General features: G+C 62.5%; 223 protein-coding genes, 3 tRNA genes and 1 pseudogene (2 of these 227 cut by a window edge). 104 read left to right on the forward strand and 123 right to left on the reverse strand.

All coding sequences use genetic code 11. The features are described from left to right. Both efeO and efeB read left to right on the forward strand, forming a co-directional pair. Positions 1–46, forward strand: the 3' portion of a protein-coding gene (gene efeO, locus ACSW29_RS14120; protein ID WP_230814227.1) for an iron uptake system protein EfeO. 1,085 nt of this gene lie to the left of the window's left edge; the window shows 46 of its 1,131 coding nt (coding positions 1,086–1,131); the start codon falls outside the window, past its left edge; the stop codon is at positions 44–46. Beyond that, entirely contained in the window at positions 47–1,327 is a 1,281-nt protein-coding gene (gene efeB / locus ACSW29_RS14125) for an iron uptake transporter deferrochelatase/peroxidase subunit (RefSeq protein WP_448277525.1), read from the forward strand. It abuts the gene before it with no gap. On the opposite strand, the gene ACSW29_RS14130 is transcribed toward efeB, so the two are convergent. After that, on the reverse strand, positions 1,300–2,436 hold the full coding sequence (locus ACSW29_RS14130; protein WP_230814229.1) for a glycosyltransferase: 1,137 nt from the start codon (positions 2,434–2,436) through the stop codon (positions 1,300–1,302). The genes efeB and ACSW29_RS14130 overlap by 28 nt on opposite strands. 116 nt (positions 2,437–2,552) lie before the next feature. Between ACSW29_RS14130 and ACSW29_RS14135 the strand changes: the two genes are divergently transcribed. The 7 genes from ACSW29_RS14135 (at position 2,553) to ACSW29_RS14165 (ending at position 11,752) form a co-directional block, all read left to right on the forward strand. Further along, positions 2,553–4,310 carry an alpha/beta hydrolase family protein gene (locus ACSW29_RS14135; protein WP_317827218.1) on the forward strand — a complete coding sequence of 586 codons (1,758 nt, stop codon included), beginning with the start codon at positions 2,553–2,555 and terminating at the stop codon, positions 4,308–4,310. Further along, positions 4,274–5,719, forward strand: a complete 1,446-nt coding sequence (locus ACSW29_RS14140; protein WP_448277526.1) for an O-antigen ligase family protein — start codon at positions 4,274–4,276, stop codon at positions 5,717–5,719. Before ACSW29_RS14135 ends, ACSW29_RS14140 begins: the two co-directional genes overlap by 37 nt. Beyond that, positions 5,656–6,678, forward strand: coding sequence for a glycosyltransferase family 4 protein (locus ACSW29_RS14145; RefSeq protein ID WP_448277527.1), 1,023 nt, complete (start codon positions 5,656–5,658; stop codon positions 6,676–6,678). Before ACSW29_RS14140 ends, ACSW29_RS14145 begins: the two co-directional genes overlap by 64 nt. 10 nt (positions 6,679–6,688) lie before the next feature. Further along, on the forward strand, positions 6,689–8,278 hold the full coding sequence (locus tag ACSW29_RS14150) for a flippase (protein WP_448277528.1): 1,590 nt from the start codon (positions 6,689–6,691) through the stop codon (positions 8,276–8,278). After that, complete coding sequence (locus tag ACSW29_RS14155; protein WP_317827223.1) at positions 8,275–9,357, forward strand: glycosyltransferase family 4 protein; 1,083 nt, start codon at positions 8,275–8,277, stop codon at positions 9,355–9,357. The genes ACSW29_RS14150 and ACSW29_RS14155 overlap by 4 nt, the downstream gene beginning before the upstream one ends. Then, positions 9,350–10,435, forward strand: coding sequence for a GH39 family glycosyl hydrolase (locus tag ACSW29_RS14160; protein ID WP_230814235.1), 1,086 nt, complete (start codon positions 9,350–9,352; stop codon positions 10,433–10,435). The genes ACSW29_RS14155 and ACSW29_RS14160 overlap by 8 nt, the downstream gene beginning before the upstream one ends. 345 nt (positions 10,436–10,780) lie before the next feature. Then, a complete protein-coding gene (locus tag ACSW29_RS14165; protein ID WP_448277529.1) occupies positions 10,781–11,752 on the forward strand; it encodes a cellulase family glycosylhydrolase in 972 nt (323 codons plus the stop codon). 15 nt (positions 11,753–11,767) lie between these two features. Here ACSW29_RS14165 and ACSW29_RS14170 read toward each other — a convergent pair whose 3' ends face one another. Both ACSW29_RS14170 and ACSW29_RS14175 read right to left on the reverse strand, forming a co-directional pair. Continuing rightward, positions 11,768–13,726, reverse strand: coding sequence for a hypothetical protein (locus ACSW29_RS14170; protein ID WP_448277530.1), 1,959 nt, complete (start codon positions 13,724–13,726; stop codon positions 11,768–11,770). Between the two features lie 95 nt (positions 13,727–13,821). Continuing rightward, entirely contained in the window at positions 13,822–14,601 is a 780-nt protein-coding gene (locus ACSW29_RS14175) for a hypothetical protein (protein ID WP_230814238.1), read from the reverse strand. A gap of 56 nt (positions 14,602–14,657) precedes the next feature. Between ACSW29_RS14175 and ACSW29_RS14180 the strand changes: the two genes are divergently transcribed. Beyond that, the gene (locus tag ACSW29_RS14180; RefSeq protein ID WP_448277531.1) at positions 14,658–15,179 is read left to right on the forward strand and encodes a YdcF family protein; all 522 of its coding nucleotides are present in this window, start codon (positions 14,658–14,660) and stop codon (positions 15,177–15,179) included. Between the two features lie 79 nt (positions 15,180–15,258). Here the strand turns inward: ACSW29_RS14180 and ACSW29_RS14185 are convergent, their stop codons facing one another. From ACSW29_RS14185 to ACSW29_RS14235, 11 genes are all read right to left on the reverse strand, one after another. Continuing rightward, positions 15,259–16,767, reverse strand: coding sequence for a sugar transferase (locus tag ACSW29_RS14185; RefSeq protein ID WP_317827226.1), 1,509 nt, complete (start codon positions 16,765–16,767; stop codon positions 15,259–15,261). 560 nt (positions 16,768–17,327) lie between these two features. Then, positions 17,328–18,236 carry a MazG family protein gene (locus tag ACSW29_RS14190; RefSeq protein WP_448277532.1) on the reverse strand — a complete coding sequence of 303 codons (909 nt, stop codon included), beginning with the start codon at positions 18,234–18,236 and terminating at the stop codon, positions 17,328–17,330. Between the two features lie 7 nt (positions 18,237–18,243). After that, positions 18,244–21,870 (reverse strand): transcription-repair coupling factor, encoded by a 3,627-nt coding sequence (gene mfd / locus ACSW29_RS14195; RefSeq protein WP_448277533.1) that lies wholly within the window; start codon positions 21,868–21,870, stop codon positions 18,244–18,246. A gap of 128 nt (positions 21,871–21,998) precedes the next feature. Further along, complete coding sequence (locus tag ACSW29_RS14200; protein WP_448277534.1) at positions 21,999–24,569, reverse strand: glycosyl hydrolase 2 galactose-binding domain-containing protein; 2,571 nt, start codon at positions 24,567–24,569, stop codon at positions 21,999–22,001. 2 nt (positions 24,570–24,571) lie between these two features. After that, positions 24,572–25,558: a DUF1839 family protein gene (locus ACSW29_RS14205; protein WP_448277535.1), complete on the reverse strand. Its 987-nt coding sequence runs from the start codon at positions 25,556–25,558 to the stop codon at positions 24,572–24,574. Next, positions 25,558–26,514, reverse strand: a complete 957-nt coding sequence (locus ACSW29_RS14210; RefSeq protein ID WP_317827231.1) for an amino acid--[acyl-carrier-protein] ligase — start codon at positions 26,512–26,514, stop codon at positions 25,558–25,560. Before ACSW29_RS14210 ends, ACSW29_RS14205 begins: the two co-directional genes overlap by 1 nt. After that, on the reverse strand, positions 26,511–27,701 hold the full coding sequence (locus tag ACSW29_RS14215) for an acyl-CoA dehydrogenase family protein (protein WP_448277536.1): 1,191 nt from the start codon (positions 27,699–27,701) through the stop codon (positions 26,511–26,513). The genes ACSW29_RS14210 and ACSW29_RS14215 overlap by 4 nt, the downstream gene beginning before the upstream one ends. Next, positions 27,698–27,940 (reverse strand): acyl carrier protein, encoded by a 243-nt coding sequence (locus ACSW29_RS14220; RefSeq protein WP_230814247.1) that lies wholly within the window; start codon positions 27,938–27,940, stop codon positions 27,698–27,700. The genes ACSW29_RS14215 and ACSW29_RS14220 overlap by 4 nt, the downstream gene beginning before the upstream one ends. Beyond that, entirely contained in the window at positions 27,933–28,379 is a 447-nt protein-coding gene (locus ACSW29_RS14225) for a holo-ACP synthase (RefSeq protein ID WP_347874325.1), read from the reverse strand. Before ACSW29_RS14225 ends, ACSW29_RS14220 begins: the two co-directional genes overlap by 8 nt. Positions 28,380–28,669: 290 nt before the next feature. After that, entirely contained in the window at positions 28,670–29,311 is a 642-nt protein-coding gene (locus ACSW29_RS14230; protein WP_003946317.1) for a ScbR family autoregulator-binding transcription factor, read from the reverse strand. 191 nt (positions 29,312–29,502) lie between these two features. After that, positions 29,503–30,156 carry a TetR/AcrR family transcriptional regulator gene (locus tag ACSW29_RS14235; RefSeq protein ID WP_230814249.1) on the reverse strand — a complete coding sequence of 218 codons (654 nt, stop codon included), beginning with the start codon at positions 30,154–30,156 and terminating at the stop codon, positions 29,503–29,505. A 169-nt stretch (positions 30,157–30,325) separates the two neighbouring features. On the opposite strand from ACSW29_RS14235, the gene ACSW29_RS14240 reads away from it, so the two are divergent. The 6 genes from ACSW29_RS14240 (at position 30,326) to ACSW29_RS14265 (ending at position 36,409) form a co-directional block, all read left to right on the forward strand. Beyond that, positions 30,326–30,396 (forward strand) — tRNA-Gln (locus ACSW29_RS14240). Between the two features lie 66 nt (positions 30,397–30,462). Further along, positions 30,463–31,989, forward strand: coding sequence for a bifunctional UDP-N-acetylglucosamine diphosphorylase/glucosamine-1-phosphate N-acetyltransferase GlmU (gene glmU / locus ACSW29_RS14245; RefSeq protein WP_448277537.1), 1,527 nt, complete (start codon positions 30,463–30,465; stop codon positions 31,987–31,989). Beyond that, the gene (locus tag ACSW29_RS14250; RefSeq protein WP_019744654.1) at positions 31,986–32,966 is read left to right on the forward strand and encodes a ribose-phosphate diphosphokinase; all 981 of its coding nucleotides are present in this window, start codon (positions 31,986–31,988) and stop codon (positions 32,964–32,966) included. The genes glmU and ACSW29_RS14250 overlap by 4 nt, the downstream gene beginning before the upstream one ends. Before the next feature lie 239 nt (positions 32,967–33,205). Further along, positions 33,206–33,862 carry a hypothetical protein gene (locus tag ACSW29_RS14255; RefSeq protein ID WP_448277538.1) on the forward strand — a complete coding sequence of 219 codons (657 nt, stop codon included), beginning with the start codon at positions 33,206–33,208 and terminating at the stop codon, positions 33,860–33,862. Between the two features lie 79 nt (positions 33,863–33,941). After that, the gene (locus ACSW29_RS14260; protein WP_448277539.1) at positions 33,942–35,522 is read left to right on the forward strand and encodes an SLC13 family permease; all 1,581 of its coding nucleotides are present in this window, start codon (positions 33,942–33,944) and stop codon (positions 35,520–35,522) included. Then, the gene (locus tag ACSW29_RS14265) at positions 35,522–36,409 is read left to right on the forward strand and encodes a cyclase family protein (protein WP_448277540.1); all 888 of its coding nucleotides are present in this window, start codon (positions 35,522–35,524) and stop codon (positions 36,407–36,409) included. Before ACSW29_RS14260 ends, ACSW29_RS14265 begins: the two co-directional genes overlap by 1 nt. A gap of 34 nt (positions 36,410–36,443) precedes the next feature. Here ACSW29_RS14265 and ACSW29_RS14270 read toward each other — a convergent pair whose 3' ends face one another. Together ACSW29_RS14270 and ACSW29_RS14275 are read right to left on the reverse strand one after the other, a co-directional pair. Further along, entirely contained in the window at positions 36,444–37,649 is a 1,206-nt protein-coding gene (locus ACSW29_RS14270) for a PQQ-dependent sugar dehydrogenase (protein WP_317827238.1), read from the reverse strand. A gap of 108 nt (positions 37,650–37,757) precedes the next feature. Then, the gene (locus ACSW29_RS14275; RefSeq protein ID WP_317827239.1) at positions 37,758–39,299 is read right to left on the reverse strand and encodes an HNH endonuclease signature motif containing protein; all 1,542 of its coding nucleotides are present in this window, start codon (positions 39,297–39,299) and stop codon (positions 37,758–37,760) included. Positions 39,300–39,394: 95 nt separating this feature from the next. Here ACSW29_RS14275 and ACSW29_RS14280 point away from each other — a divergent pair, with 95 nt between their 5' ends. Further along, a complete protein-coding gene (locus ACSW29_RS14280; protein WP_317827240.1) occupies positions 39,395–39,739 on the forward strand; it encodes a DUF4288 domain-containing protein in 345 nt (114 codons plus the stop codon). 12 nt (positions 39,740–39,751) lie between these two features. Here ACSW29_RS14280 and egtD read toward each other — a convergent pair whose 3' ends face one another. The 5 genes from egtD to ACSW29_RS14305 form a co-directional block, all read right to left on the reverse strand. Continuing rightward, positions 39,752–40,723, reverse strand: coding sequence for an L-histidine N(alpha)-methyltransferase (egtD, locus tag ACSW29_RS14285; RefSeq protein ID WP_317827241.1), 972 nt, complete (start codon positions 40,721–40,723; stop codon positions 39,752–39,754). Continuing rightward, positions 40,720–41,466, reverse strand: a complete 747-nt coding sequence (gene egtC / locus ACSW29_RS14290) for an ergothioneine biosynthesis protein EgtC (protein ID WP_230814256.1) — start codon at positions 41,464–41,466, stop codon at positions 40,720–40,722. The genes egtD and egtC overlap by 4 nt, the downstream gene beginning before the upstream one ends. Before the next feature lies 1 nt (position 41,467). Next, positions 41,468–42,775, reverse strand: a complete 1,308-nt coding sequence (gene egtB / locus ACSW29_RS14295; RefSeq protein ID WP_317827242.1) for an ergothioneine biosynthesis protein EgtB — start codon at positions 42,773–42,775, stop codon at positions 41,468–41,470. After that, the gene (gene egtA, locus ACSW29_RS14300) at positions 42,772–43,995 is read right to left on the reverse strand and encodes an ergothioneine biosynthesis glutamate--cysteine ligase EgtA (protein ID WP_317827243.1); all 1,224 of its coding nucleotides are present in this window, start codon (positions 43,993–43,995) and stop codon (positions 42,772–42,774) included. The genes egtB and egtA overlap by 4 nt, the downstream gene beginning before the upstream one ends. Before the next feature lie 78 nt (positions 43,996–44,073). Then, complete coding sequence (locus ACSW29_RS14305) at positions 44,074–45,348, reverse strand: APC family permease (RefSeq protein ID WP_317827244.1); 1,275 nt, start codon at positions 45,346–45,348, stop codon at positions 44,074–44,076. A 14-nt stretch (positions 45,349–45,362) separates the two neighbouring features. Here ACSW29_RS14305 and ACSW29_RS14310 point away from each other — a divergent pair, with 14 nt between their 5' ends. Both ACSW29_RS14310 and ACSW29_RS14315 read left to right on the forward strand, forming a co-directional pair. Next, positions 45,363–46,544, forward strand: coding sequence for an aminotransferase class V-fold PLP-dependent enzyme (locus ACSW29_RS14310; RefSeq protein ID WP_448277541.1), 1,182 nt, complete (start codon positions 45,363–45,365; stop codon positions 46,542–46,544). Positions 46,545–46,626: 82 nt separating this feature from the next. Next, positions 46,627–48,087: an FAD-dependent oxidoreductase gene (locus ACSW29_RS14315; RefSeq protein WP_448277542.1), complete on the forward strand. Its 1,461-nt coding sequence runs from the start codon at positions 46,627–46,629 to the stop codon at positions 48,085–48,087. Here ACSW29_RS14315 and ACSW29_RS14320 read toward each other — a convergent pair. Continuing rightward, entirely contained in the window at positions 48,084–49,289 is a 1,206-nt protein-coding gene (locus ACSW29_RS14320) for a GAF domain-containing protein (protein ID WP_448277543.1), read from the reverse strand. The genes ACSW29_RS14315 and ACSW29_RS14320 overlap by 4 nt on opposite strands. A 290-nt stretch (positions 49,290–49,579) precedes the next feature. Here ACSW29_RS14320 and ACSW29_RS14325 point away from each other — a divergent pair, with 290 nt between their 5' ends. Continuing rightward, complete coding sequence (locus ACSW29_RS14325) at positions 49,580–50,188, forward strand: 50S ribosomal protein L25/general stress protein Ctc (protein ID WP_347874335.1); 609 nt, start codon at positions 49,580–49,582, stop codon at positions 50,186–50,188. Between the two features lie 108 nt (positions 50,189–50,296). Beyond that, the gene (gene pth / locus ACSW29_RS14330; protein ID WP_347874336.1) at positions 50,297–50,869 is read left to right on the forward strand and encodes an aminoacyl-tRNA hydrolase; all 573 of its coding nucleotides are present in this window, start codon (positions 50,297–50,299) and stop codon (positions 50,867–50,869) included. A gap of 3 nt (positions 50,870–50,872) precedes the next feature. On the opposite strand, the gene ACSW29_RS14335 is transcribed toward pth, so the two are convergent. Further along, positions 50,873–52,507, reverse strand: coding sequence for a fatty acyl-AMP ligase (locus ACSW29_RS14335; protein WP_317827248.1), 1,635 nt, complete (start codon positions 52,505–52,507; stop codon positions 50,873–50,875). Between the two features lie 352 nt (positions 52,508–52,859). Here ACSW29_RS14335 and ACSW29_RS14340 point away from each other — a divergent pair, with 352 nt between their 5' ends. Together ACSW29_RS14340 and pnuC are read left to right on the forward strand one after the other, a co-directional pair. Then, positions 52,860–54,464: a peptide chain release factor 3 gene (locus tag ACSW29_RS14340; protein WP_448278157.1), complete on the forward strand. Its 1,605-nt coding sequence runs from the start codon at positions 52,860–52,862 to the stop codon at positions 54,462–54,464. Beyond that, positions 54,464–55,114: a nicotinamide riboside transporter PnuC gene (gene pnuC / locus ACSW29_RS14345; RefSeq protein ID WP_448277544.1), complete on the forward strand. Its 651-nt coding sequence runs from the start codon at positions 54,464–54,466 to the stop codon at positions 55,112–55,114. The genes ACSW29_RS14340 and pnuC overlap by 1 nt, the downstream gene beginning before the upstream one ends. Before the next feature lie 93 nt (positions 55,115–55,207). Here the strand turns inward: pnuC and ACSW29_RS14350 are convergent, their stop codons facing one another. Then, complete coding sequence (locus ACSW29_RS14350) at positions 55,208–55,399, reverse strand: hypothetical protein (protein ID WP_448277545.1); 192 nt, start codon at positions 55,397–55,399, stop codon at positions 55,208–55,210. A 55-nt stretch (positions 55,400–55,454) separates the two neighbouring features. Between ACSW29_RS14350 and ACSW29_RS14355 the strand changes: the two genes are divergently transcribed. Then, positions 55,455–55,763, forward strand: coding sequence for a hypothetical protein (locus ACSW29_RS14355; protein WP_317827251.1), 309 nt, complete (start codon positions 55,455–55,457; stop codon positions 55,761–55,763). Positions 55,764–55,808: 45 nt separating this feature from the next. Here the strand turns inward: ACSW29_RS14355 and ACSW29_RS14360 are convergent, their stop codons facing one another. The 7 genes from ACSW29_RS14360 to ACSW29_RS14390 form a co-directional block, all read right to left on the reverse strand. Further along, on the reverse strand, positions 55,809–56,483 hold the full coding sequence (locus ACSW29_RS14360) for a pyridoxine/pyridoxamine 5'-phosphate oxidase (RefSeq protein WP_448277546.1): 675 nt from the start codon (positions 56,481–56,483) through the stop codon (positions 55,809–55,811). 25 nt (positions 56,484–56,508) lie between these two features. Next, on the reverse strand, positions 56,509–57,009 hold the full coding sequence (locus ACSW29_RS14365) for a nuclear transport factor 2 family protein (RefSeq protein WP_230814270.1): 501 nt from the start codon (positions 57,007–57,009) through the stop codon (positions 56,509–56,511). A 97-nt stretch (positions 57,010–57,106) separates the two neighbouring features. Beyond that, complete coding sequence (locus ACSW29_RS14370) at positions 57,107–57,748, reverse strand: TetR/AcrR family transcriptional regulator (RefSeq protein WP_347874341.1); 642 nt, start codon at positions 57,746–57,748, stop codon at positions 57,107–57,109. Positions 57,749–57,769: 21 nt separating this feature from the next. Beyond that, positions 57,770–59,506: an ABC transporter ATP-binding protein gene (locus ACSW29_RS14375; RefSeq protein WP_448277547.1), complete on the reverse strand. Its 1,737-nt coding sequence runs from the start codon at positions 59,504–59,506 to the stop codon at positions 57,770–57,772. Next, the gene (locus ACSW29_RS14380; protein WP_448277548.1) at positions 59,503–61,428 is read right to left on the reverse strand and encodes an ABC transporter ATP-binding protein; all 1,926 of its coding nucleotides are present in this window, start codon (positions 61,426–61,428) and stop codon (positions 59,503–59,505) included. Before ACSW29_RS14380 ends, ACSW29_RS14375 begins: the two co-directional genes overlap by 4 nt. Then, entirely contained in the window at positions 61,425–61,643 is a 219-nt protein-coding gene (locus tag ACSW29_RS14385) for a hypothetical protein (protein WP_347874344.1), read from the reverse strand. Before ACSW29_RS14385 ends, ACSW29_RS14380 begins: the two co-directional genes overlap by 4 nt. A 51-nt stretch (positions 61,644–61,694) precedes the next feature. Beyond that, a complete protein-coding gene (locus ACSW29_RS14390) occupies positions 61,695–63,077 on the reverse strand; it encodes an MFS transporter (protein WP_448277549.1) in 1,383 nt (460 codons plus the stop codon). Between the two features lie 84 nt (positions 63,078–63,161). Here ACSW29_RS14390 and ACSW29_RS14395 point away from each other — a divergent pair, with 84 nt between their 5' ends. From ACSW29_RS14395 to ACSW29_RS14405, 3 genes are all read left to right on the forward strand, one after another. Then, positions 63,162–63,800, forward strand: coding sequence for a TetR/AcrR family transcriptional regulator (locus ACSW29_RS14395; protein WP_317827258.1), 639 nt, complete (start codon positions 63,162–63,164; stop codon positions 63,798–63,800). A 71-nt stretch (positions 63,801–63,871) separates the two neighbouring features. Beyond that, positions 63,872–64,510: a hypothetical protein gene (locus ACSW29_RS14400; protein ID WP_448277550.1), complete on the forward strand. Its 639-nt coding sequence runs from the start codon at positions 63,872–63,874 to the stop codon at positions 64,508–64,510. A 17-nt stretch (positions 64,511–64,527) separates the two neighbouring features. Then, positions 64,528–64,845 (forward strand): hypothetical protein, encoded by a 318-nt coding sequence (locus ACSW29_RS14405; protein WP_448277551.1) that lies wholly within the window; start codon positions 64,528–64,530, stop codon positions 64,843–64,845. A gap of 1 nt (position 64,846) precedes the next feature. On the opposite strand, the gene ACSW29_RS14410 is transcribed toward ACSW29_RS14405, so the two are convergent. From ACSW29_RS14410 to ACSW29_RS14430, 5 genes are read right to left on the reverse strand one after another with little or no spacing between them, the layout of a single operon-like run. Continuing rightward, complete coding sequence (locus tag ACSW29_RS14410) at positions 64,847–65,887, reverse strand: ABC transporter substrate-binding protein (RefSeq protein ID WP_448277552.1); 1,041 nt, start codon at positions 65,885–65,887, stop codon at positions 64,847–64,849. Next, a complete protein-coding gene (locus ACSW29_RS14415; RefSeq protein WP_347874349.1) occupies positions 65,884–66,762 on the reverse strand; it encodes an ABC transporter ATP-binding protein in 879 nt (292 codons plus the stop codon). Before ACSW29_RS14415 ends, ACSW29_RS14410 begins: the two co-directional genes overlap by 4 nt. Continuing rightward, positions 66,759–67,808 carry an iron-enterobactin ABC transporter permease gene (fepG, locus tag ACSW29_RS14420; RefSeq protein ID WP_448277553.1) on the reverse strand — a complete coding sequence of 350 codons (1,050 nt, stop codon included), beginning with the start codon at positions 67,806–67,808 and terminating at the stop codon, positions 66,759–66,761. The genes ACSW29_RS14415 and fepG overlap by 4 nt, the downstream gene beginning before the upstream one ends. Continuing rightward, complete coding sequence (locus ACSW29_RS14425) at positions 67,805–68,917, reverse strand: Fe(3+)-siderophore ABC transporter permease (protein WP_448277554.1); 1,113 nt, start codon at positions 68,915–68,917, stop codon at positions 67,805–67,807. The genes fepG and ACSW29_RS14425 overlap by 4 nt, the downstream gene beginning before the upstream one ends. Next, positions 68,914–69,801, reverse strand: a complete 888-nt coding sequence (locus ACSW29_RS14430) for a siderophore-interacting protein (RefSeq protein WP_317827264.1) — start codon at positions 69,799–69,801, stop codon at positions 68,914–68,916. The genes ACSW29_RS14425 and ACSW29_RS14430 overlap by 4 nt, the downstream gene beginning before the upstream one ends. Before the next feature lie 257 nt (positions 69,802–70,058). On the opposite strand from ACSW29_RS14430, the gene ACSW29_RS14435 reads away from it, so the two are divergent. Both ACSW29_RS14435 and ACSW29_RS14440 read left to right on the forward strand, forming a co-directional pair. After that, complete coding sequence (locus tag ACSW29_RS14435; RefSeq protein ID WP_230814283.1) at positions 70,059–71,717, forward strand: ABC transporter ATP-binding protein; 1,659 nt, start codon at positions 70,059–70,061, stop codon at positions 71,715–71,717. Then, positions 71,714–73,471, forward strand: a complete 1,758-nt coding sequence (locus ACSW29_RS14440; RefSeq protein ID WP_448277555.1) for an ABC transporter ATP-binding protein — start codon at positions 71,714–71,716, stop codon at positions 73,469–73,471. The genes ACSW29_RS14435 and ACSW29_RS14440 overlap by 4 nt, the downstream gene beginning before the upstream one ends. Here ACSW29_RS14440 and ACSW29_RS14445 read toward each other — a convergent pair. Further along, a complete protein-coding gene (locus tag ACSW29_RS14445) occupies positions 73,413–74,138 on the reverse strand; it encodes a DedA family protein (RefSeq protein WP_317827267.1) in 726 nt (241 codons plus the stop codon). The genes ACSW29_RS14440 and ACSW29_RS14445 overlap by 59 nt on opposite strands. A 172-nt stretch (positions 74,139–74,310) precedes the next feature. Here ACSW29_RS14445 and ACSW29_RS14450 point away from each other — a divergent pair, with 172 nt between their 5' ends. From ACSW29_RS14450 to ACSW29_RS14460, 3 genes are read left to right on the forward strand one after another with little or no spacing between them, the layout of a single operon-like run. Then, positions 74,311–75,588 (forward strand): sensor histidine kinase, encoded by a 1,278-nt coding sequence (locus ACSW29_RS14450; protein ID WP_317827268.1) that lies wholly within the window; start codon positions 74,311–74,313, stop codon positions 75,586–75,588. After that, entirely contained in the window at positions 75,579–76,232 is a 654-nt protein-coding gene (locus tag ACSW29_RS14455; protein WP_230814287.1) for a response regulator, read from the forward strand. Before ACSW29_RS14450 ends, ACSW29_RS14455 begins: the two co-directional genes overlap by 10 nt. After that, positions 76,229–77,005 carry a DUF4097 family beta strand repeat-containing protein gene (locus ACSW29_RS14460; protein WP_448277556.1) on the forward strand — a complete coding sequence of 259 codons (777 nt, stop codon included), beginning with the start codon at positions 76,229–76,231 and terminating at the stop codon, positions 77,003–77,005. Before ACSW29_RS14455 ends, ACSW29_RS14460 begins: the two co-directional genes overlap by 4 nt. Before the next feature lie 6 nt (positions 77,006–77,011). Here ACSW29_RS14460 and ACSW29_RS14465 read toward each other — a convergent pair whose 3' ends face one another. Continuing rightward, positions 77,012–77,836 (reverse strand): helix-turn-helix domain-containing protein, encoded by an 825-nt coding sequence (locus ACSW29_RS14465; protein ID WP_003946247.1) that lies wholly within the window; start codon positions 77,834–77,836, stop codon positions 77,012–77,014. Positions 77,837–77,975: 139 nt separating this feature from the next. On the opposite strand from ACSW29_RS14465, the gene ACSW29_RS14470 reads away from it, so the two are divergent. Continuing rightward, positions 77,976–79,466 carry an acetyl-CoA acetyltransferase gene (locus tag ACSW29_RS14470; RefSeq protein WP_448277557.1) on the forward strand — a complete coding sequence of 497 codons (1,491 nt, stop codon included), beginning with the start codon at positions 77,976–77,978 and terminating at the stop codon, positions 79,464–79,466. Between the two features lie 79 nt (positions 79,467–79,545). Here the strand turns inward: ACSW29_RS14470 and ACSW29_RS14475 are convergent, their stop codons facing one another. Beyond that, the gene (locus ACSW29_RS14475) at positions 79,546–80,784 is read right to left on the reverse strand and encodes a DUF222 domain-containing protein (RefSeq protein ID WP_448277558.1); all 1,239 of its coding nucleotides are present in this window, start codon (positions 80,782–80,784) and stop codon (positions 79,546–79,548) included. A 208-nt stretch (positions 80,785–80,992) separates the two neighbouring features. On the opposite strand from ACSW29_RS14475, the gene ACSW29_RS14480 reads away from it, so the two are divergent. Further along, a complete protein-coding gene (locus ACSW29_RS14480; RefSeq protein ID WP_347874357.1) occupies positions 80,993–81,574 on the forward strand; it encodes a TetR/AcrR family transcriptional regulator in 582 nt (193 codons plus the stop codon). Here the strand turns inward: ACSW29_RS14480 and ACSW29_RS14485 are convergent. The 4 genes from ACSW29_RS14485 to ACSW29_RS14500 all read right to left on the reverse strand — a co-directional run bounded on the left by ACSW29_RS14485 (position 81,571) and on the right by ACSW29_RS14500 (position 86,195). After that, a complete protein-coding gene (locus tag ACSW29_RS14485) occupies positions 81,571–83,379 on the reverse strand; it encodes an ABC-F family ATP-binding cassette domain-containing protein (protein ID WP_003946255.1) in 1,809 nt (602 codons plus the stop codon). The two genes, ACSW29_RS14480 and ACSW29_RS14485, sit on opposite strands and share 4 nt — an antisense overlap. Beyond that, positions 83,379–84,314, reverse strand: a complete 936-nt coding sequence (locus ACSW29_RS14490) for a 4-(cytidine 5'-diphospho)-2-C-methyl-D-erythritol kinase (protein WP_230814292.1) — start codon at positions 84,312–84,314, stop codon at positions 83,379–83,381. Before ACSW29_RS14490 ends, ACSW29_RS14485 begins: the two co-directional genes overlap by 1 nt. Before the next feature lie 81 nt (positions 84,315–84,395). Next, complete coding sequence (locus ACSW29_RS14495; protein ID WP_448277559.1) at positions 84,396–85,172, reverse strand: ABC transporter permease; 777 nt, start codon at positions 85,170–85,172, stop codon at positions 84,396–84,398. Between the two features lie 27 nt (positions 85,173–85,199). Further along, entirely contained in the window at positions 85,200–86,195 is a 996-nt protein-coding gene (locus ACSW29_RS14500; protein ID WP_448277560.1) for an ATP-binding cassette domain-containing protein, read from the reverse strand. 96 nt (positions 86,196–86,291) lie between these two features. Here ACSW29_RS14500 and ACSW29_RS14505 point away from each other — a divergent pair, with 96 nt between their 5' ends. Continuing rightward, positions 86,292–87,260, forward strand: coding sequence for a helix-turn-helix transcriptional regulator (locus ACSW29_RS14505; RefSeq protein WP_448277561.1), 969 nt, complete (start codon positions 86,292–86,294; stop codon positions 87,258–87,260). Positions 87,261–87,356: 96 nt separating this feature from the next. Here the strand turns inward: ACSW29_RS14505 and ACSW29_RS14510 are convergent, their stop codons facing one another. Beyond that, positions 87,357–87,560 carry a cold-shock protein gene (locus ACSW29_RS14510; protein ID WP_003946232.1) on the reverse strand — a complete coding sequence of 68 codons (204 nt, stop codon included), beginning with the start codon at positions 87,558–87,560 and terminating at the stop codon, positions 87,357–87,359. A gap of 314 nt (positions 87,561–87,874) precedes the next feature. Between ACSW29_RS14510 and ACSW29_RS14515 the strand changes: the two genes are divergently transcribed. From ACSW29_RS14515 to ACSW29_RS14525, 3 genes are read left to right on the forward strand one after another with little or no spacing between them, the layout of a single operon-like run. Beyond that, complete coding sequence (locus tag ACSW29_RS14515; protein WP_230814296.1) at positions 87,875–88,084, forward strand: heavy-metal-associated domain-containing protein; 210 nt, start codon at positions 87,875–87,877, stop codon at positions 88,082–88,084. Between the two features lie 7 nt (positions 88,085–88,091). Further along, entirely contained in the window at positions 88,092–89,006 is a 915-nt protein-coding gene (locus tag ACSW29_RS14520; protein ID WP_230814297.1) for a DUF748 domain-containing protein, read from the forward strand. Beyond that, entirely contained in the window at positions 89,006–91,267 is a 2,262-nt protein-coding gene (locus tag ACSW29_RS14525; RefSeq protein ID WP_317827276.1) for a heavy metal translocating P-type ATPase, read from the forward strand. Before ACSW29_RS14520 ends, ACSW29_RS14525 begins: the two co-directional genes overlap by 1 nt. Before the next feature lie 59 nt (positions 91,268–91,326). Here the strand turns inward: ACSW29_RS14525 and rsmA are convergent, their stop codons facing one another. The 3 genes from rsmA to ACSW29_RS14540 are packed head-to-tail and all read right to left on the reverse strand — an operon-like array spanning position 91,327 to position 94,521. Then, positions 91,327–92,226: a 16S rRNA (adenine(1518)-N(6)/adenine(1519)-N(6))-dimethyltransferase RsmA gene (gene rsmA, locus ACSW29_RS14530; protein ID WP_003946263.1), complete on the reverse strand. Its 900-nt coding sequence runs from the start codon at positions 92,224–92,226 to the stop codon at positions 91,327–91,329. 9 nt (positions 92,227–92,235) lie between these two features. Then, positions 92,236–93,363: a transglycosylase family protein gene (locus tag ACSW29_RS14535; protein ID WP_317827277.1), complete on the reverse strand. Its 1,128-nt coding sequence runs from the start codon at positions 93,361–93,363 to the stop codon at positions 92,236–92,238. Between the two features lie 33 nt (positions 93,364–93,396). Further along, positions 93,397–94,521: a transglycosylase family protein gene (locus ACSW29_RS14540; RefSeq protein ID WP_347874361.1), complete on the reverse strand. Its 1,125-nt coding sequence runs from the start codon at positions 94,519–94,521 to the stop codon at positions 93,397–93,399. A 236-nt stretch (positions 94,522–94,757) separates the two neighbouring features. Here ACSW29_RS14540 and ACSW29_RS14545 point away from each other — a divergent pair, with 236 nt between their 5' ends. Beyond that, positions 94,758–96,206, forward strand: coding sequence for an amino acid ABC transporter substrate-binding protein/permease (locus ACSW29_RS14545; protein ID WP_020908609.1), 1,449 nt, complete (start codon positions 94,758–94,760; stop codon positions 96,204–96,206). Further along, positions 96,203–96,970 carry an amino acid ABC transporter ATP-binding protein gene (locus ACSW29_RS14550; protein WP_448277562.1) on the forward strand — a complete coding sequence of 256 codons (768 nt, stop codon included), beginning with the start codon at positions 96,203–96,205 and terminating at the stop codon, positions 96,968–96,970. Before ACSW29_RS14545 ends, ACSW29_RS14550 begins: the two co-directional genes overlap by 4 nt. Positions 96,971–97,006: 36 nt before the next feature. Here the strand turns inward: ACSW29_RS14550 and ACSW29_RS14555 are convergent, their stop codons facing one another. Then, entirely contained in the window at positions 97,007–97,450 is a 444-nt protein-coding gene (locus ACSW29_RS14555) for a DUF6578 domain-containing protein (protein WP_347874362.1), read from the reverse strand. A 189-nt stretch (positions 97,451–97,639) separates the two neighbouring features. Further along, positions 97,640–98,467, reverse strand: a complete 828-nt coding sequence (locus ACSW29_RS14560) for a TatD family hydrolase (RefSeq protein WP_347874363.1) — start codon at positions 98,465–98,467, stop codon at positions 97,640–97,642. A 21-nt stretch (positions 98,468–98,488) separates the two neighbouring features. On the opposite strand from ACSW29_RS14560, the gene metG reads away from it, so the two are divergent. Beyond that, the gene (metG, locus tag ACSW29_RS14565) at positions 98,489–100,087 is read left to right on the forward strand and encodes a methionine--tRNA ligase (RefSeq protein ID WP_347874364.1); all 1,599 of its coding nucleotides are present in this window, start codon (positions 98,489–98,491) and stop codon (positions 100,085–100,087) included. Positions 100,088–100,237: 150 nt separating this feature from the next. Continuing rightward, entirely contained in the window at positions 100,238–101,416 is a 1,179-nt protein-coding gene (locus ACSW29_RS14570) for a DUF2786 domain-containing protein (protein ID WP_347874365.1), read from the forward strand. On the opposite strand, the gene rsmI is transcribed toward ACSW29_RS14570, so the two are convergent. Next, complete coding sequence (rsmI, locus tag ACSW29_RS14575; protein ID WP_317827283.1) at positions 101,413–102,243, reverse strand: 16S rRNA (cytidine(1402)-2'-O)-methyltransferase; 831 nt, start codon at positions 102,241–102,243, stop codon at positions 101,413–101,415. The two genes, ACSW29_RS14570 and rsmI, sit on opposite strands and share 4 nt — an antisense overlap. Positions 102,244–102,266: 23 nt before the next feature. Here rsmI and ACSW29_RS14580 point away from each other — a divergent pair, with 23 nt between their 5' ends. Then, entirely contained in the window at positions 102,267–103,826 is a 1,560-nt protein-coding gene (locus ACSW29_RS14580; protein ID WP_230814306.1) for a dolichyl-phosphate-mannose--protein mannosyltransferase, read from the forward strand. Positions 103,827–103,880: 54 nt separating this feature from the next. On the opposite strand, the gene ACSW29_RS14585 is transcribed toward ACSW29_RS14580, so the two are convergent. From ACSW29_RS14585 to ACSW29_RS14600, 4 genes are all read right to left on the reverse strand, one after another. Continuing rightward, positions 103,881–105,515 (reverse strand): BCCT family transporter, encoded by a 1,635-nt coding sequence (locus ACSW29_RS14585; protein WP_448277563.1) that lies wholly within the window; start codon positions 105,513–105,515, stop codon positions 103,881–103,883. A gap of 84 nt (positions 105,516–105,599) precedes the next feature. Next, entirely contained in the window at positions 105,600–106,031 is a 432-nt protein-coding gene (locus ACSW29_RS14590) for a DoxX family protein (protein WP_003946228.1), read from the reverse strand. 48 nt (positions 106,032–106,079) lie between these two features. Then, a complete protein-coding gene (locus ACSW29_RS14595) occupies positions 106,080–106,439 on the reverse strand; it encodes a GntR family transcriptional regulator (RefSeq protein ID WP_317827285.1) in 360 nt (119 codons plus the stop codon). Between the two features lie 25 nt (positions 106,440–106,464). Next, positions 106,465–107,148: an SDR family oxidoreductase gene (locus ACSW29_RS14600; protein WP_124567438.1), complete on the reverse strand. Its 684-nt coding sequence runs from the start codon at positions 107,146–107,148 to the stop codon at positions 106,465–106,467. Positions 107,149–107,242: 94 nt separating this feature from the next. Here ACSW29_RS14600 and arsC point away from each other — a divergent pair, with 94 nt between their 5' ends. Further along, the gene (gene arsC / locus ACSW29_RS14605) at positions 107,243–107,596 is read left to right on the forward strand and encodes an arsenate reductase (glutaredoxin) (RefSeq protein ID WP_317827287.1); all 354 of its coding nucleotides are present in this window, start codon (positions 107,243–107,245) and stop codon (positions 107,594–107,596) included. A 13-nt stretch (positions 107,597–107,609) separates the two neighbouring features. On the opposite strand, the gene arcA is transcribed toward arsC, so the two are convergent. Continuing rightward, complete coding sequence (gene arcA, locus ACSW29_RS14610) at positions 107,610–108,827, reverse strand: arginine deiminase (RefSeq protein WP_230814311.1); 1,218 nt, start codon at positions 108,825–108,827, stop codon at positions 107,610–107,612. 100 nt (positions 108,828–108,927) lie between these two features. Here arcA and ACSW29_RS14615 point away from each other — a divergent pair, with 100 nt between their 5' ends. Together ACSW29_RS14615 and soxR are read left to right on the forward strand one after the other, a co-directional pair. Beyond that, positions 108,928–109,416 (forward strand): FABP family protein, encoded by a 489-nt coding sequence (locus tag ACSW29_RS14615; RefSeq protein ID WP_230814312.1) that lies wholly within the window; start codon positions 108,928–108,930, stop codon positions 109,414–109,416. Between the two features lie 5 nt (positions 109,417–109,421). After that, positions 109,422–109,901 carry a redox-sensitive transcriptional activator SoxR gene (gene soxR, locus ACSW29_RS14620; protein ID WP_448277564.1) on the forward strand — a complete coding sequence of 160 codons (480 nt, stop codon included), beginning with the start codon at positions 109,422–109,424 and terminating at the stop codon, positions 109,899–109,901. On the opposite strand, the gene ACSW29_RS14625 is transcribed toward soxR, so the two are convergent. The 3 genes from ACSW29_RS14625 to ACSW29_RS14635 form a co-directional block, all read right to left on the reverse strand. Next, complete coding sequence (locus ACSW29_RS14625) at positions 109,887–110,369, reverse strand: DUF2505 domain-containing protein (RefSeq protein ID WP_230814314.1); 483 nt, start codon at positions 110,367–110,369, stop codon at positions 109,887–109,889. The genes soxR and ACSW29_RS14625 overlap by 15 nt on opposite strands. Before the next feature lie 48 nt (positions 110,370–110,417). Beyond that, positions 110,418–111,263 (reverse strand): SDR family oxidoreductase, encoded by an 846-nt coding sequence (locus ACSW29_RS14630; RefSeq protein WP_347874370.1) that lies wholly within the window; start codon positions 111,261–111,263, stop codon positions 110,418–110,420. A gap of 146 nt (positions 111,264–111,409) precedes the next feature. Continuing rightward, positions 111,410–111,565 carry a hypothetical protein gene (locus ACSW29_RS14635; protein ID WP_230814316.1) on the reverse strand — a complete coding sequence of 52 codons (156 nt, stop codon included), beginning with the start codon at positions 111,563–111,565 and terminating at the stop codon, positions 111,410–111,412. A 479-nt stretch (positions 111,566–112,044) separates the two neighbouring features. On the opposite strand from ACSW29_RS14635, the gene ACSW29_RS14640 reads away from it, so the two are divergent. Continuing rightward, positions 112,045–112,461, forward strand: coding sequence for a helix-turn-helix domain-containing protein (locus ACSW29_RS14640; RefSeq protein ID WP_003946231.1), 417 nt, complete (start codon positions 112,045–112,047; stop codon positions 112,459–112,461). A gap of 60 nt (positions 112,462–112,521) precedes the next feature. On the opposite strand, the gene ACSW29_RS14645 is transcribed toward ACSW29_RS14640, so the two are convergent. Both ACSW29_RS14645 and ACSW29_RS14650 read right to left on the reverse strand, forming a co-directional pair. Then, positions 112,522–113,523, reverse strand: coding sequence for a hypothetical protein (locus ACSW29_RS14645; RefSeq protein WP_230814318.1), 1,002 nt, complete (start codon positions 113,521–113,523; stop codon positions 112,522–112,524). Continuing rightward, positions 113,520–114,020 carry an ImmA/IrrE family metallo-endopeptidase gene (locus tag ACSW29_RS14650; RefSeq protein WP_003946241.1) on the reverse strand — a complete coding sequence of 167 codons (501 nt, stop codon included), beginning with the start codon at positions 114,018–114,020 and terminating at the stop codon, positions 113,520–113,522. The genes ACSW29_RS14645 and ACSW29_RS14650 overlap by 4 nt, the downstream gene beginning before the upstream one ends. 178 nt (positions 114,021–114,198) lie before the next feature. Here ACSW29_RS14650 and ACSW29_RS14655 point away from each other — a divergent pair, with 178 nt between their 5' ends. Together ACSW29_RS14655 and ACSW29_RS14660 are read left to right on the forward strand one after the other, a co-directional pair. Further along, the gene (locus ACSW29_RS14655) at positions 114,199–114,915 is read left to right on the forward strand and encodes a hypothetical protein (protein ID WP_448277565.1); all 717 of its coding nucleotides are present in this window, start codon (positions 114,199–114,201) and stop codon (positions 114,913–114,915) included. Positions 114,916–114,917: 2 nt separating this feature from the next. Beyond that, positions 114,918–115,100 (forward strand): hypothetical protein, encoded by a 183-nt coding sequence (locus ACSW29_RS14660; protein ID WP_448277566.1) that lies wholly within the window; start codon positions 114,918–114,920, stop codon positions 115,098–115,100. 292 nt (positions 115,101–115,392) lie between these two features. Here ACSW29_RS14660 and ACSW29_RS14665 read toward each other — a convergent pair. From ACSW29_RS14665 to ACSW29_RS14685, 5 genes are all read right to left on the reverse strand, one after another. After that, positions 115,393–115,468, reverse strand: a tRNA-Ala gene (locus tag ACSW29_RS14665). 102 nt (positions 115,469–115,570) lie between these two features. Next, a complete protein-coding gene (sepX, locus tag ACSW29_RS14670) occupies positions 115,571–116,305 on the reverse strand; it encodes a divisome protein SepX/GlpR (RefSeq protein ID WP_448277567.1) in 735 nt (244 codons plus the stop codon). A gap of 267 nt (positions 116,306–116,572) precedes the next feature. Then, a complete protein-coding gene (locus ACSW29_RS14675) occupies positions 116,573–117,208 on the reverse strand; it encodes a GNAT family N-acetyltransferase (RefSeq protein ID WP_298777505.1) in 636 nt (211 codons plus the stop codon). 21 nt (positions 117,209–117,229) lie between these two features. Then, on the reverse strand, positions 117,230–118,489 hold the full coding sequence (gene glp / locus ACSW29_RS14680) for a molybdotransferase-like divisome protein Glp (protein WP_230814323.1): 1,260 nt from the start codon (positions 118,487–118,489) through the stop codon (positions 117,230–117,232). 125 nt (positions 118,490–118,614) lie between these two features. Further along, on the reverse strand, positions 118,615–119,526 hold the full coding sequence (locus ACSW29_RS14685; RefSeq protein WP_019744725.1) for a UTP--glucose-1-phosphate uridylyltransferase: 912 nt from the start codon (positions 119,524–119,526) through the stop codon (positions 118,615–118,617). Positions 119,527–119,585: 59 nt separating this feature from the next. Between ACSW29_RS14685 and ACSW29_RS14690 the strand changes: the two genes are divergently transcribed. The 4 genes from ACSW29_RS14690 (at position 119,586) to mscL (ending at position 121,915) form a co-directional block, all read left to right on the forward strand. Further along, positions 119,586–120,164: a 5-formyltetrahydrofolate cyclo-ligase gene (locus ACSW29_RS14690; RefSeq protein ID WP_448277568.1), complete on the forward strand. Its 579-nt coding sequence runs from the start codon at positions 119,586–119,588 to the stop codon at positions 120,162–120,164. Between the two features lie 111 nt (positions 120,165–120,275). After that, entirely contained in the window at positions 120,276–120,587 is a 312-nt protein-coding gene (locus tag ACSW29_RS14695; RefSeq protein WP_347874377.1) for an FmdB family zinc ribbon protein, read from the forward strand. A 77-nt stretch (positions 120,588–120,664) separates the two neighbouring features. Beyond that, positions 120,665–121,396, forward strand: coding sequence for an SAF domain-containing protein (locus ACSW29_RS14700; protein ID WP_347874378.1), 732 nt, complete (start codon positions 120,665–120,667; stop codon positions 121,394–121,396). Positions 121,397–121,495: 99 nt separating this feature from the next. Beyond that, the gene (gene mscL / locus ACSW29_RS14705) at positions 121,496–121,915 is read left to right on the forward strand and encodes a large conductance mechanosensitive channel protein MscL (RefSeq protein WP_317827296.1); all 420 of its coding nucleotides are present in this window, start codon (positions 121,496–121,498) and stop codon (positions 121,913–121,915) included. Between the two features lie 243 nt (positions 121,916–122,158). Here the strand turns inward: mscL and ACSW29_RS14710 are convergent, their stop codons facing one another. From ACSW29_RS14710 to mrf, 8 genes are all read right to left on the reverse strand, one after another. After that, positions 122,159–122,656 (reverse strand): MogA/MoaB family molybdenum cofactor biosynthesis protein, encoded by a 498-nt coding sequence (locus ACSW29_RS14710; RefSeq protein ID WP_176720912.1) that lies wholly within the window; start codon positions 122,654–122,656, stop codon positions 122,159–122,161. A gap of 80 nt (positions 122,657–122,736) precedes the next feature. Beyond that, the gene (locus ACSW29_RS14715; protein ID WP_448277569.1) at positions 122,737–124,182 is read right to left on the reverse strand and encodes a S1C family serine protease; all 1,446 of its coding nucleotides are present in this window, start codon (positions 124,180–124,182) and stop codon (positions 122,737–122,739) included. 236 nt (positions 124,183–124,418) lie between these two features. Next, positions 124,419–125,798, reverse strand: a complete 1,380-nt coding sequence (locus ACSW29_RS14720; RefSeq protein ID WP_317827415.1) for a HAMP domain-containing sensor histidine kinase — start codon at positions 125,796–125,798, stop codon at positions 124,419–124,421. A gap of 65 nt (positions 125,799–125,863) precedes the next feature. Then, entirely contained in the window at positions 125,864–126,550 is a 687-nt protein-coding gene (locus tag ACSW29_RS14725) for a response regulator transcription factor (protein ID WP_003946387.1), read from the reverse strand. A 70-nt stretch (positions 126,551–126,620) separates the two neighbouring features. Then, positions 126,621–127,232, reverse strand: a complete 612-nt coding sequence (locus ACSW29_RS14730; RefSeq protein WP_003946409.1) for a trimeric intracellular cation channel family protein — start codon at positions 127,230–127,232, stop codon at positions 126,621–126,623. A gap of 18 nt (positions 127,233–127,250) precedes the next feature. Beyond that, positions 127,251–127,424, reverse strand: coding sequence for a 50S ribosomal protein L32 (gene rpmF, locus ACSW29_RS14735; protein ID WP_007727540.1), 174 nt, complete (start codon positions 127,422–127,424; stop codon positions 127,251–127,253). Then, entirely contained in the window at positions 127,424–127,678 is a 255-nt protein-coding gene (locus ACSW29_RS14740; RefSeq protein ID WP_019744731.1) for a type B 50S ribosomal protein L31, read from the reverse strand. The genes rpmF and ACSW29_RS14740 overlap by 1 nt, the downstream gene beginning before the upstream one ends. Next, positions 127,675–128,928: a ribosome hibernation factor-recruiting GTPase MRF gene (gene mrf / locus ACSW29_RS14745; RefSeq protein WP_448277570.1), complete on the reverse strand. Its 1,254-nt coding sequence runs from the start codon at positions 128,926–128,928 to the stop codon at positions 127,675–127,677. Before mrf ends, ACSW29_RS14740 begins: the two co-directional genes overlap by 4 nt. Positions 128,929–129,032: 104 nt before the next feature. On the opposite strand from mrf, the gene rpmB reads away from it, so the two are divergent. The 7 genes from rpmB to ACSW29_RS14780 all read left to right on the forward strand — a co-directional run bounded on the left by rpmB (position 129,033) and on the right by ACSW29_RS14780 (position 133,063). Beyond that, the gene (gene rpmB / locus ACSW29_RS14750; protein ID WP_003946346.1) at positions 129,033–129,269 is read left to right on the forward strand and encodes a 50S ribosomal protein L28; all 237 of its coding nucleotides are present in this window, start codon (positions 129,033–129,035) and stop codon (positions 129,267–129,269) included. A gap of 4 nt (positions 129,270–129,273) precedes the next feature. Beyond that, positions 129,274–129,438 carry a 50S ribosomal protein L33 gene (rpmG, locus tag ACSW29_RS14755; RefSeq protein ID WP_347874381.1) on the forward strand — a complete coding sequence of 55 codons (165 nt, stop codon included), beginning with the start codon at positions 129,274–129,276 and terminating at the stop codon, positions 129,436–129,438. A 2-nt stretch (positions 129,439–129,440) separates the two neighbouring features. Next, positions 129,441–129,746 (forward strand): 30S ribosomal protein S14, encoded by a 306-nt coding sequence (rpsN, locus tag ACSW29_RS14760; protein ID WP_020908632.1) that lies wholly within the window; start codon positions 129,441–129,443, stop codon positions 129,744–129,746. A gap of 9 nt (positions 129,747–129,755) precedes the next feature. Continuing rightward, on the forward strand, positions 129,756–130,013 hold the full coding sequence (gene rpsR, locus ACSW29_RS14765) for a 30S ribosomal protein S18 (RefSeq protein WP_003946414.1): 258 nt from the start codon (positions 129,756–129,758) through the stop codon (positions 130,011–130,013). 112 nt (positions 130,014–130,125) lie between these two features. After that, positions 130,126–131,064, forward strand: coding sequence for an AEC family transporter (locus ACSW29_RS14770; protein WP_317827300.1), 939 nt, complete (start codon positions 130,126–130,128; stop codon positions 131,062–131,064). A gap of 19 nt (positions 131,065–131,083) precedes the next feature. After that, positions 131,084–131,548 carry a hypothetical protein gene (locus tag ACSW29_RS14775; protein ID WP_317827301.1) on the forward strand — a complete coding sequence of 155 codons (465 nt, stop codon included), beginning with the start codon at positions 131,084–131,086 and terminating at the stop codon, positions 131,546–131,548. Positions 131,549–131,701: 153 nt separating this feature from the next. Next, positions 131,702–133,063: a flavin monoamine oxidase family protein gene (locus tag ACSW29_RS14780; RefSeq protein ID WP_448277571.1), complete on the forward strand. Its 1,362-nt coding sequence runs from the start codon at positions 131,702–131,704 to the stop codon at positions 133,061–133,063. Between the two features lie 36 nt (positions 133,064–133,099). Here ACSW29_RS14780 and ACSW29_RS14785 read toward each other — a convergent pair whose 3' ends face one another. Then, positions 133,100–134,617, reverse strand: coding sequence for a PucR family transcriptional regulator (locus ACSW29_RS14785; RefSeq protein WP_317827302.1), 1,518 nt, complete (start codon positions 134,615–134,617; stop codon positions 133,100–133,102). Between the two features lie 169 nt (positions 134,618–134,786). Between ACSW29_RS14785 and ACSW29_RS14790 the strand changes: the two genes are divergently transcribed. The 3 genes from ACSW29_RS14790 to ACSW29_RS14800 all read left to right on the forward strand — a co-directional run bounded on the left by ACSW29_RS14790 (position 134,787) and on the right by ACSW29_RS14800 (position 138,730). Beyond that, positions 134,787–136,217, forward strand: a complete 1,431-nt coding sequence (locus tag ACSW29_RS14790) for a gamma-aminobutyraldehyde dehydrogenase (protein WP_347874384.1) — start codon at positions 134,787–134,789, stop codon at positions 136,215–136,217. Positions 136,218–136,307: 90 nt separating this feature from the next. Next, entirely contained in the window at positions 136,308–137,207 is a 900-nt protein-coding gene (locus tag ACSW29_RS14795) for a universal stress protein (RefSeq protein ID WP_317827304.1), read from the forward strand. Next, positions 137,204–138,730: an APC family permease gene (locus ACSW29_RS14800; RefSeq protein ID WP_448277572.1), complete on the forward strand. Its 1,527-nt coding sequence runs from the start codon at positions 137,204–137,206 to the stop codon at positions 138,728–138,730. The genes ACSW29_RS14795 and ACSW29_RS14800 overlap by 4 nt, the downstream gene beginning before the upstream one ends. Here ACSW29_RS14800 and ACSW29_RS14805 read toward each other — a convergent pair. Further along, complete coding sequence (locus ACSW29_RS14805) at positions 138,727–139,344, reverse strand: TetR/AcrR family transcriptional regulator (protein ID WP_448277573.1); 618 nt, start codon at positions 139,342–139,344, stop codon at positions 138,727–138,729. The genes ACSW29_RS14800 and ACSW29_RS14805 overlap by 4 nt on opposite strands. Positions 139,345–139,510: 166 nt before the next feature. On the opposite strand from ACSW29_RS14805, the gene ACSW29_RS14810 reads away from it, so the two are divergent. Both ACSW29_RS14810 and ACSW29_RS14815 read left to right on the forward strand, forming a co-directional pair. Next, positions 139,511–140,458 carry a nitrilase-related carbon-nitrogen hydrolase gene (locus ACSW29_RS14810; RefSeq protein ID WP_448277574.1) on the forward strand — a complete coding sequence of 316 codons (948 nt, stop codon included), beginning with the start codon at positions 139,511–139,513 and terminating at the stop codon, positions 140,456–140,458. Beyond that, positions 140,455–141,480, forward strand: a complete 1,026-nt coding sequence (locus ACSW29_RS14815; protein ID WP_317827309.1) for an agmatine deiminase family protein — start codon at positions 140,455–140,457, stop codon at positions 141,478–141,480. The genes ACSW29_RS14810 and ACSW29_RS14815 overlap by 4 nt, the downstream gene beginning before the upstream one ends. Before the next feature lie 26 nt (positions 141,481–141,506). On the opposite strand, the gene ACSW29_RS14820 is transcribed toward ACSW29_RS14815, so the two are convergent. Continuing rightward, on the reverse strand, positions 141,507–143,444 hold the full coding sequence (locus ACSW29_RS14820) for a vWA domain-containing protein (RefSeq protein ID WP_448277575.1): 1,938 nt from the start codon (positions 143,442–143,444) through the stop codon (positions 141,507–141,509). 9 nt (positions 143,445–143,453) lie between these two features. Next, positions 143,454–144,830, reverse strand: a complete 1,377-nt coding sequence (locus ACSW29_RS14825) for an ATP-binding protein (RefSeq protein WP_347874389.1) — start codon at positions 144,828–144,830, stop codon at positions 143,454–143,456. A gap of 99 nt (positions 144,831–144,929) precedes the next feature. Between ACSW29_RS14825 and ACSW29_RS14830 the strand changes: the two genes are divergently transcribed. Continuing rightward, entirely contained in the window at positions 144,930–145,082 is a 153-nt protein-coding gene (locus ACSW29_RS14830) for a hypothetical protein (RefSeq protein ID WP_448277576.1), read from the forward strand. Here the strand turns inward: ACSW29_RS14830 and ACSW29_RS14835 are convergent. Beyond that, positions 145,060–145,194 carry a hypothetical protein gene (locus ACSW29_RS14835; RefSeq protein ID WP_448277577.1) on the reverse strand — a complete coding sequence of 45 codons (135 nt, stop codon included), beginning with the start codon at positions 145,192–145,194 and terminating at the stop codon, positions 145,060–145,062. The genes ACSW29_RS14830 and ACSW29_RS14835 overlap by 23 nt on opposite strands. A gap of 106 nt (positions 145,195–145,300) precedes the next feature. Here ACSW29_RS14835 and ACSW29_RS14840 point away from each other — a divergent pair, with 106 nt between their 5' ends. The 3 genes from ACSW29_RS14840 (at position 145,301) to ACSW29_RS14850 (ending at position 147,543) form a co-directional block, all read left to right on the forward strand. Beyond that, positions 145,301–145,873 (forward strand): DUF4126 domain-containing protein, encoded by a 573-nt coding sequence (locus ACSW29_RS14840; protein ID WP_448277578.1) that lies wholly within the window; start codon positions 145,301–145,303, stop codon positions 145,871–145,873. Between the two features lie 27 nt (positions 145,874–145,900). After that, positions 145,901–146,869, forward strand: a complete 969-nt coding sequence (locus tag ACSW29_RS14845; protein WP_317827313.1) for an alpha/beta hydrolase family protein — start codon at positions 145,901–145,903, stop codon at positions 146,867–146,869. 452 nt (positions 146,870–147,321) lie between these two features. Beyond that, the gene (locus tag ACSW29_RS14850; RefSeq protein ID WP_003946391.1) at positions 147,322–147,543 is read left to right on the forward strand and encodes a hypothetical protein; all 222 of its coding nucleotides are present in this window, start codon (positions 147,322–147,324) and stop codon (positions 147,541–147,543) included. Between the two features lie 79 nt (positions 147,544–147,622). On the opposite strand, the gene purH is transcribed toward ACSW29_RS14850, so the two are convergent. From purH to ACSW29_RS14870, 4 genes are all read right to left on the reverse strand, one after another. Beyond that, positions 147,623–149,182: a bifunctional phosphoribosylaminoimidazolecarboxamide formyltransferase/IMP cyclohydrolase gene (gene purH / locus ACSW29_RS14855; protein WP_448277579.1), complete on the reverse strand. Its 1,560-nt coding sequence runs from the start codon at positions 149,180–149,182 to the stop codon at positions 147,623–147,625. Then, positions 149,175–149,894, reverse strand: a complete 720-nt coding sequence (gene purN / locus ACSW29_RS14860; RefSeq protein ID WP_378532610.1) for a phosphoribosylglycinamide formyltransferase — start codon at positions 149,892–149,894, stop codon at positions 149,175–149,177. Before purN ends, purH begins: the two co-directional genes overlap by 8 nt. 6 nt (positions 149,895–149,900) lie before the next feature. Beyond that, complete coding sequence (locus ACSW29_RS14865; protein WP_448277580.1) at positions 149,901–151,442, reverse strand: cell division protein PerM; 1,542 nt, start codon at positions 151,440–151,442, stop codon at positions 149,901–149,903. A 122-nt stretch (positions 151,443–151,564) separates the two neighbouring features. Then, on the reverse strand, positions 151,565–152,626 hold the full coding sequence (locus tag ACSW29_RS14870) for a DUF5336 domain-containing protein (RefSeq protein ID WP_448277581.1): 1,062 nt from the start codon (positions 152,624–152,626) through the stop codon (positions 151,565–151,567). An 86-nt stretch (positions 152,627–152,712) separates the two neighbouring features. Between ACSW29_RS14870 and ACSW29_RS14875 the strand changes: the two genes are divergently transcribed. Then, positions 152,713–153,348, forward strand: a complete 636-nt coding sequence (locus ACSW29_RS14875) for an IMPACT family protein (RefSeq protein ID WP_448277582.1) — start codon at positions 152,713–152,715, stop codon at positions 153,346–153,348. 42 nt (positions 153,349–153,390) lie between these two features. Here the strand turns inward: ACSW29_RS14875 and sucD are convergent, their stop codons facing one another. The 3 genes from sucD to ACSW29_RS14890 form a co-directional block, all read right to left on the reverse strand. Continuing rightward, positions 153,391–154,293 carry a succinate--CoA ligase subunit alpha gene (sucD, locus tag ACSW29_RS14880; RefSeq protein WP_003946432.1) on the reverse strand — a complete coding sequence of 301 codons (903 nt, stop codon included), beginning with the start codon at positions 154,291–154,293 and terminating at the stop codon, positions 153,391–153,393. 15 nt (positions 154,294–154,308) lie between these two features. Beyond that, positions 154,309–155,478 (reverse strand): ADP-forming succinate--CoA ligase subunit beta, encoded by a 1,170-nt coding sequence (sucC, locus tag ACSW29_RS14885; protein WP_003946426.1) that lies wholly within the window; start codon positions 155,476–155,478, stop codon positions 154,309–154,311. Positions 155,479–155,657: 179 nt separating this feature from the next. Then, on the reverse strand, positions 155,658–157,499 hold the full coding sequence (locus ACSW29_RS14890; protein ID WP_448277583.1) for a hypothetical protein: 1,842 nt from the start codon (positions 157,497–157,499) through the stop codon (positions 155,658–155,660). 232 nt (positions 157,500–157,731) lie between these two features. On the opposite strand from ACSW29_RS14890, the gene ACSW29_RS14895 reads away from it, so the two are divergent. Next, the gene (locus ACSW29_RS14895) at positions 157,732–158,754 is read left to right on the forward strand and encodes a M23 family metallopeptidase (RefSeq protein ID WP_448277584.1); all 1,023 of its coding nucleotides are present in this window, start codon (positions 157,732–157,734) and stop codon (positions 158,752–158,754) included. A 77-nt stretch (positions 158,755–158,831) separates the two neighbouring features. Here the strand turns inward: ACSW29_RS14895 and pcrA are convergent, their stop codons facing one another. Then, complete coding sequence (gene pcrA / locus ACSW29_RS14900) at positions 158,832–161,324, reverse strand: DNA helicase PcrA (protein ID WP_448277585.1); 2,493 nt, start codon at positions 161,322–161,324, stop codon at positions 158,832–158,834. Between the two features lie 316 nt (positions 161,325–161,640). Between pcrA and ACSW29_RS14905 the strand changes: the two genes are divergently transcribed. Next, positions 161,641–161,958, forward strand: coding sequence for a chorismate mutase (locus ACSW29_RS14905; RefSeq protein WP_020908651.1), 318 nt, complete (start codon positions 161,641–161,643; stop codon positions 161,956–161,958). A gap of 74 nt (positions 161,959–162,032) precedes the next feature. Here ACSW29_RS14905 and ACSW29_RS14910 read toward each other — a convergent pair whose 3' ends face one another. Beyond that, the gene (locus ACSW29_RS14910; RefSeq protein ID WP_448277586.1) at positions 162,033–163,487 is read right to left on the reverse strand and encodes an NAD-dependent succinate-semialdehyde dehydrogenase; all 1,455 of its coding nucleotides are present in this window, start codon (positions 163,485–163,487) and stop codon (positions 162,033–162,035) included. 92 nt (positions 163,488–163,579) lie between these two features. Here ACSW29_RS14910 and pgi point away from each other — a divergent pair, with 92 nt between their 5' ends. Continuing rightward, entirely contained in the window at positions 163,580–165,235 is a 1,656-nt protein-coding gene (gene pgi, locus ACSW29_RS14915; protein ID WP_317827321.1) for a glucose-6-phosphate isomerase, read from the forward strand. 2 nt (positions 165,236–165,237) lie between these two features. Here the strand turns inward: pgi and ACSW29_RS14920 are convergent, their stop codons facing one another. Continuing rightward, the gene (locus tag ACSW29_RS14920; RefSeq protein ID WP_448277587.1) at positions 165,238–166,050 is read right to left on the reverse strand and encodes an FAD:protein FMN transferase; all 813 of its coding nucleotides are present in this window, start codon (positions 166,048–166,050) and stop codon (positions 165,238–165,240) included. An 836-nt stretch (positions 166,051–166,886) separates the two neighbouring features. On the opposite strand from ACSW29_RS14920, the gene ACSW29_RS14925 reads away from it, so the two are divergent. After that, a complete protein-coding gene (locus tag ACSW29_RS14925) occupies positions 166,887–167,330 on the forward strand; it encodes a helix-turn-helix domain-containing protein (protein WP_332113009.1) in 444 nt (147 codons plus the stop codon). On the opposite strand, the pseudogene ACSW29_RS14930 reads toward ACSW29_RS14925, so the two are convergent. Beyond that, positions 167,317–167,990, reverse strand: a pseudogene (locus tag ACSW29_RS14930) (ABC transporter permease). The gene ACSW29_RS14925 and the pseudogene ACSW29_RS14930 overlap by 14 nt on opposite strands. Positions 167,991–168,059: 69 nt before the next feature. Then, entirely contained in the window at positions 168,060–168,374 is a 315-nt protein-coding gene (locus ACSW29_RS14935; protein WP_448277588.1) for a hypothetical protein, read from the reverse strand. 123 nt (positions 168,375–168,497) lie between these two features. Here ACSW29_RS14935 and ACSW29_RS14940 point away from each other — a divergent pair, with 123 nt between their 5' ends. Next, positions 168,498–169,001, forward strand: coding sequence for a COG4315 family predicted lipoprotein (locus tag ACSW29_RS14940; RefSeq protein WP_317827324.1), 504 nt, complete (start codon positions 168,498–168,500; stop codon positions 168,999–169,001). Between the two features lie 3 nt (positions 169,002–169,004). Here ACSW29_RS14940 and ACSW29_RS14945 read toward each other — a convergent pair whose 3' ends face one another. Beyond that, positions 169,005–170,327: an NAD(P)/FAD-dependent oxidoreductase gene (locus tag ACSW29_RS14945; protein ID WP_317827325.1), complete on the reverse strand. Its 1,323-nt coding sequence runs from the start codon at positions 170,325–170,327 to the stop codon at positions 169,005–169,007. Further along, the gene (locus tag ACSW29_RS14950) at positions 170,327–171,079 is read right to left on the reverse strand and encodes an SDR family oxidoreductase (protein WP_448277589.1); all 753 of its coding nucleotides are present in this window, start codon (positions 171,077–171,079) and stop codon (positions 170,327–170,329) included. The genes ACSW29_RS14945 and ACSW29_RS14950 overlap by 1 nt, the downstream gene beginning before the upstream one ends. 82 nt (positions 171,080–171,161) lie before the next feature. Here ACSW29_RS14950 and ACSW29_RS14955 point away from each other — a divergent pair, with 82 nt between their 5' ends. Genes ACSW29_RS14955 through ACSW29_RS14965 form a run of 3 tightly spaced genes read left to right on the forward strand, consistent with a single transcriptional unit; the run spans position 171,162 to position 175,599 of the window. Then, the gene (locus ACSW29_RS14955; RefSeq protein ID WP_448277590.1) at positions 171,162–172,571 is read left to right on the forward strand and encodes a dihydrolipoyl dehydrogenase family protein; all 1,410 of its coding nucleotides are present in this window, start codon (positions 171,162–171,164) and stop codon (positions 172,569–172,571) included. A 29-nt stretch (positions 172,572–172,600) separates the two neighbouring features. Further along, positions 172,601–174,130 carry a carboxylesterase/lipase family protein gene (locus tag ACSW29_RS14960; RefSeq protein WP_448277591.1) on the forward strand — a complete coding sequence of 510 codons (1,530 nt, stop codon included), beginning with the start codon at positions 172,601–172,603 and terminating at the stop codon, positions 174,128–174,130. Continuing rightward, on the forward strand, positions 174,127–175,599 hold the full coding sequence (locus tag ACSW29_RS14965; protein WP_317827329.1) for a carboxylesterase/lipase family protein: 1,473 nt from the start codon (positions 174,127–174,129) through the stop codon (positions 175,597–175,599). The genes ACSW29_RS14960 and ACSW29_RS14965 overlap by 4 nt, the downstream gene beginning before the upstream one ends. A 7-nt stretch (positions 175,600–175,606) precedes the next feature. On the opposite strand, the gene ACSW29_RS14970 is transcribed toward ACSW29_RS14965, so the two are convergent. Together ACSW29_RS14970 and ACSW29_RS14975 are read right to left on the reverse strand one after the other, a co-directional pair. Continuing rightward, complete coding sequence (locus ACSW29_RS14970; protein ID WP_317827330.1) at positions 175,607–176,032, reverse strand: hypothetical protein; 426 nt, start codon at positions 176,030–176,032, stop codon at positions 175,607–175,609. After that, positions 176,029–176,619, reverse strand: coding sequence for a helix-turn-helix domain-containing protein (locus tag ACSW29_RS14975; RefSeq protein WP_448277592.1), 591 nt, complete (start codon positions 176,617–176,619; stop codon positions 176,029–176,031). Before ACSW29_RS14975 ends, ACSW29_RS14970 begins: the two co-directional genes overlap by 4 nt. Positions 176,620–176,784: 165 nt before the next feature. On the opposite strand from ACSW29_RS14975, the gene ACSW29_RS14980 reads away from it, so the two are divergent. The 6 genes from ACSW29_RS14980 (at position 176,785) to ACSW29_RS15005 (ending at position 182,738) form a co-directional block, all read left to right on the forward strand. Continuing rightward, positions 176,785–177,570, forward strand: a complete 786-nt coding sequence (locus ACSW29_RS14980; protein WP_448277593.1) for an aldolase — start codon at positions 176,785–176,787, stop codon at positions 177,568–177,570. A gap of 33 nt (positions 177,571–177,603) precedes the next feature. Beyond that, on the forward strand, positions 177,604–178,506 hold the full coding sequence (locus ACSW29_RS14985) for a dihydrodipicolinate synthase family protein (protein WP_448277594.1): 903 nt from the start codon (positions 177,604–177,606) through the stop codon (positions 178,504–178,506). Positions 178,507–178,565: 59 nt separating this feature from the next. Then, positions 178,566–179,447, forward strand: coding sequence for an SDR family oxidoreductase (locus ACSW29_RS14990; protein ID WP_448277595.1), 882 nt, complete (start codon positions 178,566–178,568; stop codon positions 179,445–179,447). Further along, the gene (locus tag ACSW29_RS14995) at positions 179,447–181,225 is read left to right on the forward strand and encodes a DEAD/DEAH box helicase family protein (protein WP_448277596.1); all 1,779 of its coding nucleotides are present in this window, start codon (positions 179,447–179,449) and stop codon (positions 181,223–181,225) included. The genes ACSW29_RS14990 and ACSW29_RS14995 overlap by 1 nt, the downstream gene beginning before the upstream one ends. Positions 181,226–181,423: 198 nt before the next feature. Continuing rightward, positions 181,424–181,900: a nitroreductase/quinone reductase family protein gene (locus tag ACSW29_RS15000; protein ID WP_230814369.1), complete on the forward strand. Its 477-nt coding sequence runs from the start codon at positions 181,424–181,426 to the stop codon at positions 181,898–181,900. Positions 181,901–181,958: 58 nt separating this feature from the next. Then, complete coding sequence (locus ACSW29_RS15005) at positions 181,959–182,738, forward strand: DUF427 domain-containing protein (protein ID WP_448277597.1); 780 nt, start codon at positions 181,959–181,961, stop codon at positions 182,736–182,738. A gap of 30 nt (positions 182,739–182,768) precedes the next feature. On the opposite strand, the gene ACSW29_RS15010 is transcribed toward ACSW29_RS15005, so the two are convergent. After that, complete coding sequence (locus tag ACSW29_RS15010) at positions 182,769–184,001, reverse strand: MFS transporter (protein WP_317827338.1); 1,233 nt, start codon at positions 183,999–184,001, stop codon at positions 182,769–182,771. 72 nt (positions 184,002–184,073) lie between these two features. Between ACSW29_RS15010 and ACSW29_RS15015 the strand changes: the two genes are divergently transcribed. Next, positions 184,074–184,949, forward strand: a complete 876-nt coding sequence (locus ACSW29_RS15015) for a LysR family transcriptional regulator (protein WP_347874407.1) — start codon at positions 184,074–184,076, stop codon at positions 184,947–184,949. Here ACSW29_RS15015 and ACSW29_RS15020 read toward each other — a convergent pair. The 3 genes from ACSW29_RS15020 to cobF all read right to left on the reverse strand — a co-directional run bounded on the left by ACSW29_RS15020 (position 184,942) and on the right by cobF (position 186,883). After that, a complete protein-coding gene (locus tag ACSW29_RS15020; protein WP_448277598.1) occupies positions 184,942–185,808 on the reverse strand; it encodes an Fpg/Nei family DNA glycosylase in 867 nt (288 codons plus the stop codon). The two genes, ACSW29_RS15015 and ACSW29_RS15020, sit on opposite strands and share 8 nt — an antisense overlap. Positions 185,809–185,848: 40 nt before the next feature. Further along, entirely contained in the window at positions 185,849–185,995 is a 147-nt protein-coding gene (locus ACSW29_RS15025; RefSeq protein ID WP_347874409.1) for a hypothetical protein, read from the reverse strand. Positions 185,996–186,142: 147 nt separating this feature from the next. Then, on the reverse strand, positions 186,143–186,883 hold the full coding sequence (gene cobF / locus ACSW29_RS15030) for a precorrin-6A synthase (deacetylating) (protein WP_448277599.1): 741 nt from the start codon (positions 186,881–186,883) through the stop codon (positions 186,143–186,145). A gap of 86 nt (positions 186,884–186,969) precedes the next feature. Here cobF and ACSW29_RS15035 point away from each other — a divergent pair, with 86 nt between their 5' ends. The 5 genes from ACSW29_RS15035 (at position 186,970) to ACSW29_RS15055 (ending at position 191,115) form a co-directional block, all read left to right on the forward strand. Continuing rightward, entirely contained in the window at positions 186,970–187,770 is an 801-nt protein-coding gene (locus tag ACSW29_RS15035; protein ID WP_448277600.1) for a thymidylate synthase, read from the forward strand. Positions 187,771–187,772: 2 nt separating this feature from the next. Then, positions 187,773–188,264 (forward strand): dihydrofolate reductase, encoded by a 492-nt coding sequence (locus ACSW29_RS15040; RefSeq protein ID WP_230814376.1) that lies wholly within the window; start codon positions 187,773–187,775, stop codon positions 188,262–188,264. A gap of 84 nt (positions 188,265–188,348) precedes the next feature. Next, positions 188,349–188,681: a cupin domain-containing protein gene (locus tag ACSW29_RS15045; protein WP_230814377.1), complete on the forward strand. Its 333-nt coding sequence runs from the start codon at positions 188,349–188,351 to the stop codon at positions 188,679–188,681. Positions 188,682–188,700: 19 nt separating this feature from the next. After that, positions 188,701–189,396 carry a hypothetical protein gene (locus tag ACSW29_RS15050; protein ID WP_317827344.1) on the forward strand — a complete coding sequence of 232 codons (696 nt, stop codon included), beginning with the start codon at positions 188,701–188,703 and terminating at the stop codon, positions 189,394–189,396. Positions 189,397–189,423: 27 nt separating this feature from the next. Then, the gene (locus tag ACSW29_RS15055; protein ID WP_448277601.1) at positions 189,424–191,115 is read left to right on the forward strand and encodes a GAF domain-containing protein; all 1,692 of its coding nucleotides are present in this window, start codon (positions 189,424–189,426) and stop codon (positions 191,113–191,115) included. Positions 191,116–191,117: 2 nt separating this feature from the next. Here the strand turns inward: ACSW29_RS15055 and ACSW29_RS15060 are convergent, their stop codons facing one another. The 7 genes from ACSW29_RS15060 to cycA form a co-directional block, all read right to left on the reverse strand. Further along, positions 191,118–191,756 (reverse strand): response regulator, encoded by a 639-nt coding sequence (locus ACSW29_RS15060; RefSeq protein ID WP_003946380.1) that lies wholly within the window; start codon positions 191,754–191,756, stop codon positions 191,118–191,120. A 76-nt stretch (positions 191,757–191,832) separates the two neighbouring features. Next, entirely contained in the window at positions 191,833–192,726 is an 894-nt protein-coding gene (locus ACSW29_RS15065; RefSeq protein ID WP_230814380.1) for a universal stress protein, read from the reverse strand. Positions 192,727–193,083: 357 nt separating this feature from the next. Further along, positions 193,084–194,124, reverse strand: a complete 1,041-nt coding sequence (locus ACSW29_RS15070; RefSeq protein ID WP_230814737.1) for an LLM class F420-dependent oxidoreductase — start codon at positions 194,122–194,124, stop codon at positions 193,084–193,086. A 175-nt stretch (positions 194,125–194,299) separates the two neighbouring features. Further along, a complete protein-coding gene (locus ACSW29_RS15075; protein ID WP_020970378.1) occupies positions 194,300–195,193 on the reverse strand; it encodes a universal stress protein in 894 nt (297 codons plus the stop codon). Positions 195,194–195,334: 141 nt separating this feature from the next. Then, positions 195,335–196,840 (reverse strand): glutamate-cysteine ligase family protein, encoded by a 1,506-nt coding sequence (locus ACSW29_RS15080; RefSeq protein ID WP_230814381.1) that lies wholly within the window; start codon positions 196,838–196,840, stop codon positions 195,335–195,337. 125 nt (positions 196,841–196,965) lie between these two features. After that, complete coding sequence (locus ACSW29_RS15085) at positions 196,966–197,736, reverse strand: M23 family metallopeptidase (protein WP_230814382.1); 771 nt, start codon at positions 197,734–197,736, stop codon at positions 196,966–196,968. Between the two features lie 122 nt (positions 197,737–197,858). Next, on the reverse strand, positions 197,859–199,322 hold the full coding sequence (cycA, locus tag ACSW29_RS15090; RefSeq protein WP_230814383.1) for a D-serine/D-alanine/glycine transporter: 1,464 nt from the start codon (positions 199,320–199,322) through the stop codon (positions 197,859–197,861). A 142-nt stretch (positions 199,323–199,464) separates the two neighbouring features. On the opposite strand from cycA, the gene ACSW29_RS15095 reads away from it, so the two are divergent. Next, on the forward strand, positions 199,465–200,181 hold the full coding sequence (locus tag ACSW29_RS15095) for an HAD family hydrolase (RefSeq protein ID WP_448277602.1): 717 nt from the start codon (positions 199,465–199,467) through the stop codon (positions 200,179–200,181). Positions 200,182–200,188: 7 nt separating this feature from the next. Here the strand turns inward: ACSW29_RS15095 and xylB are convergent, their stop codons facing one another. The 3 genes from xylB to ACSW29_RS15110 all read right to left on the reverse strand — a co-directional run bounded on the left by xylB (position 200,189) and on the right by ACSW29_RS15110 (position 202,228). Further along, a complete protein-coding gene (xylB, locus tag ACSW29_RS15100; protein ID WP_448277603.1) occupies positions 200,189–201,586 on the reverse strand; it encodes a xylulokinase in 1,398 nt (465 codons plus the stop codon). Positions 201,587–201,610: 24 nt separating this feature from the next. Then, entirely contained in the window at positions 201,611–201,928 is a 318-nt protein-coding gene (locus tag ACSW29_RS15105) for a WhiB family transcriptional regulator (RefSeq protein WP_230814392.1), read from the reverse strand. A gap of 69 nt (positions 201,929–201,997) precedes the next feature. Beyond that, a complete protein-coding gene (locus ACSW29_RS15110; RefSeq protein ID WP_230814393.1) occupies positions 201,998–202,228 on the reverse strand; it encodes a DUF3263 domain-containing protein in 231 nt (76 codons plus the stop codon). Between the two features lie 194 nt (positions 202,229–202,422). Here ACSW29_RS15110 and ACSW29_RS15115 point away from each other — a divergent pair, with 194 nt between their 5' ends. Continuing rightward, a complete protein-coding gene (locus ACSW29_RS15115; RefSeq protein ID WP_347874415.1) occupies positions 202,423–203,610 on the forward strand; it encodes an ROK family transcriptional regulator in 1,188 nt (395 codons plus the stop codon). A gap of 269 nt (positions 203,611–203,879) precedes the next feature. Beyond that, positions 203,880–205,181: an MFS transporter gene (locus ACSW29_RS15120; RefSeq protein WP_448277604.1), complete on the forward strand. Its 1,302-nt coding sequence runs from the start codon at positions 203,880–203,882 to the stop codon at positions 205,179–205,181. Between the two features lie 46 nt (positions 205,182–205,227). Here ACSW29_RS15120 and ACSW29_RS15125 read toward each other — a convergent pair whose 3' ends face one another. The 9 genes from ACSW29_RS15125 to ACSW29_RS15165 all read right to left on the reverse strand — a co-directional run bounded on the left by ACSW29_RS15125 (position 205,228) and on the right by ACSW29_RS15165 (position 214,082). Then, the gene (locus ACSW29_RS15125) at positions 205,228–206,028 is read right to left on the reverse strand and encodes a crotonase/enoyl-CoA hydratase family protein (RefSeq protein ID WP_448277605.1); all 801 of its coding nucleotides are present in this window, start codon (positions 206,026–206,028) and stop codon (positions 205,228–205,230) included. Positions 206,029–206,093: 65 nt separating this feature from the next. Beyond that, positions 206,094–207,074, reverse strand: coding sequence for an LLM class F420-dependent oxidoreductase (locus ACSW29_RS15130; protein WP_448277606.1), 981 nt, complete (start codon positions 207,072–207,074; stop codon positions 206,094–206,096). Positions 207,075–207,108: 34 nt separating this feature from the next. Further along, the gene (locus ACSW29_RS15135) at positions 207,109–207,510 is read right to left on the reverse strand and encodes a nuclear transport factor 2 family protein (protein WP_230814398.1); all 402 of its coding nucleotides are present in this window, start codon (positions 207,508–207,510) and stop codon (positions 207,109–207,111) included. Further along, positions 207,507–209,228, reverse strand: a complete 1,722-nt coding sequence (locus tag ACSW29_RS15140) for a class I adenylate-forming enzyme family protein (protein WP_347874419.1) — start codon at positions 209,226–209,228, stop codon at positions 207,507–207,509. Before ACSW29_RS15140 ends, ACSW29_RS15135 begins: the two co-directional genes overlap by 4 nt. A gap of 13 nt (positions 209,229–209,241) precedes the next feature. Beyond that, positions 209,242–210,525, reverse strand: coding sequence for an ABC transporter substrate-binding protein (locus ACSW29_RS15145; protein WP_448277607.1), 1,284 nt, complete (start codon positions 210,523–210,525; stop codon positions 209,242–209,244). A gap of 58 nt (positions 210,526–210,583) precedes the next feature. Beyond that, the gene (locus ACSW29_RS15150; protein WP_448277608.1) at positions 210,584–211,672 is read right to left on the reverse strand and encodes a branched-chain amino acid ABC transporter permease; all 1,089 of its coding nucleotides are present in this window, start codon (positions 211,670–211,672) and stop codon (positions 210,584–210,586) included. Further along, the gene (locus ACSW29_RS15155; RefSeq protein WP_317827360.1) at positions 211,669–212,565 is read right to left on the reverse strand and encodes a branched-chain amino acid ABC transporter permease; all 897 of its coding nucleotides are present in this window, start codon (positions 212,563–212,565) and stop codon (positions 211,669–211,671) included. Before ACSW29_RS15155 ends, ACSW29_RS15150 begins: the two co-directional genes overlap by 4 nt. Positions 212,566–212,568: 3 nt before the next feature. Then, positions 212,569–213,282 (reverse strand): ABC transporter ATP-binding protein, encoded by a 714-nt coding sequence (locus ACSW29_RS15160; protein ID WP_378446353.1) that lies wholly within the window; start codon positions 213,280–213,282, stop codon positions 212,569–212,571. Then, positions 213,279–214,082: an ABC transporter ATP-binding protein gene (locus ACSW29_RS15165; protein WP_347874423.1), complete on the reverse strand. Its 804-nt coding sequence runs from the start codon at positions 214,080–214,082 to the stop codon at positions 213,279–213,281. Before ACSW29_RS15165 ends, ACSW29_RS15160 begins: the two co-directional genes overlap by 4 nt. A 113-nt stretch (positions 214,083–214,195) precedes the next feature. Between ACSW29_RS15165 and ACSW29_RS15170 the strand changes: the two genes are divergently transcribed. Genes ACSW29_RS15170 through ACSW29_RS15185 form a run of 4 tightly spaced genes read left to right on the forward strand, consistent with a single transcriptional unit; the run spans position 214,196 to position 218,227 of the window. Beyond that, the gene (locus ACSW29_RS15170; RefSeq protein WP_448277609.1) at positions 214,196–214,783 is read left to right on the forward strand and encodes a nuclear transport factor 2 family protein; all 588 of its coding nucleotides are present in this window, start codon (positions 214,196–214,198) and stop codon (positions 214,781–214,783) included. Next, positions 214,780–215,550, forward strand: coding sequence for an SDR family oxidoreductase (locus ACSW29_RS15175; RefSeq protein WP_448277610.1), 771 nt, complete (start codon positions 214,780–214,782; stop codon positions 215,548–215,550). Before ACSW29_RS15170 ends, ACSW29_RS15175 begins: the two co-directional genes overlap by 4 nt. Continuing rightward, positions 215,547–216,602: an NAD(P)H-dependent amine dehydrogenase family protein gene (locus ACSW29_RS15180; RefSeq protein WP_448277611.1), complete on the forward strand. Its 1,056-nt coding sequence runs from the start codon at positions 215,547–215,549 to the stop codon at positions 216,600–216,602. The genes ACSW29_RS15175 and ACSW29_RS15180 overlap by 4 nt, the downstream gene beginning before the upstream one ends. After that, positions 216,599–218,227, forward strand: coding sequence for a long-chain-fatty-acid--CoA ligase (locus tag ACSW29_RS15185; RefSeq protein ID WP_448277612.1), 1,629 nt, complete (start codon positions 216,599–216,601; stop codon positions 218,225–218,227). Before ACSW29_RS15180 ends, ACSW29_RS15185 begins: the two co-directional genes overlap by 4 nt. Before the next feature lie 75 nt (positions 218,228–218,302). Here ACSW29_RS15185 and ACSW29_RS15190 read toward each other — a convergent pair whose 3' ends face one another. The 3 genes from ACSW29_RS15190 to ACSW29_RS15200 are packed head-to-tail and all read right to left on the reverse strand — an operon-like array spanning position 218,303 to position 221,823. Continuing rightward, a complete protein-coding gene (locus ACSW29_RS15190; protein WP_317827367.1) occupies positions 218,303–219,034 on the reverse strand; it encodes a hypothetical protein in 732 nt (243 codons plus the stop codon). Then, a complete protein-coding gene (locus ACSW29_RS15195) occupies positions 219,031–220,548 on the reverse strand; it encodes a carotenoid oxygenase family protein (protein WP_317827368.1) in 1,518 nt (505 codons plus the stop codon). The genes ACSW29_RS15190 and ACSW29_RS15195 overlap by 4 nt, the downstream gene beginning before the upstream one ends. 42 nt (positions 220,549–220,590) lie before the next feature. Then, entirely contained in the window at positions 220,591–221,823 is a 1,233-nt protein-coding gene (locus ACSW29_RS15200; RefSeq protein WP_230814411.1) for an acetyl-CoA acetyltransferase, read from the reverse strand. Positions 221,824–221,946: 123 nt separating this feature from the next. On the opposite strand from ACSW29_RS15200, the gene ACSW29_RS15205 reads away from it, so the two are divergent. From ACSW29_RS15205 to ACSW29_RS15225, 5 genes are all read left to right on the forward strand, one after another. Next, positions 221,947–223,158 carry an acetyl-CoA C-acyltransferase gene (locus tag ACSW29_RS15205; protein ID WP_317827370.1) on the forward strand — a complete coding sequence of 404 codons (1,212 nt, stop codon included), beginning with the start codon at positions 221,947–221,949 and terminating at the stop codon, positions 223,156–223,158. Further along, positions 223,155–224,078: an SDR family NAD(P)-dependent oxidoreductase gene (locus tag ACSW29_RS15210; protein ID WP_230814413.1), complete on the forward strand. Its 924-nt coding sequence runs from the start codon at positions 223,155–223,157 to the stop codon at positions 224,076–224,078. Before ACSW29_RS15205 ends, ACSW29_RS15210 begins: the two co-directional genes overlap by 4 nt. Beyond that, positions 224,075–224,899, forward strand: coding sequence for a DUF1295 domain-containing protein (locus ACSW29_RS15215; protein WP_230814414.1), 825 nt, complete (start codon positions 224,075–224,077; stop codon positions 224,897–224,899). The genes ACSW29_RS15210 and ACSW29_RS15215 overlap by 4 nt, the downstream gene beginning before the upstream one ends. After that, entirely contained in the window at positions 224,896–225,762 is an 867-nt protein-coding gene (locus tag ACSW29_RS15220; RefSeq protein WP_448277613.1) for an acyl-CoA thioesterase, read from the forward strand. Before ACSW29_RS15215 ends, ACSW29_RS15220 begins: the two co-directional genes overlap by 4 nt. An 81-nt stretch (positions 225,763–225,843) precedes the next feature. Continuing rightward, entirely contained in the window at positions 225,844–226,842 is a 999-nt protein-coding gene (locus tag ACSW29_RS15225) for a winged helix-turn-helix transcriptional regulator (RefSeq protein WP_448277614.1), read from the forward strand. A gap of 9 nt (positions 226,843–226,851) precedes the next feature. Here the strand turns inward: ACSW29_RS15225 and ACSW29_RS15230 are convergent, their stop codons facing one another. Further along, positions 226,852–228,231 (reverse strand): LLM class flavin-dependent oxidoreductase, encoded by a 1,380-nt coding sequence (locus ACSW29_RS15230; protein WP_448277615.1) that lies wholly within the window; start codon positions 228,229–228,231, stop codon positions 226,852–226,854. 243 nt (positions 228,232–228,474) lie between these two features. Here ACSW29_RS15230 and ACSW29_RS15235 point away from each other — a divergent pair. Both ACSW29_RS15235 and ACSW29_RS15240 read left to right on the forward strand, forming a co-directional pair. Beyond that, positions 228,475–228,550, forward strand: a tRNA-Arg gene (locus ACSW29_RS15235). Positions 228,551–228,599: 49 nt separating this feature from the next. Beyond that, entirely contained in the window at positions 228,600–229,562 is a 963-nt protein-coding gene (locus ACSW29_RS15240; protein WP_317827374.1) for a formylglycine-generating enzyme family protein, read from the forward strand. Between the two features lies 1 nt (position 229,563). Here ACSW29_RS15240 and ACSW29_RS15245 read toward each other — a convergent pair whose 3' ends face one another. Continuing rightward, positions 229,564–230,481, reverse strand: coding sequence for a TauD/TfdA dioxygenase family protein (locus ACSW29_RS15245; protein WP_448277616.1), 918 nt, complete (start codon positions 230,479–230,481; stop codon positions 229,564–229,566). Between the two features lie 32 nt (positions 230,482–230,513). Next, positions 230,514–230,686: the end of a TetR family transcriptional regulator gene (locus tag ACSW29_RS15250; RefSeq protein ID WP_448277617.1), read on the reverse strand. The gene runs 496 nt beyond the window's last position; the window shows 173 of its 669 coding nt (coding positions 497–669); the start codon falls outside the window, past its right edge — the gene reads right to left on this strand; the stop codon is at positions 230,514–230,516.

Genomic DNA, 230,686 nt, shown 5'->3' on the forward strand with positions numbered 1-230,686 from the left:
GTCCGCCGAGGTCAGCCAGGTCCAGGAAGTAGTTGCGGGGCAGTAGATGACTGATTCACCAGAAGGCACGCCCGCTGCGGAAAACGCAGCACCGCAGGGAGTTTCACGACGCCGATTGTTCGGCGCCGTGGGAGCCGGCGCAGTCCTGGCCGGTGCCGGTGCCGTCATCGGACGGGTGACCGCCGACGACAATTCCGGCGCAAATCACGCAGATGTGGTGACCTTCCGCGGTGAACATCAGGCAGGCATCACGACGCCGGCCCAGGATCGCATGCACTTCGTCGCTTTCGACGTAACGACGAAATCACGTGACGAACTGATCACGCTGCTGCAGACGTGGACAGCGATGGCCGAACGAATGACTGCGGGTCAGGAAGCAACCGAGGACGGCGCGACCGGCGACGGCCCGTACGCACCGCCGAGCGATACCGGCGAGGCACTCGATCTCGCGCCGTCGCAACTCACCCTGACCATCGGATTCGGACCGTCCCTTTTCGACGACCGTTTTGGGCTCGCGGACAAGAAACCTGCTGCCCTACTGGACCTTCCCCACTTCCGTGCGGACAACCTCGATGCGAACCGCAGCGGGGGTGACATCGCCATCCAAGCGTGCGCCAACGATCCCCAGGTTGCCGTGCATGCGATCCGCAACCTCGCACGAGTCGCTTTCGGGACTGCGTCGGTCAAATGGTCGCAACTCGGGTTCGGACGAACGTCCTCGACCTCGACGACGCAGGCGACACCACGAAATCTGTTCGGGTTCAAGGACGGAACCGCCAACATCAAGGCAGAAGATCCAGACGCGCTCGCCCAGCACGTCTGGGTCGGCCCCAACGACGATCAGGCCTGGATGGCGGGCGGATCGTTCCTCGTCGCCAGACGCATTCGGATGCTGATCGAGCAGTGGGACCGCGCAGTTCTCAAGGAACAGGAAGCCGTCATCGGCCGCTCCAAACGGAGAGGAGCGCCGCTCGGCGGCAAAGACGAGTTCGATGAGCTCGATCTCGACTCCAAAATGGGACACGACTACGTCATCCCAGAGAATTCACACGTGCGCCTGGCCTCGGCCGAGGAACTCGGTGGGATTCAGATCCTGCGCCGCGGATACAACTTCACCGACGGCTCCGACGGCTTCGGCCACCTGGACGCGGGACTGTTCTTCGTCGCGTATTGCCGGAATCCAGTCGAGCAGTTTGTTCCGATGCAGCAGAACCTTTCGCGGCACGATGCGTTGAACGAATACATCCAGCACGTCGGTTCTGCAGTCTTCGCCTGCCCTGGTGGTCTCGCCGACGGGAGCTACTGGGGCTCCACGCTGTTCGCGTAGCCGAAGACCGGGACACCAGTCCAGGTAGCGATCTCGGAACGAAATCTGCGCACGGAGTACTTCTCGTGGGAGCGTGCACCATTCACGTCTACCACGGCGATATCTCGGATGCACTCGGCCACCGATTCCCAACTGTCGTCGTGAAAATGGAGTCCATCGACACCAGGTGTCACGGTTTCCGACGCTCCCCCGATGCTGTTCGTAATCACGCGCGCACCCGCAGCCATCGCCTCCACCGGCATGATTCCGAAGTCTTCGATCGCCGGAAAGACGTATGCGAGTGCCTGCTGATACAGCGCGAAAAGCAACGCATCCGAGGGGCGACGAACAATTCGAACGGGAACCGACGCAGAGTCAGCCATTGCGCGGAGCCGATCCTCTTCCGGGCCCGACCCTGCGATGACAGCAGCCGTCCCGGCCCGCTCGGCTGCCCGGATCACCCAGTCCAATCGCTTGTACGGAATGAACCTGGAGGCACCGAGAACGAATGGCGACGGCAAACTGGATAGTAGCTGAAGCTCGTTTTCGCTCAATCTGGATCGCCAATCATCGACGGCGGAGATCCGATCGACGTCCACCGGGGGGTGAATGACCCGCGATTGCACGCCCCAGGCGCGCTCGACCCGCCGACGAACAAACTCGCTGTTCGCTGCGAACGAAGCCCCCTCTGACGCCCGTTTGCGGTCGATTTTGCGCAGAATGGGTGATCCCAGCCTCGCGAGTGGCGAGTTTCCACGCTCGTCCAGTTCGGGATTCCACACGTACCTGGCGGGGGTGTGCACGTAGACGAATTTCCGGAATCGCGCAGACTGCTCTTTGAATGTTGCGTGATGGGCGAACACGTGGGAACTGATCAGCGCGAAGTCATAGCCGCGATTCTCCAACCCTCGCCAGGTGAACGGCATGACGGGCAATGAGAGCGCTTTGCTACGGCGCAATGGTGTTGCAGCGAGCACACTTTCGTTGACATCGGTCGTCGAGTAACGCCCCGGAGCATCGTTCCACAGACAGTACAGGTCAGCATCCGGATAACAGTTGACGAACTCGTCCAGCACCTTCTCTGCGCCGCCTGAACGCTCGATCCATTCGTGGACGAGTACACCTGACATTTCGGACTCCTATGCGCTTTTTCTACGCTTCACAGACCTAGAGACTGTCTCTACGCGCTCAAACGGGCCAATGGTATGTTTACCAGCAACATACAGGCAACCGAACTTGACCGGGAGTGATCACCATCGAGACCCAACTGGCCACATGGTTCGGGTCGGCAGACAAGCCGTTGCTCGGATTCGTTCACGTACCCATCTCGGGCACTGCCCGTGAAGCCGTGGTCATGTGTCCCCCGCTGGGCAAGGAGCACATCGACACCTATCGCGGCATGCGACTACTCGGCGAAAAACTCGCGGCACGAGGAATGGCTGCTTTTCGTTTCGAGTACGCGGGAGTCGGCGACTCAGCCGGCGCAGAAGACGATCCTGTCGCTCTCACCTTCTGGCTGGAGAGCATTGTCAGTGCTGTGGACTACGTCCGACGGGCGGGCGCAGAATCCGTGAGCATCGTTGGACTGAGGGTAGGGGCACTACTGGCAGCGTCGGCATTGGAGGCATGTGGGACCGTCAACTCGATAGTCCTGTGGGACCCAATTCTGACCGGCCGCAACTACCTCAGGGAACAACGTGCGTTCTATGCGATCAGCGTCGGAGAGGACGATCCCACCGACTCACGCGTGTCGATCATGGGTGGCGTGCTGGCACCCGAATGCGCCGACCAATTGTCACGTCTCCGCATCACCGGGCCATTTCTCGGACGCCCGCACACGCTTCTGGCCGTGAAGTCTTCGGTAGTGGAGAGCAGGGCTGTCGCCGGGCTCGCAGCAACTCTCGATCCCGAGATGATGATCTTGGAGAACCACGACGCGTTCACCTCGCCCCCCAGTTTCTACGTCGACATTCCTTACGACCACATCGAAGAACTGGCCGAATGGGTGGCTGAGCACGCCCCGGTGACTTCGCACGCTTTCACTCCGGCGATTACCACGACGGCACGTGTCGCAGTGACACCCAGTGGCGACGAGGTTTTCGAATCACTCGAACGCGTGGGACCCAGCAAACTGTTTGCGATACGTACCCATCCCGCTGGAACAGAATCGCCTGGAGGCACTCTGGCCCCGCCCACTCCCGAGCGAGGCTTGTTGTTCTACACCACAGCTGTGGAGCACCGCTGTGGCCCAGGCCGCTCATGGGTGACTATCGCGCGTGAGGCTGCTGAACACGGGGTGACCAGCCTTCGATTCGACCGTCGTGGTGTCGGTGACACCGGACCGATTCGCGCCGACATGCCGACCGCTGTGTATTCCCGAAACGCCGACGAGGACGCCCTGGCTGCCGTCGACGCTCTGGGCGCGGACCCCAAGAATCTGATTCTGGCGGGATTGTGCTCCGGCGGCTGGACCGCAGCATCGGTCGCTCTGAAAGTCGGCGCCCGTTCCACCGTTCTCGTCGACATGATCCTGTGGTCGGTACGACGGAAGAAGTCGCTCGTCGACGCCGTGTTGCCGGAGGCTCCGCGGGCCATTTCTGACGGCGAGAAGCAGAAGCTGCCGTTCAAGGCCTCCCTCAAAGCTCAACTACAGTCCCGATTGCCGTACCTCGCATGGAAGCTGTTGGGGCAGAGGGGAATTACCCAGGTTCCCGAGGTGCTGCTCGATGCACTCGACAAGAAGGGCGTGCACGCGACGGTGGTTCTCTCGCCGGCGGATGTCGATTGGTTCCGGCAACAGCGTGGGCCCGAAGGGATCGCCAGAATGGCTCGTCGCGGGTACGACTTCGACGCCATCATGGCGCCCGTCGGTGACCACCCGGCATATCACCGTGACCTTCGAACCCTCATCCAGTCCTCGGCAGTTTCCGCCGTCGCCACCCAGTTCGGAGGATCGAAACCGGGACAGTGCGTCTCGCGAACGACGAGCGGACGGTCGATGTGAATATCGCCACCCTGCTGATCGGTGCGGTACTGGGTGCCGTCGTGTGCGCGGCCATTTACCAGCGGCCACAGCGTGGCGTCCTGCTGGTGGCGCTGTTCGCCCCGTTGCACGGGTTGCTGGCGATCATCCCGAACGGCACGGCGTTGGCGGGGTGGAAGGAAGGTCTCATCCTCCTCACCTTGATATGCGCTTTCCTGAGTCCGAATCGCCACGGAGTCATTCGGCCGTCGATGCCGTGGTGGCCCGCAGCAGTCGTGTGGGTGGCGATGGGGTGCGTGTCGGCATTCACCCTGTCCGGTCTGGGGAGTCTCGGCTCGATCAAGATCACCTACTTCTACATGCTGCTTCCCCTCATTCTGTGGCGCGCGCCGTTCACTCGTGAGGATCGTGATCATCTCGTCTCGATCCTGATGGGGGTGGGAATCCTCGCCGCAGTGGTCGGTCTGCTTCAACAAGTGGTCGGACCCGAATTCCTCGTCGGTCTCGGGTACAGCTACACTGAGGAGATACGTATCACCGGTGGGATTCTGCGGAGTTTCAGCACGTTCACCGGTCCGTTCGCATTCGGCCTGTACGTGATGCTCAGCCTAGTTGTGGGGTTGTCCGTCAGTCTCAACGAGCCGACGCGTCTGCGGAACATGATCTTCCTTGCCGCCACGCCCATCATGATCGCCGGTATGGGGGTGTCCATCGTGCGGGCCAGCTACATCGGTTTCGCTGCCGGTCTCCTCTGGCTGGCGATCTACAAGTACAAGTCGCTGCTGGTGCTGTTCGCTGCCGCAGCCGCTGCAATCCCGATCGCTCTCCTTCTCACGCCCACTTCCGTGATGAAAGCGTTGTTCTCCTCGAACAGTCTCGAGGAACGTGGCAACGGTTGGTCGGAGACGGTCAGCTCACTGTGGGTGAATCCACTCGGACAAGGTGTCGGCGCGACCGGGTCTGCTGCAGCGAAGGCCGCGGAACTGGCGCATCCCATGATCAACACATTGACGATCAAGGCAGCTACGACGCTGCGTCTGATCCCGTACCAGCCTGACAACTACTACATGAAGGTCGCCGTCGAGCTGGGACCGATCGGGCTGTGGGTATTCACGTTGATCTTGGTGTCGGCGGCCGTCACGGGACTCCGTGCATCGCGCATCCTCCCCGGCCAGGACGGCGCTCTCTCGTTAGGCGTGAGTGCCTCGATCATCGCCGCATGCGTCGCGTCCCTGGTCTCGACCTACTTCGAAATTTTTCCACTCGACCTTTACTTCTGGTTACTGATAGGAACCGCAGGATGCGCACTGAGCCAACACCACTCGGAGAAAACCGCGCCACTCGGTCCGGAATCACCTACGGAGCCATGGCCCTCCGACCCGGCGGTGGTGGGGTCCAGACCTACGCCCGTGAGCTCCTCTCCGAGCTAGTTCCGTTGATCGGCGCTTCCGCAAAGCTGAGCGCCACTGTGCAACAGGACGCAATCGGTGAGCTTCCGCCGGCGATGGAATCGATCAGCCGTCCCGTCGTCGCCGGCGTCCGCCGAGCAGCGTGGGCGATCGTCCCGATCAGCGGAACTGACCTCTTCCACAGTCTCGACGTCGATATTCCGTTACGGCAGCGAGGCCTGACCGTATCGACCTTCCACGACATGTCAGTGTTCGACGTCCCATGGGCATTCAGTAAGTTTCGGGCCACCGGCGAGCGACAACTTCTGTCCATGGCGCTGCGTAAGGCAGATGTCATCATCGCGGTATCCGACTTCACGGCCGAACGCATCAAAGCCTTGAGTGGTCGCGACGCTGTGGTCACCCCCCTGGCGCCGGCGTCGTGGGCCACCGTGCCCACCGACGCCGAAGTCGCGGATGTACGGGGACGCCTCGGTCTTCCCGAACGATTTGTACTCCAAGTCGGGACGATCGAGCCCCGCAAGGATGTCGGGTTGGTAGCCGACGCCTGCCGTGAACTGGACATACCGTTTCTTCTCGCCGGTTCCGGTTCCACGGGACCCGATGCTCCGGAACACTCTGTCGGCCTCGGTTACGTTGCGACAGAGGATCTTCCCGCACTGTATTCAGCGGCTACGGCCGTCGCGTACTCGTCGCGATACGAAGGATTCGGACTCCCACCGCTCGAAGCCATGGCATGTGGCGGCGCGGTGGTCGCCAGCGCCGTAGGCGCGCTCCCCGATTTCGCCGACAACGGCGCTGTCCTGGTGAAAACTCACGACAAGGATTCCTGGGTTCGAGCACTCCGATCGGTGATCGACGATGCCGACTTCAACCGCACCCTTCGATCCGCGGCACCTGAAGTCGCGGCGCGATCGACCTGGACTCGAACCGCTGAACTCACCGTCGACAGCTATCGATCAGCGGGACTGAGGGTGTGAGTTGGCATTCATGACGAAGCGTCGACAATCCGCGGTCAGCCGAGTTTCGGAACGCGAATTCGCCGAACTCCGACAGGCTGCCGTCGACAAGTTCGAGCGGGAAAGCCTGGAGCGAGCGGCCAAGATTCACGGCCCGTCCGTTCCGGAACTGACTGCGAATGCAGCTCGTCGAAGCACCGTCATCATGCTGGCGAGCCGAGTTGCCGTCGCCGCGATGGGTTGGATTGGCTCCGTTCTGATCGCTCGATCGATCAGCCCGGAGCAATTCGGCCAGTTCTCACTGATTTTCGGGTTGTTGGGGCTCTTGTCCGTCATCACCGACCTCGGCGTCGGCAGAGTCGTCCTCGCGAAATTGGTCGAGAGCAACCCGTGGGACGTATCTCTGGTCACGTCGGCCTTCATCTCGCTTCGTATCGCCCTCGGCTTGTTCGGATACGTGTTGGCAGTCGGATACGTATGGGTTCTCGGCTACCCCGCCGACGTCGTCGAAGCAACGGCGATTGCCGGCTTGGTCGTCGTGGTCGCAACACCGAGCCACGCGCTTTCCGTCATGTACCAGAGCCGTCTGCGAATGACATATGTGGCTATCGCCGAAGGCCTGGGACAGCTTGTCCAATTGATCGCGACTATCGCCGCGGTGCTGTGGAACCCGGTACTTGTCGTTCTTGTCCTTCCAGCCGTCGCCAACGAAGTAGTCGCCGCCGTCATCAAAATTCGTGGAGTGCGAAAAGGGATCGCCGGACCGCGGCCGTCGTCACGCGTCCAGTTTCGGCGATGGCGCGAAATGCTCATCGAGGCGATACCGCTGAGCATCGGATTCGCCTTCGTCACACTGCTGTCGAAAGTAGACGTGCTTCTCCTCGGTAAGCTCGACACCTTCGATTCCGTCGGCCTGTACACCATCGGCTACAAGTTCGCCGACCTCTTGTCGATAGTCGCGATCACGGTGGTCACCCCGGTCACGACCCTGCTGGTATCGGCTTGGCCGGACCAGCTCGATGTCTTCCGGCAGCGCAGTCGCGAGGCATTCATCGTGCTCACGTTGATGGGGAGTGCCGCACTGGTCGCATTCTGGCCCGCCGCAACCGAAGTTCTTGCCCTGCTGTACGGCTCAAGATTTGCTGCCGCCGATACATCCACTCGTCTCCTCGTCCTGGGAACCTGCTTTTCCATGCTGACCCAGTTGGGTCTCATGGTCCTGGTCGCGAGTGGTCGCCACCGCACGTATCCTTGGATCGCCATCGGCGGTTTGGTGATCAACGTTGTGATCAACCTGGTCCTCATTCCCCGAATGTCTTTCAACGGAGCCGCAATCGCCACGGTTGCCACCGAGATTCTCCTCTTCGCGGCAATCTGGATAGTGGTATTTCGCACACTCCCCGTTCGGAAACTCTTTCCGGCAGTGCCGTTCACGATCATCTCCGCCGTCTGCGCCGGCGTAGTCGTTCTGGGAACGCTGTGCGTGGAGAGATTCGGAATTCCATGGCTCGCTGTTTCGCTCGTTGCACCGATCATGATGATCGGAATCATCGCAAGGCTCCCCATCTCGGACGGAAAGTCCTTGACCTCACTCGTCAGACCACGTGGAGGAAATGCGTGACTCGCACGCTCGTATTCGTCAGTCACACCGGAGAAGTGTCCGGTGCCGAACTTGTCATGCTCGAACTCATGCGATTGGCCAAAGTACGCGGGCACTCCGTAGTCCTCGCATGCGCAGAAGGACCGCTACGCAAGCGCGCGGCCGACATTGCCGAAATCATCGAACTCCCGGTTCTGGGCCTACGCGGTGAAAGCGGATTCGACCGCATCTCCGCGATCACGACGGTCGTGAAGAACTGGCGTAAAGCCGGACGTGTCATTGCCTCCCGAACACGAGGATCGAATGCGACCGTCATAGTGAATTCGCTGTTCGCGCTTCCGGCAATCAGACTCGGTGGGGTCGACGGCGGTGCCACATGGTTGGTACACGACACCCTCTCGAGCGCCAAGCAACGAATCGTGGTTCGAATCGCGAAGCCTGCCATCGTCAAAGCTGTCGCAGTGTCCGGACCCACCGCCGTTCCCGTGCGCCAGCTCGGTGTTCACACCACTATCTCGCGGCTCGGTGTCCCGGTACCGGCCGACGTCGTCGACATCAATTCTCCCGCAACAGGAGTCATCGGGATCATGGGCTCGATCACGCCGTGGAAAGGCCACCAGGTCTTGCTCGACGCAGTAGCCGAAATACCCGAGATCACTCTGGAGGTCGCCGGCACCGCGTTCCCGGGCGACGAAACGTACGTCGAAGAGTTGCAACGCCGTTCAGCGCTCCCGGATCTCGCCGGCCGCGTTCGGTTCCTCGGCCATGTCGATGCATTGAGCACCGTGCAGCGATGGGACCTGGCTATTTCGGCCAGCACGTCACCGGAAGCGGGACCTCTGGTGCTTCTCGAAGCAATGAGCGCGGGTGTACCGGTTATCGGAACGAACCACGGCGGTACGAGCGAGGTTCTCGCCGACGGCGCCGGCTCGCTGGTCGCGGTTGGCGACGCATCTCAACTGGCCTCCGAGATATCCAGACTGCTGGCGGACCACGCGTGCCGCACCGAACTTGCCGGAAAGGGTCGGCGGCGGGTAGTCGAGCGCTACGACATCAAGAAGAATCTACCCGCGATGCTGCAGGAACTCGTCAATGACTAGATATGTTCGGATGGCCGCAGTCGCCACAGTTCTCGTGACCGTCGGAGCGTTACTCCATTCGTCGGTGTCCACGTCGTACGAACCTTGCCCGGTAGCGCCGCCCATCGATGACCTCGGAATCGCTCTGGGAGCCGGCTATACGGCACTCCCGAAATCCGATATCGAGATCAACGTCGACGCAGTCCGGGATTCGGGCTCGAGTTGGGTCAGATTCGACGTCGACTGGTCTTCCATCGAAGCTGAGCAAGGGCAGTTCGATTGGTCGGGTACCGATCGACTTGTGGAGGCCTCGAAATCGGCAGGGCTCGAAGTACTTGCTCTGATCACGTACACGCCGGCGTGGGCACGGGACTCGAAAGCACCCGCCTCCGATTCGCACACCAAACCAGCCGACCCCGCGACGTTCGCCACCTTCGCGGCCATCGCCGCCCAGCGCTACGGCGATGCGATTTCGGCCTGGGAAATATGGAACGAACCCAACCTCCACATGTTCTTCAATCCCGCGCCGGACCCCACCTACTATTCGACACTTCTGTCCCTCTCCAGCGCGGCGATCAAGCGGGTTCAGCCCCATGCAACGATAGTTTCGGGTGGACTCTCACCGGCCCCCGACGACGGTGTGAACATCAGTCCCACCACCTTCCTTTCCGAGATGTACCAGTCAGGAGTACGGACCCATTTCGACGCCGTCGGAATGCATCCGTACAGCTTCCCTGCCATGCCCTCGGACCCACTCACCAAGAGTTGGAATGCGTTCTTTCGGATGAAAACAATGCGCCAGACCATGATCGACAACGGCGACGCCGCCAAGACGATATGGGCGACCGAATTCGGTTCGCCGACCGGTAACGATCCGACCTCTGTTACCACAGCCGATCAGGCAGCCATTCTCCGCGACGGAATCAACGAAGCCCGTCGGGGTGGCTACGTGTCGAAGCTATTCGTCTACAGCCTCGTGGATCGCGGAATCGACAAGGGAGACCGAGAACAAAACTTCGGATTGTTGGATGCCGCATTCGAACCGAAGCCGGCAATGAAAGTTCTCGAAGATGCCAGCAAAACTGGCGGATGTACCTGAAAAAGAATCACTGAATCCATCCACAGTCGGCCAAAGCCGAAAAATACCAACCGGCGCATTCCACCAAGCCATGGAAGCAGTCATAGGTGCTGAAGAAAAGACCTGGCGACTTCTGTCTAACAAGCGATTTCGTGCAACCCTGCTAGTTGCCGGATAGTTCGGCAATTTCCGGTTCCGCTTGGTCATTGGTGTTGCATCCACTGTGGAAGGAAGGTGGTCGACGTGAGTCGACTTCGGTTACTCCTCGCTGTTGCTCTGATATTTACGATCGGTTCGTTGAACGCCTGCGCACCGGCGCCGGTTCCGACAACAACTTCGACTCCCCCCGCAACAACCTGCAGTTCCGTGAGTCTGGGAATCGCGGCAGGAGCACCACTGAACACCCTGTCCCAGAATGATCTGGATGCCGAACTGGTCGCCATGAAAAATGCCGGCACCACGTGGCTTCGATTCGACATCGACTGGTCGGTAGTCGAACCTACACGTGGACAGCAGAATTGGGCATCAACCGACCGCATCGTAGACCGAGCGCGCCTCCAAGGACTCTCACTACTTGCCATCGTCACGTACACCCCGCCCTGGGCGCGAGTGGCGGGCGCGAGTGACAGCCATGGATACCCGTCCGACACCGCAGCCTTCGCAAAGTTCGCACAGCAAGCAGCACAACGCTATTCAACCAAGATCAGCACTTGGGAGATCTGGAACGAGCCGAACCTCACCCAGTTCTTCCGGCCGAAGCCGAACGTCAATACGTACACGACCATGTTGAAGGCCGCGGCGGCAAGCATCAGAGCGGTGCAACCGGGCGCCAAGATCCTCAACGGAGGCCTCTCGCCGGCCGTCGACAATGGCTCCGACATCTCGCCGGTGACGTACCTCGAGGGTATGTACGCCGCCGGGGCGAAATCGTCCTTCGATGTCTTCTCGATCCATCCATACAGCTGGCCCGCCCTCCCCTCCGACGCGAGTACACAGGAGTGGAACACTTTCTACCGAATCCGGCTCATGCACGATTCCATGGTCGCCAACGGTGACGGTGCCAAGAAAGTCTGGGCTACCGAATTCGGCGCCCCCACCGGCAACGGCCCGACCGCGGTCAGTCCACAATTGCAAGCAAGTATCTTGGCCGATGGGTTCGCGCAGGCGAAGATACTCGGATACATCGAACGGATATTCGTGTACAGCATGCGCGACCGCGGCACCAACACGGCGGACATAGAACAGAACTTTGGCATGGTGACGATGAACTACACCGCCAAACCCGCCCTGGCAGCGGTCAAACAAGCCATTGGCGGTTGCAGCTCACCGAAGATTTGATACTGACACCGTCGATCAATTTTTCGATGTGTTTGCACTAGGCTCCGTGCGTGCCAGGTTTACTCGCGAAGCAGTTCGCCGCTCACGCGCCGCCGAAATATCTCTGGTGGTCAGCATAATTCGTTCGGTTCTCATTTCGGAGTTGATGTCGTCTCCATCGGCGACATCAACTCCGCGTCCGTCGCTGTCATCTTTCTCGACGTTGCGCGAATCGTCGTCATTCTTTGCCGCGTCCGGCTTTCCATTGTCCCCCGCGCCGGGAAGGCGGTTCCGATCGATAGTCACGGTTGCCGAATCGATCAAATCCCGACGGGCTCGGCGATCGATCATTTCGAACGACTCGGATGAAGAAACGACTCCTGCACCAAGATTGGCCGCTCCGTCTCCGTCAGCGGGGTTACGACGCCACGCTTGCCCGTCCACGGTGTGAGGCCGGCGCCGGTCGCTACCTACCGGCGCGGCCTCGTTCCAGGGTTCAGGGTTCCCCACATCACGGCTCCGCATGTCACGCATCTTGCCATCCATCGAGTCGAGCGACGCCGGAGACGGTGCGCCTGCAGCGCGACTCAGCTTCGCTCGCTCGTTGAGACCGTCCAGTTCGACCTGCGCAGGTGGTGGTCCGAGAGGCTCTGCTGCCCTGGCAGCCCCGGATGTGTCTGGCTGCCCGCTTCCTTCGCCTTTCTTCGACGAATCCGCGTGACCTTCGGCTCTGGGTCGGGGAGCGGCGCCGACGCTGCCCGTTCCGCCCAATCGACTTCGTACAGAAGCGATGAGAGACTCCGACACGGCGGGCCCCACGAGGATGAGCGATCGTGTGACGTCTACTTCGGCCAACGCGCGGAGGCAGTCGGTGACGTCCTTCTGATCAGCATCGAGAACCGAGACCACCACGAGGGCAAAGTCGACCGCATTGGAATCGACTGTGCTCCACCAGTCAGATGACAACGAACGTTGCGAGATGCGCGAGCGCAGCCCCTCCGGCACCACCCACGAATCCATGGCGACACCTTCACCGAACAACACCAATACGTGACTACCGAGACTTGCACGCTGAGTCACCGTCAAAGCGACATTCGACGGCATCTCGGCGGTCGGCGAATGCTGAAGCAACAGAGACGTACCGAACTTCTTCGCCGCGCGACGCGCCCAGGCATCGGTCATGCGTGTGCCGAATCGACCCCGGCAGGCGGCAAGAATCTCGGCAGCAAGGATGGTCACAGCCAGGAAGGCAACAGCCGATTCCACAAAAGGCTTGGGGGCGACCGGTAGTCCGGACCCGGCAGGCGCCGACAGCAATTCCAGTCGATCGCCCGAGCCCGCATCGGTCGTCATCTGCTTGAGCTGTTCGAGCTTGGCGTCCAGATCAGCTCTGACGGCCGTGTCCTCGACCGGTGTTTCATAGTTGTCGATACTTTCCTGCCGCGCATCCGACAGTTCGGTATTCAGTCGTGCGACCTCGTCGTTCAGGGTCTTCGTTCGACGAACGAGAGTCTCGGCATTGCGCTTGCTCTGAGCATCGTCGAGAGCTTTGACGATGACACGCCCCAACTTGTCGGCCTCGAGTTGACTGTATCCAGTTGCCTTCACGAACAGGAGTGACGGCGTGGTTCCGGGCGTGACCGCCATGAAAGCAGAGACAGGCACACCGCTCCAGGCATCGCCCATTTGAGCCTGAATATCTGCGACAACGGCGTTGTCGGTCGCCAGTGCGACGTACGGAGCCACCAACTGGCCGAGATTCGCATCGGTGATGACGACCTGCGAGCCGGCCTGAACTTCGGCGACGATGTTCGACTCGTAGACCGGCGTCGCACTGCCCCGCACCATGTACAGCGCGCCACTCACCAACAATCCGAGTACGAGTGCTGGAAGGAGGACCCGACCAAGGTTGCGCACGTGCGCAACCAGATCGAAGGTCGGTGGGACACCTAGCTCACGACGAATCGCAGCGTCCCTCGCCCGCACTTCTGACACGTCAGTTACCTCCAGTGTGACAATCGGCTAAAACCTTCAGCGAAAAGAAACTGATAGTTTGCTGAATCCAGTTAAACATACCCGAAGTCGGTCAATCAGTTACCCAACAGCCAACGAGGCCTCGACCACATCTGCCAGTACTCGATGATCTCGGCACCTGCCGCGTCGTACAAGCCGTTGCCGACGTCACTACCGAGGAAGCACACCGAGCCCTCCCCAACCTCGGAATATGCGGTTCTGGCCACCTGACGCACAACGCGCAACCCGTGACCCTTCCGTCGTCCGGTCGTACGCGTGCCGCCCGCCCAAGCCGTGCTGATCGGTTGCCCGAACGAGAGCATTGCCGCAGTCTGCAGGTCCCCGTCTTCGATCAATCCGAGGACTAACCGTTCCACGCGCCCGTCTGTGTACTTCGACGAGTACACGAGTTCCGCGGACGCCAGATCGACGCCGAACACGTCTCCAGCGAGTTCGCGTGCGCCGGAAAGCTCCGCGCCATCGAGCACTTTGACGCTGGAGTCAGCTTCCCAAGGTATGTTCGGCATTGCTCGCAACGGACTCGACGCAACACAGACCCAGCCCGCGTCCGCCATGACGGTGGCAGCGTTCAACCCAGCGCCGGCAAGCATGATGACGCTCCGCGTCTCCTCTGCGAGAACCCGTTCCAACACCTCGGACGCATTCTTACGGACGTTCCCGTCGTAGACGAGCGCCAAGTTGTAACTTGGATCCGGAGCACCCGTGAGCGCAATCCACCACCCGTCTTCCATGATGTGCAGACCGTCCGGCGGCACAAGTCCATACATGTTGTGTCCGAAAGCCTCCCTGACCGTGCGAATTCCAGCCACGGTTCCGGGTACTTGTCTCGCACTCATCAAAGGGATCCTCGATTCAAAGTATGATCGGGTCTATCGGAAAACAATCAAAAGCCTTGAAAATTTCGGGCGCATCCTTGTCCGCACTCACCCTCGTCACGATCGCAGGATGGCCGGTATATGTGGCCCCGAAGATCGACACACCTCGAACCGCTGACGCCGTTGTGGTGCTCGGCGGTGCGCACGACGGCCGTGAAGAAGTGGGGCTCGAACTGATGAAGCAGGGCTTCGCGCCACGCATCGTCTTCTCGAATCCATACGGCGACAACGACCACACGATGCGATCGTTGTGCAAGCCGGCAGTCGACTTCGAAGTTGATTGTTTTGTGCCCTCACCGTCGACCACCGAAGGTGAGGGCATCGAGATCGAGCGGCTCGCTCAGCTGCACAATTGGCACACCGTGATCGTCGTGACCTTCGTTCCGCACATTTCCCGTGCGAGGTTCATCATTTCGCAGAGCTTCTCGGGGGAACTGCTGATGGTCGCGAGCCGCCCCGATCTTCCGATCGGCACCTGGGCCTTCAACTACGTCTACCAAACCGCGGGCTACTTGAGAAATGTGATCTCGCGCCGCTGATCGAGTTGATATCGCGACCAACCAAACCGGGCCATACTCGGAGATTCTGTCTTCAAGCATGGCCCGGCGACTTTCGGTGTCAGTAGGCCCCATCGCTCTTCACGACAGCCGATACGGTTCGGACGATAATCGAAAGATCCTGCGCCACAGACCAATTCTCAACGTAGGAGGAGTCGAGACGGACCGAATCTTCCCAAGAAAGATCGCTACGTCCACTGATCTGCCACAGCCCGGTGATACCCGGCTTCACGTACAGCCGTCGGGCAACTTCGTCGTCGTACATTTCAACCTCACGCCGCAGCGGCGGTCGCGGGCCGACAACGCTCATCTCGCCACGCAGGACGTTGAAAAACTGTGGCAGCTCATCGATGCTGAGGCGACGAAGGATCCTTCCCACCGGCGTAATGCGGGGATCTGCGCGCATCTTGAACAGAACCCCGCCTGCACCTTCGTTGTCGCCGAGAAGATCGGTCACCTGCTGGTCTGCACCCTGAACCATGGTCCGGAACTTGTACATCGGGAACGGCTTTCCGTTCAGCCCGATGCGCTCGGCCTTGTAGAAAATGGATCCCTTCGACGTTGCCTTCACCGCGATCGCCGCAGCCGCCATGACTGGGGACACGAGAAGAATAATCAAAACCGAGAACATGGCGTTGAAGACGGCTGACAGACGATGGTTCGCACCTTCGTACCGCGGCCGCGCGACGTGGATGAGGGGCAGCCCGGCAACCGGACGGAACATCAGTCGCGCCTTGGACACATCAGCAACAACCGGCGACACTACGAGGTCGACGCCCTCGGCTTCCAGATCCCACATGAGGGTGCGGAGTCCAACCTGACCCAAGTCTTCCGTGCCAGTGACGACGACCGTGTCAGCGATGCTCGAACGCATCGCGTCGACTACCTCGAACTCGTTGCCGAAAACCGGAATTCGCGTTCCATCGACCATGATGTGGTCGTCCACCGCGGTAGCACGGCGAGGGATACACGCGCCCACGACGTCATAGCCTGCCGATGCGTTACGGACGAACGAGCGAGTTGTCGCCACGACTGACGCGTGTCCACCGACAAGCAGAACTGAATTTCGGCACTTACCCGACGAGCGCTTGCGCAGAATGTCACGGCGCCACAGGTAGCGGCCGAGAAGCAACGCACCCAGTCCGACGGGGAGTGCGATCATGAGATAACTCCGGGCAATACCTACACCCAGAACGATGGCCGCGAGAGCGCCGAGCCCGAACACCTGGCCGGTGGCAAGAAGTACGCGCTCGTACTCGTCGCTTCCCTCACCCAGCATCGACTGGTGGCGACTGCGACCCCGAGCGAGTGCGATCATCCAGAGTCCGCCGAGCGTCACCGACGCGCCTACCTTCATCGGAGTCAACCACTCGATGGGGTGCGGCCACATGCTCACGACCTGTGCAAGGACGATAACCAACACGACAGTGACGGAGTCAGTGACGGCGATGCGACGCCTGTATTCCTGTCTCCAGTCCTCACCGACCTTCGCCGGCGAACTCGACACGGGACCGAACGCACGGACAGGCGATAGCTCGGACTTGGTTTCCACCCCGACATGAACGCTCATGGATAGTCAATCTTTCTCGTCATCGAACAGCTGCATGGTCGGAGCCAGTTCTCATTTGAGTCGCTGACCGTTAACCAACATTGCGAACCGATCCCAGCAACACCCCGCAGTTTGCTGTTCTCGGAGACGCACGGTTTCAAGTCGACCTGACCGTAGATCCCCCTCGATAACCAGGTCCAACCTGGTTAAATTCAGGAAATCGTACCCTGCGTCAAACTTCTTGGATGCAAACATACCTTAGGTTTGTTTCTAGCGCACTCATCGAGGGTGCGAAACCTATCGGTAACCAGAAACTTGCGGAAAAGCCAGACAAACCGGACGGAAGAGGCGTGCAAAGCCCCTGTGCGTACACGCAAAAACGTTTTCCACACTCCCGCTGTAAGTTATCGACGGTCCGGTGAATCCGTTACTCACACTGGATCGAAGATGGCCGGATCGTGTCGGCGCCCACCCCCGACGCCGCTACCCACTCACCGGGCGAAGCTGGTCACCAGAACCCATGCACGATTTGCGGGTACTCCGCGCCGCAGTGCAATTGTGTCCCCACATAAGATCATTCGTCACGTTCGATCGCAGTTTTCCCAGGCGGCGAACCACTGTTCAGCATTCGTGGGCGGCCCGACCTGGCCGTCCGAATGGTTCTTGCCAGCAGAAATACGACTTTCCGCAACGCGGACGTCAGCGGCGAATTTCTCTGCCTCTGCGCGCAATCGGGCCTCCAGCTCCCGATGGACCGCCAACATGTCCAGGAGGTCCGCCGGGACCAATTCCTCGGGAAATCCAGCCCGCAACGCTCTGCTCACGAACTTCTCGGCCAAGTGGCCGGCCGGCTGGCTCTCCGCGATCCCGTCCATCGCGGACCTACGTGCCTTCTCCAGCGCCTTGAGGGCCTCCCATGCACGTTCCTGCTCATCGATGTCCACGAGGCCCGAGGTCGAGAGATGCGGACTGCGGTGAACCAGCTTCGTGATGAGCGCCCCGGCCACGTCATCCAATTCGAAAACGCCGCGTGATTGGGCGATCCGCGAGTGGAACAACACCTGGAGCAACAGGTCGCCGAGTTCCTCACGGAGATCGCTCTCGTCGTCGCTTCGAATCGCGTCGAGCACCTCGTAGGTCTCCTCAACGAGGTAAACCGAGAGACTCTCGTGTGTTTGAGTCGACTCCCAACCGCCTCGATTCCACAATCGGTCCATGATCGACGCCGCTTCCACCAGCCGATCGCCGTGAACTGGTTCGGCACGAATCACCCTCACCCCGGAAACGAACAACGACTCGATCCTCTGGCCTGGGGTGTCCATCATCACAGTCACGGTGGCGCCGGGCGTCGGGGTCGGTAATGCGCTGCGAACCGACTCGGGTACGTCGGCGTCGATATCCAGCGCACCGGACAAGAACGGTAGTGCCGCAAGCGGAAAGACATGCGGCCGCAAAGGATCGAGCAGTACGACGACGGGCGATTCGTTCACCGTGTGCTCACGCCTCGACCAGGACGGCACCGGCGGCGCGCCCGTCTATCGCCAGGATGAAGTCCGCGATGTATTGGAGTAATTCGACGTCCCGCAAGCGATCCGAGCCGACTCCACCGGTGCGAGGTAGTGGGAGTTGCACCAGCCCCGTCGTGGCCCGGTACTGCGCACTCGGATAGATCCTCTTGAGCCTGATCTGTTTGGAATCGGGCAGCGACATAGGAGAGATCTTGAGCTGAGTTCCGGTGACGGCGACTTCCTCCAGTTGGTACTCGCGGCAGAGCAGTCGAAGCTTGGCCACCGAGATCAGCCGTCGAACCTCTTCGGGCAGTGGTCCGTAGCGATCGACCAGTTCTTCGACGACGGCGGCGATGCCGTCGGAATCAGTTGCCGCAGCGAGCTTGCGGTATCCCTCCAATCTGAGCCTGTCACTGGTGACGTAATCGGGCGGGATGTGCGCGTCCACCGGTAGATCGATCCGGACTTCCTTCGTGCCCTCGTCCATCGCGATCGGTTTGCCGTCGGCTGCAGCCCGGAAGGCCTCGACCGCCTCACCGACCAGCCTGACGTACAGATCGAACCCGACCCCCGCGACGTGACCGGACTGTTCTGCGCCCAGGACGTTGCCTGCTCCACGTATTTCGAGGTCCTTCATTGCGACTGCCATACCTGCGCCCAGGTCCGAGTTCTGCGAAATCGTTGCCAGTCGGTCGTATGCCGTTTCCGTCAAAGGCTTTTCGGCCGGATACAGGAAATAGGCATATCCGCGTTCACGACTACGCCCGACGCGTCCGCGAAGCTGATGCAACTGCGAGAGGCCCAGCGAATCCGCACGTTCGACGATCAGCGTGTTCGCGTTCGAGATGTCGAGACCGGTTTCGATGATCGTGGTACAGACCAACACGTCGAAGTCGCGCTCCCAGAAGCCCTGCACGGTCTTTTCGAGAGTGTCCTCGTTCATCTGACCGTGCGCCACGACGACGCGAGCCTCCGGAACGAGTTCGCGGATCTTCTTGGCTGCCTTGTCGATCGAGCTGACGCGGTTGTGCACGTAGAAGACTTGGCCGTCGCGCAGAAGTTCACGCCGAATGGCCGCGGCAACCTGCTTGTCCGCATAGGCACCGACGTAGGTCAGGATCGGATGACGTTCTTCCGGCGGCGTGAGGATCGTGGACATCTCGCGGATCCCGGCCATGCTCATCTCGAGAGTACGAGGAATCGGGGTAGCCGACATCGTCAGGACGTCGACGTGGGTGCGTAGTGCCTTTATGTGTTCCTTGTGCTCGACTCCGAATCGCTGTTCCTCGTCGACGATCACAAGCCCGAGGTCCTTCCAGCGGATACCGGTCTGCAGCAACCGGTGAGTACCTACGACGACGTCGATCTCACCTTCGGCCATGCCGGCGATGATTTCCTTCGAGTCCTTGGCATCGGTGAAACGGGACAGCCCTCGCACCTTCACCGGGAACGACGCCATTCGTTCGGTGAACGTCTGAAGATGTTGCTGTGCAAGCAGAGTCGTTGGCACCAGCACCGCCACCTGCTTGCCGTCCTGTACTGCCTTGAACGCGGCGCGAACGGCGATCTCCGTCTTGCCGTAACCGACGTCACCGATCACCACCCGGTCCATCGGAACCGGCTTCTCCATATCGGCCTTGACCTCACTGATAACGGTCAACTGGTCGATGGTCTCGGTGAATGCGAATGCGTCTTCGAGTTCCTTCTGCCACGGCGTGTCCGGGCCGAACGCATGCCCGGGTGCTGCCTGACGCGCCGCGTAGAGCTGAACCAACTCACCCGCGATCTCACGAACCGCCTTGCGGGCCTTACGCTTGGTGTTTGCCCAATCAGATCCACCGAGCTTGCTCAGCGCCGGCAACTCTCCACCGACGTATCGGGAGAGTTGATCGAGCGATTCCATCGGGACGAACAGACGATCACCCGGGTGACCACGCTTGCTCGGCGCGTATTCGATGACCAGGTATTCACGACGCGCTCCGCCGATGGTCCGTTCGACCATCTCGACGAACCGGCCGATACCGTGCTGATCGTGCACGACCATGTCGCCTGCCGACAGCGCGAGGGGGTCAACCTGATTGCGGCGCTTGGCCGGCAAACGCTTTCCGTCGCCGACCGCCGCAACACGGTTGCCGGTCAGATCGGACTCAGTGACGATCACCATCCCCGGCGTCGAGTCGTCGCCGGCGAGTACCAATCCGTCATGCAGTGATCCGCGGAGCACGCCGACCTGTCCACGGGCGGGGGTAACGCCGGCGTCAAGCATCTTGGCGGGCACTTCGGCTTCACCGAGTCTCTCCACGACGCGGCTTGCCGTTCCAGCACCTGCCACCACGATCGCCGCGCGACCGCCCGTGCTCACGTGTGCCCGGAGGCTGACGAACAGCTCGGCCAACAAGTCGTCGGAACCACGTACCTGCGGTGCCGCCTGAACCGGGAGCTCGAGTTCTTCACCGTTTCCCGACGCCAGCGGGCTGACCGTCCACCAAGGTCGTCCGGCAGCTTCGGCAGATTCGCGAACATGGCGAAGCGACCGGTACGCGGAGGCGCCGAGATCGACTCCCCCGCCGTTGAGGATCGACGTGTCGAGCGGTGCCGCGCCGCCGATCGACGCCGCCGTCCACGACGCTTCCAAGAATTCCTGGCCGGTGCGCACCAGGTCGGTGGCGCGGGTGCGCACCTTCTCCGGATCACACAGAAGGATGTGGGCCCCTACAGGAAGAACATCGGAAAGTAGTTGCAGTTCACCGGGTTTGAGAACCGGGAGCAGAGCTTCCATTCCTTCGACAGGGATGCCTGCCGAGATCTTGTCCAGCATCTCGACCAACGACGCGTCAGCCTGGTTCTCCGCGGCAAGTGCCGCAGCTCGATCGCGAACATCAGCTGTCAGAATCAGCTCACGACACGGCGGCGCAATCACGGAATCGACGTCGACGTCCGGTAGCGAACGCTGATCGGCAACAGAGAAGTACCGAAGCTCCGATACCTCGTCACCCCAGAATTCGATACGTACCGGATGATCCGCGGTCGGCGAGAACAGGTCGAGAATGCCGCCGCGGACCGCGAACTCACCACGCTTTCCCACCATGTCGACACGGCTGTACGCCATCTCCACCAAACGTACGAGAACGGAATCGAAATCGATCTCGGTGCCGACGCGCAACGTTATCGGCTCGATCTCGCCCAGACCTGGTGCCATCGGCTGAACGAGAGAGCGCACCGTGGTGACGATCACCCGAAGAGGCGAACCGTACGAGGCGTCGTCGGGTCGGGCAAGTCGGCGCAGAACCTCCACCCGACGCCCGACGGTGTCCGCGCTCGGCGAGAGCCGCTCGTGCGGCAGCGTCTCCCACGACGGGAACTGCGCGACACCTCCGCCGAGCATCTCGGTGAGTTCCGAAGTCAGATCGTCGGCTTCACGGCCGGTGGCCGTCACCAGCAGCACCAGCGTGCGGGCGGCAAGTGCGGCGGCGATGAAAGGTCGCGCCGGCTTCGGTGCCACGATGTCCAGGGCGGCGGCGCCGATGGAGTCGATCACGGGAGTGAACGCGGCGTCTGCGAGGGCGACCTCGGCGAGTCCAGCGAGCGCAGTCTGGGCAGGGGACAAGGAAGTCAACGAATGCGCTCCTGAACAGTGATGACGGGTTGCGGACGCACAGCCCGAGCGCAAGATCCCCGCCGAGGCAGAGTTATGCGCCGGTTCGATTCTATCGGTGCGCGATCTCGCAGCGCAGTCCGATCCGTTCAGTTTCCCGTAGCACTCGTCTTCTTCGACGTCCGCTTGGACTGTGAAGATTGTGTGGCCGGGACGCTCGGAGGTGTAACCGCCACACTGGTGTGAGAGTTGAGCGCCCGAACGCGACCGATCACTTTCGTCGCCTGGCCGGTTCTCCGTAGGCGTACGGTCCTGCGACCGTTCGGCGCGAGGTGGAACCAGGAGTCTTCAGGCTCGAAGCACTGAAGTTCGAGTGCGACGTATTGGGCCGCGGCATCGGTCGAGACATCGACCACCCACTCGTCGTCACCGATGTTGCGCGCCGTGGCGACAAGTCCGACCGAACGCTCGCGGGGCCGCGCCGGACCTCCCAGGAGGTGCACAACTTCGTCGACCATCTCGCCGTCTTCGGTTTCGAGGGTGACGGTGACCGCGTCGTATGTCCTGGCCCCGAATTGAAAGACGTGGGTGAGGTCGGTGAATCGGCCGACCAAGCTGTCAATTGACCAGGTCAGACTTGAATGCGCTTCCACCTTGACGGGTAACCCGACGTCGACCGGGACGACGCCTGTCCGACTGTGCGCCCGAAACCTGATCTCGCCGACCACGGGGTGGGCGGCCTCGTTGATCGCGTCGAGCCTCAAGCCATCCATACCGTCATCCGTGACGAGTAGTGCGATCGGTTTGGCGCTCCTGCGCAGTATGAACCACGGAGCCTTGGGATTGCCGTTCCAGTCGAGGACTCCCCATCCCGGTCCGGGTTCCAGATCCCGCAGTGCGAGTGTCAAGGCGCCGTCGCACCGAGAGTCCGGCCGACGCCAATAGCCGAGAGTCGACGCGTACGCCTCGCAAACAGCTGCCCGACCCAGGTCGAGATACCGTTCCGGATCGGACCACCGAACGGCGCGGGGATCCTCGCCGAAGAGTGTGTGGACGTAGTGGTCCCGAACATCCTCGAAATCCCACGACGATCCGTTGTCCCGCGGTACCGCGGCTTTCCACGCCGGGTGGTGCCCTGCCACGGCGAGTGAACCGAATTCGTTTTCGATCACGGCGTTCGACGGCGGAATTGCGAATGCCAGTGACTCGGTGGCAAAACGCACTCGTGCGCCGAGTACGTCGGCAAGTGGACGACGGTACGCGCCTACCCCGAAGTAGTGGGCGACTCCGCTACCGACATGGGTGGCCAATTGATCTCCCTCGAGCGGCGCCGAGGGCGACGACGTCACATATTCGAGTTCAGGTGCAACTTTCGAGATCAGCTCGGGAACTCTCGAATGAATGAGGGGAATGTGTTGATCGACCAAGCCCAGCATGGTCGGTTGCTGTTCGGTCTCGCTTCCCCCGCAGAGGACAGCCAGTGCCGGATTTCCGTGCACCCTCCGCAAGAATGCAGTGACCTCGGCGGCAACGAGTTCGAAGAATTCGTCGGTGTCGGGCGGGTCGAGCGTCGCCAACATCATGTCCTGCCACACGAGAATGCCCAGGCGCGCGCATTCGTCCCAGAAGTGGTCGCTCTCGTAGACCATCGTTCCCGGGACTCGGATCATGTTCAGACCCGCCTCGGCCAATCGTTCCAACACACGAGTAGTGCCTGAGTCGTCTTGCAGTGAGACCGGGTCGGTCGGTACCCAGACCGAACCACGGCAGTACACCCCGACACCGTTGACGCTCAACCGGAATCCGCCATCGGATCTGTCGACTTCCACCGTCCTGAAGCCAACTGGACCGAGGTGCTCGGATACTCCTTCCGTTTCCACCGTCACCGGATAGGTACGCGCGTCGCCGTGAGTGTGTGGCCACCACAACTGCGCGTCCGATACCTCCACGACGCCGGACACCTCGAGCAATCCGTCAGGACCGGGAACCGCGGCCAACTGTCGCGAGTGTTCGCCGACGCGCACGGTGACGTAACCCGTCGAGGCCGGCAATCCGGTGAGCCGAGCATTGACGGCGACGCGACCGGTTGCGCCGTGGACACTCGCGTGCTTGTCGGCCGAAACTACGGCGGCAACTCCCAAGTCCAACAAACGAATACCCCGCCACGGACCCACCGGTACCGCCACGCTGCCGAAGACAGGAGCCATACCGAGCATCGTGGTCCGGATCCACCGAAGACCCTGTTCACGGACCATCGACGAACGCCAACGTCCGCGCGGCCGCCGTGAACTCAAAGTTGCCGAGAGAGAATGAAAACGAATGGCCACTTGAACGCGTTTGTCGACCCCGGTTCCGGCGGTAACGTTCACCTCACCAGGCGTGAACATGGATTCGGCGGACGCCACGAGAACTCCGTCGATCCAGACATCCGCGAACGCAGTCACGCCGTCGAACTGAAGCAGCCACGACCCCTCATCAGTCGTAGCCACCGAGGTGACGAACCACCAGTCCGACGATTCAACAGACGCCGACGCAAGAGATTTTGTGCGTCCGGCGTCAGACTGCGACTCACGCAACGCTCCGCCGACCGTTCCCGGCACGGACGCTGTCACCCACTCGGTTACGGTGTCTAGAGCATCCGGATCGGACACGGACCCGGGTTCGGTTGCAGCGCATCGCCATCTCGCGCCGACCAACAGGTCTGCTGACGATCGAGGCACTGCTAGACCAACCTCAGGCGTCGATACGAATCGACTCCAACTACGTCAGCGACGACATCCATCGCCCTCGTCCACGACACGGCCATCTCCTCGAGCTGCCCGCGGGGATCCACCGCACGCCCCCTGGCTGCGCGAGCCATCTGAAACTGCACGCTTTTGGCCCCGGTCGCCACCCTGCGGAAGTCGGGCGCAGCCTCGCCCGTTCCGGAAAACCCTGCGGTATCCAGGAATTCGCTGACATCGGCAGCAAGCTCCGCACTGGCGCCGCACTGACGAAGTAGCCCGAACGACCAGAGATGAAAGCCGTCCATTCCCGCCCCCTGCACCCATTCGAGGTCGTCGATCACCCTCCGGCCCAGCTCGCGCACAGGATTGCCCGGCGCTCGAACCGCCACATTCCGCCGAGCCACTTCGGCGATGTTTCCGGCGTTGGTGGCGTGAACCGGATTCAACCGAATCTGTTCGACGTAGGGCACAAACGAAGGAAGTGAGGAACGATCGAGATCGAAAATACCTGCGAAGTCTTCCCCTCGTAGCAAGTAGTACCCGCTGTTGTGGAAGTACTCGAGCTCGCCGGCAACGCGATCGATCCGATTGGGCACGATCGTGGTCTTGGTGTGTGCCTCGTGATAACTCGTTCCGAGTGTGTCGGGAAGCCAGTATCCGTCCACCTCGACCGTCGACAGCATCCCGACCGCGAGGTTGTCCTCGACATGTATCAGCGGTGCGCGCCAGACGTTCATCTCGGCGACTTCAATCCCGTACAGCGCGTAGATGTCCTCGGCCTTGAGCTTGAGGAACGTCCACTGATTACCGTCGAATCGGGAGGAAAATGCGCAGGCCAATGCCGGGACGGGGTCCAGTCCCAACGAATGCAACACTTCAATCCACAGATCCGTGTAGCAGTTGGTCTGCGCCCACACCCTGTCGTCCCGGTGCAATGCGTGAGGCAGGTGACGCTCCGGCGAGATGTCGACGAGACGTGACATCACATGCCCATTCGTTCACGAACGGCAAGGGGCCATGCCGATACATCGAGACCATGAGTTCTCAACAAAGACAATGCAATTCGCTCCATTCCGAAACCGACACATGAGCTGTGTGCCACCTCGCCCCGCGCCGTCCTGATGTCGAAATTGACACCGAAATGGTCGAGATGATTGTTCGACGACACGATGGCCGTCCCCTCGTCGAGATCCCCGTAGAGCCGAACTGTCAGTTCCGTCTTGAGATTCTCTTCGCGTTGATTTGCCGCGAGCATCTTTCCTGCGCGGCCGAAGAACGGATCGTTGGCGATGACCGGAGTGGCGTCGAGTTCGAGCCGTCCCAGTACCTCGAGTCCCCGCTCGATCCAGTACTCGCGATGTGCTCGCGCCGCTGCGGCGTCGCCGATCGTCACGAACTCGTGCATCCGAAACGCTTGCATGCGAGCCGGATCGATCGCCGGTTCGTGTCGGAAGCAAAAGCCGTAGATGTCGAGCAGTACCCCACCTTCGGGGAGAACCCCGGTGAACTTCGCATATGCCGGATGGCACGCAGCGGACACGAGCATGGTTTCGGTCGGCTCGAGGTGCTGATCCCAGGATTGCCCCTCGGCACGATCTGCAAGCAATCGCGCGTGATCGCGGTTGGAGCCGGAAAAGGTGTTGATGGCGCCGGTGAGGTTGGGAAACGACGCGATGTAATCGGTGCGCTCGAAACTGCTGCGCGGGAACACCGGCGGGAACCGCAGCCGAGTAGCAGCGGCGCCCGGACCCGCTGCCATCACCACTCGGTCGATCCCGTCGACGATGTCCTCGAACACACCGGAACGCCCGTAGAGTCCCGGTACTTCCGTCTCGACGAGAAGCCCTTCGACAAGCAGTTCGCGCTGAAAAGTGGCCCTTGCCAGATCCAGGTCGGTCTCGCGTGCCGCGGTCTCGCCTGTCACGATCTCGGTTGTCATATCGTTCCCCGGTATCCGATAGCCATGTGAGCTGACCCCGCCATGATTCGATCGTTGTTCACCATCACTGCTGCGCCGTGCGCGTCACGAAGGTGCCGGCCGAGCGAAAATTCGGTGTCCTCGCGATAGCCGGAGATTCCGCAGATCAACATTGCCTGCCCGACGATTTCCACCACCGCGGTGGAGGTAGTGACTTTCAAGTTGTTCATCGCGAGCGAAAAGCCCACAGCGCCGGTCGCCTCGGAATCGGCAGTGCCCACTTCGGCCTGGACCGCCTGGTCGTAACGTCGTGCCGAAGCGTCGACGAGATCAGCGAATTGTTGCGCAGAGGCTGCAACTTCGGCCAGCCTGAGCGCCCCGGGGGAGGCTACTCCCGGCTGTTTGCGGGCCGCGGCACGAACGTACTTGCGCGCCTTCTCGACAGCCGCATCCGCGATTCCCAACCACACCGAACTCCAGACGACGTGCGAGACGGGGAGCATGGTGTGCGTGGAGATCTCGGAATACGAGACGTCGGCAACCATCTCAGGCGTCGAGGTGGCCCGAAGGATGTAGCCGAGGCTGCAGGTTCCCCTCAGCCCCAGCGTGTTCCAGTCGGTGGTGCGTTCGAGAGTCAGGTCTCCGGTGCGACACACCACGAGAACCTGATCGTTCGGCTGACTCTCCACGGTACGCCTGGCAGTCACGACTATCGCGTCGGAATGCTCACCGTACGAAATTACGGGCGCGTTCTTGATCAGAAGGAGGTGACCGCCCAAATCTTCTACGGCGCAGTAACTCCGGCTGACGTCACCACCGATTCCCAACTCGGTTGTCGCCGACGCCAACAGCAATTGCTTGTCGACAGTTTCCCCGACGAACTCGCGGAGGGCTTCGGTGTTGCCATGTTTGAACAGCGAGTAGATTTGCGTCTGATGCATGGCGAAAATCATTCCGCTTGCTGCGCAGCGTGTTCCGAGCACTCGAGCGATCTGCGACACCTCCTGCAGCGAGAGGCCCTCGCCGCCGAGTTCCTTCGGCACGGCTACGGACAACAGTCGTTCACTGCGCATGGCATCGACGGCTTCGCGCGGAAACCTTGCTTCTACATCAACTTCGTCGGCCCACATCGCTGCAACTTCGTCGGCCACCCGTACAGCGCGCTCGAGAGCAGTCCCGGTCGAGCACTGCGATTGCGGAGCGTTCATGCAGCACCGAGCTCCGTCAGCGCGCCCTCGATCGCGTTCACGCTCGCGAAGGTACTCTTCCGCAACAACTCATCCGGGAACTCGATGTCGAACGAATCTTCAAGCGCCAGCATGACATTCACACTTGCGTGCGATGTCAACCCCAACTCGTAGAGATCAGCCTCGCCGTCGATCGTGTTCACGTCGACCGCTAGTCGACCGTGCTCGACGAGCACATTCCGAATTGCCTGATCAATCATCAGCGATGTCGTCCTTCTTTTCGATGCGAGCGCCCGAGCGCGTTGCGATCACCATTGCGATGGCCACGTCCGCCTCGTGCGAGATAGATACTTGAAAGTCGTGTAAATCCTGCACCTGTGCGAGTTCGGCAGCATTACCGGTCAGAGCGACCCCGCAACCGCCCCACTCGGCTCGGGTGATCTCGATGGAGTTCCACGGCACGGGGACGTCACCAGGCCTGAGCACCTTCACAACAGCCTCTTTGGCCGCGAAACGTGCAGCCAATCGCTGATCCCGAGCCGGCCCGGCGCACGTCTGCAATTCATGTGGAGTGAAGGTCCGATCCAGGTACCGTCGCCCGAAAAGATCGATACTGCGGGTGACATCCACGACATTCACGACGTCACAGCCGATCCGCGGACCGATGTCGAGCATCGGCGCCCGTGCGGTGTCACCCATCGCCTGACTCCCCCTTTTTTGGGGCCGCACACGCCGGGCAGCCCCCTATGCTGCCCGGTGCGCCGACCCCGTAATCCTGCCCTGACCAACCCTGCGTACTCAGCAATTCTTCAGCTACCAGTAGAACATACCGCAATCCGAAGATAGTCCGCAAGATCAGACTCCGAGATTCACATCAACGCCATAAACATACTCCTAGTTTGTTTTGAATGCAGAACAAACAGAATATTTTCCCTACCAGGAAATTTGCGACGAACTGAGCAAAAATGAGGTGGTCGAGCGCCGCGATGTCAGTGATCGCTGGCAAGGCGGCGAGCCGCAAATTGCCTGAAGTACTCCACTTTGGATTCCGGGACCACGATCGGAAGTATCAGGTTCCAGGACGCTTTCATGGAGTCCGAAAGCTCACGCACAGTCCCGGTCGCCGCTGCCATCAGCCGAACTCCGGATGCCACTTCCAACAGGAACCGGGCGATGTCGGCGGAATCCGCGTCCGAACGCAAATCACCTTCGTCCGCTGCACGACTGGCAAGTTCGCGGTAAATATCGAGCCAGACGTCGAGAGTTGCCGGACCGGAACCTCGATAGTCACCGATCTCCACCAATAAACGGAAGGTCGCACGAACCATAGCGTCGTGCGCGCCGATATCCACGATCACGGACGAAATGCCGATCAGCGACTCGAGCGCGGGCGTGCGACGGTCCAACCAGAGTTCACATTTTGCATCAAAACGTGCCGACCCCTCGTCGATCACTGCCCGAGCGAGTTCTTCCTTGGACCCGAAATGGAAGTACAGGGCGCCCTTGGTCACCTGGGACTCGGCGATGATCTCGCTCAAGCTGGCGTTGGCATAGCCCAGGCGCAAGAACACCCCCGCTGCTCCGCGCAGCACCGAATCACGGGTGGCTTCTGCCCGCTCTTGCCTCACCATCGATCCGGCCTCCAATCACCACACATCGAACGAATCCCTGGTCTTACCCGTTCACAGCGTCAAAATGGAAGGCTCGGTTTCGGCATTCAACCCACCCTTGCAAACAAATAAATCATTTGCCCATCAAACGATCGTGATACAGCGAACACAGCTTAGACCGCGATCCATCTCTGCGTGGCAGGCGCGCCTGGTTAACCCTCCAATTGAGGGTCGGCTTCCAGATTCGTCAAGCCATTCCAACACAAATTCACTAGGTGAGCGGCGACAACTTCCTTGGACGGAGTTCGTTCGTCGAGCCACCAAGTAGCCGTCGTGGACACCATGCCGACAAGCGCCTGGGCGTACATCGTTGCTAGTCCTGGGTCGAAACCGCGCCTGGAGAAGTCTCCGGCCAGTAGGTAGCCCACCTGGCTGATCGCGTCGTTGAGCAAGCTCGAATACGTCCCACTCGGTGCGACAACCGACGAGTCACGCACAAGTATCCGAAATCCGTCCGTGTGCTCCTCCACGTAGGTGAGCAAAGCCAACGCAACCCGCTCCACTCGAACTCTCGAGCGATTCTGGGAGAGGGAAGACGTGATCATCTCGAGAAGGCGCGACATCTCCCGGTCCACGACGACGGCGTAGAGACCCTCCTTGCCACCGAAGTGCTCGTACACGACCGGCTTGGACACGTTCGCTCGCTGCGCGATCTCCTCGATCGAGGTCGCCTCGTATCCGCGCTCCGCGAAGAGTGCCCGCCCGATCTCGATCAGTTGTTGCCGACGTTGGGTACCGGTCATCCGGATCCGTGCCGCTCGTTCGGGAACTGGATCCCCGCCAACCGAACCGGGCACCGTCGCCATGGTCTTCCTCTCCCTGACACCTGAATCCTGACACCTGCAACAACTGCTGCGGCTACTCAGCCTATCGGGACTTCGGGGACCTATTTGGCGTAGCGGTTCGACCTACGGCGGGTCGGCATGCGATTATTCTTTCGCGCGTTCGACCGCAAGGCTCGGCAATGCGTGGCAATCCGCCGTGGTGTAATGGCAGCACCTCTGATTTTGGTTCAGATAGTTCAGGTTCGAGTCCTGGCGGCGGAGCTGGTGAACACCGTGCGTTTTCCGAGTGGAAACGCACGTCTTGATCGACAAGAGGGAGCTCAACCAGTGCAGACCGCCGTGATCGTTCTCGCAGCGGGTGCCGGTACACGAATGAAGTCGAAGACTCCCAAGGTCCTCCACGCTCTCGCCGGACGCAGCATGCTGGCACATTCGCTTCACGCAGCAACGTCACTGAACCCCACGCACCTGGTGACCGTCGTCGGTCACGACCGTGAGCGTGTCACCGAAGCGGTCAGCGCAGTCGCCGGCGAACTTGGCAGGCCCGTCACCGTCGCTGTCCAGGACGAGCAGAAGGGCACCGGGCACGCCGTCAGTTGCGGACTCGAGGGTCTGCCTGCCGACTTCGCCGGGACCGTACTCGTCACAGCCGCCGACGTGCCGCTGCTCGACGGCAAGACAATCGCAGACCTCCTCGCTCAGCACACTGCCGCCCCTGCGGCTGCGGTCACGGTGTTGACGTCGACGGCGCTCGACCCCACCGGCTACGGACGGATCCTTCGTACGACGGACGGCGAAGTCAACGCTATCGTCGAGGAGAAGGAAGCCACCGATTCGCAGCGCTCGATCACCGAAGTCAATTCAGGTGTCTACGCCTTCGACTTCGAGACTCTGCGCGACGCGCTGGCGTCTCTCGACTCCAACAACGCACAGCACGAGTTCTATCTCACCGATGTGATCATGATCGCCCGTCGCGCAGGCAAGCGTGTTCGCGCGCAGCACATCGCGGATTCAGTTCTCGTCGCGGGCGCCAACGACCGCGTGCAGCTCTCGACGCTTGCCCGCGAGATGAACCGTCGGATCCTCGAGACGTGGATGCGTGCCGGCGTCACCGTCGTCGATCCCGCGAGCACGTGGATCGATTGCGGCGTGCAAATCGCACAGGACGTGACGCTCCAGCCCGGAGTTCAGTTGACCGGCACGACGTCGGTGGGCGAAGACGCCGTGATCGGCCCGGACACCACCTTGGACAACGTGAGCGTCGGGGAGCGCGCGGTGGTCGTCCGCTCGCACGGGACCGACTCCGTGATCGGCGCGGACGCAACTGTCGGTCCGTTCGCCTACCTCCGGCCGAATACCCGTCTCGGTGACCACGGCAAGATCGGTGCCTACGTGGAAACCAAGAACGCCGAGATCGGCGAACATTCGAAGATTCCGCATCTTACCTACGTCGGTGACGCCACCATCGGCCATCACAGCAATATCGGGGCTTCGAGCGTCTTCGTCAATTACGACGGGGTGAACAAGAGCCGTACTGTGGTGGGGTCGCACGTCCGAACAGGCTCCGACACCATGTTCGTCGCCCCTCTCGTCGTGGGAGACGGCGCTTACACGGGAGCGGGCACGGTCTTGAAGAACGACGTACCGCCTGGGGCGCTTGCCGTCTCGGGTGGAGCGCAGCGCAACATCGAGGGTTGGGTACAGAAAAATCGACCTGGCACTCCTGCAGCCGACGCCGCTGCAGCGGCTGCACAACCTGACAGCCCTGCACAACCTGACAGCCCTGCACAACCTGACAGCACAGATCACCACCAGATCGACCGGCAAGTACAAAAGGACGGCATGAACCAGTGACTGCGAATTGGATCGACAACCAGAAGAACCTGATGTTGTTCTCGGGTCGCGCACATCCCGAGTTGGCGGAGCAGGTGGCGAAGGAACTCGACATCCGCGTCACCCCGCAGACCGCGCGCGACTTCGCGAACGGTGAGATCTTCGTTCGATTCGAAGAGTCGGTTCGCGGCTCCGACGCGTTTGTCCTGCAGAGTCATCCGGCACCGCTGAACACGTGGGTGATGGAGCAGCTCATCATGATCGATGCGCTCAAGCGTGGATCGGCAAAGCGCATCACTGCCGTTCTTCCGTTCTACCCGTACGCCCGCCAGGACAAGAAGCACCGCGGACGCGAGCCGATCTCTGCTCGCCTGATCGCGGACCTGCTCAAGACTGCCGGCGCAGATCGCATCATCACGGTCGACCTGCATACCGATCAGATCCAGGGCTTTTTCGACGGCCCCGTCGATCACATGCACGCACACAGCCAGTTGGCCAACCACATTCGCGCGGGCTACAACCTCGAGAACATCACGGTGGTCTCCCCCGACTCTGGCCGCGTTCGTGTCGCCGAGAAGTGGGCCGACTCGCTCGGCGGAGCACCGCTGGCGTTCATTCACAAGACGCGCGATCCGTTGGTGCCTAACCAGGTCAAGTCCAACCGCGTCGTCGGTGATGTCGAAGGTCGCACCTGCATCCTGATCGACGACATGATCGACACGGGCGGAACGATCGCCGGCGCGGTCAAGGTACTCAAGGAGGCCGGTGCGGGTGACGTCGTCATCGCCGCAACCCACGGCGTCCTGTCCGACCCTGCGGCTGAGCGCCTGTCGACGTGTGGTGCGAAGGAAGTTGTTGTCACCAATACACTTCCGATCGACGAGTCGAAGAAGTTCCCGACGCTGACTGTGCTGTCCATCGCCCCGCTGCTGGCTCGCACCATCAAGGAAGTTTTCGAGAACGGTTCTGTGACTTCGCTGTTCAACGGCAGCGCCTAGTCTTCCGCCGCACTACGGGCGCGTACCTGTGACTTCACTGTCACCGGTACGCGCCCGTAGTCGTCTTCGTGAACCCAACGAAAACAGACCACGCGGTCATCATGAAACCACCTGTGCGACACACGAATACCAGCAAATGCGGCAAACAGCATGATCTTGATCACGCCCGCGTCGAGAAACCCAGGTCGATGTTGGGGCGGTGTTCACCGCGCCGCAATCTTCGCCTAGTGTGGCTCGTCGTGATCGACGCGCAAACCCTGGAATCCCGGCCCGAATCTCATTCCCTGAATTCATCAGTTCCGACGATCCGGCGGTGGCGCCCAGGATCTTGTGTCTGGTGCGGAGACGACAACTCCGTGGACATGTTCCGCAACGAACCCCGCTGTGGAGTATGCCGTGAAAACGAAGGCATCATCGACGACGCCAAGCGCTTCCTCGGGATGTACGGTCTGCGCCCGCTCGGCGGCACGCTGCAGTCCGACGACGACGAAGAGCGCGAGTACCGCGTCAACGCACGCGAGGCACGCCGAGTCCTGAACGAGATCCGCATGGACGTCCTTCCCGATGCGGCCGCTGTTCGCAAGGCAATTCGGCCCCGCGCCGCAACGGTTGTCGCCGACACGTCACCTGCGCGGGCTTCCAGCCCCTCCAGCACGGGCACAGTGACGCGCGTTGCCGCTCCGGTCAAGACGGACACCGTGGACATCGACACGCTCCAGACGCGCGTCCTAGGGCTTCTCGATCAGCTCGGTTCCATCGACGAGCAGATCAAGGTCGCCGAACTCGCACAGGGGTTGCCGGCTCGCGCACGACTGAGCGATTTGAACAAGCAGAAGGCCACGGTTCTTCGCACGCTGGCCGCTCTCGAGAAGGCTCGCATCGCCGCCTCCAACTAATTCTCCTCGCGTCCATCCCACGGCCCCGTCTCCCTTGCGAGACGGGGCCGTTCTGTATGAGGAGGTACCTTTACGAATCGTGAATGACATCACCATCACCTTTGTCGTGCTTGCACTGGTCGTGGCGCTGTTCGTGATCGGCCGAATCCCGGTCGGCATCATCGCGATCGGCACTGCCCTGGCGCTGTACGCCACCGGCGTGATCACGATGGAGCAGGCGCTTGCCGGATTCGGCGATCCCACGGTGGTGTTCATCGCCGCGCTTTTTGTTGTCAGCGAAGCCCTCGATGCCACCGGTGTCACCACGTGGGCGGGCGAGAAACTGCTGGCGAAAGTCGGTGAATCCCGAGTCCGTCTCGTGAGTGCGATCATGTTGCTGGTTGCCGCGTTGACCGCATTGATCAGCGTCAACGGAGCCGTAGCCGCGTTGGTACCGATGGTGGTTGTCTTGGGAGTACGTCTCGGTAAATCGACGTCACAACTGCTTCTGCCGTTGGCATTTGCCGCCCATGCCGGATCGATGCTCACCTTGACCGGAACACCGGTCAACATCATCGTTTCCGAAGCCGCCGAGGAATCCGGGGCCGGTGCGTTCGGGTTCTTCAGTTTCACCTTGGTCGGTGCGCCGCTCGTATTGGGAACGATTGCGATCGCCGTACTTCTCGGGCCTCACGTCCTCCCCCACCGTGCGGGGACGTCGATGTCGCCTGACCTGAGCCGGCATGCCAAGACCCTCGCTAAGCAGTATCAGCTCATGGGAAAGGATGCGCCGTCCGCAGAGCCCTTGATCACCAAGCACGACGGTGTGGTCGAAGTGATCATCCCGCCGCGCTCGGAAATGATCGGCGACAGGGCTTTTCCGGGCATGGTGACCGACAGTGGAGATCTGGTGATACTCGCAGTCCAGCGCGCCGGTGAGGACTGCGGCCCCAAGGGCGTCAAGTTGGCGGCCGGTGACACGCTTCTCCTGCAAGGAAGCTGGGACGATCTCGACACCCACACCGCCGTCGATCCGAACGTCCTCGTGGTCGACGTACCTGCCCAGATCCGTAAGCAGGCAGCCCCGTTGGGAACCCGCGCGGTCATCGCTCTCGTCGTCGTCGCGGCGATGGTCGTGATGCTGACGTTCGGATTGGTACCGTCGGCGATAGCCGGACTCCTCGCGGCGTGCGCGATGGTTCTGTTGCGTGTGATCAGCGTGGAGCAGGCGCATCGGTCCATCTCGTGGACAACGTTGATTCTCGTCGGAGGAATGATCCCGCTGTCGACCGCGATTCAGCAGACCGGCGCAGCCGAGAAACTCGCGCATGCGTTCGTCGACGTCGTCGGTGGTGCAAGCCCGTATGTCGTCGTCGCCGGACTCTTTGTCGTGACGGCGACTCTGGGCCAGCTGATCAGCAACACTGCAACCGCGTTGATCATCACGCCGATCGCAATCTCGGTCGCCATCGAACTCGACATCTCGGTGCTGCCCCTTCTGATGACGGTCACCGTCGCTGCCGCGGCCTCCTTCCTGACGCCCGTAGCCACTCCCGCGAACATGATGGTGATGGGGCCTGGCGGGTACAAGTTCGGCGACTACTGGAAGCTCGGACTCCCGATGTTGTTGTGGTTCCTGATCGTTGCAACGGTGTTGATCCCAGTGATCTGGAGTTTCTGATGTGCTCACCGAAGGTCTTGTCGGAGGTCTACGAATCGATCGGACGCGAAGGCAGGAAGGTCAGCCGTCGATCGATGTTCGCGGCGCTGGGCACCGGTGCCCTCGGCGCGGCCGTCATGGCCGGCGCTGTACAGCCCACTGCGTCGGCAGCACCAACCGGCCAGACCATCGTCGATCTGACCCACGTACTGACGCCGGAGTTCCCGGTGTGGCCGGGCGCGCGCTCGTTCGAGATGAGGAACCTGGCGAAGATCGCCGACGCCGGCGGCTCTCTGGGCTCGCTCGGGTCCGCCGGGTTAGGTGGAAACTTCTACCTCAACGAACTCCACCTCGAAGAACACACTGGTACTCACATCGACGCTCCCGCACACGCCAGTGCGGACGGGATCACCGTCGAGAAGATTCCAGTCGCCGACCTCGTCGTGCCGATTGCGGTCGTCGACATCAGTGCCCGAGCCTCCGTCGACCCTGACACACTGCTCACCCGCCAGGACATCCTCGATTGGGAGTCCCTCCATGGGAAGATCGCTCCCCGCAGCCTGGTTGCGATGAACTCGGGTTGGGATACCCGGGCCGGTGCCGGTGGGGCCTTCACGAATCGAGATGCACTCGGCGTGCAGCACACACCGGGATTCGACCCCGAGGCGATCGACTTTTTGGTGTCCGAGCGCGACATCGTCGCCGTGGGCTCGGACACCCTCAGCATCGACGCGGGCCGAAGCACGACCCACGGGGCTCACCGAAGCGCTTTGGGCTCAGGAAAATACGCAGTCGAAGCCCTCGCAAACCTTTCCGTACTGCCAGCCGTCGGCGCCACGGTGATGGTGGGCGCGCCGACGCACGCGGGTGGTTCCGGTGGTCCGTGCCGGGTAATCGCCTGGTACTGAAGGCTCTGGTGTTAAAGGCTGACGTGTTGAGAAATCAGGGCGTGGGTGTCACCCGAAGCACCTTGTCGCCTGTTCCGTTGTCCGTGGTCACCAGAAGCGAACCGTCGGGCGTCGGAGTCACCGACCGCAAGCGACCGAACTGGTTCTCCAACCCAAAGGTCTGAGCGTCGACCGAACGGCCGTCGGCACTGAGGCGGAGGAAGATCAGTTCCTTGCTCTTGAGACCACCCATCACAAGCGCTCCGTCCCAGGCACCCCACGCAGCTCCGCTGGTGAAGGCTGCGCTGGCGGTAGCCAACGTGGAGCTACCTGAACGCCACACCGCCGCAACTGCTCCCGGCACGCGCACGGGATCGGTCATCGGCACGGATTCGTCGTACGTTCCGGGAAGCCGATCCGGGCGGTAGCCGTAGTTTCCGCCCGGGGTAAGCAGGTTGACCTCGTCGTCGACGCTGGTGCCCTGCTCAACCGAGTACACCCGGCCGGTTCCAGGTTGCACGGCCAAGCCTTGGACGTTGCGGTGACCGAGCGTGTAGACGGGGCTGCTTGCATTCGGATTTCCCGCCGCCGGCGTTCCGTCGGCGTTGATGTGCAAGACCTTACCGCCCAGCGAATTCGGATCCTGCGGGACGCTCGGTGTCGCGGTGTCACCCGTTCCGACGAACAGCGTTCCGTCCTGGTCCGCAAGAATTCGGCAACCCCCGTGACGCCCGGACGAGACCGGGATTCCCGGCAATACAGTTCCGATTCGAGTGAGCGCGGTCCATCCGGCGTCGACGGTCCACGAGATCACTCGAACGTCCGTGACTCCCCCAGCGCTGAATCCTTGACAGGTGTACAGGGTGCGCGACTGAGCGAAGTCGCGGGCAAGCGCGATGCCCATGAGGCCGGTTTCGGACTGAGCGTAGAGATCCGAAAGGTCAGCAGAGACTGGACCTGTCGTGTTGTCGCTTCGGCGCACGAAGAATCCGCCGGACCGTTGTCCCGTCAGGATTGCACCGTCCGGGGCCGCCGCGACATCCCAAGGGTGATCGAGTCCGTCGACGAGCGTGGTGACCGACAACTGTGGGAGGGTGTTCTCGATGGGGATGTCCGGGTCTTCGCCACCCAGCGATCCGGTGCTTCCGTTGCCGAAACTGCCGGGGTCGAAAGGGAATGGTTGAGCCACGCTCTGCGTTACCGGCATCACCAGTACTGCAGTCAGGGCCACGGTCAATGCGGCGAGCTTCGGATGACGCACGCGTTCTCCTCGGGTCGGAAACCGTTCTGCGCCTCACTATAAACGGACAAACACCATTTTTCGGGCCCTCTCGCTATACCCGCAGGCCACAGGAGAAACGAAACCCCTTCAGAAGTCGGCAAACTCCGGCAAGGCGTTCGCCAGTGGGGACGCGTTACGTCTTGATGCAGATCGTGCTTTCCTCCAGCCGGGCACACTACAGTCCAGGAGGTATTCAAGATCCGCTTCCACACCCCTGTCCCGAAGTCCGAAACGTCGTTCCAGCGCATCGTCGTCCGTCAATTGCGGTCTCGCCGCGTCGGGCACTCTCAATTCGGGGTCACAGAATGAGCCTACGGGCGCGGTAACCGTTCGTCGTCCTGAGGGATCTGTCCACTCCAGAAGACCACCTCCGATTTGCTTCACCGTCCACCTGCCAAACATCTTCAGTCGGTGATGTTTTCGACACAGGCAGGCCAAGTTACGCTCTGCAGTAGGCCCTCCCTGAGCGGGGTTGCCGTGATCGAACGGCACCGTGTGATCGATATCGCAACTATCAGAACGCACAACACAATTCGGAAAGCGGCACGTACCGTCTCGCGTCCTTACAATCGTCGCCAACGCCGCGGACGGCTGGTACGTGGATTCACCGCGCCGCGAACCACTATTCCTTCTCGAGCGATTACCCATTGCCACAGCGGGCAATATCTCCGGTGAGCGCATCGACCGACCCACGCCGAGCACCGGTCCGACTGCCCCCGCAGTCGAAGAACGTTGCACCTCGGACGGTGCAAGGGTGAGGACTCTCTGCCACGTGGCGTCCGCGGCGATCGCGCGCGCAAGGTCAGCATCGATGTGGCCGTACCCCTGCAAATAGCCTGGCAGGTCGTCGAATCCGAGCAGGGTGGAAGCGTTGACACCCACAAGAATTGTCGCAATCGGGAGCGCGGAGGTCTTCGAGTCGTCCGTACGGGTGCAATCGCCGTCGCACTGACAATCCAACGACGTCTTTCCTTCCGCCAATGCGATCAGTGCATCGGCACGACGTTGCCCGAAAGTTCTCGGATCGGAACCACACACCTGCATCGACATCGCACGGAGTCTTGTGGCCAAAGTCTGAGCGCCGACCGCTGGAAGCATTCCGTCCAGAGTCGACATACCGTCGTGCGACGCGCACGTCCGAACGTCCCGATCCGCCTCCGCACGAACTCGCCGGGCACGCACCCCATCAGGGTCGTGCCGAGCAATGAGACCTCGTGCGCGCGCCTTCAACTTGTTACCGGTTGCACGACAGGCACCGTCCACTAGGAGTCGCTCGATCTCATCGAGCACGTGCTCGGAAACATTGGCGAGAGCTTCGGACAGTGCCGTCGCTTTGGCCAGATCTATGTCACCGCAAGCAAAAGCGGCCGCCACCCGCGGAAGTCGCCAGCGCAGGTCACATCCCAGTGCAATCATTTTCTGCGCGGCGTACTCCGTAATGCTCAGTATCGACGCGATCTCCACGTGCGCGAATTGACCCCGAAAAGCCTCATTGACTCCAACCGCGGCATCCTCCTCACAACGGTCCAGGTACAGCGCAGTGACCGCGTCGATCTCGAGGAAGTGGGCGCGCGCGATTTCCGCATGCTGCCGAAACAGCGCGTCCGCGGAAGTCTTCGATTCGAACATATGGGCGATTCTACGGGCACCCGCCGACAAGTTTTGCGGAATCCCGGGGTATTCACCGATACCCTTTGCGCTCCGATGTCACTACGTTCAATCGCATGACTCAGCATCCGACACGAGATCAACCGTACTTCGGCATAGCGATATTCGAGTTGGGGAAGAATGACGGAGTCGGGTGCTTCTACCGAGAGGACTGTTATCTCATCTGGGCTGGCGACCCCGCTGAGGCGCGGTCAAAATTCGAACGCAAGGCCAGCGAGCAGGAGTATCCGGTCGGCGCGAGCGATGACCAGTCCTATGTAAAACTCGCGCATCTCGTGGATCTTGCGCCGGTGTCCGACACTGTCCATACTGGCACCGTAGATCTCTACTCCCGACACTTCTCAAATATTGCCGCCTACAGAACTTTTGAGGCACTTCTAGGAGGAGACAGCATCCTCTGACGTGCGCCCACTTCACGCCCGCTGCGCGCACAACAGCGCGAAGCGCTGATCCCGATCCGTCCACACCTGCCGCACCCCGAAACCCGCCGATGCGAGCTCCGCGGCAATCCCGCCCTCGGTGAACTTCGCCGAGATCTCGGTGCGCAGCTGCTCGCCCGCTGCGAAGGTGATCTCCAGATCCAGCTCGTCGATCCGGACCGAGAGTTCACGAAGCGCTTCCAGCCGCATCTCGATCCACTGGTTCTCGGCGTCCCAGAGCGCGACGTGACGGAAGTCCTCCAAGGGAAAGTTCGCTCCCAGTTGCTTGTTCAGGACCGCGAGAACATTGAGGTTGAACTGTGCCGTCACGCCGGCAGCGTCGTCGTACGCGGGCACGAGAACAGCCGGATCGATCACCAATCCGACGCCCAGGATCAGGTTCTCCCCCGGATCCAGCACCGCTGCAATGCCCGAGAGGAACTCGGCGCGTTCTGCCGGAACGAGATTGCCGAGAGTTCCACCGAGAAACGCGACCGCCCGCCGTCCACCACCGGGCAGATGATGCAGCGAGCCTGTGAAGTCACTGACCACCCCGACCACATCGATGCCGGGGAACTCGGCACCGACCTGCCGCGCCGCGCCTTCCAGTGCCGTCACCGAAACATCCTGCGGTACATACGTTCGCAGAGTTCCGCGCGCGGTCATTGCATCGAGTAGCAACCGCGTCTTCTCCGAGGAACCGGAACCCAGTTCGATCAGGATCTCAGGTTCGGTCAACGCAGCGATCTCGTCGGCGTACTGCGCGAGCAGGCCGCGCTCGGTACGGGTGGGGTAGTACTCGGGTAAGGCCGTGATCTCCTCGAACAATTCACTTCCACGCGCGTCGTAAAACCATTTGGGCGAGAGCCACTTCGGCGTAGCGGTCAGACCCTCCCTGGCCTCGGCTCGCAGTGCGTCGACCGATTCGGCCGGTGTCAGATAAACCTCGAGCGTAGGGGTTTTCATTGTTCTCCCATCGGTATCGGGGTGATGATCAAATGGCCAGGACGCGCGCAGACGATGTGCCGGTCCGGCACCTGCTCCCAGTCCGGCGATCGATCGAACGGTTCGGAAACGATCAGGGCTCGCGACTCGTCGACCCGCGTGTACAACGTGTGGCCCCAGGCCGTGGCCCATAGTTCCTGTCCGTCGCCGAACAGGAGGTTCAGTCGTGAATCCGGTGCCGCCGCAGCCACATCGTGAACGAGGCTCGTCACGGCGGCTTCCACGGGCTTCGACTTCAACCGATGCCGAAGCACTGTCCACAACAAGGCGGCATCCGTCGGGGCGGGCATCTTCAGCAGTTCGACGGCCGGAACTTCTGCCGCCAAGTCGGCAAGTGAACCAGGCCAACCGGATACCGCTCCGTTATGGCTGAAAGCGTAGGTTCCGTCGACAAAAGGTGCGCAGGCACCGATCTCGACGGCCATCCCCTCCGTCGCGGAACGTACGGCGGCGAGAACGGATCCGGAAACGATGTGGGACAACGTCTCGTCGACGGTCGGGTCCGACCAGATCGGCGAAATGCTGCGATACCGCCCCTGTCTTCCGTCGTTCCACCACACCGCGCCGAATCCGTCGGCATTGATGGTCCCGCCTCCACGCATCTCACGTGGTGCCCACGACTGTCGCATCAGTGAGTTCTCGCCGTCGTGGAGGAGCTCACGAACCGAACGTGGCGGCCCGAGATACCCGAGGTGCCGACACATGTCAGGATCTACCCGAAATCGTTCTGGCGCAGCGAAAACCCGAGAAGATCTGGCGTCTGATCGGATGGTCCCAGTTGCGGAACGTCCCCCGGCAGGCAACGCTGTCGGTCCCGAACGATCCCCCGCGCAACACTTTGTAGTCGCCGCCGAAGAACACCTCCGAATACTCCCGATACGGGAAGGCCCGGAAGCCGGGATACGGATGGAATCCCGAAGACGTCCACTCCCACACGTCGCCGATCAACTGCTCGACACCCGCTGCCGACGCCCCCGCCGGGTACGAGCCGACGCCGGCTGGACCGAGGTGGCGTTGACCGAGATTGGCAAGATTCTCGTCTGCGGACACGTCCCCCCACGGGAACCGTCGTGATCTTCCGGATTCCGGATCCCACCGTGCGGCCTTTTCCCACTCCGCCTCGGTGGGAAGCCTTTTACCCGCCCAATTCGCGTAGGCTTCGGCTTCGTAGAAGCTCACATGCACGACCGGCTTGTCCGGTGGGACCGGCGCCTCGACGCCGAAAGTCTCGTGCCACCAACCCGAACTGTCATGTTCCCAGAACAGAGGCGCTCGAAGCTTCGCGTCGACGCGATGCCGCCAACCGTCTCGAGACCACAGTTCCGGTCGGGAATAGCCGCCGTCCTCGATGAATTCGATGAACTGCCCGTTGGTGACCGGGAATCTGTCGATTGCGAAATCAGTGAGATAGACCTGATGTGCAGTGCGCTCGTTGTCGAGTGCCCACGGCTCGTCGTCGGTCCCCATGACGAAGGAACCGGCTGCGATGGTGACCTCGTCGAGTTCCGGCGTGCAGCCTGCTTGCGGAGCGGGTGTCGCAACGAGTGCCGCCGGCCCCGAACGTAATTGGTGTGTCGCGAGCATAGTCTCGGCGTGTTGCTGTTCGTGCTGGGCGATCATCCCGAAGGCAAACCCGTCCACGTCGAGTTCTGTGCGCCCGAACGTGCTGGCTTCGAGCACATCCCACACCTTCCCACGAACCGTACGTACGTATTCGCGCGCCTCGGCCGGGTTGAGCAGGGGAAGTGTGGGTCTCGACGACCTCGAATGCTTGAAAGCGTCGTACAACTCGTCTATGTCGCTACGCACCGGATCGCGGCCACCGACATCGCGCACCAGCCAGAGTTCCTCTTGATTGCCGATGTGCGCCAGGTCCCACACGAGCGGACTCATCAACGGGGAATGCTGAGCGATCAATTCGGTATCGTCGACGCAGTCGGTGAGCAGCGTCGACCGCTCACGCGCTCGCAGAAGTACGGCCTCGACCGCTTCTTTGGTGATCTCCCCCGTCATGTGTCGCTCTCACCGGGCACGATTGCGCGACAGCACCGTTCGGCTGCGGCATCGAGAAGGCGAACAAACTGGGGTTCCGGCGCGTACGACGCGGCAAGCGACATCAGAGATGTTGCCGCCGAACGCAGTTCGACGTCGTCCAAACCGTACTCTGCCGCATCCCGCCACCTCCCGGCTGTCGACGCTGCAGCATCACTCGCCTCGCGCATCACAGCGGGCCCGGACAGCAACGCGTCGACCGCTGCTATCGGCACTCGCCACAAATCTCCCGGTTGTGCGTCGATGTAGCGAACCTCCAGATGGCCGACAGCGCGAACCGGCGGGAACAGCGTCGACAGGTGATAGTCCAAGTCCGCCCAGACGGGACGACGTCCGATCTCGGCATCCAAGGCGCCGTCGATCCAGTCCGCGAATGTCGCACCCCTCGGAGCCGTCCAATCATCGCCTTCGTTTCGCACACACATGAGCGGAACGTCGAGCGCCCGGGCGGCGTAGTCCTGCGCTTCCGGGATGGCGGCTGTGCGCCAGGAATCGAGCTCGAGCCACGTCCGCATGCGTTGGGAAGCCCAATCCCCCCTCGGAACCCCTTGCAAGCGTGGAGAACACGCAAATGCTGCGATGAGAGCCGGGCCCATGTCCCCGAGGAGCCGCCAACGCTGGGCGATGGACTCCGGACTCCCGCCGGCATCGACACTGACCTGCACTGCTGCGGTATTGCACATCATCAAGGTGCCGTACGGGCCTATCCCGGCGAAGCGGGATTCCATTGCGCAGTAACGCGGCAACCGGAGAATGCGAGATGGCGGGCGGGCGACGTCGGCCGCGGCAGAACTGATTTCTATGGAGTACGACGCGAGGAGAGATTCGAGAGTCCGACGGTCTTCGTCGAGACAGTCACACAGTTCACGGGCGGACGTGCGCGGAGCGGACGAGAGTTCGATCTGTCCGCCGGGTTCTACGGTGACCAGGCTGCCACGAGGGAGCGGAACCGCCGGTGAATCCGGGTCGATGCTGGTGGGTGCGTGTCGCCCGAGTGCTCTTGCCAGCGTCGCGGCGGATGGCCGCTCCCCACCGGGATCTTGCCTGGTCAGCCACTCGACCTCGGCTCCGACCAAGCGGGGTGGCCCCTGTTTGAAGCACACACCACCGACGTAGGCCTCGGCCGCAGGACGCGTATCCACCTGCATGGTCTGTGCTGCTGTCAACGCTGCTGTCACCATTCGACTTCCCCTTCGGGCGGTCTTCGCGGTCGTTACCGACGATAGAACGCCTACGTCCGAGATGCACCCATTGTGGTGTTACGTGTCGTTGAATTTCTTCAGTCGTATCCACCGGTACCCACAACCGGCCAGAACCACACCTACCCCGGAAACAACCGCGATCCACGGAAGTGTGACCACCAGAACGACACAACCGGCCGCCCCGACTGCCTGCAGCCACTTCGGATACATCCGGTCCACTCCGCGCTGGCTGTACGCGCTCACGTTCGCAACGAAGTAGTAGAGCAGCACTCCGAACGACGAAAAGCCGATCACGCCACGAAGATCGGTTGTCGAGACCAAAGCGATCACAACGGCTCCGACCACAAGTTCTGCATGGTGAGGGACTGCGTACCGTGGATGGACGGCAGCCAGGGCAACGGGCAGATCACTCTCGCGGGCCATTGCCATCGCCGTACGACTCACCCCGGCGATCAGAGCCAGCAGCGCCCCCGCCGACGCCGCCGCGGCACCGATCACCACCACGGGGACGGCCCAATTCCACCCGGCTGCGCTCACTGCATCGGCCAGGGGCCGCGCCGAATTCGCCAGCCGATCAGGCCCCAGCGTCACCAACAGCACCACCGCAACCAACGCATAGAGGACAACCGCGATGGTGAGTGCAATCAGAATCGCCCGCGGAATCGTGCGGCGCGGATCACGCACTTCCTCCCCCAGCGTCGCGATCCTGGCGTAACCGGCGAAGGCAAAGAAGAGCAGCCCCGCCGACTGCAGAATCCCGTACCACGACCCGAACACGAGATCCGGGAGCTCACGTATGGCGCCAGGTCCCACGACGGCAATCAGCAACGCCACACACAATGCCGTCGTCGACACGGCGACGATCACCCGGGCCATGTGCGCCGTCCGCGTCACTCCGCGGTAGTTGACCGCAACCAGAGCCGCCACCACCAGTACCGCGGCGGGGACACGCCAGGCCGCAGGAGCAACGTACGTAGCGAAGGTCAGAGCCATTGCCGCGCAACTCGCGATCTTCCCGATCACGAACGACCAGCCTGCGGCAAACCCCCACCAGGGTCCGAGCTGCTCACGTCCGTAGACGTACGTCCCACCTGACGTGGGGTATCTCGACGCAAGCTGCGCCGACGACGTCGCATTGCAGTAGGCGACGAACGCTGCGATCGCCAGGCCCACAAGCAACCCGGTACCGGCTACTGCGGCAGCGGGCGCGAACACCACGAAGACTCCGGCGCCGATCATCGCGCCGAGGCCGATCACCACGGCATCGGCCGTGCCCAGTCTTCGCTCCATCGGGACAGCTTCGTTCACAGGTAGTTTGAACCACACCGACATGAACGGAAGGTGCCATGTTCGATCTCGACACGATCCGCCGCGACACTCCCGGATGCCTCGACAAGGTGTTCCTCGACAGCGCGGGATCCTCGCTCCCGCCCGAGCCGGTGCTGACCACCATGATCGAGCACCTGCGACGTGAAGCCGACGTCGGCGGGTACGTCGCTGCTGCTCGCCAGAGCGGCGCACTGGCTGCAGTTCCGCATTCACTGGCCCGGGTCATCGGCGCCCAGGCAACCGATATCGCGTTGACCGACAGCGCAACCCGCGCGTGGAACGACTTCTTCGCTGCCGTTCCACTCGGACCTGGTGATCGACTCCTCATCAGCGGAGTCGAATACGCGAGCAACGCAATCGCCGCTCTGGGGCGGGCGCGTTCCACCGGCGCCGGCGTCGAGGTCATTCCGAGCGATCAGTACGGACGCATCGACCTCGACGCACTCGAGAACATGCTCGACGACCGGGTTCGACTCGTCTCCGTCGTCCACGTCCCCACCAACGGCGGCTTGATCAACCCGGTCCGTGAGGTCGTCGAATTGGCCAGAGCCCACGGCTCCCTCGTTCTGCTCGACGCGTGCCAGTCCGTCGGCCAGTTGCCCATCGACGTCACCGAACTCGGCGTCGACGCGCTCAGCGCCACCGGCCGCAAGTGGCTCCGCGGGCCACGCGGAACCGGATTCCTGTACGTCCGCCCCGGACTCGTCGACGCGCTCGAACCCGCTGCGATGGACCTGCACGGAGCGGAATGGACCAGCGAGAACAGCTTCGTCCCTGCGCCGGACACAACACGATTCGAACTCTGGGAAACGAGTGTCGCTGCGCGCCTGGGTCTCGGCGTCGCCGCAGACTATCTGCTCTCGATCGGCCCCGACACAGCGTGGGAACAGATCGAATCCCGAGCCTGCGCATTGAGGGAAGGTCTGGCCGCGATTCCCGGAGTCGAAGTCCGCGATCGAGGAACCCATCTGAGCGGCATCGTTTCCTTCACCGTAGACAGTATTTCCGAGCACCGGGTGCGGGATCAGCTTGCAGCACAGAACATCACCGTCACGGTTAGCGGTCGCGGGTCCACCCTCCTCGACATGGATGCCCGCGGGCTCGACGCCGTGGTTCGCGCATCGCCGCACTACTTCGTCGACGAAGCCGACCTGGACACATTTCTGGGCGCGGTCAGGAGTTTGCAAACCTCCCGTTGACTGGGACCATGCCTGATCTGGGGAAGTCGAAACTGCAACTGTGTGATGACCAGTAGTTACGCCTTCCGAGAGGACGCTTCGCATGGCCGACCCCACCGTCAAACCGATCTCCGCTGCCGACATCACCACCTGGGACTACGAGGCCGACGTCGTCGTCGCCGGATACGGCATCGCCGGCGTCACCGCTGCGATCGAAGCGGCGCGGTCCGGGGCCGAGGTTCTCGTGCTGGAGCGAACGGGCGGCTGGGGTGGAGCAGCATCGCTGGCGGGCGGATTCATCTACCTGGGCGGTGGAACGCCGCTACAGAAGGCGTGTGGGTTCGAGGATTCGGTCGAGAACATGAAGACGTTCATGAAGGCAGCGCTCGGCCCCGGAACCGACGACGCAAAGATCGACGCGTATTGCGAGGGCAGTGTCGATCACTACAACTGGCTCGTCGATGCCGGCGTTCCGTTCAAGGAGTCGTTCTGGGGTCAGCCCGGCTGGGAACCGCCGTACGACGACGGCCTCATGTACTCGGGCGGCGAGAACGCCGCGCCGTTCAACACCCTCGTCGATCCCGCGCCCCGCGGACACGTTCCGCAGATGTCCGAGAAGAACACCGGCGAGCGGGGCGGCGGCTACATGCTGATGAAGCCACTCGTCGAGACGGCCGAAAAGCTCGGCGTCCGTGCAGAATACGATCTTCGTGTCCAGACTCTGGTGGTGGACGGCGACCGGGTCGCGGGAGTTGTCGCCAAGCGCTACGGCAAGGACGTCGCGATTCGTGCCCGCAAAGGCGTAGTGCTTGCGATGGGCAGCTTCGCGTACAACAACGAGATGGTGCGCTCGAACGCACCGCGTATCTTCGGCCACCCGGCGGCCTCCATCGAGGCGCACGACGGCCGCGCAATCCAGATCGGTCAGGCTCTCGGCGCGGACACCGCACACATGGACGCCACCGAAGTCGCGTTCTTCTGCGACCCACAGTTGATGGTGCGCGGGATTCTTGTCAACGGCCATGGTCAGCGATACATCCCCGAAGACACCTACCCGGGCCGCATCGGACAGGCAACACTGTTCCAGCAGGACAACCAGGCATTCCTCGTGATCGACGAAGCTGCGTACGAGGAAGGCATGAATGCCGAATCGTCCAGTGCGCAGTTGCGGGCGCAGCCGACCTGGGTGGCGGAGACCGTCGAGGAACTCGAAGCCGAGATGGGATTGCCCGCCGGATCGCTGCAATCCACCGTCGACCTCTACAACCGGCACGCGACTGAAGGTTCGGATCCGGTGCTCGGCAAGAAGTCCGAGTGGGTGAAGCCGATCGTCGGCCCGTTCGCGGCAATCGATCTCCGTGGCCGCACAGGCGGATTCACGCTGGGAGGATTGAAGACCACCGCCGATTCCGAGGTTCTGCACGTCTCGGGTGCGCCGATCCCCGGACTTTTCGCAGCGGGTCGCTGCACGTCCGGTGTCTGTGCGGGTGGTTACGCCAGCGGGACAAGTCTCGGCGACGGCAGCTTCTTCGGACGTCGTGCCGGAATCAGCGCGGCGCGCTAGATCACCACAACCCGTACACCGTCGGCAAAGCGGTACGGCTGAGTCTGCAGGACCGCGCCGAGGTGTTTCCGCAGTCTGGACACCTCGGCGCGCACTGCCACCACATGCTCGCGATCACCGAAGAGCACTTCGCTCAGGCCTGCGGCATCCACGCCCGCCGAACCGACCGCTGCCAGGGCCCTCAAGATCTGGGCGTGCCGCGGCGAGAGCGCTCGCGTCCAGTTGGCGTCACCACGAACCGTCACCTGCGGCGATGCGCCGAGGGACAGCTCCAGCTCGATCAACGGCCCGCCGACGCCGGTGCGCAACAGCCAGCCGTCTCCGAGCGGCTCGGGCAGACACATCCCCAGCCCTGGCACGACGACGGGCTTTCCCGCGCTCGGCGCGGCCACGCGGTCGGGCGCGGCTATCCCGCTGGCGCCGGCCACCCATCCGAACTCGTCGACCACCAATGCCGGACCGGTCCCGGCGGCGAACAACGGTGCTGCCCGCGAGCGCAGACGCTCGAGCTGAGCTGCGTGCTCGCGCCACAGCGTCGCCTCCGCGAGGCGAACCGCGGTGCGAACCAGAGCGACGGTGGTGGGATGCACCGAGGCTGCTGACCCACTGATGTCCACCACTCCCAGAATCTCGCCCGTCCGCGGGTCGTGCACGGGTGAACCGGTACACGACCAATTGTGGTGAGTTGGCGCATAGTGCTCGGCCGAGAAGAGTTGCACCGCAGAATCTTCGATCAGCGCGGTACCTATCGCGTTGGTACCGACCGACTGCTCCGACCAGCGCGCACCTTCGGCGAATCCGAGTGCGTCCGCCGCCCGCTTGACTGCCTTCGCGCCCTCGCGCCAGAGCAGGACTCCTTCGGCGTCGGCAACGACCACGATGAAGCCCGCGTCCTCGGCGACCTCGGTCAGAGTGGTTCGCAGTTCGGGCAGAACGCTTCGCAGCGCGGTACGCGAACGCCTCGACTCCAACTCGGAGAAATCAGCGACAGCAGACGCGCCGCAGTGATCCGGCGTGAGCCCGCCCGCAGCCACTCTCGACCACGACCGTGCCACGACGGTCCGCGGCTGCGCCGGTGGTTCTTGCCCGGAGAGAACTGCGTCGTGCACCCGACTGAGTAGGCGAGCATGCTGCGACAGGTCGGTACCCGGCACGACGGCACCGAGCCGACTGCCTTCGGGAGCGTTCCCCACGGTGGTCACTCCGTCAGGCTACCGCTTTCGATGTGACGCGAACCACGTCCACACGGCCAGGTCTGCGCCACCTGCGATTAGCGGCGAGGAGCAAACTCCGGTAACGTATCCAAAGTTGTCTCGGCGAGGGTGAATCGCAGCAGTTCCACACGTTGCAGGTTTACCGTGATCGACGCGGCTACGGCTCAGCTCGAGCGTTTCGCTCCTGGCCGTGTGCGCGCCTGTCCCCCTTTTCGCAGGCAAAACCACACGTCAGTAAACCGAGCACGAACCCCGTGAGTTGTAGGAGCCGTTTCATCATGTCTGAAGAAAACAACCTCGTCGCCGTCGTCCGCACCGAATTCGGCAAGGGCGCAGCTCGCCGCGCACGTCGCGACGGCCAGGTCCCCACGGTTCTGTACGGCCACGGCGAAGATCCCCGCCACCTCAATGTGCCGGCTCGCGACTTCGCCGCCATCCTCCGTGCACACGGCACCAACGCCATCCTCACCCTCGACATCGAGGGCACGGAGCAGGTTGCACTGACCAAGTCGGTCGTCGTGCACCCCATCCGCAACTACATCGAGCACGCTGACCTCCTCGTCATCAAGAAGGGCGAGAAGGTCACGATCGACGTGAACGTCATCGTCGTCGGCGATGCTGCTGCAGGCACGATGGTCGCGCAGGACGCATCCACGATCTCCATCGAGGCTGACGCGCTTCACATCCCCGAGCAGATCGAGGTTTCGGTCGAGGGCCTCGAAATCGGCACCCAGATCCTCGCAAGCCAGCTCGAACTGCCCACCGGCTCCGTCCTGCAGGCTGACGCTGACACCCTGATCGTCAACGTCGTTGCTGCACCCACCGAGGCTGACCTCGAAGAGGGCGCAGAAGCTCCCGCCGCCGACGAGGCTGCAGAAGAGGCCTGATCCTCTCGGTTCCTACAGAACTCACTGCGCGCGGCGCGTCATTCCGATTCGGAGTGACGCGCCGTTCGCGCGTCGCAGGAAAAAGAACAAGCCAGAAAGTAGCGTCCGTTGAGCACAGATACCGCCCTCGTCATCGGCCTGGGTAACCCCGGCCCGCAGTACGAGAAGACTCGGCACAACGTCGGTTTCATGGTCGCAGGCACCCTTGCCAGACGCATAGGCGGAAAGTTCAACGTACACAAGAAGAGTGGCGCCGAGATCGTCGAAGGTCGCCTCGCCGGCCGACGCGTGGTCCTCGGAAAGCCGCGCTCGTACATGAATCTCTCGGGCGGCGCGGTCGCCGGTCTCGCACGATTCTTCTCGGTCGATGCCGCGAACATCATCGTCGTCCACGACGAACTGGATCTCGATTTCGGGACCATCAGGCTCAAACTCGGTGGCGGCGAAGGCGGCCACAACGGGCTGCGGTCCATTTCGAGTTCGTTGACCACCAAGGACTACCTGCGCACGCGCGTCGGGATCGGTCGCCCGCCGGGCCGCATGGACCCGGCGGACTACGTTCTCAAACCGTTCTCGTCCACGGAGCGAAAAGAACTCGATCTCGTGTGTGAAGAAGCTGCGGATGCAGTGGAGCTACTGCTCGAACTCGGGCTCGAGGCAGCACAGAACCGTCTGCACTGACGATCAGTTACCCAGCAGGGCAGCTGAATTGGCGCGGCGAAGCTTTCCCGACGACGTCTTCGGGATACTGCCGGGACCAAGGACTGCAACGGCGCGAGGGCGCACGCCGACGTCTGCGACCACGGCGTGGACCACTTCGCGCTCGATGCGCTTGACCTCTTCCGGATCCTCGAAAGCGTTGGTCTCGACGGCGACGGCAAAGCTCTCACGCTTCTGGCCGGCATCCAGGCGAATGGCGACTGCATTTCCCGGGCGCACACCGGCAACGCTCCCGGCCGCCCGCTCGATGTCGGTCGGATACACGTTCCGGCCACCCATGATGATGACGTCCTTGACCCGCCCGCACACCACAACCAGGCCTTCTTCGGTGAAATAACCGACGTCACCGGTGTCTAGCCAACCGTCGGCATCCTGGGCCGGCTTGTGTCCGTCGACGGTGACATACCCGGGGGTGACTGCCTTGCCGCGAACCTCGATGATTCCGACGCCGCGAGCCGGGAGCACCTGGCCGTCGCGGTCGACGATGCGTCCCTCGAGGTCAGGTACCATCTTTCCCAGCGTGGCGAGGGCGCGCGCATTGGGACGATTGGACGGCACCGCGCGGGACATCGACTCGAGGAAATCGGGATCGACGTAGTCGAGAACCTGACCCTGATCGGGATCCGGAATCGACACCGCCAGAGTGGTTTCCGCCATTCCGTACACGGGAGCCAGCGCAGTCGGGTTCAAACCGAAACGCGCGCCGGCCGCGGCGAGGGCATCCATCGTGTCGGGATCCACCGGCTCGGCACCGTTCCACATGTATCGGACGCTGGACAGGTCGACCGCCCCGTCCTCTGCCTGCGCGAGTCGACGCGCCAAGAGGGAGTATGCGAAGTTCGGTGCGGCCGTGACAGTTCCGCCGTACTTGCCCATCAGTTCCGCCCACAGCACAGGGGTGCGGAGGAAATCCATCGGCGTGATGCTGATGACCTCGGCGCCCACCTGCATCGGAACCGTCAAGAACCCGACCATGCCCATGTCGTGGAACAGCGGAAGCCAGCTCACCATCACGTCGTCTTCGATGGAGAACTTGATGCGGTTGATCATCGCGTAGGCATTTGTGTAGAAGTTCTCGTGCGTGATCTGCACGGCCTTGGGCGAACCGGTGGAACCGGACGTCAACTGCTGGAGCGCGATATCCGATTCGACCGTCTCCACGGGATCGATCGACGTTCCGCCACGAAGCTCGTCCACCGTCACGACGGTGATGCCACGTTCTTCGAGTAGCGGCTTGGCCGCATCGAAGGGCGCGCCCAGAATCACGGCTTTTGCCGAGATCATGTCGATCACCGTCTCGGTGTCCTGAGCCCAGACACCCAGATCCGTTCGGGGGGTCGGCTGATGCAGCATCGTCACCGACGCACCGCGCATCCACGTCGCCTGGCAGGCAGGCGCAATGTCGACGGGCTGTCCAGCGAGAATGCCGATCGCAACGCCACGGTCTATACCGACCTCAGCCAGCCCGCCGGCCATGCGCCGCGCCTCCTGATGGATGTCGCCCCAGGTCTGACGGAAAGCGTTGTCGGGCTCTCCCGTCACCAGGCCGCGGTCGGTGACTGCGGCGGTCGCATACATCTCTTCGGTGAACTTGCTCAACGCAACTCCTCGGTCAGTGTCACTCTTCGATCACTGCAACTCTTCGCAGGACACAAATGGCTGTGTGTTCGAACACACACATACTTGGATAATCAGCGATCGTTCGCCGAGTGTTACGCCGCAGTGGTTATTGCATCGTGGTCTGCGAGTATCCTTTCTCTGTTGTGCTGCCGCACTCTCCACCTGTCCGCGCACCGGCACGTCGCCGGCACTGACGCCCACTTCGAGAGGTTCTTCGTTGACTACCCCGTCCGACTCGACCGTCCCTTCCGACTCGACTGTCCAGTCCGACACCGAAGGCCCCGATTCCACCGAAAGCGGGACGGTTGCGGTCACGACGACCACCAAGGGTTTGTCAGCCGAGGCGGAGCGTCGCCGCACCTTCGCCGTCATCTCGCACCCTGACGCCGGTAAGTCGACGCTCACCGAAGCGCTGGCACTGCACGCGAAGAAGATCTCCGAGGCAGGTGCCGTCCACGGCAAAGCCGGCCGCAAGTCGACGGTCTCGGACTGGATGGAAATGGAGAAAGCCCGCGGCATCTCCGTCAGTTCCACCGCACTGCAGTTCAACTACCACTCGTCCGAGACCCCGGACGAGCAGATCAACGTCATCAACCTCGTCGACACCCCCGGTCACTCCGACTTCTCCGAGGACACGTACCGCGTCCTGACCGCGGTCGACGCAGCCGTCATGCTCATCGACGCTGCCAAGGGTCTCGAACCGCAGACGCTCAAGCTGTTCCAGGTGTGTCGTCACCGCGGTATTCCGGTCATCACGGTCATCAACAAGTGGGACCGCCCCGGCCAGACTCCGCTCGAACTGCTCGACGAGATCAGCGAGCGGATCGGCCTCACACCCACTCCCCTGTACTGGCCCGTCGGCATCGCCGGAGACTTCCGCGGACTGCTGCGTCGCGGCGAAGACGGCCAGGCTCGCGAGTACGTCCGCTTCACCCGTACCGCCGGCGGCGCGAAGATCGCCCCCGAAGAGGTCATGGACGCCGACGCCGCACTCGCCAAGGAGGGATCCGAGTGGGAGACCGCGGCCGAGGAGAGTGAACTGCTCTCTGCTACCGGCCAGGACCACGATCAGGAGATGTTCCTCGCCGGTCAGACGTCCCCGGTGATCTTCGCGTCCGCGATGCTCAACTTCGGTGTCCGCCAGATCCTCGATACCCTGGTCGAATTGGCGCCACCGCCGCGAGGCCGCGAAGACCTCAACGGCAAGCCGCGCGAGGTCACCGATCCGTTCAGTGCGGTCGTCTTCAAGGTGCAGGCCGGTATGGACACCGCGCACCGTGACCGTCTGGCATTCATGCGCATCGTCTCCGGCGTGTTCGAGCGCGGCATGGTCGTCACGCACGCACAAACCGGCAAGCCCTTCACGACCAAGTACGCGCAGACGGTGTTCGGCCGCGAACGTTCCACTGTCGAGTCCGCGTTCCCCGGCGACGTCGTCGGCCTCGTCAACGCCACCGCCCTCGCGCCCGGCCACACGCTGTACACCGAGAAGAAGGTGGAGTTCCCGCCGATTCCGTCGTTCGCACCGGAACACTTTTCGATCCTGCGCGCCGAAAGCGCAGGCAAGTACAAGCAGTTCCGTCGTGCCGTCGATCAACTCGACTCCGAGGGCGTCGTCCAGATTCTTCGCAACGACATCCGCGGCGACGCTTCCCCCGTCATGGCGGCCGTCGGCCCGATGCAGTTCGAAGTTGTCGCCGCACGCATGAAGGCCGAGTTCAACGTCGAGGCCAAGATGGAACCCCTCGGCTATGCATTGGCCCGTCGTACCGACGCCGCGTCCGAAGTCGAGCTGAACCGCCAACGCGGTGTGGAGGTCTTCACCCGATCCGACGGTGTCCTGCTAGCTCTTGTCAGCGACAAGTGGCGCCTGCAGTACATCCAGAAGGAACTTCCGGATCTGACGCTCGAACCCCTCGTCGCTGCTGCGGACTGATGAGCCTGATCGAGGCGCTGTTCGACGCCGAACTGCACATCGGCAGCGCCACGATTCTCTGGCGAGAGATCATCGGAAACACGTTCGGAATAGGCTCCGCGATCGCCGGCGCACGACGCTCGGTATGGGCGTGGCCTGTCGGTATAGCCGGAAATGCCTTGTTATTCACGGTGTTCATGGGCGCTCTTTTCCACACGCCGCAAGAGCTCAATCTCTACGGCCAAGCCGGCCGTCAGTTGTTGTTCATCACCGTCAGCGTCTACGGATGGACTCAGTGGCGACGTGGGGCACGCGACTCCGGTCGCGCAGTCCTGCCCCACTGGGCGACAACTCGCGAGCGTCTCGCGATGGTCGCCGTCATGGCAAGCGGCACAATCGCTTTCGCCTGGATCTTCGACCTTCTCGGCTCGTACGGGGCGTGGGCGGAGGCCTGGATCTTCACCGGCTCCATCCTCGCCACGTACGGCATGGCACGCGGCTGGACCGAGTTCTGGCTCATCTGGATCGGCGTCGACGCCGTCGGTGTCCCCCTCCTTTTCCGGGCCGGATACTACCCGTCGGCACTCCTCTATCTGGTCTACGCATTCTTCGTACTGTGGGGCTTCGCAATGTGGCTGCGTATTCAACGTCGAACTCCACAAGGGGTATGAACACAAACCAACTCCTGGTATGTTTACGTCCATTAAGCACACCTACGGTCTGTTTACGGGCATCAGGAGCGAAACAATGGAAGACAAAAACTCTCACGGAACATCGGCCTCCAGCGGTTCCGGCAACGGATCGAGAGCCAGCAGTTCAGCGAGTAATAATTCCGCGAGCAACGGTTCGGCGAGCAACGGTTCGGCGAGCAACGGTTCGGCGAGCAACGGTTCCGGCAGCGCCACCGCCACAGCAGATTTTCTGTCGACCGCACCCAAGCAATCGGATGCCTTCACGTTTCCGCTTCCCACCCGAACCACGGCCGCACACAGCAGCGGAGAGGACCTTTCAGTGCCAGCTTCAACACGCGAATCATCGAGGACACTCGAGACTCGGAGTCGCACCGTCGTACGGCGCGACGCGATGGGCGTAGCTGCCGTTCGAGTGGCCGGGCGTCTCACCCACACCGAACTCATCGCGAATCAGGCCTCACCCTCGAGCACGCATTCCTCCGATCCCATGATGGACTTGGACGAGTTGCTCACGATGCTCGGCAGCTACCTATTGTCCTCGGGGTTCGAACATCCCGAAATCCACGCCAAACTCGGCGGACAGTCGATCGTCGTCAACCTCGTGTCGCCGGAGATCAGCGCCAGCTGATCTGGGCCCAGCTGTTCAGGGCCCAGCTGTTCAGGGCCCAGCTGTTCAGGGCCACAGCACTGAGCGTCTCCATGCTCGGTCCGAGCCACGCCTGTACAACCACCGCTGATGCCGACGCCCGGAGTCTGCCTGCCAGAACTCGACAGACTCCGGCTCGACGCACCACGCACGCCAGTCCTTCGACACGAACCCTGGGTCGTCGCGGATTCTTGCTTCCGCGGCGGCCACCGACGTGTCGTACGCGTGGAAGTCTTCGAGCACCTCACTCTGCTTACTTGCCGTCGCCACCGCTCTCGCAGTGACGGAGCGTTCGACGAAGTCTCGGCGTCGAAGTGCGTCGTCACCCTCGTGAACCAATCCGCGAATCCGGACCTGCTGGCCTGTCTCACGCCAGTAGAACGCGAGCGACGCCCGCGGATTTTCTTTCAGCTCAATACCTTTCGGGGATGCAGCCGAACCGGAGAACCAGAATCCACCCTCGGTCACATCCTTGAGGATGAGGAAGCGGGAATCGGGCATGCCGTCGCCGTCCACGGTCGAGAGTGCACACACGTGTGGCTCGACGACCCCGAAGGCCACGGCCGCACGGAGCCAGTCGAGGAACAGCTCTCCTGGGTTCTCCGGAAAACGTTCAGGCGCGGGCGGCGGGGTTCCGGTCAGTGCGGGAATACCGCGAATCCATGCCCGGACGTCCGGCAGCGAGAAATCTGCGTCAACCATGAGCCGACTCTAATCGCGGGCGACCTCAGGAGACGTTGCGAACGATCGAGTCACCGAACGAGGGTTGCTGCAGCAGCGCCCACTTGTTGGACGTCAATCGAAAACTAGGCATGTCGGCGAGCGCCACCACCGATTCCCAGGTGCGCTCGTAGCTTGTGTGGGAGATTCGCCATTTACCGTCGCTGCAGCGGGTGTATCTGTCGTGATAGAAAGCCGATCCACGAAGCAGCATGCCGTCCTCGGGGATGACCACCGTGTCCGCAAGGCACCAGATCCCGGTTGCGGTGTCTCCGTCGACGTCGATCTCGGGTTGCCCACATTGATGTTCGGTGATGATGTGTGAGCCGAGGGTGTTCTCGAGGAAGGAGACAAATGAATCTCGAGAATCGAAACTGAGTTGTTCTCCGTAGATCGCGGTGGCGTCGACGGTCAGAGTGTCGGCGAAATCGACCCACGATTTGGTGTCCAAGGCGCGTGCGTATCGGTACTTGAGTCTTTGGATGAGAACAATCGCTTCGAGATCCATGATCCCCGCCTCCCGGTGCAGCAACCACCCGTCCTATGCGTGCACATTAGCCTGTATCACGCAGAAACGGGCATTACTCTCAAAGCTAGTGGAATTGTCAGCCGATAACACGCTTTTCCAGGCCGTCGAGCATGATCGTGATCTTCTCGTCCAACCAACCGCGTCCGTGCCACGTCGATTCGTCGCCGATCCCCTGAATCAACGACTCCGACGCAGTCCAACTCTCCTGATACGCCTGGCGTGCGGAACGCGAATCCGCGGAGCTGACGGTCTTGTCCAGTGCCGCCATCATCGCGAACTGAGTCATCGTCACCTCGGAGATGAAGTCCACCGCCAGTACCGCGTCGTGTGGCGTGAAGCCTTGCGCAGTCAACGAACCGACCAGTTTCTCCACAATCTCGATTATCGCCGGCGGCGTGCCCGGAACAGCGAGACCAACCTGGGCGAGACCAGGATAGCGCTCGAACGAGGACCACAGAACGTCGCAGAGGTCCTTCAGAAATTCACGCCACGGACGATCCGTGTCCGGCCACACAGTCTGACGCACAACGTGATCCGAACAGGCCCGCAACAGCGCTTCACGGTCGGCGAAGTAGCGATAAAGTGCAGAATGACTGACGCCCAGACGCTTTGCCACACTCGGCATGGTCAATTCACTCAGATCACCAGCCAGGGCGGCCTCGACGATGTCCACTCTCGACAACGTCGGCGGCCGCCCCGTCTTCTTTCCGGTCTGCATTCTGCTCAGCCTGCCACCTGCTCAGCCTGCTACCAACCGCCATCCCGACGCACGGTGGCGCTGATTCCAGAACGCGGCGTAGTTCCCACCGGCGGAAAGGAGAACTTCGTGGGTTCCCACTTCGACGATCGATCCGTCGTCACCGAGCACGATGATCTGGTCTGCGGCCACGACGGTCGACAGCTTGTGAGCGATCACGAGCAATGTGCTTTCGCTGGCGAGTTCCTGCATCGCTCGCTGAACGTGTGCCTCGTTCTCGGGATCGAGCGCCGCCGTCGCCTCGTCGAGCAACACGATGGGTGCACGTTTGAGGAGTGCACGGGCAATGGAGACTCGCTGCCGCTCTCCACCGGACAGTGCCGTCCCGCCCTCACCGACACGGGTGTCCCAACCCCGCGGAAGTCGCTCGACGATTTCCGCGACGCCGGCGATCCGAGCTACATCGAAGACTTCCTCGTCCGTGGCTTCGGGGCGGCCGAGGCGGATGTTCGCGATCAACGTGTCGTCGAAGAGATACACGTCCTGGAAGACCAGGGACAACTGCGACATCAGATCGGCACTCGTGAGGTCACGCACGTCGACGCCGCCGACACGCACCACCCCGGAGTCGACGTCGTAGAAGCGCGAGATCAGCCGGGTGACGGTGGTTTTGCCCGAACCCGACGGACCGACCAACGCCGTCAGCGACTTCCGCGGCACGTCGAAGGAGATGCTCCGCAGAACCTGCCCACCGTCGGCGTAACCGAAGTCGACGGCGTCGAACTGCACGGCCGTCTCCCCCGTCGCCGTCCCGCTGGTTTCGGGTTCGACCAGTGGTTCCACTTCGAGGATCTCGGACATCCGACGGATTTCGTTGCGTGCCATTCTGATTGCGCCGCCGAACTCGCCGATCTCACCCAGCGGTTGGATGAACCGTGCGGTGAGCCCGAGTAGCGCGATCAACGTGACCGGGTCGATGTCGCCGCCGAGCGCGAGGAACGCACCCAAGATGATCACGGCCGAGAACACGAACTGTAGGGCGATCCCGTTGACCACGGAACCGATCACCACGAACCACAGTTGTGAGCGACCCGCGGAGTGCTGAGCTTCGATCGCGTCGTCGAGCGGTTCGTACACCCCGTGGGTGCGTCCGAAAGCGCGCAGGACCGGTTGGCAACGCGCGTATTCGAGCACTCGATTATTCGATTCGACCGCCGCGGCATGCGCCTTATCGTCAGCTTTGGCGGTCATCGCCGAGGCAAAGCGTGCTGCTGCGAACAGAATCGGAACGCCGACCACCAGTGCGAGCCCGAGCCGCCAGTCGAAGAACAGCATGCACACGACAATGGTTGCGGGGCTGGCGATTCCGGAGATGATCGGTGTCATCAGATGCGCAGCCGCCCCCATCACCGAGATGGTGCCCTTGCTGGCGACCTGCGATACCTGGCCGAGTCGGCCGGCACCGAACCAACCGAGCGGGAGCCTGACGAGGTGATCGCCGAGGCGCAGATGCATCGTCCGCAGCAGGGTGAGCGCCGACTCGAATCCCTTGATGGCCTGCAGGTAATGCGCAATCGAACTGATCACGGCGCATACGACCATGGCGGCGAGCCACCGAACGAAACTTCCCCAGTCCCGCTCGAACAGTGCCTGCACGGTCGGCACGAGCAATGCCACTGCCAAACCCTGCATCACGCCGTACAACACTGCCCACACCAGGAACTCTCGATAGCGTCCTTGATTCTGCGGGCCGAGTATCCGGAAGAGGTCGCGAATCATGAGTTGGCCTTTCCTACTGCTTCGGACGTACCCGCGGTGTTGTTTTCAATCGAGTCGGCCCGACTGTTTTCAAACGAGTCGGCCCGACTGTTTTCAAACGAGTCGGCCCGACTGTGACTCGCCCACATCCGGGCATACGTCGAACCATTCGCCACGAGCTGATCGTGCGTACCCTTCTCCACGATCCGCCCGGCGTCGAGCACCACGATCTGATCGGCACTCACGATCGAAGCCAACCGGTGCGCGATCACCAGCACCGTGCGCCCCACCGTCAAACGCGACAATGCTTCCTGGATATCGGCTTCGGACTCCGGGTCCGCAAACGCGGTCGCCTCGTCGAGCACGAGAACCGGAGTGTCCGCGAGAATGGCCCGCGCGATGGAGACTCGTTGCGCCTCACCGCCCGAGAACCTGGCGTCGACCCCGACCACAGAGTCGTACCCTCTCGGGAGGGCCTCGATTCGGGTGTCGATCTGCGCGGCTGCGGCAGCAGCCTTCACCTCGGCCGGCGACGCCTGGGGGCGGGCAAGCCGAATGTTGTCGAGAACTGTTGCTTCGACCAGCTGCACGTCCTGCAGAACCAATCCGACGTGACGATACAGCTCGTCGGTAGCGACGTCCCGGACGTCGACACCGCCGATGGCCACGGATCCGGTACGCACGTCATGGAATCGGGGAACGAGCGTCGCCAGTGTCGACTTACCCGAACCCGAAGGTCCGACCAGCGCCGTCACCGTGCCCTCCGGCAGAGTCAGATCGATGCCGCACAGAACGTCGGCCCCGTTGTCGTAGGCGAAAGAGACTCCGGAGAATCGAACTTCGTTCCCCGCCGGCTTTTTCGGATGATCTGTTTCCGGCAGTGCGTCGGTTGCGAACAGAGCGACCAGCCGCGCCGCAGCGGCAGCAGCCTCACGGCGGGCCTGCATACCGAAGCCGATGGTCGTCACCGAAACCGGAATCACCATCGCGACAAGAGAGCTGGTCAGCACATCAATGGGTGACACCCACCCGGAGTGGACGAACCACGAGCCGAGACCAAGGTTCACCACCAGCACTACCGGTGCACTCAAGGCAATCGAGGCCAGCGCCTCGGTCCGAAGCATCGGGCGAACCCAGCCCTCGTACGAAGCGGCAAAAGCCTTGGCGGCATGGCGGTATCGAGAATGTGACTGCCTGTCCTGACCGAAGGTCTTGACCACTGCGATGCCGGTGACGAACTCGACGATCGTATTGCTGATGGCCGCGATGCCCTCATTCATCCGGCTCATCTTGACGGCCATGTCCTTGGTCATCGTCGCATAGGCGATCATGTAGATCGGGAGCGTGGCAATTGCTACCAACCCCAGACGCCAGTCGATCGAAATCACGTAACCGAGTCCGACCAGCGGCACCGCGATGGCTCCGGTGGTCTCGACGGCGCTGTGCGCAACCAGGTAGTGGAGATCGGAGATGTCGTTCTGCGCAGCTTTGCGCACCGTCCCGGACGAGTGGGAGGTGAACCAGCCCAGAGGAAGTCGCCCGAGCGTCGCTGCGATTCGGCGTCGAAGCACAGCTTGGAGATTCACGTCGGCGAAGTGCGTGACAATCAACGCACCGCCACCGAAGAACGCACGCATACCCAGGCCGAAGACAACCACCCACACGATCGTCCAGACGCGGGACGAGTCGATGTCGCCGCCCACGATCAGCGTCTTGCCCAGTTCGGCGATGGCCACGTACGGGACGATGGCAGCGACCGCGGCAATCACCTGCATCACCGTCGCGATGGTCGTCCGTGTGCGAACTGGCGCAAGGAGTTCGCGTAGCGCGCTCTTGTGCGCCGCCGCTTCGGCCTTGGCCTGTGAGGCTTCAGACGCAGATCCATGCGGCGTGTTTGCCTCCTCGGGTGGAACGTCTGCTGTCTTGTGCTGTGTTGTCGTCATTTCGAGAACGCCTTCCATCGGATGACTGCGTCGGCGTCGAATGCAAGGCAGCCTTGGAGTTCCGCGCCGGTGAGCGTGCGATCCGCAAGTACCCCGAGAGCCTCGCTCTGCAAGGCCTCCTTCGCTACCTGTGATTGCGGGGTGGCGAAGACCGTATCGGGCTCGACCTCGAGCGTGAGTGCCGTTGCTCGTAGGCCCCACTGCTGCCGCATCATCTCTCCCTGCTTTAGTTACACACTGTCTCAATTAGGGGAGCCTACAATAACTCAAGCCGTTTGTGCAGCCCTCGTCACCGGAAGTGCAAACGCCGGCAGACACGCGACAACACTGATGACGGCACCCATCACGAACGCCACCGCAAAGGAGTCGCCGGAAATGCCGATCGCCAGGACCGCTGTGGTCACCGGGGCGCCCACCGCCGATCCGACGGTTCTGATCACACTGTTGACTCCACTGGCTGCTGCCATTTCCGATGGCGGGACGATCGAGGCAACCAGCAGAGCACAGACCGCGAACCCCACGCCGTTCCCCAATCCGACGAGGGAAAAGAACGCCACGATCGCACCCACCGAACTCGGCCAGATCGCGAGTCCGACTGCGCCCGCCGCCATGAGCGCGAGCGCTATGACCGCAGGCACTCGCGGCCCGAATCGCCGCGCGAGAGCCGGCGTCAAACGGCCACCGAGAAAGACGAGGACAGCGGCGGGCAAGAGCGCCAAGCCGGTCTGCACAACAGTGAATCCGCTTCCATACGTGGACGTTTCCGGCGCCTGGAGGATCCGCGGCAGACAGAGGTAGAAGATGTACGGCACGAACCCGAACACCAGGGTGAGTGCGCTGGTGATCATCATCGGCTTGTCCCGAAAAACTCGCATGTCGACGATCGGAGCGTCGTGACGGGAATCGACGGCAATCAACATTGCGAACGAAACGAACGCGATCACAACCAGTCCCCAGAATCCGAGCGACAGAACTCCCCAGTCGGAGGCTTTGGTGATCGCCAGGAGCAGGCTCACCAATCCGAACGCCAGAGCGCCGGCACCGGCCCAGTCCGTCGGCATACCCGGCCGGCGATGCGAACCCGGCACTACGGCCACCACTGCGACCAATGCAAGCACGATCAGGATCCCAGTGATCACGAACAACCACTGCCAGCTGAGGTACTCGAGAATGACACCGCCGATCACCAGCGCACTTCCGGCACCAATTCCCAAAGTTCCAGCGAGCCAACCTATCCCTGAAGACAACTCGGGGCCGGCCACCGTTCTTCGCAGCACTGCCATCGCGAGCGGGAAGCTCGCCATGCTCACTCCCTGAACAGCTCGAACGACAAGGAGCACCCCGATATTCGGGGCGGCCGCCGCGGCGAATGTCGCGAGAGCGAAGATGATCAGGACGATCACCAGGACTCGCTTGTCGCCGAATCGGTCACCCATCGCCCCGACTATCGGAGCCATCACCGCGGCCGCCAACAGGTACGCCGTCAGGATCCAGCCGGTCACCGCCACGGACGTATCGAAATGCTTGCCCAACAGCGGCAACGCCGGCACCAGCATGGTCTGCATGAGCGAGTAGACGAGTACCGCTCCAGCCAGGGCTGCGATCACCCGCCTCCCGGATCGCGTGGGCGCCTCTGTCAAGGTCGTCATCGACACCTTCCTCCAATCATGAATCGAATCGGAACGGAACCCTCCGTTCCGATTGAGTAAACCATGCATTGCTAGCCTGTGGGAATGGCGAAAGAGAATGCGAGCCTCCCCGGACGCGCCCGAGAAGCCGCAGACAACGACGTCACCGTGCTGCGAGCAGCGCGCGAGATTTTTGCCGAACAGGGTTGGAATGCACCGGTATCGGCGATTGCCGCACGGGCCGGAGTGGGCGTCGGCAGCATCTATCGCCGATACCGAGGCAAGGAGGAACTGGCGCAATCCCTGCGCGTCTGGGCGATCGATCACCTCGCCACCCTTGCCCGAGAGTGCGTGAGCACCGCGAAAACCGATGAAGCCGTATTGAAGACGTTCTTCTCGCGATATCTCACCGAATCGGTGGGACCGCTCATTCCGGTCCTCGGCGGCAGGTTGCCTGAACACGCCGAAGTCACTCGTGCCGCCGAAGAATTGGAGGCCGCACTGCAATCCATGGTCGACGTCTGCGTCGACGCTCACGAAGTCCCGCCCGGCTTCACTGCTGCAGACGTCATGCTCATGACAGTGCATCTGCGGCCGACTCTGCCGATCGAGGGCGATCGAGCCACCGAAATACACACGCGTTATCTCGATTTCATGCTCGACGGACTTCGTGGCGGAACACCTCAACCGTCGATCACTCCCCCATCCTGGAGCGAATGGCTTCAGATGTGGCAGGGCACCTGACCCGGAGAACACCCGAACGGAACATCAGGTTAGGCTTACCTAGCTTAGTTCGCCATGTTCGGAAGGTTTTCATGAAACTCACCCGCCGGTTCGCCGGCTTCGCCGCACTGCCCGTCGTCGCCACACTCCTACTCGCCGGTTGCGGAAGTAGCGACGCAGCGCCCTCTACCGAGACCAGGTCTGCCGACCAGTCCTGGAGTTACACAACGGGATACGGAAACACGATCACCCTCGACCACGCCCCGGAGCGGATCGTCGTCGACGCGTACTCCGCTGCTGCGCTGTGGGACTACGGCATTCGGCCGGTCGGCATCTTCGGTTACGGCGTCGGCAATCCAGACGTCACCGATCGCGCTGACGAGTCGACGATGACCGTCGTCGGCCGTGAAGGTGAACTCAGCGCGGAAGCTCTTGCGGCGCTGGACCCAGACCTGGTCATCGGGTACGGCAACAGCGACGACCCGACACGATGGACTTGGTGGGACGAGCCGATGGGCAAGACCGTCAACAATGTTGCACCGTTTGTCGGCGTCAAGTTCGCCGGAGCCTCGACACCGGACGTGTTGAACGAGTACGCCTCACTCGCCGAAGCTCTCGGCGGGAACACCGACACAGCCGCAGCACGCGAGGGCAAGGAAGCATTCGAATCCGGTGCAGAGCGCATCCGAACTGCTGCGGCCAAGGTCGACGACATCGAAGTCCTCGCCTGAACGGTGACAGCTCCGAGTTGTACGCAGGCACAACGGCGCTCGCTCAGTTCGGTTACCTGAAGGAACTGGGCGTGAAGTTCACCGGTCCGGGAGGCGACAGAGGCTGGGCCGACCTCAGCTGGGAGCAGGTCCCTGATTATCCAGCGGACATCATATTCCAGTTCGCGACGTCGGCAGAAGCGTTCGCAGCATCACCCGTGTTCGTCAAGCTGCCCGCGGTGACCGCGAACCAGGTGATCGACTTCGACGACAAGCGTCCCAATACTTACGCCAATTACGGCGCCTGGTTCGAGCAGGTTGCACAACTACTCGACCAGGCCCGCAACGTCGCCTGAATTACTGCCCAGCAGTGATTCGCCCGGCCGCTTCCTCGAGAACGTCGAGGAAGATGGCCGCGGTCAGCGCAAATCCTTGGTTGTATCGCGCGTCGCTGGTCAACACGTTGCCCGCTTGAACTGCAGGCAACCGCTGCCACGTCGGCTGCGTCTTGATCGCGTCGAGCGCTTCCTGATCGCGTGCTTGCGCGATGATCACATCCGCCGGAGCCAAGGTGTCGAGTTGCTCGAAAGACAACTCGAACGAGTTTTCTGCATTGTCGTCGTCGCGGAAAAGCACGTCGAGGCCGGCATCGATTGCGACGCTGATCCGCAGATTCCGCTGGTGCACCAGGAATCCGGTCGGCGTCTGAACGCCGAAAACGATCTTCTTTCCGCCGAGCTTCTCCTGCAACATCGGACGCAGTCTCGCGAGTTTGTCGTCATACTCCGCGATGGAAGCCTCGGCGATCGCCACCCGGTCGAGTTGGCTCGCCTGCGCCATCAGCGCACATCGCCAGTCGACCGGGTGTCCGGCGATCGGTTCGACGTCGTCGCCGACGACCAACAGCGGCGCGATGGAGGACAAGCGCTCGGTGCCGTACCAGTCACTGGTATATCCGATAGCAGTGATGACGATCAGATCGGGCTCGAGAGCGAGCAACGCCTCGAAGTTGGTGGAGAAGTCGCCGGCGACGTTGACGAAGCTCGCGCCCTCGATGGTGCGGCCGGGAAACTGGAATCCCGCCTTCGCGTCAGGAAACCAGAAGTTGCCCGAACCGACGATCGGGTAGTCCATCATCATCGCGAATTCGAGGTCGACGCGGCCGTCCAGCACCACAACGCGCTTGGGGTCGCGCGGAACGTCGCCGCTGAACTCGCCCCACGTGTACGGGAGAGTGTCACTGGCCGAGTCCGACTCGGCATCCGAAGTTCCACACGCACTCAGCGCCAGTGCTGCAGCCACACCGGCTGCGCCACCGAAGAATCGGCGCCGTGAAATGCGGTCGACGATCTGAGCCCACTCCCTGTCGGTGACCTGCGTATCCAGGACGAGTGTCATACCTTTACTCCTTCGATGTTTCGCTGACGCTCGCGTCCCAGCGGAATGACAAGCGGTGTGTGGGAAACCGGATCGTCGATGATGCGGCACGCCATGCCGAACACCTCCTGCACCAGTTCTTCGGTGATGATCTCCGCGGGCGGGCCCTCGGCGACCACCGCGCCGTCCTTCATCGCAATGATGTGAGTTCCGTAGCGGCACGCGTGATTGAGATCGTGAAGCACAGCCACCAGCGTGTGCCCGTCGTTCTCATTCAGATCGCGGCACAGCTCCAACAGCTCGATCTGATGCGCAATGTCGAGGAATGTCGTCGGCTCGTCCAGCAGCACCAACGGAGTCTGCTGCGCGAGAACCATAGCGACCCAGACACGTTGGCGCTGACCACCGGACAGTTCGTCGACCGGCCTGGCCGACAGATCCGTGACCTTGGTTGCCTCCATCGCCTTGATGACGGCGGCCTCGTCCTCGCGCGACCACTGGCGGATCAGCTTCTGATGCGGATAACGTCCTCTCGCAACCAGATCGGCTACCTTGATGCCGTCCGGGGCGATCGACGTCTGCGGCAGAAGCCCGAGCCGCCTCGCAACTTCCTTGGCCGGGTACGACGTGATCGCTTTGCCGTCGAGAAGGACCTTGCCGGTGGTCGGCTTGAGCAACCGGGACAACGCACGCAGAAGCGTCGACTTGCCGCAGGCGTTGGGACCGACGATGACGGTGAAACCACCGTCGGGGATCTCGACGTCGAGGTGCTCCGAGATGACGCGCTTGTCGTAACCGATCGTGACATTCTCGGCGCGAAGCCGATTCATCCTTTCAGCCACGACGGCGGCCGTACTTGCCTCGTTCACACTGTTCCTCGTTCCTTCACCGATCACTGCTTACGGGCCTCTCGCGCGAGAAGCCAAACAAAATAGATGCCACCGATGGAGACGGTGACGACGCCGACCGGCAACTGCGTCGGTGCAAAAGCTCGCTGCGCCACCCAGTCACTGACCATCAGCAGTGCTCCACCCATCGCCGCCGACGGCAGCAGAGTCACTCCGGCGCTACCGGTCAATCGTCTGACCAACTGCGGAGCCGCCAGCGAGACGAACCCGATGGGCCCGGCCGCAGCCGTCACCATGGCTGTCAACGCAACACCGAGAACAACCAGGGACAGTCGGGTGGGTTCGGCCCGGACGCCGAGCGCCTTGGCGGCGTCGTCGCCCATCTCGAGCATCTGCATCCGCCTGCCCAACACCAGGATCAGCGGAATGAGGATGGCCAGCACGACAACAACCGGCCACACCTGAGTCCAGCCGAGGCCATTTAACGAACCGGCACCCCACACTGCAGCAGCCATGGCGTCGTCGAGTTTTGCCTTGAGGATCATCCAGGTGTTGACCGAGCCCAACATCGCACTGATAGCGATACCGACGATGATCAGCCGGAACCCCTGCACGCCACGTTTGTACGCAAGCAGATAAACGACTGCTGCGGTGGCGATTCCGCCCACCAGAGCGCCGACTGCGATCTCGTAGTACGTGCCACCGATGAGGAGGATGACCACCAGAGCACCCGTGTACGCACCGGAGTTGAACCCGATGATGTCCGGGCTACCCAACGGGTTCCTGGTGAGCGACTGGAAGATCGCACCACTCATGCCGAGCGCCGCACCGAGCATCAGCGCCAACAGAACCCGGGGCAGACGCCATTCCACGACGACCATGTGAATACGCGCGGGCGCCTCGCCGAACAGTGCGCCGAGGACGTCCCCGATCGGCACCTGGTAGTCACCACTACCGAGCGCGATGACACCGATCGCCAGTGCAAGCGCAACGAGGACGAGGCAGACCGTGACCGTGCGGACGTCGATCCGCGCGGACCAGCCTTCTTTGGGTGAGCGCACCACCGTGGTGGGGCGCCCGAAATCGATGCTCACAGACCGCTCACCTTGCTTCGACGCACCAGCATGATCAGCACCGGAGCACCGATGAAGGCCGTGACGATGCCGACCTGAAGTTCACCCGGGCGCAGCACGATTCGGCCGACGACGTCGGAGAAGAGAAGAAGAATCGGCGAACACACCAATGTGTACGGAAGAATCCATCGCTGATCCGGCCCGACGAACCATCTCGCGACGTGCGGAACCATCAATCCGACAAATCCGATCGGTCCGGCCGCAGCCGTCGCCGCGCCACACAGCAAGGTCACCGCAATGACGCCGAGGATACGAGTACGGGTGATGTTGGCACCGAGCGAACGTGCCAGATCGTCACCCAAGGCCACGGCGTTGAGTTGGCGCGCCAATGCGAGGGCCAGGAAGAGCCCGATGAGAATGAAGGGGGCAACGGCGAGAACGATTTCCAACGAACGTCCACTGAGTGAGCCGGCATTCCACTGACGCATCTGGTCGAAGGCAGTCGGGTTGAGCAGGGTGATACCGGAAGAGATGCCGCCGAGCACCGAGCCGATCGCAACACCGGCCAGGGTCAGCCGAATGGGCGTCGCACCACCTCGGCCGATCGACCCCAACGTGTAGACGATCGCCGTGGCTATCACCGCTCCGAGGAAAGCGAACCAGATGTAGGACCAGATGCTGGTCAACCCGAAGACCGCGACGGCAACAACCATCGCGAAACCCGCGCCGGCATTGACACCGAGAATTCCAGGGTCAGCCAAGGGATTTCGTGTCATCGCCTGGATGAGGCCACCGGCCACACCGAGCGCCATGCCGACTATCAGACCGAGCAGAGTTCGCGGTAGCCGCAGGTCACGGATGATCACGTGATCGTTGGAGTCGTCGTAGTTCATCAGAGCGTCGATCACGGTGCCGAACGGAATGGTCTTCGATCCCACCGCGATACTCAGAAGGAGCACGGCGGCGAGCACTACCAGGCACACCAGAAGACCTGCCATACGACGAGAGTTAGTCGATACCAGCCCGTCCGGTTGCTTCTGCTTCTCTTGCAGCGACTCGTCGATCAGCTCTTCGGTGTGTTTGTCGACTGCGCTTTTGTCGACTGCACTTTTGTCGAATCCAACGGTCACAAGCCGGCGCTCTCTAGAGTCTTCTCGACCTCGTCGCGGATCTCTTCCTCGTCGCGGTCCGATTCCCAGGCTGCATCGAGTGCCGCGCGGACATTTTCGTCGAGGGCCTCGTACTTCGCGTTCCACACCTCGGCCTTGTAGGTCCAGTAGCCGATGACCTTGTACTGCTCACCAGGCAACTTCAGTTCGTGGCGAAGGTACTTGCGGATGTCGCGGAGCATCGTGCTTTCGCCGGCCACCCACACGTATCCGAGATCGGTAGGCAGGTTCATCGCGCGGACCGCGTCCGGGAGTTTCGACGGTGCAACACCGTTGCCGCTGCCGACGAGCCAGATGAACTCGACGTCGGCCGCGGAGGTGATCTGCTGCTTGTGAGACTCGTCCACCACCTCGACGATTGCCTTCGCCGACGTGCCGGCGGGCAACTGTTCGATCAGGCGCCCGAGTGCGGGGAGTCCAGTCGCGTCGGCGACGAATACCTGCCAGCGTACGTCGGCCGGCGGCTCGTAGAGCCCGCGAGATTCGCCGATCGCCAACTTGTCGCCGATCTCAGCGTTCTGTGCCCAGTCGCTGGCGATGCCGCCCTCGTGAACGACGAAGTCGATCGTCATGCGGCTGGCTTCGGTATCGAACCGTCGTACGGTGTACGGCTGGCACGGGGACGGTTCCTCGCCCTCCGGGTACCGCCAACCGCGTGGCGCGTCCGGATCTTCGGCCGGCAGAACGAACTTGCCCGTGGCCGGGACCGGGAAGTGCAGACGCAAGTATTCGTCACCGGTGCCAGTGGTTTCGAACGCGGCCAGCTCCTCCCCACCGAACACGATACGAACCATTCCCGGGGTCACGTACTCCTTGTGAAGTACCTCGCCGAACACAAGACTCACAACAATCTCCAACATCGATGGAACATGAACCGGACCCGAACACGAGGATCAATCCGACTTCCGGACATAGTTAACCCGCGCTAAGTAAGGTAGACCTTAATTTATTGCAGTGTTGTCGATGAGTCGATGCCTTCCCCGCCGCAACGGGGCCAACTACTATCGCGATTCGGCCAACGCAATACGTATGGCCTGTTCACGACAAGTATTGGCACCTGTGTGACTTCTGACTACCGCCCACGGTCCCTAGCGTGGACCCAGTGCCTTCGACACCACTTCTTTCGGCCGATACAAACGGTCCCCCAACCAGCCCGGCGATCACGCCGCGCCAGGTAATCAGACACGCGATCGCCTCCGACGGACGCGGAGCCAAGCTGGCGGCAGCATCCGTCGGCTTCACGGGCCACCAGGTCGCGGAAGCATTGGTGCCGGTGGTGATCGGTGCGGTCATCGACCGAGCTGTGGCGACCAGCGATGCGGCAGCACTGGGAAAGTGGATCCTCGTTCTCGGAATTCTCTTCACCGGCTTGTTGCTCAGTTGGCGCTTTGCTGCGCGCATCTCCGATTCCGTCACCGAGCACGGAGCACACCGCTTGCGGATGGACATCGCGAGCCGAAGCCTCGATCCGCACGGCATGTCACCGCGGCGCATGCCCGGCGAGGTCTACTCGATCGCAACATCCGACGCGGGTTCGGTGGCCGGATTCACGCACACGCTGAGCACAAAGCTCGCCGCGGCCTGCGGAGTACTGACCGCAGCGATCTCGCTGCTGGTGATCTCGGTACCGCTCGGCCTGCTCGTCATCCTCGGCACTCCCCCGGTACTCGCCCTCATGCAGGTGGTCAGTCGACCGCTCGAACGCCGAGCCGAAACCGATCAATGGCAGGGAGCCAAAGCCGGTGCACTGGCCGCAGACCTATTGTCGGGGCTTCGAATCCTGTCCGGAATCGGCGCCGGAGACGCTGCAGCGCAGCGTTATCGGGGAGCCAGCCGGACTTCGCTGGAAGCAACCCTTCGCGCACAGCGATACCAAGCGATGTACTCCGCCGCGAACGTGGCGATCGCCGGCGCTTTCCTGGCCGTCATCGCGTACGTAGGTGGGCGGATGGCAGCATCCGGGAGCATCTCGGTCGGTGAATTCGTTGCCGTGGTTGGTCTGGCACAGTTCCTTCGAGGTCCGTTGATCGACATCATCTACTTCGGCGCCGGCCTGGCACGGGCCCGCGCTTCCGCCAACCGCGTCGCAGCGCTTCTCAGGACCGGCGAGGCTGTCACACCCGCGAGTGAACCTGTACCCCTGAACCACTCGGAGTTCCTGACGCTGCGTGACGTCGTGTTGGCCGGAGCGTCACCGGTCGATCTCGATGTCAAACGCGGCGAGATCATCGGCATCGTCACCGAGAATGCCGCCTGGGCGGATGCGTTGGTCGACGCACTGGCTCGTCGAATCGAGCCTTCGAGCGGAACGATTCATCTCGGCGACAACGCCATTCACGAACTGCACATCGACGAGCTCCGGACCCATGTTCTGGCTGCGCCGCACGACGCGGCACTGTTCATCGGCACAGTCGGTGACAACATCGAGGCACTCGCACCGATCGGCAGCCGCAGTGACGAGGCAATCGCAGCCGCTGCCGCAGATCAGGTGATCTCGGCCCTTCCACTTGGCCTCGCCACCCGAGTCACCGAGCAAGGAAATTCGCTCTCCGGCGGTCAGCGTCAGCGCATCGCCCTGGCAAGGGCACTGGCGAGCGAAGCTCCGGTCCTGGTGCTGCACGACCCCACCACTGCCGTCGACTCCGTCACCGAAGCGCGCATAGCTCGCGGGATCGCTGAGGTACGCGGGGCGCACGCCACAATACTTCTGACCAGCAGCCCCGTGCTGCTCGATATCTGCGATCGGGTGATCGAGCTGTGAACGAACTACTCCCCACCGCAACACCGAAACAAGCGCGCCGCGCGGCACTTCGGTTGATGGGACCCCACCGGATCTCCGCGATCGCAGCAGTCGTCACCCTGACCGCCGCGACCGCGATCGGCCTGCTCACACCGCTGATCCTCGGCACGATGGTCGACGCCGTGACCGACGGAGACGGCGACGCTGTCTCTCGCATCGGCACACTGACTCTCGCGTTGGTCGGCATCGCGGTTTCCTCCTCCCTCCTCGTCGGAGTCAGCAACTACCTGCTCGCCGGTGTCGGCGAACGGGTTGTCGCCGACCTGCGCGAAGAAGTTGTCGTCCGGGTTCTCGATCTTCCGCAGAGCGACGTCGAACGAGCAGGGCGCGGAGATCTCGTCTCCCGCATCACCGGGGACGTCCGCTTGGTGACCCGCGCTGTATCCGAAGCACTTCCGGTTTTTGCCACCGCGGCACTGACCATCGCGTTGACCCTGATCGGATTGGGCAGCCTCGATTGGCGATTCGCCATGGCCGCGGTGATCGCGGCGCCCATCCAGATCCAGGCGCTGCGCTGGTATCTCTCGAGGTCGGCACCGGTCTACCGCGAGGAGCGAGAGGCGGAAGGTGCACGTGCGCAACAGCTCCTGGACTCACTGAGCAACTCCGACACCGTCGGATCGCTCCGTCTGGCCGAGCCGCATCTCGAACAGATCGAATCTCGATCGATGACGGCCGTCCGGCTGAGCTTGTTGACCACGCGTCTACGCACCAGGTTCTTCGGCCGACTCAACATCGCCGAGTTCATCGGCCTGTCCGCCGTGCTGATCACCGGCTTCTGGCTGGTGAAAGACGGTCAGATCAGCATCGGTGCCGCCACCGCCGCAGCATTGTTCTTCCATCGTCTCTTCGATCCGGTGGGTGCGGTTCTCAGCGTGTTCGACGAATTGCAGGAAGGCACAATCGCGTTGGCTCGCCTGGTCGGAGTCACACTTGCGCCCGTGCCATCCGCACCGACCGATCCGCAGGAACCTGTCGACAGCTCGGCGTCGTTGGAACGCGTCACATTCTCGTACCGTGGCGGCGACGCTCCTGTTCTGCGAGACATCGACATCATCATTCCGTCAGGAACCGTCACCGCACTGGTGGGCGCTACCGGAGCCGGAAAATCGACAGTCGCAAAACTGATCGCGGGGACCTACGAACCGACCGAAGGCGTCGTGAAGATCGGGGACGTCCCCCGGAACGAACTGCCGCGGTCGACTTCTCGAAGCGCGGTCGCTCTCGTGACGCAGGAGGTCCACGTCTTTGCCGGCACATTGGCCGAGGATCTGCGGCTGGCCGACCCGTCGGCAACCGACAACGACATCACTGCGGCGCTCGATACCGTCGGGGCCTCCGATTGGCTGCGGGCGCTCCCGGACGGACTCGAAACCGTGGTCGGAGACGGTGGACACCGGCTGACCGCAACACAGGCACAACAACTTGCGTTGGCGAGAATCGAATTACTGGATCCGCCGCTGCTGATTCTCGACGAAGCGACCGCCGAAGCGGGCAGCGCCGGAGCCAAGGTCCTCGACGATGCCGCGCTCGCCCTGACCCGGGGTCGCACTGCTGTCACAGTGGCACACCGACTCTCGCAGGCCGTCGACGCCGACCAGATCCTCGTCATGAACGACGGCCGCGTCGTCGAGCAAGGCTCTCACGATGAGTTGGTCAACCTCGGCGGTCGGTACGCGGAGCTGTGGGAAGCGTGGTCCGCGCCGCGGCGCTAGGCGAGATCGATACGCCGTCAGCCTTTTCGGAATCGAGATGCCGGCGTATCAATGACGTCCCGACAACCACCACTGCCGGAACCCACATGAAGCTGTACAGAGTGCGGAACGTCTCGCTCTCTCCTGCCAGAGCTCCTACCATCACCAATCCAGTAGCCCAGATCAGCGCTGCGAGCATGTTGAGCAGCGCGAACTCTTTGTGCTGCAGGGTGCTACCGGCTAACAGTCGAGGTGCAACGGTCCGAACAGCTCCCACCGGATGCGCGCACAGTGCAGTCAGCTGAGGGCGCTTGTGTACTTGCTCGATCAACACGCCCTGCCACCGCACCGCAACCTTGGGCAGCTTGACTTCGAGTCCTTGCGGAAGCACCACGAGGCCACGAACCCGTGACCGCCGAAACGCGAGTTGTGCCCCCGCACTGGAACCCACAGCGATCGCGATCACCGCAGACACCGCGTCGACCGCGCCGGCAGATACCAACACACCCATCGTGATCGGGAGACTGTTGCCCGGAGTCGCCAAACCGAACAGAAATCCGGACTCGATCAGCAAGAGAAGTGCGACGCCGACGAGCAGGACTACGGACGGAATATGTGCAAGGTTGTCGACATCGACGACTCGGGTGAACTGCGCCGCCAAGGTGTCGATCCGCTCCAGAAGTTCCATAGGCACCAGCGTCGCGATTCCAGCGACCGAAGTCGGCAGCGTGTGCCGACCGATACACGGTGGGGTTTCCCCTACTATCAGTCCGTCAGTTGGCCTGAATGTTTGGACGACCCAGCGCCTCTAGGCTGTTCAAACCGGCAGAGTGTCGGGTTGCTGGACGGAGGTGAACCAGATGCAAGAAAGTGGCTTGTTCATTCCACGCAATCCCCTGCGTGCCTGGTTCACCACGTCGTGGTGGCTGGCATTCGTTTCTCTCGGGACCTCGCTGGTCTCGGGTTCACTGGCAATCGTCGTCATCGCATGGCTAACCCTCGCCGTCGTCACACTGCCATTTGCACTAGTGGGCGTGTTGGTATTCGCGCTCATGATCCCACCGTTGCGGTACGCCGACCGAGCACAGCTGTGGTCAGTGAAGTTCTTCAGTGGCGTGGTCACCGATCGTGCTTCGCCAACCCGTGCTGCCACCTTCCGTGCACGCTTCGTCGAGTCCGTTCGAGGTCCGACGCTGTGGAAGTCGTTACTTCACTGGATTCTTCGCCTTCCACTATCAATTGCCGTTCTTGTCCTCGTCACAGCGCAACTGATTGTGCCTGTCGTTTTTACCGTTGCGCCTCTCGCCTGGCTGATCACCGATCCTCCGGGATCACAGCTCGAGATCGCCGAAACTTTCACGCTGGAAGTGCTGGTAATCATCGCGATCCCCGCTGTCCTGTGGTTCGTATTTGTCACACCACCTTTCGTTACCTGCCTCGCGCGCGCCGACTGGTGGTTCAGCCGTTCGCTTTTGGGTGCGTCCGCACAGGAAACACGTGTAGAAGAGTTGACGCACAGTCGGACACGGGTCATCGACGCGGCAGAGGCGGAGCGCTTGCGCATCGAACGGGACCTCCACGACGGCGCCCAACAACGTCTGGTGGCAGTGTCGATCTCTTTGGGTCACGCAAAGTCTCGCGCCAAATCTTCAGACGACGCCATGCTTCGCTCCTTGCTCGACGACGCGCATCGCGAGACTCGGAACGCGATCGCCGACATTCGTGCGTTGACCCGAGGCCTGCACCCGCCCATCCTGACCGATCGTGGACTCGACGCCGCTCTCTCGTCCGTCGCGGCACTGTGTTCGGTTCCAGTCGACATCAACATCGCTCCCGAATTGGGCGGAATTTCGCGGCCTACGGCCACCATGGAGTCGACCATTTACTTCCTCGTATCGGAGGCACTCACCAACGTGACCAAACACGCGCAAGCAACCCGCGCAACCGTTTCCGTCGAGCGTCTCGGGCAAAGCTTGAGGATCGAAGTCTGCGACAACGGACGAGGCGGCGCAGTGATCCAACCTGGTGGCGGACTTGCTGGTCTGGCGGATCGTCTCAGTGGTGTCGACGGAAGTTTGCACGTCGAGAGTCCAGTCGGCGGCCCAACTTCGATTGTCGTGGAGGTACCGTGCGCGTGATGCTTGCCGATGATTCGGTTCTGCTTCGAGAGGGCATCAGACGACTCCTCACCGACCACGGAGTCGACATCACGGCGAGCGTCGGAGACGCCGAGAACCTGCTCAGAGAACTCTCTGAGGTGGACGTGTTACCCGATGTCTGCGTGGTCGACGTTCGTATGCCACCGACTTTTCTCGATGAGGGTCTGCGCGCAGCCCTTGTCATCCGTCAAAGGTGGCCTGCTGTAGGCGTTCTCGTCCTCTCCCAATACGTCGAGGAACGGTATGCCGCCGAACTGCTTCGAAGTCGTATCGACGGCGTCGGCTACCTTCTCAAAGACCGCGTCGCGGATGTCGACGAATTTGTCGACGCCGTCAACCGGGTAGCCGCTGGCGGGACTGTGATCGACCCGGACGTCGTACAACAGTTGCTTGCTCGCGCGCCCAAGGACGACCCGCTGGCCAGGCTCACTCCGCGCGAACGCGAAGTACTCACGGTAATGGCGCAGGGTCAGTCAAACTCGGGTATCGCGGCCACTTTGGTCATCGGCCATGCTGCTGTCGAAAAGCACATCGGCAACATCTTCACCAAACTCGATCTGTACAACGACTCTGCCGACCATCGCCGAGTTCTTGCGGTACTCAGATATCTGGGAGCGACGTGAAATTCACCAAGACCCCGCGGCGATTTGTAGCGATCGCCGGCGCACTGACTACCGTTCTCCTCGTCAGCCTTCTTGCGGGCTCCACTCTCGTGTATGCCTTCGGCGTGCCGAAGTGGCAAGACTTTCGCACGACAACAACCCGCGAATCCAGTTCGTCGCTCGCGGTTCTCACAGAGAGCGGCGACATCGATGTTCGACTTCAACCGAGTACCGACGGTCAGGTTCACGTAACGGCCGAGGGCCGGTATCGGGGTGATCCACCGAGCGTCGACTTCGCTGCAGACGATTCATTGATTGCGCACTGCCCAGACCTCGGCTTTGCGCGATGCGATCTGACCGTCACCGTCGAACTTCCTCCCGATACAAGCCTTACCGTCGAAACGCGGGCAGGGTCTGTCGAGGCCAGCGATCTGTCCGGTCGTATACGAGTGACCTCCTACGTCGGCGATGTCACACTGCGTCGCCACTCCGGGGACATCACCACGCGAACGACAGTCGGCCGGATCAACGTCAGTGCCGAATCCGCCGATCCAATCGACGCGCAGTCCACCGTGGGCGATATTCGAATCAGTGCGGAATCGCCGCCGTCATCGGTGAAAGCACGCACTACTCATGGCGATATAGCGGTACAGGTTCCGAACAACGTGACCTACATGGTCGACGTGCGGTCCGCGATCGGACAGTCGATGTCATCGGTCCCCGAGGACTCGATGAGCGCCCACCGGATAGATGCTGAATCCGCCGCCGGAACTGTGCGCATACGCCCGCTGTGACCCGAATCAAGCGTGCAGAAGGTACGGCACCGATTCGGGCGCCACACTCCCCTTGTTCATCATGCTTCCGGGCGTACGGCCGGTGACCCGACGGAACACTGCGACAAAAGCACTCGGAGTTTCGTACCCGACTCGCCTACTGACAACCGAAACCGGCACTCCAGCAGCCAGATACGTCAGTGCTGCGCGGACTCGAACCTGAATTCGCCACTGTGCAAAGGTCATTCCCGTGCCCTGCGCGAACACTCGCGTCAACGTACGGACACTGCCGCCAGCCGTCAGTGCCCATTCCGACAGCGAGCGCTGGTCTGCGGGATTGGCGACCAATGCTTCGGCAACGAACAGCGCCCGCGGATCGGTCGGCATCGGAACCTCCACAGCAGCAACTTCGAGCGGCTGCAGCATGTCGAAGGCCACCCGCTCGGCTCGACTACGCGCTTCGTCGGGCATGTTCCGCCGATGCATGTGCAGGAGCACCTCACGCAGGAGAGCACTGACACCGAACAAGCCCGGAACGCCCGAGGGCGCGGCGTGAGCCTCGGGCCGGAAATAGGTGCAGAAGAACTCCGTACCCGGACCTGCCTTCACGGCATGCAACGCGCCGGCGGGCAACCACAGCCCCGCCGAAGGCGGAACCTCCCAGGTGATGCCGTCAGCGACAACCGTGAGCATTCCGCCGGAGTTTCCCCAGATCAGCTCATGTTCAGGGTGACGGTGCGGTGCCCACTGCCGTTGGTGAGAGAGCTTCAGAGTCACCGTTGTCATCGAGTAGGGGTGATCGATGGAACGCGGCCCCACGGGCACCGAAATTCTCTCTGCCACAGCTGTCATGATGACGAGTATAGGACTTTCGTTAGGCATACCTAAATAGGAACCCGAAAATTGTTGACTGTGACCCCAGAGTTACACATACCAGGGTCCCCGATATCGTGACTGCAACTCCCGGCTACGGGTCGGCAACGAGAGGTACATGATGGTTGACGCATCACGAATCCCGGTCATCGTCGGCGTCGGCGATCTGCGCTGGAATCCCGCCGACGGGCACCGCGAACCTCTCGATCTGATTCACGACGCCACCGTCGCCGCCTTGAACGACAGTGGACGCGCTGAACTGGGAACACAGATCGATTCCGTGTTCGCGATCAAGACAGTCAGCTGGTCGTACGACGATCTCCCCGGGCTGCTTGCCTCACGACTAGGCGCGACCCCCAAGGTCACCTCGACCTCTCCGATCGGTGGACACTGGCCCGCGGCGCTCCTCGATCGGATCGGCGCGGCCATCGCCCGCGGTGAATCTTCGGTTGCTCTGCTCGTGGGCGGAGAATCGCACGCCAGCACCACCGCGCTGCGAAAGTCCGGAGTCACCCCCGACTCGATCGGGTGGACGGCAGCGCCCGGTGGGCCTCCCGGATTCGATCCGACCGACCTGGGAAGCCCCGAAATGCAGCGCGCCGGTTTCATCGTGCCGACGCGCGTCTACCCGCTGTTCGAGAACTGTTTCAGTGCAGCGGAGGGCCTCGGCGCCCGCGAATCGCTCGCCTGGTCCGCGAGGATGTACGCCGCGTTCTCGGAGCTGGCGTCGAAGAATCCTGCTTCCTGGACGTCGGAGATCCGATCGGCGGAAGAGATCGGCACTGTCGGCCCCGGTAACCGGATGGTCTCCGAGCCGTACCCACTGATGCTCAACGCGATGCCCTTCGTCAATCAGGCTGCGGCCGTTGTCGTCTGCTCATTGTCGACGGCCCTCGAATTCGGTATCGACGAAGGAAAACTGGTCTATCTCTGGGGCGGAGCCGGTGCCAGTGATCCATTGGACATCCTCAGCCGCAACGGCTTCGACAATTCAGCCGCGATGCACGATGCCGTGCATCGCACCCTCGATGGTGCCGGAGTCGGTGCCGACGCACTCGACATCGTCGATGCCTACAGCTGCTTCCCGATCGTGCCAAAGCTGTTGATCCGCGAACTCGGGCTCCCAGAAACCGCGATCCCGAGCGTCACCGGAGGTCACTCGTTCTTCGGGGGGCCACTGAACAGCTACACCCTGCATTCCGTCGCCGAGGTCACCAGGCGAATTCGTGACGGCGCCAACCTTGCCCTCGTCCACGGCAACGGTGGATTCCTCACCTACCAGCACTGCGTACTGTTGTCCGCCGCCGCTCATGCTGACGGGTACGTCGGCGATCCCAACGCACGCGCGTTAACTGCGGAGGTTCCGGAACTGATCACTGATTACACGGGCACGGCGGAAATAGTCACGGCTTCTGTCGAATACGGCCGCACTGGCGAGCCTGAGATCGGGTTCGTGATCGCGACGACGCCGGACGGCCGTCGCGTCGCCGGTCACACTGGTCCCGAGAATGCGGCCGAACTGACCCAGCTTCGCGGCGACAACCCGCAGGCGATCGGGCGAACTGTTCACATCAGCGACGAGAACGGGCGACTCACGCTCACGTTCTGACAGTTCCGTTCTGACAGGAGACAGCCGTCAGCACCGGGCATGGTTCTGCCCCGGTGCTCACGTCTTCAGTTATCGCGGTTCACGCCGCTGTCGGTGGACTGTTCCCGCCGATCGGCTGCTGATTCGGGTCAACGGACATCGGCGGGTAGAACACCGTCTTTCGATCGGGGCCGATCTCGACCCGCCATTCGGTGTGGTGCAGTGTCCGGTGGTGATGACCGCACAACAAGATCAGGTTGTCGAGATCCGTTGGGCCACCATCACCCCAGTGAACAATATGGTGAGCATCGCACCACCCCCACGGTGTCCCGCACCCTGGAAACGCACACCCACCATCACGCACCGTCAACGCTCGCCGCTGCGGAACCGTCGCGGTTCTTACTTCCTTGCCGCAGTCGAGCGGAACACCATTCTCGTCCAACAGAATCCGGGCGACGGTGCAGTCACAGGCCAACATCCGAGCGGTGTCGATGCTGATCGGGCCCACCCAATCCGCCCACGCAAACCCCAGCTCCTCCGTCGACGGCAGCAAGTCCTTCAAAGCCTGCATATCGGTCATGTCTTTCGCACTGGCGGTGACCGTGATGTGCGGTTTCACCCCGCCCTCGATCGGACCCAACCCCGCCCGCTCGTACCGGCGCAACAGTTCGCAGAACCCGTCCGCACGTCGTAGTGCCGGCGTGCGGGTGTCTTTGACGCCGTCCTCCTCCGGTGTCGGCGCCGACAGGCTCGACAACAACGTGATCAACCGCGCCCCGTTGACCGCATCCAAATCACCTTTCACCGTCACCCGTCCATACAGGCCTTTCGAGGCATAGAACTCGTTGCGCTCCGAATCCTCACCCACCGGAACGCCATCCTCGCGGTTTCCGTACTGCTTCTCGATCCGCCGGATCGCAGCACGCACCGCATCACAATCCGCAATATTCTTCGACGCCAACGACAACAAGATTCCCCGAGCCTTGTTCACATCCGCCGGCGTCATGTTCTTCGGCGGATGCTGACAAAACGACGCCACCTGCCGCGCCTTCAACGCATCCACATCGCCCCGGTGAAACGCATCCGCGACAACAGGTTCGAGCATCAACAACCGCGCCAAACCGACCAGCAGGCTGCACTCACCGATCTCCAAATTCGTCGAACCATGCAACCACTGCGCGATCGCCCGAAAACCCTTCCCGCCGAGAACCTCACGGGAAAACATCTCCACGATCAACAACACCATCCGCGACTGCAACTCGTGCCGGACACGCACCAGATCCAGAACCTCACCCTTGAGATCCCCACCATCCAACTGCCACGCATCCCGACTGTCCATACCCAGAGTATAATCGAACAAACTTTCGAACGCCAGGGGCAAAACGGACAACTTCGAGAACATGAAGACTCGAGACCTGTTGAAGTACATCAACATTCGCCTAGTCGTCCAATATCACGCGATAGAAGACATACCCCGCAAAACACACAATCGCAACAACGCACAACACAAGCAGGATATCGAAAATGACGACCATGCTTCACCCCCAGTGAGTTCAACCCAGTTCCAGAACTTCTCCGAAAAGAAGAAAATTCTCCACGCGGAGAAGAACGTACCACGGTATCTTCTCTGCGTGGAGAAATCGACGCGAGAAGCACTTCTGGACGCTGGGCTCGAACTACTGGGCCGGGTTGGGTTTCGAGCTTGGTCGATGAGGGGTGTCGAGGACGAAGCCGGCGTGCCGCACGGCAGCGCACGGCACTATTTCGCAAACCAACGTGGGCTGATAGTCGAAGTGGTGCGACACCTTCTGGACGGCGATCTTCCTCGCCCGGGCGAGACGCCGAAGCAACAGGTGGCCCGGTGGCTGGGGCCCGAGTCCGGTCGCACTCGTGCTCGCTACGAACTGATCATCGCGTCATTCCACGATCCCGACCTCGCAGTGGAACTGGTGCGTGGTCGGGATCGATTTGTTGCCATCTTGATCGAACGCGGCATGACCTCGTCCGATGCAGCGGAATTGGTCGCAGCACTGGACGGGCTCGTTCTGGATGCGCTGCTGCGCAGGCAGGCTCCGGACACCGTGGATCCAGAGCGAACCTTCAAGAAGTTCGGGGCGAAGTTCCCCTAGCCGTCGAGCTCGGCGAACAGCTCCATCCACTGCTCTTCGGCGGCTTCCTTGTCGGCGATGACCTGCTTGAGTTCTGCGCCGAGCTTCTGCAGCTTGTCCGGGTCGGTGGCCGCGTCGGCAAGTGATGCGTGCAGCTTCTTTTCACGGTCGTCGAACTTCGCGATAGACCGCTCGAGCTTCGAAAGTTCCTTGCGTGCAGCGCGATCCGCGGCACCGTCGCGAACCTGCTTGCTCTTCGACGCACCACTCGCGGTCGAGGCCACTGACGGGTTGTCGCCATCCCCCATCGCGGCGCGCCGACGCAGGTAGTCCTCGATACCGCCGGGCAGGTTGGTGAGCTTGCGATCACCGAAGAGCGCCCAGGTGGTGTCACAGATGCGCTCGATCAGGTACCGGTCGTGCGAGATCACAACCATGGTGCCTGCCCAGCCGTCGAGCAGATCCTCGAGTTGCTGAAGCGTGTCGATGTCGAGATCGTTGGTGGGCTCGTCGAGAAGCAAGACATTGGGCTCGGCCATGAGAACACGCGTCAACTGCAGACGTCTGCGCTCACCACCGGACAGGTCACCGACGGGGGTGCGCTGACGCGCCGGTGTGAAGCCCAGCCGCTCAGCCAGCTGACCAGCCGATACTTCCTTGTCACCCAGGGTGATTCGCTCGGCTACATCCTTGACCGCGTCGAGTACGCGCATGTCGGTCGGAAGATCGTCGAGTTCCTGCTTGAGCCAACCGATGTGGACGGTCTGTCCCTGAATGCGCTTTCCGGCTGCAGGCTCGAGTTCGCCGGCCAGCGTCCGCAGCAGCGTCGTCTTGCCCGAGCCGTTGACGCCGACCAGGCCGACACGCTCGCCCGGTGCCAGACGCCAGGTCAGATCCTCGACGAGTACGCGCCCGTCCGGGGTCTCCAGACGAGCGTCTTCGAGTTCGATGACAACCTTGCCGAGCCGACGCTGCGCGAACGACGCAAGCGCCACCGCGTCACGAGGTGCCGGAACGTCGGCGATCAGGGCTTCTGCTGCTTCGATGCGGTACTTCGGCTTGGACGTACGGGCAGGAGCACCGCGGCGCAGCCACGCCAGTTCCTTACGCGCAAGGTTGCGGCGACGCTCTTCGGAAGCGTCGGCCTGACGGGAACGCTCGGCACGGGCGAATACCCAGTCGTTGTAGCCACCCTCGTAGCTTTCGACGCCGCCACCGACAACCTCCCAGGTGCGGGTGGCGACGGTGTCGAGGAACCAGCGATCGTGGGTCACGACAACAAGCGCACTGCGACGTGAGACGAGGTGCTCGGCCAACCACTGAACACCTTCGACGTCGAGGTGGTTGGTGGGCTCGTCGAGCACCAGCAGATCGAGGTCCTGAACAAGAGCTGCAGCCAGCGCGACGCGGCGGCGCTCGCCGCCGGACAGTCCGTCGACCTTGGCGTCCAATGCAGACCGCTCGCCGCCGGCGCCCAGGTTGTCGATGCCGATACCCGAGAGCACTGAACGGATGCGCGCATCGCCGGCCCACTCGTGCTGAGCTACTCCGAGCGGCCCCAGGACCACTTCACCGACCGTGGAGCCGGGAGGCAGTACGCCGCGCTGTGTCACGACGGCCATCCGCAATCCGCCGACGCGGCTCACTCGTCCCGAATCCGGCTGCTCCACACCCGCGAGGACCTCGAGCATAGTTGTCTTGCCGCCACCGTTGAGGCCGACCACGCCGATGCGCTCGCCCTCCTCGACGCCCAGGGAGACCCCGTCGAGCAACGGCTTGACGCCGAAAGACTTCGACACGTTTTCCAGATTGATCAGATTCGCCATCAGTGCTGTCCCTTTGCCGCATTGTCGAGTATTCGTGCTCCGGGAACAGGTCCGCTCGCCACGCGAACGGTGCGGCACACCCCCGCTCCCGCAAGTTCTGCGCTCACTTCCACCGCGGACTGTGCGTCGGCGCAGAGAAACGCGCATGTCGGTCCGGAGCCGGAGACGATGCCGGACAATGCTCCGGCTTCGACGCCCGCTCGCAGCGTCCGTCGTAGATCCGGGTTGAGTGAGAGCGCTGCCGCCTGCAGATCGTTGCCGAGGAGCGGGGCGAGCAGATGAGCATCACCGGTGGTGAGCGCCTGAATCAAGGCGTCGGCACTCCCCAACCGTTTCGGAGAACCTTCGGCCCGCAGCTTGTCCAGTTCTCGAAACACGACGGGCGTACTCAAGCCGCCCTTGGCCAGCGCCAACACCCAATGAAAGGTGTGGCGGGTCAAGACGGGGACAAGTTGTTCGCCGCGGCCGGTTCCGAGCGCGGTGCCACCGTGCAGGGAGAACGGGACGTCGCTCCCGAGGCGTGCCGCGAAGGCGTCGAGATCGGGCCGAGAGAAGTCGAGCTTCCACAACGAGTTGAGCGCAACCAACGCGGCGGCCGCGTCGGCGCTCCCGCCGGCCATTCCTCCTGCGACGGGAATGCCTTTCTCGATGACGATCTCCACGTTCGGGGCCACGCCACCCTCAACCGCGAGCATCTCGGCGGCCCGCCACACGAGATTGGTGCGATCGGTAGGCACGGCCGCGGCGTCGTCGCCGATAACCCGCACGGTCAGAGCGTCCGCAGGCGCCACCGTGACGGTGTCTGCCAGCGACAATGCCTGGAACACCGTCGTCAGTTCGTGATAGCCGTCGTCGCGCAGGTCCCCGACGGCAAGGTGGAGATTCACCTTGGACGGGGCCCGGACAACTACGGGGCGGGGAACGACGGAGAGCACAAGGAACAACAATAGGCGCTGCGAACACCTGGGCGAAAACCTGCGACCGCCGCACCCCGTCCGACAGCCAGCACACCGACGCTATTTCACCGCGCGCACACCTACGCCCAGACCGACAACCGCAACGCCCACAGCGGCCACGATTCCTGCCAGAACGCTGCCCGATGCGAAGTCACCGGCAAACAGTGCCCGCTCGGCGTCGACGACGTAGCCCAGCGGATTGATGTTCACGAGGACCTTCATCCAACCCGGCGCATCGTCGAGCGGAAGCATGGTTCCCGACAGGATCAGGAGCGGGAACATCAGCGTCTGCTGAACGACCCAGAACATCCAATCCTGCTCTCGCACAGCCAGAGCGAGAGCGTACGAGAGCGCACCGAGTCCGACGCCGAACACTCCGAGCAGGACGATCCCGAGCGCGGCGCCCGCTGCGTTGACGTCCAACCCGAGCGGAAGTGCAACCAAAATGATCAGAATCGCCTGCGCGGCAAGCGGAACCATCTCCTTGCACGCCCTGCCGATCAGCAACGACGAGCGTCTGAGCGGAGTCACCAGCATGCGCTCGTGCGATCCCTGCTGCATCTCCATCAGAAGGTTGGAACCGGTCATCGTCGTTCCGAAGATCGCGATCATCACCAATACACCGGGAATGAACCAATTCCATACGCCGTCACCGGTACCCGGGACCCCTTTGAGCAGAGGTCCGAACAACGCCAGCAGGATCAGCGGCTGAACGAGGCTGAAGATGACGCTGACCGGGTCACGCAACATCGGGCGCAGTTCACGACCCATCACGATTGCGCTGTCTCGAACGATGTTGCCGCGCAAGGTACGTGGGGTATCGAGTGTGATTGTCATGGCAGATTCCTGTTCGTCGTAGTAGTTCTAGGAAGCGACGGCGGCGGCGCTCTCGCGCAGACTGCGGCCGGTGAGGGTGAGGAAGACGTCGTCAAGAGTGGGTCGGGTGATGTCGGCGGTGAGAGCGCGGGCACCTCGGGCATCCGCTTCACGCAGCAACACAGGTAGGGTCGAATCACCCTCGTCGGCACGGATACTCACTGCGCTTGCGTCGACAGTGACTTCACGGACGGTGACAAGTTGCTCGGCCACCGACGCTGCGACCCCGGCCGCCTCGGCGCTGTCGAAGGTGAGCAGAAGATGATCTCCCGCAAGATCCGCCTTGAGTGCGGCAGCGGTGTTGTCCGCGATGACAGTGCCCTCGTCGATGACGATGACCCGCTCTGCCATCGAATCCGCTTCTTCGAGGTAGTGCGTGGTCAGCACGATCGTCGTGCCCATCTCTCGCCGCAACCGGAGGATGTGGTCCCAGAGGTTGGCCCGACTTTGCGGGTCCATGCCCGTGGACGGCTCATCGAGGAACAGGAGGGGCGGGCGATGGACCAGGCTCAGAGCAATATCGAGCCGCCTGCGCTGCCCGCCCGACAGAGTGCTGACCTTGCGAGCGCCCAGATCGGTGAGTTCCAGATCACCCAGCAACTCGTCGGCCCGGACCTGCGAGTCGCCCTTGGACATTCCGTAGCACAACCCCTGCGTCACCAACTCGTCGCGAACCCGCTGGTTGTGGCCGGCGCCGTTGCCCTGTCCGACGTATCCAAGGCTCGAGCGCACCTCGTTTCGCGCCGCGGAGATGTCGAACCCTGCGATTCGCGCGCTGCCGGACGTGGGCTCGAGCAAGGTGGTCAGCATGCGCAACGTCGTCGATTTTCCGGCACCGTTCGGCCCCAGCAAGGCAACCAACTCGCCCTCCGCTACGTCGAGCGTGACTCCATTGACTGCTTCCACGAGCTTCTTGCCCTGGGCGAAGTGCTTGGTGAGCGCCTTCGTCTCGATCATCGGTCTGCCGTCGTTGATGCGACTCATGATGTGCCCCAATTTCTTCTCGACTGGTCGGATGTGGACCAACCTAAGTTCAATTGAGGACGCATTGGGTCCTAAATGTTTGGCAGACTTCTTGCCATGAAGGAGACATCGGCTCGCCTACTGCGGTTGCTGTCACTGCTCCAGACACGTCGAGACTGGTCCGGTGCCGAACTCGCAGACAAGCTCGCGATCACCCCGCGCACAGTCAGACGTGACGTGGACCGCCTCCGCGATCTCGGCTACCCGGTCGACGCGACGGTCGGCGTCGGCGGCGGATATCGCCTGGGAGCCGGTGCGGAAATGCCCCCGCTACAGCTCGATGACGAAGAAGTGCTCGCGGTGGTGCTCTCTCTGCAGTCTGGTGCGACCGGATCCGTGGTCGGCATCGGCGAGGCTTCGATGCGCGCGCTCGCGAAACTGCGACAGATCATGCCGTCGAGACTGCGGCACCGTCTGGAGTCCCTGTCGATCGACGTGGTGCCACGAGAGCCGGCAGCGAGCGCAGTCGATGCGTCCGTCCTGTCCGCCATCGCGTCGGTGTGCCACAACCACGAACGTCTGAGGTTCGACTACAGCACGCACGACGGGACGCAGAGCCGGCGCGAGGTGGAACCGTACCGACTCGTGCGGTCGGGAGTTCGGTGGTACCTGGTGGCCTGGGATCTCGCTCGCGCAGACTGGCGGTCGTTTCGCGTCGACAGGATGGAACCCAAGATCCCCACCGGTCCACGATTCACGCCTCGGGACCTACCTGCCGGTGGCGCAGCAGACTTCGTCTCCCGCGGTGTTGCTCGGGCTTATTCCTCCACGCGCGCAACAGTTCTACTGCATGCACCCATCGAGCAGATTGCACCCATGGTCAGTGAACAGTGGGGATCAGTGGAGTCCACCGACGAAGGCCATTGCGTCATAGTGCTTTCGGGCACTTCGCTGCGGTCAATCGCACAGTGGCTCAGGGCCTTCGACGCCGATTTCACGGTGATGAATCCACCTGAACTCCGCGAAGAATGCCGCACGATCGCGGCGGAAACGACAGTAGCCGCTCAGCGTTATCTCAATGCATGACAGCACTTTTCGCGCAAATACAACAAGACCCCAACTCCGAAGAGCTGGGGTCTTGTCAGTACGTCATGCGCCGGTTGCCCGACTTACATGGACGTCTTAGACGATGGTAACGCCGGTGGCCTGCGGGCCCTTGTTGCCCTGACCGATCTCGAACGCCACGCGCTGGTTCTCCTCGAGAGTGCGGAAGCCGCCACTCTGGATCTCGGAGTAGTGAACGAAGACGTCAGCACTGCCGTCTTCGGGAGCGATGAAGCCGAACCCCTTCTCGGAGTTGAACCACTTCACGATGCCCTCTGCCATGTAAATCTCCTCTAACACAGTGTCAACAGGCAGTCGCTTCGACCGCCCGGGTCACTTACTACGACCGTTCTGAGACAAATCCGTGGAGGATGTCCAAACGCTCGCAACCTAACTATTTGCGAGCGTGGAAACACAAACACAAACACTTACGACCAACACAAGTAGACCACACATCCGCCCTGTTGTCTTCCCTGAGGCCTTCATCACTGCCCAACCCATTGACAGGCATACCCCCTGGGGGTACCTTCAGTTGCAGAGCGATACCTACACCGGGTATCCGTAAAATGAGTTTTCCACAACCGAAGGGATCTGCGATGACCACCGCCGAATACACCGTTTCCGGAATGACCTGCGGACACTGCGTCGGATCCGTCAAGGAAGAGGTCGGCAACATCGCGGGCGTAACCGCGGTGGATGTCGAATTGGCGAGCGGACGCGTCGTTGTCACCAGCGATGCTCCTGTCTCCGAAGCCGACGTCGCCGCAGCAGTCGACGAAGCCGGCTACGCAGTCGTACCAAGCTGAGTCAGCTGTGCGCACCTCGACAACACTTGCCACCTACGCCGTAGGGTTGGTCGCCGTCTTCGGCGCCGCCCTCGGCGTGGGGGCCGCAATCGGAAGCCCGATAGACATGTCCACCACCCAGCACAGCACCCACGAATCAACCACCGAATCGATGCCAGGCATGGATTCGGCAACGCCTGCAGGGCTCGAAGTCTCTTCCGGCGGATACACACTCACCGAAGTGACCGCACCCGGTCGAGCTGGGGAGCCGGGAACCTTGACCTTCCGGATTCTCGACAGCAACAACGCGCCCGTCGTCGATTTCGACCTCCTGCACGAGAAGAAGCTTCACCTCATTGTCGTCCGAAACGACACCAGCGAATTCCGCCACGTGCATCCGTCGCTCGCCGCAGACGGCACCTGGTCGATCGACTGGGCCTGGCCCGTCGCCGGCACCTACCGAGTCTTCGCGGACTTCGATCCCACCGACGGCACCCAACTGACACTCGGTCGAAACTTCGACGTGGCAGGCGAATTCACTCCTGCGCCGCTGCCTGCGAAGAGCGCGACCGCAACTGTCGACGGATACACCGTGACTCTCGACGGTGACCTGACCACTGCCGGCGGCCCGATCACGCTGAGCGTTGCTCGCGACGGAACCCCGGTCACCGATCTCGATCCGTACCTCGGCGCCTATGGTCACCTCGTTGCCCTGCGCACCGGCGACCTCGCCTACCTGCACGTGCACCCCGAAGGTGAGCCGGGCGACGGCGTCACAGCTCCTGGTCCGGACATTTCCTTCCACGCACAGGCACCGAGCGAAGGCACATACCGACTGTTCCTCGACTTCCAGCACGAGGGCGTGGTCCGGACCGCCGAATTCACTGTAGATGCAGGCACTTCCATTGCTTCAGTTCCAGACAATCACGAGGGAGGGCACTGATGACGTCACCGACTGCGGTCGACAATGCTGCCAAATCGAGCAGCGTCGAACTCGCGATCACCGGAATGACCTGCGCCTCCTGCGCGTCACGAATCGAGAAGAAGCTCAACAAGATCGACGGCGTCACAGCCACCGTCAACTACGCGACGGAAAAAGCCAAGGTCACCTTCCCGGACGGGGTACCCGTCGAAGATCTGGTCACTGCCGTCGAGAACGCCGGCTACGCCGCCGCGCTCCCCAAGCCACCCAGCGCGCCTGACAGCGTCGACCCGGACGCGGAAACGCCGCAGGATCGCGATCTGCGCGAGCTTCGTACCCGCCTGATCATCTCGACTCTGCTCTCGGTACCGGTCATCGCGATGGCGATGATTCCTGCGCTGCAGTTCGACAACTGGCAGTGGCTCTCCCTCACGCTGGCCGCGCCGGTCATCGTGTGGGCGGCCCTTCCCTTCCACCGTGCCGCCTGGGTGAACCTGCGTCACGGCGCCGCCACGATGGACACGCTCATCTCCCTGGGCACCATCTCGGCGTTCGTCTGGTCGCTCTACGCACTGTTCTTCGGCACCGCGGGCGAAGCGGGAATGAAGCACGCGTTCAGACTGACGGTCGACCGGATGGACGGCAGCGCCAACATCTACCTCGAGGTTGCCGCGGGCGTCATCACGTTCGTGCTCGCCGGACGCTACTTCGAGCACAAGTCCAAGCGCACGTCCGGTGCCGCACTACGCGCGCTCATGGAACTCGGTGCGAAAGACGTCGCGGTATTGCGAGACGGCGTCGAAGTACGAATCCCCGCCGAAGAACTGGCAGCGGGCGACTCCTTCATCGTTCGGCCCGGCGAGAAGATCGCCACGGACGGCATCATCACCGAGGGCCGCTCAGCCGTCGACATGAGCATGTTGACGGGTGAATCCGTGCCGGAGGAAGTCGGTGTCGGAGACACCGTCGTCGGGGCCACCGTCAACGTCGGTGGAACGTTGACCGTCGAGGCCACCCGCGTCGGGAGCGACACCCAGCTCGCCCAGATGGCGGCACTGGTCGAAGACGCACAGAACGGCAAGGCCGAAGTTCAGCGCCTCGCCGATCGGATCGCCGGTATCTTCGTTCCGGTCGTCATCGCGATTGCCGTTGCGACACTGGGCTACTGGCTCGGGACTGGTAACCCCATCGAGATGGCGTTCACCGCTGCGGTCGCCGTGCTGATCATCGCGTGCCCCTGTGCTCTCGGATTGGCAACGCCCACAGCCTTGTTGGTGGGCACGGGCCGCGGAGCCCAGATGGGAATCCTGATCAAGGGACCCGAGGTGCTCGAATCGACGCGCGCAGTCGACACCGTCGTGCTCGACAAGACGGGAACCGTCACTACTGGTCAGATGACATTGCTGGACACCGTCGTGGGCGAAGGAACAACCGTCGACGAGGTACTTCGACTGGCCGGCGCACTCGAACATCGCTCCGAACACCCCATCGCCGCAGCGATCGCGAAGGGCGCGACCGAAGCCGTGGGCGAATTACCTCCGGTCGAGGATTTCGTGAACGTCGCCGGACGCGGCGTGCAGGGAATGGTCGACGGTCATGCCGTCGTCGCCGGCAGAGACGCGCTGCTCGCCGACTGGTCGATGCCGTTGCCGGAGAATCTGCGCGAGGCGAAAGCTGAAGCAGAGAAGGCCGGGCGCACCGCAATCGCGGTGGGCTGGGACGGCGAGGCACGCGGCATCCTCGTGATCGCCGACGCGGTCAAGGACACGAGCGCCGAAGCGATCGCACAGTTGAAGTCACTCGGCCTCGAACCGGTTCTGCTGACTGGTGACAACGCCACCGTCGCCCGCACTGTCGCGGATCAGGTCGGAATCAGCACCGTGTTCGCCGAGGTCATGCCGGCCGACAAGGTCGACGCCGTCAAGAAGCTTCAGGCAGAAGGACGCGTCGTGGCCATGGTCGGCGACGGCGTGAACGACGCGGCAGCCCTGGCCCAGGCCGATCTCGGTCTGGCAATGGGCACGGGTACCGACGTTGCAATCGAGGCCAGCGACATCACTCTGGTGCGCGGTGACCTGCGGTCGGCAGCCGATGCAATTCGACTGTCTCGCAAGACGCTCAAGACCATCAAGGGCAACCTGTTCTGGGCATTCGCCTACAACACGGCAGCGATCCCGCTGGCTGCGGCCGGCCTGCTCAACCCGATGCTCGCCGGTGCCGCAATGGCATTCAGCAGTGTGTTCGTGGTGAGCAACAGCCTGAGGTTGCGGCGGTTCAACTAAGGGGGCGAGCCCCCTGTGCGCGGTTAGGGAGTCCCTGCACTCCTTAACCGCGCACGGGGCTATTCGCCTCCAGCCAGCCGAACGAAGGCTGCTGCGTCGAGCATCTCGCCACGCGTCTGTGGCTCGATGCCCGCAGCGAGGAGTCGTCGTTCGGCTTCAGCCGGCGAACCTGCCCATCCGCTGAGAGCGGCACGCAGAGTCTTGCGGCGCTGTGCGAATGCGGCGTCGATGGCAGCAAAGACCTGCTTGCGGTGCTTTTCGTCCATCGGCCACGGTGGCTCCGCGTACCGGTCGATACGAACCAGACCGGATTCGACCTTGGGCACCGGCCAGAAGACGTTGCGTCCGACGGCACCGGCGCGGCGAACCTCGCCGAAGAAGTTGGCCTTGACGCTGGGAACACCGTAGATCTTGCTCCCCGGATCAGCCGCCAGGCGATCGGCGACCTCGGCCTGCACCATCACGAGTGCGGTCCGCAAACTCGGCAACGAAGCGAACAGGTGCAGCAACACCGGCACCGCGACGTTGTACGGCAGGTTCGCGACCAGCGCGGTCGGCTCGCCGGGAATCTGCGAAGGCAACACACGCATCGCGTCGGCTTCGACGACGGTCAGGCGATCGGCCAACTCCGGCGCTCGCTCGGCCACCGTCTTCGGAAGGCGAGCCGCGAGGTTGGGATCGATCTCGACCGCGATCACGCGATCGACCACGTCCATCAGCGCCATCGTCAGCGAACCGAGACCAGGCCCGACCTCGAGAACGACGTCGTCACGAGTGACGCCTGCCGTGGTGACGATGCGCCGCACGGTATTGGCGTCGTGAACGAAGTTCTGCCCCAACTGTTTCGTGGGCCGGACACCGAATTCCTCGGCAAGAGCGCGCACCTCGACCGGACCGAGCAGGGCTGCCTGCCCGCGCGGAGTAGCGATGGGTTCGTTCGATTGTTCGGCGTCTGACACCAGTAGAACTTATCCCAGTCCGAGGCGACCCGAGCACGACGGCCATGCGCCCCAGCCCTGAGTGCGCTGCGTTTGCGTCGCGATCGCGATCTGCTCTTCACGGGTTGCGAGGTCGGCGCGAGGCGCATACTTCAACCCGCCCTGCCGTTCCCAGGTGTTCTGATCGAACTGCACGCCGCCGTAGAAACCGTTGCCGGTGTTGATAGCCCAGTTGCCGGTGGCTTCGCACTGTGCGAGCGCATCCCACGTCGCACCGTTCTCCACGGGCGGCACCTCGGTGCCCGGCTTCGTTCCGACACGCACGACCTTCGGCTGCGCCGGTGTGGTGATCGTCTCCGATACCTGTGTGCGTCCGGCCTCGACACCGTTGACGAGATTCACGGCGAACGTCACGTCACGCACGCCGGGCACGCCCGGGTTCTCGACGATCGTGCGACTCTGGTTCATCGTCGGATCCTCGATGCGCTGATCCGGCGGATCGAGCGGCAAGGTCTCAACTTTGTTCTCGGTGCGGTTGCGCGTCACCGTGACCTCGAGGCCCTCGGTCAGTGGAGCGTCGGCGGCGGGAACCACCGTGTCCGACTGCTCGAGAGGAGTTCCGTTTGCGGTGAGGAACTCCCCTACCGTCGGAGCCGCGACACGCACGTCTGCTGCCGCGTTTGCGCCGTCGACCAGTTTTGCGACAACCGGTGTCAGCACATCGAGCGCGGCGCCGTCGAGCGGGAGACGCTGCGAGCGCGAAGCCGACACGTGCACATCTGCCGCGACATCCAACTGCTTCAACGCGTCGTCGACGGTCAAAGCGGTGGTCCAGAGCTTCTGCGGCTGACCGTCGACCGTCAGCGTGATCTCTCGCGCGCGACGGAGCACCACGGTGTCGCCGTCGGACAGTGAAGCGTCGGCCGCGGGGGCAACTGCGTCCTTGTCACCGATCGGGTAGCCCGCGTCCTCGAGAGCGCCGTCGACGTTGGTCGACATGGTGCTCAGGCGAATCTGCTCACCGTCGACGTCGAGTGTGATGGTCTTGTGCCGGACGACAGCGAGAACACCACCCACGAGGACGGTCAGAAGGAGCGCGGCGATCGCCGAGTACAACAACGGCGACCTGGTCGAGTTGATCTTGGCGAACGGTGACATGGGTTCCTGAGTTCTGTGTGGAGTGAGGGCGGGTCAGCGCAGGCCCAATTTGCTGGTGCAGGAGGGCCACGCACCCCAGCCCTGACCGGCGCGGACCTTCTCGCCGATCGCGATCTGCTGTTCACGTGATGCGAGGTCGGCGCGAGCCGCGTACTGACCGCCGCCGAATGCTTCCCAGGTGCTCTGGGTGAACTGAAGTCCGCCGTAGAAGCCGTTGCCGGTGTTGATGGCCCAGTTTCCGGTCGCTTCGCACTGAGCAATGGAGTCCCACGTCGACGCGTTGGACACGGCGGGCGCGGAAGTCTGCTTGGTGCCGACCTTCACTACTGCTGCGACCGGTTCCTTGATCACGGTCGCGGACAGTTCGGTTCGTCCGGCCTCCACGCCGTTGACGGTCTTGACCTCGACGGTGGCCGTGCGCTCGCCTGCAACACCCGGGTTTTCGACGACGGTCTTGTCCTTCTCGAGCTCGGGATCTTCGACCTTGTTCTCGGGCGGCGCGATCGGCTGGGTCTCGACGCGAGTGTCCGTGCGCTCGCGGGTGACCTGGATGGTCAGGCCGTTGGTAACGGGTGTGTCAGCGGTGGGAACAACCGAGTCGGCCTGCTCGAGCGGCGCATTCCTGGCAGCGAGAAGATCACCGACGGTCACGGCGGCGAGCTTGATCTCCGACGCGGGAGCGCCGCCGTCGCTGACGCTGACGGTCTTCGGGCTGACGACGTCGAGTTCGGTCCGTTCGAGGGGCAGACGATGCGAACGCGAAGCCGAGACTGCGAAGTCGTCGGAAACATCTACTTGCTTCAATGCCTCGTCGACCGTCAATGCGGTGGTCCAGATCGTCGTCGGCTGGCCGTCGACGGTCAGCGCCAACTCACGGGCACGGCGCAGTACGACGGTATCGCCGTCGGACAGAGAGGAATCAGCGCTGGGAGCGAGAGCGTCCTTGGGATCGACCGGGTATCCGGCGTCCTCGAGAGCGGTACCGACACTGCTCGACATCGTGGACAGCGAAATCATGTCGCCGTCGACATCGAGGGTGATCGTCTTGTGCCGAACCACGGCTAGAGCACCCCCGACGATGAGCGTCAGAAGCAACGCACCCACCACTGAATAGAGAAGTGGTGACTTCGTGGAGTTGATCTTGGCAAAAGGCGACACAGGAAATCCCAAGGCAGACGACGTTCGATCACAATACGGTAACGACCGAGCGTTGTATCGGCAACCAAATCACAACGAAATGCGACTTTTGTCACGGAACGGCAACGGCGTGTCGCGTGTTCTGCACTTTCCGGCTCCGATACCCGTGTATCGATTCAGCTCTGGGCGCAGTATGTTCTCGTCTGGTTCAAAGCAGTCCGGCGATCCCGGGCGCGACAGAAGAAAGCTGGGCGATAGTGCGAAGAAGATTCGACAGACCACGTAATGCCAGGTGGCCGATCCTGGCCATCCTGCTGGCGCTGATCGCAGCGCTGTTCGCCCCCGGAATCGCGAGCGCGCAACCCGGTCGCACCTACACGATCGCCACCGATCTGACATTCGCCCCGTTCGAATTCGAGAACGAAGACGGCAAACTCGTCGGCATCGACATCGACCTGCTCAATGCGATCGCCGAGGACCAAGGTTTCAAGGTCGACATCAAGCAGCTCGGGTTCGACGCGGCCCTTCAGGCCGTGCAGGCGGGGCAGGCCGACGGCGTCATCGCCGGCATGTCCATCACCGACGCCCGCAAGCAGGTCTTCGACTTCTCCGACCCGTACTTCGAGTCGGGCGTGCAGATGGCGGTTCTCGAGACCGACAACGACGTGAAGTCGTACGAAGACCTGAAGGGCAAGCGCGTCGCCGTCAAGAACGGCACCGAGGGCGCCAGCTTCGCCGAGTCCATCAAGGACCAATACGGTTTCACCACTGTCTATTTCGCTGACTCCGCCAGCATGTACGACGAGGTCCGCACCGGGAACTCCGTCGCAGTCTTCGACGACTACCCCGTCCTCGCCTACGGCATCACACAGGGCAACGGCCTCAAGACGGTCACCGAAAAAGAGGTGGGCGCGAGCTACGGCTTCGCAGTCAACAAGGGTCAGAACGCCGAACTGCTCCAGATGTTCAACGCCGGACTGCAGAACCTGCGCGACGACGGCCAGTACGACGAGATCGTCTCGACCTACCTCGGTCAGGGCGCGTCGACGTCGGACAACTCCATCATCGGCTTGATCAAGAGCACCTACCCGCAGCTTCTCAAGGGCCTGTGGTTGACGATCGTTCTCTCCGTCGTCTCGATCGCGATCGCTCTGGTCCTAGGCGCGATCTTCGGACTCTGCCGCGTGTCCACCAACATGTTCGTCCGAGGTATAGGCACGACCTACGTCGACATCTTCCGTGGCACACCGCTGTTGGTGCAGGCATTCTTCATCTACTTCGGCATACCGGCAGCCCTGCATTTCCAGATGTCCGCCTTCACCGCAGGCATCATCACGCTCTCGCTCAACGCCGGCGCGTACATGGCTGAAATCGTCCGCGGCGGCATCCTGTCCGTCGACAAGGGACAGATGGAGGCATCACGAAGCCTGGGCATCAGCTACATGAAGTCGATGCGAAAAGTCATCATGCCGCAGGCAATTCGCACGATGATCCCGTCGTACATCAACCAGTTCGTCATCACCCTCAAGGACACGTCGATCCTGTCGGTCATCGGACTCGCCGAGCTCACTCAGACAGGGCGCATCATCATCGCGCGCAACTTCCAGTCGTTCAACATGTGGCTGATCATCGGCGTCATGTACTTCATCATCATCATGGCGCTCACCAAGCTGTCGAACCGCCTCGAGAAGAGGATCAACAAGTGACCGAAACAGCCGTCAACATGGGCAAGTCCGACACCGAGGTCAAGATTTCGGTCCAGGGACTGAAGAAGTCGTTCGGCGACAACGAGGTCCTCAAAGGCCTCGACGTCGACATCAAGAGCGGTGAAGTGGTCTGCGTCATCGGGCCTTCCGGTTCGGGCAAGTCCACCTTCCTGCGCTGCCTCAACCGCCTCGAAGACATCACCGCAGGTTCAGTGCGCGTCGACCAGTTCGACCTCACGAACAAGGACGTCGACATCGACAAGGTGCGCCAGCACATCGGGATGGTGTTCCAGCACTTCAACCTGTTCCCACACATGAGCGTCGTCGAAAACGTGATGCTCGCTCCGGTGCAGACCGGGCGATCGACCAAGGAACAGGCTCGCGAGATCGCCGTCAAACTGCTCGGCCAGGTCGGCCTCGCAGAGAAGGCAGCTGCCAAGCCCGCCAGCCTGTCCGGTGGGCAGAAGCAACGTGTCGCCATCGCCCGCGCGCTGGCGATGAGCCCGGACATCATGCTGTTCGACGAGGCCACCAGCGCCCTCGACCCCGAAATGGTGGGCGAGGTTCTGCAGGTGCTTCGCGACCTCGCCAAGCAGGGCATGACCATGGTCGTCGTGACCCACGAGATGGGCTTCGCCCGTGAGGTTTCCGACCGCGTCATCTTCATGGCCGACGGGTACATCGTCGAAGAAGGCAAGCCGGAGAACTTGTTCGGCAACCCCCAGCAGCAGCGCACCCAGGACTTCCTGGCGAAGGTTCTCTAGGGGCAAGCCCCCTGTGCGCCTTTTTGGTAGTGGGGACTACCGGAAAGGCGCACGGGTGGTGGCCAATTCGACGACCAGCCCGGTCTCGATCCGATTCTGCGGCCCGAATTCGAAGTCACCGAACCTTCGGAACCACCGAGGACTGGCGTCGACCCGTCGATATGTCTCGCTGCCTTCGACGGGTAACCACATCTTCGGGTTTCCGACTTCCACGTAGCTGGTGGTCTCCACCAGAATCCCGAGGACTACGCCGGCGGTCTTGACTCCTGATGCCGACAACCCGCCGTGAACCCACCCGTCGAACTCGTCGAACTGCGATCGCGGTGTCTCCTGCGATCGCGGTGTCAATGTCCACGAGCATGGTTCACCGGCAACCGGAAACGGCCCACAGCACTCGACTTCGACCATGTCGAGATGAACGGTCACGATCTGGACCGCAGAGTCGACCGGCGTCGGCTCAGTGAAGCTGTGCGCCTTCATTCCCTCCCGGGATTCGAGAAATTCGCCACACTCGAGCCGGATCGAGAGGACTGTTCGGCTGTGCGTTCGCCGTCGTCGGGATAGATGTCGGAGGGATAAATGTAGTCATTCATCTGAATACCCCGCGCAGTAGACGAGCCGGGACACGACGGTCCCGGGCGCGGAGTTACCTGTCAGACCACCATAGCGTCAGAGCTTGTAAACGCGCTCCGCTGTCGCCGTGGACGCTGCTGCGAGCGCCTGCGGATCCTCGCCGCGGATGTCTGCGAGCGCGCGCACCGTGTAGGGCAGGCAGTACGACTCGTTGGGCGCCCCGCGAAACGGGTGCGGCGTCAGGAATGGCGCATCCGTTTCGACGATCAGCTGATCCGACGGCACCAGCAGCGCGGCCTCACGCAGTGCTTTCGCGTTCTTGAAGCTGACGGTTCCCGAAAAACTCAGCACGTACCCGGCGTCGATGCACTCCCGCGCCATCTCCGAATCCGAGGAAAAGCAGTGGAAGACCACCGTCTCCGGTGCACCTTCCTCGTTCAATACCCGCAGCAAGTCCTGGTCGGCTTCGCGGTTGTGGATCATCAACGTCTTGCCCAGACGCTTCGCCAAGTCGATGTGCCACCGGAAACCGTCGACCTGCTCCTCGATGGTGGCGCACCCCTCGAGCTTGCCGGGCCAGTAGAGATCCAGCCCGGTCTCCCCGACGGCAACTACCCGTGGATCGGACGCCAAACGCTCGATCTCGGCTCGGGTGCCGGCATCAAGAACGTTTGCCCTGGTTGGATGGATAGCAACGGCTGCGTAGACCCGCGAATCCCAATGAGCCGCGTCGACGGCAAATCGCGCGGCGTCGAGGTCGTCGGCCACCGTGACGACTCGTCCGACGCCGACGGCCTCGGCTCGATCGACTATCTCGGCCACGGTCGCAGCGTCGTGCGCACCACACGCGTCGAGGTGTGTATGGGCGTCGATCAGAGGCGACAAGGGCTCAGGGGCATCGGGGGCGGGACGGTCTTTGCTCACGCCCGATAGAGTAAGCGCACCATGACTGTGCCTGCCTCACCCTCCCAGACCTCGCGCCCGGACTCCGCCGCCTCGGAAGGCGCGGAACGACCGCCGTTCTACATCACGACAGCGATCGCGTATCCCAACGGCGCTCCGCACATCGGCCACGCGTACGAGTACATCTCCTCGGACGCACTCGCCCGCTTCAAGCGGTTGGACGGTCATGAAGTGTTCTTCATGACCGGCACCGACGAGCACGGTCTGAAGATGCAGCAGACAGCGATCAAAGAGGGAATCGACGTCCGCGAACTCGCGGCTCGGAACTCCGACGTGTTCCAGAACCTCGACAAGGTCCTGAACATCTCGTACGACCGTTTCATCCGCACCACCGACGCAGATCATCAGGTCGCCAGCAAGGCGATCTGGGAGAAGATGGCCGCATCGGGCGACATCTACCTCGACACGTACTCGGGGTGGTACTCGGTTCGTGACGAGGCTTTCTACACCGAAGCCGAGACCACGCTTCTGGAGGACGGCACCCGCCAGTCCACCGAGACCGGTACGCCGGTGGAGTGGACCGAGGAGTCCAACTACACCTTCCGTCTCTCGGCGTACGAGGACCGTCTCCTCGCACTGTACGAAGAGCATCCCGAGTTCATCGCCCCCACGACTCGCCGCAACGAGATCGTCAGCTTCGTCAAGGGCGGCCTCAAGGACCTGTCGATCTCGCGCACCACGTTCGACTGGGGCGTCGAGGTTCCCGGCGACCCCGACCACGTCATGTACGTCTGGGTCGACGCCCTCACCAATTACTTGACCGGCGTGGGCTACCCGAACGTCGACTCGGAGGAGTTCAAGAAGTTCTGGCCCGCGAGTCTGCACATCATCGGCAAGGACATCACGCGGTTCCACACCGTGTACTGGCCGGCGTTCCTCATGTCTGCCGGCATCGAACTGCCGGAGCGAGTCTTCGTCCACGGTTTCTTGTACAACAAGGGCGAGAAGATGTCGAAGTCGGTCGGCAACGTGGTCGATCCGATCGCGATGGTCGATCAGTACGGCCTCGACGCGGTCCGCTTCTTCCTGCTCCGCGAGATCTCGTACGGCCAGGACGGCAGCTACAGCCATGAAGCAATCGTGACTCGCATGAACGCAGACCTGTCCAACGAACTGGGCAACCTCGCGCAGCGTTCACTGACGATGGTCGCGAAGAACTGCGACGCCCAGGTCCCCACCCCCGGTGAGTTCACCGAGGACGACCTGGCGATGCTGGCGTCGGCAGATGCCTTGCTTGCCAAGTGCCGCAGCGAGTTCGACGTGCAAGCGCTGCATCTCGCGTTGGAAGCCATCTGGGGCGTCCTCGGAGAGACCAACCGGTACTTCTCCAAGCAGGAACCGTGGGTTCTGCGCAAGACCGATCCGGCCCGGATGGCAACGGTCCTCTACGTGACGATCGAAGTTGTCCGTATCGTCGGCCTTCTCGTTCAGCCCGTCATGCCCGACGCGGCGTCACGCATCCTCGATCTGCTTGGTCAGAGCGAAGAGAACCGTCAGTTCACCGACATCGCGGTTCGCATCGACTCGAACCGGAAACTGCCTGCTCCGGCCCCGGTCTTCCCCCGCTTCGTCGAGGAATGACCTAGGCACGAGTGCCGCACGTGGGGTCCGAAATATCCGGCTACCGGCGGATGTGTCGGACCCCACGTGCACACTCCAGCCATGACTACGAATAGAACATACATTCGAACCAGCGCTTCGGCGCAGACACTGCCTTGGAACGGAGCACGGGTGTCCACTCAGGAGGTCAGCCCTCAATCCGTCTCTGCGGCGCAGGGTCTCGTCAGCGAACTGGCCGCGGCCTACGAACACGGATGGCAACCGGCAGATCTGATCCATCTGGCGCGCCGAAGCAAAGACGCGTCCGACGCCGATCTCGCTGCAACCACCATCCTGTTCGACGCGAACGCATCCCGCGCGTCGGATCGCGCACCACTCGAGTGGGTGGGGCAGTTGCAGACGATCGGCGAGCAGTACCCGAAGTCTCGGCGCGTCGCCTCTCGAATCACCGTGGACGACGACGCTTTCCGCTCCCTCGCGGCCGGCCTACTGTTCCAGGACCCCTACTTCCTTGTTTCGCAGATCGTCGATGTCACACGATCGTGGATGCGCCTACCTCAGTGGACGGTATTGCTCGCGCCACCATCCACCTGGCCGTCGCAACGCACCGACACCAGCTATGCCGGCGTCGGTGACACCGAGGTCGATGCCAAGGTACTCAAGCGAATTCGTGGGCTACTCGCCAAAGCCGAAGCCACCAATTTCGCGGAAGAAGCCGAGATCTTCACCGCGAAGGCCCAGGAGTTGATGACTCGATACGCGATCGATTCCGCACTGCTCCACAGTCGTGCCGGGGTCACCGACACGTCAGTAAATGCACGACGCATTCACATCGAGAACCCGTACGTGAAAGAAAAAGTTCACCTCCTGACCGAGATCGGCGAATCGAATCGTGTCAGGACGGTGTGGTTCAGCGACATCGCGCTCGCGACCGTCGTCGGCACTCCGGTCGACCTTCAGCAAGTCGACATGCTGTTCACTTCACTGCTTGTACAGGCAACCCGTGCAATGCAATTCGCCGACTCGAGCAATCGCGGCGGCTCCCGTACCACATCGTTCCGCAAGGGGTTCCTGGCCGGTTTTGCCAGCCGAATCGGACACCGCCTACGCGACGCAGGCACCAAAGCCACAGCCGAAGCGGCCGACGCAGCATCGATGGACGTCGCGGATCTTCTGCCGATCCTCGCCACCACATCCGAGGCCGTCGACGCCGAATTCGATCGACTGTTCCCGACAACACGCAAGACTCGCGGACGCTCCGTCGACGCCGAAGGCTGGCACGCCGGCCAGGCCGCAGCCGACGACGCCAACCTGCGTCCCGGTGCGCCGGCAGTGCACCGCTCGCGCTAGTCCTTGCGAGCGGCCAGAACCGTCTCGTACAACTCACGCTTGGATACTCCGGCGGTCGCGACCAGTGCGCACGCGTCCTTCAAGCGCGCTCCCCCCTCGACCAGCCTTTCCACCTCGTCGACAAGATCGGCAGGATCAGATGCCACCAGCACGGCGCCTTCGAGCACTACCGTGATCTCGCCGCGAACACCCTCGGCCGCCCAGGCAGCTAACTCCCCGAGAGTGCCGCGCTTGACCTCCTCGTAAGTCTTGGTCAATTCCCGGCACACGGCCGCGCGGCGATTCGGCCCGAGAACTTCCACCGCATCTGCGAGGCAGTCGGCAAGGCGATGGGGTGCTTCGAAGAACACACACGCTCGCTGCTCGGTTGCCAAGGCCGAGAGCCACGTCTTGCGCTGCCCCTGCTTACGCGGCGGGAATCCGTCGAAGCAGAACCGCTCCACCGGCAAACCCGAGAGTGCCAGCGCTGTAGTCACCGCCGACGGGCCGGGAAGGCACGTGACGGCGAGGTTCTCGGCTACACAGGCGGCAACGAGGCGGTATCCAGGATCGCTGACAGACGGCATGCCGGCGTCCGTGACCAGAAGGACGGTCTTGCCTTCGGCGACGTCGGCGACCAGTGCGGGCAGCCGTGAAATCTCGACCTGATCGTAGAAACTGACTATTTTTCCGGTAATGGTGACGTCGAGCGCGGACGCCAGAGACTTGGTGCGTCGTGTGTCCTCCGCAGCGACGACGTCGGCGGTTGCGAGAGCAGACCGAAGACGCGGAGACGCGTCACCGACATCTCCCATGGGTGTTGCGGCGAGTACCAAACGACCAGTCATACCTGACAGCCTACGATTGCCAGGTGACTGTGCAGACGGACGAGCGGCCAACGCCCGCCACGAGCGATCGGGTAGTGCGTAGTCCCGGGCCGCTGGTACCGGATCCTGATTTCGGCCCGACCGACAGATTGCGCGGCTGGATCGTCACCGCTTTCATCACCGCCATCGCGGCAATCACACGCTTCACGATGCTCGCCTATCCGACCGACGCCGGCACTCCGGTCTTCGACGAGAAGCACTACGTACCCCAGGGTTGGCAGGTTCTCACCGGCGGCGGCATCGAGGACAACCCCGGCTACGGATTGGTAGTACACCCGCCGATCGGCAAGCAGATGATCGCGATCGGCGAAGCACTCTTCGGTTACAACGGTTGGGGGTGGCGATTCTCGTCGGCCCTGGTCGGGACGCTGATGGTCTTGCTCATCATCCGCATCGTGCGCCGCATGACGCGATCCACGCTGATCGGCGCCATTGCCGGAATCCTGCTCATCGTGGACGGCGTCACCTTCGTCTCCTCACGCCTGGGGATGCTCGACATCTTCCTGGCTTTCTTCGTCCTCGCCGCGCTCGGATGCCTGGTGGTTGATCGCGACCACGTCCGCGAACGGATGGCGAAGGTATACGAAGAAGGCCGAATCGGTGATTCTGCCTGGGGTCCGCGATTGGGTTTCCGTTGGTGGAGGTTCGGCGCCGGCATCCTGCTCGGTCTGGCCTGCGGAACCAAGTGGTCCGGCATGTACTTCATTCTGTTCTTCGGATTGCTCAGTGTTGCCTTCGACCTGTCAGCGCGCCGCGCGTACCGCGTGCAGCGCCCCTGGGTCGGCACCGCCGTTCGCGACATCGGCCCGGCTCTGTATGCGCTGGTGATCATTCCGCTCGGTGTGTACCTCGCGAGCTACTGGGCTTGGTTCACCAGCGAGACCGGCGTCGACCGTCACGCCGTCGGTAACGAGATCGGTGAGGGCGGCACGTGGAGCTTCATCCCCTCCGCGCTGCGCTCACTCTGGTACTACAGCGGAAACGTTCTCCAGTTCCATGCCGGTCTGACGAACTCCGCCGGAAACCACCACCCGTGGGAGTCGAAACCGTGGACGTGGCCGATGGGGCTGCGACCGATGCTCTACTACTACGCCGACGGTGAGCAGGTCACCGGTTGCGGGGCCGCCAGCTGCGTCAAGGCCGTGATGCTGATCGGCACACCGGCGATGTGGTGGCTGGCCCTGCCGATGCTGGCGTGGGCGATCTGGCAGACGTTCGTGCGCAGGGATTGGCGATACGCAGTGGTCCTGACGGGTTACGGTGCCGCCTACCTTCCGTGGTTCGCGACGCTGGACCGCCAGATGTACTACTTCTACGCCGTTGCGCTCGCCCCGTTCATGGTCATGGGGTTTGCGCTCGTCCTCGGCGACGTTCTCGGCAAGGCGAGCGCGTCCGTCGAGCGTCGTACCACCGGACTTCTTGCAGTTAGTTTGTACATCGGTCTGGTCGTGGCCAACTTCGTCTACCTCTGGCCGATACTCACCGCCATGCCGATCACTCCGGAATCGTGGCAGAACCACCTGTGGTTGCCGAGCTGGAAGTAACAGGACAAAAGAAGGAGGCACCGAACCCAGTTCGGTGCCTCCTTCTTTTCGCGGTTACTCCGCCGACTTACCGACGCGCCGCCCCCGCCGCGGGCGCAGGAGTGCACGTTTCTGCTCCTTAGCCGCAACGATGATCGGGTCGTGCGAAAGATCCTTGTACAGCGAGAAGCACAGTCCGATCATGACAAGCACGAACGGCGCCGCAGCGATGATCGTCATCGTCTGCAAGCCGTCGAGCGCTTCGGAACCACCGGTCCACAACAGAAGCGCCGCGACGCCACCGGTCAACATGCCCCAGAAGACCACGACCCAGCGACTCGGTTCGAGCGTTCCGCGCTGCGAGAGCGTGCCCATCACCATCGACGCGGCGTCGGCGCCGGAGACGAAGAACACTGCGACGAGCAGCATGACCAGGACAGTCGTCACTCCGGCCAACGGCAGATTGTCGAGCATGCCGAAGAGTTGAGCCTCTTCCGAGCCTCGGCCGGACAAGCCGATTCCGTCGCGTTCCTCGCCGATGCCTGCGCCGCCGAAGATCGCGAACCAGAGCAAGCTGACAGTCGTAGGAACGGCGATGACGCCGACGATGAACTGACGGATCGTGCGACCGCGGCTGATGCGCGCCAGGAACATGCCGACAAACGGCGTCCAGGACACCCACCATGCCCAGTAGAAAATCGTCCAGGACGACAGCCACGCGCCCGTTTCAGGATTCGACGACGCACCCGTGCGGGCGGACATCTGGGCAAGGTCGGAAACGTATGCGCCAATGGTCGTCGGAAGCAGATTGAGAATCAGTACGGTGGGCCCGAGGACGAACACGAACAGGGCCAAGATCAGCGCGAGCACCATGTTGATGTTGGACAGCCACTGAATTCCCTTGGCCACACCGGAAACCGCGGAAGCGACGAACGCCAGGGTGAGCACCGCGACGACGGCAACGAGCAGGAACACGCCGGCTTCTTCCATCCAGCCGACTACCTCGAAACCGGAGCCGATCTGCAGTGCGCCGAGCCCCAAGGACGCTGCGGTTCCGAAAAGTGTCGCAAAGATTGCCAGGATGTCGATGACCTTGCCGATCGGCCCTTCAGCTTTGCGGCCGAGCAACGGGATGAAGGCCGAACTGAAAAGTTGCTTGCGTCCGCGGCGGTACGACCCGTACGCAATGGCAAGGCCCACAACGGCATACATCGCCCAAGGGTGAAGACCCCAGTGAAACATGGTGGTAGCCATGGCAGTTCCGACGCCGCCGTCGGTGCCGGGAGGCGGAGTCACGTAGTGCGCAAGCGGTTCCGCGACACCGAAGAACATCAGGCCGATCCCCATACCGGCGCTGAACATCATGGCGATCCAGCTGACGGTGCGAAACTCGGGCTTCTCGCCGTCTTTACCCAGCGGAATGTCGCCGAATCGGCTCACTGCGAGGTAGATGGAAAACAGCACGAAAGCCGAAGCTGCGAGTACGAAGAGCCAGCCGATGTTGGTCACCAACCAGCCGAGAACACTTCCGGTTACCGAGTTGAGGTTGTCGGGCGCTACGAGGCCCCACACGACAATGGCCAACACCGCTGCGGCCGCCACGGAAAACACCACGTAGTCGGTCCGAACGCCTACCCGAGTAAAGCCCGTCTCCGGGCGCTCTTCGTTGGCCCCGGAATCTTGTTCGGATCGATCAGATTTCGTCACCATAGATGACTACGTTCGTCACTTTGTGGTCCAAAAGCAAGCCAGAAGGCGGGCTCAACGTCCGCTGAGCCCGCCTTCTCACCCCGATCAAGCTGGGGTTTTAACCCAACCGTTGCCCTTGCCGATCAACCCGTCGATGCTGATGCGTCCTGCGCCGATCACGGCGATCAAGAGCGATCCGACACCGAGAGCGACGACGAGTTCGTAGCCTCCGTTGTCGATGAAGACACCCTTGTCCGCGTGCACGATGAAGAACGCGCCGACCATGTCGAGGAACAAGAGCGCTCCGACGAGCGGGGTCAGCAGACCCGCGATGAGCAGAATTCCGCCGCCGAGTTCGATGGATGCGGCGAGAACTGCAGAAATCTTGGGGAGCGGGGCGCCCATCCCTTCGAATGCGGCCTGCGTTCCGGCGATCTTGTAGGTGAAGAACTTCTGCCAACCGTGGGCGATGAAGATGATCCCGAGGCCGACACGGGCGATGAGGAGTCCGAGGTCACGAGCAATCGACGAATTCATGAGCCAAGACTGACAGCTTTAACTTGAAGCGTCAACTTAATCATTGTGTCACGCACCTCTCAATGCCGACTCCACCATGGCGACGATCTCACTGTCGGAATACCCGAGCGAGCGGACGCTATGCGCAAACGCAGTCGCCGCTTGTTCGGCCTGCGCCTGCACCGGATCGGCCCCGGAAGCGATGAAGGTCCCTTGCTTTCCCCGCGTCTCGATGACGCCCTGATCGCTGAGCGCGCGATAAGCCTTCGCGACGGTGTTGGCCGCCAAACCCAGCTCCGAGGCGAGCGCCCGCACCGTCGGAATCTTGGTTCCCGCGATCAACCCACCGCCGTGCACCTGCTCGATAATCTGTTGCCGCAGTTGGTCGTACGGAGCTGTGGAGGAATCGTGGTCGATCGCGATCTTCATCGTCACCCTCGTCATATCTTCTCGGTCACAGGCCCTCGATCGCTTCGCGGATCGTATGCGGGCCGGAGGTCAGAACCAATATCTTGCCGACACTGGACGGGGCATCGATGAGCGCTTCGACGACCGCGGCGACATCTGCACGAGGCACCGAGCCTCGATCGACGGGCGGCTCGGCAAGAAGGACTTCACCGGTGGGATCGTCGTCCGTCAGAAGCCCTGGCCGAAGAATCGTCCAATCCAGCGAAGTCCTTGTCTTGAGATCTTCCTCCGCTGCAGTCTTCGCTCGTAGATAGGCGGCAAAAACCTCGTCGGTGTTCTCCGGTATTTCGTCACCAGCACCCATGGCGCTGATCTGGATGAACCGACGCACTCCGGCTTTCTCGGCAGCATCGGCCAACAACACCGCCGCGGCCCGGTCGACGGAGTCCTTGCGCTCGATCGAGCTACCAGGTCCGGCACCTGCGGCGAAGACCGCGACGTCGGCACCGTCGAGTACCTTCGCAACTTCTTCGACCGTGGACGATTCCAGATCGATCACCACGGGGAACGCGCCGAGTGTGCGGACGGCACCCTCGTGCGCGGAATTGCGGATCAGCGCTACCGGCCGATCACCATGCCCTGCCAGCAAGTACGTCAGGTGCTGCGCAATCTTGCCGTGCCCACCGGCAATGACCACGCGTCGTTCGTCCACACTTCGATGTTCCGTCATCGTTTTCTCCTCACAAGTCGGTACTTCAAGTGCAGCGCGCCGGAGGTGTCCGTTGTTCCCCTGTTTGTCCCACGAGTCCGGACGCAGAGGCAGAATGACGGACATGGCATCTGCAACCATCTTCCACAATCAACGGTGCAACACCTCGCGAACTGTTCTCGGGCTCATCCAGGACGCGGGCATCGAACCCACAATTGTGAAGTACCTCGATACTCCGCCTACCCGATCCGAGCTGGAAAAACTCCTCGCCGACGCCGGCCTCGAGCCCAGCCAAGCGGTTCGCAAGCGCGAAACGCAATACAAGGAACTCGGACTCGCCGATGCTTCCGAATCCGAAATCCTCGACGCGATGATCAAGCACCCGATTCTGATCGAACGCCCGTTCGTGGTCACCGACAAAGGCACCGTCCTCGCGCGGCCCGCAGCCAAGGTGGAAGAAATTCTCTGACAGCGTCGACGGCTCACAGCGGATCGCGGGCGATCGGGCAGGACATACACCGAGGTCCACCACGGCCGGACCCCAGTTCCGAACCCGCGATTCGCAAAACCTCGATACCCGAGGCCTCCAGCCTGGCGTTCGTTTCGACGTTGCGCTCGTAAGCGACGACGACGCCAGGTTCGACGGCCAGCGTGTTGTTCCCGTCGTCCCACTGCTCACGCTCGGCAGTCACCGTGTCGAGGCCGGTGTCGATCACACGAAGTTTTCCGATTCCCATGGCATCGGCCGCCGCTTCGAGGAACGGCGTGGCCCCGCGAATACTCACCCCGTCGTCTTCCTTGCGCAGAGTAAACGCCGCCAATGTGTCCTGGATGGCCGGATACATGACGACCGCGTCGGCCTCAACCATGGTGCATACCGTGTCGAGATGCATCGACGCTCGGCGCTGCTCGATCGGAACAACCAACACAGTGTGAGCGAGACCGTCGTCGAACACGCTGCGCGCCAATGCTTCTGCTCCGGCCGGTGACGTCCGCTCACCGACACCGATTGCGATCACCCCCGGAGCGAGAAGCAGCACGTCCCCTCCCTCGACAGGAGCGGTGTGGGACTCGTACGCGCGGCGCACGCCCTTGAATCGAGGGTGATGGGCGTACACGAGATCCGTGATCGAGGATTCGCGAGTTCGCGCCGACAACGCCAAGGACGTGATGATCACCCTCGGCCCGACCCAGAACGACGAATCGCGGGTGAAGAGCAAATTGGGCAGGGGGTCGATCACGAAGTCACCGCCGTGATGCATCCTGCGCACCAACGAGGTCGAGTCGGCATCGATCGGCAGCTCGTCGAACGTCATTCCGGCAGTGAGGATCGACGACAGCTCCTTCGGCTCTACCTGTCGCAGGTACGCGGCGAGGTGTTGCCCGAGCGCGTGCCCGATCTTGCGTGCGTCGACGGCAGCCGCGATTCCCTGGATCCTGGCTGCGCCACTGACCTCGAGCGCCTCGGTGAGAAGATCGGACAAAAGCAGTACCTCGACGCCACGCTCACGAAGGACGGTCGCAAACTGATCGTGCTCTTCCTGCGCGCGGTCCACCCACGGCAACGCGTCGAACAGCAGCTCGTCGTTGTTGCGCGGGGTCAACCGTTTCAACTCGTCGCCAGGCCGATGAAGAATGACCGATCGCAAGCGGCCCACCTCGGAATCGACACCGAGGGGGACGGAGCCAGAAGCGTTCATGGGTGAACACTAATCCCGTAGGCCCCACCCAGCAGGGAGAAGCAGCTTGCCGTACCGGCCCGCGTAACGTCTGATCCGACGCAGGCGAGAGGACTACGCAATGGGCAGTACGGATCAGGCGGCGCTGAGCAGCGCCGGAATCGACAGGTTCACCGGACGCTGGGTCGGCGCTGGAGCCGGACATTTCCCGACCATCGACGACTTCGAGTACTCCGAGGAGATCGAGTTCGCGGCCACTCCCAAACCATTTGTCACCTACTCGTCGCGCACTCGCGGGCTCCCCGACGGCCGACCGCTTCACATGGAATCGGGATACCTGCGCCCAACACCTGGTGGCGAGCTCGAACTGCTCGTCAGTCAACCCACCGGCTTTGTCGAGATCCACCGCGGCACCGTCGACTCCGAAGGCACTCTCGCCTTGACCCGTCTCACGCTCGCAGCATCACCCGACGCAAAACCCGTTCACGACGTCCGACGCGTCATGCGGGTCCAGGGCGACACGCTGACATACGACTTGTGGATGGCGCACGGAGACACCCCGCTGACGCATCATCTCCACGCCACTCTTCATCGGGCGACGGACCGGTAACCGTCATGGAGATGCCGTCGTGGAAGGCCAAGGAACTGACGCCAGGCCAACTCTCCGAGCGCAGCGGTGTGGCCGTCTCAGCCCTGCATTTCTATGAACGGGAAGGCCTGATCATCAGTCGCCGGACCAGCGGCAACCAGCGTCGATACCAACGAGACACGCTTCGACGCGTCGCCTTCATCAGAATCTCGCAACGCGTCGGAATTCCGCTGTCGGAAATCCGGGAGGCCCTCGGCACACTGCCTGAAGGCCGGACCCCGAACCGCGCAGATTGGGAAAGGTTGTCGACCGGGTGGCGGCGCCACCTCGATCTACGCATCGAGCAGTTGGAACGCCTGCGTGACAACCTCACCGGTTGCATCGGTTGCGGGTGTCTCTCGCTGGAGGGGTGCGCCCTCGCCAACCCTCACGATCAACTCGCGTCCGCAGGTCCGGGTGCGCGCGTTCTGGAGGTCGATTTCGGCGCCGATTCAGGCGAGAAATGACTCGACGGCGTCCCGATCGCGCCTCAGCAAGTCCTCGACGGTCTTCTTCAGCAACTTCTCGATCTGGCCGCCGATAATCGGCATCTTCACTTCAGCCGTTCCGTCGACAACCAGCCGCGTGCAGGACTCGACGGCGGTGAGATCGAGCGTCGTCTCGATTCGTATCGGCAGTCCGTGCGCGATTCCGGTGACCGACCCTGCTGCCTTCCCGTCAGACAGGGGTCCCCAGTGGTCGACCCTTTTCAGACCGAGTCGACTCGGCGCAACCTTGGCGACCAAGCTCGGGAGGGAGGCGGAGTCGATTTCCTCGGACACCGATACTTGAATCGATCCGTCTGCAACTTCGATGCCCGAGGTGGCATAGAGGTCTCCGAGTCGGACTTGCCAATAACTCGGGTCCGTCAAAGTTCGATGAACGTCGTCGATGGGATATTTGAATTCGATATCGAAGTGAAAACTCTTCGGCATGACTTTGGTCCCTATTCGACTAGATAAAAGTCCCGGCGGAGTTAACGCTCATCGCTTGAGCAATTTACTGAACTGGTCGTTCGCTTTTTGCATCACGAACTCGTATGGCGGGGCGAATTTACGCACCCACCAGTATCCGAATCGGATGTCATTGGACGTATATACGAGATACGTGTTCTTCTCGATTCCCCGCAGAATGCACGACGCCACCTTCTCCGGAGAAACCGCACGCTTCTCGAATCGGTGCGTGAGCTTTTTGACCCGCGGGTCATCCCTGTCGATACCCGCGATTTCCACGGTGCCCACCAACGGCGTCTTCACGCCACCCGGCACAACCAGACTGACGCCGATGCCGTGCCGCTTCAGATCGAATCGCAGCACTTCGGAGACACCGCGAAGGCCGAACTTGCTCGCGCTGTAGGCGGCGTGCCACGGCAGGGCCAGGAGCCCGGCGGCCGAAGACACATTGACCAGGTGCCCACCCTTGCCGGCACGAATCATGGGCGGAACAAACGTCTCCATGACATGGATCGGCCCCATCAAGTTGACGTCCACCATGGACTTCCAGTGCCGATGTTCGAGGTTCTCGATAGTTCCCCACGCCGAAATGCCGGCGATATTCATGACGACATCCATCGGAGAGAATTGAGTGTGAATCTCGGTACCGAATTTCACGACCTCGTCGTAGTCCGAGATATCGAGCGCCTTCGCCATGCTGACCGTGCCACCGGCGGCGCCGACCATCGCGACTGTCTCTTCCAATCCGAGGTTGTTGATATCGGTGAGAAACAACTCGGCGCCGGCCTCGGATGCACGCAGCGCGGTTGCGCGTCCAATTCCACTACCAGCGCCGGTGATCAGGCATTTCTTGCCGTCGAGCGACCTTACAGACATGGATGAACACTCCCCCGCACTCGTACTGTGGACATGCGGGAAAGTCTACGCACGCACGCTGCGGCTGCCCCGAAACACGCAAGGCGACCTGCGAGTGCGGCCGCGCACCTCCATAAATGTTCGGGGGGAGACGACCGCACGCAGCACTACAGACGCTGCATCATCTGCTCTTGATAGCCCCTGACCGTACGGTCGAGTTCTTCCGCCGCTACATCGTCCCCACGCTTGCGCGCATCGTGGGCTCGATCCTGAATTTCACGGATTGCGCGGCGCAGTTCACCATCGCTCATTGTGTGTTTCATGTCACAATTCTGCACCTATCCAGAGAGTTTAGCTAGCACAGATCGCATTCCGGCAAACCGTTCAAGGTTCAACCCCGAAGTGATCCCCATGACATCGCGAAGAAGCAGTCAGATTGCGACCCCATTCGCTCAAACCACGCCTGAACTGCAGTTTTTCAACCGAAATAGTCGCGGAAAACCAGGCTAACGCATAGCTAATATCGCCAAAACGGGTAAAAGGTCTGATATTGGGCAGTTTGGGCAAGTACTGGAAGGTTCGAATAGCGCAGTCGTAGCTGCGCATTTCCGCGCGGCGGAAACTCAATGTGCGCTGAGACATAGCTGAGCACTCATTGGCCGGACGAATGGAATCTCGGACACATTTGACAACTAGTCCACTAAACAGACTACGGTGAGCTACCGATCGGTTATCCGCGTGATACCGTAGGATTCACTGAACGGACAATTGCTAGCTAGAGAGGATTACGGGGCGGTTCACAATGGCTGACTTTGCAGAACGATTGAACAAACTGTTCGACAGTGTTCATCCTCCGGGGCGCAAACCCCACACCAATGCCGAGGTTGCGGCAGCGCTCATCGAAGACGGCCATCAGATCTCCAAGCCGTACATCTCGCAGCTCCGCTCGGGACAGCGCACCAACCCCTCCGACGAGACAGTCGCAGCGTTCGCCCGGTTCTTCAAGGTGAAGCCCGACTACTTCTTCAACGACATCTACGCAGCCAAAATCGATCATGATCTCGAACTGCTCTCGCAGCTCCAAGGCTACGGTCTTCGCCGCCTCTCGAGCCGTGCATTCGACCTCTCGGAAGAATCGCAGAATCTACTCACCACGATGGCTGAAAAGCTCCGCGCGAGTGAAGGTTTGCCAGAGGTTCCGCCTGACGCGTCGCGCTGATGCGAATGTGCTGAAGCTCTGAATTGACCTGAAGCACTGCAATGACATGGAGTAGGTCGACTATGAACGTCGACCTACTTTTGTCGTTTCATCGAGTTCTTTCGCCAACAACAACACCCATCGGCGCGCCGACATCTTCTCCGGTGGCGCAATCCACCTGGTGTCCAACACATCCGAGGCCAAGGGATCGGCGATCCACCCTGCCAATATCCCCGCGTGTGCAGTCACCGCCCGCGGCGGTTCCTGTCCACCGACGTCGAACATCCCGGCACCGGACTGGATGTACATCGCATCCATGATCTGAGCGATCATGTCCGATGCCCGCAGCACGGACGTACTCCCGGCACTGTCCGCGTCGACTACCTCGGGGAATCGCTTGACGAGAAGCGCGTGCATCCGCCGCAGACGGTACAGATCACGTCGCGCACGTATCCAGGTCTCGAGAAGCACCCAGGTGATGCCCAGCGCGATCAGAACACTCGACGCAGCGATGAACCACACCCCTGCGCCCGTCCAGATATCCGATTCGAGTGCGCCGGTACCACCGATCGATTCGACCAGCATCACGACGACCACGACGAGCAGGATCGACGAACCGGTCACGATCAACGCGATTCCACGCCCCAACGGTGCCCACGCGACGTGCCGTAACCCCGTCGAAATGACAAGGGACAGAGCAACGATGATAAAGATGAGCGCCGGCGCCGGGTAACCGAAGAGAACCGCGATCGCCACCAGCAACCCCACCGAGTACAGCACCGTGGCGAGACCGCGCATGGCTGGACGCGACATCACCGGCCAAGCGGACACGGCGCCGACTGCGCTGGCTGCAGACAACGCGGTCCACAAGACGATGACGATCATCGCTGCGGCATGCTGCTCCGGTGCAATGCGATCGACGATGTCCCACACCGCCGGCACCATGACCGTCGAGGACAATGCGACCGAGAAGCCTGCGAAGACCATCGACATCCGCAGAGGCGTCGCGGTGCGCGCGACAACTCGACCCAATCTCGCGCCGGCTGCAACCCAGACGAGAAGGGCCACAGCCCAAAAGATCATCCGATCGCCTCGTCGTACCGCAATACCGACAGCGGTGTTCCACGGCCACTCATCGTTCGCAGACGCATGATCAACATCGACGCGAACGTCTCGGCTTCCCACTCCGCGATGTCATCCATCGGCACGGGTTCATTGCGCCTCAGAGAACGTTGACTCAGCATGTACGCGATCAAATCGTCACTGACCTCGAGCGTTGCCTCGGCGATCTCGGCACCCTCGTGGCGAAACACTATGTGCCCCAACTCATGTGCCAGAGTCCGCTCGACATTGGGCAACCCGGGGGCCAAAACGATGACGTCGTGATCGTCGTAGGCCCGGCGCTGCCCGCACACTCCCGTGGCGAGCGGGGTTTCCAGATCGATCTCGATCGGGCGACCACGCTCGCGCGCGACTGTCTGCACCACTGTCAGCAGTGACACGGCCTCCGACGACGCTGCTGCGTCACATACGGCATCCACTGCGGCCAGAACGCGGCGATGTGAACGTCTGTCCGGCACGACTCACGCACCTCCCTGTGATCCGGGTGCCAGGAATTCGGCACGTGCGGCAGCCAATCGCGCCTTCTGCAGCGATGCTCCGCGGAAAGTCATTGCTCCCGCACCGGCCGCTACAACTGCCATTCCGCCCACACCGCCGGCGACGGCTGCAGCGTTGAGAATCGGCGGAAGCCCTTGAGTGAACGCCGTCGGGAATGCCTGCGGGTTCTCACTCGGACTCGCGACGTTCGGAGCGTTCGACGGCACCTGGGGAGCTACGGGTGCTGGTGCGGCCAGAACCTCGGGCGCGGAAGGTGCTGCGACCGCGCCCGGTGCTGCGTTCGCTGGTCCACCAGCAGACGGTGCCGGTGCTCCGCCGCCGGCCGGCGGCCCTTGCGGGCCGGACGGCCCCGCCGGTGGAACTGCCACCGCCGAAGACTGCTCAGAGCTCTCCTGCGACTCGGAAGGGGACTGCGTCTCAGAGGTCTTCGACTCGGAGGGCGCTTCGCTCGAAGGACTCTCGGTCGGCGAGGTTGCATTGGTCGCCGGTGAGACACTGCTGCTCGGACGGTGCGACACCGAAGGGTTCGCCGAGGGCTCGGTCGTCGTAGTGGTCGGCTCAGTCGTAGTGGTCGGCTCAGTCGTCGTGGTCGGCTCAGTCGTCGTGGTCGGCTCAGTCGTGGTCGGCTCAGTCGTGGTCGGCTCAGTCGTGGTCGGCTCAGTCGTAGTGGTCGGCTCAGTCGTCGTGGTCGGCTCAGTCGTCGTCGTCGGCTCAGTCGTCGTCGTCGGCTCAGTCGTCGTGGTAGTCGGCTCAGTCGTCGTGGTAGTCGGCTCAGTCGTCGTGGTCGGCTCGGTCGTCGTCGTCGTGGGCTCGGTCGTTGTCGGCACTACCGTCGTCCCGCAGTTGTGGTGGTGACAATGCCAGCCGTAGTTGCCGTTGCCGTAATTGCCGTCACCGTTGCCGTAATTGCCGTTGCCGTTGCCATTGTTGCCGCCGCCGCTGTTGCCGCCAGGTTGAGCGGCGACGATGGCAGGGAAGACCGATACGGCAAGGACGCCGATACCCATCAGGCACATCACAGCAACAAGCATCATCGCTAGCCGTCGTGGCTGGCTCATCGACATTCCTCCCCGACACATACGTCCGACCTGCGGAAAACTGCGGCAGACTCACCGTGCCTATCGCACCGGACACACCCTCGTTACATTTCCGGCAAACATGTATCCGCCCAAGGATCATCCCTCACTTGGAAGCTCAACGGTCCGGATCAGCGGTCGCAATCGTATGAAACGGCGCACACTCAGATCGAATCTTCGCAATTCGGGCAGGCCCTGGAAATGCAGGAAAGGGTCGTTCAACTTTCGTTGAAAGACCCTTTTTGCTGGTATTTCTTGGTGGAGCTGAGGGGAATCGAACCCCTGACCTCTTCGATGCGAACGAAGCGCGCTACCAACTGCGCCACAGCCCCGTGCCACCGCCTCAGCGGTGCTCGGCAACTCTAACAGGAACGAATACTCCCGTTGGAATCACCCGACACGAACTTCCGGCCCGGCAAGATCGGCCCAGTAGATCACTGACCGGACGCGCGACGCATCTCGGTGTGCCTGACCTCTTCTTCGTAGTGATCCAGGTGATCGAACACCGGATCTTCGTCGTCGACCTCGAGGACAACCGCTCCGGGCCGACGCAGTCGCGCAGGAATCAGGCGCAACTCTTCGTCGGTGTGCGATTCAACCCCGAGTCGCGATCGATTGAGGCGTTCGGTGCGACGACGGCGAATCTCCTGCTCGATCCGAACCTGCCGCCGCAGGTACGCCATGTACCCGCCGAGGCCGCACACGGTGAGCGCGAACAACCACCACATCATCGGTGAGATGATCAACGCGAGAGCGCCGGAAAGAATTGCGACGAACGCAAGTCCCAGCAATGTCCGCTGACGGAAGGCATACCGCGCCTCCCGGGCGATGGCATCCGCTTCGGGGTCGAACCCGCCTCGGCCTCGCCTGACGGGAACAAATTCTCCGACCGGCGCACGACCGCCGGCGTAATCGTCTTCTGCGTGAGTGTCCATCTGGTCCTCCGCGTCGTAGCCGCTGCGCACTGGTTCTGGTTGCCAGTTCGGATCGCTTCGATGTCCTGCTGCCGGCCCGCGCTGAACAGGGTTGCTGTCGCCGCGGTGGAGTACTCGAGTCGCGAGCGCCGCTTCACTCGTCTGCCGGATCCTGGGGCGCTTGTTGACAAGCATCGGTACCAGGACGAACAGCCACACGGCCACCAGCCCGATCCACACGAATGAGCTAGGCATGCCGCGGCCTCCTCCCGATCACCTACCAGCACCTATGCCAGCCGTTGACGAGTCAAGGTTAACGGCCGACGCCCTCGCATCGTTGCCGACGCGCCGAACCCCACCATACTCATGTGTCACACGCGTACCGAACTGAACTTCCGGTTCAGTCCCAAAAGTCTCAAGTTCTAGTTGAATCAAAAATCACAAAATTTCGACCAAAAGTAGGACTACTCAGCGGTAACTGCTGTTTAGCTCGCGTTTCTCACGCTTCTGGCGCCGTCTTCGTCACACCCACGAAGCGCGTCCGGACCGCACCAATCTGTCGACGACGGTGGTGGGTACTTCCTCGATCGTCATTCCGACCAGAAGATGGTCGCGCCATTGGCCGTCGACGTCGAGATAGCGTTTGAGGAGACCTTCCTCCCGGAACCCCACATTTCGTAGGACTGCGCGACTCGATGCGTTCTCCGGCCGAACAGTGGCCTCCACTCGATGGAGACCGACCTTCGAGAATGCGTGATCGAGTGTGAGCGCAACGGCTGCTGTGGCAACGCCCCCACCGGTGACGTGCGAGGCGACCCAATAGCCCACCCAGGCGGACCGCAGAGCGCCGCGCACCACATTTCCGATGGTGACCTGCCCGCAGTACTTCCCGTCGAGTTCGATCACCAAGGGGAGGATCCTGCCCTTGCGCGCTTCGGAGCGAAGGTTTCCGCACAGGGACGGCCAGACAGTGATGTGGTGGCGAGCGTCCCAGGGCGATTCTCCGGTGGGCTCCCAGGGCTCGAGGTGCTCGCGATCGCGAATGCGGAGACGACTCCACACAGCAGCGTCACGAAGTTTGACGGGGCGGACGGTCACCACGCCCGCGGGCACTCGCAGCGGGCCGAGATCGTCCGGCCATCCTGGATGGACTGACATCACACCCCACTCGGGTCGGCGTTACCCACGTTGGGCGAGAAAAGCTACGTCGACTTCTTCACCGATGTGCACTTCGGTGACGTCTCGATCGACAAGAACCAGGCAATTGGCTTCCGCCAAGGTCGCGAGGAGATGAGAGGACGCGCCGGGTGCACCGCCGAGGGCTTGCACCAGGTACTCCCCCGTCGCTTCGTCACGCATCAGCTGACCACGCAGGAAACCCTTGCGATCGGCAATCGACGTGATCGTTCCCACCGTGCGCGCCTTCACTACTCGTCGCATCGGTTGGCGTCGTCCCAGCGCTATTCTGATCAGCGGGCGAACCATGACTTCGAATACCACCAGTGCGCTGACCGGGTTGGACGGTAGGAGGAAGGTCGGAACCTCGTCTCGTCCCAGCTGGCCGAAGCCCTGGACTGATCCCGGATGCATGGCAACGCGCTCGACCTCGAGTGTCCCCAGATCGGCAAGCGCCTCACGAACTTCGTCGGACGCTCCGCCGCCCACTGCACCGGCGATGACAACGATTTCCGAGCGAATCAGCTGACCCTCGACTACTTCACGAAGACGGCGCGAGTCGTTGCCTGCGATTCCCACGCGGTTGACGTCGGCACCAGCATCGCGCGCGGCGGCGGCGAGAGCATACGAATTGACATCGTAGACCTGACCAGGCCCCGGCGTGCGATCCACGTCGACGAGTTCTCCACCGACGCTGATGACGGAGAGGCGCGGACGCGGATGGACGAGCACTTTGTCGCGGCCGACGGCGGCAAGCAACCCGACCTGCGCTGCTCCGATGATGGTGCCCGCACGAACGGCGACATCGCCCGGTTGTACGTCGTCACCTGCACGGCGAACGTAATCACCCGAACGCACCGGCTCGAAGATCCGAACGCGAGCGCGACCACCGTCGGTGTTTTCGAGCGGAAGAACCGCGTCGGCCAGCGTGGGCAACGGCGCGCCGGTATCGACTCGGACGGCCTGACGAGGTTGCAGCCGGATCGGTTGGCGTGAGCCCGCCGTCACCTCGCCGACCACCGGCAAGCTGAGGTTCGTGGGCTCGCCGTCCTCGCCTCGGAGATCGGCTCCCGCACCGGCGACATCGACGCTGCGAACCGCGTAACCGTCGATGGCAGCTTGATCGAATCCCGGCAACGGGCGTTCGGTCACCACTTCCTCGGCACACAGCAGTCCCTGCGCCTCCGAGATGGCGACCCGAACCGGACGGGGTGCCACTGCAGCAGCGGTAACCCTGGTCTGCTGCTCCTCAACCGACCGCATCTGGTCCGCGTCCTCCTGTGTCTGGAAATTCGGTGATATCCGTCAGCTCATGATGCCTTGCCTTCGAACAGGGACAAGCACATTGATACTGCGTTATCGGGCGATCAACCACCGTGGCGACACGCTCAGCGGTCGAGTCGATCCGCGAGCCACTTGCGCAAGGACGGACCGTAGTCGTCACTGTCGAGGGCCAGGTCAACCGAAGCGCGGAGGTACCCGCCAGGGTTGCCCAGGTCATGACGCGTTCCGCGGTGCACAACCACGTGAACCGGATGGCCCTCGGAGATCAGCAGCGCGATGGCGTCGGTGAGTTGCAACTCACCGCCGGCTCCCGGCTTGATGCGACGAAGTGCGTCGAAGATCGCACGGTCGAGCAGGTAGCGACCCGCCGCGGCAAAGGTCGACGGCGCATCTTCCACAGCCGGCTTCTCGACCATGCCGACGACCTTGAGTACGTCGGGATTGACCGCGTCGGGAACGATCTCGACGTCGAAGACGCCGTACGCGCTGACCGCATCCTTGGGGACGTCGATCGCACAGAGAACGGACCCGCCGCGCTTGGCCCGAACTCGCGCCATGATCTCCAGGACACCACGCGGAAGTACGAGATCGTCGGGCAGAAGAACCGCGATGGCATCCTCGTCGTCGTCGAGAACCGACTCGACGCAACCGACTGCATGCCCGAGCCCAAGGGGCTGTTCCTGAATCACGGAATCGACTTCGAGCAAACCGGGCGCTTTGCGCACCTTGGCCAGAGCAGCAAGTTTTCCGCTTGCTTCCAGCTTGCTTTCGAGCACCAGATCCTCGACGAAGTGAGCAACCACTCCGTCTTTGCCCGGGGACGTCACGATGACGAGGCGCTCGGCTCCCGAGTCCGCGGCTTCACCTGCCACCAGTTCGATACCCGGTGTGTCCACGACCGGCAGCAATTCTTTCGGAACCGTCTTGGTGGCAGGCAGGAAACGCGTACCAAGTCCGGCTGCGGGGACCACGGCCGTACGGAAGGCCCTCGTGCTGCTAGCGACAACGTCTGTCATGCCAACACCTTAGCCGCCGCTTGTTACCGCTCGGTCAGCAAGACGAATATCGTTGCGGGGTGACACCTCGGACAAAAGCGCAATGGCGACAAAACGCACTCGTAGCCCGTGAAGCAGTCTCGGAGCACACTCGAAACACGGAAACTGCGGCGTTGATCACGCACCTACGGTCGGTGATCGTCGAAGGGTCAACGGTATGTGCGTACGTCCCCACCCGCACTGAACCCGGGTCCACCGAATTGCTCGACGCTGTTGCCGGGATCGCCCAGCGTGTACTACTTCCGATCACCGGGGAGCCGGGACCCTTGTCCTGGGTGCAGTACAGCGGCGCCGACGGTTTGCGCCCGGCGAAGTACGGCATTCGGGAGCCCGTCGGACCCGTCCTGCCACCGGAAACCCTGTCCGAGGTTGAATGCATGCTGATCCCTGCACTTGCAGTGGACTTTCGCGGAACACGCCTCGGCCGCGGCGCAGGCTTCTACGACCGCACTCTCGGGTCAGTCGGCCCGCAGACTCGATTGGTGGCCCTCGTCAGGGACTCCGAACTCGTCGAGACCTTGCCGGCAGACGACCACGACATTCCCATGGGCTGGGCACTGACGCCGGGCGGCGGTCTCACACGGCTCCAACACCAATGATCTGCGGGAATAGATCCCTGATTAGCGCTGTTGGCACTGTCACTTGTAGAGTGCTAAAGGCTGCGGTGTAAATACGCGGCTGCTCGAACATCACAGTGCGGAGGAAGCCCGGTGCCCACCTACTCATACGCATGTACGGAATGTGACAACCGTTTCGACATCGTCCAGTCCTTCAGCGAAGATTCGCTGACGGTCTGCCCAGCCTGCTCAGGCAAGCTCCGCAAGCTGTTCAACTCTGTTGGCATCGTGTTCAAGGGCAGCGGCTTCTACCGCACCGACAGCCGCGGCGGCTCCGGAACAGCGAGCGAGCCGGCCAAGAGCGATTCGGCACCCGCTGCGAAGGCCGAGTCCAAGTCGGACTCCTCTTCGACCTCGAGTTCGTCGACCAGCACGCCGGCGCCCGCGAAGGCTGCCGCAAGCTGATTTCCACAACCTCCGGGTTGTCCACAGGTTCACATCGTTAGGGCCGGAAGCACCGCTTCCGGCCCTAACGTGCATGAATGCCGTCAGTACGTTCTCGTTCGCCGAGGCGCTCCCATGCATTGCGCGCCCAGCTCGATCTCACGCCGAACACCTTCGATCGCGTCGTCGAACTGACACGCGGCACACGATTCCGCTCGGCGACCGTCCGGAAGATCGCAGCCGTTGTCCTGGCTACACTCGGCGTTGTTCTTTTCTTTCGAGGCGATCCCGCGACCGACACCGCCGCCGTAGTTGTCTCGAGTCGCGATCTCACTCCGGGGCAGGTAATCGCGAATTCGGATGTCGAGATCCGAGAGATCGACTCGAAACACCTTCCCGATGGAGTTGTCTCCGATACCGACCTGGTAGTCGGGAGAACTGTTGCCGGCCCGATTCGCTCCGGAGAAACCGTCACCGACGTGCGTGTTCTCAGCCCACGGCTGGCCGGGTTGTCGGTGGGCACCGACGACGCCCGCATCGTTCCCGTTCGACTCGCCGATGCGGCCGTTGCAGACATTTTGCGCAGCGGCGATGTCGTCGACGTCCTGACTGTCGGCCCAGACACACCCCGCCCCGACACACCCAACGAATCAATTCCCGACAAGACCCCGCAGATTCTTGCCGCGGGGGCGGTCGTCGCGCTGGCCACCACCTCGGAAAGTACACGTAACCAGCAGGAACAGGTGATTCTGCTGGCACTACCGACACCGGCAGCCAACGTCGTAGCCGCAGCATCTCTGTCCAATGCGATCACCGTGACATTCCGCTGACCGCACAAAGCGGCCGAAGCTCCTCTAGGATTTTTCCAGTCGGTTCGGTATCAACGGACCATCTGGCACTTGCCATCGGAGACTCGAGGGGACACCGACATGCTCAAGGGATTCAAGGATTTCCTGCTTCGCGGAAATGTGCTCGACCTGGCCGTCGCAGTGGTCATCGGAGCTGCCTTCACCGCCATCGTCACGGCATTCACCAGCAACATCATCAACCCACTCGTCGCTTCGATCGGCGGCGGCAACGAATATGGGTGGGGCATTCAGCTGACGGGTGACACCTCTGAGACGTTCCTGAACTTCGGCGCAGTGGTCACCGCGATCATCAACTTCATCATCATCGCAGCGGTCGTCTACTTCGTGCTGATCGTCCCCGCGAACGCGGCGAAGAAGAAGTTCGTCTCCGAGCCCGAAGACAAGGAAGCAAGCGAAACCGATCTGCTCATCCAGATCCGCGACATCCTCTCCGCCAACAGCGGCGCCGACACGGGAGCGCACGCGAAGACGCTCGAATAGGCAGTGCCCACAGAACAAATCAGGCCCTCGGACATTGTGTCCGAGGGCCTGATTTTCTACTCAACCACCGTGGTGCGGGGGCCTCTGGCTGCGCAGCCAATCGTCGTCCGAGGATCGCGACGATCCTTCCGGGCCCCGCTCGTCCGACGTCGTCTCCGGAAAGACGTCCCCGAAGATGCGCGCCAGGCGCTTCTTGTCGACTGGCGGCTTCTTCGGGATATCTGGCTGCTCGGGCAAACCGTCTCAGCCCTCGAGGCTGGACAGCTCGGCGATGACGTGGCTCGCCAGTGCCGTCAGGGTTGCCATGCCGTCGCGAATTGCCGGCCTGGTCGACGCCAGATTGGCGACCACGGTGCTTCCCGAAACCCCGACGAGGCCCCGGGACAAGCCTGCTTCGAGCGATCCGGCCGAAAGACCGGAAGCACGAAGTGCTTCGGCAATTCCCGGGATCTCGCGATCGAGAACCTCAGCGGTCACGTCGGGAGTGACGTCACGCGGGGATACCCCGGTACCGCCGACCGAGATGACGAGGTCGACGCCACCGATGACTGCGGTGTTGAGAGCGTTGCGGATCTCCACTTCGTCGGCGGCGACGGCGACCGTCGCATCGACGAGAAAACCCGCTTCGTTCAGCAGTTCCGTGACCAGTGGACCGATGGAGTCGGTGTTGTCGCCGTGGGCAGTGCGATCGTCGACGATGACGACCAGAGCGCGGCCGGCGGATGTGGCTTCGAGTTCCATGACTCCTACCGTAGTGTCCGATCCCGACGCCGTTGCGATCTGGCCGAAGATCGGGTCGATCGTCTGCTGATCGCCGAACATCATCGGCCGCCCTGCGCCGCCGCGGTTCCCAACGTGACGTCGACGGTCTTGGTCTGCCCGCCGTCGCTGTACGTGATCGAGACCTTGTCTCCGGGAGCATGTGAACGCACTGCCGCGATCAGCGAATCACCATCTGCGACAACACGATCGTCGACTTTGGTGATGACTGCACCCTTCGGGATACCGGCCTTCGCGGCCGGCCCGTCAGCGGTGACATCCATGACGGTTGCGCCGTCGGCGTTGTCCTGCGACGGCACGGTCACGCCGATCATGGCTTGGGTCGCCTTGCCGGTCTTGATCAGCTCGTCGGCGACGCGGCGTGCCTGATCGATCGGGATGGCAAAACCGAGGCCGATGGAGCCGCCCTGGGTGCCCGAAGACGCTCCGAGCGAGGCGATCGCCGTGTTGATGCCGATCAGCTGGCCGTCCATGTTGACGAGGGCGCCACCGGAGTTACCTGGGTTGATCGCTGCGTCGGTCTGCAGAGCGTCGATGACGGTGTTCTGGTTGCCCGACTCGCCGCTCGTGGACACCGGACGATCGAGTGCGGAGATGATGCCTTCGGTGACCGTGCCGGCCAGACCGAGCGGGGACCCGACGGCAACAACCTGCTGTCCGACCTGGACGTCGCCGGAGTTGCCGAGATCGATAGGCGTGAGGTCGTTGCGGCCGTCGACCTTGATGACGGCGATGTCGGAGACGGGATCGGCACCGACCAGGGTGGCCGAGGCCTTGGTTCCGTCGGAGAACGCGACGCGAAGTTGCGCTCCCTGAGCTCCGACAACGTGGTTGTTGGTGAGGATCAGGCCGTCGGAGGACAGGATGACACCGGAACCCTCACCGCCCTGTCCCTGCGCGGTGGCCACCTCGATCTGCACGACGCTGGGCACCACCTTCGAGGCAACGGCCTGAACCGAGCCGGCAGGAGCGTTGGACGTGTTGGTGGCAGTGGGCTTCGGAGCGTTCAGCGAGTTGGTGACCGTCGCGGTTCCACCGTTGCGGTCCGCGACGACGGCACCGACCACGCCACCGACGCCGCCACTGACCAGGACCAGAGCGAGAGCGCCGGCAACCAGCGCCATGCGTCCTGACCTCGGCTTGGTGGTGGTCGACCCGGGGTTCGGCCCCTGCAATGGCGCGGGGATCTGATTGTGGCCCCCCGGACCGTTCGGGCCGCCGGGTCCACCAGGGTTGGGTGCGCCGTACGGAGCGTTCTGCTGGTACGCCGCCTCATGAGCACCGTGCGGGTGGCCGAAAGCCTGCGTGGGCTGCTGCGGCGCCTGCCCGAAGCCTTCGGTGGGTCGGCCTTCGGTGGGTCGGGCAAAGGATTCGGTCGGCTGGTACGGCTGCTGGGGCGCCTGCCCCTGAGGCTGCTGCGCCTGGGTACTGGGCTCGTTGTTTGGCTGCTCGGGCCGGGTCGGCCCGACGTTACGGTCCTCGGTCATCGGCTCGCTTTCGTCTACGGTGACCACCGGACGGGCAGTCACAACTGTTCTGCCGACAATGCTGCCTTGCGCTGCTGAGAAGGCGCTGAGACGTGCCTGTCACTTTACCCAGAGTTCGACGTGAAAAATCGGTGTTGCCGGCTCGGCCCGAAATACTTTCGGGCCGAACGCATTTACCCCGTGACCTCGGTCACCGATACTCGGGACCGACGGGCCTGGGCGGCCGCCGGAACACGCTACTCGGCGGTCGGACCCGGTTCACCGGGAAGCACGATTCGAACCAGCGCTCCCCCACGATCTGATTCGTCGATCGCGATGGTGCCGCCGTGCTTGACGACGACCTGACGCACAATCGCGAGTCCCAGACCCGATCCCGGCATGGAGCGAGCCGCAGTCGACCGGTAGAAACGATCGAACACCAACTCCCGATCCTCCTCCGGAATGCCAGGTCCCGCATCACTTACGGTCAACTCCAACAATCCTTGGCCGACCGGACGCATTTCGACGCGTACCTGTTCGCCCTTCGGGCTCCATTTCGCAGCGTTGTCCAGGACATTGAGCACGGCACGCGACAGGCCCGCCTGGTCTCCGTAGACGTACCACGGAGTGGTGACCGCCTCGAACTCGATTTCGTTGCGCCTGCGCCGTGCTCGCTCGAGCGCCCGCTCGACGACGTCGCTGACGTCTACGCGCTCGTACACGGTTTCGGGCGCGTCTTCGCGGGCCAGATCGACGAGGTCGCCCACAAGAGTCGACAGTTCCTCGATCTGCGCGACGACGTCGGCGCGTAGTTCGGCCATGTCCTCGTCGGGAATCTGTGGCGCACCTGGTCGACTGGACGCGATCAGCAATTCCATGTTGGTACGCAACGAAGTCAACGGTGTGCGCAACTCGTGCCCGGCATCCGCGACGAGACGCGACTGACGCTCGCGGGACTCGGCGAGTGCCCGCAGCATCGTGTTGAAACTCTCTGTCAGGCGCGCCAATTCGTCGCTGCCGGTCACGGGAATCTGTGTCAGATCGTCTGTCCGGGCGACGCGTTCGGTGGCTGCAGTCAGCCTCGCAATGGGCCGTAAACCGGTGCGGCCCACGGTAGTACCCGCCACTGCCGCGAGAATGACACCACATCCACCGACCACGAAGAGAACCCAGGCCAGACGGTCCAGTACCGCAACGGTCGGCGCGAGCCGCTGCCCGATCACCAAAGTGCTTCCGTCATGGGTTCGTTGGGCCAGCACGCGCTGGCCGTCGACGGTTCGCAGCGAGGAATCCGATTCGCCCCGCGCAACGGCATCTTCGGCTTCGCCGATCGGCACGTCGGAACCGGGCGGCTGGTACGTGCTCAGATCCGAGAAGATCAGGGCAACGCTGATGTCGGTGGTGTAGAGCGTCGCGCCGGAGATGTAGCGAGGATCGAAGCGCACGACATTACTGTCGATGAGCACCGCTGCTCTGGTCCGCAACTGGTGATCGACGTCCGCGTAGAGCGCACGCGAAACCACCGCGTACGCCGCGATCGCCATGACCGCGACGGCAATGGCCACCACCGACGCAGCGAGCAGTGTCACGCGCCAACGCAGCGACACCGAACGGGTCAGCGGCATCGGCGGGCGCATCTCGACGGACGCTTGGGTGGTGGAGGATTTCTTCGGTTCGGCGTTCTTGCCGAACGGAGCGGTGATCACGGAGGCGTCTCCCGCAGGACGTAGCCGACTCCACGGACGGTGTGAATCAACCTCGGTTCGCCGTCCGCCTCCGTCTTACGACGCAGGTAGCCGACATACACCTCGAGCGCATTGCCGGACGTCGGGAAGTCGTATCCCCACACCTCTTCGAGAATGCGTCCACGAGTCAGCACGCGGCGCGGGTTGGCCATAAGCATTTCGAGCAGGGAGAACTCGGTTCGGGTGAGGCTGATCGATCGTTCGCCGCGCTTGACCTCGCGGGTGACCGGGTCGAGGGTGAGGTCCTCGAACGCCATCATCTCGGAATCGGCGTCGAGATCGGGTGCGGTGCGACGCAGCAGAGCGCGTAGTCGCGCGAGCAGTTCCTCCAAGGCAAAAGGCTTGGGCAGGTAGTCGTCGGCTCCGGCGTCGAGGCCGGCGACTCGCTCGCTGACCGAATCGCGAGCGGTGAGTACCAGGATGGGCAGGTCGTCGCCGGCGCTGCGCAGTCGGCGGCACACTTCGAGTCCGTCGAGTCGCGGCATCATGACGTCGAGAACTACGGCGTCGGGCCGGTTGGCGAGGATCTTCTCGAGAGCGTCGAGCCCGTCGACCGCGAGTTCGACCGTGTAGCCGTTGAAGCTGAGCGACCGCCGAAGCGACTCGCGAACCGCCCGGTCGTCGTCGACCACCAAAATACGCATACCGACAGTTTGGACTGAAGTGCTGAGATGCGGCTGAGAGGGTCCGATTCCGGGCTCCGGCGTGTCGCGATCAGTCCCGTGTTCGCCGGGGTCCCGGCAGGCTCCAATGACGCCACAACGCAAGCAGTCTGAACACCGCGGCGAATGCGGTGCCGCATACCAGCGCTGCGTTGGTGGACAGTCCGGCTTGCGAGACTGTGACCACCAACGCAGCGCCGAGCAGTGCGGGAACCGCGTACAGGTCCTTGTGCAGGAGCAGTGGCACCTCGTTGACGAGGACGTCGCGGATCACTCCGCCGCCGATCGCAGCGGTCGCACCGATCAACGTCGCCGCCAGCGAACTGGCGTTGTTGTCCAGCGCGATGACGGCGCCGGTGCTCGCGAACAGGCCCATTCCCAGTGCGTCGAGCGCCAGGATTTCACGACGCAGTCGATTCAGCGGCTCGTGGAGGTAGAACACGGCGAGTGAGGTGGCGGCGGCCGTTCCGAAGTACGGCCAACTGCTCAGCGAGCTGGGCGGATGGACGCCGAGGAGAACATCGCGGACGATACCGCCGCCGATACCGGTGAACACACCCACCGAGCACACTCCGAAGATGTCGAGTCGCTTGGTGACGCCCACCAGGGCACCCGAGGCCGCGAACGCCACGATGCCCACCAGTTCGAGGATCCTCAGCAGCACCGGCCAAGGATCGCACGGTCAGATGCGACTCGGGTCGATCACCCCGAGTCGAACTGCTTTGACCAGTCGCCGGGGAACCCGGTGGGTCTGGCCGAAGGCCGTGACCTCGACCAGATCGGGCGCCGTCGCCTTCCACTGGGCACGGCGACTGCGCGTGTTGGAGCGGGACATCTTCCGCTTCGGAACGGCCATCAGAGTGCCTTGCGCTTTCCGTAGCGACGCTCGAATTTCTCGACGCGTCCTGCGGTGTCCATCACGCGTTGCGCTCCGGTCCAGAACGGGTGCGAGTCGCTCGTGACATCGACGACCAGCAGCGGGTACGTGCCGCCGTCTTCCCATTCGACGGTGCGGTCACTCGTCACGGTCGATCGGGTCAGGAAGCTCTTGCCGGTGCTGGCGTCCTGGAACACCACCGGGTGGTAGTCGGGGTGCATCTGCTTCTTCATTCGTTTCCCTCTCGCGTTGATTCGGTTTCGGCATAAGGTGATTCGGATTCGTCGCACGGGTCTTCGTGGAACTCACCGAACGGGTCTTCCCAGGTGGCCCACGACGCTTCGTGTGCCAATTCGTCGTCGGTGACCAAGGCGTGCTGCAGTGTGCGGTCGATCTCGAGCGGGTTCGCACCGCAGGTCAGAATGACCATCGAGGTGTCGCGGTCACCGAAACGCTCGTCCCATTTCAAGGCCGCGAGGGCACGGCGTTCGGCTGGAACGCGCTCTCGTTGCTCCGGCGTCATCGCGGCAAGCCAGGTGTCTGCGCTGGCAACTCGCAAGCCCCCGCCGGCCGATTCGAGCCAGAGCGCTTCACCCGGTTGCGTCGCCACCCAGACGCGCCCCCGGGAGTACACGACGCCTTCGAGCAGGACGTCGATCGCCTCGTGCAGACGCCCGGGGTGGAACGGCCGGTTCGCGGTGAACTCGACCAGCATCACTCCGCCATCGTCGTCGAGCGGCGGCTGGCGACGTAGCAACGGTGAATGTGCGTCGGCCAGTTCACCGCGTCGCGCATCCGTCGGCACCTCGAGGAGCAGTGCCTCGATGTCGTCTCCCTCATCGAAGACGGGTACCCGCGGAGCAATGCGCGCGAGAACTGCGTTCAGGCGGGACCGCTGCCAGCCGTCGAGTCCATCGGACCCGCGTAGGACGAGCGCGTCGGCGAAGTCGACTTGACCGACGACGACCTGAGCCAGGGTGCGGTCGTCGTCGAGAGCGTCGTCGCCGGTCGCGTCGGCGAGCCAGGTCTGCGCGTCGATGCACGTCACGACGGCATCGACACGGACGTCACGCTGTGCCGGTCCGTCCAGTTGGCCGACGACGCCGGTCACGACGACGTGCTCGATCGCCCAACACAGCGCTTCGGGTTCGAGTTGGCGGTCCAGCAACAGGACGATGCGCTGCACCGAACTGTGCGAGTGAAGCCGACGCAGAAGCGGCAGCAGGTCTTCGCGCAGGGTGCAGGAGACGCAGCCGTGCGCGAGCTCGAGGATCGTTTCGCGCTCGGACACTGTGCCGGCAGACCCGGTACCCCCGGTCATCGAAGTGACCGTCCGCCGGACCACCCCTTCACGGACGTGGCTCAGGTCGTGGTGAACCAGAACAGTTCCGGTTCGCAGCAACGCTCGTGCGGTGTGTGGGGTGGATTCGCTCATACCGGCGACCAGGACCAGCGGAGTCCTGCCGTCCAAGATCGTGTTCACAGCGGGCCTTTCTGGGAATGATTGTCATTACCGAGGTTGAACGCTACATTGATCTCACCGCATTGTCGAAAATGATTGTCATCTGCAAGTTGAAAGGAATACCCATGTCGGCTCACTGCCAAGTGACCGGACGTGTGCCGGGGTTCGGAAAATCCGTCTCGCACTCCCACAAGCGTTCGAACCGTCGCTGGAACCCGAACATCCAGCGCAAGACCTACCTGCTGCCCAGCGAGGGTCGTCGCATCACACTCACTCTCTCGACCAAGGGCATCAAGACGATCGACCGCGACGGCATCGAATCCGTCGTCGCCCGGATCCGCGCCCGCGGCGAGAAGGTCTGAGCAGATGGCGCGCAGCGAGATCCGCCCGATCGTGAAACTCAAGTCCACCGCGGGCACCGGGTACACGTACGTGACCCGCAAGAACCGTCGCAACGACCCCGATCGACTTGTGCTGAAGAAGTACGACCCGGTGCTGCGAAAGCACGTCGATTTCCGAGAAGAGAAGTAGGCATGGCCAAGAAGTCGAAGATCGCCAAGAACAATCAGCGACGGGTCATCGTCGAGCGCTACGCGGAGCAGCGGTCCGCTCTCAAGGAGACGATCCGCTCCCCGAAAAGCTCGCCCGAGGAGCGCGCGAAGGCCCAAGCGACCCTGCAACGTCTACCACGCGACGCCAGTCCGGTACGATTGCGCAATCGAGACGCTGCGGATGGACGTCCGCGCGGCCACCTGCGGAAGTTCGGGCTCTCCCGGATTCGCGTGCGAGAAATGGCGCACCGTGGGGAACTGCCTGGCGTACACAAGTCGAGCTGGTAAGGAAGTCGGATGGCAGTCAAGCGTTCACCGTCGAAGAAGCCACGCCCCGTAGAGGGTCGTAAGCCCAAGAAGAACCCGTTGTTCGCAGCGAAGATCACGCATGTCGATTACAAGGACATCAACTTGCTTCGCACGTTCATCTCGGACCGCGGCAAGATCCGCAGCCGTCGCGTCACGGGCCTGACTCCGCAGCAGCAGCGTCAGGTCGCCGTTGCAGTGAAGAACGCACGCGAAATGGCGTTGCTCCCCTTCACCGCCGCACGGTAGTCATACGTAGAAGTACCGAAGAGGTCGCGCAGTCACTCGACTGCGCGGCCTTTTTGTTGCCCGGACTAAGATTTCCCGAAGTCGTTCATTCCAGTCGAGAGGTGCCCGCAGCGTGTCGGGAGTTGTTGCGGGTTTCACCGTAATTTTTGTCGTCATCGCGGTCGGGTATCTCCTCGGCCGTCTCGGCACCCTCGGTAGCCAAGGACAGTTCGTTCTCGGTCGACTCGTCTTCTTCGTCGCGACGCCTGCCCTGCTGTTCACCACCCTCGCGTCGTCCGATCTGTCGGTGATCTTCTCGCCGACGCTCGCAGTCGCGTCCGCCACGGCCTTCGCCGTCGGCGCTTTGTACGTTCTTGTTGCAAAGCTCTGGCTCAACCGGCCGCTGCCCGAACTGACTATCGGAGCGCTGTCGGCTTCGTACGTGAATTCGGCCAACCTCGGAATCCCGATCGCGGTGTTCGTGCTCGGCGATGCCACGTTCGTCGCGCCGCTCCTGCTTTTCCAGATCGTCGTGTACTCCCCGATCGCCTTGACGATCCTCGATCTGACGGCGCTTCGCGGCGCGGATGCCGAGAAGCTCTCGTTGATCGACACCGTCACCGCCCCGTTCAAGAACCCGATCGTGCTCGCGGGCGCAGCGGGATTGATCGTCGCGTTGGTCGGTTGGTCACCGCCCCGGCCATTGATGCAGCCTTTCGAATTGATCGGCGCCACGTCGGTACCCGGAGCGCTCTTGGCATTCGGGCTCTCGCTGTACGGCGTTCGGGTACTGGAGAAGGGCTCGAGTCCGCGCCGCGACGTCGCGCTGGCGTCGACGCTCAAGATCGTCGTCCAACCCGTGTTGGCCTATCTGATGGCGCATTTCCTCCTCGGCATCGACGGCCATCAGTTGTTCGCCATCGTGGTTGTCTCGACATTGCCGACGGCGCAGAACGTCTTCATCTACGCAAGCCGCTACCGGCGCGGAATGGTCCTCGCCCGAGACAGCGCCTTTGTCACCACTTTGGCGTCGATTCCGGCAATTGCGCTGGTCACGGCACTACTCGCTTGAGCAGGGTTACGGTGGATTCATGCGTGTACTAACCCTCGCCGTTCTGGCCTGCCTTGCTTTGGCCGGATGCTCCGTCGGGGCCCAGACAACCGGGCCGGTAGCCGCGCCGAATCCGATGGCGGCCAACGAAGCGAGTCCCGCCGACTGGTCGCTCGGAACGCCCGTTCCCGACGAGGTCGACGACAGCGAGATGGGCACGGAGTTCGACAGTCGCACCGACATCGTGGGTGCGACGGCCACGATGTTCGAATCGTGGTCCGAGGTCGACGATCACACGGTGGCCGTCCACTTCGTGACCGGCACTCCGGAGTGCTACGGCGCGTACGCCACCGTCGAGGAGACTGATACGACGGTGATCGTCACTCTGAGAACCGGGGCACTGCCCGAGGCCGCGGACAAGATGTGCATTCTGGTTGCCGTGTTCGGCAGCTTGGACGTCCCGCTGAGCCGACCGCTCGGCGATCGCCACGTCATCAACGGCTAGCCGCGCCTAAACGTCGCAAGATCAACGATCGAACACTCCGTTTCGTCAGGTGTGGTGTGCGTCTCCTCGGGACAGACTGAAAACCGACACCCGTTCACTCGCTCGTCGGCAGCTTTTCGACTCGAGCGGTGCTCAACATGAAGGAGCTCGCAAGTGCCTACTCTCCAGAGAGACGTTGCAATCGTCGGCGCCGGCCCCTCTGGCCTGGCAGCTGCAACCGCGCTGCGCAAGGCCGGCTTGTCCGTCGCCGTGATCGAAGCACGTGACCGTGTCGGCGGCCGCACGTGGACCGACACCATCGACGGCGCAGTCCTGGAGATCGGCGGCCAGTGGGTCTCGCCCGACCAGACCGCTTTGATCTCGCTGCTCGACGAACTCGGCCTGAAGACTTTCGAGCGCTACCGCGAGGGCGAATCCGTCTACATCTCGTCCGCGGGTGAGCGGACGCAATACACGGGCGATTCCTTCCCCACGAACGACACCACGAAGAAGGAGATGGACCGTCTCATCGACGAGATGGACGATCTCGCAGCGCAGATCGGCGCCGAGGAGCCGTGGGCACACCCCCTCGCTCGCGATCTCGACACCGTCTCGTTCAAGCAGTGGCTGATCAACCAGTCCGACGACGCCGAGGCGCGCGACAACATCGGCCTCTTCATCGCCGGCGGCATGCTCACCAAGCCCGCCCACTCGTTCTCCGCTCTGCAGGCAGTCCTGATGGCCGCCTCCGCTGGTTCGTTCTCCCACCTCGTCGACGAGGACTTCATCCTCGACAAGCGAGTTGTCGGAGGAATGCAGCAGGTATCCATCCGCATGGCCGAGGCGCTCGGTGACGACGTCTTCCTCAACGCGCCCGTGCGTACAGTGCAGTGGAACGAATCCGGCGCAACGGTGTTGGCGGACGGCGACGTTCGAGTCGAGGCAAGCCGGGTCATCCTGGCTGTACCGCCCAACCTCTACTCCCGGATCTCCTACGATCCCCCGCTGCCGCGCCGTCAGCACCAGATGCACCAGCACCAGTCCCTCGGCCTCGTCATCAAGGTGCACGCCGTGTACGAGACGCCTTTCTGGCGTGAAGACGGCTTGTCCGGCACCGGCTTCGGCGCGTCCGAGGTAGTGCAGGAGGTGTACGACAACACCAACCACGAGGACGATCGCGGCACCCTGGTCGCTTTCGTCTCCGACGAGAAGGCCGACGCGATGTTCGAGCTTTCCGCCGAGGAGCGTAAGGCCACGATTCTGGCCTCACTCGCCCGCTACCTGGGCCCGAAAGCCGAAGAGCCGGTTGTGTACTACGAATCCGACTGGGGCTCGGAGGAATGGACACGCGGTGCCTATGCGGCGAGCTTCGACCTCGGTGGCCTGCACCGCTACGGCCCGGATTCCCGCACGCCCGTCGGCCCGATTCACTTCTCGTGTTCCGACATCGCGGCCGAGGGGTACCAGCACGTCGACGGTGCTGTCCGGATGGGTCAGCGAACCGCCGCCGACATCATCGCCCGCAGCAAGGCCTGACGGCCGCTTTGCCAAGTCTCGATCATTGCCCGGCAATCACGACTGCCGGGCAATGATCGAGAGCAGCAGTTCCGCACGGACTCTCGCAACTTCCAGCCGACAGTCGATCAGGCTCTCCACCTTCGCCATTCGGCTTCGCAGCGTGTGTCGGTGAACGCCCATCGTGATGGCTGCCGCTTCCCAGTGCCCGTTCGCCTCGAGGAACGCGCGCAACGACGCCAGCAATTCGGTGCCGTTGTCACGGTCGTAATCCTCGATCGGAGTAATCATCGTTTCCGCCAGCGTGTTGAGCACTTCACGGGTGGAATCGAAAGACAGCAGCACACTTCCGGTCAGAGCCGCGAATTCCAAAGGTTCGCCGCCGATTTCCGCCGCAGACGCACACAACTGGGACTGTTCGACGGCGACCGCCAGCGCCGCGACCACGCGTCGGGCGCTCAGTCCGACGCGAAGTGAGCGAAGATCCGACCTCGATACCCCGCTCAGTAACTCTCGGGCGAACTCGACGTCGTCGGATCCTCGCAGCAGCACCGTGACGCGAGCGTCGTTGATCCGCGAAAACAACTGCCGGCCTGCCTTGTTCATGAACTCGGCAATCTCGCCTGCGACGCGTCCCGCGACGTCGGACGTGTCGGCAAGAACTGTCAATCCACGGATCATTCCCTCGCCGTCCGCGGCTTGCCGGATCTGTTGCCACGCCGGCGCCGGGTCGCGCTCTTCGGTGAGCAACAGCCCGAGGGCATGCGAATTCAACTGATCCTGAGTGGCACGCAGGCGCGCAGGTTTCTCGAAGTCCAACGCCAACAACGAGTTCGCGTGACCGAGAAGTATCTGATCGACATAGCTGAGCGCAGACGTACTGATCACCGCCAGGTATCCGTACGGCATCCTCCCGACGCTGATCTGCTGCACAGCGATCGACGCTCCGGAACTGGCGAGCGTCACGCTGCTGGACGCGCCGCCCCCGAGAGTCGCTCGTAATTCGTCGATCACGTCTTGGGTCGGCAGTTGAGGTGAGCTCTCGAGAACCCGTCCGGCGACGTCGAGCAGGAGCACCGTCGCCGAAGTCGCGATCGCCAGTTCACGCACGGTCGCAGCAGTTCCGCCGGAAATGACTGCGCGCGTCATCCGCGGTTGCGCCCGTGACGCCCGAAGGACAGCTTCGTATTCCTGCTCTGCCAACCGGCTCATCACGCGCTTGACGACGGCTGCGAACGGTGTCGGCAGCGGCACCTCGATCAGCGGCAGTCCGATCTCGTCGGCAACCGCCACCAGATCGGCTGGGACCTCGGGGTACGAGAGTCCGGTCCCGAACCCCACCGCCGCCACACCCGCCGCGTCGAGCATCCGGAGGTAACGGCCGCGCTTTTGCTGAGTGGACGGCAATCGAATGCCGGTGGTGAGGATGAATTCGCCGCCGGTCAACCATCGGAACGGGTCGAGCAACTCCGTGGCGTGCGCAAATGTGATTTCGCGACCGACACCCTGCGCCCCACCTTTGAGTTCCAGCGCGAGGTCCGGCTGCGCCAACATCCACCGCACAGCGATCGTCATGGGCTGGACTGTACAACTCGGCGCGTTGGTGATCAAAGATTTCACCTTTTTGGCAGCTGCCATTATTTGTGAGTCAGCGCACACTTGCTCACACACGCCCCACAAAGTGCGAGTTCCGTGCTGATCACCTCGGCCGGAACTCGTTCGACCTCGAGAGGAACCGGTACCGATGTCGATCGTCGTACTCGAGAACTACATCAACGGTGAATTCGTCGCCTCAGCCGCGACGGAAACGCTCGACCTGATCAACCCCGTGGACGAGAGTCTGGTCGGGCGTACGCCGATCTCCACCAAGGAAGACGTCGACGCCGCCGTCGAAGCCGCGCAGCGCGCATTCGAGACCTGGGGCAAGACGACTCCGAGCGTGCGCCAGGCCGCACTCCTCAAACTCGCCGACGCCATCGAAGCGCACAGCGACGAAATCGTCGCGGCCGAAAGCGCCAACACCGGCCAGGCCCACCAGATGATCGCGGACGAAGAGGTCAAGGTCGGAGCCGATCAGATGCGGTTCTTCGCCGGCGCCGCACGCCTTCTCGAGGGCAAGGCTGCCGGAGAGTACATGGAGGGTTTCACCTCGTACGTCCGTCGTGAGCCGATCGGCGTCGTCGGTCAGGTCACTCCCTGGAACTACCCGTTCATGATGGCGCTGTGGAAGATCGGGCCCGCGCTCGCTGCCGGCAACACGATCGTCCTCAAGCCCAGCGACACCACACCGGGCAGCACGCTGGTCCTGGCGAAGCTCTCGAAGGGCATCCTGCCGGACGGCGTGTTGAACGTCGTGCTCGGCAACGGCGGAACCGGCGCGACGTTGGTGGAGAACCCGGCCCTCGGTCTCGTCTCCATCACCGGTTCGGTGCGGGCAGGCATCGCCGTCGCTGTGTCCGCGGCGCAGCAACTCAAGCGCGCACACCTCGAATTGGGCGGCAAAGCCCCGGCGATCGTCTTCGGCGACGTCGACATCGAGAAGACCGCCACCGGTATCGCCGAGGCAGCGTTCTTCAACGGTGGCCAAGACTGCACCGCGGCCACTCGCGTGATCGTTCACGAGTCCATCCACGATCAGCTCGTCGAAGCCCTCGTCCGGAACGCCGAGAAGTTGCGCCCCGGCGCGCCTTCCGATCCTGACGCCTTCTACGGCCCGCTCAACAACATCAACCACTTCAATGCCGTCAGCGACAAGATCGCGAACCTGCCGGCGTCGGCCAAGATCGTTACCGGCGGAAAGCGTTCGGGCGAAACCGGATTCTTCTTCGAGCCGACCGTCATCACCGGCGTCGCGCAATCGGACGACATCGTGCAGGAAGAGACTTTCGGTCCTATCCTCACAGTCCAGAGCTTCTCCGACGAGAAGGAGGCGATCACGCTTGCCAACGACGTTCGGTTCGGCCTGGCCTCGAGCATCTGGACCAAGGATCACGGTGTCACGCAGCGCGTCTCCGCTGCTCTCGACTTCGGTGCGGTATGGATCAACTGCCACATCCCGCTCGTCGCCGAGATGCCGCACGGCGGCTTCAAGTACTCCGGCTACGGCAAGGATCTCTCGGCCTACGGAGTCGAGGACTACACCCGTCTCAAGCACGTCATGAGTTCGCACGACTGAGTCGCCGCCCCTCCTGCTGTGCGCCTTTATCAACCCCCCGCGGTTGACAAAGGCGCACAGCAGATTCCTCCAATCCGGAAAAGAGCCACCATGCGCCTTATCGTCGGATACCTCGCCACACCCAGCGGTAAAGACGGGCTGGTCCTCGGGGCCCAGCTCGCGCGCAGTCTCGGCGCGCAACTCGACATCTGCATGGTCCTCCCACCGGATCGGACACTGCCGGCCAAGGTTCCCTCGGAAGCCGGTTACGACGACATCCTCGCCGCACGTGCACACGACTGGCTCGCCGAAGCGAAAGCGTCGGTGCCCGAGGACATCCAGGTGGAAGTACACCTGAGCTTCCACGAGTCGTTTGCTCAGGGCCTACTCGACGAGGTGGACCGACTGAACGCGCTGGCGATCGTGGTGGGCGCTTCCGGCGACGGTCTGCTCGGCCGTCACGCGATAGGTTCGGTCTCGACCGAACTGCTGCACTCCGCCCACGTCCCCGTAGCACTGGCCCCTCGCGGAACGCGGCACTCGTCGGCTACCGCAATACGAGAAGTCACCTGTGCACTCGGCACCCGTGTCGGCGCCGACATCGTCTTGAACACCGCCGTACGCACCAGCAAACTGATGCAGGTGCCGCTGAGACTGGTCTCCCTTGTGGCGCTCGACCCCCAGAACGATCTGCGCGATCATCGCGATACCGCCGAGTCGGCCAGGGAGCGTGCACGAAATCACGCTCAGGACACACTCGACGTCGCAAGAGCCGCGCTCCCCGCGGAGTTCCCCATCGAGGTCATCATCGCCGACGGATCCACCGTGGAATCGGCAGTGCGTCAACTGGACTGGCAGGACGGCGATCTCGTGATGGTCGGTTCGAGTCGCCTCGCACAGCCCCGCAAACTTTTCCTGGGTTCCACCGCCGCCAAGATGCTGCGCGTGTTGCCCGTTCCCATGGTCGTAGTGCCCAAGCACGAATTCACCCAGCCGGAGGCACTGTCATGACCAGCACCGAACTGAGTTCCCAAGGCCTCGCCACCGGCAAGATCGGCATGATCTCCGGCGCAGTCCTCGGAATCTCTTCCGTGGCACCGGGTTACACCCTGACGGCCAGCATCGGATTGATCGTCGCCGCAGTCGGCCTCAAGATGCCCGCCATCTTCATCGCCGGCTTCATCCCGATGTTCCTCACCGCGTACGCGTACCGCGAACTGAACTCCGACACTCCTGACTGTGGGGCGTCATTCACGTGGTCCACCAAGGCATTCGGACCATACGTCGGCTGGATGTGCGGCTGGGGCATGGTGATCGCGACCATCATCGTGCTCTCGAACCTCGCTGCCATTGCCGTCGACTTCTTCTATCTGTTCATCGCGCGGGTGGTCGACAATCCCTCGATCGCCGATCTACCGGGCAACAAATTCGTCAACGTCGGCACCACGCTGGTGTTCATCGCCTTGGCCACCTGGATTGCCAGTCGAGGAATCACCACCAGCGAGCGCGTACAGTTCGCGCTCGTCGGTTTCCAGATGGTGTTGCTCGTCGTCTTCGCCGTCGTTGCCCTGGTTCACGTCGGTGCCGGCGATGCCCCGGCCGGATTGTCCTTCGACCTGAGTTGGTTCAACCCGTTCAGTGGACTCGCCATCGGCGCATTCGTCATCGGACTCACCGGATCGATCTTCGCGTTCTGGGGCTGGGATACCTGTCTCACGCTGGGCGAGGAGTCGAAGAACCCCAAGAAGACCCCGGGCCGTGCCGGTTTGCTCTGTGTCGCAACCATTCTCCTGACCTACCTGCTGGTCGCCGTGGCCGCGATGATGTACGCCGGCGTCGGCGAGGAAGGCCTCGGCCTCGGTAATCCCGACAACTCCGAGAACGTCTTCGGCGCTCTGGCCGACCCGGTCTTGGGCAACTGGGGTGGAATGCTCCTGTTCCTCGCCGTATTCGTCTCTTCCGTCGCGAGCCTGCAGACCACGTTCCTGCCCGCCGCGCGAACCATGCTCGCCATGGGCGCGTACGGAGCCTTCCCCAAGAAGCTCGCCGAGGTCTCCCCGCGATTCCTGGTGCCGTCGTACGCCACAGTCGTGGCCGGCGCTGTGACCGCCGTGTTCTACAGCGTCGTCACGTTCCTTTCCGAGAGTGCACTGCTCGATACGATCGCCGCACTCGGCATCATGATCTGCTGGTACTACGGCATCACGGCATTCGCGTGCGTGTGGTACTTCCGCAAGACGGTGTTCGACAGCGTGCGAAACTTCGTCTTCCGGCTCGCGTTCCCGCTCATCGGGGGGCTCATGCTGCTTGCGGTGTTCGTCATTTCGGTCCAGGAGAGTATGAATCCGGACAACGCCAGTGGAGCATCCATCGGCGGTATCGGCCTGGTCTTCTTCCTCGGATTCGGAATCCTCATCCTCGGCGCGGTCCTGATGATGGTCATGCGAGTGCGCAATCCCGCGTTCTTCGAGGGCAAGACCCTCAACCGCGACACGGAGGCTCTGCGCGACGAGAACGACCTCAGCGTGCCCTAGGAGGCAGTAGCTTCGGGGGCCTGCGCGATCAGGCCCGCCATCAACACGCGCAAGCCGAATTCGAAGGCGGCGTCGGCACGTTCGGGATTTTTCCCGGACGTTGCCAACGCCGCCTTCATCGCGTCGTTGGCCTCTGGCCCCGACGCCCACTGGACATCCGGCGCCGCCAGATCCAACGCCGAACCGAGAACAAAACTGTCGACGGTCGTGATCGCGTGCAGTGTTTCAGCCGGGCCGAAGCCACCATCGGCAAATGCCTGCGCCAATGCGTTGTAGAGGGTGAACGCCACACCGGCTTGCACGGTCTGCGCCGTGAAGAGCGGAATCAGACGAGGATGCGCGGCGTAGCTTCGCCGATACTCGGCCGCCAGCGCCGCAACGGTCTCACTCCAGGTCCCCGAAGCCGACTCGACGTCGATTCCCGCCATCAGTTGAGCCCTCATCAGTTCGACGATCTCGGCTCGTCCGGACACGTGGTTGTAGAGCGACGAGGGTCGAACCTTCAGCCTTGCGGCGAGTCCAGGCATCGTGAAGTCGCCGGACTCGTCCACCGACTCGATCGCTGCGTCGGTGATGATCTCCGGTGAGAGCAGTCGTTGCGGTGGCCGCGGCATGTGTCCTCCTGTGTGGTGGGCCGAACCGTTCTCTTTTCGAACGCTGGTGCTGGCGCCGGAAACAATTCCTCGAAAGGCCTTGATCAATCAGTGCTCACCCACCATACTTAACGAATCACATTCGTTTTACGTTGAACGTCGAATACCCGAGCGCCGAGGAAACCCCATGCTGACGATCACCGCCCTCACTCCACCCGAGTCGCTGGCCGCGACTTCGCCCTCCACGTCTGCCCCACTGCGAATAGGTCTCGTCCAACATCGCTGGCACGAGGATCCGGACGACCTCCGCGCCGAACTGAGTGAGGGCATCGCGGCCGCAGCGAAGCTGGGAGCGGCGGTGGTGTTCCTTCCGGAGTTGACACTCAGCCGCTACCCCGCCTCCACTCCTGCCGGGGACAATCCCGGACGCGAAGCGGAAGACCTGCTCACCGGACCCACTCTCTCCTTCGCTGCCAAGGCCGCCGCCGAGAACCAGGTCCTCGTTCATGCGTCGCTGTACGAGCGCAGCGAAGCCGAGGACGGACTGGGATTCAACACCGCGATCCTCGTCTCCCCCGGAGGTGAGCTTCTCGCTCGCACCCGCAAGCTCCACATTCCGGTGACGGCCGGGTACTACGAGGACACGTACTTCCGAGGCGGTCCGTCCGAGGACGCATACCCCGTTCACGAGGCGCTCGGCGCCAAGTTCGGACTCCCGACGTGCTGGGACGAATGGTTCCCCGAGGTCGCTCGTGCTTACTCCCTCGCCGGTGCACAGGTTCTGGTGTATCCGACGGCGATCGGTTCGGAGCCCGATCACCCGAACTTCGACACCCAACCACTGTGGCAGCAGGTGATCGTCGGAAACGGGATCGCGAACGGCACGTTCATGGTTGTCCCCAATCGCCACGGCAGTGAAGGCCTCATCACCTTCTACGGTTCCTCCTTCATCTCAGACCCGTACGGACGCATCCTCGTTCAGGCTCCCCGCGACGAATCAGCCGTGCTGGTCGCCGATCTCGACCTGCAGCACCGTGAAGACTGGCTGGCACTGTTCCCATTCCTGGCAACGCGTCGTCCTGACACCTACTCGACTCTGACCGCACCGGTGAACACCGCGGGAGCCAAGCGATGACCTGGCGCATGCCCGCGGAGAGCGAACCGCACGAACGTACCTGGATGGCGTACCCCAGCGCCGGATATTCCCTCGGGGACACCGCGGAAGAACAACACGAAGCTCGCTCGACGTGGGCTGCAGTTGCACACGCCGTCGCCGAATTCGAGCCGGTCACCGTCGTCGTCGATCCCGCCGAGGTCGAAGAAGCGCGAAAGTACCTGTCCGAGAAGGTAGACATCGTCGAGGCACCTCTCGACGACGCATGGATGCGCGACATCGGACCGACGTTCGTATTGTCCGACGAAGGCCGTCTCGGCGGAGTCGACTGGGTGTTCAACGGATGGGGCGCACAGGATTGGGCGCAGTGGGACAAGGACTCGAAGATCGGCAGGTTTGTCGCCGAACAATCCGGTGCCCAGTTGATCGACTCACCAATCGTCAACGAGGGCGGCGGCATTCAGGTCGACGGTCTCGGCACCGTGCTGGTCACCGAAACCGTCCAACTCGATCCCGGGCGCAATCCCGACCTGACGAAGGCGGACATCGAGGCCGAACTCGCCCGCACTATCGGAGCCAAACACGTCATCTGGCTTCCCCGCGGATTGACCCGCGATCAGGAGACCTACGGAACCCGCGGACACGTCGACATCGTCGCTGCCATCTCTTCCCCCGGAGTGGTACTGGTCCACGACCAACGCAATCCGGTGCACCCCGACTACGCCGTCAGCAAGACGATCATCGAGTTGTTCGAAAGCTCGACGGACGTCGGCGGCCGGCCGTGGAAGGTCGTTCGGGTACCCGCTCCCGAAATCCTGCGCGACGACGAGGGATTCGTCGACTACAGCTATATCAACCATCTCGTGGTCAATCGTGGAGTGGTCGCCTGCAGCTTCGACGATCCGGCCGACGCCGAAGCGGCCCGGATCCTGTCAGCAGCTTACCCCGGACGCACTGTCGTGACCGTCGACGCAAGACCGCTGTTCGAACGCGGCGGCGGCATCCACTGCATCACCCAGCATCAGCCCGCTGAACAGAATTAGCAGCGACAGAATTAGCAGCGACGGGGTTAACGGCGACCTCGCATGTAGTCACTCACGACGGCTGCGCCGAGGCCGTCCAGGTCCGGCGCGATGACGCGTCCACCCACCCGGTGCGCCATCCGGTCGACCACCCTGGCCAGGCCCGGATCCTCACCGAGGCGGAAGAACGTGACCTTGGCGCCCAGCCTGGCCACGGCATCGAGTGCTCGAACCGTCAAACCGAGGGTTCGAGCACTCGGCGGGTAGTCGAACCTGGCTTCTCCGTCCGCTTCGAGATGGGCCGTCGGCTCACCGTCGGTGACGATCAGTACCACCGGCTGCGCATTGGAATGGCGCCGAAGGTGCCTGGCCGCCAACAACAGTGCGTGGTGCAGGTTGGTTCCCTGGTCCCAGGCGCCGTCCAAACCGGCAAGCTCCGATGGGCTCAGTACGTGCGCGTGGCGTCCGAAGGCGATCAACTGCAGCTCGTCGCTACGAAATCGCGTACTCACCAGATGATTGAGCGCCAGTGCGGTGCGCTTCATCGGAACCCAGCGATCCTCCATGACCATGGAAAACGACGTGTCCACCAGCAGAGCCACGGCAGCCTGACTGCGCTGTTCGGTTTCGGCCACTTCGACATCGACGACGCTCAGCCTCACCGGCATTCGGCCCGGGTCACGCAGGACGGCGTTGGTGATGGTTCTCGTGACGTCCCACGGTTCGGTGTCCCCGAATTCCCATTCGCGGGAAGCTCCGGTCGGTTCGCCCATCGCACCGGCCCGACGCGTATCGCGTTGACCGGTTCGCGAGGACAGTTGCCCGGCGACGTCACGCAGAGCAGTCTGTCCGAGCTGCCGCATGGCTTTGGGCGACAAGCGCCATTGACCGTCCGGTGCACGATCGAAGAAACCCTGTTCCTGCAAGGCCTTTTCGAGATCGGCCAGAGTGCGAGCGTCAGCAGCGGCTTCGTCGCCGAGTTGCCGCGCGAGTAGCTCGGGGTCGATGTCGTCGAGCGCTGCGCCTGCATACTGCTGCGACAGTTGGTCCGCCAACGATTCCAGCTCGGCAATGTCCTGCAGTGCGCCGGTCCCCTCGCCCAAACCCATTCCGTTGTCGCCGCGGAACTGTTGCGCTCCTTCCCAGTCCTCACCCGGTCGAGCTGACTGAAGGTACTGGTCGAGTTGCCCCAGTTCACTCATCAGGCTCGGATCGCCGAAAGCCTGCTGCGCCAACGCATCCAACTCGTCGCGCTGCTCCTGCGAGAGCGAGTTCCGCAATCGTTGTGCGGCCGCTGCGCGCTGCGCCAACGAATCCAGAAGTTCCTCGACGTTGCGGGGGTTGTCCGGGAAGTACTGCCCGTGCTTGTCCATGAACTCTGCAAACTGCTCCGGAGTGTCGACGCCCCGAGAGTGCGCATCGAGCAGTTGATTCAGATCTGCCAGCATCTGACGAATCTGCTCCCGATCCTCGTCGGTGGCACCCTCGAGCGCCTGCTTCATGCCCGAGAATCGCTGATCGAGGACCTCGCGTCCGAGCAGATCACGGATCTTCTCGTAATCCGCGCGAGCCTGTTCGCTGCGCCAGTTGTAGTCGGCCAGATCTTGCACGGCCTGAGCTGTCGACGGTGGCAACTCCTCGATACGCATTTCGTTGAATCGTGCGTCGTCGTCGAGAGCACGTGCCAGTACCTTGCGCTCTTCGAGCACCGCCTTGTCGAGAAGCTTACGAACCTCGTCGAGCGTTCCGTCGAGATTGTTGCGGCGCAGCAACTCCCGTCGACGCCGGTTCGCCTGGGCGGCAAGGTCGTCGAGCCCACGCATGTCACGATTGCCTCGCCGCAGCAGCTCCCGGAGGGCATGGCGCGGCGACGTGCCGGACAGGACGTCGTCGCCGATTGCCGCCAAGGCCTCGCGCAGATCTACCGGAGGCGCCAGCGGATCGGGACCACCGTCGTACGGCCCGTACCGCGGATTATGGATCATTACTGCCCCTTACGAATACACCGAGCGGCCGCCCGGGCCTTGATCTTTGGAGATCCGGCGCGCGAGGTAGAGCCCTTCAAGGGCAAGTTCGGCACCGGCGGCACGCTCGCCGTCGGATTGCGCGCCGAGACGTTCGGCTACTTCGTCCAGGACCTCGAGATCCGGAAGCTCGTCGAGAAACGCCTTGGCCGTGACAGATTCACCGGTGACGATCGTATTGCCCATCTCTACAGCAGCAACCAGCATTCCCAGGTCAATTCCGCCGAGACGCACCCGAACGGTATCGGCCGTCGCGCGACGCAACAGGTGCTCGAGCACCTCCAGTTCGCGGCCCTCTTCGCCGGATTCGAACTCCACCTTTCCACGGAGAACCTCGACCACCGACTCGAGATCGACCGGCCGTGCGACAGGATCGGCTTCGCCGAGCACCGCCGCGCGTCGTACCGCGGCCGCACTGACCGTTTCTGCGCCGGCGACGGCAAATCGTGCCGACACACCAGATCGCTGGTCCACCGAGGTGGATTCACGAAGCAGGCGTGTAAATCTGGCAAGAATTTCGAGGAGGTAGTCGGGCACCTCGGCGGCCAGATGCGCTTCCTGCTCGATCACCGCGATCTCGCCCTCCAACTCGACCGGATAGTGAGTGCGGATCTCGGCGCCGAAGCGGTCCTTGAGCGGTGTGATGATGCGTCCACGGTTGGTGTAGTCCTCGGGGTTCGCGCTCGCGACCAGCAGGACGTCCAACGGAAGCCGGAGCGTATATCCGCGGACCTGGATGTCTCGCTCTTCCATCACGTTGAGCAACGAGACCTGGATGCGCTCGGCCAGGTCGGGAAGCTCGTTGATGGCCACGATTCCGCGATGCGCGCGAGGCACCAGACCGAAGTGAATGGTCTCCGGATCGCCGAGACTCCGGCCTTCGGCAACCTTGACGGGATCGACGTCGCCGATCAGGTCGGCGACCGAGGTGTCCGGCGTCGCCAGCTTCTCGGAGTACCGCTCGCTGCGGTGTCGCCAGGCAATTGGAAGGTCGTCCCCCAGTTCGCGGGCCCGGCGAATCGATGCCGGTGTGATCGGCTCGTACGGGTGCTCCCCCAATTCGGAGCCTTCGATGACGGGCGTCCACTCGTCGAGCAGGAGCCCGAGAGTGCGAAGCAACCTCGTCTTTCCCTGACCTCTTTCGCCGAGCAGAACCACGTCGTGGCCGGCGATCAGCGCCCGCTCGAGTTGTGGAGCGACCGTGTCCTCGAACCCGACTATCCCGGGCCAGGGGTCACGGCCGTCCCGCAACGCGGCGAGAAGGTTCTCTCGTAATTCTTCCTTGACACTTCGCTGTACGTGTCCGGAGGCGCGTAGCTCTCCGAGGGTCTTTGCGACAGTCACCACTCCACGCTACGAGTGTTTGCGGGGTTTCGCCTCTCGCCGAGGAAGTTCGGTCGCTCAGCCCTCGATGTCCTCGGGATTCATCCAGACGATTTCCCAGATGTGACCGTCGGGATCCTGGAAGCTGCGGCTGCACATGAATCCGTGATCCTGGGTCGCGCTTCCGTCGACGTCGAGGTGTCGGCGATGCCCTTGGTGGTGAAGGTCTTGAAGAAGGGCTCGGCCAACAGCATCACGACGATGGTGTCACTGTGACCAACAACGACGCGTTCTCGTCGGAGAACTGCGTGTTCTTGGAGTATCCGAGGCCTTCGTAGAAGGTGGTGGCCGTGCCCAGATCCTTGACGGGCAGGTTGAGGAAGAACATCGGCTGCGGGTTTGTCGCCGTGGAAGGTCATTTGCGAGTGCTTGCTGTGCGCCTTTGTTAACCGCCGGCGGTTAATAAAGGCGCACAGTAGACCTAAACTCCACCCATGGATACCTGGGTGTTGCCCGCCATGCTCGGCCTCGGACTCGCCGCAGCGTCCGGAATGCGAACCTTCCTGCCGCTGTTGATGCTCGGTGCTGCGGTGCATTTCGAACTGTTCGGAGTCACCGTCGGCGAGTCGATGCGGTGGATCGGATCCACCGGCGCACTGGTGGCATTGGGAATCGCCGCAGTGGTCGAATTGGGTGCCGACCTCATTCCCTTCGTGGACAACGCGTTGTCGGTGATCGGGAACGTCACCGGACCCATCGCCGGAGTGATCGCGGCCTGGGCAGCTTTCAGCCATCTCGATCCTGCGATAGCCGCGCTCGCGGGCATCATCGTCGGAGCGCCGACGGCACTGACGTTCAGCGCCGCCCAGACCGGTACTCGAGCGGTCAGTACGGCCACTACCGGTGGGCTGGCAAATCCTGTCGTTTCCGTCATCGAAGACGTACTGACTTTCTTCACCTCCTTGATCGCGATGATCTTGCCGTTCCTGATCATTCCGCTGCTCGCCGCGCTCTTGTGGTTCAGTTGGCGTGGCTGGCGCCGTGTACGGAGTCTGCGCACCGCCTGAAGGTACGGACCTGGTAGACAAGTCGTCATGTCCGACACCGAGATCTCGTTCCAATCCGGCGACGTCACCCTGTACGGGAGTCTTCGCCTGGCCGCCTCACCCGACGCCCCTGCCCCGGCCGCGCTGATTCTGGCCGGCAGCGGCCCCACCGATCGCAACGGCGACAGCGCGCTCCTCGAAGGTGATATCGGAACCCTCCGCTTCATCGCGGATCTCCTTGAGAATCAGGGCATTTCAAGTCTGCGTTACGACAAGCTCGGCAGTGGCGAAACCGCACTCGGCGACTACGAGATCGAAGACATCGCCGATCTCGGCTTCAACACATTTGTCGACGCCGCCTCCGACGGACTGGACTACCTCGCCGGGCAACCCGGTGTCGATCCCGAGCGCTTGTTCGTGGTCGGACACAGCGACGGTGCCGTCGTCGCATTGGCTCTCGCCACTGCGAAGGAGGGCACAAGAGTCAGCGCCCTCGCACTGCTCGAGCCACTGAGCGTCAGGCTTCTCGATCTACTCACGACGCAGATTCACCGCCAGCTCGACGCCGTCGTCGGCGCCGGTCAGTTGCCGGTCGAACTCGCTGACGAACTGCGCGTCGCACTCGCCGACGCCGTTGAGTCCCTGCGATCCGAGGGCACAGTTCCAGATGATCTGCCCGAGCCCCTGCAGAATGCGGGACTCGTGCACGCCAACGCCAAGGCACTCGCCGAGGAAGACGCATTGGACCCGGTTGCGCTCGTGGCGGCGCTGCCGGCGGGCATGCCCGTTCTCACCAGCTGCTCGGACAAGGACATCCAAGTCATTCCCGCCGATGTCGCAGCGCTGGATGCCGCGCTCTCACATACCGCGCTGACTTCCGTGCGGATGCGCAACGCCAACTTCGTACTCAAGGACATCGGCGACGAACAGTCCACCGGTGCTGACTACGTCGCGCCGCTTCCGTACTCGGCAGAGTTCTCGGAGCCCTTCACAGCGTGGGTCCGTTCGTTCTCCTGATCACGTACAGACCGAACGTCCTTTTCTTCAGGTAAAAAGTTCCCTCCGCGAAGCATCGCGGAGGGAACTTTCGCTTTCTACGCCTGACCTGCAACAGAGGCTCCTTCAACCCCGCAAATCCGGGGACAGAAGTCACCTGATGTTTACGTTCGCGGCGCTTTTTATTGGTGCGAACCCTCGATCCGTGCTGTACGGTCATCCATTAACCAGCAACGCCACCCAGAAAGGAACGGACATCATGTCGCTACACCCGAACGTCGTATCCGTACCTTCGTGGCGCAGCTGCACCGCAGACAAGCACATTTTTTCGGCCGCAATGTCGGCCAAGCACATGGGCAACAAGCGCGGTGTACCCCGAGAATGATCCCCAGTTTCACCGGATTCGTTCTCGGGCACCCAGGGCAAACGCCTCGGGTGCCTTTTCTTTTACCTTTCACACGCAGGAGCACCACATGAAACTTCGAGTCAACCAACTGTCCATAGCGCCGCCGTACGTCGATCTGCCCGGTGACCTCACCGGATATGCCGTCACCCTGGATCTTTCGCACTCCGACGCCGCCCACGAAGCCACCCTCGGCGCACTGATAAGCGAGATCCGCAGTCGCGGAGCCTCACGCGTCGTCATCACCGGCTCACCCCGCGAACTCCAGGGCACCCACAGCAGCGCCGCCTGAAAGAACCGGGCCGCCTGAAAACAGAACGGACCCCGACAACCTACGAAGAGGAAGTCGAGGCCCGCCGGCGAAGCAGGAATCAGTGCGCGAAGTGGCGCGCACCGGTCAGATAGAGAGTGACGCCGGCTTCCTTGGCCGCGGCAATCACCTCGTTGTCGCGAACCGAACCACCCGGCTGCACAACAGCCTTGACGCCGGCGTTGAGAAGTACCTGCAGACCGTCGGGGAACGGGAAGAACGCGTCCGAGGCTGCGACCGAACCTACGACGCGGTCACCGGCTCGCTGAACAGCCAGATGCGCTGCATCGACGCGGTTGACCTGGCCCATGCCGACGCCGACGGACGCGCCGCCGGAGGCCAGCAAGATCGCGTTGGACTTCACCGAACGGCTAGCACGCCAAGCAAATTCGAGGTCTGCAAGAGTCTCGGCATCGGCAGCCTCACCGTTGGCGAGAGTCCAGCTAGCCGGGTTGTCCCCGTCAGCGTCGAGGACGTCGCGCTGCTGTAGCAGAGTACCGCCCGAGATCGGACGCAGTTCGATTCCGGTAGCGGTCGGAGCGGCAGCCTTCAGAACACGAATGTTCTTCTTACGCTGCAGAACCTCGACAGCTCCGTCTTCGTACGAGGGCGCGATGACAACCTCGGTGAAGATGTCGGCGATCTGCTCGGCCAGTTCGACAGTGACCTCACGGTTGGCTGCGATGACACCACCGAAAGCACTGACCGGATCGCATGCATGCGCCTTGCGGTGAGCATCGGCGATGTCCGTGCCGATGGCGATGCCACACGGGTTGGCGTGCTTGATGATTGCCACTGCCGGATCCGTGAAGTCGTACGCTGCGCGCCACGCGGCGTCGGAGTCCGTGTAGTTGTTGTACGACATCTCCTTGCCGTGCAACTGCTCCGCCTGAGCCAAACCTGCAGGCGCTGCGGGGTTTTCGTACAGTGCGGCGTCCTGGTGCGGGTTCTCGCCGTAGCGCAGGACAGCGCTGCGGTTCCACGTGGCACCGACCCAAGCCGGGAACAGCGAACCGTCTTCGTCGGCGGCAATCGTGCTCGTCATCCAGCTTGCAACAGCGACGTCGTACGACGCAGTGTGCTGGAACGCCTGCGCCGCAAGCACAGTGCGCTCACGCAAAGTGAATCCGCCACCGGCAACGGCAGTCAGAACATCGGCGTAGCGAGCGGGATCTACCACGACGGCAACCGACGGATGATTCTTGGCTGCAGCGCGCACCATCGACGGGCCGCCGATGTCGATCTGCTCGACGCACTCGTCCGGGCTCGCGCCCGAGGCAACCGTCTCTGTGAAGGGGTACAGGTTCACGACGACCAATTCGAAAGTCGCGATGCCGAGCTCCTCGAGCTGGGCGAGGTGATCAGGCTTGCGGGTATCGGCGAGAACGCCGGCGTGGACGCGCGGATGCAGCGTCTTCACACGGCCTTCGAGGCATTCCGGGAATCCGGTCAGAGCCTCGACCGGGGTCACTGGGATTCCGGCGTCGGCGATCTTCGACGCGGTCGAACCGGTCGAGACCAACTCGACACCGGCCTCGTGCAGGCCCGTGGCCAGCTCGATCAGACCACTCTTGTCGTAGACGCTGACAAGTGCACGGCGCACAGCCTTGCGTTCACTCACTGGGGATCACGGCCTTTCGTCCATCGGAAACCACTCCGCGCGTAGCAACAGCGGCGATGACGTCCGCCAACAACCGTCGCTCCACAATTTTGATGCGTTCATGCAACGACGACTCAGTGTCGTCGTCATGCACCGGCACAGCTTCCTGCGCCAAGATCGGGCCGGTATCAACTCCGCCGTCGACGAGATGCACCGTGGAACCGGTGACCTTCACGCCGTACGCCAGAGCGTCGGGAACCGCGTGCGCGCCGGGGAAGGCAGGCAGCAACGCGGGATGAGTGTTGATGATTCGGCCGCCGAAACGCGCGAGAAATGTGGGGCCGAGGATCTTCATGAAACCGGCACTGACCACCAGGTCGGGGTCGTGCTCGGCCACCGCTGCCGTCAGCGCGTCGTCCCAGGTGGCGCGATCTTCGTAAGCCTTGATCGACACTTTGAAGGACGGAATCTTCGAATCCGCGGCGTGCTCGGCGGCGAGGCAGTCACGATCCACACCGACGGCAACGATCTCGGCCGGGTATCCGTCGGCATGCGAAGCGTCGATCAGCGAAGTCAACAGGGTTCCCGCGCCGGAAGCGAGTACGACTACCCGCGCGATCGAGTCGCGAAATTGGACCCTGTCGGGCATTGTCGGCTGCGGATTGTCGGCCGAGGCAGTCAGCGCACTACTCCTGAGAACTGGAAGATGATGCGGCCGGAGTATCGGCCGCATGACAGCCTAGTCGCTGGACTCCTGAGGCTTCGAGGGCAGGTCGGTCTCCGCCTCGGACGCTGGGCCGGGTCCGGCTGCGGGGTCGGTCTCGGGTGCCGCGACAACTTCGGCCTCGACTACCTCGATTTCGACGGTTTCCTCTGTCACGACCTGCACAGGTTCGCCTGATTCCTCGACGATTTCGGCTTCGACGACCTTGGTGACAACTACCGCAGATTCCTGGGCGAGCACTTCGCCGGTATTTTCGTCTGCCTCTTCCGGGGCGGCCGCGGCCGTGATCGCGAGTTCGGGCTCGGATGTTCGAGCCGGTTCAGCCTCCGGCGGCGCAACCTCGTCCTTCAAGTGCCCGCGATGCGAGAACCACATCGCGAACAGCGCCGAGACGGTTCCGAACAATCCCAGCCACGCAAAAGTCAGAAGACCGAAGCCCCACCACAGGACCTCGACGGTGCCGAACTGCCCGAGGTCTCCCCCGGCAGAAAGGGCAAGCAGAGCCATGACAACGCCGGCACCGGCAGCTGCCGTCAGCACCGCGAGCACACTGTCCTGCCCGGCGATGCGTCGAGCGCAATCGCGGCCGAGCATCACCCCCACCGCCGCCGGAACGATCAACAAGACCGGCCAGATTCCGCCGGCGACGCCTTCCGGAATGGCTCCCAGAAGGGGCAGCGGTGGCAGGTCTCCGCCGATGTTGCCGAACACACTGATGGAGACGTTGCCGAAATCGGCCGTCGATCCCGTCATCACCGCGGCAGCGCCGACGACCAAGTTCGGTAGATAGAGGAGCGACAACACCGTCAATCCCAGAACGCCGACAAACCCGTTGCCGCGCGCGAGCAGGTCACCGACCGTCGACCACGACACGAGCAGTGACACCACGACGGCCACGGCGCCCGCGGCCAACAGCGCTGCCGACGCGGCCATTGCCGGTCGAACAGCGGCAGATGCCCACGGCGGAACCTCGGCGACGACGCGATCCCAGTGCGCAGCAGCAACTCCGACGGACGCGGCGATCAGGTGAATCCCTGCGACCCAGCCGAAAGCGGCCAATGTGTTGGGGCTCGACAGCGGAATCGCCGCGGAAGCGTCGGCGACCACTGCGAGCGCGATCGCCGTGATCGTCAACGGTCCGGCGATCGCGGCCCCCACCAGGCGGAGGGTGTCGTCACGGGAGTCGGTGTGCACCGCAGTCGACGCGCATCGGCGTGCGACCACCCACATCATGACCGCCGTCGGAAGCAACGGCAGTACACCGAGTTGGACGCCGCTGATAGTCGCCGGCACTTGGTGGATGACCAACCATGTAGTGGCAATGGCGCCGAAGGTTCCGGTCAGGTCGCTGCTCGCCGACACCAAGGTGACCACAACGACGGCCGCGATCAGCAGCATCGTCAGGCCCGACGGTCGGAACGCGACAGTCAGCAGCTTGCGTGCCAGGTCCGGGTTGGGTGCCGGGCGACCGCCGCCGACGCGGCCGCCGCCAGTACGACCACGTCCGGGTCGTGCGGACGCGGGACGGGACCGGGTGCCATCAATCAAAGAACTCATCCCCTCGAGGGTTTCACTCGATAGTGCGCCGCGCACTCAGGCGCGCCGTCGGGCTCACGGAATGTGGCCTCCACCCGCAGCGGGTCGGAGGCCACATTCATGCTCGTGAAACGAAGAAAATACTACTGCTGACGCTCGTCAGGGTTCTGGGAACCGAAGACCTTGGTCTCGGCCGCAGAATCGCTGCTGCCCTGGTCAGGTTCCGCGGGCGGCGTCGGTGATTCGAACGTCGGGGGCTCGAAGCCGGTCGGCTGCTCGGTCGAGCCAGTCGGCTGCTGGTTGTAGGGCTGGCCGTAACCGCGTGGAGCGGTGAACTGGTCCGACGAGTAGCTCGGGTTCGGCTGGCCACCGGGCTGCGAGGTCAGCGGATAGTAGGACGACGTCGTTGCGGACGACGACGAGTCGGTCGGGGTCTGCGTGGGATTCTGCACCGGGTTCTGGCCGTAGGGAGATGTGCTCTGCCCATAAGGCTGCTGCGAAGCAGTCGGGTCGGCGGGGGCGGCGTGTGCTCCCCCGTATCCCTGCTGCTGCGCCTGCCCGTACTGCGGATTCTGCTGGTACTGGCCCTGCTGAGGTTGCTGCTGTGCCTGCTGAGGCTGACCGTACTGGCCCTGTCCGTAGCCCTGGGGCTGCCCCTGCTGTTGACCCTGCTGCTGACCGTAGCCCTGCGGCTGACCGTACTGCTGGGCTACCGGACGCGGCGCGGGAGCCTTCAGGATTCCGATCTCGAACAGCAACGCGGCAACGGCGACGACGGTCTGCACGAACGAGAGAATCAGCACGATGATCAGGCCCCAACCGAGCCCGATCTCGACGTAGTCGCTGGTACCGACCGAGAATGCGGCGAACACCAAAGAGAAGAAACCCGTGAGTGAGAGCGCTGCGGCAATACCTGCATACGACTGCTTCGGGAGCAGCGAGATCCCGGCGACAACACCGCCGGCGAAGATGAATCCGAGGCCGTAGATGCTCGACTCGAAGAAGCTCGAACTGGTGTCCAGATCGCTGCCGATTCCGCTGCTGCTTCCACTGATCGTGGTGAAGGGCGCAAAACCGAGTAGAAAGTTGATCAGGCCGAGCGCCGCGACGGCGATGAGCAGGATGAATCCGAGATTCTTGGTTCCACCGCCCGCTGCCGGCTGATTCGGTGGCCCGAAGTTGGGCCCTTGCGGCGTGAACGTCATGACTTCTCCTCGTAGACGGCCTTCGATGGTTACCAGCGTATGTGTCTCGACTTCGCACGCTAACACCGACGGGAGACAATGGGCAGATGCCCTTCACCCTCGCGCCCGGCGCCGACCATGTCGTCGAAACCGAGGTGAAGCACTCACGATTCATCGCCGCGCTTCGCCGGATCGACGACCCCGACGCCGCCATGGAGTTCGTCGCGGAGCAGAAGTCGTTGTATCCCGATGCGCGCCACCATTGTTCGGCTTTCGTGATCGGATACGAGGCGAACTCACGCGTCGAGCGTGCACACGACGACGGCGAACCGGGCGGCACTGCGGGGGTGCCGATGCTTCAGGTTCTCAAGTCTCGAGATCTGGTCGATGTGATTGTGGTCGTCACGCGCTATTTCGGCGGAATCAAGCTCGGCGCCGGCGGATTGGTTCGCGCGTATTCGGGAGCGGTCTCGGTTGCTCTCGATTCGGCCGAACTGGTGGCCAGGGAGCAGAAAATCCTGCGCACTTTGGCGATCCGGCATTCAGAGGCCGGTCGAGTGGAAGCAGAACTGAGAGCGCGGGGCGTCTCGGTGCTCGGAACTACGTATGGATCGAAAGCGGTCATGACACTCGCCGCCGGTGATGCCGACGATCTCGAATCGGTCGTCGCATCCATCACATCCGGTGCCGGGCAGTTGGAACCTGCCGGGTCGATGTGGGTCGATACCACTGTGCGTGGTTAAGGAGTCCGGAGACTCCCTAACCACGCACGGGGGCGAAGCCCCTTACAGGGACTGAAGAATCTCGCGAGCGAGAGCAGCAGTGGCGGACGGCGTCTTTCCGACCTTCACGCCTGCAGCTTCGAGAGCTTCCTGCTTGGCCTGAGCCGTTCCCGAGGAACCGGAGACGATGGCGCCGGCGTGGCCCATGGTCTTGCCTTCGGGAGCGGTGAAGCCTGCCACGTAGCCGACGACCGGCTTGGTGACGTTGGCCTTGATGTAATCGGCTGCACGCTCTTCGGCGTCGCCACCGATTTCACCGATCATCACAATGACCTTGGTCTCGGGATCCTTCTCGAACGCCTCGATGGCGTCGATGTGGGTGGTTCCGATGACCGGGTCGCCGCCGATGCCGATGGCGGTGGAGAAGCCGAAGTCACGGAGTTCGTACATCATCTGGTAGGTCAGGGTGCCCGACTTGGAGACCAGGCCGATGGGGCCGGTGCCTGCGATGTTGGCGGGCGTGATGCCGACGAGGGCCTCACCCGGGGTGATGATGCCGGGGCAGTTCGGTCCGATGATGCGGGTCTTCTTGCCCTTGGACTCGTTGTACGCCCAAGCGTAAGCGGAGTCCTGAACCGGGATGCCCTCGGTGATGACCACGAGAAGCGGGATCTCCGCGTCGATGGCCTCGACGATGGCGTCCTTCGAGAAGGCCGGCGGAACGAATGCGATGGAGACGTCTGCGCCGGTCTCCTTGATTGCCTCTTCGACCGTCGCGAAGACGGGGAGCTCGACAGGGGAACCGTCAGCAGCAACGTGCGAGACCGTGGTGCCGGCCTTGCGAGCGTTGACGCCGCCGACGACCTGGGTGCCGGCCTTGAGCATCAGAGCGGTGTGCTTGGTGCCCTCGCCGCCGGTGATGCCCTGGACGATGACCTTTGAATCCTTGGTGAGGAAGATTGCCATTGTTCTGTGAGTCCCTTACTTCGCTGCGTGAGCGAGTTCGGCGGCCTTGTCGGCGGCCTCGTCCATGGTTGCGACGACCGTGACCAGCGGGTGGTTGGCCTCGGCGAGGATGCGGCGACCCTCTTCGACGTTGTTTCCGTCCAGGCGAACGACGAGCGGCTTGTTGGCCTCGTCACCCAGGGTCTTCAGTGCGCCGACGATGCCGTTGGCAACTGCGTCACACGCGGTGATGCCGCCGAAGACGTTGACGAACACGCTCTTGACCTGTGCGTCGTTGAGGATGACGTCGAGGCCGGCTGCCATGACTGCAGCGGAAGCTCCGCCGCCGATGTCGAGGAAGTTGGCGGGCTTGACGCCACCGTGGTTCTCGCCGGCGTATGCGACGACGTCCAGGGTGGACATGACCAGGCCTGCGCCGTTGCCGATGATTCCGACCTCACCGTCGAGCTTGACGTAGTTGAGGTCGTTTTCCTTGGCCTTGAGCTCGAGGGGATCGGTAGCGTCGCGATCCTCGAATGCCTCGTGGCCGGGCTGACGGAACGCTGCGTTCTCGTCCAGGGTGACCTTGCCGTCGAGAGCGAGGATCTGATCGTCAGGCGTACGAACGAGGGGGTTGACCTCGACGAGGAGTGCGTCTTCGCCGATGAAGACCTCCCACAGCTTCTGGATCGTCACGGCCGCTGCGTCGAGCACCTCTGCGGGCAGCTTTCCTGCCTCGGCGATGCTGCGCGCGAACGCGAGGTCGACGCCCTTGACTGCGTCGACGGGGATCTTGGCGAGAGCGTCGGGGTTCTCCTCGGCGGTGACCTCGATCTCGACGCCACCCTCTACCGAGCACATGGCCAGGTAGGTGCGGTTGGTGCGGTCCAGCAGGAAGGAGATGTAGTACTCCTCGGCAATGTCACTTGCCTCTGCGACCAGCAACTTCTTGACGACATGGCCCTTGATGTCCAGGCCCAGGATTGCCTCGGCGTTTGCCACTGCGGCATCCACGTCGGGCGAGTACTTGACGCCACCGGCCTTGCCGCGGCCGCCTACCTTGACCTGTGCCTTCACCATCACGGGCTTACCGATTTCTTCGGCAATCTCGCGTGCGCCGGCGACTGTGTCTGTAACACGTCCAGCCGAAGTCGGCACTCCGTGCTTGGCGAAGAGTTCCTTCGCCTGGTATTCGAAGAGATCCATCTGCTCACCGTCTCGTCTGCGTTGTCACCCGCTCGAGGGGTAGGAGCGGGTCTGTTCTGGACTTTAACCAGTTGCCGCGTTCGGTTTGCGCCCGCATTGATGCTATGTGGCCCAAGTCACGCGCAATTGCCCAATGAGGCACGCCTCACCGATTCGGCAAGGTGGCCACACCGAATTTGTCAAGCATCAGTCTCACTGATTCTTGCGCTCGAGAACGCTGCAACGAGAAGCAACACTATGCCCGCGGCTGCTGTGATCGCCCCCACCCCCACCGTTGCGTCCGATATGCGTGATGACGTGAGCGGCCACTCACTGACGTACACCAGAGCTGCCACGGCAGATCCGATCAGCAGTACTGCGCCTTGCGTCGGCCGCGCAGACGCGGCGATCACCGCGGCGATCACGACGGCGACGCCGACAAGCAGTTGCCCCCAGACATCAATTCCCCATGGCCACTCCAGAACTGACGCCGCCCTGTACACGTCGCCTTGATAGAGCGGAAGCGCGGTTCCGATCAGGACAGCGACTGCGCCGAACCCTCCGACGAGAAGCACCAGCCCGCTCGAACCGCCGTCTACCGACGTGTCGACGTCCTCACGTTCTGCGCTTCCCGCCAGCCAGACGAGCAGTCCTGTCGCCGCAGCAAGGAATGCCGCGCCGCAGAGCACGAAGGCACCGGCCCCCAACCCGACACCCGGTACGTCCGTCGCGATGACCGCCGACTGCATGACAGCGGCGACTCCCATCACGACCGTGGTCCACAACACTCCGACTGCCGGACGCACCACCGCGGCGCGGCCCGGGGCAAACAGGCCCAGCGCGGCGACCAGCAGTACAGCAGCCGCGAGCAAGACAACTCGAGACGAAAGCATGGACGGTTCGGGGATGTTCTCCGGCAACGACAGGACCGGAAGGACCATGCCCAGGGCTGCCACTGCCGCGGTGGCAACTGCGCCGCCTCCGGCAACGCGGTGAAGTCTGTTCACTCGTGCCTGCGCAGCCCGGGACTGAGCCACCATGGCTGCTTTGAGCGCCCCCTTCGTCGTCTTCGCAGGAGCGCGGACCGCACTGGCTGCGGGAATCACGTCAGCTTCGCGCCTGGACGCCAGATAGTGCGCCGAAATTCCGATGACGACGATGACCACTGCTGCCAGCGCCCCGACCACGGAACCCGATCCGACCTCGATGCGATCACCTGCCGCGAACCCCGCCACCACCCTGGTGCCGCTGACTGCCAGTGCGCCGAGACCGACACCGATCAGCGCGCCGCAGCCGACCGGCAGCGAGATGGACGTCAATGCCGCCGCGACCGCCACCAGTACCGCGACGCCAACCAATCCCGTACCGACAGCAGTGGCCGCCGCCGAGTCGACTAGTGGTTTCACCAGGAAGATCGGATCCTGCGAACTGAAGGAAGGACCGAACAGGGAGAGCACGAACACCACTGCGGCCAGAATCAGCAGCGCTGTCGGCCACCCACCGATCCGCCCGCCAACAGATCGCCCGTCGAATTCTGCGGCGCGAGCGCTCCCGTATCCGTCTCGTTCAGATTCACGATGAACGACCATGAGCCCGAGGACACCGGACACGACAAGAAGTCCGTGGCCCGCGAGCGCGAGGTAGGCACCCGGACCCGCTTCGATCGAACCTGCTGAAACCGGACGGAAAAGGTCCAAGCGGTTTGCATCGATTGCGTCGACGAACAACTGGACGTCCAGAATTGCCGCCCCGAGCGCCACCGCGCCGATACCTGCCAGGAGCCCACCGGCAAAGGCGGGTCTGCGTCCGGAGGCAAGCACTGCAACCAACGGCCCGATGATCGTGCAGACAGCGGAGAAGAGAGCTGCAGAAGTAAGAGCCCCCGCCGTGTCGATCCCACGGCCACTCCCGACTCCGACGACGGGACTGGCCGCCACTGCGACAGCTCCGAGCAGTCCGGTTGCCGCCGCGAGGGGCGCCCCGGACTTCACTCGGGGGTCGTCGATACGCGCCTGCGACGTAGTTCCAGGTGTTGTGGACACTCGATCGACGGTAGTGCCTGAACGGACCGGTGATCCGGTTGTGACACGCGGGATCACGAAACGAGATGATTCGTCCGTTTTGCCCAGATCGGTATATTCCCAGGTCAAGCTGTGAGGCACGTCACATAATCGGACGGGTTTCCGCTACGGCTTGCGCCCATCGCAATCATTTCGTTACCGTCAGTCGGTCTAAGTCACGGGCTGATCACGAACTCGAGGAGAGAACCGGCATATGCATCACCGCAGCCAGTTCACCGCTAGTAGGTTCTCGAACTCAGCTCCAGACGAGGTCACGACCACTTATCCAGCGCACTCGGCCAGGCGTTACACCGAGACCAAAAGTTCTGAGATCTCTACCGATATGTTCACTCGAAATTCATCCTCCACGTCGTCAGATTCCGACTCTCACGAGCTCGTCGAGTCCGACGTGATCAGCACCCCCACTTATGCCTCCTCCGCACCGACAGTCGATGTCGAATCCCCGGTTCGCCGCAGCGGTGCTCACCGACTCCCCACACCTCCCTCTGCTCTCAAGGGCCGCGCCGCCGTTCTGGCCGTTGCCGCCGGCGCAGTTGTCGCCGCGGGCCAGGCAGTCGTCAACGACGGTTCCTCCTCCGCCGCCGACCACTCGGAAGTTGCACTCGCCAACGAGTCCTCCGCGATCGGCACCACCGCAGAACCGCAGGCCGCTCAATTCGCTCCGGCCACCTCCACGGCAGCCACCACCGAGGCCGACGCACCCCAGGTCCTCAACGTCGCGGCACCGACCGATCTTTCCCAGTTCAGCAACCTGCTTGCCAAGGGCCAGCGTTTCAGTGACGAGCGCGCCGCACGCGAGGCCGCTGCCCGTCGCCCGCTGTTCGTCCTGCCCGCAGTCGGAACCTTCACGTCCAACTTCGGTACCCGCTGGGGCACCCTGCACGCGGGCGTCGACATCGCCGCCCCGATCGGGACGCCCATCGTCGCCGTCGCCGACGGCAAGGTCATCGATTCGGGCCCGGCTTCCGGATTCGGCATGTGGGTCCGCCTGCAGCACGCGGACGGAACGATCACCGTCTACGGCCACATCGACACGTCGACCGTCACCGTCGGTCAGCAGGTCATGGCCGGTGACCAGATCGCCACCGTCGGCAACCGCGGCTTCTCCACCGGCCCGCACCTTCACTTCGAGGTTCACCTCGCCGGCGAGAACAAGATCGATCCCCTCCCCTGGCTCGCATCGCGCGGCATCAGCCTCGGTATCGAGCAGGACTGATCGCAAGCCCAACACTTCTGAAAAAACTTCCGGCCCGCACCTTTTTCAGGTGCGGGCCGGAAGTTTTTGTCTGCCTTCTACAGCTTGACCATCGGCACACCGCCGATGAGCATCAACCGCACCTTGCCGGCGCTACCGAAGTCGATGGTGACGGTCGCGGTGGGTCCGGTGCCCTTGGTTTCGAGAACGGTACCCAGACCGTATTTGTCGTGACTGACGCGATCACCCGTGGTGAGGACCAGAACGTTGTTGCGGCCGCGCGCGGCTCCGAAACTGGGAGTCGACGCGGCCTTGCCAGACCCTCCCCCGTAGTTCTGCCCGCCACCGTATCCCTGTCCGCCCTGGCTGCCGTAGCGACTTCCGCTGCCGTAACCTGGCCTGCCACTACCGAATCCACCACCGGTGCCCGGATCCTCGCGGCGCCAGTTGATCAGGTCCTCCGGGATCTCCTGAATGAATCGTGACGCCGGGTTCTGGATCGGTTGCCCCCATGCCGAACGAATGATCGCGCGCGTCAGGTACAGGCGCTGCCTGGCTCGGGTGATGCCGACGTAGGCAAGTCGACGCTCTTCGGACAGCTCTGCAGGATCGCCGAGGGCGCGCATGTGCGGGAACTGTCCGTCCTCCCAGCCGGTGACGAAGACGACCGGGAACTCGAGGCCCTTGGCGGTGTGAAGCGTCATCATGGTCACGACGCCGTCGTCAGAGTCCGGCAGTTGATCGGCGTCGGCGACAAGCGATACCCGTTCGAGGAAGGCGGCAAGCGAACCCGGATCGGGTTCGCCTTCACGCATTGCTGCGGTTTCCTCGTCGTCCGGATCGATCAGCCCGGCCGCGTTTCGTGCGTCGGAGCTGAATTCTCTTGCCACGCTGACGAGTTCGTTCAAGTTGTCGAGTCGCGCGCCGTCCTGTGGATCGCTGCTGGCCGCAAGCTCGGCGCGGTAGCCGGTTCGCTCGAGCACTGCCTCGGCGACCTCACCGATGTCACCGAGTTCGAAGGGTTCGTCCTCGTCGGCGGCTGGTGTCGGCAGCAGGGCCCGCAGCCCGTCCATCATCTCGAGGAACGACGCGATGGCCTTCTGTGACCGCGTATTGAGCAGCGCCACTTTGCCTTCCGCGCCGTCGCGCAGTGCGGCGGCGAAGCTGATGTTGCGGTGCTCGGAGTGCACGGCGACGCAGGCTTCGGCTCGATCACCGATACCGCGTCGTGGTGTGTTGAGAATGCGTCGCAGGCTCACGGTGTCGTCTTCGTTGGCGAGGACGCGCAGGTACGCGACGATGTCACGAACTTCCTTGCGTTCGTAGAAGCGAACGCCGCCGACCACCTTGTACGGCACTCCGAGTCGGATGAAGATTTCCTCGAGCGCACGTGAGGAGTTGTTGGTCCGGTAGAAGACCGCGATGTCGGCGAACTTGGTCTCGCCCTGGTCCACCAGACGATCGATCTCCGAGGCGACAAACGATGCTTCGTCGTGCTCGTTGTCTGCAACGTAACCGACGATCAGTTCGCCCTCACCGGAATCGGTCCACAAGCGCTTTTCTCGTCGTCCGGTGTTCTTGGAAATCACGGAGTTGGCCGCAGACAGAATGTTCTGCGTCGAACGGTAGTTCTGTTCGAGAAGGATGGTCCGAGCGTCCGGGTAGTCGCGTTCGAACTCTTCGATGTTGCGGATGGTAGCTCCGCGGAATGCGTAGATCGACTGATCGGCGTCACCGACGACGCACAATTCGGCCGGGGCAACGGCGTGGTCGGACTCGCCGGCACCGCCGACCAGTTCACGCACCAGCATGTACTGCGCGTGGTTGGTGTCCTGGTACTCGTCGACGAGCACGTGACGGAAGCGGCGACGGTAGTACTCGGCGATCTGCGGAAACGCCTGCAAGAGCGCAACGGTCTCACCGATGAGGTCGTCGAAGTCGAGTGCGTTCGCAGCTCGCAGTCGCTGTTGGTAGTGGCCGTAGACCTTGGCGATCAGTCGCGGCAGTTCCGCCGGATCCTGATCGGCCGCGACAACCGCTTCTTCCGGTCCGACGAGTTCGTTCTTGAGGTTGGAGATGTGCGTGGCGAGAAGCCGCGCGGAGAATCGTTTGGTGTCGAGCTCGAGGTCCTTCGAGATCATCGTCAGCAGTCGACGCGAGTCGTCGGAATCGTAGATCGAGAAATTCGAGTTGAGACCGGGCAGGAGCGCCGCCTGTGCCCGCAGGATGCGAACACAACTGGAGTGGAACGTCGATACCCACATGGCGTTGGCGCGCGGTCCGACAAGCGCGGCCACACGCTCACGCATCTCGGCTGCAGCCTTGTTGGTGAAGGTGATGGCCAGGATCTGACCGGGAGTGACACCCCGTTCGGCCAACAGATAGGCGATGCGACGCGTCAGCACTGCCGTTTTGCCCGAGCCGGCACCCGCAACGATCAGCAACGGCGAACCGGCATGGACCACGGCCTCGCGTTGCTGCGGGTTGAGCCCCTCGAGGAGGGCGTCCGAACCCGCGTCGTGTCCCCGCGCGCCGCCCCCGTCGTGATGGGAATGTCCGTCGTGCTCACCGAGTGCTGGGTACGTGTTCATCGCCTGTCCACGCTACCGGCGTCCACCGACACGGTCGTCAGTGCGTCCACCTGCTGGTAGAGGCACTTGGATTACCTGTGTCGAGCATGGCAAACTGGACGCCATGTTCAGCATTTCCGTTCGCGACAACACGGCCGACCCCGTCGGCCCGCTGTGGCGTTACTTTACGTGCCCCGGACCTCGGTGCACGTGATCTGAACAGCTCACCCGCCCCTGGTCCGAATCGGATCCGGGGCATTTTCGTCAGTGCGCCTGGATCGGTAACGACCCGAGCCGAGACCACGATCCACGCAGTAGGAAGAGGAGACGAATAGCAATGAGCACCCAGGCTGCAGCACCCAATGGAAATACTGTAAATACTGCTCCGACAGACGTCGAGATCCCCCAGAGTGAGGCGGAGATCGACGAACTACGGAAAGAAATCGACCGTCTCGACGCCGAGATCCTCGCGGCCATCAAACGCCGCTCCGAGGTCTCCCAGATCATCGGCCGTACCCGGATGGCATCGGGTGGTCCGCGTCTGGTGCACAGCCGAGAGATGAAGGTCCTCGAACGGTTCAACGAGCTGGGTCAGGAAGGCCACACCCTCGCGATGCTGCTCCTGCGCCTGGGCCGCGGACGCCTGGGCCACTAGCGCACACCCAGATCACTTGCGAACGGCTACATCGGATGCCTCTGGCAGTCCCGATGTAGCCGTTCGTGTGTGTATCAGTTCTCGAGCGCGATGTACTTCGTGTTCAGGTATTCCTCGATCCCCTCGGTCCCGCCCTCGCGGCCGAATCCGGATTCCTTCACACCACCGAACGGCGCTGCCGCGTCCGAGATCACTCCGCGGTTGACGCCGATCATTCCTGATTCCAGTGCGTCGGAGACCCGAAGCGCACGGTCGAGATCCCTCGTGAAGATGTACGCCGCCAATCCGAACTCGGTGTCGTTAGCGGCCGCGATGCCTTCGGCTTCGGTGTCGAAGCCGGTGATCGCGGCAACGGGTCCGAACACCTCTTCCTTCAGTATCCGCGCGCTCGCCGGAACGTCGGCCAACACCGTGGCCGGATAGAAGTACCCCTCACCACCTGGCGCTTCGCCGCCCAGTCGCACCTTCGCCCCGGCATCCACCGCATCTGCAACCAACTCTGCGACCGTGTCGAGCTGGTTCTGGTTGATCAGCGGGCCGAGCTTCGTCTCCGGGTCGGTACCCGGTCCCATCGTGAACGCCGCCATCTTCTCGGTCAGCTTGGTCGTGAACTCCTCACGCACGGCGTTGGCGACATGGAACCGGTTGGCGGCGGTGCAGGCTTCGCCTCCGTTGCGAAGCTTGGCCAGTACCGCACCCTCGACTGCCTTGTCGACGTCCGCGTCGTCGAACACGACGAAGGGCGCGTTGCCACCCAATTCCATCGACGTGCGGAGCAAGCGCTTCGCGGACTTCTCCACCAGCATCTTGCCGACGCCGGTCGACCCGGTGAAGGTGAGCTTGCGCAATCGCGGATCGTCGATGAGCGGGCCGGTCACTTCACCGGATTTCGACGTCGGCAACACCGAGAGGACACCATCTGGCAGCCCTGCCTCGGCCATGAGCTGAGCGAGCAGCAGCATCGTCAACGGGGTCTCCGAGGCGGGCTTGACGATGATCGTGCATCCGGCAGCCAAAGCCGGTCCGATCTTCCGGGTACCCATCGCCAACGGGAAATTCCAGGGCGTGATGGCCAGACACGGTCCGACCGGCGCCTTGGTGACGAGGATCCGGCCGTTGCCCGCCGGCGCCGCCGTGTAGCGCCCGCCGATGCGAACGGCCTCCTCACTGAACCACCGGAAGAACTCCGCCCCGTACTTCACCTCGGCGCGGCTTTCGGCGAGTGCCTTGCCCATTTCGAGGGTCATCAGCAGCGCCACGTCCTCGGCGCGCTCGGTGATCTTCTCGAAGACGGCTCGCAGGATTTCACCACGCTCGCGCGCAGGTGTGCTCGCCCATTGTGGCGAGACGGCCACTGCTTCGTCGAGCGCGCGCAGCGCGTCCGCGGGGCTCGCATCGGCGACATCGGTCAACGGTTTCCCGGTCGCCGGATCGGATACCGGGAAGGTCGCGTTGTTCTCCGCGGGGACGAACCGGCCGCCGACGAACAACTGGGTGGGAACTGATCGAATGAATTCGAATGTGTCCATGGGTTACATGATGCTCGCCAGAGTCGCGTACGTCTGCGGGCGAGTAAGACTCGCGAGGAAGTTTCCAGCCGGTGCCACTAAAGTCGATGATCGTGAGCACTGATATCACCGGAACCTCAGCCTGGCAGAAACTGCGCGCTCATTACGCCGACATCGAAGGCGTTCACCTGCGAGAACTCTTCCAGGACGATCCAGCCCGAGGGCGAGAGCTGACGATCGACGCCGGTGATCTTCACATCGACTACAGCAAGCATCGAGTCAGCCGCGAGACTCTCACACTGCTCGTCGACCTTGCCCGTGAGGCCGGCGTCGAGGCACGACGCGACGCGATGTTCGCGGGAGATCACATCAACACTTCGGAAGACCGCGCCGTGCTGCACACAGCGCTGCGTCTGCCGAAGGATTCTGCTCTCATTGTCGACGGTCAGGACGTCGTCGCGGACGTTCACGAGGTTCTGGACGCGATGGGCGCTTTCGCGGATCGCGTGCGCAGCGGCGAGTGGACCGGCGCCACCGGCAAACGCATCCGCACCATCGTCAACATCGGCATCGGTGGTTCCGACCTCGGGCCCGTGATGGTCTATCGCGCGCTCCGGCATTACGCCGACGCCGGAATCAGCGTCCGGTTCGTCTCCAACATCGACCCTGTCGATCTGGTCGGGCAACTCGACGACCTCGATCCGGAGACGACGCTCTTCATCGTCGCGTCCAAGACCTTCTCGACCCTCGAGACACTCACCAACGCGACCGCGGCAAAGCGTTGGCTGTTCGCCGGTCTGGGCAGCGAAGACGTCTCTGCCGTAGCCAAGCATTTCGTCGCAGTCTCCACCCACGGTGACCGCGTGGGGGAGTTCGGCATCGACACCGCGAACATGTTCGGTTTCTGGGATTGGGTCGGCGGGCGCTACTCGGTCGACTCGGCGATCGGCTTGTCGGTCATGTGCGCCGTCGGACCCGTTCGTTTTGCGGAGTTCCTCGACGGTTTCCACCAGATCGACACGCATTTCCGAAACCAACCGCTCGAGCAGAACGCGCCGGTCCTCCTCGGCCTCATCGGGCTCTGGTACTCCAACTTCTTCGGCGCTCAGTCCCGCGCAGTTCTGCCGTACTCCAACGACTTGTTGCGCTTTCCCGCGTACCTGCAGCAGCTGACCATGGAGTCCAACGGCAAGTCGGTGCGCGCCGATGGCTCACCGGTGACCACGTCCACCGGTGAGATCTTCTGGGGCGAGCCTGGAACCAACGGGCAGCACGCGTTCTATCAGCTCCTGCATCAGGGCACCTGGCTCGTGCCTGCCGATTTCATCGGCTTCGCGGAATCCACCGACGATCTACCGACAGCGGACGGCACGGGATCCATGCACGATCTGCTCATGAGTAACTTCTTCGCTCAGACCAAGGTTCTCGCGTTCGGCAAGACGGCTGAAGAGATCGCGTCAGAGGGCACGGCACCGGAGTTGGTGCCGCACAAGGTGATGCCCGGCAACCGGCCCTCGAGCACCATCTTGTCGAAGGAATTGACACCCTCGGTCGTCGGTCAGTTGATCGCCCTCTACGAGCATCAGGTATTCGTCGAAGGTGCTGTGTGGGGTGTCAATCCGTTCGATCAGTGGGGCGTCGAACTCGGCAAGACACAAGCGCTGGAACTGGGGCCTGCGCTCTCTTCCGAAGCAGCACCCGGCGACCTCGGCGACACATCTACAGACGCTCTGGTGCAGTGGTACCGCAAGGAGCGCGGACGGGCCTGACTTCACGCGGCGGCTGGGCCGAACCAACTCTCCGTTGTGTACACACGTCCGGATTGGTCGACGAGCCGAGCGCGAAGCTCTTGCTGTTCAACCCATTTGATGGCGCTGATGCCTCGGATCAACGCTGCTTCGCTCGCGGCGTATGCCCACACAGCATCGTCCGCGATCACCGAGACCTGCGCCCACTCCGTGGAGGGCCGCTCTTGGTTGGGTTCCCAGGAGGGCAGCTCTAACGCCCGCGCCGTCGCCATCGCGGTTCCGTTGATCAGCTCGACTTCTTCGCTGCCTGGCACCGGAATCTGCCAGCCACCGGCCGGTGCATGGCCGGCAGTGGCGATCACGTCGCCGATCCGGACGGCAACGCCACATTGCAATTCGGCAGCGACGATCTGCGCGGCGCGATCGACGGTGTCCGCCTTGGCAACTCCGGTGATGTCGAACGACGCACCCCACGGCGCGTACACCACGTCACCGTCGAGCTGTACGTCCTCGAAGGTCGGGGTCGGGTGCACCGGAGGGATGGATTCGTCCTCGGAGTAGTTGTCGGCAAGCGGATTGACTGCACCGCCGGTCATACGGGCCGCCCACAGCGCCGACCGCAGCAGAGCCGACATACGTCGTGTCACTTTGACCGGAGTTCCCTGAGCGAGATTCACGGCATGAATCTCGGCGTCGCCCCGGCCAAGGTCGCACACCGCCTCGGTCTCGTCGATGGCAGCTGCGATCAACTCGTGTGCTGCGGGCAGCGCAGCGCCTTCGGTGACGTCCACCTCCACGGCGGAATCCCACATCGCCCACTTCTCGACACTGACCATGCCAGTCCTGCCCTTCAAACACCGCGTTGTAACCAGTATGCGCCGGTCAGCAAGCCCCGTGCCATAGGCCGCTGATCAGAATCGAGGCAGGCGTGGTTCAGGTGTGCAACATATCGACAGCGATGCAGGGACGAATCGGAAGGTCTGTGCGACAGAATTGCCGCCTGCCACTGTCACCCTCCGCGCCGCCCTGAAGGGCGTCTTATTGAAGCGGGCGCCGACTACTCCAGACGCAGCAGGCAATTCCGACTCGAAAGATACAAAGACGACTCTCGACATGTCCTACACTTTGATGCTGCTCCACGAGACCTGTTTGTCGTCGCCGAAGGCTGCCGAAATATGTCCGGACACAGGCCGACGGCGCCGACTGCCCGGTATGAAATAGTGGCGAGCGACGAGATGTGCTGCGCTCCAACATCGGTGACATACCAATCGGCCGCTTTTCGGAATGCGTAAACATCGATCGAAACTGCTGAGGAAGTAGGGACGGCGCGCCAACTCCACGGATCGCCGCGGCCGTCGACCGCCGACAGTTCTCGCACGTTACAGACAGTGTCGACATGCATCGACCCTCATGTATAGGACCGGCCGAAAGAATCTGCAGCACAACGGGGTAACCACCATCTTTTTGCTTATACGCCACCGCCGCACAGCTTGGCAAAACGAACGGTCAGTACGCGGCGAAAATCACATACTTTGCAAAGTCTTTGGAATTTCGCCGCGCCAAATATTCGCAGGTGAAAGGACTTTCGACTCGAGTTCAGAATAACCGTGTCGTCTACTATGTGAAAACTGCGAAGTAGCTGTGACGCTGGGTCACGCTCGAGGGAGGAAATGTGACCGATTCATTCAAGGACCGCTTGAACGCCTTGTACCCGGCCACAGCCCCTAGACTCACCAACGCACAAGTTGTGGAAGCTCTTTCACAACGAGGATGCAAGATTTCGACTCCGTACCTTTCGCAACTCCGAAGTGGCGTGCGCACAAATCCGTCGGAGCAAGTCGTTTTGGCATTGGCCGATTACTTCGGCGTAGCAGCAGAGTACTTCTTCGGCCCGACACCTCGCCAAGATCCCGAACTGATTCCGGAAGAAGACCGTTCGGTAGTCGAAGAGTTCCACGACAGCGAATTACGTTCTCTGGCCATAAAAGCGGTCGATCTCTCCCCTGAATCGCAGGACTTGCTCTCATCCATTGCGGAGAAACTTCGCTCGTCCGAAGGACTCCCGGCCGTCCCTCCGGATTGCAGCACGTACGCCCCACCGTTCACGCGCGACTAGTCCAGGGTGGATGTCGGCGTGTCAACCGGCCCAATAGTCCCGAGGCGGTGACGATTCCGAGCAGCGCTGACACCTCGTAGCTCAGCGGGTTAATGCGGCTGAGCCACTGAACCAGCGTCGGCATGAGTTCGACCGGGTACAGCGCGTTGAAGGCAAAGAACAGTGGCATGGTGATTGTCTGGCCGATGCCCGTGAATCGACCTCGTTTGAGCACGATTTCCGCGATCGCGACCGACAGGCAGGCAAAAAACGAGGAGCCCCGGACAACGACGACCCGACCCCGAACAGTTCGAGCGGGTTCCACGTCATACTCACGCCCAGCAGTGCCGCCACGACAACGACCACCACTGCCTGGGCGACAGCGCGGATATCGGCGGCGAATGCCTTACCTGTCACCAATGCAGCGCGCAGCGTCGGCGTGACCATCAATTTGGTGAGGACTCCCCCGTCACGCTCCCAAATGATCTGGTTTCCGTAGAAGATCGCAACAAGGAGAGCGGACTGCGGGACGTCGTACAGTCGCGCGAACCAGGTCACATTCTCGCATGCGGTCAATGCGTTTTCGATCGAAAGCTGTTGTGGCACGTACCCGAGGTAGCGCCGCGTGGTCATCGTCGAACTTGTATGTGACCGAGTCGATCTCGACCGCGGGTGCGCCAGGGCTCGACCGCGGGTGCGCCAGGGCAATGAAAAGGTGCCGCTCGGCTCTTCCACAACTGTGTCAGCATTTCACTGAACCTCACCTTCTGATCCGGCTGCTGCCAGAGCGCTCGCCAATCGAGACAGGGCCGGTAGCGCAGCCTCGATACTCGTCCTGTCTTCTCCGGTCAGACTCGACAATGCTTGACCGACAATCACACTCCGTCGATCACGCCACACTTCGACGCGGGCGCGCGTCTCATCCGAGAGCACCAATCGCCCGGCAGCCTCGGCCACGGACAGACCCGGGTTGCGTCGCAGCAACCTGACGAGTTCGATCTGGGCGCCGCCGAGCGGTCGTTCCGCAAACGGCCGCCCCGACGCCTTCCTGGTGCCCCGACGCAATTGCCCAAGCGCCTCCAGGACGTCATCCGTAAGAGGGATCGATCACCCAGCGTTTTCAGCTCGTCCGCAGCGGGTATCCCCGATTGCTTGTCCCGAGCACTCCCGCCCAGAAACGGAGACGTCATGCGCAGACAGTGGTTGTTCGCGACGGTTGCGAGTACCGCCCTCGTCCTCACCGGTTGCTCGCCCGACGCCCTCGATTCCGGGGACAGCGCGGACAACGTCACCGCTATCTCGACGTCGCTGTCACCACCTGCCGCTGCCGATGCACCCTTGCTGAAGACCGCCGACTCCCCGCTCGGGACGATCGCCGTCGACGGCGAGGGCATGACGGTCTACGTCTACAACCCGGACGAGGAGAACTCCCAAGCCGGATCGTGCGACGAAGCGTGCCTGCGTTACTGGCCCGCGGTCACCTCGGTCACCGATTCACCGATCGTCGAAGGAATCGACGCGGTGATCGGCACCGTCGACGGACCCGAAGGATCGTTCCAGATCACCGTCAACGGCAAGCCCGTCTATCGGTATCTCGACGACAAGGTTCCCGGCGACATGCTCGGGCAGAGCGTCGGCAGCCTGTGGTGGATGATCAACGCAGCCGGGAACCCTGTGTTCGAAACGGAGTAGGCGTCAGTTGTACGGCTGCCGAGCGGTTTCCGGGTCACCGTACGTGATTGCCCGTTCCCGACGAGTTTTCGACGCCAAGGTTGCACCCCAGTTCAGCACCGTGCTGGCGCGGTTGCGGAACCCGGCGAGAAACGCGATGTGGATGATTCCCCAGGACACCCAGCCGATGAACCCGGACAACTGAACCGGCCCTGCCTGAAGCAACGCGTGGCGACGCGAAATGTAGGCCGCAGTTCCAAGATCGCGGTACTTGAAAGGCTTTCGGTTGGGTGCACCGTTTTCGACTGTGGCCGCGATCCTGGCCCCGGCGTGCCGGCCACCCTGCATCGCGACCTCGGCCACCCCGGCAAGTTTGTCCCGCGACATGAGGTCGCCCACCACGTAGACGTTCGGGTGGCCGGGAACGGTCAGATCGGCTTCCACCTCGATGCGGCCAGCGCCGACCTGCTTCACACCCAGCGCCGTGGCCAGTGCCTCGGCGAACGGCACTGCTTCGACGCCCGCGGTCCACAAAATCGTGCGGGTCTCGTAATGCCGCTTCTCTTTTGTCTTCTTGTCCGTCGTCTCGATGCTGGTCTCGCACACGTCGGTGACGTGCACTCCGAGGTGAGTCTCGACGCCGATCCCGTCGAGAGTACGTTTGGCGGCGGCGGAGAGCTTGCGACTGAACGACGGCAGCACCCGGTCGTCGCCGTGGAAGAGCAGTACCCTGGCCTCGTCCGGATCGATGGACCGGAACTCGTTGGTCAGCGCGTGCATTGCCAATTCGCGGATCTGTCCAGCTAATTCGACGCCCGTGGGTCCGCCGCCAGCCACGGCGAATGTCAGCCACGGTCGACGTTCTTCCGCTGTCGGGAGAGATTCAGCCATCTCGAACGCAGCAATGAGACTGCGTCTGATCGCCAGAGCGTCGTCGAGGGTTTTCATGCCTGGCGCCCATTTGATGAACTTGTCCTGGCCGTGGTACGACTGGCGCATTCCAGCCGCCACGATCAGGTAGTCGTACGGCAATTCGAAGGTCGACCCGTCGAAGCGACTGGCAGTCAGTATTCCGGCGTCCGCGTCCACCGACTTAGCCTCGCCCAGAACGACGTTGGTGTTCTTGTTGTCCTCGAGTAGATGACGCAGCGGACTTGCGATCTGCCCTTCGGAGAGCAGACCCGTGGCGCACTGGTAGAGCAGCGGCTGGAAGACATGGCTGGTTCCCCGGTCGATCAGAACTACCTCGACGTCGGCCTTCTTGAGTCGTCTCGCCGCGTACAGCCCGCCGAAGCCGCCACCGACGATCACTACCCGGGGCTTGCCGTTCGAGATGTGGATGCTCATCAGACAAACCTCGATGTCACCGAGTTGGGCAGAAATCGTAGAGCCGCGTCTATCCCCTGCCACTTGAGGCCGGGTAGTGCCGCCCGAGTGGTTTCCTTCTCGATGGCGTCGACCATCGCGCTGACGCCTTCGTCCAAACTGGCCATGAGCGCAGCATCGTCGCCGGCGCCGGCGGACATGTCGGTTTTGATGAAGCCTGGCAGCAACGTCGTGACCCGAATGGGTGTGCGCGACAACTCGATACTGAGCGCCTCACCCAGAGCCGCTACCCCTGCCTTGCTCGCCGAATAGGCCGCCTTCGGCCCGGGTAGCCCCCGGTCCGCGCTGATCGAGGACACGAGAACCAGGTGTCCGGCGTCCTGCGCGCGGAAGATCTCGAGCGCAGCTTCACACTGCGACAGCGCACCGACAAAATTCGTCTGCGCTGTTGCGAGATTCGCGTGCGCTTTTCCGGTACCGATCTTCGCGCCCTTGCCGAGCCCGGCGTTGACGATCACCCGATCCAGACCGCCCAGCTCATCGCGAAGCTCGCCGAAAACCCTGACGACGGAATCGTGTTCGGTCACATCGAGTTCGCGCACTGCGACGCTGATCGACGGGTACTGCGCCACCAACTCCTCTCGCAGCGTGTCGAGGCGATCCGTCCGCCGGGCACACAGCGCGAGATCGCGACCTGCTGCGGCAAATCTCCTGGCCATCTCCTCCCCGAGACCCGAACTGGCACCTGTGATCAAAATCTTCTGCCGCGTCATGGGTGCAACTGTAGCCACCATCGAGCTCTCGTACCCGGCAGTAACCGAGCGAACTCGGACTGATCCGGCATACCGTGGAGCCATGACCGACGAATTCGATGTCATCGTGATCGGCGGTGGGCCCGCTGGTGAGAACGCCGCCGCATACGCCATCGCCGGCAGCAATCGCACCGCCGCAATCGTGGAACACGAACTGGTCGGCGGTGAATGCTCGTATTGGGCTTGTATGCCCAGCAAGGCGTTACTGCGTCCAGGGCAGGTCCTCGAAGCTGCCGACGCCTTGCCCGGGATTCCGGCCGGACCGCTGGACGTCGAGGCCGTCCTGAAACGGCGCGACTCGTTCACCCACAACCACGACGATTCGTCCCAGGTCCACTGGGCGACCTCCGTGGGTATCACCGTGATCAAAGGCCACGGAGTGATCGACGGCGAGCGAACAGTGACCGTCGACGGGACCCGTAAGCTCCGCGCCCGCCAGGCAGTCGTACTCGCCACGGGCACAACTGCCACCGTCCCGAAGACACCGGGATTGCGCGAGGCGCTCCCGTGGACCTCGCGCGATGCGACCAACCTGCACGAGGTTCCGTCGCGAGTGGCGGTCATCGGCGGCGGAGTCGTCGCAACGGAGTGCGCAACGTGGTTGTCGTCGTTCGGCGCTCACGTGACGCTGCTCGTGAGAGGCGATGCTCTGTTGAAATCAGCAGAACCGTTTGCCGGAACGATGGTTGCCGAAGCACTCGGCGCCCGCGGTGTGGACGTTCGACTGAGCACTGACGTCAACTCGGTGTCACGCCCCGATGCCAAGGACACCGGCGAAGGTCACATCCACGGTGGATCCGTCAGCATCGAGACATCTTCCGGCGTGATCGAGGTCGACGAGGTCATCGTCGCGGCGGGCCGCGGTCCGACATCTGCCGATCTCGGCTTGTCCGCCATCGGCCTCGAGGACGGCAAGTACGTCACCACCGACGATCATCTCTGCGCCCAAGGTGAATGGCTCTACGCCGTCGGAGACATCAACGGTCGGTCTCCCCTCACCCACATGGGCAAGTATCAGGCGAGAGTCTGTGGAGACGTCATCGCTGCGCGGGCCGAGAGCCGGGGACTGCGGGGACCTCGATACACCGCGTCGGCGGACAACGGACAGGTCCCCCAGGTGGTGTTCACCTCACCCGAGATCGCCTGGGTGGGACGCACCGAGAAGAAAGCTCGCGACGACGGCTACGACGTCGAAGTCGTCGAGATCGAACTCGCCGTCGCGGGATCCTCGCTTCTGCGCGACGACTACTCCGGGCGCGCGAAGTTGGTCATCGACAAGGCCACCGACGTGATCCTCGGCGCTACTTTTGCCGGGCCCGAAGTATCCGAACTGGTGCACGCGGCGACAATCGCGGTGGTCGGCGCCGTCCCACTCGAAACTCTCTGGCATGCGGTGCCCTCGTATCCGACGGTCAGTGAGATCTGGCTGCGATTGCTGGAGGCTCGCCGCTGACGCGATCCCGAAGTACGTATAGTCGCGACATGGCGTCCGACATACTTGTGACCACGGCCGACGGCACCCTGCGCGGCCGCCTGGTGGGAAAACTTCGTGCCTGGCGCGGAATTCCCTACGCCCGGCCGCCAGTCGGAACACTGCGTCTGACGCGACCCCAGCCGGTCACGCCGTGGACCGGAGAACGCGACGCGACCAGGTTCGGCGACGCGTCTGTCCAACACAAGAAGGGGCTGTTGCTCGCGCCCGGGAAGTACCAGCCGAGCAGCGAGGACTGCCTGACGCTCAACGTGCTCGCTCCCGCGAACACCGGCAATACTCCGCGTCCCGTCATGGTTTTCATCCACGGCGGGGCGAACACCATCGGAACCTCCGCGACCGGCTTGTACTCCGGTGTGTCCCTCGTCGAACGCGGCGACGTCGTCTACGTCTCGATCAACTACCGGCTCGGCGCTCTGGGCTACCTCGATTTCACCCCGTTCTCCACATCCGAGCGCGTATTCGACTCCAACCTCGGACTGCGCGATCAGGTCGCGGCCCTGCAGTGGGTGCAACGCAACATCGCCGCCTTCGGTGGGGATCCTGAAAAAGTCACGATTTTCGGTGAATCCGCCGGAGCCACCGCCGTCACCACCCTGATGGCGACTCCGGCTGCCAGGGGACTATTTGTCGGGGCTATCGCCGAGAGTTCGGCTCCGGATCTGGTCTCGAGCACGCAGCGATCGCATGCCTGGGGTGCGCGTTTCGTCGAGATCCTCAATTCCGGCCTACCGCCTGCGAAGGCCCTGACCTCGGCGACAGCCGTCGAATTGGGCAGAGCCGGAAGCAGACTGGGCGCCGAGGTACTCGCGAACACACCTGGACTACATCCCTTCGGACCGGTCGTCGACGGCGATTTCCTGCCGCGCTCCCCCTTGGACGCATTCAAAGAAGGATCGGCACACCAAGTGCCGATGATCATCGGCACCAACAGACGGGAGGGGACCCTGTTCCCGAAGGTGCTCGACGCACTCCCGACCAACCCGTCGCGCATCGACACCATGTTCGCTCTCACCGATCCCGAGGCCGGGAAGCGCATCCTCGCAACCTATCCCGGCTACCCGGACGAGCAGTCCGCGATCGACGTCGGCGGAGACGTCACGTTCTGGCACCCGTCCGTGGAGTTGATGCAAGCGCACGCACAATCGGCGCCGACATACGCCTACCGATTCGACTTCGCGCCGACGATGATGCGCTGGCTCGGCCTCGACGCCACCCACGGATTCGAGATGTTCGCGGTCTTCGGCATCGGTGACACCCTTGTCGGGCGCGGCCTCACCCTTCCCGGCGGTCGACGCGGACTGCGCGCAGTCACCGAATCCGTTCAGGGACACTGGCTTCACTTCGCCAAGCACGGCTCGCCGCGCGGATCGTGGCCGCGCTACGAGGGGCAGGAGCGTCGGACCATGATCTTCGACGAGATCGTCCGCGTCGAGAACGATCCCAGACGTGAACAACGCTTGGCCTGGGCGGGATACAGCGGTTACCGTAGCCACGGCACCGACATCTCCCTACCGTGACGAGTCCTCTCGAGGTCACTCTCGATTCCGGGGTAGTACGCGGGCGACTCGATCGAGGACTGCGCACCTGGCGGGCAATCCCCTACGCAGCGCCCCCGACCGGCCCCTGGAGATTTCGCGCACCTCAGGCTGTGAAGGCCTGGAATGGTGTCCGCCCCGCGGAAGCATTCGGCTCTCCGTCTCCGCAGCGCAAAAGCGATTTCGACGAGAACTCACTCTTCGTCAACGTCGTGGCCCCGCAGGTGCCGTCGGATTCGTTGCGACCGGTCATGGTCTTCGTTCACGGCGGCGCGTACAACGGCGGGAATCCGTCGACGCCCATGTACCGCGGAACGAGCCTGGTCGAACGTGGCGACATCGTCTACGTCTCGATCCAATATCGTCTCGGCGCGTTGGGCTACCTCGATTTCAGTGAATATTCCACTGCGGAACAATCATTCGACACGAACCTCGGATTGCGCGATCAGATCGCCGCGCTGACGTGGGTCCAGCGCAACATCGCCTCTTTCGGTGGTGACCCGAACGCCGTCACCGTCTTCGGTGAATCGTCCGGCGCCAACGCTGTCACAACTCTGATGGCAACGCCGACGGCCCGAGGGTTGTTTGCTCGGGCCATTGCTCAAAGTCCGCCGGCTGCTTCGGCGTACGGAAAGCATCGAGCGCATCGATGGGCGCGCGAGTTCCTCGAGATCGCAGACGCACCGGTAGCCGATCCAGCCTCGTGGCTACGCTCCGCCTCGGTGAAGGAACTGGTCGATGCCGGCGAAGAACTTGCGCGACGCGGCGCGGACGAAGAACCCGGAACACGGGCGTTCGCCCCTGTAGTGGGTGACGACATTCTTCCCGAGCACCCGCTCGACGTGTTCGCCGCCGGACGGGCCCACCCCGTTCCGCTGCTCGTCGGTTCGAATCTCCATGAGGGAAGAATCTTCCCGCGCGTTCTCGACATCTTGCCTACCAACCCGGTTCGGATCGAGAAGATGTTCTCCCACACCACCCCTGAAGTGAAAGCACGTGCGCTCGCGGCGTATCCCACGTATCCGCATCGTTTCGCTGCTGCAGATCTCGGCGGCGACATCACGTTCTGGGAACCGGCGATACTGTGTGCACAGGGTCATTGCCAGGTAGCTCCTACCTACAGTTACCGCTACGATTTTGCGCCGCGCCTGCTCAGACTCATCGGCATGGGCGCTACCCATGCCACCGAATTGCTTGCGGTCTTCGGCCGTTCGGATGCACTCACCGCGGCCTTGACCGCGGTCGGTGGACGTCGCGGACTGGCCGCGGTGACCTCCACCATGCAGCGCCACTGGATCCATTTCGCCCGACACGGAGTGCCGGACCAGGATTGGCCCGCCTACTCCGTCCCGGAGCGGCAAACGATGATCTTCGACGAGACGTCCGGGGTGGAGAACGACCCGATGGGTGAGCGTCGACGCGCCTGGATCGGCTACGAGCACCGACGCTGAAGCCCGGTCAGAAGAACTGGCCTTTCACGAAACCTGCGAGCAGGACCGCGAATCCGCCCACCTCACCGAGAATCAGCAGGAACATTCCGAGGTGCAGGGGAGGACCGGCGGACTCGAACTGATTGTCGGTGTCCTTCATCGTACCGTGAGCGATGTAGCTGAAGATCGCTGCGAGAAAGAAGAACACGACCACTGCGGCACTGGTCAGGTTGATCCACGTCGGCCACGCACTGAGTTCGACGAACACCGCGATCAGCAGCGTCGCAAACGAGTACATCAGGGCAGCGCGGTGGGCGATGTCGACATACGGATGGGCGAGGTGATTGTCCGAGGTGGCCATCTGTCTGTACTTCCAGATTCCCAGACACAGGGAAAGAAGGAAGATCAGACCGGCAGCCAGCAGCGTCAGTGTCGTGTCGATCCCCAGCGTCATCTGCCCACCCCGCAGTGCGCTTCCAGTGAGTCACCGCTGGGCGATCCAGTCGAAGGCTTGTCGTAGACGACAACCAGCACCACCGCACGATCTGCCGTCACCGACCGCATCCGGTGTGGCGTGTTCGCGTCGAAGTAGAGGCTGTCGCCGGCGTCGAGGTGCATCGTCTGCCCGGGGATTTCGAATTCGACGGAACCGGAGTGCACGAAAACGAATTCCTCCCCCGTGTGATCCATGAACTTGGGGCCCATCACCGAGGCCGGGTGAACCACGAACGGCTGCATAGCCTTTCCGACCAGAGCCGGAGCGATCGGATCGTAGACAGAAGACTCGGCCGAGGCAGCCGGGTCGATCACCCGGTCTTTGGCACGCGCGATCGTCATGACGTTGCCCTCCATGCTGTCCGAAAACAGTTGTCCCACATCGGCATCGAGCACCCGCGCAATCTTGAGTGCTACCGCGATCGACGGCGTGCTGATGCCCCGCTCGACCTTCGAGAGGTAACTCTTCGTCAGACCGGTCTGCTCGGCCAAGCTCTCGAGCGTCAGACCGGCGCGACGCCGATGTGTTCGCAGAAACGCTGCCATTTGATTCCTCTCACGAGACTTTGTGTCATCACCCTACCAACCGATTAACCTGCGATGATCAGCACCATATGAACCTGAGGTTGCACATTTCCGTCGCATATGACACTTTGTGTCCTATAGTCGACTGTATGTCATCCACTCCCGAGTCCCGAGAAAGGCACACCCATGACCGACACGATGCATGCGAGCAAGCAAGAACTCATGGCCACCGCTGAGACGAAGATGCTCACCGAAGTAACCACCGGTAGTTGGACTCTTCGACAGAAGATCGCGCTGACCTGCCGGGCACTGTCGGACGCCGGCCACGATTCCGGCCTTGCCGGCCAGATATCCGCCCGCGCTGAGCGGCCTGGCACGTTTGTCACCCAGCGACTCGGCCTCGGGTTCGACGAGATCACCGAGGAAAACCTCCTGCTGGTCAACGAGGATCTCGAGGTTCTGGACGGCGAGGGAATGCCGAACCCCGCCAACAGGTTCCACAGCTGGATCTACCGCGCCCGACCCGACGTCAACTGCATCGTCCACACCCACCCATTGCACGCGACGGCGTTGTCGATGCTCGAGATTCCCCTCGCCGTATCCCAGATGGACATCGCACCCCTCTACGACGATTGCGCATTTCTTGCCGATTGGCCCGGAGTTCCTGTGGGAAACGAGGAGGGCGAAATCATTTCGGCTGCACTCGGTGACAAGCGGGCAATTCTGCTCGCTCACCACGGCCAGCTCGTCGTCGGCAATACGGTCGAAGAAGCATGCTCCCTCGGGCATCTGATCGAGCGGGCCGCGCGGCTGCAGTTGCTGGCAATGGCTGCCGGCGACATCAAGCCGCTACCGCCTCGCCTGGCGAAGGAGGCTCACGATTGGACACTGACCCCTCGGCGCAGCGAGGCGAACTTCGCGTACTACGCCCGTCGGGCTCTCCGCAATCACCCAGACACGCTGACCAACTGAATTTCGTTTCCCACCAACAGAACAGAGAACCCCATGAGCAGCACAATCAAGGGAATCGTCGCCTACCCCATCACCCCGTTCGACCGGGACACCGGAGCATTCGATCCCAAGCCGCTACACACGCTCCTCGACAGCATGATCAGCAGTGGTGTCGACGCGATAGCCCCACTCGGCAGCACCGGTGAGAGCGCCTATCTCGACGATGCAGAGTGGGAGACGGTCGCTCGGGAAACTGTCGACTACGTCGACCGCCGAGTCCCCACCGTCGTCGGAGTGTCGGATCTGACGACGGCGGGAGCACTCCGCCGGGCATCGATCGCGGCAGACGCCGGAGCCGACGCAATGATGATCCTCCCCACGTCGTACTGGCATCTGGGTGAGCAGGAGATTCGTGAACATGTCACTGCGGTAGCCGATTCCGTCGACATTCCGACGATGATCTACAACAATCCAGCCACCACCGGTATCGACATGTCGCCGGACTTTCTCGTCGATCTCGTCTCCACCGTCGACGGCATCACGATGATCAAGGAATCCACCGGCGACATCACCCGGATGAACCGCATCAACGAACTGAGCGGTGGCACGATCCCCTTCTTCAACGGCAGCAATCCTCTTGCACTGCAATCTTTCTCTTCCGGTGCAAACGGATGGTGCACGGCAGCCCCGTGTCTGGCCCCCGAACAGGTGGTGCACTTCTGGCATCTACTCGAATCCGGTGATCGGTCGGGTGCCGCCGCTGTGTTCGAACAGATCGAGCCACTACTCAAGGTGCTCGTCAGTCGCGGACTGCCGTCGACGGTCAAAGCCGGGTTGGAATTTCTCGGCGTCGACGCCGGCCTTCCCCGCCGGCCCCTGCTGCCCCTCGACGACAACACCAGGATTGCTCTGTCCGATGCGTTGTCGGTGGCTCGCGGTGTAATCGTCGCGTCGTGACGTGACGTGGGAGTGGGTTCCGGCAAGATGGGATGCACACCGACCGAAGGAGGGGCACCATGTCCGTAGATTCACGGTCTGCGAGGATTGCCGTCACCGGCGCTACCGGTCATATCGGCGGCCTGGTGGCCGCGTCGTTGGCCGACGCCGGTGTCCCGCAGCGGCTGATCGCACGTTCGGTCAATCGATTACCGCAGCTCCCCGGTGCCGATTCAGCCGAGACCACGTACGGGGATCAGGAGCGCGCTCTCGCGGCTCTGGCCGGAATCGACACCCTCTTCATGGTGTCGGCGGCCGAAAGCGCAGATCGCCTGGATCAGCACCGCACCTTCATCGACGCCGCAGCGGCGGCCGGGGTCAGGCACATCGTGTACACGTCGTTCCTCGGCGCCGCTCCGGACGCGACGTTCACGCTCGCTCGCGATCACTGGGTCACCGAAGAACACATCCGTGCTTCTGGACTCGCATTCACCTTCCTGCGCGACAGCTTCTACCTCGATTTCCTACCCGCTCTCGCCGGCGAAGACGGTGTGATCCGCGGCCCCGCCGGGAACGGTCTCGTCGGCGCCGTAGCGCGGTCCGACATTGCTGCCGTCGCTGTCTCGGTCCTCAAGGATCTGGATTCCCATCTCGGACAGACGTACAACCTGACCGGACGGGAGGCGCTGACGCTCTCCGAGGCTGCGAGCATCATCACCGAAGTCACCGGCAAGCAGACCACGTACGTCGAGGAAACTGTCGAGGAAGCTTACGAATCACGGGCGTCGTACAACGCACCCGAATGGGAGCTCGATGCTTGGGTGTCGACGTACACCGCAATCGCGCAGGGTGAATTGGCACTGATCACGGGCACTGTCGAAGAACTTGTCGGCCGGCCTCCAGTCACGCTGCGTCAATTCCTCACGGCAGAGACCGACACCACCGAGGTCGAAACCGCCTGATGCCGCCACGCAAAGCAACCACGGCGCGCAAGGCTGCCGCAAAGAAGGCTGCTCCCAAGAGGAGTGCAAGCAAGAAGAGTGCAACCAAGAAGACCTCCGCAACGAAGAGACCTCGCGCTGTGATGCCCGACGTTCCGACAGCCGGTCCGGGCGAACGAGTCTGGCTTCTCGACGTACCCTTTCGGACGCCGGCGCCTGGTGCGCAGTTCGTCAAGAAATGGAAGAGCTACGCGTGGGTGGGTACGGAGTTGCCCGTAGAACTCGCTCCATTCAAGGCACTCCCCTTCTCGTATCAGCAGTGGGTAGAGGACGACATCAATGACAGCACCGGCGAACGTCCCGTTGCTGCACCCAAAATTCCTCGGCCCGAGCAGGTTTCGGGGGCCGACGCCGTCGTCGATGCCGCTCGCGCCGGCAAACGCGGATTTCTGTTGGCAGACAATGCCGGCCTCGGTAAGACACTGATCGCAGTGATGTCGGCCAAGACGATTGCCGAAGAGCGCGGCGAAACCAACATCCTCGTCCTCGTCGATCGACCCGCACAGATCACCATTCCGCATTGGCGCTATTCCATCGCCTCGGTGCGCGACGGTGGATTCCGCTGGCTGATCATGTCGCCTGACCAACTGAAGAAGCTGATCGCGCGAAACGGCCGCCCCAAGTACACGTTCGGTGTGGTGATTGCGGACGAGGCCCAGCTGTACAGCAACGACACACAGCGCACGGCTGCATTCGAGAAAGTTGCGCGCTTTTCGAATGCGCACGACCAGGCGCCGTTCGTCCTGTCCGTGACAGCAACACCGGGACATACGCCGGCAGATCAGCGTTACCTGGCACCGCTTTTTGCGCAGCTGCATTCAGAACCTTCGAAGTACTGGTCCGACCTGGGCGCCAGGCTGGTCGAGTCCGGCCTTCCGCTGGACAAGTCCTATGGGAAGTGGACGTGGAGCACAGAGGCGAAGGAATCACCTGCGCTGCAATCTCGAGCACTCGAGACCGTGCGTGGGTGGATGTCGAACAGTAAACCGCCCTTGATGATTCATCGACCGACGCCGTGGGGACCCGTTCCGCTCGACGGTATGCCGATCGACCTCACCCATGCCCAGCGCGCCGAGTACGAGACGGAGTGGGCCGAGTACGCCTACGAAATGGGATTGGCCCGTAAGAGCCGCAACATCGCGCGCGGCCGTGCGCTGGTTCTCCGCTACCGACAGAAAGCGGGCATGATCCGCGCCGAGTCGACGGCCCAGTGGGCGCAGGCCCAAGTCAAGGCAGGCAAGCAGGTGTTGGTGGCCGTCGAATTCGTCTCCACGGCAGGCGATCCACTGGTCGAAATGATCGAAGCCGCCGGGATCTCGGTGGCAAAACTGTTCGGCGCGGTGCCGGACAAGGAGGGTCAACGTCTGCGGTTTCAACGCGGGGACGCACCGGTCATCGTCTTCAATGTCACGACCTCGATCTCGCTCCATGCCAACGAAGCACTCCCAGACGGCACTCACGCGTCCTCGCTGCCACGGACGGGGATCTTTCACCAACCTCGATACTCGGGAATCGCGGCAGAACAGACATTCGGTCGATCACACCGCGACTACCAAACGTGTCCGTGGGTCATACCCTTCGGAGTGGGCACCAAGGAAGAGGACGTCGCCACGGTCATGTTGCGCAATCTCAATTCGGTCACAGGTCTGAAAGGTGGTGATCGATCCGGTCTGCGGTCGCTGTCCGAACTGCTCGGCGTCGAGTGGCTCGAGCCTGATGTCTTGACCTCGGAGGGTTGATCTTCCAATGACCGCCCAACGCGCACGAACGAACGATTTCGGAGGTTTGCCGAATTCCACTCCACCAAAACCAAATTCGGCTGACCGCTTCGTTCCTTTCAGGACCTTGGCACTCAGGTATCTGTGACCTGACGTGGCAGACTCTTTCGAGTCGAGGTGCACCAGCCTCGAAACAGTGCCGAGAATGCGAGGGGTCCGATGCGCAACATCTACCGGTCATTGATGCGCAATGTCGGCCATACACAATGGTTCTCGGATCTCGGCAAGGATCTGGTTCCGCTCGATCGAGCAGTACAGAGAGTGTCGGGAGGCAAGCTCTCGCTGGTCGGAGAAAACACCGTGACTCAGCTACTGCTCACCACGACAGGCCGTAAGACCGGCCGTTCTCGCATCACGCCACTCCTGTACGCACCCGACGGCGATGCGTTTGTCGTCGTCGGTTCCAACTGGGGGCAGGATACGCATCCGGCGTGGACACTCAATTTGATGGCAAACCCGACCGCAATCGTGACAGTGAAAGGCGTCGAAATACCGGTCGGTGCGAGTCTGGCGGAGGGCGCCACGCGTAAGAAGCTGTGGGAGCTCGCGACCACCACGTGGCCGCCGTACGAAACCTACGCCGATCGAGCATTCGGGCGCCAGATCCGCGTATTTCGACTCCAACCTGTCAAATAACTGCTTGCCAGGCGCAAGATGGGAAGGACCGCCCTGCCGATCTCAGGAGCATTCCCGAATGTCCACAGCACTGACACACGCAGAAGACACACAGATCACAGCTTCCAACGGGCGGATCGCACTGGAGCCGAACCCCCGCCGAGTTCGAGCATTCTTCGCTGGTCACGCCGTCGCGGACACCACTCGTTCGGTATACCTTTTCGAACGCGGCTGCCTGCCGATGTACTACATCCCCCTCGCGGACGTTCGCACCGAATTCCTCGTCCCGACGTCGACGACCACCCATTGCCCATGGAAAGGTGACGCCACCTATTGGACGATCGAGATCGGGGATAGCCGGGCCGAGGACGCCGTCTGGTCCTACCCTGAACAGTTCGACGGTTCCCTGGACTTGAGTGAGTACGTCGCATTCTATTGGGATCGCATGGACGCCTGGTACGAGGAGGATCAACAGGTCTTTGTCCACGCCCGCGATCCATACGTACGTATCGACGCACTCCCCTCGTCCCGCCACATCCAGGTTTTTGTCGGCGACGTACTGGTCGCCGAGACGACACGACCCAGACTGCTGTTCGAAACCGGACTGCCCACGCGGTACTACATTCCGAGAATCGACGTTCGCAGCGAATACTTTGCGCCGTCCCCGACCACCACGGCCTGCCCCTACAAAGGCACTGCGTCGTATCTGTCGTTCACCGGCACAACCGAACTCGCTCCCATCGAGGATCTGGCGTGGTTCTATCCGTTCACTACCGCCGAAGCGTCCGGGATCGACGACCACGTGTCGTTCTATCCCGAACGCGTCGGCAAGATCCTGGTGGACGGTGCCGAAATCTGAAAGGTGCGGTAGCCGAGAAGGTGTGGGTGCCTATCCCACCGCGACAGGGGATTCCGGGATTCGCAGCTCAGCGGTCTCCAGTCGGCGATCGTGCATCCACACCAACACCGTTGCAAGGGAGAGGACCAACCCGGCGATGCATACTCCGTTCCAGCCGTACGACTTCCACACCACAGACCCCACTGCCGAGCCCACAGCAGCACCGACGAAGTAGGTGGTCATGTACACGGAGTTCACACGCGAACGTGCCTCGGGGACAAGGGCGTAGATCACGTTCTGATTGCTGACGTGCACTCCCTGCAGCGCGAGGTCGGCAAGGACGATGGCAACGAGAAACCACACCACGTGGGTGGCACCGGCGACAAAGGGAAGCCACGACACCAAGAGAATCGCGATGGCGCCGCCGGTCGCCACCTGACCCAATCCCCGATCGGCCAGTCTGCCCGCCACCGTCGCCATCGATGCTCCCGCCACACCGAGTAGTCCGACCAAGCCGATTTGAGTGTCGCTGTAGCCGAATTCGTCAGAGAGCAGAAAGGCCATCGTCGTGAAGACGGTGCTGACAGCAGCAAAAGCCAGTCCACCCATGGCCGATCGGGTTCTCAGGCGCGGCAAGTTCGCAGCCAACTTCCCTACCGAAGCAAGCGTGGCGCCGTAACCGGCCTTCGGTCGATCTGCGGAATCGGACGGCAGAGATCGCCACAATGCCACGGCCATCACCACCATCAGCACCGCCGCCGCCTTGTAGACCGTCGACCAACCTCCCAGTCCGGAGAGTACGCCGGCAACGCTGCGCGCCAACAGGATTCCGATCAGCAGTCCACTCATGATCGTGCCGACCACCTGACCGGACCTCTCAGGTTCGGCCAGTGAGGCGGCAAACGGAATCAGAACCTGGGCAGCGACCGAAAAGACTCCAGCGACTGCGATTCCCACTGCCAGCGTGGCAAAGTTCGGCGCAAATCCGCTGACCGCTTGACCGGTCGCCGCCAGCAGCATGAGCCCTACCGTCAGCTTGCGCCGGTCCACCATGTCGCCTACCGGAACCAGAAGTATCAATCCGAGTGCATACGCGACCTGTGCGATGGTCACCGTCGCGGCCGCTGCGGAGGCCGACACATTCAGGTGATCCGAGATGGAATCGAGGAGTGGCTGATTGAAATAGTTACCGCCCGCGCACAGGCCCGTCGCTGCAGCCATCAGCAGCACTATCGGTAGTCCGAGCCTCGGACGCGCGTCGCTTGAGATCATGTCGTCAAGCATGACCGCCCACACCGACGCGCGTCCAATAGATAGATATTCATGATCTATCTCCAGAAACGATAGATTGGTGCAATGGAACTACGTCACATCCGCTACGCCCTGGCAGTCGCGGAAGACAGACACTTCAGCCGAGCAGCCTCGCGGTTGCACGTTTCCCAGTCCGCCTTGAGTGCCCAGATCAGAGACCTCGAAAAGGAACTGGGAGTCGAATTGTTCAACCGGAACAGTCGAAACGTCGGCCTGACTGCTGCCGGCGATGTATTTGTCGCCCGCTCCCGTGAGGTACTCGGCGCCGTGTCGAGACTCGTCAGTGATGTCTCGGCACGGAGCAACGAGCAAGTGCGGTTGACGGTCGGCATCATCACCTCGGCGGGGCGCGTCGACGTAGGCCGCGCGCTGGCAGATCTGACACGCCGCCACCCTGCAATCAACATCACCGCGCGACCGTACGGCAGTGAAGTAGTTATCGAAGGAGTCCGGTCCGGCGCAATCGACGTTGGCATTGTCGGATTGGCCGCAGGTCGCCTACCCAAGAGCTTTGCCGCCGCGCCGTTGTGGAGTGAACCCACCGCAGCGTTTGTCGCTCCCGACCATCCCTTGGCCCAGGCCTCGTCGATCAGGCTCGAAGACCTACGCGATCACACTCTCGTGGACTTCGCCTCCGGCAGCGAGGCCCGTGTCCAGACCGACCAAGCCTTCGCCGAATCACAGGTCCCTCGGGGAAAAACGCTTGAAGCCAACTCGGTAGACCTGATCTGTTCACTGACCGCCAACGGCCTGGGCGTAGGTTTACTCCCCCAGTCCATGAGCGCCCTACACCCCGAATTGGTCTGTATTCCGATCACCGATGCGCCGCATCGGATCGTCCACGCAATTACCGAACCCACCCATTCGTCGGCGCTCGCCCGCGAGTTCGTCGAACTACTCGCGGCGCAGTTCGCTACTTGAGCAGTTTCGACATTCGCCTGTCCGCCAACGGCTTACCACCGGTCTGGCACGTCGCACAGTATTGAAAAGAACGCTCCGCGAACGACACCTCGCGTACGAGGTCACCACACACCGGACAGGGAAGTCCGGTGCGCGCATGTACTCGCATCCCCGAGCGTTTCTCACCTTTGAGTCGCGCCGCGTCCTGGCCCTCCGAACGCTCGATCGCGTCGGCCAGCGTGGATCGCATCACGGCGTACAGGGCCGAAATCTGCTCCGGCGTCAGCCGCGACGAGGTCGCGAAGGGAGATAGTTTCGCGGTGTGGAGGATCTCGTCCGAGTAGGCGTTCCCGATGCCGGCGATCAGCGACTGATCGACTATCGAGTTCTTGATCCGCGCCGACGTCCCGCCCAGAATCTCTGCGAACTCAGCTTCTGTCACAGCCATCGCGTCCGGCCCCAACCGGGCAATGCCAGGAACCTCCTGCGGGTCGTTCACCACCCACACGGCGAGGCGTTTCTTGGTGCCGGCTTCGGTGAGATCGAATGCCGGCGTCAACCCTTCGGGTGTGAAGAAATGGACGCGCAGCGCCAACGGCCCCTTGCCCGGCTTCGGCGGTGTTACCGACGGATTGTCGAGCCATCGCATCCAACCGGCATGCGAGAGATGCGTGACCAACCACAACCCGTCGCAGTCCAGCGCCAGATGCTTTCCGAAGCGGGCGGCGGCCGTCACGTCACGCCCTTGCAAAGCCGTGATCGGCGGATCGAAGGTCTTGAGCACACTCAGTGCGGCGATGTCGACGCGCCCCACCACTGCGCCGACCGCGTGCTGACGAAGGAACCCTGCCAGCGCTTCCACCTCGGGTAGTTCAGGCATGGCAACAGACTAACGCCGACCACGGACACTCACAGTGCGCTCAGTCCGTTTCCGTCTGCAGAACCACCGAGTGCCCACCGCGCGCCTTCGCGGAATACATCGCCCGATCCGCTCGCCGCAGCAGGGTCATCGCGATGACGACCGTCGTCAGGGAACCGATGACCAGCAATCGGACGGCTAGTTCCAATCCTGTCGTGGCGAGATATCGATTGAAATTGTCGTATTGATCAGGACGCCGATACCACTGAACGAGAAGTCGAAAGCCGACTTCACAGCTGATCTTTCACGATCACGTGGCGCGGGCAGGATCGACTGTGCAATCTGTGGCCGGTTTTCAACGCCGAAGGAGGTACGTATCCATGATCCAGCCGTGCTTCTCACGCAGCTCCGCCCGGCGCGCGACGATCCGATCTTCGACGTCGCGCAGTTTGCCGGAAATCAACTCCTCATCCAAGGTTCCGAGGTACGCACCCCACCAGATCTCGGCGTCGTCTTCGGTCACCTGAGTGAACGTGCAATGCGCGTCGAGCATCACGACGGCGTTATCCACTCCGTCAGGTAAGCCCTCGGCCAGTTTGCGGCCGGTCGTGATGTGGAGAGGTTCGCCAATTCGGTTCAGGACGATCCGGTGTTGTGCAGCCAGCGACTGCACGCTCGTGATCCCCGGGATGACGGAGTAGTCGAACGACAGTCTCCCGCGAGCAAGCACGCGCTCGACGATCCGCAGAGTGCTGTCGTAGAGGGAAGGGTCACCCCAGACGAGAATCGCGCCCACTCCGGGCTCGGCAGCGAATTCCGCTTCGAATTTCGCTGCCCGGCGCTCGTGCCAGTCCTCGACGACACCTTCGTAATCGGTCGGGGTTCGGTCCCGCGGTGGGTCCGTGATCTCGACCACCTTGTAGTCGAGGTGAACGTGCTCGTTGAGGATGCCGGTTCGCAGGTCGACCAGAGCCTGCTTCTCGTCACCCTTTCCGATAATGAAGAAGGTATCGGCCCTGTTCATGGCCTTGATCGCCTGAACGGTCACCTGGTCGGGATCACCCGCACCGATACCGATCACCAAGAGTTCGCGCATGCGCCGAGGCTATATTGCTGTGCGCCTTCATTAACCGCCGGAGGTTAATAAAGGCGCACAGCAGGCTAGGCCCTAGACTGATTCCCGTGACTGTCTCCACTGCTTACGAAGACCTCCTCCGGCTCGTCATGGAGACGGGTAGCGCCAAATCCGATCGCACCGGAACCGGCACCCGCAGCATCTTCGGTCACCAGATGCGTTTCGATCTTGCCGACGGCTTTCCGCTCGTCACCACCAAGAAGGTCCACCTCAAGTCGATCGTCAACGAGCTCCTGTGGTTCCTTCGCGGCGACTCCAACGTGGCGTGGCTGCACGAGCACGGCGTCTCCATCTGGGACGAGTGGGCCGACGAGAACGGCGAACTCGGCCCCGTCTACGGCGTCCAGTGGCGTAGCTGGCCCACCCCTTCGGGCGAGCACATCGACCAGATCACGCAGACCGTCGAGACCCTGCGCACGAACCCCGATTCGCGGCGGATCATCGTCTCGGCGTGGAACGTGGCCGACATTCCGCAGATGGCGCTGGCGCCCTGCCACGCTTTCTTCCAGTTCTACGTCGCCGACGGCAAGCTCTCGTGCCAGCTGTACCAGCGCAGCGCCGACATGTTCCTCGGCGTTCCGTTCAACATCGCAAGCTACGCGCTACTCACTCACATGATGGCCCAGCAGGCCGGACTCGACGTCGGTGAGTTCGTCTGGACCGGCGGCGACTGCCACATCTATGACAACCACGTCGATCAGGTTACCGAGCAGCTCGGTCGCGAGCCCCTGCCGTTGCCGACCCTGAAACTGAACAAGCGCGACTCCATCTTCGACTACACCTTCGAGGATGTGGAGATCGTCGACTATCAGTACCACCCCGCGATCAAAGCGCCGGTTGCGGTCTGACGATGACCGATCGCACAGTCACCCTCATCTGGGCACAGGCTCATGACGGCGTCATCGGCGCCGACAACACGATCCCGTGGCGCGTGTCCGAAGACATGGCCTACTTCAAACGCGTAACCATGGGGCATCCGGTGATCATGGGGCGGCGCACCTGGGACTCCATTCCACTGAAGTTCCGGCCGTTCAGCGGGCGCCGGAACATCGTCGTCACCCGCGATCCGGAGTGGCACGCCGAAGGCGCCGAGGTAGTCCACAGCTTGGACGACGCCCTGGCGTTGCCGGACGGCGACGTCTTCGTGGTCGGTGGCGGGCAGATTTATTCGGGTGCACTGCCATTCGCGACGCATCTACTCGTGACCGAGATCGACCTCGACATCGCTGGTGATGCCTTTGCTCCCGAGATCGGCTCCGAATGGAACCTGAAGTCCGACGAGCCCTGGCAGACCTCGGAGAAGAGCGGGCTGCGCTTCCGCTGGCTGGAATACACTCGCTGATCGACTTCCGCCGATAACGAGGCACCTTGCGAGTGAGTCGGTCATACTCCAAGAACGACATTCACCGCTTTCGAGAGGTCTTCGATGGACAAGAAGTCACTGACCGCTCTCGCTCGCCAACAGTTGAAACTGGCGGGCTCGGCGACCAGCGGTCGCAGTTCACAAACCGTCTACGGCGGCCACCAGCGCAGCCTGCGGCAGACGGTGATCGCGCTGAGCGCCGGCAAGAGCCTCGCCGAACACGACAGTCCGGGCGAAGCCACGCTGTTGGTCCTGAGCGGGAAGCTGAATCTTGTGTGTGGGAGCGACCAGTGGAAAGGATCCACCGGTGATTTCCTCGCCGTTCCGGCCGACCGGCACAGTGTCGAAGCGCTCGAAGACGTCGCATTTCTGCTGACCGTCGCCATGAAGGGCTGAAGTCGGTAGCGTCTTCCGGATGAGCGAAACCGTGATCGAGGTGTCGATCGTCGCAGCCCCGTCCGTACTCTGGCCCGCGTTGCGTGATCCGTCGCTGATTCGTCGTTGGTTCGGCTGGGAGTACGACGGACTCGACGACGAAATCACCCAGATCTACTCCACCGCTGAGGCCGACCCTGAAGCGTTGACGCTGAGACTCGGAAACGGTGATCATTTCTCTCTCTTCGAACAAGACGGCAAGACGGTCGTCCGCATCGATCGGCCGGCAAAGTCGGCGGAAGACAACTGGTACGACGACATCACCGAAGGATGGACGACGTTCCTCCAGCTGCTCAGATTCGCTGTGGAGCACCACGGGCTGGCCGAGCGAAGAACCATTTATCTCGACGGTCTTCTGCTCCCCGGCGAGAACGTGGCGACTGTCCTCGGGATCACCGAAATCGACCTGGCAGAGGGAAGTCGGTACGCGGCGACGATCGCTCCCGGCGACTACTTCGAGGGCGTCGTCGACTTCGTCACCGACCACCAATTCGGCTTGACAGTCGAAGATCTCGGCCCTGGCCTGCTGTCCGTCGCCTCGCAGTCCGTGACTGCCCAGCGACCCGATGGAGGTATGTCGATCCTGCTGACCACCTACAACCTGAGCGATGACGAGTTCGACGAAATCAAGCATCACTGGTCTTCGTGGTGGGAAGGTCGCCGTCAAGAGGGCTGACGTTCCGCGAGGCGATATGCTTCGACCATGGTCGAAGCTTCGGGTCACTGTCCGGCACGCACGTTCGGCGAGTTGCTCGACCGCCTGGGCGATTCCAACGCAGACGTCCCCACGCTCCACCGTCTGCTGGAGGCGGTCCTGGTCGTCGGTTCAGGCCTTGATCTCGACCTGACACTTCAACGGATCATTACTTCTGCGACAACGGTTCTGGATTGCCGCTACGGCGCCCTGGGGGTTGCGGCGCCAGGGGGCGGGCTCTCGGAATTCGTCTACGAAGGAATCCCCGGGTCCCAACGCGCGATCATGGGACATTTTCCCGAAGGGCATGGCGTTCTGGGTGTTCTGATGAATCATCCGCAGACTTTGCGCGTGGCGCATCTCGGCGACCATCCCGAATCGGTCGGATTCCCCGCAAATCATCCACCGATGGAGAGCTTCCTCGGAGCGCCGATCATGATGCGAGGAAAGGTGTTCGGCAGCATCTATCTGACCGAGAAGCGAGGAAAAGCCGAGTTCACCCAGGAAGACGAGGTCATTCTGGAGGCTCTCGCCATCGCAGCCGGTATCGCTGTGGAGAACGCCCGGCTGTTCGAGCAGTCTAGGACTCGTGAAAGATGGCTCACCGCAACATCTGCCATTCGCTCGCGGCTGCTGGCCGGTGACTCGCTCGAGGACGGCTTGCAACTTCTGGCCAGCCGCGTTCGGGATTTGACCGGGGTCGAGGACGTGATCGTGGTGATCTGCGAGAACGGGTATGCCCAGGTCCATGCCGCGGCCAGCGCCCGAACCACTTCTCGTGGGGTCAGAATTCCAGCGACGACCTATCCGTTCGACGTCGTGCGAAGTACGCGAAAGCTACAGGTGCTCACCACCTTAGGTGCGCTCACAGCGCTGGTGCCGTCGGCCGGTAGTGCGGTCGTTGCACCGATGTGCGTCGCCTCGGGTGTAGTCGGCGCGATCATCGTGGCGTCGAATTCCACCAACACGCACTGGGACCACGACGAACTGACCCGGATCGAGTCGATGGCCGAACTCGGCTCCGTTGCAATCGAGTTCGACGAGAAACAGAAGGCGCAACGCCTGTTGTCGGTTCTCGCGGACCGCGACCGCATCGCACGCGACCTGCACGACAACGTCATCCAGCGACTGTTCGCGAGTGGCATGAGCCTGCAGAGCACGCTTCCGGACGAGACCCTCCCCGAGTCGGCGCGCGCAATTGTCAAACGATCGCTCGAACAATTGGACAAGACCGTCCGCGAGATCCGGACTACCATCTTCGATCTGCAGACTCCCACGGCCACCGATTCGTCGAGCCTGCGCCGACGCCTCCTCGACGTCATCGGCGACGCCACCGCACAATCCACCGTAACCCCCAGCGTCCAATTCTCCGGCGCCATCGACACTCTCGTGAATCCCGGCATCCACCAGCACGCCGAAGCTGTACTGCGAGAAGGACTGAGCAACGTCCTTCGGCATGCACAAGCACACCACATCACCATCGCAGTCACCGCGGATGTCGAATTCGCGATCACAATCGAGGACGACGGCGTCGGACTCCCCTCCGACTTCCACAAGAGTGGGCTTCACAATCTCGAGCGCCGTGCCGAACACTGCGGCGGTACATGCACAATCGTCAACCACGATCCGAGCGGTGCACGTCTGCTCTGGCGAGTGCCGCTCGGCCGCACCAACTCGAATCGACCGAAGTCCGGTCGGTAGACCTATCGACTGCCGCTGCGGATTTCGGTGGCCAGCACTGCAGCCTGAGTACGACGCTGCATGCCCAGCTTCGACAGCAGACGCGTCACGTAGTTCTTGACCGTCTTCTCCGCGAGGAACAATCGCGCGCCGATCTCCCGGTTGGTGAGTCCCTCTCCGATGAGGTCGAAGACTGCTCGTTCCTGATCGGATAGCTCGGCCAACGGATCAGCTGTGCGGTCGCTACGGATCCGCTGCATCAGCGCCTCCGTCGCCCGACTGTCGAGCAGTGAACCGCCGCGCCCGACTGTGCGGACCGCAGCGACCAGATCGGTTCCCAGAATCTGTTTGAGTACGAACCCCGAAGCGCCCGCCATGATCGCGTCGAGCAACGCCTCGTCGTCGGCGTAGGAGGTGAGCATCAGGCAGCGCAGGTCGGGAAGCATGGAGCGCAGTTCGCGGCACAGTTCGACGCCGTTGCCGTCAGGCAGCCGTACGTCCAGAACCGCGACGTCGGCATTACTCTGCGGTACCGCAGCCAATGCTTCTCCCACGGATGCGGCTTCGCCCACCACCACGAAGTCTTCGACCCCGCCGAGTAGGTCGAACAAGCCGCGTCTGACGATCTCGTGATCGTCGACCAGGAATATCCGCGTTGTCATCGAACCCCTCCAAAAGACATCTCGAGTCGAACGGTACCGGAGATGGTGGACTCAGAACTCATTGAATGCATTCTCTTCACTTGTTGACGTGCCGGACTATGAGAACCGGGCAATCCGCAGTGTGCAGGAGCGCCCGACTGGTCGATCCGAGGAGCATTCCCGCGAATCCGCCGCGCCCACGGCTGCCGACGACTATCAATTGCGCCGTCTCCGCGTATTCGCTCAGAACTCGCACCGGACGGTCACGCGCGACGACCCTCTCGACGACGACGTCCGGGTAGCGTTCGGTGAATCCGGCCAATTGCTCGGCGAGGACAACTTCCTCGCCTGTCTGGATACTGCTCCACAGTGGGTCCTCCGGGGTGGCGCCCAGCGAGGGCTGCACACTCACGTCGCTCCACACGTTGACCGCAATCAAGGTGGCACCCCTCGCGGAAGCCTGCTCGAAAGCATGCTCGACTGCCTCGATGCTGCTCTCGGATCCATCGACGCCGACGACGACGGGGCCTTCGGTCGGCGGTCGCCCGTCGAGGGTCCGCCCTCTGACAACTGCAACCGGTGATTCGCCGTGCGAGACCACGGACACCGTCGCGGAACCGACGACCAGTCCGGTGAGTTCACCGTGTCCGCGGGGTCCGAGCGCAATGATGTACGCACTCTTGGACAATTCGATCAGCCGATCGGAGACACTGCCATCGAGAAGTTCGGTGACGATCTCGATGTCGTCGTCGATGCTCTGGCGCGCGAGGATCTGTGCGCTGTCCAGACGAGCGGTGGCAGTGCGGCGCAGTTCGTCCTTGAAGCTCTCGGCGAGGTACGGCTCGGAGTAGTAGAAGGCGGGGATGTGCACCACCGTCGCGATGTGGAGAGGACGACCGAGCGCCACTGCCGTTCGAGCCGCCCAGACGACAGCCGACGACGCTGATTCCGAACCGTCCACTGCTACGACGACGGGTTTGGTTGCACTCATGTTCGTCCCTCCACAATCGGCCACAGAATCTCTTCGCCCCACACTATTGCCCAACGGCGGCAAAAAGGATTCATCGGCCGACGCGAGTCCCGAATCGGACATTCGACCTTGGGTGGGCTGCGGCAACGGCCCCGCCAACATCCCGAACGGGCGTCAACGAGGCCACCGGTGCCGGACCCGCACGCGAACCCTGGCTACCCAATCCACGTTAGGTGAAGAAGCCGACCGCTCAGAAGTGCAGAAAGTCCTGTCAACAAGCGGCCAAAATCAGGTTTCGTGCGCAAGAGATCCCAAATCGACCACCTCTGCTGTGCGCCTCTATCAACCGCGGGCGATTAACAAAGGCGCACAGTAGGGTCAGTCACAAATCTTGCGGAACTTCTCGATCAGCTGGACACGGCCGTTGCGATCGGCAGCCAACGGCGTGACGTTGAGCGTCGTGACACCCGCTTCGGCGAAAGCTGCGACGCGTTCCCGGACGTAGCTCTCGGGGCCGATCAACGACACGGCACGAACCAGCTCGTCGGGGACTGCTGCTGCGGCTTCGTCCTTCTTGCCCGCGAGGTAGAGATCCTGGATCTTCTCGGCGGCCTCTTCGTAGCCGTAGCGCACCGCGAGATCGTTGTAGAAGTTCTTGCCCTTGGCGCCCATGCCGCCGATGTAGAGCGCAAGGCTCGGGCGTACCCAGTCGAGCATGTGGTCGACGTCGTCACCGATGGCGAGCGCCGGCGACGCGTACACCTGAAGCTCGCCGAGGCTCGGATCGCGCTTGGCCTTGCCCTTGGCGATCGGCTCGCCCCACACGCTGGCTGCCTTCTCCGGATGGAAGAAGATCGGCTCCCAGCCTTCGGCGATCTCCGCCGTCAGCTCGACGTTCTTGGGGCCGAGCGACGCGATCAGGATCGGGATGCGCTCACGCACAGGATGATTGATCAGCTTGAGCGGCTTACCCAGTCCGGTGCCCTTCTCGGCGGGGAGCGGAACCTGGTAATACTTGCCCTGGTATTCGACCTTCTCGCGGCGCCACACCTTACGGCAGATCTCGACGACCTCACGGGTGCGCCCCAGCGGAGCGTCGTACTTGACGCCGTGGAATCCCTCGATCACCTGCGGCCCGGAAGCACCGAGGCCCATCACGAAGCGACCGTTGGAGACGAAGTCCAGGCCCGCTGCCGTCATCGCGGTCAACGAGGGCGTACGGGTGTAGATCTGGAAGATTCCCGAAGCGAGTTCGATGGTCGACGTCTTGGCCGCCAGGTAGCCGAGCTGGCTGACGGCATCGAAGGAATACGCTTCCGGGACAAAAGCGATGTCCAGGCCCGCCTTCTCCAGGTCACCGACCTCTTCGACGGTTTCGGCGAACCCGCCGCTGTAGTTCAAACCCATACCGATACGCACGTTGTAACCCCAATCCTGACGATTGCTGCCGCGTGCGACGCGCACACGGCAGTGGTACTCCCATCGAACACTTACTCACATCGAACACTACGGAACCTGAGTCTGCATTCATGTGACTACCCCGTTCATATTCGATGACCGAAATGAACGGGGTAGCGGGAGCGTCTGAAGAGGGTCAGGATTCTTCGGGGCGCACCACCATGACGGGGCACTTGGCCGAAGCGATCAGGGTGTTGCTGGTCGAGCCGAGCAGCATGCCGCGGAATCCACCGCGGCCACGGCTTCCGACGACCACGAGCTGCGCTTTTGCCGACCAGTCCAGCAACCGTCCACGTGGGTTGTCGAGGTAGACCTCACGCCGGACCTTCACGTCCGGGTATTGCTCGGACCAACCCGCCAAGCTCTCGCTGAGAACTGCGTGCTCTTCTTCCTCGAGAGACTGCGGTGCAAGTGCAGCGGCCCTCGGATCTTCGAATGCCGCGCTCCCGAGGTCACTCCACACGTGCAGCGCCACCAACTCTGCGCCGCGGAATGCCGCTTCTTCGAATGCGGCACCCACGGCCTGCGCGCTGAGCGCGCTGCCGTCGACGCCGACCACGACCGGCCCCTCCGAGGGCACCGCGCCGTCGCGGTCTCGGACGACGATCACCGGGCACTTGCCGTGACTGGCCACCCCGACCGCGGTATTGCCGAGTACTGCCGTTGCCGCTTTGCCTGATGCAGAAGCTCCGACAACTACGCGCCTCGCCTGTGCCGAACTCTCGATCAACCACTGAGTTGCACTGCCGATGGCGATTTCGGTGTGAACCTCGAGTTTCGGATCGATCTCACGGGCGAACTGTTCCGCCTCTGCCAAGATCGCTTTTCCGGCCTCCTCGACCCATTCGTACACCCCACCCGCGTCGACGTACGGCCCACCGAAACCGTACGGCGCGAAGTCGAGAGCGTGGATGATGTCGAGTCGCAATTCGCGCTGGGCGGCGATTTTCGCGGCTTCGCGGAGCGCGGTGGACGCAGTGTCCGAACCCTCGACTCCGACAACAACACTGTTATGTTCGCGTGAACTCATGTGCCCACCTTCCTGAAGAAGTAACCGAGCCACTTTCACTCTAACCATCCCACTTGTCCGGCTTTTTTGGGGTCGCCCCCTCTCGATTTCGGGGACTTAAGTCCCCGAAACTGTTGACGGATAGGAGAATTAGCAGAGCAATCAGGACCAGGTGTGAACAGGATCTCCCGTGCGCATGTTCTCCACGTAACCGCGGAGCATTCCGGTGAGCGCAGTCGAGCGGTCCGCGCCCGAGGCCTCCGCCCGCGCAACGTGCTCTCGCTGCCAGGCCGCACCGGTCTGCCTATTCATGCACCGCCCCTCGATGACGCCGAGGTACCGATCGCGGGCGGCGGCGGACAATCCGAAGTCCGCCAAGCCCTCGTGCGCCAACGGCAGCAACCTTCGCAATATCAACTCGTCGGCGCCGACCCAGCCGATCTCCGGCCAGTACAGGGTCGCATCCAGTCCGTATTTGGCGCCGATGTGCAAGTTCTCTTCCGCCGCCTGAAAGGACATGTGCGACCACAGTGACCGCTCCGCGTTAACCAATGCCCGAACGGTTCCGTAGTAGAAGGCTGCATTGGCCATGATGTCGACGACGGTCGGTCCGGCCGGCAGTACGCGATTCTCGATACGCAAGTGCGGCTTGCCATCCGAGCAGTCGTACACCGGTCGATTCCACCGGTAGACCGTGCCGTTGTGCATCTGAAGCTCGCTCAACTCCGGAATCCCGCCCGCCGCCAGCACTTCCAGTGGATCGGTGTCCGACACATCAGGCAGCAGGGCCGGGAAATACCGCGAGTTCTCCTCGAACAGGTCGAGCACCGAGTGGATCCACCGCTCACCGAACCACACCCGCGGACGCACACCTTGGTTCTTGAGCTCGAAAGTTCGGGTGTCCGTGGCCTGTTCGAAGATCGGAATGCGTGATTCGTGCCAGAGTGCCTTGCCCGCCAGGAAAGGAGAATTGGCGGCCAACGCCACTTGCACTCCGGCCAGACACTGAGCGGCATTCCAGTGCGCGGCAAATTCTTCCGGCGCCACCCGCAGATGCAACTGCATGGACGTACACGCCGCCTCCGGCACCACCGAATTGGTATCGGCCCGAAGAAGTTCCACGTCGCCGCCAGGTAGCGCGACACCTTCGACGTCGAGTTCGATGTCCTCTCCTCGCGCGGCAAAAATCTGCTCGTTGAGCAATTCGTAGCGCGGGTTGGCCGTGATCCACTCTCGATCGAGATGCTCGAGCTGCAATGTCGGCAGCATCCCGATCATCACCATCTCAGCGTCGTGCGCATGGATTCGTGCGTCTGCGACGTCGAGGGACGCCCGCAGTTTCTTTTCCAATTCGAAAGTCGCGTCACCGGTGAGAGGGCCGGGTTCGACGTTCATCTCGACGTTGAACTGTCCGAGTTCGGTTTGGAAAACCGCAGCGTCGTCTATGGATTCGAGTACTTCACGATTCGACATCGCAGGAGCCATGTCCCCGTTCACCAGGTTGAATTCGATCTCCATACCCAGCAGCGGCGCGGGCCTGTCGACGGCGTCCCGAAAGTCACCACCGTCGAGCATCTGCTTCATGGCGTCGACGCACGAGCGCACCTTCTTACGAAAGAGCCTGCGGTCGGCTCTGGTGAATTCTCTTGCCGTGACCTCTGCACCCATCGCGCGTTCCCCCTTCGACGATCAACGTCACTGAAGGCTATCCGGCCGGGGTCACCGACAAACGGGAACTGCGGTGGCACCAGGAAGAATTTCCCGGTACCACCGCAGTTCTGCAAGAAGTTTTCTTACGAGTTGTCTACCCAGGTGACCGCCACGCCGCGGGCCTGCAGCCACGCTGCCGGATCGACCTTTGCGCCGTTCTCGGCGACCTCGAAGTGCAGGTGGGGGCCGGTGGACTGGCCACGGTTACCCACGGTGGCGATCTGCTGGCCGGCGTTGACTCGCTGACCGACGTTGACCTGGTAGTCGTTGACGTGGCCGTACGTGGTGACGGTGCCGTCGTCGTGCTGGACACGGACCCACAGGCCGAAACCTGACGCCGGGCCGGCGTCGATGACCTGGCCGTCGGCTGCAGCCAGGATCGGCGTACCGATCGGGGCTGCGATGTCGAGACCGCCGTGGTGTGCTCCCCAGCGCGAACCGAAGGTGGAGGTCAGCGTTCCGGACACCGGCTGCACCGTGCGAGCCGACGGGCCGGGATTGATACTGCCGAGGAACTGCTGTGCCTGCGTGTTGAGGTCAGCTGCAAAATCGGGAAGCTCAGGAATGTCGAGAGCGGGAAGAGCTGCCAATTCAGCCGGAACGACAGCGCCCTCGGGAAGCAGACCCTGCGGGATTTCGAAGCCCGCGATGGTCTGTGTTGCCGGCGCCGCAGCAGCAGTTCCTGCACCCATCTGGCCTGCCCCGACGAGGAGTGCACCGGTAGCCGCAGCTACGACGCCTGCCTTGACACCGGCACCAGGGCCAGACGACGCGGTGCGGTGGCGGCCGCTTGCTGCCTCGGGATCGATCTCGAAGACAACATCGTCATTGCCCGTGCGGTGGTGGTTTCCCACAGTGTGTACTCCGTCAGTCGTCGGCGTGCAGCGTCCTTCTGATGAAGCCCGCTCCTCTGTCTGCCGAAGAATGTAACAGTTTGATCAAGGCAGCCGCCACCGTTACCCGATCTTGACCAAAACTATTTCTCGCCGTTCTGTCGGCTGGCGTCCAGTTCTGACTTGAATGCGTCGTATCGTGCCCGGTGAGCGGGTCGGCGCCGGATGATCGCCCACGCGATACCCAAAACGACAAACCAGATCGGAGTGACGACAAGTGCCTGCAGGGTGTCGTCCTTGGTTGTCAGCGCCCAGAGGATGAAGACGAAGAACGCGAGCACGACCCAGCACATCACGATGCCGCCGGGCATCTTGAACTTCGACGCCTCGTGCAGGTGCGGACGACGCTTCCGATACACCATGTAGCTCGCCAAAATGATCGTCCACACGAACATGAACAGCAGCGCCGAGATGGTCGTGACGACGGTGAAGGCCTCGATCACGGAATCGCCCGAGAACAGCAGGATCAGCGACGCCAGCAGGAAGATGCAGGAGAACATCAGGGCGTTCGCGGGGACCTTGCGCGAGTTCAGCTTGCCGAGTGCCCGCGGTGCGTCGCCCTCCTGCGCAAGGCCGAACACCATGCGCGAGGTGGAGTAGATACCCGAGTTGGCCGAAGACGCAGCGGAGGTCAGCACGACGAAGTTGATGACAGATGCAGCGATGCCGAGGCCGGCGAGTGTGAACATGGCGACGAACGGACTCTTGTCTGCGCTGATTTCACGCCACGGTGTCACCGCGATGATCACGGTCAGCGCAATGACGTAGAACAGCAGCACACGAATGGGGATGGAGTTGATGGCCTTCGGCAGGTTCTTCTCCGGGTCCTTCGCCTCGGCTGCTGTCGTGCCGACCAGTTCGATACCCACGAATGCGAACACCGCGATCTGGAAGCCGGCCACGAAGCCCATGAATCCGGTCGGGAACATGCCGCCGTCGTTCCAGAGATTGTCGATACCGGAGGTGGCACCGTTCGGCGCCGTGAACCCGGAGACGACCATGACGATGCCGACGATGATCAGACTGACGATGGCGATGATCTTGATCAGCGCGAACCAGAACTCGGTTTCACCGAAGGCCTTCACGGTCGGCAAGTTCAAGAGGAGTAGTGCCGCGATCGTCAGCAAAGCGGGAATCCACGCCGCGAGACCTGGCCACCAGTATTTGAAGTAGCCGGAAATCGCGATGACGTCAGCGATGCCGGTGACGATCCAACAGAACCAGTACGTCCAGCCGGTGAAGAATCCTGCCCAGGGGCCCAGCAGATCAGCGGCGAAGTCCGAGAACGACTTGTACGCCATGTTCGAGAGCAGTAACTCCCCCATCGCACGCATGACGAAGAAGAGCATGAAGCCGATGATCATGTATACGAAGATCACGGAAGGCCCGGCGAGAGAGATCGTCTTGCCCGATCCCATGAAGAGTCCGGTACCGATGGCCCCACCGATGGCGATCAGCTGGATATGCCGGTTGGACAGCTGACGTGAGAGGTGGGGGTCTTCGCCGGACGGCTTCGTCAAATCTGGTGTATTCGCGTGGTCGGACACGGAGGATCCCCCTCGTCGTTCGGTTCATCCGGAGCGTCGAAAACACGCCCGTCGGGGGAACCTCGGAAAATGTGCCCTCTCAAAGTACGCGTGCACTGGCTCACATCACGCATCGGAAAGCGGACGCCGATAACCTGTCGAGGTGAACACTGACAGCACGGCCCATCAAGACGGACATATCGCCGCGACGCTGTTCGATTTCTCCGGAACCCTCTTCCGTTTGGAAGAGAGCGACGATTGGAACGGGCACCTCATCGATCACCAAGGTGACCCGCTCGACGTGCATGCTCAAGCCGAGCTGATGCGCCGGATGACCGCGCCGGTGGGTAGAACCGTCGAGATGGACGAAGCCGGGATCTATGCGTGGGAGAACCGCGACCGGGATCCGAAGTTGCATCGTCAGGCTTACCTCGACGTGTTGAGCAAGTCCGGAGTGCCCGATCCGGTTCGCGCCGAGGCTTTCTACGCCCTGCTGGTGGATCCGGACCAGTGGTCGCCGTACCCGGATACCGGCGAGGTCCTGAAGTCATTGTCGGAGAAGGGTATACGAACCGCAGTCCTGAGCAACATCGCCTTCGACATCCGACCGGCGTTCGTCGACCGAGGCTGGGATGTCTGGGTCGACGAGTTCGTCCTCTCGTTCGAGGTGGGTGCCGTCAAGCCGGAACCCGCAATCTTCGAATACGCCCTGGCACAACTCGATGTGGATGCGGCACAGACATTGATGGTCGGCGACAGCGACGTGGCCGACGGCGCTGCCCGAGACGTCGGTTGCCAGTTCGCACTCGTCGATCCCCTGCCGACGACCGAACGTCCGCACGCGCTACTCGACGCAGTCCGAAAGTTCGGCCTTCTGTAGGGAGCGCTCAAACGCCTTCGGTGAGTTCGCGCAACGACGCGTAGCGCTCGCGCACGTGGGGAGCTGGTTCGGCGTCGAATCGTCGCTCTTCCGGTTTCGGCCACACCGGCGGCTGTGCGTCCCCGGACAGTGCCCATGCTGCTTGCCTGCAGGCCCCCTCGGCGACGTACTCACCCGGAGCAGGGATCACGACCGGCACCCCGAGAACTGCCGGCGCTATCTCACAGAGAGCACGAGACTTCGCTCCGCCTCCCACGAGGAGAACTCGCTTCACCTCGACACCCTGACGAACCAGATCGTCGACGCCATCGGCCAAGCCGCACAGGAGACCTTCGACTGCGGCTCGTGCAAAGTGCGCAGGCGTCGAGTTCTGCAAACGGAAACCGTGCATGGCTCCCGTGGCATCGGGCCGGTTGGGCGTCCGTTCACCCTCGAAGTACGGAATCATGACCAGACCGTCGTTTCCGAGGGGCGCGGTCAGCGCCAACCTGGACAGCTCGGCGTGATCGACGCCGAGAACGGATGCCGTCGCATCGAGGATGCGGGCGCCGTTGAGAGTGCACACCAACGGCAGGTGCAGTCCGGTTGCGTCTGCGAATCCTGCCACGTTTCCACTGGGATCGTTTGTGGGCGTGACTGATACAGCCGACACGACGCCGGAAGTTCCGATCGAGATGATCACGTCACCGGGGACTGCGCCCAAACCCAGTGCGGCTGCGGCATTGTCACCCGTACCCGGTCCGATGATTCCCCCGGAGTGAGTACTTCCGATCTTTTCGTTCGGCGCTGCAACTCGGGGAACCTGTGGGATTCGATCACGAAATGCCAACGCCAACATATTGGTACGGTATTCGCGCGTCGAGGCAGCGTAATAGCCGGTTCCACTGGCGTCGCCCGCATCTGTCGCAAGTTCCTTCAACGAACCTGACCCGCCCAATTTCCAGGACAGCCAGTCGTGCGGAAGACACACTGCGGCAGTGCGATCGGCGTTGGCCGGTTCGTGATCTGCCAGCCATCGAAGCTTGCTTGCCGTGACCGCGGCGACCGGAACGACTCCGACGGCGTCGGCCCATTCCTTCGATCCGCCGAGTTCGTCGACCAGATCGGACGCAGCCTTCGCCGAACGAGTGTCGTTCCACAGCAACGCCGGCCTGACGACCTCGCCGCCGTTGTCCAGACACACCATGCCGTGCTGTTGAGCTCCGACGGAAACGGCTGCAACGTCGTCCAGCCCACCCGCCGCGGCGATTGCACTGTCCATCGCCTCGAGCCAGCGTGCCGGATCGATCTCGGTACCGACTGGATGAGCCGCTCGCCCTTCTCGTACCAGTTCGCCCGAATCGGCGTCACGGACAATGACTTTGCACGACTGGGTAGACGAATCGATACCGGCAACGAGCGTCACACTGGAGTCCTTTCCGAAGGACCGTCAGCTCGCGTTGGCGACCGCGGGCATCCGGTTGCTGCGCTTACGCAGCGATCGCACATATTCTGCGCGCTCGGTCTCCGTCATTCCACCCCAGATGCCGTACGGCTCGTGGACGGACAGTGCGTGTTCGCGACACTGCTGGAGTACAGGGCACGTCCCGCAGACCTTCTTGGCGTTGCGTTCACGGTTCTCGCGAGCATGTCCGCGCTCGCCGTCCGGGTGGAAGTACACCGCGGAGTCATGCCCACGGCACGCTCCCTGCAGCTGCCAATCCCACACTTCGGCGGTCGGGTACGGCATCGGTAGGTGCTTGTGCATGATGGCGACCTCAATTCCTTACTCGGATGAAACGGATTCGGGTGACTCGGGGCTTACGCCGGGTCGGACTTATCGACGCCTGGCCGATCGGCCGAGTCGATGTGCACAGACGGTTGCGAGTTCGCCGGTGACCGGCGGAGTCAGCGCTACGACGCCGTCATCGAGAATCGCCTGCAGCCTGCGAAAATACTCGTCCGGGGCGAGGCCGAAGGTTACAAAGATCTCTTCGTCAGGTCCACCGTCGAACTGCTGCCACTTACGTGCAAACTCGACGATCTCTTGTGTATCGGTGCGGCTCATCAGGCTCTCCCCTGTTTGTGCGCCCTGCTTCACAGAAACTGCGACTCGTCTCCTCGGACGCCCGTGGCAGTGAGTCAAGACACAGACTATGCCTACTTCTGCTTTTTAACAAGACCTACTTACGTCTTTTTGTGGACAAAGTACGGGAACTTTCGCACGCTGAAGTTACTGACGAGGAATGCTTGAATAGGACAATGACCCGACCGTCCACGACTCCGGCTACCGCGGGAGAGGTATTCACGCTGATACGCAGCGGTTCCGCGACCACGCGCAGCGAGATCGGGAAGCTCACCGGGCTGTCGAGGACGGCGGTATCGGCCAGGGTTGCAGCACTTCAATCGCTTGGTTTGATCGCCGATGACGACGAGGGCCCGTCGACAGGCGGTCGGCCGCCATCCACTCTCACGTTCGCGAACTCGTCCGGCGTGGTTCTCGTCGTGGCAATCGGTCGATCGCGGGCACAACTTGCAGTCACCGACCTGGCGGGCACGATCCTCGCTGCAGAAGACATCGACAAGTCGGTCGGGGTCGGCCCCGACGAACTGATGCCCGAAATTGCCGAGCATCTTTCGTCACTACTGACCCAGGTCCAACGCACGTCTACCGAGGTCATCGGAATCGGACTGAGCATTCCCGGAACGGTCGACGTCGCCGCAGGAGCGAGCCTCGACTCTCCGATGATGGCGGGATGGGACGGAGTTGCCCTCGCCCCCTACTTGGCATCGGTGACGACGGCACCACTGTTTGCCGACAACGATGCCAACGTGATGGCTCTGGCCGAATTGAGCGAACGCCGCGAGAGCGCGCCCAACCTCCTGATGATCAAGGCATCGACCGGCCTGGGCGCGGGAATCGTCCTGGGCGGAGTCCTCCAGCGTGGTTCACTCGGAGCCTCCGGCGAGATCGGGCACACGAAAACTGCTGCGGCACGGGGCATGAAATGTCGGTGCGGCGACGTCGGCTGCGTCGAAACCGTCGCCAGCGGTTGGGCTCTCGTGCATGCCCTCCGAGATCAGGGCCGAAGCGTCGGGCACGTGCGTGACGTGGTCCGCCTCGCACTGGACGGCGACAGCGAAGCACGCCGGCTCATCAGAAGCAGCGGTCGACTGATCGGCGACGTCATTTCCGGCGCGGTCAACCTCCTCAATCCCGAGGTCCTGATCATCGGCGGCGACATGGCCGAGGCAGACGAACTCTTCCTCGCCGGGCTTCGAGAGTCCGTGTACGGCAATGCAACGGCGCTTGCCACCCGAAAGCTGCAGATCGCATCGGTCAGCCACGGCGCACAATCCGGCATTCTCGGCTGCGCGGTTCTTGTCCTCGACCACCTCCTCAGCGCCCGGGAAATCGACCTGCGCATTGCCGCGTCGCCCCAAAACTGAGCGGCACCTGATTTCTCGCACGCTCCGCACCGGATAATCAGACCTTCCCGACACCTCTTGTGTTGACGCACACACTTCTGCATAATTCATTACCTACCGATCATTCGGTTGCCGATATTGACAATGGGATCGCGCAGGAACGCTCCGAGTCCGCCACAAGCATGCACCGAGCACACCGGCAACGTCGCAGATCGAACAGTATTTCTCCCCTGTTCCGACTTCGCAGTTCACCCCTTCGGTGGACCACGTGACTGGCAGAAAGTAGCTCGATGACCACTACCAGAACTGGCACCAAACCCGCCGCGAAGGAGTACGACCGCGCCGCGATGGCATCGATGGTCGGCACCACCGTCGAATGGTACGACTTCTTCATCTACGCCCAAGCCGCAGCGCTGATCTTTGCGGACCTGTTCTTCAAGCCGATGGGCTCGGCGGGTCAGATCGTCTCCTACGTCACGGTCGGCATCAGCTTCGTCTTCCGTCCACTCGGCGCCATCGTCGCCGGCTATCTCGGTGATCGACTCGGCCGAAAGCGCGTACTGGTGGCAACTCTGGCAATGATGGGCGCCGCGACGGTCCTGATCGGTGTGCTGCCGACGTATGCCTCGATCGGAATCTGGGCGCCGATCCTGCTGATACTTCTCCGAATCGTGCAGGGATTCTCGACGGGCGGTGAATGGGGCGGGGCCGCTCTTCTTGCCGTCGAACACGCACCCACCAAACGCCGAGGGTTCTTCGGAGCATTCGTCCAGATGGGTGTACCGCTCGGAATGTTGCTCGCCACCGGCGTTTTGGCACTGTGCACGTTCACCCTCACGGACGAACAGTTCACCACCTGGGGATGGCGAGTGCCGTTCCTGCTCAGCGTCGTGTTGATCGGCGTCGGCTTCTACATCCGAAGCAGGGTCAGCGAGTCACCCGTCTTCGCCGAACTCAAGGAACGCCGCACCGAGAGCAATACGCCTATCCGCACGCTGTTCAAGAAGCACCCGAAACAGGTCGTACTCGCTGCCCTGTCCTTCATCGGCACAAACGGCAACGGCTACATGGTGATCGGTGGATTCATCGTCGCGTACGCCACCAAGACGTACGGCTTGGGTAAGACGGAACTACTGATTGCCACGCTCGCCAGTGCCGTCACGTGGGGCGTGTTCACCATGATCGGCGCCTACTGGTCGGATCGGCGCGGCCGCACCAGGGTGATGAACGTGGGCAACCTCGCAATGGTCCTGTTCGCGGTGCCGTTCTTCCTCCTCATCGACACTGGAAATCTCGGCTGGATCTATGTGGCAATGATCCTCTTCTCGGTCGGACTCGGGCTTTCGTACGGACCTCAACCGGCATTGTTCGCCGAGCTGTTCCCGGCTTCGATCCGTTACAGCGGCGCATCGATCTCCTACGCCGTCGGCACCATTTTCGGTGGCGCTTTCGCGCCAACCGTTGCGCAGTGGCTCCTCGGCAGAACAGGTGGCACTCTGGCCATCTCGATCTATCTCGCCCTGTTGGCCGCGGTGTCCTTCGTCGCAACGATGCTCATCAAAGACCGATCAGGACGAGACCTGATGCTGTGATCAACCTCGACGTGGACGCCGCACGGCGCCGCGATGCCGGAGTTCGTCAGCCGAACTTCCGAATAGCGAACTCCGGCAACCTCTTCGCACCGTTCGCGGTGCGCACGATCTTGTGGTTTTCACCCCTCATCAAAGCCAGTTGGATCCGCGATTCAATCCAGAATGCCCAGCGAGGCGATCGGTTCCAGGTCTTGTGCAACAACGTCTTCGTTGCTGCGACCGCGTCCGGTGAGCGAGTCATGATCTGCGACAGCAGTTCCTGTGCCGGCTTGAGTGGATTGTCGCTGACTCCGCTCACGAAACCCCACTCGAGAGCCTGATTTCCGCCGAATAGTTCCGCCGTCATGGCAAGGCGTTTCACGACGTCCATTGCCGCGAGTTCACGCATCGTGACCGTCCCTGTCATGTCTGGAATCAATCCCCACTTCGCCTCCATCACCGAGAACGTGCAATCGGGGGTGGTAAAGCGAAAGTCTGCAGCGAGCGCCAATTGCAGTCCCCCACCGAAGCAATGGCCGTGAACGACCGCGATGACGGGCACGGGCAATTCGCGCCACACCCAGCACGCGCGTTGAAATAGGTTGGTCTTCTGACCTGGAAATTTTGCAAAGGCCTTGGCCATCCGCATCGGTTGCTTGCCCGCAGAAGCGAAGTCCAACCCGGCAGAGAATGCGTCACCCGCGCCTTGCAGAACTACACCCCGAATCGAACGATCGGTTTCGATCGTTCGAGCGGCATTCACCAGTGCGTCGAGCATATCCAGATCGAGACCGTTGAGTTTCTCCGGTCGGTTCAGCGTTACGTACGCCACCGACTGCACTACCTCGACACGAACACGATCACTCACGGCAACTCCTCCGATTCGACATATCCTCGACGAACTTACCTGAGAGTAAGTTCGTCGGGGATATGTCATGCCATCTCGGCAAGAAGTTCCATGGTCGCTTTCCCGGCCGGATCCGAATCAGTGGATGAAGGCACGGCCACGACGGTGTCCACACCCGCCGCTCGGTACGCCTCGAGCTGCTCACGGGCATCGGCCGGAGTTCCGACGATTCCCACCGTCGCCACCATGGCGTCGGAGACCTGACTCAAGAGCTCGCGAGGCGCGGTCCCGGCCCTGGCTGCCTCGATCACGTCCGCGAAGCCTGCGCGGACGAACATGTCCGAGTATCCGGGGGCAGCGAGATACGGCACGAGTCCACGTCGGAGTTGATCGATCGACATTTGAGTTGGGCCTTCGGCTGCCACGGCCGCCGGCGACCAAACCGACACCTGGGGCATCGCCGTTTCCATTTCAGCCGCGATTTCCTTGCACCGTGTGATCAGGCGCCCCGCTTGCTCCGGGCTGACCAGATTGAGCACTAGTTCGTCGCCCAACTCCACCGCGGCGCGAAGGGCCCGGTCTCCGAAAGCTGCAACGATGAGCCGGCCGCCCGGCGGTTGAAGACGCAGCCTGTATCCACTGGTGCGCATCACCGTGCCGGCGACTTCGCCCCGCTCGCCGTTCATGAGCGATCGCACACCGCGGGCGGACTCCGCGAGCGCTCGAGCTGCCCCGGATCTGCTTCGTCCATGCCATTTTTCGACCACGACAGTGCTGGACGTGCCCAACGCTATCGACACAAGACGCCCGGTCAGGCCGGCCACCGACGCCGCCCCGATCGCGATCATCGCCGGATCACGAACCGTCACCGCGAGCGGGCCGACCACCAGTTCGGAGTGCTCGAAGCCGACGCCGACTGACGTCGCCAGTGCAAAGGCGTCGTACGTCGCCATCTCCCCCACCCACACTCGGCCGAACCCCAGTTTGTCGGCAAGGCGCGCAGTGACAGTCACTTCACGCGGCGGACGGTCCTGCCACAAACCCAGGGAGATGTCGATAGTCGGCAATCCTCTCTGTGAAGTCCCTCTACTCGAAGTCCCGCTACTCGAAATCGTCGACAAGACCCATTCCCTTCAAGAGTGTCGGACGGTCGTAGTATTCGAGCCACTCGGTGATCCGTCCGTCTGCCATGGTGAGGATTCCGACAACAGGCACGACGCCGTGGGTACCGTCGAAGTGGAAGTCATCGACTCGCTGCACGAATACCCTGCCGTCGATCACGCCGAGAGATTCGATCTTCAAGGTGATCCGTTCGCACTTGCTTGCCAGCAACGCAATTCGGCCCGCGACAGCTTCCTTGCCGACAAGAGGTTCCTGCATCACGCTGTGGAGCACACCGTCCTCGGCGAACAGATCGACGACGCGTGTCCAATCCATGACGTCCCAGGCCTGGAACATCTCACGCGCCAGCGCAAGTTTTTCACTGTCGTTCATCACACTCATGCCACACTCTTCTGTCGAAGTTCACGCTTGAGGATCTTTCCGGTCGAATTGCGCGGCAGCTCTTTCCGAATTTCCAGCCGTTCGGGAAGCTTGTACGACGCGATGCGCTTGTCCTTCAGGAACGCGACCAGAGCGTCCAGCTCGAGTTCCGTCTCGGGCCGCAGCGTGACCACTGCTGCGACGCGCTCACCGAGCACTTCGTCGGGGTCGCCGATGACGGCCACATCCGCCACGGCCGGATGCTCGGCGATCAATCCCTCCAGTTCGGCTGGAGCTATGTTCATTCCGCCGCGGATCACGAGGTCCTTCCCCCGGTCCAGGTAGCGGAGGAACTGCCCGTGATCACCGGCAATCTCGAAGATGTCTCCGGTGCAGAGGAATCCGCGTTCGTCGAACGGTGACGGCCGATCGCCGAGATAGCCGGCAAAGACCGTCGGTCCGCTGATGCGCAACTCACCCGGGTGCCCGACTTCGGTGATGTCCTCGCCGGTGACCACGTCGACCAAGCGAACGTCCATCCAGTCCGAGATCCTGGTGCTCCAGCGAAAGTTCTCGACACCGAAGCGGGGGAAGTACCGTGCGCGGTCGTCCGGATCCGGCATGTCCGCAGGCGAGGAGAGCAGACTGATTCCTTCGTTGGATCCGAAAAAGTTGATGACTCCGATTCCGTACCGCTCCTGCCATCCCCGCACCATCGGAGGTTGCAGTGGCACCGAACCCGAACCAATCCGAGTCAAGCTCGACAGGTCGACTGCCGCGAGCATCGACTCGTCGGCGAGCAGCATCCACAACAGCGCAGGCGGCGCTACCGTGTACGTCACTCGCTCGGCCTCGATCTGCCCGAGGAACACTCGAAGGTCGAACGGGTGGTGCTGTACCAGTACACATCCCGTGCGGAGCCACGGCAGGAACATTCCGTTGATTCCGGCCATGTTGACCATCGGGAACGGGTTCAACAAGACGTCGCCGACGACGATGTCGGGAGCGTCGATCGTGGCCCAGCAGATGGCCAGCCACTCGTAGTGCGAACGTGGGACCCCCTTCGGCTCGCTTTCGGTCCCGGAGGTCCAACAGATCGTCATCGCATCGTTGGGGTCGTTCGGATCTTCGGTGTTTCGTTCATCCAGTTCACTTCGCTGCGCTTCGGTCGCAGTCCGAGGACTCAGCCCCACGACGCCGGCGGGAAGCTGAGCCGGAAGCTCGGACGCGGGAGCGTAGGCGAACACCGATCTCAGAGAAGGAATCCGGGATCTGATTGCAGCGATCTCCGTAGCAGGGAGTCTGTCACCAAAACTGGGTACGGTGACAAATGCTGCAAACGCAGCCTGGTTTGCCATTCCTTCCACTTCGCGTTCGCGGTACTGCATCGGCAAGGGTGAGACCACGATCCCCAGCGACCACGCTGCGAGATAAACCTCGACCAGTTCGACGGTGTTGGGCATCTGCACACCCAGAACATCGCCCCGGCCCAAACCCACCTCGGAGAAGCGGGCAGCGAGCGCGATGACTTCGCTCTCCAGTTGGTTCCAACTGAGGCGTCGTGGATCTCCGCCGGACAACTCGCTCCGGTTCGCCGGATCAACTACCGCGAGTTCGTCGCCGCGGGCCCGCACCTGCGCCCGGAACACCTGATCGATTGTCTCGTCGGACCACCACCCCTTCGAGGTGTATTCGTCCACCTTGCCGCGAGGATGCAATCCCCTGTGTGTCTTGTTCATTCGCGCACTCGCCTCAGTTCTCGTAACGGCCGGAAATGTCGATCACGTCGCCTTGCTTCTCGAACGCCTGGGTAGTGGCATTCCACTCGAACGGCTGGAATGCCAAGATGCCCAGCGCATGATCGGCGGTCATGGTGAACTTGATTCCGTCGATGAACATCGGCGGGTGGTAGTCCTGCGTACGCGCGGCACTCATGATGGTGGCGCGAGAGAGTCCGTCAGAAGACTCAGAGGCCCGAGTGAAGTTGTCCACCAACAGGTCACCGATGGCCCATCCGTTCACGGTGTAGCTGTTGGTCGGGGAATCGGCACCGTGAGCCGCCGCTCCGGCAAGGTAGTCACGTACTGCTGCGTCGTCCTTGTAGAGAGCGTTGTTGGGATCCTTGAGCCACACCATCACCTGCTGCCCGTCTGCAGCATCACCGGCGGGCGCGTACAGGGTCGCACCGTCGACGCAGTTCGACGGCTGAATCACGGTGTCGGGCTTCCATCCGACACGTCCGATCGCCTGAGTGATCGCGAGGCAGTCGGTAGTGACACCGGCGACCACCAAAACCTCGGCGCCGCTGGCCTTGAGAGTCGAAGCCGCCGTCTTGGGGTCGGTCAGCGCCTCCTCCGCCGCGATCTCGAAGTTGGTTCCTTCGATCGCGGATTTGAAGCCGTTGGCGATTCCCTGTCCGGATTCGGTCTGGTTCGTGGCCAGTGCGACCTTGGCGCCGTTCGGATACTTCTTCTTCAAGCTCTCGACCACTACCTCCATCTCGACGCCCGGATCCGGTAGATACTCCGTGGTCCACGGGAAGTCTTCGATGACCCGGAACTCGGGCATGCCTGCCTGCGCGAAGAGCAGCGGCACGCAGGCAGTGGTCTGATCATCCGCGATGGCGTTCAACTGTCCGGCCCCGAAGGTACCCAGAACGTCGACCTTGTCCTTCTGAATGAACTCTCCGACGTTGGCTTTGGCGCGCTCCGGGGAGAATGCATCGTCCTTGACCACGACGTCGAGCTTGACGCCGCCGACGCCGCCGGCCGCGTTCTCCACCTCGAACCGTGCTCGCATTCCTTCGATCACGTTGCCGACGGCATCGGCGAGCGGGCCTGACGTCGGCCCACTCCATCCCACCGTGAGTTTGTCGGTGATCGGCGCTGCGGCACCGCTGGGATCACTGCAGTCGTCGACCGATACTGCGCCGGCCGATGTCGACGTGTTGCTCTCTGCATCGGAGCTACCTCCGCAGGCCGAAAGGAGTAGTGCCGCAGCGGCGATGACTGCGGGAATCGTGGTCTGCCTTTTCATATCGTCCAGTTCCTTGCTGTGAGTGGAGGGAAACGAGAGTGGGCGAGGGAGACGGCACTCAGGTGCGAGGTTCACCCTCGCGATACTTGGGATGATCTGCGGGAACCACGAGGACGAACCGTCGGAGCACGCTGTTGATCCGACCCACGATTCCGTCCGGCATCAAGAACACGATCGCGATCAGCACCGCGCCGAACACCACTCCCGACACGGGGCCGTCGGTGACGCTTCCGGTGTAGTACGGCAGGAACACCACTGCCGTTGCCCCAACGATCGGGCCGAATTGGGTTGCGATTCCGCCCAACACCAGTCCGGTGATGAACTCGATCGACTTCATCAGCGAGAAGGATTCGGGTGAGAGCGCACCGATGTACATCGTGAACAGCGAACCTGCCAGGCCCGTGATCGCGCCGGAAAGCCCGAAAGCGAGAATCTTGACCCGCGCGACGTTGATGCCGTTTGCGCTCGCCGCGATCTCGTTGTCGCGCACCGCGACCATAGCCAGACCGAATCGACTCTTGACGAGATTGCGAATCAGGAGCATGACGATCGCCAGCGTCACCACCGACACCCAAAAGATCCAGAGGTAGGTGTCGGCTCGGGTCAACCCCGTCCATTTCGGCGGGACCAGTAGATTTGCACGAACCACCATTCCAGCGGCACCACCGGTCAGATCCCCGGTCTTTCGGATCACTTCGGGAAACGCCACAGCGACGGCGAGTGTCACGAGAGCCAGATATAGCCCCTTGATCCGCAACGACGGAAGCCCGACGAGAAGCCCTAGTACAAAACATAATACGACTGCAATCGGGATCGTGGTCAACGGCGAGTATCCGCGATCGACGATCAGCACGCCGGTCGTGTACGCGCCGAGGCCGAAGAAGGCAGAATGGCCGATCGACAGCAGTCCGGTGTATCCGCTGACGATATTCAGTCCCGCAATGGCAATCGCGATGATGAAGACGCTCGTGAACTGCCCCACGCGAAACGGCGCACTTTGTGAAGCGAGAAGCAAGGCACAGACGGCTGCCACCAGCAGAACCAGTTGGAGTATCCGGTACGACGTCGAACCGGCGACCACCACGCGCGGCTGCCTGACCGCCTTTTCGGCGACGGCGGGTTCATTTCTCTCGGCAAGCGTCGTCATACTCGCTCCAGTTTCTTGGTACCGAACAGTCCATTGGGTCTGACGAAGAGGATCACCACGATGATCAGCAGAGCGGATGTCTGCTGAAGCGAACCGCCGATGGCCGAAATGTAGCCGCTGAGCATCGATTCCAGGACACCGATCGTCAACCCGCCGACCACGGCACCGACAAGACTGTCGAGTCCACCGAACAGTGCGGCCGCAGATGCTGCGATGAAGATCGGAAACATGGTCGTGAGACCGAGTTGTTGCGGCGAGAGCGGAGTGACCAGGACACCTGCCAGTGCGCCGATCGCTGCCGCAACACCCCAACCGATTGCGAGTATCCGGCTGGTCGGAACTCCGGCGAGAGTGGCAGATTCGGCATTGTCCGCGACGGCACGCATGTGCAGACCGACTCTCGTCTTGCGAAAGAGCAAGGACATCAACACAAGTAGGACAACGAGCGCCACCAGTACGCCCAGTGCGTCGCCGTAAACACGCGCACCCCCCACCGAGATGTAATCGGTCGGACCGTTGGGGAACGGGCTCGGCATGATCTTCGTATCGCTCCCCCACAGCATTCCGGCCAACGAGTTGAGCCCGGTGAACAATCCCAGTGCCACGATCAGCACTGCCATGTCGCTTCGACGCTGAACCGGCCGAATGAGCAGACGCTCCATCAATGCTCCGAGCAGGAATCCCAAAGCCAGGGCCGCTCCGATCGCCGACCAGATCGGCCAGGACATCGTCGTCAGCCACCAGGCGACAAAGGTTGTGAACAGGGCCAACTCGCCCTGAGCGAAGTTGATCGTGCCGGTGGCGCGAAACACCACCACTAGTGCCAGCGCGAGAATTGCGTAGATCGATCCGTTGGTCAATCCGGAGATGAGTCGTTCCAGAAAGAGTGTCACCGTTTACTCCTGGTACCCGAGGTAAGCGCTGCGCACGACGTCGTCGGAACGAAATTCCTCGGGCGTTCCGGCAGCGACGATGGTGCCTACGTCGAGCAGGAAGACCTTCGACGCGAGTTTCATTGCGAGATCGGCATTCTGTTCCACGATCAGCAGTGCAGTTCCGTCGCTGCGGTTGATCGCACCGAGCGTGTCGAACAATTCGGCAATGACGATGGGTGCCAGACCCAGGCTGGGTTCGTCGCACAGAAGCAGTGTGGGACGACTCATCAGTGCGCGCGCGACCGCAAGCATCTGCTGTTCGCCACCCGAGAGTGAGCCCGCCAGTTGCGTCGAGCGACGACCGAGTACCGGAAATGTCTCGCACCACCGCTCGATGTCGGCTGCGATCTCAGCCTTGTCCTTACGCAACGCAGCGCCGACGAGCAGGTTGTCCCGCACCGACAGTTGACCGAGAGTTCCGCGGCCTTGCGGGACGAGGCTCACGCCGGCGGCCACGGCGCGTTCCGGTTTGGAACCCAACGGCGAACCGTTGAAGGTGATCGTTCCCTGATGCGGAATCAAACCGGCCAGCGCACGCATCATGGTGGTCTTTCCGGCGCCGTTCGCACCGAGAACAACAGCGACCCCACCAGGTTCTACATCGAGCGAAACCCCGTGCAGTACATTGCCTCGCCCGTAGCCGGCATGCAGATCGTCGACCTTCAAAAGCGTCATGCGGCACGTCCCAGGTACGCGTTGATAACGGCGTCATCCTGCTGGATCTCCACCGGAGTTCCCTCGGCAATCTTGTGGCCGAAGTTCAGGGCTACAACGTGATCGGAGATCCCGAGCACCAATCCCATGTGGTGTTCGACCAGAAGCGCACCGAAGCCGAAGTCGTCGCGGAGCGAGACGATCAGTTCTCCCAGTTCCTTGACTTCACTGTGCGTGAGCCCACCGGCAGGTTCGTCCAGCAGGAGTAGCGACGGCTCGGACATCAATGCTCGCGCCAACTCGACGCGCTTGAGTGTTCCGAACGGAAGGCCTGCCGCAGGTGCGTTCGCGACGTCGACGAGTTCGAGGCGTTCGAGCAGATACCAGGCCTTCTCTCGCAGTTCTCGGACTCGAGCGCGCGCTGGAGGCCAGCCGAGAAGCCCGCTTGCCAGACCGAAGCGACCCCGAGACGATCCACCGACCATGGTGTTGTCGAAGACGCTCATGCCGCTGAACAGTGCGAGATTCTGGAAGGTTCGAGCGATCCCGGCCGACGCGAGCGCATAGGGGCGCAGCCCCAGTAGATCGGTTCCCTGCCAGGTGATGACGCCCCGGCTCGGCTCGTAAATCCTTGTGATGCAGTTGAACAGCGTGGTCTTACCAGCGCCGTTGGGTCCGATGAGCCCGCAGATCTGACCGGCGCGGACGTCGAAGCCGACGTCGTCGAGAGCGGTGACACCGCCGAATTCGATCGATACACCGGAAAGCGTGAGTACAACCGGCGCATTCCCGGGTTGTGCGGGTGGTGTGGTTCCAAGCATTGGTTTCACCTCCTCGTGACACTTCAATTAACAGTGTGATAGAGATTACTACAGTAAGCAGAGGCACTCCGTCAACGTGCGACTCCTCTCCGGAGCCGAGAAGGGACATCATCGTGAGGTCCAACGACATTCGCGCAGTCGATACCGGCGGGGGCCCGGGCACTCGGGAGTACAGCCCGATCGAAGCCCTGGTCGCCAAGCAGGAAATCTACGAGGTTCTGGCGCGTTTCCTCCGAGCCGCAGATCGCGGCGACGTCGAGGGCGCCCGGCAGTGCTACCTACCAGGTGCAACCGAAGACCACGGCGGGGTCTTCACCGGCACTGCCGACGACTACGTCGACCACATCGCCGAGGCCATCACGCACCCGCGGTCGCTGACGACCCACGCCCTGACCAACGTCTTGATCGAACTCGACGGGGACGCCGCACACGTCGAGTCCTACGTGCTCGCATTCGCACGAATCAAGCACTCGCACGGCATAGCCGACACACTCACCTCGGCGCGCTTGATCGACCGCTTCGGCTTCGAGGACGGCAGGTGGGGAATCCGCCACCGCGCACTGCGGTGGGACTGGAACCACGACATGGCCACAGCCGAAGGCTGGATCTTCGGGATGCTCGCACCCGAATCGTCATTGAAGAAGAGCAAGAAATATCCCGACGACCTCATCTACACCCGACAGGCACAGGAGCACTCATGACAATGTTTCGCGGAACTCCGATAGGGGGCGCTACCGTCCTCGTCACCGGCGCCAATCGAGGCCTCGGGTTGGCCTTCGTCCAACAGGCGAAGTCGATGGGTGCAACCAAAATCTATGCGGGGGTGAGAAATCCCGACGAGGCACCGGCCGAGCTCCGAGCCACCGGAGCACACATCGTCGAACTCGACGTCACCGATCCAGGACTCGTCGACGCTGCCGCCGCGAAGTGTGGTGACACAACGGTCGTCGTCAACAACGCCGGACTGTTCACCGGGAATCGGCTGATCGAGGCCGACGACGAAGCGGCTGCACGAGCCGAGATGGAGGTCAACTACTTCGGGCCTCTGACGATGATCCGAGCCTTCGCGCCGGTGCTCGCCGCCCGCGGCGGAGGATCGATAGTCAACGTCCTCTCGGTGGCCGCAATCGCTCCAACCGCCTTCATGGGTGGCTACTCGCCGGCCAAGGCGGCCGCTCTGTCACTCGGCGGAATCGCTCGCGCCGAACTCGAACCGCGCGGCATCACTGTCACGTCCTTGATCGTCGGCAGCGTCGACACCCGCATGGCGTCACATGTGCAGGGCCACAAGGAAAAACCCCTCGACATTGCCGCGACCGGACTCGCCGCCATGCAGCGCGGTGAGTGGACGTGCGACACCGATTTCATGGCAATCGACGCACGTGCGCGCCTCGCCCGCGACCCGATTCGGTACGAACGCGGACTGGGCAAGCTCCTCTTCGCCGGCGAATTGACCACCCGATCATGAGCGCTCCGATTCGTGTTGCCCAGTGGGCGACCGGTGCCATCGGCAAGACGGCACTACGCGGAATCATCGATCGTCCCGACCTCGAGTTGGTCGGCCTGTACGTGTACAGCGACGCCAAGGCCGGTCGCGATGCCGGCGACATAGCCAGACGCGCGCCGACGGGCGTGATCGCGACACGCAGCGTGGACGAGATCATCCGCTCGCGCCCACAGGTTCTCATCCACAGTCCACGTTTGCAGATTCCGTACGAACGACACGACGACGATCTGTGCCGTCTGCTTCGCGCCGGGATCAACGTGATCACGACGGCCGGGCAGCACTTCCCCCGCGCACACGGCACCGAGCGCGAGCACATGTTCGCCCACGCATGCAAGGAAGGTGATTCGACGCTCTTCGGCGTCGGGGTGAGCCCGGGTGTCATCGGTGAGCGATTGGCGTTGGCGCTGACGGGAACATCGATCGAACTCGACCGCATCACGATCGACGAGGTGCTCGACGCTCGCGGCATGCCTGACCCCGACTTCGCGTTCAATGTCATGGGGATGGGCTCGCCCCCGGAAGAACTGGACGGCACTGGGCCGTTGCCCTCGCTGTACGCGTCGCTGTATCTGGAAACCATCGCGTTCATGTGCGAACGACTGGGCATCACCTACGACGAAGTCGTGTCCGATCACAGGGTCGTCGCGGCGCGAACGGATCTCGACGTCGCCGCCGGACGCATCGCCGCGGGAACCGTCGGAACCACCGAATGGCGCTGGCACGCAATCGTCGACGGAAAGCAGTTCCTCACTCTGGCCATCATCTGGACCATGGAACCCGATCGCGAGGAATACGTGGGGCGCGATCAATGGGAGGTCCACCTGTACGGCAAACCCGAGATCGTGATGACCGTCAATCTCGTCGAACCACAAGATCCGCACAGCCGGACAACCGCCGGTCAGTTCATCACCGCGGGCCCGGCACTACGCGCCGTCGAGCATGTACTCGCTGCTCCCACCGGCATTTTCGAACCCCCTGTCTTTGCCCCCTTCAGATTGGAGCATTCAGCATGACAACTCAGCCGACAGCCGTAGGTTCGACTGCCACCCGTGAACCCGGCACCCGCGAACCTTCTGTGAACGCGCTCCTACCCGATGGACGCCCCGTGCAGAATCTCGAAGACTTGCTGCGTAGCCGGGCGATTGCCAGTCCGGAGAGCACCGCCGTCATCTCCGATCACGGTCGAACGAGTTTCCGCGAACTGGACATCGAAGCCAATCGTGTCGCGAATGCACTTCTGCGCGATGGTGTTCGAACAGGTGACCGGGTGGCGTACATCGGCGCGAACGCACCGTCCTTCCTCTCCGTCCTGTACGGATCTTCGAAGATGGGCTCGATTCTGACGGCCGTCAACAATCGGCTGGCACCGGGCGAGGTCGACTACATCCTGAGCAACAGCGAGCCGACCGTCGTCGTACTCGGAGCAGGCGATGAGGGCCTCTCCGACGTCGCTGCTGCGGTCGGTAGCGTCCGGACCGTCGTCACGGTGGACGGCGCCGGAAACTCGGTCTCGTGGAACGACTGGCTTTCCGGCGTCGGGGACGACGATCCGGGGGCGTCGCGCAGTCCCGACGACACAGCGCTGATCTTCTACACGTCGGGAACCACCGGCCACCCCAAGGGAATCGAACTCACCGGCGCCAACCTCGGCCGCGCACTTGCGACCATGTATCACCTGCTCGATCTCGACACCGATTCGGTGGCCATGTGCCCGGTTCCCTTCTTCCATGTAGCCGGACTGGGTCTCGCCCTGGTCACGACGCTCGGCGGCGGTGCCCTCCTTCTCAAGACCATCGCCGGACCCCTCGAGTTGGTGGCGCTGATGCAGGAGTACAAGGTCACGCATGCGGTTGCCGTTCCCGCGGTGATCAGCGTCTTGACCTCGCTCCCTGCTGTACGCGAGGCGGATTGGAGCGCCCTGCAGTTCTTGGTCTACGGAGCCGCTCCGATGCCACTGCCTCTGTTGCAGGACGCCACCAAGGTCTTCGGATGCAGTTTCCTGCAGGCTTACGGACTCACCGAATCGACCGGCGGCGTCACGATGCTGACCCCTGAAGATCATCGGGCGACCGACGAGTCGACCGCGCATCGGTTGAAGTCGGTCGGGCAGCCGATGTTCGGCGTACCCATCCGCATCATCGATCCCGTGACCCTCGAAGACGTCCCAGTCGGTATCCGCGGCGAGGTCGTCATCGGCGGCGCTCACGTCATGAAGCGCTACTGGCGCAACGAGGCGGCTACTGCCGCCACCATGTTGGACGGGGGCTGGCTTCGCACCGGAGACGGCGGATCGTTCGACGAGGACGGGTATCTCTATCTCCACGACCGTCTCAAGGACATGATCGTCTCCGGCGGTGAGAACGTCTATCCCGCCGAGGTGGAGAGCGTTCTCTCCGGCCACCCCGGAATCCGGGAGGTCGCCGTAGTCGGCGTTCATTCCGATCGCTGGGGTGAGACTCCCATTGCGGTGGTCGTTCGAGCCGGCGACTCTGGTGCCGCCGAAGCCGAGATCATCGAGTGGTCACGCGAGCGGCTGGCTCACTTCAAGTGCCCCAGTGCAGTTCGGTTCGTCGAGGAGCTGCCACGCAACGCGAGTGGAAAGCTACTCAAGACTCGCTTGCGACAGGACTTCGCCTGAGTCCATGACAAGAAATCGGGGTCGATCGCTTCGAGCGATCGGCCCCGATTTCTGTCGTTCGATGTGAGGCAAGCTTCAGCGTGGGTGAATCCGGAACTCGACGCCGCCGAGACTCAGACCGGGCTCGACGGCAGAGGCGCCGCTCGACGCCGCCAGATCGATTGCACTGAGCATCGACCGCTCCCCCGGAACGAACGACACGACGCGCGATCCCAGCGTGATCGAGAGTGTTTGCCTCGAAGCCGATTTCTTTCCGAACACTTCGGCCCAGAGCGTCGCCGTCTTGGCCGGAGCGGGAGAGGACACGTCGACCCCGAGGATGTCGTCGACCCATGGATCGACCGAAACCTCCTTCTCCGTCTCGTCCCAGAACCACTCGTCGGCGTCGGGAATCTCGTCGAGTTCTACGAGCAGGCCGAGATCACCGGGATGGAGCTGGACGATGCGGTGCCCGTAGGCCTCGAGATCGGCCACCGTCCGAACACCGACCGCGGCTGCACGTTCCAGATAGGGCGCGATATTCGATACCTGGATCGAGAGTGCATAACCGCCCTCCCCTCCGCCCTTTCGGATCCATCTCGCCAACGAGACAGTCTCGTCGAGCGGTGCGACGATCTCCAGAAAGGCTTGCGGCCCGACGGCAAGGGTCTCGTCGGCCAAACCGATGTCTTCGAGCAGTGGATCCGCGAATCCTGGTGCCAGATTCAACGCTTCACGTAATTGCCGGCCGGTCTTGTCCAGATCTCGTGCACCGATCACCACCTGCCGCAAGATCTCCCACGTGCCCGTGCCGGGCGCGTCCGTCACAGTCCGACCGCTTCGGCGGCGGTGTCGGCGGTCTGCCAGCGACGAAGCTCGGCCCCCGGAGCCCACGTCGAATGGGTACCACTCGAAATCCGTTCGGGGAGGCGAAGTTTGCACAGTGGACCATCTCCGACGCGGGCGGCGTCGAAGATCAGACAGAAGGACGCATCCTCGTTCATGTCAGTGGTCAACGTGATGAGATAACCGTCGTCTTCCGCGGTACCGCCCACACGTGGCGCCATCGACGTCTCGCTGCCGTACACACCGTCGCCGAAGGAGAATCGCTCCTCGTTCCCCGTCAGCAGGTCATGTTTGACCAAGCCGTCGAACAGGAACCACGACGGTTTACCCGAAGCCGCATATGCGTATCGGTACTTCTCCCCCGCGAAATTCCCGTTCATCATGCCGAATTCGGTGATCGAGTCACTGAGCTGCTCTTCACGCGTGGCTCCGGTGACCAGGTTCAAACGCCAGCGGTGCAGTCGGGTCTGCATACGATCGAGAGCGAGGAAGCGGAAGGCGCGTTCCCACTGATTGCCCATCCCGTTGTCCGACGGCTCCGGATCGCCCTGGTAGAAACCGTCCAGAACGATTTCGTCCCCCTCTTCGTAGGCGTTCACGAAGTGCAGGACATACGTCGGATCCGCCTCGAACCACTTGATGTCAGCGGTGTTTCCGCGGCGTGGGATGACTCCGAGACGTAGCGGGATTTCGGGATGGAAATTCGCGACGTGCGCGCCCTTCTGGAGCAGAACCGGATCCCAGAACAACGGGCAGTCGTTGAGGATCGCGTAGTTCTCCGTGAAGGCCATGTCGTGTGGCAACCGCGGACCGGGAAGTGGGACATCGACGTAGTGGACCAACTCGTTGGCCGAGTCCACGACGCCGTAGTGCATGTACGGGGCTTCCTTGCTGTAGTTGAAGAACAGCATTTCTCCGGTCTTGTCGTCCACCTTCGGATGCGCGGACACGCCCCATTCGAAGGGGAACTTGCCGTTCCAGCTTTCCTTTCCGAGTGTCTCCGCCGACATCGGATCGAGCCGATACAGATCCCCACACTGGTAGAAGCTGGTGAGAGCAGTCCCCCGGTGAACGACGACGTCAGTGCTGGACGCGTCCTTCATCCGGGTGCGCGCACCCTTGCCGCCCTCGGGGCGACTGAGTTTGGGAGACTCCGCGAGCCCGGCCCACAAGGCGCCGCCGGCGTCCTGCTCGGCCGCCAATCCGTCCGTACGTACGAATCGGTTGCGGTAGAACGACTCTCCGTCGCGGAAGCCCACGATGTGAATCATGCCGTCACCGTCGAAGGGGTGATACGCCTTCATCGAGGGATGAAGCGGATTCTCGGTATTTCGCAGGTAGACACCGTCGAGGTCTTTCGGAACCTCACCGAACACAACTTCGAGGTTGTCCGCTTGGAACTCGGTGGTCTGCGGTTGCCACGGACCGGTGCGATACGGGTGATCGTCATCGGCGGGAAGGGTGGACAACAACTTGCCTACGATTTCGACGTCCATGGAATTCTCTTTTCGACTGATGGGGAAAGACTGGGCTGCAATTCAGGAAACGGCGTCGACGACAAAACTGACGGTGGTGGCCGTACTTCCGCCGAAGTTGAGCGTCGCAAAGCGGTTTGCGCCCTCGACTTGGAAGCCGCCGGCCGTTCCTGTCACCTGATGGGCCGCATCGAGAAGCATGCGGACACCGCTGGCGCCCACCGGATGACCGCCGCCGATCAGACCACCGCTCGGGTTGATCGGTAGCTTGCCGCCCATGGCGATGTCTCCACTCTCGATGGCTTTCCAGGACTCGCCAGGCGCCGTCAGACCGATGTGGTCGATCGCGAGATACTCGCTCGCGGTGAAACAATCATGTGTTTCGATCCCGTCTATCCCGGCCAGATCGACTCCGGCCCGAGAGAAGGCGTCCATCACCGCATCCCGAACGTGTGGCATCACGTAGGGATTCTCCGCGTCACGCGCCAGTTTCTGATCGAGGCCCAAACCGACGGTGCGGTGGCCCCAGCCCGCGATCTGAGCCAGAGGAGTCGCCGCGGCGCCAGGATGCTCACGAAGGTACTTGTCCGTCACCAGCACCACCCCGGCACCACCGTCGGTCACCTGACTGCAATCGAATCGTCGAACACCACCTTCCACAACAGGATTGGTAGTGTCGTCACCACCCGCATTTCCGAGCAGATCGGGCACCGACCAACCGCGTGTCTGTGCGTTGGGGTTGTTCTTCGCGTTCGCGAAATTGATCTGCGAGATCGCGCGCAGGTGAGATTCGTCGATCCCGTAACGGCGCCCGTATTCCTTCGAAACACGATCGAACATGTACGGCCACATGAATTTTGCTTCCCGACCTTCGTGTCCGACCCAGGCTGCGGCACCAAGATGACCCGCTGCGTCGTCACCCGGAACTGTCTTCTCCAGTTCGATACCCATCACCAGAGCGGCGTCGTAGTTCCCGGCACGCAGGTCTGCCATTGCGGCGAGTACCGCGATACTGCCCGATGCGCATGCCGCCTCGTGTCTGGACGAGGGCACACCCCAGAGTTCCGGATGGACGGTGGCAGGCATCGCACCCAGCTGACCTTGGCCGGCAAACAACTGGCCGAAGGCATTACCGACGTGAATCACCTCGATGTCGGTCGCAGGAACCTTCGCCGCGGCCAGCGTGCGGTTCACCACCTCTTCGGCAAGGTTCGCGAAATCGAGTTCCTCACGGGTGAAGTTTCGTGCGAAGTCGGATTGGTACCCGCCGAGAATCCAAATGTTCGAAACAGTCATGACCTCTCCCCTTGCCGATCCGGCCCCGGTGACGTCACCGAGATACCCGTGTATCGGCGGTTGTAATTTCATCGCAACCGTACTACAACTAGCAGAGTAACTCTACTAATTGAAGGGTTGAAAATGACTGATGCTTTTGTCCTCGACTACGTGCGCACGCCGCGCGGTCGAGCATCGGCGCGAGGCGCCCTCCACGAACACAGCCCCGTGGATCTTGTCGTCCACCTGGCCAAGGCTCTGCAGGGTCGAACAAACCTCTCCGCAGACCAGATCGACGACGTAGTTCTCGGTTGCGCATCACAGGTGGACGAGCAGGGCGCGAACATCGCGAGAACTGCCGCACTCCTGGCAGGTTGGGGCGACTCCGTTCCCGGCGCGACTCTCAATCGATTCTGCGCATCCGGTGTCGACGCAGTCGGCCAGAGCGCAGCCCGCATCCGAAGTGACGACGTTTCCCTCGTCGTGGCAGGCGGTGTCGAAAGCGTCTCCCGCACCCCGATGTTCAGTGATCGCGGACCACTGTGGACCGACCCGGCGACTATCGCGCAGATCGGCTCCATCCATATGGGTGTTGCCGCCGACTTGAATGCCACGATCGAGGGGTACTCCCGCGACGAGTTGGATGCCTACGGCGTCGAAACCCAGCACAAGGCTGCCGAAGCGTGGCGCAACGGGGCGTTCGAGCGGTCGGTTGTGCCTGTTCCCGGAAAAAACGGCGAGGCGGGAATCGCACACGACGAACTGGTCAGGGCAGACACGAGCGCAGAGGGACTCGCAGCACTTCCGGCCGCATTCGAAGGACTCGGCGCCGGAGGTCAGGACGCTCTCGCGCTCGCCGCCTACCCAGAGGTCGGAAAGATCGAGCACCTGCACACCGTCGGATCCTCGCCCGCCATGGCCGACGGAGCGGCACTCCTACTCCTCGGGTCCGAGAAAGCAGCTGCCCGAGCCGGTTTGACACCTCGCGCACGGATCATCGGGTCCGCGTCGACATCGGTGAATCCGGTTCTCATGCTCACGGCAGGTCAGAGCGCCGTGGAGGCCGTCATCGCGCGAGCCGGACTGCGTCCGCAGGACATCGACGTGTTCGAGTTCGCGGAAGCCTTCTCCGCGCTCTGCCTACGGTTCCGTCGGGATCTCGACGCCGGGCCGGACCGGATGAACCCCAACGGCGGAACGATGGCGATGGGCCATGCATTCGGCGCTACCGGAGCAATTCTTGTGGGCGCGTGCGTCGACGAACTGGTTCGAAGCGACGGGCGATACGGCGTGGCCGCGGTCAGTGGCGCTGCAGGCGTCGGAGTTGCCGTGCTCGTCGAACGGATCGCCTCATGACCGCCAGTGGACTCTCCGGTCGCGTTGCCGTCGTCACCGGAGGTGGTAAGGGCCTCGGCCGTGCCGTCGCGCTGCATCTGGCAAGCCGAGGCGTCACGGTGATCGTCAACAATCGAAATCGCACACTCGATTCGAGCGACCGAGGCCCCGCAGATCAGGTTGTCGACGAAATCCTCGAAGCCGGCGGACAGGCCGTTGCCAACCATGACGACGTCACCGACCCCGAAGTCGGTCGAAAGTTGGTGGACGACGCTCTCACTCGGTTCGGACGACTCGATTTCTGCATCACCAGCGCCGCGGTCAGCGGTCCGCAGATGCTCCACCGCACCACTGCCGAGAACCTCAGTACCGTCATCACGACGAACGTCGTCGGGACCGCACTGGTTGCAGCCGAAGCCTCCCGCGTGATGCGCGAAGCCGGGTTCGGACGCATCGTGATGATTGCCTCGACCGCAGGACTGCACGGTGAGCCCACCGTATCTGCTTATGCCGCAAGCAAGGGAGCCGTGATCGCCCTGGGCCGCACCGCAGCGGCAGAAGGTGCGAACCGCAACGTCTTCACCAATGTCCTTCTTCCCTATGCCACTACGCAGATGACCGAATCCGGAATGAACCCCGAATTCGTCGACATCATGGGAGCCGACTTGGTCGCACCGGTAGTCACCGCCCTTGTCGATCCCGAGTCCGCTACCAACGGTCAGGTGATCGTCACGGCAGGGAACGGCGTGCGTTCGGCCGACGCCGTCGAGGGATCGACCGAATTCTTACCTACCACCACCGAACTCGATGCCACGGCGCTCGATGCACTGCTCGTAGCCAGTCGACTCGGCACACCTCACACCTATCCGAGCGCACAGGAAGCCTTCGCGGACTTCGCTTCCGAACTGCTCGACCACCACAATCGGAAGGCGCACGCGTGACCGACATCCCACTGGGCGATCTAGCACTGAACTTCGGAGTGAGTGCACTCGCCGTACTCGTCTTCATCGCTGCAGTGATGGCCGTCGCCATCCGCATGAACAATCACTCGATCATCGATATCTGTTGGGGGCCAGGCTTCGCCGTCGTCGCCGTCGTCTCGTACCTGACGTCCATCGGATCGGAAGGAAACGATCTGCGTCGCCTCGTTGTCCTTGCACTGACCGTGGTGTGGGGGATGCGACTGGGGTTGTACATCGGCTTCCGAAACCGGGGGCACGGACAGGACAAGCGGTACACTGCCCTACTCAAACATCAACAGGGACCGTTGGTTCCGTTCCTGATTCGGAAGATCTACGGACTCCAGGGCGTCCTCATTCTCGTGGTGTCGCTGCCCGTCCAGTTCGCGATGTACGAGTTTCGTGCCCTCGGCGTCGTCGGCGCGATCGGTATCGCCATCTGGGCCATCGGCTTCGCCTTCGAATCGGTTGGCGATTACCAACTTTCCCGCTTCAAGGCTGATCCTGCCAATACCGGAAAGGTGATGGATCGTGGATTGTGGGCCTGGACTCGGCACCCCAACTACTTCGGCGATGCGTGCGTCTGGGTCGGACTGTTCATCCTCGCACTCGGTGATCCACTGGCGCTGATCACGATCATCTCGCCGATCGTGATGATCAAACTGCTGGTGAGCTACAGCGGTAAGGCGTTGCTCGAACGTGGCATGCGCAAGAGCAAGGGACAGGCTTACGACGACTACGTCGCCCGGACCAGCGGATTCTTTCCCCGTCCACCCCGCCCGGCACGAAACCACGCGTCGTGACCGCCCCCACTAGTGGCCTCGCCGACGTCTTCGACCTGGAATCGACCGGCCCGGACCGGTGGCAAGGGTCGAACGACGGTGTTCGACTTCCTCAGTTGTTCGGCGGCCAACTGGTCGCCCAGTCGATTCTCGCAGCCGGACACACGGTGACCGACGGCAAAGCGATCAGTTCCGTCCACACGCACTTCCTGCGCCCCGGGTCGACGAATTGCGCGACCGAGTTCTCGGTAGATCGTCTTCGCGACGGAAAGCGCCTGTCCACCAGAGTCGTCGACGTCCACCAGGGCGGACGACTCGTCTGCCGTTCGACGGTCTCGTCCTCCTCGATCGACGAGGGCATCACTCACAGTCGTGCCGTCCCCGCAGCACTCCCGCCCGAAGAGTGCGTGACGTTGCAAGAGTTGGCCGAGGCGGACGGTGGACTAGGAGAAGTGTGGGAGGAGTTCTCCGCCATCGAGATTCGTGTGTCACCACTCGATTCGCAGTCCCCCACGACACATTCGGCGGCGCCTCCGCGCAACATCTGGATGCGTTCGGCGCAGCGACTGAGCGAAGATCCACTGATTCACGTGGCTGCTCTCGCCTATGCCAGTGATCTGATGCTGATGGCAACCGCACTGACTCCGCACGGCTACGACATCGGGCAGGAGCACTCGCTCGACACGGACTGGACTGGTGTGTCCCTCGATCACACGATGTGGTTTCAACGCCCTGTGCGGGCGGACGAGTGGCTCCTCTTCGAGCACTCGACCCCCACAGCTCACGCCGGCAGAGCAGTCGTGAATGCGGCGGTCTTCGATCGATCCGGACTCCAGATCTGCCAGATCACTCAGGAAGCGCTACTCATTGCCCGTCCCGAGTGATTCCCGACTCTTTCTGCAGACCACTCGGTACGCTCTCGCGGTGCCGCTGGGTTCGCGGCCTATGATTTCGGGGTGGTACGAGTGAATGCAACCGACTCTTCGACACCCACGGCGTCGGTGGGCGTCACCGAGTTGCCCGCAGGCGGACCCAACGCACTGGCCGTCACGCTCGGGTTGTTGGGGGACGAGTGGAACCTCTGGATTCTGCGGTTCGCCTTGTTGGGGTCGCGGCGCTACAACGACTGGCTGGCACTGGGGGGAATCTCCAACTCCGTGTTGTCCGCACGGTTGGCAATCTTGACGTCCGGCGGAATGCTCGAGCGTCGTGAGTATCAGCAGAACCCGCCCAGGCACGAATACTCGGTCACCCGCAAAGGGCAGTCGATCTGGCCCGTCCTCATCACCATGTGGTCGTGGGAGAAGCAGTGGGCGCCCAATGAAACCGCGCCGCTACCACCACTGCGGCACAGCACCTGCGGAAACGACTTCACCCCGATCCTGCGCTGCAAGGAGTGCGGCGAGGACGTGGACGTACGGTCTCTGGACTCCGAAATGGGCCCGAGTGGCGACTTCTCACGCAGTGTCCCCGAAGCAACATCGCGGCGACGCTCCACCAAATCCGAACGCCGACCGGAAATTCTGGCTCACACGATGGAACTCGTCGGCAATCGCTGGTCAGCGGCGATCATCGGTGCAGCTTTCCGAGGCGCTCGCCGCTACGGAGAGTTCGCCGAGATCACCGGGGCACCACCGGCGATAGTCGCCGATCGCTTGAAGCACCTCACCGAGATCGGTGTGATGGAAACGCGGCCGCTTCCGGATCGCCCACAGTGGTCTGAGTATCGACTCACCGCCAAGGGCACGGCGTATTTCCCCGTAGTGATGTGCATGATCACCTGGGGCCAGCGTTGGTTCAGATCCGCGGACGGCCCAGACATCGTTCTCCATCACAAGGCCTGCGGTAAGCGATTCGAAGCACGCTTGGCTTGCAGTGTGTGTGGTGAGGAATTGAGGTCTTCGGACATCGAGGCGATCGACCTCACCACCTCGGTTCACGTACCCGGGTCAGGCTGGTCCTGAGGTCCTCGCTCAGCCGGTAGTGCGGATCCGGTCGAAGCTCCGGCCTCGGTGTTCGAGCGGCAGCCTGTCCCCTCGCCCGAACAATTTGTTGCGCAGCGTCCCTGCGTCGTAGTCGCTCTGGTAAGCGCCCCGTTTGGTCAGCTCCGGAATGACATGCTCCACAATGTCTTCGAAGGTCCCGGGCGTCACCGCGTACGCGAGATTGAAACCGTCGACGTCGGTCTCGGCAATCCACTCCTGCAACTCGTCGGCGACCTCCGCGCCGGAACCGACAACGATCGGGCCCAGTCCTCCGATGCCCGCCCACTCCGCGATGTCTCCTACCGTCCACTCGCCACCCTTCTCGTCGGCCTGACGAAACGATGCGACCGCGGATTGAATGGCGTTGCTCTCGACGTTCCCGATCGGCTCGTCCGCTCGGTATCCGGAGAGGTCGATTCCCATCCACCCCGAGGTGAAAACGAGCGCGCCTTCACTACTGGCGTAACTGCGGTAGTCCTCGAGCTTCGCCCGCGCCAACTCCGGGGTTCGGTCGGTGATGATCGTCAACAGTGTGTAGATGCGGGCCGAGTACGGATCGCGTCCGACCTTGGCCAGCTCGTTTCGGATGCGGGCAACGGTGTCTTTGAGAATCGCCTTTGTCGGTGCACCGACAAAGATCGCCTCGGCATTCTCGGCGGCGAACCGAACCCCGCGAGGCGACGCGCCGGCCTGGAAGATGACCGGCGTCCGCTGCGGAGAAGGTTCGGAGATGTGGATACCCGGAACCGTGAAGTGCTTGCCTTCATGCTCGATCGGATGAACTTTGGCGGGGTCCGTGTAGACCCCGGTGCTACTGTCACGCACCACCGCGTCGTCTTCCCACGACGTTTCCCACAACTTGTAGAGAACTTCGAGGTACTCGTCCGCGTAGTCGTAGCGATCGTCGTGCTGGAGTTGGTCGTCCTCGCCCATGTTCCGTGCGGCCGACGGGAGGTATCCAATGACCACGTTCCACCCGATTCGCCCGTTCGTCAGGTGATCGAGGGTGCTCAAGCGTCGAGCGAACGGGTAGGGATGCTCGAAAGCTGTACCTGCGGTGATACCGAAGCCCAAGTGCTCGGTCACGGCAGCCATCGCCGACGCCAGCAGTAGTGGGTCAGAGACCGGTACCTGCGCGCCCTGCCGCAACGCTGCGTCGTGGTTCCCGCCGTAGACGTCGTACGTTCCCAAGACATCGGCCAGGAAGAGTCCGTCGAATCGTCCACGCTCGAGAAGTTTCGCCAATTCCGTCCAGTACCTCAGATCCGTGTACCTGGACGACTGGTCCTCGGGGTGGCGCCAAAGACCTGGCGATTGGTGGGCGACGCAGTTCATGGCAAAGGCGTTGAAGCGGATTCTGCGGGTCATTCCCGCACCATGCCGCGCCTACTCCGCGGTGACCACCATTGCGATCAGTGCGATCGGTTCGGCCGGCAGCTTGCACGCGATAACACCGTCGACTTCGCCACCGCGTCGGCGGGCCGCTACACTGACTAGCGCAGCTGTGACGCCTGAGGCTTCGTGCCGACAGGCCTAGCGGAGGCAACAGCAGCATCGAGAAGCGAAAACCCCGGCAGCACAGGGTTTTCAGCGCTTGTCGGTGCGCTCCCCGCCCTCGTAGCTCAGGGGATAGAGCATTCCTCTCCTAAAGGAAGGGTCGCAGGTTCGAATCCTGCCGAGGGCACCAGGTGGGACTCTCCCCACATCGGTGCGACCAACGTGCCATTCTTGAATTCATGACGACGCCTCACTCCACGGCTACTCCCCCGAAGAACATGTCTTTGATCCCGGGTGGGACGTACTGGATGGGCTCCGAAGACTTCTATCCGGAAGAACGCCCAGTTCATCAGGTCACAGTCGACGAATTCTGGATGGACACGACGGCGGTGACGGTCGCCGAGTTCCGTCGCTTCGTGAAGGCAACCGGCCACGTCACCACTGCCGAAATCGCTCCGGATGCCGCCGACTATCCCGACGCCGACCCCGCCCTCCTCGTTCCGGGATCGTTGGTCTTCACTTCACCACCCGGTCCGGTCTCCCTCGACGACTACACCCAGTGGTGGTCGTTCACTCCCGGCGCCGACTGGCGCCATCCCGAGGGAGCCGACAGCAACATCGGGGGACGTGAACGGCACCCGGTCACCCACGTGTCGTATTTCGACGCCCAGGCCTACGCCGCGTGGGCCGGCAAGGAACTCCCGACGGAGGCCGAGTGGGAGTTCGCCGCCCGCGGCGGACTCGATCGCCAGGCCTACGTGTGGGGCGATCACGACGCTCCGGGCGGGCGGCCTGGTGGCAATGTGTGGCAGGGACAGTTCCCCTGGGAGAACCTGCTCGAGGACGGGTACGAGCGCACCGCGCCAGTCGGAAAGTTCCGGCCCAACGGCTACGGACTGCTCGACATGGCCGGAAACGTGTGGGAATGGACGGCCGATCACTACACGTCCGATCACGCCCACAGTTCGAAGAATGTCGCCCCTGCCTCTTCGTGCTGCATTCCGCACAATCCACGCGCGGAATTCGCCACGAAAGCCTTGGCGGGCGAACCTTACGCGCGACGGGTGATCAAGGGCGGCTCACATCTGTGTGCACCGAACTATTGCTTGCGCTACCGCCCTGCCGCGCGGCAGGGCGAATCCGAGGAGTCCTCGACCTGCCACGTCGGCTTCCGGTGCATCATCCGCATTCCGCAGAGGTAAATCAGAAGGGCACGTCTCCGAGGATTGCTACCCGCTCCATCACGCGGCGATGAGGAAAATAGTCGCTCGCAGCGTAGTGCTGGGTAGCCCGGTTGTCCCAGAAGGCAATGGAATTCGGCGCCCATTTGAAGCGGCACTGAAAGTCCGGGACCTTGACCTGTGCGAACAACAGGTTGAGCAGATCGTTACCTTCGGCAGGATCCATATCCGGAATGTGGGTGGTGAAGAGGCTGTTGACGAACAGCGTCTTACGCCCGGTTTCCGGATGCTTACGGACCATCGGATGCAGAACCGGTGGGTACTGCTCCTTCATCTGCTCCAACTTCTCCGGACTCATGCCGCGTCCGAAGGACGGCACAAAATCGTGGATGGCGTCCTTGCCGTCGATCAATTCCTTGATCTCGTCCGGGAGGCAGTCGAAAGCATTTCCCATATCCGCCCACAAGGTGTCGCCGCCGGCCGGCGGCACGTCGATCGCCCGAAGGACCGAACCGAGCGGCGGTGTCTTTGTCCAGGTGACGTCGACGTGCCAGATGTTCTCGGTGCCTGGACTGTCCTCTCCGCGTTCGAATCTGACGACGGCCGGGACCTCTCCCTGCGGGAGAAGTGGATGAATCTCGAGTTCACCCCAATGGGCGGCGAAGTCACGATGATTCAGACTCGAAATCGGCTGGTCGCGGAAGAAGACCACTTTCCATTCGAGTAGGGCCCGACGTAGATCCTCGATCTGATCCTCCGACGGATCGCGTAAGTCGATATCGCTGATCTCGGCACCGATGAACGGTGTGACGGGTGTCAGAGTGAACCGCTCGTACGGGTTCGATTCAACGCCTTCCGGATTTCGCCGCATTCCGCGTGGTCCGAATTCGATTGTGTGATTGCCGATTCGAACTGTGCGCGATGATGTAAGGGTAGCCATCAAATGACTCCGTCCTGTCGTGTCCTGAAGGGTCACACGTCAGTCGACGCGTGCACCCGCTTTGCTCGTGTGCGCTTGTGTGTGCTTTGGGGTGCAGTCAGGGCTCCCACCGCGAGATCAACCAGATGGTCCACCGTCGTATCGAAATCTGCCTGCAAAACCAGATTTTCGTCTTCGCGGCGCTGCTCGAAGATGGCCAGAGCGG

The organism is Rhodococcus sp. GB-02 (genome assembly GCF_053470465.1).

Bases quoted from the DNA above. Each gene is read 5' to 3' on its own strand.
- ACSW29_RS14210 (WP_317827231.1), bottom strand. From the start codon at position 26,514: ATGACAACCGAGATCGTGACAGGCGAGACCGCGGCACGCGAGACCGAC.
- ACSW29_RS14805 (WP_448277573.1), bottom strand. From the start codon at position 139,344: ATGCCGCGGCCACCGCAACGACTGCTCTCACCGGAGATCATCACCGAC.
- ACSW29_RS14175 (WP_230814238.1), bottom strand. From the start codon at position 14,601: ATGAGTGCGAGACAAGTACCCGGAACCGTGGCTGGAATTCGCACGGTC.
- ACSW29_RS14710 (WP_176720912.1), bottom strand. From the start codon at position 122,656: ATGGAACTCGAAGCCACATCCGCCGGCCGCGCTCTGGTCGTCATCGTC.
- ACSW29_RS15165 (WP_347874423.1), bottom strand. From the start codon at position 214,082: ATGCTTGGAACCACACCACCCGCACAACCCGGGAATGCGCCGGTTGTA.
- ACSW29_RS15040 (WP_230814376.1), top strand. From the start codon at position 187,773: ATGACCGATCGCACAGTCACCCTCATCTGGGCACAGGCTCATGACGGC.
- ACSW29_RS15010 (WP_317827338.1), bottom strand. From the start codon at position 184,001: ATGCTTGACGACATGATCTCAAGCGACGCGCGTCCGAGGCTCGGACTA.
- egtD (WP_317827241.1), bottom strand. From the start codon at position 40,723: ATGAAAACCCCTACGCTCGAGGTTTATCTGACACCGGCCGAATCGGTC.
- ACSW29_RS14280 (WP_317827240.1), top strand. From the start codon at position 39,395: ATGACTCAGCATCCGACACGAGATCAACCGTACTTCGGCATAGCGATA.
- rpmG (WP_347874381.1), top strand. From the start codon at position 129,274: ATGGCGCGCAGCGAGATCCGCCCGATCGTGAAACTCAAGTCCACCGCG.
- ACSW29_RS14685 (WP_019744725.1), bottom strand. From the start codon at position 119,526: ATGACAGACGTTGTCGCTAGCAGCACGAGGGCCTTCCGTACGGCCGTG.
- ACSW29_RS14205 (WP_448277535.1), bottom strand. From the start codon at position 25,558: ATGTCACGTCTCGTCGACATCTCGCCGGAGCGTCACCTGCCTCACGCA.
- ACSW29_RS14235 (WP_230814249.1), bottom strand. From the start codon at position 30,156: ATGGCGACGGTGCCCGGTTCGGTTGGCGGGGATCCAGTTCCCGAACGA.
- ACSW29_RS14160 (WP_230814235.1), top strand. From the start codon at position 9,350: ATGACTAGATATGTTCGGATGGCCGCAGTCGCCACAGTTCTCGTGACC.
- ACSW29_RS14865 (WP_448277580.1), bottom strand. From the start codon at position 151,442: ATGAGTTCTTTGATTGATGGCACCCGGTCCCGTCCCGCGTCCGCACGA.
- ACSW29_RS14905 (WP_020908651.1), top strand. From the start codon at position 161,641: ATGAGCACCCAGGCTGCAGCACCCAATGGAAATACTGTAAATACTGCT.
- ACSW29_RS15005 (WP_448277597.1), top strand. From the start codon at position 181,959: ATGTCCACAGCACTGACACACGCAGAAGACACACAGATCACAGCTTCC.
- ACSW29_RS14870 (WP_448277581.1), bottom strand. From the start codon at position 152,626: ATGACGTTCACGCCGCAAGGGCCCAACTTCGGGCCACCGAATCAGCCG.
- rpmB (WP_003946346.1), top strand. From the start codon at position 129,033: ATGTCGGCTCACTGCCAAGTGACCGGACGTGTGCCGGGGTTCGGAAAA.
- ACSW29_RS14525 (WP_317827276.1), top strand. From the start codon at position 89,006: ATGACGTCACCGACTGCGGTCGACAATGCTGCCAAATCGAGCAGCGTC.
- ACSW29_RS14145 (WP_448277527.1), top strand. From the start codon at position 5,656: ATGGCCCTCCGACCCGGCGGTGGTGGGGTCCAGACCTACGCCCGTGAG.
- metG (WP_347874364.1), top strand. From the start codon at position 98,489: ATGACTGTGCCTGCCTCACCCTCCCAGACCTCGCGCCCGGACTCCGCC.
- ACSW29_RS14265 (WP_448277540.1), top strand. From the start codon at position 35,522: ATGTGCTCACCGAAGGTCTTGTCGGAGGTCTACGAATCGATCGGACGC.
- ACSW29_RS14645 (WP_230814318.1), bottom strand. From the start codon at position 113,523: ATGATCTTTTGGGCTGTGGCCCTTCTCGTCTGGGTTGCAGCCGGCGCG.
- ACSW29_RS14895 (WP_448277584.1), top strand. From the start codon at position 157,732: ATGCATCACCGCAGCCAGTTCACCGCTAGTAGGTTCTCGAACTCAGCT.
- egtC (WP_230814256.1), bottom strand. From the start codon at position 41,466: ATGTGTCGGCACCTCGGGTATCTCGGGCCGCCACGTTCGGTTCGTGAG.
- ACSW29_RS15110 (WP_230814393.1), bottom strand. From the start codon at position 202,228: ATGAGCCGCACCGATACACAAGAGATCGTCGAGTTTGCACGTAAGTGG.
- ACSW29_RS14590 (WP_003946228.1), bottom strand. From the start codon at position 106,031: ATGAATTCGTCGATTGCTCGTGACCTCGGACTCCTCATCGCCCGTGTC.
- ACSW29_RS15045 (WP_230814377.1), top strand. From the start codon at position 188,349: ATGGACAAGAAGTCACTGACCGCTCTCGCTCGCCAACAGTTGAAACTG.
- glp (WP_230814323.1), bottom strand. From the start codon at position 118,489: ATGCGGTCGGTTGAGGAGCAGCAGACCAGGGTTACCGCTGCTGCAGTG.
- efeB (WP_448277525.1), top strand. From the start codon at position 47: ATGACTGATTCACCAGAAGGCACGCCCGCTGCGGAAAACGCAGCACCG.
- ACSW29_RS15145 (WP_448277607.1), bottom strand. From the start codon at position 210,525: ATGAAAAGGCAGACCACGATTCCCGCAGTCATCGCCGCTGCGGCACTA.
- ACSW29_RS15105 (WP_230814392.1), bottom strand. From the start codon at position 201,928: ATGCACAAGCACCTACCGATGCCGTACCCGACCGCCGAAGTGTGGGAT.
- sepX (WP_448277567.1), bottom strand. From the start codon at position 116,305: ATGCCTAGCTCATTCGTGTGGATCGGGCTGGTGGCCGTGTGGCTGTTC.
- ACSW29_RS14475 (WP_448277558.1), bottom strand. From the start codon at position 80,784: ATGGACAGTCGGGATGCGTGGCAGTTGGATGGTGGGGATCTCAAGGGT.
- ACSW29_RS14955 (WP_448277590.1), top strand. From the start codon at position 171,162: ATGACCGACGAATTCGATGTCATCGTGATCGGCGGTGGGCCCGCTGGT.
- ACSW29_RS14950 (WP_448277589.1), bottom strand. From the start codon at position 171,079: ATGACGCGGCAGAAGATTTTGATCACAGGTGCCAGTTCGGGTCTCGGG.
- ACSW29_RS14390 (WP_448277549.1), bottom strand. From the start codon at position 63,077: ATGACGACCTTGACAGAGGCGCCCACGCGATCCGGGAGGCGGGTGATC.
- ACSW29_RS14715 (WP_448277569.1), bottom strand. From the start codon at position 124,182: ATGACCGAGGACCGTAACGTCGGGCCGACCCGGCCCGAGCAGCCAAAC.
- ACSW29_RS15180 (WP_448277611.1), top strand. From the start codon at position 215,547: ATGAGCGCTCCGATTCGTGTTGCCCAGTGGGCGACCGGTGCCATCGGC.
- ACSW29_RS15150 (WP_448277608.1), bottom strand. From the start codon at position 211,672: ATGACGACGCTTGCCGAGAGAAATGAACCCGCCGTCGCCGAAAAGGCG.
- ACSW29_RS15200 (WP_230814411.1), bottom strand. From the start codon at position 221,823: ATGACTGTTTCGAACATTTGGATTCTCGGCGGGTACCAATCCGACTTC.
- ACSW29_RS14365 (WP_230814270.1), bottom strand. From the start codon at position 57,009: ATGGATCTCGAAGCGATTGTTCTCATCCAAAGACTCAAGTACCGATAC.
- ACSW29_RS14555 (WP_347874362.1), bottom strand. From the start codon at position 97,450: ATGAAGGCGCACAGCTTCACTGAGCCGACGCCGGTCGACTCTGCGGTC.
- ACSW29_RS14375 (WP_448277547.1), bottom strand. From the start codon at position 59,506: ATGATTCGCGACCTCTTCCGGATACTCGGCCCGCAGAATCAAGGACGC.
- ACSW29_RS14840 (WP_448277578.1), top strand. From the start codon at position 145,301: ATGGATACCTGGGTGTTGCCCGCCATGCTCGGCCTCGGACTCGCCGCA.
- ACSW29_RS14725 (WP_003946387.1), bottom strand. From the start codon at position 126,550: ATGCGTATTTTGGTGGTCGACGACGACCGGGCGGTTCGCGAGTCGCTT.
- ACSW29_RS14535 (WP_317827277.1), bottom strand. From the start codon at position 93,363: ATGTCACCGTTCGCCAAGATCAACTCGACCAGGTCGCCGTTGTTGTAC.
- ACSW29_RS15060 (WP_003946380.1), bottom strand. From the start codon at position 191,756: ATGACAACGCGGATATTCCTGGTCGACGATCACGAGATCGTCAGACGC.
- ACSW29_RS14370 (WP_347874341.1), bottom strand. From the start codon at position 57,748: ATGCAGACCGGAAAGAAGACGGGGCGGCCGCCGACGTTGTCGAGAGTG.
- ACSW29_RS15015 (WP_347874407.1), top strand. From the start codon at position 184,074: ATGGAACTACGTCACATCCGCTACGCCCTGGCAGTCGCGGAAGACAGA.
- ACSW29_RS14325 (WP_347874335.1), top strand. From the start codon at position 49,580: ATGTCTGAAGAAAACAACCTCGTCGCCGTCGTCCGCACCGAATTCGGC.
- ACSW29_RS14600 (WP_124567438.1), bottom strand. From the start codon at position 107,148: ATGACGGAACATCGAAGTGTGGACGAACGACGCGTGGTCATTGCCGGT.
- ACSW29_RS14875 (WP_448277582.1), top strand. From the start codon at position 152,713: ATGCCCTTCACCCTCGCGCCCGGCGCCGACCATGTCGTCGAAACCGAG.
- ACSW29_RS14920 (WP_448277587.1), bottom strand. From the start codon at position 166,050: ATGGTCAGTGTCGAGAAGTGGGCGATGTGGGATTCCGCCGTGGAGGTG.
- cobF (WP_448277599.1), bottom strand. From the start codon at position 186,883: ATGCGCGAACTCTTGGTGATCGGTATCGGTGCGGGTGATCCCGACCAG.
- ACSW29_RS14385 (WP_347874344.1), bottom strand. From the start codon at position 61,643: ATGATGCGGCAGCAGTGGGGCCTACGAGCAACGGCACTCACGCTCGAG.
- ACSW29_RS14845 (WP_317827313.1), top strand. From the start codon at position 145,901: ATGTCCGACACCGAGATCTCGTTCCAATCCGGCGACGTCACCCTGTAC.
- rsmI (WP_317827283.1), bottom strand. From the start codon at position 102,243: ATGACTGGTCGTTTGGTACTCGCCGCAACACCCATGGGAGATGTCGGT.
- ACSW29_RS14400 (WP_448277550.1), top strand. From the start codon at position 63,872: ATGAAACTCACCCGCCGGTTCGCCGGCTTCGCCGCACTGCCCGTCGTC.
- ACSW29_RS14305 (WP_317827244.1), bottom strand. From the start codon at position 45,348: ATGTCGGTGTGGTTCAAACTACCTGTGAACGAAGCTGTCCCGATGGAG.
- sucC (WP_003946426.1), bottom strand. From the start codon at position 155,478: ATGGATCTCTTCGAATACCAGGCGAAGGAACTCTTCGCCAAGCACGGA.
- ACSW29_RS14985 (WP_448277594.1), top strand. From the start codon at position 177,604: ATGAGCAGCACAATCAAGGGAATCGTCGCCTACCCCATCACCCCGTTC.
- ACSW29_RS14945 (WP_317827325.1), bottom strand. From the start codon at position 170,327: ATGAGCATCCACATCTCGAACGGCAAGCCCCGGGTAGTGATCGTCGGT.
- ACSW29_RS14990 (WP_448277595.1), top strand. From the start codon at position 178,566: ATGTCCGTAGATTCACGGTCTGCGAGGATTGCCGTCACCGGCGCTACC.
- ACSW29_RS14505 (WP_448277561.1), top strand. From the start codon at position 86,292: ATGAAGGAGACATCGGCTCGCCTACTGCGGTTGCTGTCACTGCTCCAG.
- ACSW29_RS15075 (WP_020970378.1), bottom strand. From the start codon at position 195,193: ATGAGTTCACGCGAACATAACAGTGTTGTTGTCGGAGTCGAGGGTTCG.
- ACSW29_RS14910 (WP_448277586.1), bottom strand. From the start codon at position 163,487: ATGGACACATTCGAATTCATTCGATCAGTTCCCACCCAGTTGTTCGTC.
- ACSW29_RS14980 (WP_448277593.1), top strand. From the start codon at position 176,785: ATGACCGACACGATGCATGCGAGCAAGCAAGAACTCATGGCCACCGCT.
- ACSW29_RS14775 (WP_317827301.1), top strand. From the start codon at position 131,084: ATGCGTGTACTAACCCTCGCCGTTCTGGCCTGCCTTGCTTTGGCCGGA.
- pcrA (WP_448277585.1), bottom strand. From the start codon at position 161,324: ATGAACACGTACCCAGCACTCGGTGAGCACGACGGACATTCCCATCAC.
- ACSW29_RS14960 (WP_448277591.1), top strand. From the start codon at position 172,601: ATGGCGTCCGACATACTTGTGACCACGGCCGACGGCACCCTGCGCGGC.
- pnuC (WP_448277544.1), top strand. From the start codon at position 54,464: ATGAGCCTGATCGAGGCGCTGTTCGACGCCGAACTGCACATCGGCAGC.
- ACSW29_RS15080 (WP_230814381.1), bottom strand. From the start codon at position 196,840: ATGGGTGCAGAGGTCACGGCAAGAGAATTCACCAGAGCCGACCGCAGG.
- ACSW29_RS14640 (WP_003946231.1), top strand. From the start codon at position 112,045: ATGGCTGACTTTGCAGAACGATTGAACAAACTGTTCGACAGTGTTCAT.
- ACSW29_RS15195 (WP_317827368.1), bottom strand. From the start codon at position 220,548: ATGGACGTCGAAATCGTAGGCAAGTTGTTGTCCACCCTTCCCGCCGAT.
- ACSW29_RS15115 (WP_347874415.1), top strand. From the start codon at position 202,423: ATGACCCGACCGTCCACGACTCCGGCTACCGCGGGAGAGGTATTCACG.
- ACSW29_RS14470 (WP_448277557.1), top strand. From the start codon at position 77,976: ATGATGGTTGACGCATCACGAATCCCGGTCATCGTCGGCGTCGGCGAT.
- ACSW29_RS14360 (WP_448277546.1), bottom strand. From the start codon at position 56,483: ATGGTTGACGCAGATTTCTCGCTGCCGGACGTCCGGGCATGGATTCGC.
- ACSW29_RS15240 (WP_317827374.1), top strand. From the start codon at position 228,600: ATGACGACGCCTCACTCCACGGCTACTCCCCCGAAGAACATGTCTTTG.
- ACSW29_RS14130 (WP_230814229.1), bottom strand. From the start codon at position 2,436: ATGTCAGGTGTACTCGTCCACGAATGGATCGAGCGTTCAGGCGGCGCA.
- ACSW29_RS14625 (WP_230814314.1), bottom strand. From the start codon at position 110,369: ATGCCGAAGAGTTTTCACTTCGATATCGAATTCAAATATCCCATCGAC.
- ACSW29_RS14975 (WP_448277592.1), bottom strand. From the start codon at position 176,619: ATGGCAGCGTTTCTGCGAACACATCGGCGTCGCGCCGGTCTGACGCTC.
- ACSW29_RS14465 (WP_003946247.1), bottom strand. From the start codon at position 77,836: ATGACAGCTGTGGCAGAGAGAATTTCGGTGCCCGTGGGGCCGCGTTCC.
- ACSW29_RS14810 (WP_448277574.1), top strand. From the start codon at position 139,511: ATGCTGACGATCACCGCCCTCACTCCACCCGAGTCGCTGGCCGCGACT.
- egtA (WP_317827243.1), bottom strand. From the start codon at position 43,995: ATGGTGACAGCAGCGTTGACAGCAGCACAGACCATGCAGGTGGATACG.
- ACSW29_RS14820 (WP_448277575.1), bottom strand. From the start codon at position 143,444: ATGATCCATAATCCGCGGTACGGGCCGTACGACGGTGGTCCCGATCCG.
- ACSW29_RS14635 (WP_230814316.1), bottom strand. From the start codon at position 111,565: ATGAAACACACAATGAGCGATGGTGAACTGCGCCGCGCAATCCGTGAA.
- ACSW29_RS14940 (WP_317827324.1), top strand. From the start codon at position 168,498: ATGCGCAGACAGTGGTTGTTCGCGACGGTTGCGAGTACCGCCCTCGTC.
- ACSW29_RS14450 (WP_317827268.1), top strand. From the start codon at position 74,311: ATGCAAGAAAGTGGCTTGTTCATTCCACGCAATCCCCTGCGTGCCTGG.
- ACSW29_RS14970 (WP_317827330.1), bottom strand. From the start codon at position 176,032: ATGACGCTGGGGATCGACACGACACTGACGCTGCTGGCTGCCGGTCTG.
- ACSW29_RS14185 (WP_317827226.1), bottom strand. From the start codon at position 16,767: ATGAGCGTTCATGTCGGGGTGGAAACCAAGTCCGAGCTATCGCCTGTC.
- purN (WP_378532610.1), bottom strand. From the start codon at position 149,894: ATGCGGCCGATACTCCGGCCGCATCATCTTCCAGTTCTCAGGAGTAGT.
- ACSW29_RS15000 (WP_230814369.1), top strand. From the start codon at position 181,424: ATGCGCAACATCTACCGGTCATTGATGCGCAATGTCGGCCATACACAA.
- ACSW29_RS15160 (WP_378446353.1), bottom strand. From the start codon at position 213,282: ATGACGCTTTTGAAGGTCGACGATCTGCATGCCGGCTACGGGCGAGGC.
- ACSW29_RS15065 (WP_230814380.1), bottom strand. From the start codon at position 192,726: ATGAGTGCAACCAAACCCGTCGTCGTAGCAGTGGACGGTTCGGAATCA.
- ACSW29_RS15245 (WP_448277616.1), bottom strand. From the start codon at position 230,481: ATGGCTACCCTTACATCATCGCGCACAGTTCGAATCGGCAATCACACA.
- ACSW29_RS14675 (WP_298777505.1), bottom strand. From the start codon at position 117,208: ATGTCAGTCCATCCAGGATGGCCGGACGATCTCGGCCCGCTGCGAGTG.
- ACSW29_RS14500 (WP_448277560.1), bottom strand. From the start codon at position 86,195: ATGAGTCGCATCAACGACGGCAGACCGATGATCGAGACGAAGGCGCTC.
- ACSW29_RS14795 (WP_317827304.1), top strand. From the start codon at position 136,308: ATGCGCCTTATCGTCGGATACCTCGCCACACCCAGCGGTAAAGACGGG.
- ACSW29_RS15230 (WP_448277615.1), bottom strand. From the start codon at position 228,231: ATGACCCGCAGAATCCGCTTCAACGCCTTTGCCATGAACTGCGTCGCC.
- ACSW29_RS15175 (WP_448277610.1), top strand. From the start codon at position 214,780: ATGACAATGTTTCGCGGAACTCCGATAGGGGGCGCTACCGTCCTCGTC.
- ACSW29_RS14995 (WP_448277596.1), top strand. From the start codon at position 179,447: ATGCCGCCACGCAAAGCAACCACGGCGCGCAAGGCTGCCGCAAAGAAG.
- ACSW29_RS14660 (WP_448277566.1), top strand. From the start codon at position 114,918: ATGCCAGCCGTAGTTGCCGTTGCCGTAATTGCCGTCACCGTTGCCGTA.
- ACSW29_RS14485 (WP_003946255.1), bottom strand. From the start codon at position 83,379: ATGGCGAATCTGATCAATCTGGAAAACGTGTCGAAGTCTTTCGGCGTC.
- ACSW29_RS14315 (WP_448277542.1), top strand. From the start codon at position 46,627: ATGGCCGACCCCACCGTCAAACCGATCTCCGCTGCCGACATCACCACC.
- ACSW29_RS14785 (WP_317827302.1), bottom strand. From the start codon at position 134,617: ATGACGATCGCTGTGCGGTGGATGTTGGCGCAGCCGGACCTCGCGCTG.
- ACSW29_RS14510 (WP_003946232.1), bottom strand. From the start codon at position 87,560: ATGGCAGAGGGCATCGTGAAGTGGTTCAACTCCGAGAAGGGGTTCGGC.
- ACSW29_RS14740 (WP_019744731.1), bottom strand. From the start codon at position 127,678: ATGAAGAAGCAGATGCACCCCGACTACCACCCGGTGGTGTTCCAGGAC.
- ACSW29_RS14215 (WP_448277536.1), bottom strand. From the start codon at position 27,701: ATGAACGCTCCGCAATCGCAGTGCTCGACCGGGACTGCTCTCGAGCGC.
- arcA (WP_230814311.1), bottom strand. From the start codon at position 108,827: ATGAACGCTTCTGGCTCCGTCCCCCTCGGTGTCGATTCCGAGGTGGGC.
- ACSW29_RS14585 (WP_448277563.1), bottom strand. From the start codon at position 105,515: ATGGTGACGAAATCTGATCGATCCGAACAAGATTCCGGGGCCAACGAA.
- egtB (WP_317827242.1), bottom strand. From the start codon at position 42,775: ATGACGGGGGAGATCACCAAAGAAGCGGTCGAGGCCGTACTTCTGCGA.
- sucD (WP_003946432.1), bottom strand. From the start codon at position 154,293: ATGGCAATCTTCCTCACCAAGGATTCAAAGGTCATCGTCCAGGGCATC.
- ACSW29_RS15140 (WP_347874419.1), bottom strand. From the start codon at position 209,228: ATGAACAAGACACACAGGGGATTGCATCCTCGCGGCAAGGTGGACGAA.
- ACSW29_RS14495 (WP_448277559.1), bottom strand. From the start codon at position 85,172: ATGACAATCACACTCGATACCCCACGTACCTTGCGCGGCAACATCGTT.
- rpsR (WP_003946414.1), top strand. From the start codon at position 129,756: ATGGCAGTCAAGCGTTCACCGTCGAAGAAGCCACGCCCCGTAGAGGGT.
- ACSW29_RS15120 (WP_448277604.1), top strand. From the start codon at position 203,880: ATGACCACTACCAGAACTGGCACCAAACCCGCCGCGAAGGAGTACGAC.
- ACSW29_RS14700 (WP_347874378.1), top strand. From the start codon at position 120,665: ATGCCGTCAGTACGTTCTCGTTCGCCGAGGCGCTCCCATGCATTGCGC.
- ACSW29_RS14310 (WP_448277541.1), top strand. From the start codon at position 45,363: ATGTTCGATCTCGACACGATCCGCCGCGACACTCCCGGATGCCTCGAC.
- ACSW29_RS14515 (WP_230814296.1), top strand. From the start codon at position 87,875: ATGACCACCGCCGAATACACCGTTTCCGGAATGACCTGCGGACACTGC.
- ACSW29_RS15135 (WP_230814398.1), bottom strand. From the start codon at position 207,510: ATGAGTGTGATGAACGACAGTGAAAAACTTGCGCTGGCGCGTGAGATG.
- ACSW29_RS14790 (WP_347874384.1), top strand. From the start codon at position 134,787: ATGTCGATCGTCGTACTCGAGAACTACATCAACGGTGAATTCGTCGCC.
- ACSW29_RS14275 (WP_317827239.1), bottom strand. From the start codon at position 39,299: ATGTTCGAATCGAAGACTTCCGCGGACGCGCTGTTTCGGCAGCATGCG.
- ACSW29_RS15055 (WP_448277601.1), top strand. From the start codon at position 189,424: ATGGTCGAAGCTTCGGGTCACTGTCCGGCACGCACGTTCGGCGAGTTG.
- ACSW29_RS14445 (WP_317827267.1), bottom strand. From the start codon at position 74,138: ATGGAACTTCTGGAGCGGATCGACACCTTGGCGGCGCAGTTCACCCGA.
- ACSW29_RS14410 (WP_448277552.1), bottom strand. From the start codon at position 65,887: ATGACACTCGTCCTGGATACGCAGGTCACCGACAGGGAGTGGGCTCAG.
- ACSW29_RS15185 (WP_448277612.1), top strand. From the start codon at position 216,599: ATGACAACTCAGCCGACAGCCGTAGGTTCGACTGCCACCCGTGAACCC.
- ACSW29_RS14630 (WP_347874370.1), bottom strand. From the start codon at position 111,263: ATGTCTGTAAGGTCGCTCGACGGCAAGAAATGCCTGATCACCGGCGCT.
- ACSW29_RS14380 (WP_448277548.1), bottom strand. From the start codon at position 61,428: ATGACGACAACACAGCACAAGACAGCAGACGTTCCACCCGAGGAGGCA.
- ACSW29_RS14230 (WP_003946317.1), bottom strand. From the start codon at position 29,311: ATGGTGAGGCAAGAGCGGGCAGAAGCCACCCGTGATTCGGTGCTGCGC.
- rpmF (WP_007727540.1), bottom strand. From the start codon at position 127,424: ATGGCCGTTCCGAAGCGGAAGATGTCCCGCTCCAACACGCGCAGTCGC.
- ACSW29_RS14395 (WP_317827258.1), top strand. From the start codon at position 63,162: ATGGCGAAAGAGAATGCGAGCCTCCCCGGACGCGCCCGAGAAGCCGCA.
- ACSW29_RS15050 (WP_317827344.1), top strand. From the start codon at position 188,701: ATGAGCGAAACCGTGATCGAGGTGTCGATCGTCGCAGCCCCGTCCGTA.
- ACSW29_RS14850 (WP_003946391.1), top strand. From the start codon at position 147,322: ATGAAACTTCGAGTCAACCAACTGTCCATAGCGCCGCCGTACGTCGAT.
- ACSW29_RS14815 (WP_317827309.1), top strand. From the start codon at position 140,455: ATGACCTGGCGCATGCCCGCGGAGAGCGAACCGCACGAACGTACCTGG.
- rpsN (WP_020908632.1), top strand. From the start codon at position 129,441: ATGGCCAAGAAGTCGAAGATCGCCAAGAACAATCAGCGACGGGTCATC.
- ACSW29_RS15020 (WP_448277598.1), bottom strand. From the start codon at position 185,808: ATGCCTGAACTACCCGAGGTGGAAGCGCTGGCAGGGTTCCTTCGTCAG.
- mscL (WP_317827296.1), top strand. From the start codon at position 121,496: ATGCTCAAGGGATTCAAGGATTTCCTGCTTCGCGGAAATGTGCTCGAC.
- ACSW29_RS14720 (WP_317827415.1), bottom strand. From the start codon at position 125,798: ATGCGCCCGCCGATGCCGCTGACCCGTTCGGTGTCGCTGCGTTGGCGC.
- ACSW29_RS14220 (WP_230814247.1), bottom strand. From the start codon at position 27,940: ATGATTGATCAGGCAATTCGGAATGTGCTCGTCGAGCACGGTCGACTA.
- ACSW29_RS14615 (WP_230814312.1), top strand. From the start codon at position 108,928: ATGGGCAGTACGGATCAGGCGGCGCTGAGCAGCGCCGGAATCGACAGG.
- ACSW29_RS15210 (WP_230814413.1), top strand. From the start codon at position 223,155: ATGACCGCCAGTGGACTCTCCGGTCGCGTTGCCGTCGTCACCGGAGGT.
- ACSW29_RS14225 (WP_347874325.1), bottom strand. From the start codon at position 28,379: ATGGGTGACACCGCACGGGCGCCGATGCTCGACATCGGTCCGCGGATC.
- ACSW29_RS14835 (WP_448277577.1), bottom strand. From the start codon at position 145,194: ATGTTCTTCCTCAACCTGCCCGTCAAGGATCTGGGCACGGCCACCACC.
- ACSW29_RS15205 (WP_317827370.1), top strand. From the start codon at position 221,947: ATGACTGATGCTTTTGTCCTCGACTACGTGCGCACGCCGCGCGGTCGA.
- arsC (WP_317827287.1), top strand. From the start codon at position 107,243: ATGACGGACATGGCATCTGCAACCATCTTCCACAATCAACGGTGCAAC.
- ACSW29_RS14595 (WP_317827285.1), bottom strand. From the start codon at position 106,439: ATGAAGATCGCGATCGACCACGATTCCTCCACAGCTCCGTACGACCAA.
- ACSW29_RS14800 (WP_448277572.1), top strand. From the start codon at position 137,204: ATGACCAGCACCGAACTGAGTTCCCAAGGCCTCGCCACCGGCAAGATC.
- ACSW29_RS14150 (WP_448277528.1), top strand. From the start codon at position 6,689: ATGACGAAGCGTCGACAATCCGCGGTCAGCCGAGTTTCGGAACGCGAA.
- soxR (WP_448277564.1), top strand. From the start codon at position 109,422: ATGGAGATGCCGTCGTGGAAGGCCAAGGAACTGACGCCAGGCCAACTC.